This window comes from Paraburkholderia denitrificans (assembly GCF_042655705.1).
Classification (GTDB): domain Bacteria; phylum Pseudomonadota; class Gammaproteobacteria; order Burkholderiales; family Burkholderiaceae; genus Paraburkholderia; species Paraburkholderia denitrificans.
Genome location: NZ_JBHSMP010000038.1, coordinates 1 through 226,291 on the forward strand (window position 1 = coordinate 1; position 226,291 = coordinate 226,291).

A 226,291-nucleotide genomic window follows, 5' to 3' on the forward strand; every position below is an offset into this window, starting at 1 on the left:
CAGGCTCCTTATGCTGTATCCGAAACCCCGGTCTCTCCCTGAGCGCCGGGGTTTTGGCGTTTACGTCCCGCCTGGGGCAGACGAGGCTGCGCGGCAGCGCTCAAGGCGAACAGTTAAAACCGCAGCGCACATGAAAAAGCCGTCCCGGAGGACGGCTTTTTCATATTCAAGCTTCAGACCGCTGCAAGAATCAGTGTGCAGTTTCCTTGACGACCGCCGGCGCAGCATTCAGCCTCGACAAATCCAGCGCTTCTCCGGTAAACCGTTACTGCGTTAATTCCTCGAGCAGCGCCATGTCGCGGGCGATGACCTCCGGCAGATGCGCGCGCAGGAATTCGACCCACGTCTTCGTTTTGGCATCGACGAATTTACGCGACGGATAGAGCGCGTAGACGTTCGCTTTCTGCAATTTATGTTGCGGAAGCACGCGCACGAGTGACCCGTTGCGCAGCCCTTCGATAGCCGCATACACCGGCAAAATGCCGATACCCATGTCTTCGCGAATCGCCACTGCAAGCGATTCCGCAATGTTCACCTGCACCGGGCCGTCGACCTGCATCTCGACATTTCCATCTGCTCCCTCGAGTGTCCATTCGCGCGCCGGAAACGCCGGAGTTTTCAGAATCAGGCAGTCATGATGCACGAGATCCGCAGGCGTGCTCGGCGATCCATGCGTATGCACATAACCGGGTGACGCGCAAAGAATGCTGTAAGTTGTCCCCAGATGATGCGACACCAGATCCGAGTTGGGCAGCGATGAAGCCGCAACGACAGACACGTCGCTACTGCCCTCGAACAGATCGGGCATGCGCTGCGATAGCGTGAGTTCGACAGTCACTTCGGGATGCAGCGCGCGATAGCGCGAAATCGCGGGCAGTACGTATTGCTGTCCGATGCTTGCGAAGCTGTGCATGCGCAGCGTGCCAGCGGGCCGTTCGCGTGCGCAACTCGCTTCTTCTTCGGCGCTGTCGACATCGGAGAGGATATGCAGGCAACGTTCGAGATACCGTTCACCGGCGGGTGTCAGCGCGAGCCGACGCGTCGAACGATTAAGCAGACGGGTGCGCAAATGCGCCTCCAGTTCCGACACGGCGCGCGACATGGCGCCAGTCGTGGAGTCGAGCGACTGAGCCGCCGCGGTGAAGCTACCAGCTTCGACGACGCGGACGAATACCCGCATGTTTTGTAGCGTATCCATCAGACCTTCTTGTTTGGAACAGAAACGATATTGTCGCGCTGCGCGCGACACAGCATTGTTGAGTGATCTGGAACGGACGTTCTTCATCCGTCACGTTAATGCGCCCGAATGTCGCGCCTACAATCGGCGCCTCGGTCCCTGCATTCGCAGGCGACGTCCTTAATGACAGCTCAAGCGAAGTGCAATTCCCATGACCCGCCCGCATGCGATTCATCGCACGATCGATACGCGTCGGCGTGGCCACGCGATCTGGCGTGCCGCAAGGCGCGCACTGCGCGACTGGAATTCCATCGAAGGGGCGGTCTGGCTGCATCTGCTGAAGACGGTCACGGCGGTCCTGCTCGCGATGGGCATTGCGATGTTGCTCGACTTGCCGCAACCGCGCATTGCAATGACCACGGTGTTCGTGTTGATGCAGCCGCTCTCGGGCATGGTGTTCGCGAAGAGCGTGTACCGGATCGTCGGGACCGTCGTCGGAATGATCGCGGCAGTCGTGCTCGGGTCCGTGTTTGTGCAGCAACCGGAGCTTTACATCGTCGGCATGACGCTTTGGGTGGCCGCCTGTACGGCTGCGGCCATGAGGAATCGACATTTTCGTTGGTACGGTTTTGTGCTCGCGGGCTACACGGCGGCGCTGATCGGCATTCCGGTTGTCATGCAGCCCAACGGGCTTTTTCTTGCCGCACTCGGACGTGGCGCAGAAGTAGCAGTCGGCATCCTTTGTTCGGGGATGGTCAGCGCTGTGATCGTGCCCCGGCAGACCGGCTCGCTGCTTGAGCGAACGTTGCGTACACGGCTTCGCAATTTTACTGCGTTTGCTTCAAGCGTGCTGACGGGCGCGCTGGAGCGCAGCGCATTCGAAGGCCGCTTTGCAGGCCTCGTCGACGATGTCGTCGGCTTAGAGGCAACGCGTGCGTTCTCGTTTTTCGAAGACCCGGTGATGCGCTCGCGCAGTCAACTGCTCGCGCGGCTCAACAGCGAATTCATGGATGCGTGCGCACGTCTGCACGCGCTGCGCCAGCTGCTCAAGCGGGTGCAGCGCAGCGAAATCGTGACCGCGCCACTCGTGCCGTATTTTCACGAGCTTGCAGCGCTGCTCGCACAGACCCAGCGTCATGGCGAGAGCGATCGCGCCTGGGCACTGCGCCTCGCCGATACGCTGGAAGCCTGGCAGAGCACGTTGCCGCGCCATGTTCGCGAAGCGCGGCAAGCACTCAAAACGGTGTCGCCGGAAGCGTTGCAGGACTTCGATACTTCGTCAGAGCTGATGTATCGCTTCACGACCGAGATCGTTCGTTACAGCCGTACTTATGCATCGGCCATGCAGCCCGGGCTCGCGCAGGAGACGCGCGCGACGCGCTATGTGCCGCGCACGAGCTGGTATGTCGTGGGCTTCACGTTCCTGCGCACGGCAGTCGTGGTGGCGGCGTGCGGCTGGTTCTGGGTGCAGACCGACTGGCCCAGCGGGGGCATGGCGATGATCGCTGCGGCGCTCACTTGCGCACTCACGTCGTCGGCATCGAATGCCACGCGCATGGCCGTGCAGATGGCGGCAGGCGCCGCCTGTGCCGCAATCGTCGGTTATTTCTTCATCTGTTACGTGTATCCCAACGTCGACGGCTTCCCGCTGCTTTGCGCAACGCTCGCACCCGTGCTCGCGCTCGGGGCATTCCTGACGACGCGGCCGCGTATCGCGGGCTATGGCGTGGGCTTTTCCGTTTTCTTCTGCCTGCTCGCAGGACCGGACAACGTAATCGCGTACACGCCCGATCTGCTGATCAACAACGGCATGGCGATCGTCGCGGCGATGCTGCTCGCGGCGCTCGCGTTCGCGATCGTGTTCCCGCCGCGGATGAAATGGCTGATCGCGCGCATGTGTGGCGAACTGCGCGGTCAGGTCGTGATCGCGTGCAGCAGCGAATTGCCTGGACTCGGCGAGCGATTTCAGTCGGGCACGCATGATCTGATGCACCAGCTTCGTCTCGTGTTGAGCGGGCGGCAACGTGAGCATCGGCGTGCATTGCGCTGGATGCTGGTCACGCTCGAAGTCGGGCACGCGATGGTCGATCTGCGTCGCGAGGCTCACGCGGCGAGCTGGCTGTCCGATCTCGACGCCCGATGGGGACAGTCCCTCGCGCGCGTGCAAACGGCTATTGCGCGGCTGTTCGACGATCCAGGTCCGCAGATGGTTGCGCGTGCACTCAAATCGGTTCGTACCGCGACGTGGGTCGCCCAGGAGGCGCTCGGCGCGGTTGCTCATACACGGGATCGCCGCCACGATGCGCAGCGGCTCCTGAGCCATCTCCATTTCATCCGCAGTGCTTTGCTCGATCGCGATGGTCCGCTCGGCACGCTCGCGCGGCATCGCGTGCGCACGAGAAACGCCGCCGTTAATAACTGGCTAAAAGGCTAATTTAAGGGCTTACTTTCGATCTTTTCATTTACAGGAAAGATGCGTTTCTCCCAGGATTCTTAATCAAATCAGTTGTGCGTCATATAGTCACGCAACTGCAACGCAATAGCTTTTCGTCATGGAGGATAAAATGAATATCCTGAAGTTTGCTGTTGTTGCCTGTTCCCTGTTCGCTTCCGCTGCCTATGCGCAGAACGAGGCACCGGCATCAGGCCTCCCTCAGCAGGTCGCGCAGACCGCAGCCCAACAGGCTGTGGCCGCACCCGCCCATCACGATGTCGCGAAGCCGGCACAGAACGATGAATGTGTCGGCCCCGCAGGCTTCTGTATCGCCTATTTCGGTAGTTGATATTGACGACACGCCGTCCGTAAGGGTTGGCGTGCCCGTTATGCTGCCGCGACTCGTCAGCCCGGGTCTCGCGGCACGGTGAATTTTTGTGCGCCGCTTCGAGTGCCGTCCGGGCGAGACCAGAAATATTGGCGAACCAAGTAATTGGAGTGGAGACATAGAGGATGTACGAAGACCGTATTCGATGTGCCGCATTGCGCGGGAAAATCACCTCGGCCGCTGAAGCGGCACAGCTTGTACGTAATGGCATGCGTGTTGGCGCGAGCGGTTTCACCCGCGCGGGCGACACGAAGGCTGTACCGATCGAGCTGGCGCGCCGGGCGCGCGAAGAAAAGGAACCCCTGCGCATTACGCTGATGACGGGCGCATCGCTCGGTCACGACGTCGACCGCATGTTGACCGAAGCCGGCGTGCTCGAACGCCGTCTGCCGTTCCAGGTCGACTCGACGCTGCGTAAGGCCATCAATCGCGGCGACGTGATGTTCGTCGACCAGCATCTTTCGGAAACGGTCGAGATGCTGCGCGCCAATCTGCTCGGCAAGCTGGACCTCGCAATCATCGAGGCCGTTGCGATTACGGAAGATGGCGGTATTGTTCCCACCACGTCGGTCGGCAATTCGGCAAGCTTCGCAATCCTTGCGGAAAAGGTGATCGTCGAAATCAACCTCGCCCAGCCGCTCGCGCTCGAAGGTCTTCACGATGTCTGGATTCCGGGCCGCCGTCCACATCGCGACCCGCTGCCGATCGTGCGTCCGCAAGACCGCGTCGGCACACCCGCGATCGACATTCCGCCCGAAAAGATCGCGGCCATCGTCATCACGAATCAGCCGGACAGCCCGTCGACCGTGCTGCCCGCCGACGACGAGACGGCGCGCATCGCCGGTCACCTCATCGATTTCCTTCAGCACGAAGTGAAGCACGGCCGCATGAATGCGCAACTGCCGCCGCTGCAGGCGGGCATCGGCACGATCGCGAACGCGGTGTTGTCGGGCTTCGTGGATTCGCCGTTCGAAGCGCTCACGATGTATTCGGAAGTGCTGCAGGACTCCACGTTCGACCTCATCGACTCGGGCAAGATGGTGTTCGCATCAGGCGCGTCGATGACGCTCTCCGCACGGCGTCAGGAACAGGTACTGGCCGAACTCGACCGCTATCGCGACAAGCTCGTGCTGCGTCCGCAGGAAGTCAGCAACCATCCGGAAGTGATCCGCCGTCTCGGCCTGATCGCGCTGAACACCGCGCTCGAATGCGATATTTTCGGCAACGTGAATTCGACGCACGTGGGCGGCACGCACATGATGAACGGCATCGGCGGCTCGGGCGATTTCGCGCGCAACGCATCGTGCGCGATCTTCGCGACGAAGGCCATCGCCAAGGACGGCCGCATTTCGAGCATCGTGCCGATGGTGCCGCACGTCGACCACAACGAGCACGACGTGGACGTGATCGTGACGGAGCAGGGTCTCGCCGACCTGCGCGGTCTCGCACCGCGCGAGCGCGCCACGCTCATCATCGAGCGCTGCGTGCATCCGCTCTATCGCGACTTGCTGCGCGACTACTATCGCGACGCGCTCAAGCACGGTGGTCAGACGCCGCACGATCTCACGAAGGCATTCGAGATGCATGTGCGCTACAACCAGACCGGTTCGATGCTGCCCGAGAGTTCTGATCTCCTCGTGGCCAACGCATAACACCGCAATTAACGCAACGTAAGCGAACAGGAAAAAACGGGCGTGCCGGCAACGGCACGCCCGTTTTGCTTTTGCGCGGCGCGCCTGCTAGGCGCGACGGAATAGCCGGATGACAAAGAGCAGAATCACTGCGCCCACGATGGCCGTGATGATCGAGCTGATGAATCCGCCGCCGAGCGAGATTCCGAGGATCCCTGCAAGCCAGCCGCCGATGAACGCACCGACAATCCCAACAATGATATCGACGATCAATCCAAAGCCGCCGCCCTTGACGAGCACACCGGCGAGCCAGCCTGCGATTGCGCCGATGATGAGCCAGGCGATGATGCCGTGTTGCATGTTGAGCACCCCCTTTGTTGGCGTGAAAGGTTCACGGTGAGTTCAGCTTAGCCTACGCACGAGGGACAGGCCAGGTGATGTGGCCGGAATCGACGCTTTTTAAATAGCCGATCCCCTCGCTCAACGATGCATGACAGTTCGGATGTCTGGAAATCAGATCAGACAAAAGCGCGGAATCGCACGCGTCATTCCGGTGCGACTTCGGTTTCCGCGGCGACCCAGCTTACGCTCGTCACGCCTTTTTCCATGCTGAGCCGGCTCGCAATGGCTTCGAGCTTCGCCTGATATTTCGGATGCAGCCGCAACGTTGCCGTCACACGCAGCCGCACAGGCTCGCCGGGCAAATCTTCGCTGGTCAGGCTTTGAAACGAGAGCGGCGTCGAATACATCGAATTGGAAAGCACGGTGCGGATATGGATTTCGTCCTCTTCGCGGCACACCACCGTGAGCACATATTCGCGCACGAGGTCGGCAGCCGAGACCGGGGTCGCGTTGATCGCGCGGCTCACCTCGCGCAGCACCGTATTGATGAGCAGTACGATGACCGTGCCCGCGAGCGCCGGGCCGTAGTGACCCGCGCCGCACAACACGCCGATCGCCGCGGCGCACCATAGCGTTGCCGCCGTGTTGATCCCCTGGATCGACCCCTTCTCGCGCATGATCACGCCGCCGCCCAGGAAGCCAACCCCCGAAACGACGTAGGCCGCGATCTGCGTGATGCCGGATGTGCCGTTGCCGGTCAGCACGCCGAGCGTCACGAAGAGACACGCGCCGCTCGCCACGAGCGTGACCGTGCGCAGGCCCGCCGTGCGCTGGCGAATCTGGCGTTCGAGGCCGATGGCGACGCCGCAGGCGAACGCCGCAAAAAGGCGTAGGGCGAGTTCGAAGGTCATCTTCCTGTCACGAAAGCGGTGGGCCGGATGCAGCACGCGTTGCACACCCATGGCGTGCAACGCGCGCTGCGGCCAAGGGGGCGCCGAGGATCATACGCGGTGTGGCCAGGCTCGCCAAGCTGTCGGCACGGTCATTTGGAAGTCAGCATCTGGCCACCGCCTTTCCCGCATACTGGAGTCGCTCCTGTTCTGACGGACGAGGCCGGTTTGAACGGAGGGAAGTCACGGATGGATACGCTGCACAACGGCAAACGCATACTTGCCGATGTCGAACAAGCCGAGGCCGAAGCCACCGCTGCGCATGCTAATCCTGCGGGCAAACGGCGCGTCTACGGCGGCACGAGTTTCGGGCAGGTGCCGGCCGCTCTCGCCGAGCAAGAGGCTGCGCTGAGCGCGTGTGACGATGCAAGCGCTCAAGCAGGCGCTCAACGCCGGGAGCAATCTTCACGCGCGCGCGACGCGCGGAAAACGGAGCGGCTGCGGCTCGTGAACTGAGCCATGACGTTGTGGTTGCAACGGTATCCCGCGCGCGACACACCCGGAAAATCGCCCGCATGGACCGATTTCCATGCGCGGCGGCGTTGCAGTGATTTGCCCGCGAATCAAGCACATTTCAGCGCTTATCGGCGCATATCGACAGGAACACTCCCAGCCTGTCAATTTCGCCATATTGCCGCCAGCAAAGCGCCACCGCTATTGCCTATCATGCGGCACCGCCTGGAATGCATCCTGGATCACCGCTCCTTACGAGGAGTCCATCAAGCCCGCCTGAAGCATTCACATGTGGATTGTCAATCTCGCACTAAAGCGGCCATACACGTTCATCGTGATGGCCATCATGATCGTGCTGGCCACGCCGTTCGCCCTGATGTCGATGGCGACCGACGTGCTGCCGAATATCAATATCCCGGTTATCAGTATCATCTGGTCGTATACCGGCATGTCCGCGAAGGACATGGCGAACCGCGTCACCTCCGTCAACGAGCGCGGCCTCACGACCACGGTCAGTAACATCGGGCACATCGAATCGCAGTCGCTGCCCGGCATCGCCGTTATCAAGCTGTTCCTGCAGCCCGGCGCGAATCTCCAGACCGCGCTCGCACAAACGGTCGCCTCCGAGCAGACGCAGGTCAAGCAGATGCCGCCGGGCGCCACGCCGCCGCTCGTCATCAGCTACTCGGCGTCGAGCATTCCCGTGATTCAGCTCGGGCTGTCCAGCAAGACCATGAGCGAGCAGGCGCTGGCCGACATCGCGATGAACTTCCTGCGCCCGCAACTGATTACGATCCCGGGCGCACAGGTGCCGTATCCGTACGGCGGCAAGACGCGCGTGATTTCAGTCGACATCGATACGCGCGCGCTGATTGCGAAGGGCCTCACGCCCGCCGATATCGTCAATGCGGTCAATACGCAGAACCTGATCCTGCCGACCGGCACCGCGAAGATGGGGGTGAGCGAATATCGCGTCGATACCAACGCGTCGCCGGAAACGATCGCGGATCTGAACCACATTCCGGTGCAGACGGTCAACGGCGCAACGACGTATCTCGGCGATGTCGCGCACGTGCGCGACGGCTTCACACCGCAGACCAACGTCGTGCGTCAGGACGGCACGCGCGGCGTGCTGATCTCGATCCTCAAGAGCGGTGATGCGTCCACGCTGCAAGTGGTGAACAACCTGAAGGCGCTGCTGCCGAAGGTGCGCAATACGCTGCCCGCCGATCTCGTCGTCAAGCCGCTCTTCGATCAGTCGATCTTCGTGGCCGCCGCGGTGCAGGGCGTCGTGCGCGAGGCGCTGATCGCCGCGGTGCTCACCGCCGCGATGATCCTGCTGTTCCTCGGCAACTGGCGCAGCACGCTCATCATTGCGGTGTCGATTCCGCTGTCGATTCTCTCGTCGCTGCTCGCGCTCTACGCGCTCGGCGAGACGATCAACATCATGACGCTCGGCGGGCTCGCGCTCGCGGTCGGCATTCTCGTTGACGACGCAACCGTGACGATCGAGAACATAGAACGCCACTTCCATCTGGGCGCAGGCCTGCACGAGGGCATTCTCGAAGGCGCGGGCGAAATCGCGGTGCCCGCACTCGTTTCGACGATGTGCATCTGCATCGTGTTCGTGCCGATGTTCTTCCTCACGGGCGTTGCACGCTTCCTGTTCGTGCCGCTCGCGGAAGCGGTGGTGTTCGCGATGATCGCGTCGTACATCCTCTCGCGCACGCTCGTGCCGACGCTCGCGATGCTGCTCTTCACGCATGGCGGCCCCGCTGGTGGCCACGACGGCGGCCACGCGCAGCACGGCGCGCCGCGCTCACTTTTCGCGCACATCCACCACCGGTTCAATCAGGGGTTCGAGCGCGTGCGCGCGAACTACATCGCGCTGCTGAGCTTGCTGCTCGCGCGGCGTCGCGTGTTCGGCAGTGCGTTCCTCGGCTTCTGCCTGCTCTCGCTCGTGCTCGTGTTTTTCATAGGCCGCGACTTCTTCCCGTCCGTCGACGCGGGCAACATTCGTCTGCATATGCGCGCGCCGACCGGTTATCGCATTGAAGAAACCGCGCGTCTCGCGGACGAAGTCGAGCGGACCATCCGCGAGGTCACGCCGCCGGATCAGCTAGAAACGATCGTCGACAATCTCGGCTTGCCGTATAGCGGCATCAACCTTTCGTACAGCAACGCGGGGACGATGGGCACGCTTGACGGCGAAATCCAGATCGCGCTAAAGGTCGATCACAAACCATCGAGCGTCTACGTCGACAAGCTGCGTGCGTTGCTGCCGCAACGTTTTCCGGGCGTCGAGTTCTTCTTTCAACCCGCGGACATCGTCACGCAGATCCTGAACTTCGGGCAGCCCGCCGCCATCGACGTGCAGGTGGTGGGCGCCGATCTCGGGCAGGACATGGCGCTCGCGAGCCGGTTGCTCAAAGCGGTGCGCCAGATGCCGGGCGCCGTCGACGCGCACATCGAACAGCGCAACGACGAACCGGCGCTGAGGCTCGCGATGGACCGCTCGCGCATGCAGCAACTGAATCTGAGCCCGCAAAACGTGGCGCAAAACGTGCTGATTTCGCTGTCCGGCAGTTCGCAGACCTCGCCTGCGTTCTGGGTGAATCCGAAGAACGGCGTCGAGTATCCGCTCGCCGTGCAGACGCCGCAGTATCGTGAAGCCTCCGTGAACGAGGTGATGGGCACGCCGGTCGCGGCGCGCCCCAATGCGCCGCTGCAGCTCGTGAGCAACCTCGTGCGGCTGCAGCCGCACACGGGCCCGGCAATCGTCACGCACTACAACATCCGTCCCGTGATCGATCTGCTCGTGAGCGTGGAGGGCAGCGACCTCGGCACGGTCGGCTCGCGCATCGACGGCCTCATCAAGACGGCCCAGGCGAGCGCGCCGCGCGGCACGACCATCGCGATGCGCGGCCAGATCGACACGATGCGCTCGTCGTACGTCGGTCTCGGCGTGGGTATCGCGATGGCCGTCGTGCTCGTCTATCTGCTGATCGTCGTGAACTTCCAGTCATGGGCCGATCCGCTCATCATCATCAGTGCGCTGCCCGCAGCGCTCGCAGGTATCGTGTGGATGCTGTTCATCACGGGCACGCACCTGAGCGTGCCTGCGCTGACCGGCGCGATCATGACCGTTGGCGTCGCAACGGCGAACAGTATTCTCGTCGTGTCGTTCGCGCGGCAGCGGCTGATGGCTGGTGTCACGCCGCTCGTCGCAGCGCTCGAAGCGGGCGCGACGCGCATCCGCCCCGTGCTCATGACCGCGTTCGCCATGATGATCGGCATGCTGCCGATGGCGCTCGGTCTCGGCGAGGGCGCCGAACAGAACGCGCCGCTTGGCCGCGCGGTGATCGGCGGTCTGCTGTTCGCCACGGTTTCCACTCTGCTGTTCGTCCCGATGATATTCGCGACCGTGCACGGCCGCCTCGCGCGCCGAGCGGCCGCGAAGCGCGAACGTCAGTCGCGAAACGGTCGCCAATGAAGCGGGACATCACGCAATCCGGTTACGTAAATTCTGGTCGATGAAATGAACGAACCTCATCCTCACTCATCCCTCGATATCGCCGTCGGTGCAGGTCAGCACGGTATGGATCTGCCCGCGCGCCATCAGGCAGGCAAGCGTGCGAAGCTCGCGGTGATCGTCATCGCGCTGCTGCTGGCGGCGGGCGCGACTCGCACGATCGTCGCGAACCTGCAAAACGCGCATCATCTCGCCGATGTCACGAAGCGCAACGCGACGCAATACGTGAGCATCGTGTATCCGGTCGCCGCGGGCGCGGACGGACGCATCGTGCTGCCAGGCACTTTGCGCGGCTTTATCGAGGCGCCGATTTATTCGCGCGCGAACGGTTATGTGCTGCACTGGTACGCCGATATCGGCGCCCATGTGCAGCAAGGCCAGTTGCTGGCGCAGATCGATACGCCCGAAATCGATCAGGAACTCGCGCAGGCTCAGGCACAGCGCGATCAGGCTGCTTCGACGCTTTCGCTCGCCAAGACCTCGTTTGACCGCCCGGCAGCGATTACGACGTGCTCATGACGAGCTTCATGGTGCCCGCGAGCGGCGACCGGCCGATGGTGAAGCTTGTGGTCGCAAGCGACAGCGAACGCACGGAGCTGATGCTCCGGCGCTTCGGCATTGTGCTCGGGGCATTGATTGCGGCGTCCACGATTGCGGTCGCACTGCTCAGCCGTGCGGCCACGCGCTTCGGCCTCGAACCGCTCACGCGGCTCTCGCGCGAGGCGGCGCAATCGAGCCCGTCGAATCGACGTCAACGTCTGCGTGCCGACGCATTGCCGGAGGAACTGCACGAACTGGCGACTTCGTTCAACGGCGCGCTTGAGCGGCTCGACAAGGCCTATGGGCGCCTCGAATCGTTCAATGCCGACGTTGCGCACGAACTGCGCACGCCGGTCAGCATTCTGATCGGACAAACCCAGGTCGCGCTCACGCGCGATCGCTCGGTGCTGCAATTGCGTCAGACGCTGCAATCGAATCTGGAAGAGTTCGAACGGTTGCGCGTGATCGTCAACGACATGCTGTTCCTGTCGCGCAGCGATCGCGGCGAGCGCGCGACGGACCTCTCGGAAGTCTCGCTGCGGGCCGAAGTGGAGCGCATGCTGGAGTTTCTGGAGATGCCGCTCGAAGAGGCGCAGTTGCGCGTCGAGGTGCGCGGCAACGCCACCGCCTGGGTGAATACCTCGCTGATCGGGCGCGCGGTGAGCAATCTTCTCGTCAATGCGATCCAGCATTCGGCGCCGGGCGTGACGCTGCAGGCGTCCATCGCGCCGCTGGACGGCCATGTGGAAATCGCGGTGTCGAACCCGGGCGAGCCGCTCGATCCGGTGGTGCGCGAGCATATCTTCGACCGCTTTTACCGCATCCAGGAGGCGCGCTCGAACAGTCACGAGAATCACGGGCTCGGCTTGTCCATCGTGAAGGCGGTGGCCGAAATGCATGCCGGAACGGTGTTCGTGCGCAGCGCAAACGGCGTCAACACATTTGGCTTTTCGCTGGCCGTCGACTGCGCGCGCGAGAGCGCCGCGCGTGCGCAAGATTCGCAGCGCCAGGGGCGCGCGGGGCTGCCGATGCACGTCTCGCCCTGATGCACCTTAATGCACCTTAATTCACGCAGTCCGCCGCTGTTGCCTGCTGCTGTGAGCCGACGCTTCAGCGGGGCGGGTCGTCGGCAGTGGCGGGGCTGTCGTGGCTGTCCTGGCTGCGGTGGCTTCGCTGGTCGCGCCGCAGCAGATCCCAGCAGCTAATGAAAAGCGCGGCAATGAGCGGCCCGATCACGAAGCCGTTGATGCCGATGAGCGACATGCCGCCGAGCGTCGAGATCAGCACGACCCAGTCGGGCAGGCGCGTGTCCTTGCCCACCAGAACGGGGCGCAGCACGTTGTCGATGGTGCCGATCACGAATATGCCGAAAGTCGCGAGCCCGATTCCTTTCGCGAGCGCGCCGCTGGAAATGAGGTAGATCGCGACGGGTCCCCAGACGAGCGCTGCGCCCACGGCGGGCAGCAGCGAGAGCAGCATCATCACGAAGCCCCAGAGCAGGGCGCCCTGAATCCCCACCACCCACAACGCAATGCCGCCGAGCGCGCCCTGAACGAACGCCACGGCGAAGTTGCCCTTCACCGTTGCGCGGATCACCGTGGTGAGCTTGCAGATCAGATGCCGCTTGTGCCCTTCGTCGAGCGGGATGGCGTCGCGCACGAGCTTTGAAATATCGCGCCCGTCGCGTACGAGAAAAAAGAACAGATAGAGCATCACGCCAAAGCTCACGACGACCTGCACGGTGATCTGGCCGACGCTCAGCGCACGCGTGGCGACGAACTGGCTGATTTTTGCGGCGCCTGCCGAAAGATGTTGCCGCAGGCCACGCAGTTCCATCATGTCGTATTGCGCGAGCAGATTCTGCGCCGACTGCGGCAGCGCCTCTACGACATGGTTGAAAAAGACGCCGATATCGAGGCTGCCCGACCTCACCTGGCCATAGGCGTAAGTGATCTGCTGAACCAGCGTGGCCGCGACGAGCATGAGTGGCAGGATCACGATCAGGACGCAGATCGCGAGGCTGATGAGCGCGGCGAGGTTGCGGTGGCGCAGCCGCGCCACGAGCCAGCGCTGCACGGGCTGGAAGATCAGGGCGAGGATGGCGCCCCACAGCGCGGCGCTGAAGAACGGCGCAATGACGAAGCAGAGTGCGATGGAAACCGCGAGCAGCAGCAAGTAGAACGACGTCTGGTGCAGATTCCTGTTGCCGTCCATGGGCGGTGGATTCCTGTGGGGGCGGACGAAGAAGAAAGGGATGGCGCTGTCGCTCATGATACCGGCGAGTCTTCCCCGGGCCGCCGAGCATGTGCACCTCGTGCGTGTCCCGTGCGTCCGTGAGGTTATTCAGTGCGCGCCGACGAGGCGCACCTGGGTGATCTCCGAAGGCGCGCCAAGCCGCTTGGGCGGCCCCCAATAGCCCGTGCCTCGGCTCGTATAGACCCACAGGCTGCCGAGCTTCGAGAGGCCCGCCGTGAACGGCTGCTGGAGCCGCACGAGGAAATTCCACGGAAAGATCTGGCCGCCGTGGGTGTGGCCGGAGAGTTGCAGCGTAAAGCCTGCATCGGCGGCGGCGTGGGCCGAGCGCGGCTGGTGCGCGAGCAGCACGCGCGTATCGACATCGGCGGGTGCGCCCGCCAGTGCGCCTGCCGGGTCGCTGCGCTGCGCGGGATCGAAATGGTCGGCGGAGTAGTCCGTCACGCCCGCGAGCACAAGGCGTGCGCCGCGATGCTCGATCACGACGTGCTGGTTCATCAGCACCGTGAGGCCGATGCGGCGGAATTCGGCAATCCATGCATCGGCGCCGGAGTAGTACTCGTGATTGCCCGTCACCACGTAGACGCCATAATGCGCGGCCAGCCTGCCGAGCGGCGCCGTGTCGCTCGCGAGCCGCGCGACGCTGCCGTCCACCACGTCGCCCGTGATCGCGACGATATCCGGTTCGAGCCGGTTCACGGCGCGCACGATCGCTTCGACGTAATCGTGCTTGATCGTCGATCCGACGTGAATGTCGCTGAGCTGGACGATCGTGAGGCCGTCGAGCGCGGCGGGCAAGCCGCGGATCGGCACATCGACGGCGCGCACGGGCGCACGCCGCCGAGCGTTGAAAAACCCGAACGCGCTCGACAGCAGCGCGAACCCGATCACCCCGGCCGAACTGCCTGTGCGCCAATCCGCGAGATTCGCGAGGTGCGGCCACAGCGCGTCGAATGTCATCAGCGAGGCCAGCACGACGTCGCGCGCGATGGTGAGCATGAGGAGCGATGAGAAGAAGCCCATGGCAAGCATGCCCGCCCACGCGAGGCGGTCGCCGAGCCACTGATGCTTGATCGCGCGCGAGAGCATGCCTGGCGGGATCAGGAGACACGACAACACGAGCCACAGCACTGCGAGCCATTTGCCCGCCGCGGGCACAGGCAGATCGGGGATCAGCCGCAGGCCGACGTAGACGTGCAGCAGTACGCCAATGATGATGAAGCGGATGAGGAATCGGAGTCGTGGCATGGCAGGCCAAATGAGGTAAAGGCGGAGGGCGAAGGCGGCAAAGGCGGAGGCAAGGGCGGGCGCGGGAGCAGGCGCCGCGAAATGCCCGGCATGCGGGCTGCGAAGCATTTTACCGATAAGCGCCGGCGCCTGCCGAAGCCCGACGCGAGACAAACGGCGGGCTGGCGGAGCCGCGAGGGCGGAGTCTTGAATCGCAACTAACTGTCCAGCGCGCTTGCCGCCCACATTACACATCGTCGGTGAATCGATCGGCAGCGCGGCACGGTGCGTGCGATGCAGCAACGGGTGGCGGTGCGGTACATCGGACTATTAAACGTCCTGTTAAACGTCCATTGAACGGCACCTGTCCATGAACTATCCTCAAATTGGCGTCCGCGCAGTGTTGGGCGCTCTCGGGGGAGACAGGTCATGAAGGCCACGAAGCCTGTTGTGCACGAACATCATCGTGTGGGTTACGAAAGCAGCCACGTCATGCTGCCGCTCGTCGTGCTTTCGGTCATGGCGCTGGCGTTGTATTACGGCGTCAGACACGCCGATATCCTGGAGCTTGGCCGCAGCGCGCTGTTTTACGTCGTGATGGTGTTCGTCGCGCTGGGCATCGCGGGTCTTTTCGGCTTCGTGGGCGGCTGGCTGCGCTCACGCACGACCGATGCCACGCCCGAGGGCTTCTGCTTTGTCGGCGCGCTGATCGGCGCAGTGGTGTTCTATATCGCGCTCTTTTTCTGAGCGCCGCGCGCGGAGAGCCTGGCGGGTAAGCGAGCCGTGCGGCGACGTGCGACACTGCACTCACTTCCCTGATAGCGCTCGCATCACAACTTCCAATGTTCGATCTCTTCGACGACGCACCGCAACCCGACGTCGCCTGGTATCCCGCATGGCTCTCGCCGGAAGAGGCGACGATCATGCTCGCGCGCATCGTCGCCGAAACCAGTTGGCGGCAGGAGCGTATCCGCACGCCCGGCGGCTGGGTCGATCAGCCACGGCTCACGGCGTGGCTTGGCGAGCCGGATGCCGTCTATGTCTACTCGGGTATTCGCAATGTGCCGCAGCCGTGGACGCCTGCGGTGGCCGAACTGCGCGATGCCGTCGACGCGCTCTGTGACGTGCGTTTCAACAGCGTCCTGCTGAACCGCTACCGGAGCGGGATCGACAGCATGGGCTGGCACGCCGATCGCGAACCCGAACTGGGTGCGGAGCCGGTGATTGCGTCTGTGAGCCTCGGTGCGACACGGCGCTTCGACTTGCGCCATAACGCGACCGGCGTCGTGCGCTCGTTCCGGCTCACGAGCGGCAGTCTGCTCGTGATGCGCGGTCAAACCCAGGCGCAGTGGCGTCATCGCGTACCGAAGGAATCCGCCGTGAGCGGCGAACGGGTCAATCTGACATTTCGTGTCATCACGCCGGGTTTGCGGCAATAGCTTTCTATTTAGTTGTAGTTGGTGTGAATTCGCCGACGATTGGCAAAATTCACCGATTCGGTGCGCATATATCGCTTTAGCGCTAAAAAAATTAAAAAAGTTTTATGCGCATAAACGCGTAATTGTCGATATGCGTTCAGTCGCCCTGAGCGAGGCGTCGGCGCACGATCCCGGTCAGCCGGTCGAGCGGCAAGCCGGAGGCGGGGATCGCCGTCGCGTCAGGAAACGGCTGGCGCGCGATGTTCCTGACCGGCGCGCTTCCGGTCGCCACAGGACTGCTGATCATTCCGTTTGCACCGGAAACGAAGGGCAAAGTGCTGCCCAACTAAACGGCACGACGCGGCGCCAGGCGCAGGCGTTCTAGCGCCGCATTCTCGCGAGCATCGGCGGAAACAGACGCCAGCCGAGGTTGACGCCGAGGCTCGCGGCCACGATCAGCACCATGCCCGCGAGCTGCGGCACTGTGAGTGCGCGGCCATAGACGAGCGCATCGACGGCAATCGCCGTGAGCGGATAGACGAACAGCAGGACGGCGATCACGGGCGTCGTGAGCTTGGGCAGGGCGCCGTAAATCAGCACGTACGAAAGGCCCGTATGCAGCACGCCCATGCCGATGAGCCAGCCCCACTGCGCGGCTGAAATGTGCGCGAATTCGAGCGGCGCGAACAACGGTGCGATGAGCGGCAGGCACAGCGTGCCGACCGCGCATTGCACGAGCGCGAGCAGATGCGGGCGGAAGTCGCCCAGGTGCTTGGCGATCAGCGTGACGCTCGCATAGAGCACCGATCCGCCCAGCGCCTCGGCGACGCCGATCAGATAGCGCGGATGGCCTTGCAGGTTGTCTTGCGCGAGTACACCCGAAGCGAGCACGAGCCCGACAAAGGCAATGCCGATCCACCCGAGGCGGTCCGCGCCCAGCCTTTCTTTGAAGAGCGCCGCGCCGATCAGCACGACCCAGAACGGCTGCACATGGAACACGACCGTTGCGACGGCGATGCTCGTGCGATGGATCGAATCGAAGAATCCCACCCACTGCGTGACCATCAGCACGCCCGAAACGAGCGCGAGCGCGAACGTGCGGCGCGTGAACTGGCGCGGCGAAAGCCAGCCCTTGTACTGGCAATACGCGGCGAGCGCGAGCATGCCGAAGAGGCAGCGGAAAAACACGAGCGTCATCGCGCCGAGCCGGGCTTCCTCGACGAAGATGCCGATGGTGCCCATCAGCAGCCCGCCGCTGGCGAGCATGAGGACGCCTTGTTTCTGGCTGGCGTGGTGATCGGCGTGCATGCGTGGGATCCGTGGCGAAAAAAAGGCAGTGGGAACCGCGCCAGTATTCGTCAGTTGCGGGCCATCGGCAAACGAATTAAATTGAAAAATTCCATCAGCGCCGCTGATAAATCGCGAACCCCGCAGGAGCCCCGCATGAACCCCGAATTCGACCTCGATCTGCTGCGCACCTTCGTTGCCGTGGCCGACGCGGGCAGCTTCACGCGGGCAGCGGTCACGGTGCACCGCTCGCAGGCCGCGGTGAGCATGCAGGTCAAGCGGCTTGAACAGATGCTCGGCACAACGCTTTTCACGCGCGATACGCGTAATCTCGCGCTCACGCGGCCGGGCAATACGCTGCTCGAATATGCGCGGCGCGCGCTCGATCTGCAGGAGGAGGCGTGGTCGGCGCTGGTGCGCCCGGAGGTGACCGGGCGCGTGGTGCTCGGCGCCCCCGACGACTACATGGCGGCGCTGCTATCGCCGGTCTTGCGGCGCTTTTCGATGCTTTATCCGCATGTGGAGATCGAAATCGTCTGCGCGCAGAGCGTCGCGCTCGGGCCGATGCTGGCGGACAACAAGATCGATCTAGCGTTCGTGACGCGCGACCGCAAGCTGCGCGGCGAATTCGTGCGCAGCGAGGACATGGTGTGGGTGGGTTCCGCGAACGATCCCGCGACCGTTGCGATGTCGCCGCTGCCGGTGGGGCTCTACGAGCATGGCAGCGTGGCGCGCGCGCATACCGTGGCCGCGCTCGACGCGGCGCGCATCCGCTATCGCGCGGCCTATACCAGCGCGAGCCTCACGGGCTTGCTGGCGACGGTGGAGGCGGGTATCGCCGTGGTGGCGCTCACGCGCTGCAGCGTGCCGCCGCGCGTCGCGATTTTCGGCGAGGCGCAAGGGCTGCCGAAGATCGAACCGCTTGACATCGTCGTCGCGCGCAGCGTGAAGTCCAATCGCCCCACCTGCGATTACTTCGCGCAGCAGATGATGCAGGATCTCTCGGTGCCGCGTCAGCGCGGGTAGACGAAGACGGCACGTGATTCACCCGGCCATGCCGTCTTCAAACAGGCCTTCAAGCCGACCTTCAAATCAGGCCGAAAACAGTTCCGCGCCGATGAACGAGCCGGGCTTCGCGCCCGGCGGGCACGCGAAAACGGCGCTGCCCACATGGGTCGTGAACTGGTTCATCAGGTCGAACTTCGAGAGTTTTTCGTTGATCGGAATGAAGCCCTTGCGCGGGTCGCTCTGGTGCGCGACGAAAATGAGCCCCGCGTCATATTCCGTCTCCTGGCGCCACGGCGGCCAGCGCTCGATGTAGAAGTCGGTGCTGTCGTTGTACGAGTACGAACGGCGCAGGATCTGCGCGCCGTTGTTCGAGGCGCGATTCGACAGTCGCACGTGCGAGTTGTCGGGAATGAGCGGATTGCCGTCCTTGTCCTGCGCGTCGAGATCGACCGCGTCGAATTCGTGGTGCTTGCCGATGGGCGCGCCGCTGTACTTGCGGCGGCCGAACACCTGCTCCTGGAAGCCGAGTTCCGTCCGGTCCCAGTGTTCGAGCGTGATGCGGATGCGGCGCACCACCGTGTACGTGCCGCCCTGCATCCACGGCGCGTCCGCTGCCGTGGCCCAGACGAACTGGTTCATCAGCTTCGGATCGGCGGTCGGCGGATTGTTGGTGCCGTCCTTGAAGCCCATCAGATTGCGCGGCGTCTCCTTGCGCGGACCCGAGAGGAAACCGGCCTGGCCCCAGCGCATGCGCAGGATGCCGTCGCCCGCTCGCGCGAGCTGGCGCACCGCGTGAAAGGCCACTTGCGCGTCGTTTGCGCAGGCCTGCACGAAGAGATCGCCGCCCGTTTTCGCGGCGATCAACTGGTCGCCGTTAAAGCGCGGCAGATCGACGAGCGCGGCGGGGCGTTTGTGTGAGAGCCCGTAACGGTCCTTGCCTTCCGAGGCGAAGAGGCCGGGGCCGAAGCCGAACGTCACCGTGAGTCCGGCCGGTCCGAGGCCGAGCGCGTCGCCCGAATCGGGTGCGGCGCGATCGTCGCCGATGCCGTCGAGCGAAGCGGCAGGCTGCGCCTGCGTCATGCGCGCGGCGGCCTGGGTCCACGCACGCAGCAGATCGATCACGTCGTCGCGCGAGGCGGTGGTGAGGTCGAACGCGGCGACATACGTGTGCGCCTGCTGCGGCGTGACGATGCCGCCCTGGTGTTCGCCGTAGAACGGTTCGACGGCGAGCATCGGATCGGCGCTGGCCGCGTGCCGTTGCGCCGGCACGGCCGCCTGCGCGACGCTGCTCAGGCCAAGTGTTGCACCCAGCGCGGTCCCCGCAGCGACAGCAGCGCCGCCGGTCTTCAGGAAATTGCGCCGGGCGAGCCGCCCGGGCGTGTCGTGGGAGTCTTCAATGGACATGATCAGTGGGCCAGCACAAGCGTGTTGACGTCGTCTTCGACGTAGTAGAAACCGTCGCCCGCCGGATTCATCGCGATGCCGAACAGGTCGCCGCTGCCCGGAGGCGTCTGCGCCTTGTCGGCGTCGATCCAGCGCGCGTAGAGCTGTTTCGCGGCCACCGGGTCGATTTCGACGACCTGGCCGTTGAGCGCGTTCGTGACGAGCAGGTGACCCTGCGGCGTCGTCACCATGGCGAGCGGGCGGCGCAGCAGGCCGTCTGCGGTGAGTTCGCGCCCAACGCCTGCGCTCGTGCCGCGCGTCAGCGGATTGTCGATCACGTTGATGCGGTTGCCGATCGCGTCGGAGACGTAGAGCAGCTTGTTGTCGGCGGACAGCGCAAGCCCCGTCGGGCCGACGAGGAACACGTCCTTGTCCGCCTGCGCGCCGAAGCCGTCTGCCACCACCGTTTCGCGCTTGACGACCGGCGCCTGGCCGTTCGGGATGTCGAGGTCGAGGCGCAGCACGGTGGCATGCCGGGACACGGGCGGTTCGCCGCTGGTGCCGCCGACGCCGAAGCCCGCGTTGCTCACGAAGACCGAGGCGTGGTCGCCGTTATCGACCACGGCCATGTTGCCCCACGGGTCGTTGATATTCGCACTACTGATCGTTCTGGCGATTTTTCCGCTGCTGTCGAGTACGACAAGGCAGCCCGCGCCCTTGGTGTTCGTCGTGCCGTCGTTGCTCGGCGTGCTGCCGACGATCACCCAGCCCGACTTCAGCATGGTCATCGAGGTCGACAGGCCGACGCCGCCCGGACAGTCCTTGAGGTCGCGCGGGATCGAGGCGAAGAGCGACATCTGCTGCGTGTCGGGGTGATAGTCGACGATGGTGCTGCCGGTGCCCTGGAGGTTGGCCGCGTTGTTGAAGTTATCGACGAGCACGTCGCCTTGCTTGACCGTGCCCGCGCTGACCGGCGCCACGGCGATTGCATACGGGTTCTGGTCGCCGTTGTCGGGAACGGTGTTGATGAGCGTGCTGTGGTGATGGATGGATTCGAGCAGGCCGTGCGGATCGGCGTGGGCGCCGGCCGGCGCGGTGCCGAGCGCGGCTGCCACGGCGAGTGCGAGCGCCGCGCGGGTGGCATGTGCCGTGTGATGGAAGAGGGTGCGCGTGGTGTGTTTCATCGTGAATCTCCGGGCCTCGCCGTCGTGCGGCGTCTCGAGGGTGGCGCTCAGCGACGTTGCAGCGGGCGAGGACTTGGGGGCAGGCATGGGACGGTTTGCCGACAAGCTGCATCGGCCAGTGCGATCAGAACGTGATGTTGGTGCGCATGCCGATCACGAACGTATTGCGCAGCGGCGCCTGCGGGTCTTGCGGATTCTGGCCCGCGCCCGCGTTGAACGTGTACTGCGCATCGGCCTGCAACTGCCACCACGGCGTGACCTGGTACTGATAGGTCGCTTCGAGCGTCGTTTCCTGGGTGCGCACGCCGTACGGGCTGTTCAGGAAGAAGCGGTTGTCGAGATCGAGATCGTGGACGTGGCCGCCGACCTTGATATAGGTGGCGGCGAGGCCGACGCTGTCGTTGTCGCGTCCGGCGAACGGCGCCTTCAGCACGACGCCCGCGTTCGCCGCGAAATCGACGAGGTTGCGGTCGCCGGGCCCGCCCATGACGCGCGCGAACACGCCGATGCTGCGCGGGCCGTCGTCGCCCTGGCGCCACACTGTCTGGTCGGCGACGGCGTAGACGCTGTAGTTGCCGTGGTGCTGCGCAGGGATGCCGGTCGTTGCGGGATTCGCGAGCGAGAGGCCGGTGTTGTCGAAGCGCTGATCGGCAAACCTGCCGTTGTTGTACCAGAACCCGACCTTGTAGGTCCCCGGCAGGCCGCGGCCCGCCGTCTTCACGACGTCGCCCTCGGCGGGCTCGTTGATCGTGTACTGCAACTCGCCGATCACCATCGTGCCGTTGTGAAGGTTGAAGTTCGTGCCGCTCAGGTTGGCCGGGTCGTTGCCGAGCGGATCGCCGTCGAACACGCCGATGAGGCCGGTCAGCGAAGGCGTGATCCTGGCGCGTGCGCGTACGCCGAGACTCGCGAGCGGATAGGCCGGGCCGCCCGACGGCATGTTGTACGAGGGTAGTGCGGGCCAGCCGAACATCGTGTTGACGAAGAGCGCGGAGTACTGGCTCGTGATGAATTCCTGGTCGATGCTCTGCTGGCCGATCTTCACGTCGACGCGGTCGTCGAGGAACGACTGCTGATACCACATCTCCCACAGACGCGTCGTTGCCTGCGCTTCGATGCCGCTCGCGGTGTTGAGCGTGCCGAGATGCGACGTGCTCAGGTTGGAACCGTGGATCTGCAGTGCGCTGACATTGAAGAGGCCGCCCGGAATGCCGAGCGCCTTGCTCGTGTCGACCTGGACCGTCGCCGTGGTGACGCCGTCATAGGCGCCGCCGCGCTGGAGGCCGCCGCGCAGGTTCGCCAGATATTCGCTCGTCTCGGTCAGCTGGAACGAAACCCCGTACTTGCCGAGCCACGGCCGCAGGCCGCCCATGTCGCCGAGCATGTTCTCGCGGGTCCAGAAGCCGGTCCAGAAGTCGGCGGGCTGCGCCTTGATGGCGAGGTCGGCTTCGGGCGCACCGGGATTCGACTGCGCCTCTACAACGCCGCTCGCCAGCGCGGCAAACGCGACCGCGACCGATATCGCAAGGCTGCGCAAGGCGGGCAGACGGTGCGGGGTTTCGTGCCCGCGCAACGCGGCGTGACGAACCGATTGGGCAAACTTCATCGAGGTCCTTGTTTTGATTTTGTCGAGATGGTTGATGGCTGGCTCGCCGCGCAAGAGCGCGCCTGGCTTTGGGTCGTTGCGCGGCGATCGGGCTGCAAATCAGAAGAATCTGACGAATCCTACGTCCCATCTCATTAATAGTCAATGCAAATGAGAATGATTCGCAAATACTAATTTGTGCCGTAGGGGAATTGGCGCGCGGCCATCCCGCTGTCAGAACGGGCGTACAGTGAGTCGGATGGCGGCCGTACGGGCGGAAATGGCAGCTCATCCCGCCGATACGCGCGCGACAGGCCATCAGGGAGGACGCGATGATTGGACGGATGATCTGGTTGACGGTGGTCTGGTTCGCGTGGATGGGCGCGCTGCTGTTCGGCTCGGCGGGCACGCTCGCCTGGGTCGCGGCGTGGCTCTGGCTGCTCGAATGGGCCGCGTGCGGCATCTGGATCGGCATGTGGCTCTGGCGCGTCGATCGGGGGCTGCTCGCCGAACGCCTCGCGCCCTTCGCGCCGCGCGGGCAGAGCCGGTGGGACCGCGTGTTCATGGTGGCGGTGACCGTCGCCTGGTGTGCGTGGCTGTGCCTCATGGGCATCGATGCCGTGCGCTTCGGCTGGTCGCACGTGCCGCTCTGGCTGCGCGTGGCGGGCGCGGTCGGGGTGTTTCTCGATATCTACTTCACGCGCGGCGTGTTCGCGGCGAACCGCTACGCATCGCCGGTCGTCGCGATCCAGCGCGAGCGCGGCCACACGTTGAGCGATACCGGGCCGTATGCGTACGTCCGGCATCCGATGTACGCGTACGCGATCCTGCTGCTGGCCGGCACGCCGCTGATGCTCGGTTCGTGGTGGGGGCTCGCGTGCGTGCCGCTCATGGTGGCCGGCATCGGCTGGCGTGCGGTGAAGGAGGAGCGCACGCTCGTCGACGGATTGCCCGGCTATCGCGAGTATGTGCAGCGCGTGCGGTATCGCTTCGTGCCGGGGATCTGGTAGCGCGGCTGCGTCGCGCAGGCCTCGGGCGTCAAGCTTCCGGCGGCACGGGCAGCCGGTTGGCGTAACGCCGGTACAGCCACGCGAGCGATGCCGACGAGATGAGCGTGAAGACGATGTTCGCCGCGGCCTGACCGGCGGCGAGCAGCACGAGCCAGGCGGGCGAGGCGATGGCCGCAGGCGTGATGCCGGCTGCGCCGATGAGGATCAGCGCGACGATCGCGCAGCCGATGAGCGGCAGCAGCGCGACGAACGGCACGCCGAAGAGGTTCCAGAAGTGGCCGCGGCTGTCGTGCCATGCACCGCGCAGATCGATGCGGCTGCCGGTGGAGATCGCGGGAAAGAGCAGGCTGAGCCGAACCGAGATGAAGATCCAGACAGCGCCGACGATGACGCCGAATAATGCGCCGCCGCTCTCGTACCGTGGCCGCAGGATGGCATAGAGGAGGAGCGCGCTCGCGATCAGCCCGAGCGTGATGACGATCCCGAGGACGAACGTGCGGGCGAGCGGCTTGCCGCCGAGCGGAAGCAGCGGCGTCGAGCCTTCGCGCAGCAGTACGAAGCGATGGATCTTGATGATGAACCCGAGATCGACGATCCAGGTCAGCAACGTCGCGAGGTTCGCCGCGAACACGAGCGCGCCCGAGGGCGTTTCGCCCGCGCCGGGCACGGGCCGCCCGGCGAACGCCACGCAACTGAGCGCCGCATAGGCGACGAAGGCGCCGAGCGTGAGGCGCGGCATCTGCGTGGCAGCGTCCCGGGCGCTGGCCCACGCGCGCTTCACGGATTCGTTGAAGGTCATCTGTTGCATGGTTGTTGGCGCACGAGTGATGGACGGCCAACAGTCTAGCGTGTGTACGCCAGCGTCAGGTGAGGTCTGCCGCTCATTTTGTGACGAACTTCCCGGCGCCCGCGAGGGCGCCGTTGCGCCAGTCAGCCAGCCAAGCGGTCAGCCGGTCAGTCAACCGGTCAGCCAGCCGTGCGGCGCGCACTGCCTAGCGATACGGGGGCGTGCCGACAGTGCGTATCCGGCTGCGGAAGAGCCGATGGCTCATCGCCGTGTACGCGAGGATGAGCGGGAGAACGATGGCCGCGCAGGCCAGCGTGGACGCATGGCTCGAACGCGGCGCGGCGGCTTGCCAGAGCGTGACGCTTTGCGGAATCGCATACGGCCACAGGCTGGCGAAGAGTCCCAGATAGGCGAGTGACACGAGGCTGAGCGCCGCGAGAAACGGCGTGGTGCGACGGCGCGCGCGCATGGCGCGGTGCATCCAGTACGCGCACGCGAGCACGAGCGGCGGGACCGGCACGAGTCTCGCGAAGAGCCGCACGTCGAACCAGCGCGCGGCAATCGTCACGTCCTGCAGCGGCCGCCACACGCTCACGAGCACGATGAAGCCGAGCAGCCCCATGGTGAGCGGCCAGACGAGACGGTGCAAGCGGCGCTGCAGGTCGCCCCACGTTCTGGCGACGAGCCAGCACGCGCCAAGCAGCGCGTAAGTGGCGACGAGCCCGAGCCCCGAAAGCATGCTGAACGGCGTGAGCCAGCGCATGGCATGGTCGGCGTTCAGGTGCGACTCGATGGGCATGCCTTGCAGGAACGCGCCGAGCGCGACGCCCTGGAAGAACGCCGCGCCCGCCGAACCGGCGATGAACGCGAGATCCCACTGCTTCTTCATGCGATCGTTCTTCGTGCGGCGCCCGAATGCGATGCCGCGCAGCACAAGGCACCCGAGCACGAACGCGAGGGGCAGATAAAGCGTGGAAAGGACGGTCGAGTACACGACAGGGAACGCGGCGAACAGCGCCGCGCCGCCCAGCAGGAGCCAGGCTTCGTTGCCGTCCCAGACGGGGGCGACGTTGGTCATGATGAGATCGCGTTCGTGGTCGTCGGGGAAAAACGGGAGCACGATGCCGATCCCCAGATCGTAGCCGTCCAGCACGAGATACATGAACACGCCGAGTGCGATGATCGCAGCCCAGATGACGGTGACATGCATGTTGGCTTGCCTCTTTACGGATGGAGGGGAGGGTCAGACGTTGATCCGCTGATCGGCGGCGCAAAGCTGTCGATGTGCGGTTCGAGGTGCGATTCGGTACTCGGGCGGCGCCGTGCTCATCAACTTGAGGACGGCGTAGAGGCCCGCGGACGCGAGAAAACAGACGGCGGCCAACGCCGTCGCCGGTACGCCCGCTTGCTGCGCCGCGAGCGGCTTTATGGCCTGCTTTGCGGCGTCCTTTACAGCGTCCTTGACGTCCTGCAAAACGGCTTGCGCTACGGACTGTGATACGGACTGTGATACGGACTGTGATACGGCATGCGTTACGGCACGGGACAAGGCCTGCGGTCTACGCATTACGGCCTGCGGTCTACGCATTAGGTCATGGATCACCCATGGCTGGAGTGCGGCCCTGGTCATGATCCAGCCGGCCAGCAAGGCAACGGCGCCCGCGGGCTTCCTGACGTGCGCAGAAACAAATCTGCGCCAGGGAGCGGCAAGGGCCGATTGCAGCCGGGTCGGGCCGAAAGCCCGAAGTGAACTGTGCATGTATATGCCTGAAGCTTGCGTGCACGGAGCCTCTCGCACGGCAATGTGAGCCGGGAGCTTGAGCGACGCGTTGTGGGGATGCCCTCAAGGGTAGGGGAATGGCGGACGTTTGTTGCGATGCCAACCTGCGCCAGCTTGTCGCACGCGCTATCGTTAGATCGCGTTGTGATGCTTTAACTCATTGATAACATTGAATTTTGAGTGAAAATTCAACGTGCGGCAGACGCGCGCAGCGAAGCCGGTGCTGCGCCAATAGACCGCGCCGTGGCGGTGCGTCAATCTGCCTGGATGCCGTGCGCGCGCCGATGAATTAAGCGCTGACGGAATACGTTGTATGCGCATTGAGTGCGGACACGGACGCGCTCGCGATCGACTCTCCCGCGCGCTTTCTCAGATGGGAGCCGAAGGCGGCATCGGCGAAGCTGCGCCCGCGTGCGCCTTGCCGAACAGCAGATGCTCGATGAGATCGTTGTCGATGGTTTCGTTGTTGAGCGTGCGTGCGAGCAGTTCGCCCGCGAGCAGTTGCGGCGAGAACACCATGTCGGGCTGCAGCAGCCGCAGCCGCTGCAGGTTGCGGCTGTCGTTCACGAGCACCACGGTCCGCATCTTCGGCGCGAGGTCCTTGATGGCGAGGATCACGAAGGCATTCTCGGCGTCGTCCGCGCGCAGCGCGAGCACGGCGAGCGCGGTTTCCGCACCCGCGGTGTGCAGCGTCGCAGTGTCGCTCGAATCGCCGATGACGAGATCGGCGTTCTCCGGGTACGCATGCGGCGCGTTCGGCGCGACGATCACCGTGACGGCGTAGCCGCGCTTGCGCAGCCCCGCGTAGACGTTATGCGCGAGCGGCGAGGCGCCGACGATCAGGTAGTGGTTCTTGCGGGACACGTTTGAAATCCCTCCCTTCACAATGTGCTTGAGCTTGCCGCCGATCACGGGGCCGATCACGGCGCTGATCGACGTCGCGAACACGGTGATGCCGAGCACGATGACCGATACCGTGAAGAGCCGTGCCGTGTCAGAGTGCGGCGTGATATCGCCGTAGCCGACGGTGGCCATCGACACGATCGAGAAGTAGAACGCCGTGAGCAGGTTGCGGATCGGCGGCGAGAAGCCGTCGCCGAGGTAGAGCGAGCCGAACACGGCGTAAATCATCAGCGAGCCGATGCTGAGGATCGCGAACAACGTTCCGGCGGCGAGGCTCGTGCGGTTGAAATGGCGCCAGTAGTAGAGCAGCGCGGCGGCGAGCGCGAGGGTGAAGGCGAAAAGCGGGATGCTGCGGTATCCGCCCCACACGCTGATGAAGGCCGCGGCGGCCAGCAACAGGAGCGAGAGCACCCATGCCACGCGTGCGCGCAGTGCGATGCCGATTGCCATCGTCGCGAGGCCCGTGGCGATCACGGCCTGCGGCAGTGCGAGCAGGCCGACTTTGTCGATGAGCGCGATCCAGTCGTGGATCCAGCCGCCGCGTGTGTGCCGCAGCGCCTTTTCGGCGATCGGGCGCAGCAGCATCAGCCCGTCGATCACGATCAGCAGCGCCAGATAGCCATGCGGCACGATCTGTATCGCGAAGTGGCGCAGGCGGCGGGCGGCGGCGTTCATCTGCGGCGCCGTCTGCGCCGCTGACGGCACCGTGTCCGGACGGCGCGGCGAGGTGGTCGGCTTCATGAACGGGAAGGGTGCGGGCTTATCGGGCGTTTGTCGGCGGGTTGTCGCGGGCTTGTCGTGGGCTTGTCGCGAGTTCGTTGCGCGTTTGTCGCGAGTTCGTTGATTCGGCGCGCATGCGCTCGCGCCAGGCTCACACGATATTAGCAGCCCGGCCCTCTACGGCTGGCGCGGCATGCACCGGGTGCTTGCGCAAGGTCGCGTGAGGTCGCGGCGCAGCACCGGGTTGTCAGTGGCGAATCAGTTCGTTTGTTGCGTCTGCACGATATGCAGCTCGCGCGTGCGCAGCGGCAGCGAGCACTGCGCGTCGTTCAGCGTCTGCCGCACCTGACGCGAGAGCGCCCAGCGCAGGTCCCAGAACGCGCTCGTGTTCGACCAGACCCGGACGTTGAGCACGGCGGTGCTGTCGTCGAAGCGGTTCACCATCACTTGCGGCGCGGGCGAGCGCAGCACGCGCGCATCGGACTCGACGAGCGCGAGCAGCGCGTCGATGGCACGGTTCACGTCGTCGCGCACCGAGACTTCCACTTCGAGGTCGAGGCGGCGGGTGGGATTGCGGCTGTAATTGCGGAGCGAGTTGCTCCAGAGCGCGCTGTTCGGCACGAACTCGCAGATGCCGTCGGGTTTCGTGAGCCGCGTCGTGAAGAGGTTGATCTCCTCGACCGTGCCCGTGACGTTGCCGCCGCCGTCGATGAAGTCGCCCACCTTGAACGGCCGCAGCAGCAACAGCATGATCCCGGCCGCGATGTTCTGCAGCGTGCCTTGCAGCGCGAGGCCGATGGCCAGACCGGCTGCGCCGAGCACCGCGACGATGCTGGCGGTCTGGATGCCGATCTGCGAGAGCGCGCCGATCAGCGCGATGATGCGCACGGTCCACACGGCGGAGTCGCGGGCGATCGGGCGCAGCGTCGGTTCGATGCTGGTCTGCGCGGCGAGCCAGCGCCCCGCGCGGCGCGCGATCCACCAGCCGATCCACAGGATGGCTCCGGCTGCGGCGAGGCGCAGTGCGAAGTCGCTGAGCGCATTCCACAGGAAGCTCCAGTTGGATGGATGAATGTGTGCCAGGAGAGATTGCATTGAGGTGTCCTTTTCGTCGGCGCACGCGTGAAGGCGTACTGTGGCGGGAGCGTGCCGGCGGGTGGCCGGCACGAGACGTAAGGGACCATTCTAAGGGCCGGAGGCCCGGCTCAGACGATGTGCGCGCAGTTCGCGCCTCGGGCGACGGAGCCGCCGCCGCGTTCAACGCGCGTCGAGACGGTGGATCGGTGTCAGACGGGATCTGATGTCCCGGTGCTCAGGCGCGCGTTACGGCGACGGGCGCCGCGCGCCCGAAGCGGCGCGCACCTGCCACGCAGGCGATCACGACAGCGGTCACGCCGATCATCGCGGGCGGCACGGCCTCGTGCAGCACGACGGCCGCGAGCACGAAGCCGAAGAACGGCTGCAGCAACTGGAGCTGGCCGACGCCCGCGATGCCGCCGAGCGCGAGTCCGCGATACCAGAACACGAAGCCGATGAGCATGCTGAATAGCGTCACGTACGCGAGCCCCCACCATGCCGCGGCATCGACGGCGGCAAACGAAGCGGGCTGCGTCCACCACGCGAGCGGCGCCATGACGGGCAGCGAAATCACGAGTGCCCAGCAGATCACCTGCCAGCCGCCGAGATGGCGCGTGAGCCGCGCGCCTTCCGCGTACCCGAGCCCGCAGACGACAATCGCGCCGAGCATCAGCGCGTCGCCGACCGGCGAAGCCTCGCCGCCGCGCCCCAGCGCGAACGCGACCACGGCTGCGCTGCCGATGGCGGAGAAGATCCAGAACGCGGCCTGCGGGCGCTCGCCGCCGCGCAGCACGCCGAAGATCGCCGTGGCGAGCGGCAGCAGGCCGACGAACACAATCGCATGCGCGGAGCTGACGTGACGCAGCGCAAACGCGGTCAGCAGCGGAAAGCCCACGACCACGCCGAGCGCCACGATCACGAGCGAGCCGATCTCCTTGCGCCCGGGTCGCGCGGCGCGAAAGACGGCGAGCAGCAGCACGGCCAGCACGCCCGCGATGGCGGCGCGCGCGCCGGTGACGAACAGCGGCGCGAGGCCGAGCACGGCGACGCGCGTGGCGGGCAGCGATCCGCTGAAGATCAGGACGCCAGCGAGGCCGCAGAGCCAGCCGTCGGTGGTGGGGTCGAGGGATTTGCGCATGATCGGGTCGGGCGGTGAAGTCGTCGGAAGGTCATGGAACGTCTGGACGATGATGCGCGTTGCGCGCGTCGGCGTTAAGCTACAGATCAGTACAATTTGTTCGAACTGTATTGGACGCGGAGCAGTACAGATGGAAGACATTTCACAGGATACGGCCACGCGCGCCGGGCTCGTCATGGAGACGGTGCGCACACGCATCGCTGCGCGTGCGCTCGCGGCAGGCGCACGCGTGCCGTCCATTCGGACGATGAGCGAGCAGCTCGGCGTGTCGAAATCGACCGTGGTGGAAGCTTACGAACGGCTCGTCGCGCAAGGCACGCTCGTCGCGCGGCGCGGCTCCGGTTTCTACGTCGCGGGCCATGCGCCGCCGCTCGCGCTCGGCGCGCTGGGGCCGCGACTCGACCGCGAGATCGATCCGCTCTGGCTCACGCGTCAGTCGCTCGAATCCGATTCGGGTGCGTTGCGCCCCGGCTGCGGCTGGCTGCCTGAATCGTGGCTGCCGCAGGACGCCGTGCGGCGTGCGCTGCGCGCGCTCGCGCGCGATCCGGGTGCGCCGCTCACCGACTACGCGTCGCCATCCGGCCTGCCTGCGTTGCGCCAGCACCTGTCGTGGCGTCTCGCGCAGCGCGGCGTGGAGGCTGAGCCGCGCCAGATCGTGCTGACCGACGGTGGCACCCAGGCGCTCGATCTCGTGTGCCGCTTCTTGCTCGAACCGGGCGACACGGTGCTCATCGATGATCCGTGCTACTTCAACTTCCAGGCGCTGCTGCGCGCGCACCGCGTGCGCGTGGCCGGGGTGCCGTACACGCCCGCCGGTCCCGATCTCGCGGCGTTCGAGCGCGCGCTGATCGAGCATCGTCCGCGGCTCTACGTGACCAACTCGGCGATCCACAATCCCACCGGCGCGACGCTCGCGCCGACGGTTGCGCACCGGCTGCTCAAACTCGCCGAAGCGCACGACCTGCTGATCGTCGAGGACGATATCTTCGCCGACTTCGAAACCGGTCCCGCACCGCGTCTCGCCGCGTTCGACGGCCTCGCACGCGTCGTGACGATCGGCAGCTTTTCGAAAACGATGTCGGCGGCGGCGCGCTGCGGCTTTATCGCCGCGCGTGCGGACTGGATCGAGTCACTCGTGGATCTGAAGCTCGCGGTGTCGTTCGGCAACGGCGAACTGACCGCCGATCTGGTGTACCGGCTGCTCGTGGACGGCACCTACCGGCATCATCTGGACGCATTGCGCGCGCGGCTCGCCGATGCGATGAGCGAGACGCTGCAGCGCCTCGGCGCGCTCGGCATCGAGCCGTGGACGCGGCCGCAGGCGGGACTGTTCGTCTGGGCGCGCCTGCCCGGAGGGCTCGATGCAGCGCGCGTGGCGCGCGAAGCGCTGGAGGCGGACGTCGTACTCGCGCCGGGTAATGTGTTCAGCGTGTCGCACAGCGCGGGCGATTTTCTGCGCTTCAACGTCTCGCAGTGCAATCGCCCGAAGGTGTACGAAACATTGCAGCGCGCGATGGAGCGCTGCGCGCAGCCGGCCTGAACAGACCCTAATGTTGCTTGCGCAGCGGAATGTCCTGCAGCCACCAGGCAAGCGCGAATGAGAACACCACGACGCACGCCGCGAGGAAATAGACGGTGTGCAGCGCGCCCGCGAACGCGTCGAGATATTGGGCGTGCAGCACGGGCGGCAAATGATGAATCGCATCGGGCGTGAGCGGCTGCGGCAGCGTGACGCCGGGCGTGAGCACCTTGTCGAGACGCGTGTCCAGCCCGTGCGAGAACACGGCGCCGAACGCGGCCACGCCGACCGAACCGCCGATCGAGCGAAACAGCGTTGCGCCCGACGTCGCCACGCCCATGTGGCGGAACTCGACGGCGTTCTGCACGGCGAGGATCAGCACCTGCATGACCATGCCTAGCCCGCAGCCGAGCAGGGCCATGTACAGATACATCCAGTGCAGCGGCGTATCGATCGAAAGCCGCGCGAGCAGCGTCATTGCGACGCCGACAAGCGCCGTGCCGGTGATCGGAAAGATGCGGTACTTGCCGATCCGGCTGATGATGCGCCCGGTGATCACCGACATCGTGAGCACGCCGCCCATCATGGGCAGCATCTGCATGCCGGCCTGCGAAGGCGTCGAGCCTTTCACGACCTGGAGATAGAGCGGCAGGAACGTGACCGAGCCGAACAGCGAAACGCCCACGATGAAGCCGATCAGGCTCGCCAGCAAGAACGTGCGGTGGCGGAACAGTTCGAGCGGCATGATGGGTTCGGCCGCGTGTTTTTCCTCGTGGATGAAACCGGCGACGGAAACGACGCCGAGCACGAGCGTGAGCCAGAGCTGCGGCGAGGTCCACGGCAGGATCGTGCCGCCCTGGCTCGTGAAGAGGATCAGGCAGGTGAGGGCGGAGGCGAGCCAGGCGGCGCCCATATAGTCGATCACGTGCCTGACGTGCGCGGTGCGCGGCCGGAACACGGCGCCGATCACGGCGAGCGCCACGGCGCCGAGCGGCAGGTTGATGTAGAAGATCCAGCGCCACGACAGGTTCTCGACGAGAAAGCCGCCGAGCAGCGGCCCGACCACGGTCGCGAGGCCGAACACGCCGCCGAACATACCCTGATATTTGCCGCGCTGCGCGGGCGGAATGACGTCGCCGATGGCGGCCATCGTCACGACCATGAGCCCGCCGCCGCCGATGCCCTGCAACGCGCGCAGCACGATCAGCTGCATCATGTTCTGCGCGACGCCGCACAGCGCGGAGCCGATCATGAAGATCAAGATGGCGGCCTGTAGCACGATCCGGCGGCCAAACAGGTCGCCGAATTTGCCGTACAGCGGCACGACGATGGTCGACGTGAGCAGATAGGCGGTGACGACCCACGAAAGCCGGTCGAGCCCGCCCAGTTCGCCGACGATGGTGGGCAGCGCCGTCGAGACGATGGTCTGGTCGAGCGCGGCGAGCAGCATCACGAGCAGGAGCGCGGGGAACAGGAGCCGGATCGGCGGATGGTCGGCTGCGGGCGCGGGGCTGTTCGAGACCGGGGTGGGGTGTTCCGTGGCGGGTTCCATCGATCGGAAGGGTGCTTGAAATTAATTAATGTGGAAATTAATATAGGCGAATTCCCAATACCGGTCAAAGCACGCAGTGTGACGAAATATGAATGACCCCGATATTCCAGCCGCCGCAGTGTCTTCCCACGCACCCGCGCCCGCGGCGCGCCGTCCCGGCCGCCCGAGCGGCGGCGCGGGTGGGGCGCAGCAGCGCGCCCGCCTGATTGAGGTGGCGCTCGCGCTGTTCGCGCGCGACGGCATCCAGGACACCTCGCTCGCCGCGATTGCTCATGAGGCCGGTGTCACGCCCGCGATGGTCCACTACTACTTCAAGACACGCGACCAGCTGATCGACGTGCTGATCGAGGAGTGTTTCCTGCCGCTGCGCGCCGGAATGGGCGGCATCTTCGAGGCGCATCCCGACGATCCCGTGGCCGCGCTCACGTTGCTCACCGAGCGCTTTGCGGAGATCGGCGAACGCTATCCGTGGTTTGCGCCGCTGTGGGTGCGCGAGGTAATCAGCGAAGGTGGACTGCTGCGTCAGCGCATGCATGCGCGTTTCGGCCAGTCGCATCAGCTGGCGGCGCAGGCCGCGATTGCGCGCTGGCAGCGCGAGGGGCGCCTCAATGCGGCGCTGGAGCCGTCTCTGTTGTTCCAGTCGCTGCTCGGCCTGACGCTGCTGCCGCTCGCGACGTCGCGCGTCTGGCGCAACGACCCGGCGCGCCGCGAACTGAGCGCGCGCGACATTGCACGGCATGCGGTCGCGCTCATCACGCAGGGCGTCGGACCGGCGCACGGCACGCATGAACGTGGATGATTTTGCAAATCGTGCCGGTATGTCCTGCCATCGCATCCTCACCTCGAAGCCGCACGATTCCAGCGGTTATTCGTGCGCCGATGTCGCAGCGCATCTGCGGCGCTTCAATTCGATATCGCTTATGGTGCAACACGTTGGCGTGCAGCAATCGGTGCCGGAACGCACAGGCTGTTTCGCCGTGCCGATCCATCAATTGTGGCGTTTCAGGGTGCAACATTTCGAAGCAGCAGGCGCGCATCCGGGAACGACCGGCCGCAACCGGCCGTCAAACACGCTTCGACCGGCAGCGCGGCGAAGCGCCGCTAACGCGTTTCATCGGCTTGTCTTAATGGCGGGCTATCGTGCGCGGCGCGTCATGTACCAACCCATGACTGGTCCACAGTGCGCTTCATGCGGTGGCATTAATATTGCGCATCAACGGCGGCCTGCGGCGGCTTTCGCGCATGGCGCGGCTCGCCACACAGACAGAACGGCATTCAAGCAAACACAATGAACGCAGTACACAGACTCGACCGGACGACCATCGTCCTCGTCGAAGACGATCCGCTCTCCCGGGCTTCGCTTACGTCGTTGCTCGAATCGGAGGGGGCGCATGTCGTAGCGGTGGAGGACGCCGAGACCGGCGTCGAAGCAGCGCTGGAATTGCTGCCCGACGCGGTAGTCTGCGATCTCGATCTGCCGGCAATGGACGGTTTCTATCTGATCCAGCGATTGCGCGATCACGAAATCCGCGGCGATCACGCACCCGCCATTGCGGTCGCCCTGACCGGACACACCGACGAAAGCTGGCGCCTGCGCAGCATCGGCGAAGGTTTTCAGCACTTCATGATGAAACCCGCCCGCCCCGATGAACTCGTGACGCTGTTGAGCGACGCGATCGACTCCCGGCACATGTAAGCATCGGCGTGCTTCAGCGTACCTAAGCGCCCATACGCGCGCCTGAGCGCGCGTGAATCTGCGTGACTGTCACCTCAGGACTGCGCGGCGGCTTCGGCCGGCGCCGGTTCGGCGGCCTGGCATTGCGCACAGACCCCTTTTAGCTCGATCCCGTCGCCCGCGAGCCGGTAACCCGCCGCCTCGATCTGGGCGACGAGCGCCTGGCGCAGCTTCGGCTCGTGCAGTTCGGTGATGTTGCCGCATTGCTGGCACACGACGAGGATGCCGTGCTGGCACTGCGTGAGATCGTGGCATACCGCGAATGCGTTGATCGATTCGATGCGGTGAATCAGCCCCGCCGCAAGCAGGAAATCGAGCGCGCGATAGACGGTGGGCGGCGCCGATCCTGGATGGATCTGGCGCATTTCGTCGAGCAGCGAATAGGCCTTGGTGGCCCGGCCCGAGGTGAGCAGCAATTCCAGCACCTTGCGGCGCAGCGGCGTGAGCTTTTCGCCGCGTTCGCGGCAGTACGCCTCGGCCATCGCGAGTGCGGCATCCAGCGACGCGGGCGATGCGGGCCGCGCGGGTGAACGGGCCTGCGCGCCGTCGTGGAGGTGCGCGTGATCGCCGTCGTGATCGTGATGGTGATCGTGCGGGGCCGCCATATCCGGGGACGGTTTTGCTGTGTTCATCCCGCGATTATACGGGGCGCGTCGGCTGCGCGCCGGGCCCCGCATGACGGGGATCGATCAGGTGAGCGGCACATCGACGTACTTGCGAAAGCCTTCGCGATGCGCGAGGCGCTGATACCAGCGCTCGAGATTCGGCAGCGGCGGACGCTCGACGCCTGCGAGGCCGAACCAGCGCCGCGCGAACGCGCCGATCACGATGTCGGCGAGCGAAAAGCGCTCGTTTTCGAGGAAAAAGCGGCCTTGCAGATGACGGTCGACCCGTTTCCACAGCGCGCCGACGGCTTCGAAGTCGGCGGCGAGTTTCGTCATGTCGCGCTGTTCGACGCTCGTGCGCACGAGCGTGGCGAAGACCGGGCGCTCGGCGGGCGCGAGCGTGCCGAGCGACCAGTCGAGCCAGCGCTCGATCAGCGCGCGCACTTTGGGATCGGCGGGATAGAGCTGGCTCGACGGGCCGTATTGCATGGCCAGGTAGCGCAGGATCGCGTTCGATTCCCACAGCGTGAACGTGCCGTCGACGAGCGTCGGCACTTTCCCGTTCGGATTCATGGCAAGGTATGCGGGCTCGTCGAGCCGGCCGTATTGCAGTCCCGCGTCGATGCGCTCGAACGGCAGCACCAGTTCGTCGCAGCACCACAGGACTTTCTGGACGTTCACCGAATTGGCGCGTCCCCAGATGGTGATCATCAGGCGCACTCTCCTTGACGTTGTAAAAAAGGGCGCGACGGTTGCGCCGGGCGACACGATACACGATCGGACGCCGCTTTTGACGCACCGCGCATCTCGTAGAATAGCCGCTGCAGAACAGCCGCTACCTACCGCAACGCTAAGGCAACGTTAAGCGACGAGATCCGCCCATGGCCCGCATTGTCCCCGACGACTGGCAGCACCTCGAAGCCACCGGCGCCGCCGCGCGCGAACGCGAGACGCTCGCGCTCCTCGAACGCGGCCTGCCCGACGGTTATACGGTTTATCACGGTGTGCACTGGACGCGCCTCACCGAAGGTTTTTCGGTGTTCGGCGAAGTCGATTTCGTGATCGTGAGCCCGGCCGGGCGCGTGATGATCGTCGAGCAGAAAACCGGCTTTCTGCGCGAGACGCCCAACGGCCTCGTCAAGGCGCACCTGCAGACCGAGCGCAACGTGGCCGTGGCGCTCGCGCGCACGCTCGAAGGCCTGCACCGGCGCTTTACCGCGGCGTTCGGCGCGGGAACGTACTTCCTCGAAGAGCTTTTTTATTGCCCCGACCATGTCGTGCGCGATCCGGCCATCGCGGGCGTGAGCCCGGCTCGCATCGTCGACGCGACGCGCAAGGCGCAGCTCGCCTCGATCGTGCTCGATGCGCTGCCCGCCGACGCGCCGCGCCTGCCGTGCGCGGCCAGGATTCACCATTTCCTCTCCGACGAACTGTCGCTCGCGCCCGACGCGAGCGCGCTCGTCGGCGCGGCGGGCACGCTCGTCACGCGGCTCGCGGGCGGGCTCGCAACGTGGGCGCGGCGGCTCGAATTCTCGCCGTTCCGGTTGCGCGTGATCGGCACGGCGGGCTCGGGCAAGACCCAACTGGCGGTGCAGGTGATGAAGGACGCGCTCGCGCGCGGCCAGCGCACGCTCTATGTGTGCTTCAACCGGCCGCTTGCCGACCACATCGCGAAGGTTGCGCCCGCAGGCGCCACGGTCACGAACTATCACCAGCTCTGCGACTGGGTTGCGCGCGACGGCGGCCACGTGCCCGATTTCCACGGCACGAACGTATTCGACCACCTGGAGCGCCGCTTCGCCGCAACACCCATCGACGAGCGCTGGCGCTTCGACGTCCTGATCGTCGACGAGGGGCAGGATTTCCAGCAGACGTGGGTGGACGCACTCGAGCGGCTGCTGCGCCCGGGCGCTGCGTGGTGGTGGCTCGAAGATCCGCTGCAGAACCTCTATCTGCGCGATCCGGTCGCGCTGCCGGGATGGACGGTGCTGCGCGAGAACACCAACTATCGGAGTCCGCGCGACATCCTCGCTTTCCTGCGCGAGGCCGCCGGTCCCGCCGCGCCCGCGCTCGCGCAGCTTGCGGCGGGCAGTCCGTTCGACGGCTCGGACGTCACGTTCGCCGCGTGGGACGAAACCGCGAGCGCAGCAGCGGGCACAGCAGCGGGCACAGCAGCGGACGAGCCGCCCGTTGTGGCTGCAACCAAGCGCGCGATCACCCAGGCGCTCTCGCTCGGCTTTCGCAAGCAGGACATCGTGGTGCTGTCGTTTCGCGGACGCGAGCATTCGCAGCTCGCGGCGCTCGATCATCTGGGCCCGCATCGCCTGCGCAGCTTCACGGGGCAGTACGACCTGTTCGGCAATCCGCAGTATCGCGACGGCGACGTGCTGCTCGATTCGGTCTATCGCTTCAAGGGGCAGTCGGCGCCCTGCGTGATCCTGACCGAAGTGGACTTCGACGCGTTCGATGAGCGCGCCGCGCGCAAGCTCTTCGTCGGCGCGACGCGCGCGACGATGAAGCTGATCGTCGTGGCGTCGCAGCGGGCAGCACGTGTTTTGGGTGAAGGGCGGGCCGCAGCCTAGCTCCAGACGGAGGCCCCGATCAGCGTGCCGGTGCGCGTGTGCGCGTTCCACCAGATCACGCGCAGGAGCGGTGCGAGACGGGCGATGAGGATCGCCTGAACCGGGTCGCTTTCGATGTAATGCGTGACGCCGCGGCGGATCGCCGCCGCGGCCTTGTGCGCGGCGGCGCCCGAAGGCGTGTCGTCGTGCTCGTCGGATGCGCGCATCACGAGATCGAGATGCCCGAAGCCGTAGCGTTCGAGCCACGCCTGGGTGCGCGCGCGGTCCATCTCGGGCCGTCCGGTGATAATGGCGCGCGCGCGTTGCACGTCGATACCGGGAATGCGCTCGAACGGCATCAGCGCATCGCGCTCGGCGAGCGCCGCATCGAGGTCCTGTTCGTAACGTTCGAGCGGCAGATCGGGCAGCAGCACGCCGTCGAGGTCGATTGCGTAGACGGTGTACTCGTGATCGTCGGCCATCAGCGAACCTTGCTGCGCGCCTTTACGCGACCAGTCGGCGCGATAGCGGTCCGTGTAGGCCTGGCGCTCCCACGGGAACAGCGTGAAATAGCCGCTCGCGTCGATCGAATAATCGGGCCGCAGGCGCGAGAAATCGTCGAAGGCGCCCGTGAGCGTGCGCACGATCAGGCCGTGTTCGCGCAGGAACGCGATGCAGTCGGTGAGCGTGTTGCCGCGCCCCGCAATGTCCTCGCACAGCAGCACTTTCGAGCCGGGCTCGGGCAGCGGCAGCGTCGAATCCCAGCGGACTTCACGGGTGGCGCGCTCGTAGCGCAGGAACGCGACGTCCGCGCCGGTCGCATGCGACACCATCAGCGCGAGCGGCGCGCCGCCGCGCAGAATGCCGATCACGGCGGCGAACGCCTCCAGGGCCAGCGCCGGCCGAAGCGACTCGACCCACTGATCGAGTTGTTCGTAAGTGAGCGGGACGACGGGTTTGTTCATCGGGTCGGAAACGGATATAGCGACGCAAAAAGGGTGGGCCGCGCAAGGCGCGCGGCAACGACGGCTACTGTAGGACCAATGTTTGGCGATATTATGCCTTTGCTCGTGCGGCCCCGCTGGACCGCCGGGCGAGGCTGGCAGCGGACGCACAGGTCCGCGCCGTGCCTTCAACAACAACGAATCGAAGAAGCAAAGATTCGAAGATTCAGGGATTCAAAGCGTGAGGGAATTGGAAGTCTTGCAGGAACCGGCTGGCTGGCGGCGCGGGGCCGCTGTAGTTGCCGTGGTCGGGGCCGCGTGCGCGATTGCGGCGCGCGCCGTGCCGCGTACGCTGCGCGCGCGCGATCACGACGGCGATAACGACGCCGAGATGCGCGCGCCGAACGCGGGTGGCCGGTGATGCATCGTCCACTACGCAGGTTCGTTCACGTTCTGATCTGGATTGTCGCGCTGATGCCGCCCGTGGCGGCGGTCGGCTATCTGCTCTACGCAAATCTGCTCGATCCGCGCGTCATCGATCGCCTCACCGGCACCTACAACGGCCTCTACTGGGACGCAGCACAGCTCCAGAACGCGTACGCGCGCTTCGAGAGCGAGTTGCTGATCTACGCGGACGGCGCCGACCGCGACCTCGACGAACTGCAGTTGCGCTATACGGTGCTGCGCGCGAAGCTCAACGTCGCGAACTTCACGACGCAAGGGCTCGGCGCGCGGCCGCACCTCATGAAGCGTGAACAGGACGATCTCGCCGTGCTGGAAGCGGCAATCGCGCCGTTCGAGGCGCAGTTCCCAACGCTCGCAGACAATCCTCGGCGCGCCTTGTCGATGGTGCGCGTGCTGCGCGCGCACTGGCCGCAGGTCGTCGATCTCTCGCTGAGCCGCCATTTAGCCGACATCACCGAGCGCGATGCACTCCGTCACGACTTCATGGCGAAGCGCCGCGAACTGTTTGCGGCGGCGATCTTTCTGCTGATGCTCTCGGCGGCGGCGATGGTATTGCTCGTCATGAACGGCTACCGGCGCACGCGTCTCATCCACCAGCAGCGCGCGCTGCTCGACGCCGAGCACGAGGCGAGCCGCGCCGCGCGCGAAGCGGGCACGGCGAAGGACGCGTTTCTCGGCATGATCAGCCACGAGCTGCGCACGCCGTTGCACGCGATCGTTTCGTCGATCGAACTGCTCGGCTTCAACTCGCATTCCGCGTCCGACCGCAAGGTGATCCAGCGCCTCGAAACCGCCGCGCGCCAGCTCGAAGCGCAGATGAAGGACCTCACCGATTACGCGCGGCTCGGTGCAGGCAAGCTCGAATTGCGTCACCAGCAGTTCGATCCGCTCGAATTGCTGCAGTCGATCGTCGACGAAAACGAATCCGTCGCGACGGCGCGCGGGCTTGCGTTCGAGCATGCGTGGCACGGCGACCGGCATCCGGTTGTCGCCGATCCGCACCGGATCCGCCAGATCGCGAACAATCTCGTCACGAACGCGATCCGCTACACCGAGCAGGGCTCGGTGCGCGTCGAATTTGCGCTCGGCGCGCAGACGCTGTCGATCATCGTCAGCGATACGGGGCCGGGCGTGCCGCCGTCGCAGATTCCGCTCATTTTCAAGGAGTTCACGCAACTCGACACGCTGCGCTCGCGCCGCTACGAAGGTGCGGGCATGGGCCTCGCCATCGTGCGCGGCCTGGTCGACCTGTTCGGCGGAGCGATCGAGACCGACAGCCGGGTGGGCGAGGGCACGAAGTTCACGGTCACCGTGCCGGTTGCGCCGGTCGACGCGCGCGAGGCGGACGGCGCGACGCAGCAGACCGGCGGCAAGTTCGCGCGTGCGCGGGTGCTCGTGGTCGACGACAATCCGCTCGTGCGCGAGTCGCTCTGCGAGATGGCCGAGCATATGGGATACGCCGCGCTCGCGGACAGCGATGTCGATGGCGCGCTCGCGCGCCTCGCCACGCACCGATGCCATGTGGTGCTGCTCGACCTGCATATGCCTGGGCGCGACGGCTACGCGTTTCTCGCTGGGCTGGAAGCGGGCGGAACGGCGGGGCCGCGTCCGCGGGTGATCGCCGTGAGCGCGGATGTCGCGGCGCTCAACGCGGCATGCGAGGGCGGACCGTTCTTCGAATGCCTGGCAAAGCCGGTCCGTTACGAGGTGTTGCGCGCGGCGTTGCAGCGCGCGTTGTCGGTGCCGCTTACGGCTCCGGAGACCGAGGCGGGTTAGCTTGCCTTATCCACGCCTGGCCAGGAAGTGACTCGGGACGTCAGCCGCGGTTGAGCCGCTTCGAAAGATCGGCGACGAGAATCGCCATGCGCGCGGGCTTCTCATAGCACGCGACGTCGTAGTGGCGCACGACCTCGCTGATCTCCGATTCGCTCGCCTTGCCGGTCAGCAGTTCGCCGGTCAGCACGAAGATCGGCGCGTCGGGATTCTCGGACGCGCGCACGAGCCGGATCGCGTCACCGGCGGTCTGGGCGCCGAACAGCCAGTCGATCACCACGGCGTCGAACACCTGGTTCGCGAGCGCCGCTTCGAAGGCGGCGAGGCCGTAATGGGCCGTGGCCGCATAGCCGTTTTGTTCGAGGTAGTCGCGCAGGTTGTCGGCGGAGGCGCGGTCGTCGTCGACGACCGCGATCAGCGGCTTGTCGGCCTCGGCGCGGCGCGGAGAAATCTCGATCTTGAGGACTTCGCGCGCGTCCTGGTAATGCGTGCCGTCGGGGCGCACGACGCGCCACTGGCCCTGCGTTTCATACGCGATGAATTCGGGCCGGCAGCCCGGCTCGACCGGCGCGCCGATCCACGCGACGCACGGCAGCACGGCCGCGTTCACGCACAGCCGCGCGTCATGCGCGCTCGCGCCCGCCACGTACGGATCGGGCAGTTGCGTGCCGAAGAGATGCCCGGCCGGCTCGCCGAACGCGGCGGCGACCTTCGTGATCTGCGCGAGCGTCCACGGGCTTTCGCCGCGCAGCTTGCGGTGCCCTTGCGAAAAGCTCAGCTCGAGGATTCGGCAAAGCTCTGTCGTCTGTTGGCGCTTGCCGATGCCATGACGGCTCATCAGCGCGCGCACGCGCTCCGCGACCGTGGCTGGATCGGTTGTGTGTGCTACGTTTGACATCCTGCCTGCGAGATCGAAGACTCGGTTTTTTGACTAGATAGGGTGTGCAGCCGGTGTGCAGCCGCTCGCCTGCGACGGACAAATCACGAAAAGATCGCGTACGGATCGTCCAGGGAGCAGGCGGCGCGCATTATTCTAAACGCATCAATTATCGGCAACCCGGTTTTTATATGACTAAATTGGGGGCCGGAGAACGTTTGCCTTACGTTATCTTTATTTCTGTCAGGCTTTCTGGTTTTCAGGCGCGGCTACGGTCAATCCCTGAGTGGGCGAAGCGGTGCGCGGGCGATTTTCGGCGCCGTCGACGGGCGCATTCCTGCCTCAGGCGGGCTGCATCCCGTTCAAAAGCTGCTGCACGCGCGACAGATCGCGATTCATCGGCCCGGCGCCCTCGAACAGCCCCGCGAGCCAGTCGACGAACACGCGCACGCGCGGCGACGCCTGGCGCGTTTTCACATAGGCGATCGAAACGGGCGTCGGCAGCGGCTTCCACTGCGGCAGTACTTCCACCAGCGCGCCGCTGTCGAGATACGGCTGCGCCGCGAGCCGCGGCGGCTGCACAAGCCCGAGCCCTTGCAGCCCGCACGTGAGGTACGCGATGTCGTCGCTGACGTGGACGAATCCATCGACCTTGACTTTCGTTGCGCTGCCGTCCACCTCGAAGTCGAATTCGAGCGGACGTCCCGATCGCGGCGAGAGAAAGTTCACCACCGGATGCTGCGCGAGCTCGTCGAGCGACGCGGGCGCGCCGTGACGCGCCAGATACGCGGGGCTCGCGCACGTCACGTGTTCGAGTACGCCGAGCCGTCGCGCGGCGAGTCCCGAGTCGGGCAACTCGCCGAGCTGGATGCTGCAATCGACGCCTTCTCCGACCAGATCGACATTGCGCAGGCTCACGCCGATCGCGAGATCGATCTGCGGATAGCGCACGTGAAAATCGTCGAGTTCGGGCAGCACGACCGCGTTCGCGATCAGCCCCGGCATTTCCACGCGCAGGCGCCCGGTGATGCCGCCGGGCGTTTGCCGCACGCTCGCCTCGGCATCGTCGATATCGGCGAGGATCTGCGCGCAGCGTTCGTAATAGGCCGCGCCCTCGGGCGTGAGCGATAGACGGCGCGTGGTGCGCACGAGCAACGCGGTGCCGAGCAGCGCTTCGAGATTCTGCATGATCGTCGTCGCACTTGCGCGCGGCATGTCGAGCGACTGTGCGGCCTTGGTGAAACTGTTGGTGTCGACGATGCGAACGAAAGTGCGCATCGCCTGGATACGGTCGATCACGGGCAAACTCCTGTCCTTACTGACTTGAGAGGTCCGCAGTGCTGCGCGAAAGCGATGAGGCGCGAGGCCGAAACGGCTCGCGATGCCGGCGTCTGCGGAGAAGGGCGCGCGGCGGTTGAAGGAAGCGGACGCCGACGCAAGGCGTCGGCGCGGGGTGGCAGGCTGGCGGGCCGTCGGGAACCGGCGGCCCGGTGGGGCGGGCGTTCGGTGTCTTAGCGCGCGGCGTCGCGCAGCGTGTCGATGTCGATCACGAAGCGGTACTTCACATCGCTCTTGAGCATGCGGGTGTAAGCGGTGTTGATGTCCTGCATCTTGATCATCTCGATGTCCGAGGTGATGCCGTGCTGTCCGCAGAAGTCCAGCATTTCCTGCGTTTCTTCGATGCCGCCGATCAGCGAGCCCGCGATGCGCCGCCGCTTGAAAATCAGGTTGAATACCTGCGGCGACGGGTGATCGTGTTCGGGCGCGCCCACGAGCACCATCGTGCCGTCGCGCCGCAAGAGTTGTATGAACGGGTTCAGGTCGTGCTGCGCGGCGACCGTGTTGATGATCAGATCGAAGCTGTTGGCGTGAGCCTTCATCTGCTCCGGGTCCTTCGAGATCACGACCTCGTTGGCGCCGAGACGTTTGCCGTCCTCGATCTTCGACTGCGACGTGGTGAACAGCACGACATGGGCGCCCATGGCGTGCGCGAGCTTCACGCCCATGTGACCGAGTCCGCCGAGGCCCACGATGCCGACTTTCTTGCCCGGACCCGCGCCCCAGGTGCGCAACGGCGAGTAGGTGGTGATGCCCGCGCACAGGAGCGGCGCGGCGCCTGCGGGGTCGAGGTTTTCCGGCACGCGCAGCACGAAGGCTTCGTCGACGACGAGCTGCGTGGAATAGCCGCCGAAGGTGGTCTCGCCGCTCACGCGGTCGATGCCGTTATAGGTGCCGACGAAACCGTTCTCGCAATACTGTTCGAGGCCTTCGGCGCAGCTTGCACAGGTGCGGCACGAATCGACGAGACAGCCTACGCCGACCAGCTGGCCGACGCGGTAACGCGTGACGCCCGGACCGGTTTCGGCCACGCGTCCGACGATCTCGTGGCCCGGCACGACCGGGTACATCGTGTTGTGCCATTCGTTGCGCGCCTGGTGCAGGTCGGAGTGGCACACGCCGCAGAACTGCACGTCGATGCGCACATCGTATTCGCGCAGGGCGCGGCGCTGAAATTCGAACGGTGCGAGCGGCGTGCTTGCGTCACGGGCGGCATAGCCGTAAGTCGGGTACATGTTGACTCCTGTTGTGACCGGGGAAGCCGGCGAGGGTGCCGAGGGTGCCGAGGGTGCGTATGGCGGCAGGGTTCCCATCCTAAGGACCGGGCCGTGGACGGGGAATACCTGAATCTATCGAAGACTTGCCTGATTCTCCTGGCTGCGGGCGCGCCGGAGGGATCGGTGATAGATTTCCAAGCCTGTTTCTCTGCAATGTGTTTGCATTTGGGGCACATACGACATGACACACGTTCTTACTGCAGTCACATCGGCCAGCCATCAGGTCAGCCACGAAGGCGGCCTGATCGACGAGGGCAGCTACACCCAGCGCCGCATGGTCGAGCTGCTCACGCAACTCACGCGCCAGGACGGCGTCAATCCCTCCGCGCTCGAGTGCGTGCGCCTCATGCGCGCGAGCGTTGCGCGTCCGCGCACGCCGGTCATGTACGAGCCGAGCATTTTTATCGTCTGCCAGGGCCGCAAGCGCGGCTTTCTCGGCGATCAGGTGTTCGTCTACGACGCGCAGCAATACCTCGTGCTTTCGGTTCCGCTGCCGTTCGAATGCGAAACCGAGGCGAGCCCGGAGGAACCGTTGCTCGGCATTTCGATTCGCGTCGATCTGACGATGGTCGCCGAACTCTTGATGGCGCTGAACGAGTCGCGCGGCAGCACGGTGTCCGAGCCGCGCGGCATCTACGCCACGCAGCTCGACGCACCGCTCTCCAACGCCGTCTTGCGCCTGCTTGAAGCGCTCGCTTCGCCGTGCGACGCACGCATTCTCGGGCCGTCGATCGTGCGCGAGATCCTCTACCGCGTGCTGACCGGCGTGCAGGGCGACGCGATTCGCGCGGCGCTCGCGCACCAGCACCACTTCGGCCGCATTGCGAAGGCGCTGCGCCGCATCCACGCCGACTATTGCACCGACCTCGACGTCGACATGCTCGCGAACGAGGCGGGCATGAGCCTCGCGGTCTTCCATGCGCACTTCAAGACCGTGACGTCCACATCGCCGATGCAATACGTGAAGACCACGCGCCTGCATCACGCGCGTTTATTGATTGCGCATGACGGGCTCAACGTGAGCGCTGCGGCGACGCGCGTGGGATATGAGAGCGCGTCGCAGTTCAGCCGCGAGTTCAAGCGCCTGTTCGGCCTGAGTCCGGCCGACGAAATGCGGCGTGCGCGCGGAGAGGCCAAGGCCGAGGGCGCGGCGCCGCGCGTCGCACCAGCCGCGCCGCGTTATGTGACGGCGGTTTAACGCGCGTCAAGAAACCCGGATCATCCGTATGTCGAATTAACGGCGAAGCGATCGGGCCAGGCGGCGTGGATTCCGGTTTCGCTTGCCGTTTCGGCATGGCGCGGGCGGGTTGGCGCCGTGTCTTTTTATTTCACCCGAGTCGTGTAGAGTCGTTGTGTGCGGAACGTACTGACGTGCCGCTTCACCTTCCGAGGGGCGACAAGCCGATCCAACGCATGCAAACATTGACCGAGGCGCTACACCAATGTGCGGTCCTCGTAGTGAATCAGTTCTATGAGGAGCTGTCACGATTACCCAAATCCCGGCTCATTCTGCAAATGTTGTCGGCGGATGAACTCATTCATCTGAAATCGAAGCAGGTCCAGAATCTTCTCGCCCTCTCGGACCCCGACCTGACCACGGACGGCCACGCCGAGATGGCGCTGCGCATCGGGCGCATTCACGCCATCGTGGGGCTCGACAAGGAAGAGCTGGTGCGCAGCCGCGGCATCCTCCAGGAACTGCTTTTCAAGCCGATCAGCAACCGGGTGAGCGGCGAATCCCTTTCGTTTTGCGCGAGCCGCCTCACGACCGATCTCGCCTGGCAGCTCAAGGCGTATCAGAACGTGCAGGATTCGCAGCAGGAAGTCCTGCTGCGCGTCACGCGTCTCGTGTGGGAAGCGGACAGCTATACGAATTTCATCGACGACCTGGTCGAAGTGCTTTCGGCCCATGACGAGATCGCGGCCTGCATCATCGGGCGTCCCGATGAGCACGGCGCGTTTCACTTCGAGGCAGGCGCGGGCGGCCGCGCCCGCGCCGGGTTGCTGGAAGTGCTGACCGACGAGAGCCAGCCCCTGAGCGTACGTGCCGACGATCCTCACGGGCAGAGTGCAGTGGGACGCGCGTGGCGCAGCGGCAAGGCCGAGCGCGTGGCCAACTATCAGACCGATCCGCTCGTCCTGCCGTGGCGCGACCTTGCGAAGCGCGAAGGACTGCGCTCGTCGGTGTCCATCCCGATCGCGGCGCAGGGCCATTCGCCCATGGCGATTCTCGTGCTCCTTAGCGCATTGCCGGGCGGTTTCATCGGTCCGCACCAGGTGGCGTTCATCGAACTGCTGCAGACCTTGCTCGGCTGCGCCGCGATGCGCCTGCAAACCCAGGACGGCAAGAGCCATGCGGTCCCGGTGAGCGTGCGGCAGCACTGGGCCGCGCTCGTGCGCACGGACGGGCTGGAGATGTACTACCAGCCGCTTCTGAACCTGCGCACGTGGCAAGTGGGCAAAGCCGAAGCGCTCGCGCGGCTGCACGACGGCGGGCGTGTGCTCACGCCGGATGCATTCCTGTCCTCCCTTGCCTCGGACGATCTGCTCGCGCTGTATACGCACGGCCTCGACGAGGCGCTCACGGATCGCAAGCAGTGGCTGCGCGATAACCTCGATCTGGAAATCTCGATCAATTTGCCGCCTGCGGCGCTCAACGATATCCGCTATTTCGAAGCGACGAGTTCCGCGCTGGCGGCGCACGCGTGTGCGCCCACGAAACTCACGCTTGAGGTTCTGGAGAACGAATCTTTGTCGCTGAGCCAGGGGCAGTGCGCGATTCTCGATCGCTTTCGCGGGCTCGGCGTGCTGCTTGCGCAGGACGACCTCGGCTCGGGTCACAGCGGGCTCGCGCGACTGCGCGAACTGCCGTTCGACTGGATCAAGATCGACCGGAAAATCGTGCGCATCGACGGTGACGGCGCACTCGACGTGCTGCGCTTTATCTTTCAGCTTACTCACCTCGGACATGCGCTCGGCAAGCTGGTGCTTGCGGAGGGGATCGATACGATCGAGCTCGTGCACGCGTTGTCGATACTCGGCGTCGACGGCGCGCAGGGCTACGTGATCGCCCGGCCAATGGAGCCCGGACGCATGCGCGAATGGATGGCGAATCAACCGTCCTGGCCGGTCGCGCCGCGCAGCGAGAGCGTGCTTGCGCGCCTTGCGCGCTTCGTGCTCTGGGAGGAGCGCGTCGCGCTGATTTCAGCGGTGCCCGGCGCGGGGCAGCGTCTGCTGGACGCGCTGCACGGGCGGAGAACGGATGATCCCGCTGTCGACGAGTTTGCACGGTCGCTAACCGAATTCGACGACATTCTGCCGTCCGGAAACGGCCATGATGCGGTACGGCATGCGTTGCTGCGCACGCTGTTGACCGATGGCCGCAATAGCGGCACATACCGTTCGGCGGTGCGCCAGTTGATGACGGCCATCGGGCATGCTGCTTCTGTGTGATTGCGGACTTGCGCGGACGGAGTCGCCTGCATCACCAGGAGCGGCGCACAACGGACTCAACCGCGATTTTCCGTCTGGAGATGTGCGGCAAAGCCCTCGTGCAGCGAAGCTTCCTGCTTCGCGAACAGTGCCGGGTTCCCTTTTCTGAGCTTTTCGAGATTGATGAGCTTCCACCTTATGGCTGGTAGTTCGCTCAGGTGCCTGTAAGGCATCAGGGACCAGTCGGGGGCGGCGCGAGCCAGGGAAATCAGGAACCGGCGGTGTTGATCGGTCAGAGCGGCCGGCAGCTCCCGATGCAGACGTTCCTGTGTCGCTTCGAGGACATCGAGGCCGATGGCTTCTTTCGTCATCCCGACGAAGTCACTCTCGTAGGCGCCCGCCATCGAATGCTTGTGGTTAAACAACACTTCGTGAATCGGCCGGTTGTGCCCCGCGAGGTAAGCCACGAAGGCATCCACGATATCGGCACGCAGACCGAATGCCGAGAACATGTGCATCGCGTCAAACAGGTCACGTGGGTGCTGGCGGTCCAGCGCCGCGACGAGCTTGCTCCCGTAAAGTTCGGCTTCGTGGAGGGTGGGCACGACGATACGGGTGTTGAACAGTTCCTCTGCGGATTTCACGAGAGGGCGCGAGACCGGCTCCAGCAATGTGCCTCTGAACACGTAGTTGACTTCCACCTTGACCGAGGTTTCGCCTGAGATCACGATGAGCTTCACTTCATCGCCCCTGGCCTTACCGGAGGTGGTGGCCGCCGAAAACTTCGTGGCATGTCCCTCGACCTCGATGCGTGCTCTGGCCCGTTCGATCTCTTTGCCGATCGCGGTGATCGCTTCGTCACGGTCGAGTTTCGGGTCCGTCACCACGACATCGATATCAACAGAAAGGCGAGGCATTTCCTGCAGGAACAGATTCAACGCGGTTCCACCTTTCATTGCGAACAGAGGCGTATCGAAAATGATCGGTGCGATGCCCAGCATCAGCCGGACCGTGTCCACGTAGATCTCGTTCATTCTGGTTTGAGCGTTATCCGGCCATTTTTTGTCTGATTCGACCATCTTTTCCCGGCGCCGAGACGGTCCACATGCTTCTGAATTCCCCGAGCCCACGAAAAATCAGCCTCAAGCCCGAGATCACGCACGAGCCTGACAACCTTCACACGGTGGCAGTGGCTCAAAAACTCGTCCAGCACGTCGGCGCGCAGGTTACGCAGGCTCACCATCAGGTTGCTCGCTTCCTCGAGCGATTGGCCTTTCCCGATGTCGCTGGCCAGTTCCAGAATCGCGCGCTCAGGCACTGACACCTTGACCTCCGGGTCGCCCGCAGGGAGCGGTTTCAGGCCCTTTTCGTAGGGCAGATCGTCGTCGAAGAGGGCGGTGGTCTGAAATGAGTAGGTCAGGTGCTGGCCTACCCAGGAGGGGATGCGATATGGCTTCTGGCCCCATAGCACAACCTTTTCCCGAAACGCGATGTTGTGACGGACGCCCTGCCACGAAAGGGCTGTTTTCCCCCCAACGTGAAGACCGGCAATGCGTCGAGTCAGGTACGCGATCGAACCGTCCCTTGTCGGCGTGTCGCCGGTCAAAAGGTAGGCGCCCTGCGAGAGCCGTTGCAGCCACCCGGATTTGACCATCTGCGCCGCGAGCGCGGCGCTGATCCCCATGTTCCTGAGCATGGCGGAATCGACCGGATGACCGCGCCGACTCTCCTGCATCAGCCGCTGGACTGTTTTGTTACTCATCGACGCCTTCCGGTTGCGTTATTTGATTGCAGTATATGCTGTGTTTTTTAAATTATCTGCAAATTTTTAACGCCGCCGAAAATTTGACGAACCGGCGTGATCTCGTGGTTCCAGCGTTGTTTGCATACTAAAACTACTGGATATACTTGATTTTCTGCACACAAATAACGCCAATTGGCTTGGGCGGATACATCAGACCCCTCTGCCGACGAGACGTCCCTCTGATCGCAAAAAAAGAAGCCTGCCATCCATGAGATGGCAGGCTTCGTGGTTCGCACTCGTACTTCAGACGCCCGATACAGCAGTTAGCCGCACGCTCCGACTTCGCCGCACGCCGTGCAGAAATCGCAGCCGTCCTTGCGGATGACGGCATTGGCGCCGCACGATCCGCACTTGCGGCCGAGCATCACGTGCAGTGTGCCGTGCTTCGTGTCGGTCGAGGCTGCATTGGCGTTGTCGTGCGCCCGGTCGCCGGCATGCGCCGACACGTCATGCGCGCCAGCCGCCGTCTGATCCTGCGCCGAACCGGCCGCGCGCCGATGCTCGTTGCGCAGTTGCGCGAGCAGACGCGACGGCACCTGGCGTCCTTCGGCATCGAGGAAGCCGCGGCGATGCAGGATCTGCTGAATCGCGTAGGCGATCGCCGCCACTTCGGAGTCGTGCCACATCGGCGTGCGGTGTCCGTCGAGGCGCTGCGTTTCGCCGTAGCGCACCTGCCCGCGATCCCACGACACCTTGCGCAGATCCTGCAGATTGCGCGCGATGAAGCCGCCGCGCGCCGCGAGCGACAGCGAGCGCATGGTCGCCGTGATCCATTGCTGCGATTCGTCGCGCTGCCCAACCGGAATGAAGAACTCGATGGGCCGCTCGATCGTCAACGATTCGCCGCCCACCTGGCCCGTCACTTCGAGGAACGACACCGCCACGTAAAGCGATACCTTGCCGGCTTGCGTGCGGTACTCGATCTTTTCGATGACGGCCGGCAACTGGCCCTTCGGCCGGTGATCGATCGCCACGCGCAGCGGATCCTGCTGCGTGTCGTTGAGCGTGTCCTCGGCTGCGGCAGCAGCCGCGGCAGCGGTGGGCAGCGTCTGCAGCACGGCGCCGAGCGTCTCGTTCGGCCGGTACGTGGCGAGCCCCTTGAGGCCACGCCGCCACGCGTCGAGATAGAGCCCTTCGAACGCTTCGAACGGGTAATCGGCCGGCACGTTGACGGTCTTCGAGATCGACGTGTCGACGAACGGCTGCACCGCCGCCATCATCGCGATGTGATCCTGCGCGCTCATCTCCAGCGCGCTCACGAAGTAGGCGGGCAGCGCATTCACGTTGCCGCCGAGCGTGCGATAGAGGCGCCACGCGTGGTCCTCGACCATGAAGGTCTCGCTGCTGCCGTCGTTCATGCGGCGCGTGCGCTGGTAGCTCCACGAGAACGCGGGTTCGATGCCGTTCGAGGCGTTGTCGGCGAACGCGAGGCTCACGGTGCCCGTCGGCGCGATCGACAGCAGATGGCTGTTGCGGATCCCGTGCGTGCGGATCGCGTCCTTGATGTCGTCGGGCAGGCGCGAAGCGAAGGTGCCTTCCTCGAGATAGGTTTCCGCGTCGAAGAGCGGGAACGCGCCGCGCTCGCGCGCGAGTTCGACCGACGCGCGATAGGCTGCATCGCGCATCGTGCGCGCCACTTGCGCGCCGAATTCGCAGCCCTGTTCCGTGTTGTAGCGGATGCCGAGCATGACGAGCGTATCGCCGAGCCCGGTGAAGCCCACGCCGATCCGGCGCTTTGCCGCGGCCTCGGCGCCCTGTTCCGGAAGCGGCCAGATGGTCACGTCGAGCACGTCGTCGAGGAAACGCACTTGCGTCGCCGTGCGTTCGGCCAGCGCGTCCCAGTCGAATACCGGCGTGCCGCCCTTCAGCTGCGCGAACGGATCGATGACGAAGCGCGTGAGATCGAGCGGCCCGAGATTGCAGCAGCCGTACGCCGGCAGCGGTTGCTCGCCGCACGGGTTCGTCGCGCGAATGGTTTCCTTCGCGCGCAGATTGTTGTCCTCGTTCATGCGCGAGATGAACACGACGCCGGGTTCAGCGATGTCGTAGGTCGAGCGCATGATCGTGTCCCACAGATCGCGGGCACGTCTTTCGTCGTAGATCCACATGCCGTCTTCGCGCTGCTGCAAATCTTCAGCGGCGCGCAGCGCGGGCGACGGCTCGGCGGGGTGCACGAGCTGCCACATCTCGTCGTTTTCGACGGCGCGCATGAACGCATCGGTCACGGCGACGGAGACGTTGAAGTTGTTCCAGCGTCCCTTCGAGTGCTTGGCCTCGATGAATTCGGGCAGATCGGGGTGATCGCAATCGAGCACCGCCATCTGCGCGCCGCGCCGTGCGCCTGCGCTTTCGACCGTACGGCACGAAGCGTCGAACACGTCGATATAGCCGCACGGCCCGGAGGCGCACGAACCGGTCGAATGAACGTGCGCGCCGCGCGGACGGATCGCCGAGAAGTTGTAGCCCACGCCGCCGCCGCGCCGCATCGTTTCAGCGGCCTGCAGAAGCGCGACGTAGATGCCCGGACGGCCCTGGTCGTCGAAGCCCTGGATGCTGTCGCCGACCGGCTGCACGAAGCAGTTGATGAGCGTGGCGGCGATGCCGCTGCCCGCCGCGCTCATGATGCGCCCGGCGCCGAGTGCGCCGTGGCGCAGGTTGTCGACGAAACGCGCCTCGATTTCGGCGCGCAGTTCGGGCGGCTCCGCCATTGCGACGCCGCGTGCGACGCGCAGGTAGATGTCGTCCGCGGTGCGCTCGTCGCCTTTGGCGTATTTCTCGAGCATCACGTCGAGGGAGAATTGCTGCGGGGCAACCGCGAGCGGAATTGAAGGCTCGTTCTCGGCCATGTACCTGGTCCTTGGGTTGCGCCGCGCGAACGTCGCGCGGCGGTTAACGGGCAGAGGTAGCCGACCGTACCGGACACCGCATGCCTGGGCGGGGACTTACCCCATCCCCTGGGCGGGGGCTCGCTCCATCCCCTGGGCGGGTGCTTGCCCCATCCCAATAATAACCCGCGTAAAAGTCGCCCTGAAAGCTACACTCTCGGCAAAACGAAGGAGGCGGGATGACGCACCAGAAGCGGGCGGATCGGGAGGCGAGTGTCGTGTACCAGGACACTGTGCGTGCGGAGTGGGTCGACTACAACGGCCATCTGCGCGACGCATTTTACATGCTGATTTACAGCTATGCGACCGACGTTTTGCTCGATGCAATCGGACTTGATTCAGCGCAGCGGGACGCACGCGGGCGCTCGATGTACACGCTCGAAGCGCATTTGACTTATTTGCGCGAGATCAAGGAAGGCGCGCGCGTGCGCGTCGATGTGCGCGTGCTCGAACACGACGCGAAACGCGTTCACCTCTATCTGGAGATGTATGCGGACGACGCTCTGGAGCCCGTATCGGCGAGCGAGCAATTGTTGCTGCATGTCGATCGCTCGGGGCCGCGCGCGGAGCCGTTCGATGCCGACGTGCTCGCGCGCGTGGCCGCGCTGCGGGCAGCCGATGCGGGGTTCGAACCGCGTCACCCGGCGCGCGCCATCGGGCTCGCGCCGCGGCGTGCGCGGTGAGCGCTCTGAGTGGGATGGGGGCTTATCCGTTGACGAGGTCGCCGAACACTTCGGCGGCGATCATCACGGATGCATTGAGCGGAGCGGGGCGTTCAGCCGGTTTGAACACGGCGTCGCCACGGCGGATCTTGCGGCGCGACACGGCGCAGGTGCCCGACGTGTGCGCCGAGCGCCGGCGCCAGCGCTGCTCGCCATAGTGACAGCGCCCCGGCTCGACCCAGCGGATCACGAGCGCGCCATCGCTCTGTTCGAGCACTTCGATGCGCTCGCCGTTGGCACCGTCTAGCGCGAGACACGCTTTGGATTTCATTGTCGGCTCCGTAGGTGGGGTGCCCGGAATTTATTCCTGTCCGACAGCAAGTGCCATTGTGTCCCAGTTGAAACACCATTCCAGTATTTGCAACAATCCTTGGGTGATAGGTGGCAAATGGCGAAGGAATGGGGCTTTGCGGGGGATCTGCGTCAACTACACGGATTTGTGCAACGCAGTGTTGTCAGGAGCGCGACACGAAACGGGCGTTCGGAAGAGGGGCGGAACGCGTGGGAACCGGGGCCGGATGCGGATGCGGATGTGGATGCGTTTCGCGCGGTGAGCGGGCGTCAATCCGTCAAGGCATGGCAGATTACCTGATTCGCCGTCCGTCTGCTCCGAACCCGGCAACCGGGTACGAACGCCAGCGCGCAGCCACTACCGCGCGCGTCAGCGCACACAGGCCAGCGCGGACTTGAGCGCGGCGGGCAGCACCTCGCGCCAGACGGGCCACACGTGGCCGCCGTCGACGATGCGCAGCGCCGCCGCGTTGCCGGCCTTGCGCAGCCGCGTGTAGAGCAGCGACGCTTCGGCCTGGATCACGAGGTCGTCGTCGCCCGAGGCGATAAAGAACGACACGCGCGCGGGCTGCGCGAAATACCGGTTCCACAGCGCCGGATAGTTGAGTTCGCGCCAGACGCGCGGATCGAACTGGTGCTCGCCGAAGACGCCGACGTACCGTGCAGCCGACGTGGGCGGCGGATTGCTCGAATAGATCGCGGGCGAGAGCAGCAGGGCGCCGCAAAATTCATCGGGGTGCTCGAGCGCGTAGCGCAGCGCGCCGAAGCCGCCCATCGAGACGCCGCCGATCGCCCGTCCGCTGCGCTGACTCTCCACCGCGAAGTGCGTTTCGATCTCGGGGATCAGGTCGCCGAAGAACGCCGTCTCCATCTTCTCCCGCCGGTCGACGTACCAGTCGATGCCGCCCTGCGGCATCACGATCACGACCGGCGCGATCTCGTGGCGGGCAATCAGTGCGTCGGCCGCGATTTGCAGGTCGCCCTGCGTGATCCAGTCCATCGGGTCGCCGTTGTTGCCATGCAGGAGATAGAGCACCGGATAGCGCGGGCCGTCGGCGCGATAGCCGGTCGGCAGATAGACGACGTACGGCCAGGCGCGGCCAAGCGCGGCCGAACGAAACATGTGCACGGCGATCGTGCTGGCCGAGGCGGGTACGGCGAGCGCGGTGCTGAGCGCAAGCAGCGCTGTCTGGAGGAGTCTGCGCATGGCGGCAAAACGGAACACGTCGGAACCGGATCATAACTGGCGGATGGCGCCCGTGGCGCGGGCCATCATCCTTGCAGCCGCCCCGCGCGGCGGGCCAGCGCCGCTTCAGGCGGAGACCTTGACCTTTGCGGGCAGCAGGCGTTCGAGCGCGCCGGACAGGCGCACGACGAGCATCAGGCTGCCGAGCGCGAGTGCATCGGCGGCGAGTCCGAGCGGCACGTCCAGATAGCCGTCCGTGTACCAGTAGAGCAGCGAATCGACGACGAGCGAGATGACCGCGCCCGCCACGAACGACAGCAGCCCTTTGCGGCCGATGAGTCCGATCCACGGCAGCGCGCAGGCAACCCGCTTCGTCCAGCCGAGCCGGACCGTCTGCGCCGTGAGCCACGCGATGCCGAGGAAGTTCAGGGCGCGGAACCAGGCGAGGTTGCGCTTGAGATCGCTGTCGAATACCGCGTCGGGGGAAAGCCGCCAGGCGGCGCACGCCACGACGGTGGCGAGCGCGGCGAGCGTGACGATCCAGCCGAGCCGGTGTGCGCTCACGCGCTGAAAGACCGGCTGCGCGCGCGCGATGACGCCGAACACGAACATCAGCTGCCAGCCGAGCGGATTGAAGTCCCACTGCATGCCCGCGGCGTGCGGCAGCCAGGGGGTGGCGAGCGGCGCGAGTCCCCACAGCGCGAGACTGAGCGCCAGCAGCCACCACGGCTTCTTGTGCGCGAGCGGCAGCGCCAGCGGCGCGGCGAGCGCGAACCAGGCGTACATCGGCAGGACGCCCGCCAGATAGGGCTGGCGGCGCAGCAGCACGATATCGCTCAAGGCGGCGGCCGGGGCGAGCGCGAGGTCGTCGAGGTCGGTGACGGTGAGGTTGGGCGCGGTGATGTCGCACGCGAGCAGGATCGCGGAGACGAGCAGCATCAAGAGCGCCGTGACGACAAAGGCGCGATAGATCTCGAACGCGCGCCGGATGAAACGCTGACGCGCGGCGGCTTCGGTGCGGCGCGCGCAGAGCGCGGCCCAGGCGGTGGCGCTCGCGTAGCCGCCGAGAAAGACGAAAACCTCCGCCGCGTCGCATAGCGCGTAGGTGTGCAGGGTGAAGCGCGAGAGGATGCTGCCGCCGATGTGATCGACAACGATGATGAGGAGGACGAGACCGCGGAAAAAATCGAGTTCGACGAGACGGCTGGATGGCTGTGACATGGGTCTTGCTAACAGGCCGCGGCGACGCGCTGCAACGCAGGATGCGCGCGGGTATCGGGCGGCTGTGTCAATCGGCGATGGAATGAGGCCGTGGGGCGCGAGGCGCCGGTGGTCGGGATGAAGTGTCCCGTCTGGCCGGGCAACAGGTAAGGAAAAGACCGGATTGTGACATTCAGGTTCCCCGCCATGAAGTCAGCCGCTTGATTCAGGTAAATATTCTCTTGATTTCTTGTTGCGTTCATCGCGCGCCGCATGTCCGTTCAAGTTTGCGCACGCACGTGCCGATAAGCGTTTAAGGCCGGCATGCGCCGCGGTATTGCATCCGTGTTGCACCAAGGGCCGTGACGAGTGCCGGATCGCGCTTGTAAGCTTTTGTATCAGAGTGTTCCGGGCGGCCAGAACGCCGCGAATGCGCTTTACAATGCCAAGTCGATTTCTTGATTGCGATCGTCTGCTGAATGCGGGCGGTTAAGTGGTGAAAGGAGCCTTTTGTCGGAAGAAGGGGCTCGGATGGATGTGGATCGATGCGGGCCGGGTGAGGAGAAACGCCGGAGCCACGCGACGCCGGGAGCGCGCCAGACGCCGCACACCGCGCCGCGCTTGCCGCGTGCATCGCACACTGTCCACCGCGACTAGAGCCGGAGGCGTACATGCTTAAAGAAGGTAGCGGCCAGCGTATCGACCGTTTGAAGCGCTTTTGGGCCGGGGTCGGACTCGTCGCCCTGCTCGGTGGTTGTGCCAACTTGGGCCAGCAGCAACAGCCGGGCGGGCCGGAGCCGGATCAGTCTGCAGCGTCAGGCGCCGCGCCGGCTTCCGATGCCGCAGCGGCGTCCGCGCCCGCACCCGTGGTTGCGCCAGCGCCGGTCACGAAGGTCGTGACAAAGACGACCTGGGTTCGCGTGCGGCGCGGCGATACGCTCGCGCGGATCGCGAAGCTTCACGGCTGTTCCGTGAAGGATCTGCAGGCCTGGAACCGTGGCAAGACGGGCCGTCTGCGTAAGGGCCAGTCGCTGAAGATCGTCTCGAAGCAGACCATTACCGTGCAGGCGGCCGGTTCAGGCGCAACGGCGGCGAACGCGGCTGGGAATACGCCTGGAAGCACGGCTGGAAACCGGGCGGTAGCCGCCGAAGTTGCACGGCATGCGCGCAGCGTCGCGCTGGTCTGGCCCGCGCAGGGGCCGGTGGTCGAGGCGTTCCAGGCCGGCGAGACACGCGGTATTGAGATCGCGGGCAAGGCGGGCGACCCGGTGCGCGCCGCCGCCGACGGCAAGGTGATGTATGCCGGCACGGGCCTCAACGAGTACGGCAGCCTGATCATCGTCCAGCACAACAAGGACTTCCTGACCGCGTACTCCCATAACCGCCGCCTGCTGGTCAAGATCGGCGACACCGTGCACCAGGGGCAGCAGATCGCGGAGATGGGCAGCGAAAAGAACGACCGCGTGGCCGTGCTGTTCGAGGTGCGCCGCGACGGCAAGCCGGTCGATCCGATGCCGTATCTTCCGCCGAAGAGCTGAGCGCGCAGCGCCGGGGCTTGATTCCCGCCGCGACGAATTCCTGATCCGACATACGAAAACGCCGTCCCCGCGAGCCTGTGCGGGGACGGCGTTTTTGCATCGGTCGAGCCCGAAGACAATCAGTCTTGCGGGACGCGCACCCAGCCTTCCATCAGCACGCGCGCGCTGCGGCTCATGATGGCTTTCTTGACGATCCACTGGCCGTTTTCTTCGCGCGCCTCGGCGCCCACGCGCAGCGTGCCCGAAGGATGGCCGAAGCGCACCTCGGTGCGCTCGCCGCCGCCTGCCGCGAGATTGACGAGGGTGCCCGGAATGGCCGCCGCCGTGCCGATTGCCACAGCCGCCGTGCCCATCATCGCGTGGTGGAGCTTGCCCATCGACATCGCGCGCACGAGCAGGTCGACGTCTTCGGCGCCGACGCGCTTGCCGCTCGACGACGTATAGGCCTGCGGTTTTGCGACAAACGCGATTTTCGGCGTGTGCTGGCGCGTGGCGATCTCGTCGAGTTGCTTGATGAGGCCCATGCGCAGCGCGCCGTACGCGCGGATCGTCTCGAACTTCTTGAGCGCGGCGGCGTCGCCGTTGATCGCGTCCTGAAGCTCGGTGCCGGTGTAGCCGATCGCCTCGGCGTTGACGAAGATGGTCGGGATGCCCGCGTTGATCATCGTGGCCTTGAGCGTGCCGACGCCCGGCACCTCCAGGTCGTCCACGAGATGGCCGGTCGGGAACATCGCGCCGCCTGCGCCTTCTTCTTCGGCGGCGGGGTCCATGAATTCGAGCTTCACTTCTGCGGCCGGGAAGGTCACGCCGTCGAGTTCGAAGTCGCCCGTCTCCTGCACCTGGCCGTTCGTCATGGGCACGTGCGCGATGATGGTCTTGCCGATGTTCGCCTGCCAGATGCGCACGACCGCAACGCCGTTATCGGGCACGCGGTCCGGGTCGATGAGGCCTGCGCTGATCGCAAACGGGCCGACCGCCGCCGAGAGGTTGCCGCAGTTGCCGCTCCAGTCGACGAATGCGCGCTCGATGGCGACCTGGCCGAACAGATAGTCGACGTCGTGCCCGGGGCGGCTGCTCTTCGCGACGATCACGGTCTTGCTCGTGCTCGATGTCGCGCCGCCCATGCCGTCGATCTGCTTGCCGTAGGGATCGGGGCTGCCGATCACGCGCATGAGCAGCCTGTCGCGCGCCTCGCCCGGCTGCTGTGCCGCTGCGGGCAGGTCTTGCAGACGAAAGAACACGCCTTTGCTGGTGCCGCCGCGAATATACGTGGCGGGGATTTTGATCTGGGGAAGGTGTGCCATGTCGAATCCTGAAATGGGCGGGGCGCTACGTTACCGGCAGGTTTCAGTAGCGCCCGTTCAGCCCGTTCATTGCGTTGCTGGATCAGCCCTTGCTCACGCGGCCTTCTTCGACGATTCGAGGAAGTCCTGCGCGAAGCGCTGCAGCACGCCGCCCGCTTCGTAGATCGAGACCTCTTCAGCCGTATCGAGACGGCAGGTCACCGGGACTTCGATGCGCTCGCCGTTCTTGCGTTGAATCACGAGCGTGAGGTCGGCGCGCGGCGTGCGCTCGCCGATCACGTCGAACGTTTCGGTGCCGTCGATGCTGAGCGTCGTGCGGTTCGTGCCAGCCTTGAATTCGAGCGGCAGCACGCCCATGCCGAGCAGGTTCGTGCGGTGAATGCGCTCGAATCCTTCCGCGACGATCACTTCCACGCCCGCGAGACGCACGCCCTTGGCGGCCCAGTCGCGCGACGAACCCTGGCCGTAGTCCGCACCCGCGACGATGATGAGCGGCTGCTTGCGGTCCATGTAGGTTTCGATGGCTTCCCACATGCGGGTGACCTTGCCTTCCGGCTCGATGCGCGCAAGCGAACCCTTCTTCACCGCGCCGTCCACGACGGCCATCTCGTTGATGAGCGTCGGGTTCGCGAAGGTTGCGCGCTGTGCCGTGAGGTGATCGCCGCGGTGCGTCGCGTACGAGTTGAAGTCCTCTTCGGGCAAGCCCATCTTCGCCAGGTACTCGCCCGCCGCGCTGTTCGGCAGAATCGCGTTCGACGGCGAGAGGTGGTCGGTCGTGATGTTGTCGCCGAGCACGGCGAGCGGACGCAGGCCCTTGAGCGTGCGCTCGCCCGCGAGTGCGCCTTCCCAGTACGGCGGGCGGCGGATGTACGTGCTTTGCGCGCGCCAGTCGTAGAGCGGATCGGTCGTCTCGCCGCTCGCGGCGGTGGTCGTGAACATCGGCTCATACACCCTGCGGAACTGCTCGGGCTTCACGCTTTGCGCGACGATCGCGTCGATTTCCTCGTCGGTCGGCCAGATGTCCTTCAGGTAGACCGGCTTGCCGTCCTGGTCGGTGCCGAGCGCGTCTTTTTCGATGTCGAAGCGGATCGTGCCCGCAATCGCATAGGCCACAACGAGCGGCGGCGAGGCGAGGAATGCCTGCTTCGCGTACGGGTGGATACGGCCGTCGAAGTTGCGGTTGCCCGAGAGCACGGCTGTGGCGTACAGATCGCGGTCGATGATTTCCTTCTGGATCTTCGGGTCGAGCGCGCCCGACATGCCGTTACAGGTGGTGCACGCGAACGCGACAATACCGAAGCCGAGCTTTTCGAGGTCGGGCAGCAGCTTCGCGTCTTCCAGATAGAGTTCGACGGCTTTTGAGCCCGGCGCGAGCGACGACTTCACCCACGGCTTGCGCGTGAGCCCGCGTGCGTTCGCGTTGCGCGCGATCAGCGCCGCGGCGATCACGTTGCGCGGATTGCTGGTGTTCGTGCAGCTCGTGATCGCGGCAATGACGACCGCGCCGTCCGGCATCTGGCCCGGCACTTCTTCCCACTTGCCCGCGATGCCGCGCGCGGCCAGATCGGACGTGGGCAGGCGCTTGTGCGGATTGGACGGACCGGCCATGTTGCGCACGACGCTCGACAGATCGAACGTGAGCGTGCGCTCGTATTGCGCGTGCGCGAGCGTATCGGCCCAGAGGCCCGCGGTCTTCGCGTAGGTCTCGACGAGTTTCACCTGCTCTTCGTCGCGGCCCGTGAGACGCAGATAGTCGAGCGTCTGGCCGTCGATGAAGAACATCGCCGCGGTTGCGCCGTATTCGGGCGCCATGTTCGAAATCGTTGCGCGGTCGCCGAGCGTGAGGCTCGCGGCGCCTGCGCCACGAAACTCCAGATACGCGCCGACCACTCTTTCCTTGCGCAGGAATTCGGTGAGCGCAAGTACGACGTCGGTGGCGGTGATGCCGGGCTGGCGCTTGCCGGTCAGCTCCACGCCGACGATATCGGGCAGCCGCATCCACGATGCGCGGCCGAGCATGACGTTCTCGGCTTCGAGCCCGCCCACGCCGACGGCGATCACGCCGAGCGCGTCGACGTGCGGCGTGTGGCTGTCCGTGCCGACGCAGGTGTCGGGGTAGGCGACGCCGTTCGCGATGCCGATCACGGGCGACATTTTCTCCAGATTGATCTGGTGCATGATGCCGTTGCCGGGCGGGATCACGTCGACGTTCTTGAACGCCTTCTTGGTCCAGTTGATGAAATCGAAGCGGTCTTCGTTGCGCCGGTCTTCGATTGCGCGGTTCTTCGTGAACGCATCCGGATCGAAGCCGCCGCATTCCACGGCGAGCGAGTGATCGACGATCAGCTGCACCGGCACGACCGGATTCACTTGTGCCGGATCGCCGCCCTGGTCGGCGATGGCGTCGCGCAGGCCCGCGAGGTCGACGAGCGCGGTCTGACCGAGGATGTCGTGGCACACCACGCGCGCGGGGAACCACGGAAAGTCGAGGTCGCGCCTGCGTTCGACAAGCTGCTTGAGCGAGGCGGTAAGCGTAGCCGGATCGCAGCGGCGCACGAGGTTTTCGGCGAGCACGCGGGAGGTGTACGGCAACGTGTCATAGGCGCCGGGCTGGATTGCCTCGACGGCTTCACGCGCGTCGAAGTAATCGAGCCGGGTGCCCGGAAGAGGCTTGCGGTAGGCAGTGTTCACGGCGTGGGGTGCAAATGGAATAGGGATCGGGGAGGCAACGGCGCCACTTTATTACAGCTTCGCGGCGGGTCACAGCTGGCCGGACGGCCGATATGCCGTCCGGCCATCGGGGTGATCAGCGCTTGGCGATCGGCACGAACTTCAGGTTTTCCGGGCCGGTATAGTTGGCGCTCGGGCGGATGATCTTGTTGTCGACGCGCTGCTCGATGATGTGTGCGCTCCAGCCTGCGGTGCGGGCGATCACGAAGAGCGGCGTGAACATCGCCGTGGGCACGCCCATCATGTGATACGACACGGCGCTGAACCAGTCGAGGTTCGGGAACATCTTCTTGACGTCCCACATGACGGTTTCGAGGCGCTCGGCGATATCGAAGAGCTTCAGGTTCGACTGCTCTTTCGACAGCATGCGTGCGACTTCCTTGATCACCTTGTTGCGCGGATCCGAGATGGTGTAGACCGGATGGCCGAAGCCGATCACGACTTCCTTCGCTTCCACGCGGCGGCGGATGTCGGCTTCCGCTTCGTCAGGGTTGACATAGCGCGACTGGATTTCGAATGCGACTTCGTTCGCGCCGCCGTGCTTCGGCCCGCGCAGCGCGCCGATCGCGCCGGTGATGGACGAATACATGTCCGAGCCCGTGCCCGCGATGACGCGGCCCGTGAACGTCGAAGCGTTGAATTCGTGCTCCGCGTAGAGATTCAGCGAGACGTGCATCGCTTCGACCCACGACTTCGACGGCTCGCGGCCGTGCAGCAGATGCAGGAAGTGGCCGCCGATCGAATCGTCGTCGGTTTCCACTTCGATGCGGCGGCCGTTGTGCGAGTAGTGATACCAGTACAGCAGCATCGAGCCGAGCGAAGCCATCAGGCGGTCGGCGATATCGCGTGCGCCGGGCAGGTTGTGATCGTCCTTCTCGGGCAGCACGGTGCCGAGCACCGAGACGCCCGTGCGCATCACGTCCATCGGATGCGCCGAAGCGGGCACCCATTCGAGCGCGGCCTTCACGTTCGCGGGCAGGCCGCGCAGGGCCTTGAGCTTCGTCTTGTAGCCGACGAGTTCGGCTGCGTTCGGCAGCTTGCCGTGCACGAGCAGGTATGCGACTTCTTCGAACTCGCATGCGGTGGCGAGATCGAGAATGTCGTAGCCGCGGTAGTGCAGGTCATTGCCGGTGCGGCCCACGGTGCACAGCGCCGTATTGCCGGCGGTCACGCCCGACAGCGCAACCGATTTCTTCGGCTTGAAAGCGCCCGCTGCGGGCGTGTTCTTGTCTGCTTCGCTCATGGTGTCTTCCTCGATGTCTGATGAAAGGGGTTATTTCTTCGCTGCGAAGAGCGCGTCGAGCTTGTCTTCGTAAGCGTGATAGCCGAGGTACTTGTAGAGGTCCTCGCGCGATTGCATCGTCGAAACGGCGGCCTTTTGCGTGCCGTCGCGGCGCACGGTTTCGTAGAAGTTCAGCGCCGCAGCGTTCATCGCACGGTACGCGCCGCAGCAGTACAGCGCGATGTCGACGTTCGCGCTCTTCAGTTCTTCGGTCGTGAAGAACGGCGTCGAGCCGAACTCGGTCAGGTTCGCGAGGATCGGCACCTTCACCGCCGCGCGGAAACGGCGGTAGTCGTCGAGCGTTTTGATCGCCTCGGGGAAGACCATGTCCGCGCCGGCCTCGACATAGGCCACCGCGCGCTCGATCGCCGCATCGACGCCTTCAGCGGCTGCGGCATCGGTGCGCGCCATGATGACGAACTGGTCGTCGGTGCGCGCGTCGACGGCGGCCTTCACGCGGTCCACCATTTCGCCGGTCGAGACGACTTCCTTGTTCGGACGATGGCCGCAGCGCTTCTGGCCCACCTGGTCTTCGAGGTGCACGCAGGCGACGCCCGCCTTGATGAACGACTTGATCGTGCGCGCGATATTGAAGGCGCCGCCCCAGCCGGTGTCGATGTCGACCATCAGCGGGAGGTCGACGGCGTCGGTGATGCGGCGCGCATCGGTGAGCACGTCGTCCATCGTGCTGATGCCGAGATCGGGCACGCCGAGCGAGTTGGCCGCCACGCCGCCGCCCGAGAGGTAGAGGGACTTGAAGCCCGTGGCTTCGGCGAGCTTGGCGACGTAAGCGTTGATCGCACCGACCACCTGCAGCGGTTGTTCTGCTGCCACGGCGGCACGGAATTTGGCGCCGGCGCTGGCGGGGGATTTGTTGGTCATTTGGGCATCTCCTGGAAAATCTCGGTCGGATATTGCAGATACCGTGCCAGCGCGCGGCGGCGCGGCTAACGCATTGATTTTGCGCCGGATTGGCTGATCTGAGCCTGATAGTGAAATTTCTTGGATGAAATTGCAATTTCAAATTTGAAATGCGCGAGAGATAATGAATTCCTCTCTCGCCGCACCCGCTCGCCATCAACCGCTGATGAACCGCTCATGAACCGCTTTCCCGCCCCTTCCGACTTCCGCCCGCGCGTCTGGGCGATGGGCATCAGCCGCCTGCGCGACCTGTTTCGCGACATCGCACGCGAATACGACGAGCTCGCCGACCTGCGGGTCGTCGCGCGCGGCTTCGAGGAAGCGGTAGCGGAAATCGTTGCCGCTGGGCCCAACCAGCGTCCCGATGTGATCGTCGCCGCGGGCTCGAACGGCACCTATCTGAAGTCGCGCATCGATCTGCCTGTCGTGCTCCTGCAGCCGACCGGCTACGACGTGATGCAGTCGCTCGCCCGCGCGCGCCGCGAGGCCGATCTCGTCGCGCTCGTCACCTACGGCGAGACGCCCGTCGAAGTGCGCAGCTTCGCGAACGCGTTCGGGCTCGACGTGGTGTTCGCGTCGTATCGCACCATGCAGGACGCGGAGACGTGCGTGCTCGACCTGCGCGATCGCGGCGTGGGCGCGGTCGTGGGGCCCGGTCTCGTCAACGATCTCGCGGCCCGGCACGGGCTCGTGCCGTTCTTCGTCTATTCGCGGCCCTCGGTGCGCGCGGCCTTCGACAACGCGCTCGAAGTCGTGCAGGCCACCTGGCGCGAGACGCAGCGGCGCCAGCGGCTCGACAGCGTGCTGCAGCACTTGCGCGACGGCGTGGTCGCGCTCGATGCGCAGGGCCGCGTCGAGGCGATCAACCAGCGGCTTGCCGCCGTGCTCGGCATCGATCCGCTGCTGGCGGCGGGCCAGCCGCTCGCAGCGCTTGCGCCGGACATCGCCTTCACGCTACCCGAAGCCGACGGCGAATCGCTCGAAACCGTGCGCGGCGTGAGCTACGTCGTGCATCGCGGACCGCTTGTCGACAACGGAGTGACGACCGGCGCCGTGCTCACGTTTCAGGAATCGCGCGCGGTCGAGCGGCTCGACCGCACGCTGCGTTCACGCCAGCGCGCGCAGCAGTTCGTGGCGCGTTACGAGATCGACGACCTGAGCGGCGCAACACCGGGCATCGCGCGCGTGCGTCAGCTTGCGAAGCGCTATGCGAAATCGGACGCCACCGTGCTGATTCGCGGCGAGAGCGGCACGGGTAAGGAACTGGTTGCGCAGGGCATCCATCGCGAGAGTGCGCGGCGCGATTTTCCGTTCGTCGCGATCAATTGCGGCGCGTTTCCCGAGACGCTGCTCGAGAGCGAACTGTTCGGCTATGAAGAGGGCGCGTTTACGGGCGCGCGGCGCGGCGGCAAGGCGGGGCTGATCGAGGCTGCGCATCGCGGCACGCTCTTTCTCGACGAGATCGGCGAGATGCCGTTGCCGCTGCAAAGCCGCCTGTTGCGCGTGCTGCAGGAGCGCGAAGTCGTGCGGCTCGGCGCGACGGAGCCGACGCGCGTGGACGTGCGCGTGGTTGCGGCGACGCACCGCTCGCTGGCCGGGCAGATCGAGGCGGGCGAATTCCGCGCCGATCTCTACTACCGGCTCAACATTCTCAATCTCGCGATTCCGCCGCTGCGCGAGCGTGGCGGCGATGTCGTGCCGCTTGCGGCCGAACTGCTGGCGCAGGCCGCGCGCCGCGAGCCGCGCGTGGCGCTGCGGATCCGCACGGGCGAAGCGGCTGCGCAGGTGCTCGCGCCCGTGGGCGACGCGCTCGCGCGCCACGACTGGCCGGGCAACGTGCGCGAATTGCAGAACGTGGTGGAGCGCATCGTCGTGGAACTGGCCGATGCCGACGACGACACGCTGACGCCCGACGTATTGCGCGCGATTGCACCGGAAGTGTTCGAATTGCGCGCGGCGGGCGATACGGCGTTGACGCTGCGCGAGCGCAGCCTGAGCGTGGAAGCCGATGAGATCCGTGCGGCGCTGGAAGCTTGCGGCGGCGATCGCGATCGCGTGTGCGCGCTGCTCGGCATCAGCAAGACGACGCTGTGGCGCAGGCTCAACGCGGCGCGCGAGGCCAACGGTGTGGCGGTTGCGACTGCTCCGGCGAAGCGCAGGCGTGCGCCGTGAAATATCGGCGATGCACGCCGCTTGCGTGATTCAGTCCAGTTCAGTCCAGTTCAGTCCGTGACGAAGGCACGCAGGCTGGCTGCCTCAGGCGTCCTGCACGCTGCGCAGTAGCGGAACGAGTCGCCCGTGCAACTGGAGCACTTCGGGACTTGCCTGCATCAGCGCCTGATAGTGCGTGAAGAATTCCACCGACTCCTCGCCCGAGAACAGCGCGCATACGGCCTGCGCGGCGCCGATGCGGTCTTCATCGGTGGCGTCTTTGGCGTCGAGCGACTCGTCGAGGTTCGTGATGACAGCCGAGAGCGGCGAGATCCAGCGAAAGCCGGATCCGTTGATCAGCACCTGCAGGAACGCTGCGGGCGTCACCGGCCCGAACTCGCGTTGATAGTCGGCGCGCTCGTGATCGAGGATCGCCTTGTGCAGCGTAAGGAGCGGCTTGCGGACATCGTTGAGGAACTGGATCGCGCGTTGCTCGTTCATCTCGTGGCTCCTTCGGCGCCGCATGGCGGGTGCGCGGCAGGTCGTGTGGCTGTGCGGAAGATGGTAACGCAATGGCCGAGCAGTCGCGCGGGCTGTGCGGGCCGTGCGGGGCGCACACGCGGGCCATGTATACGCGATAGACGGCGCGCTCGATGGCGGCTGACTCAGGCGTGCGGCATCGGCGCGGCGTTCGACGGTATCGATCTGTGCAGTGGGCGCGGCCTCTGGATTGGCCGCATCGATGAGCCCGCGCGTCCGGTCGGCGTGATCACGGGCATCGGACTTTCGCGGAGACGCAGCGATTGCTGCGCTTTTTCGAGGTGGGCAGCCGGTTCGTGAGCGGACCGCAAAGCTTGTTCGTTAATCGGGGCCGAGTGCAACGACGGAACGCAACCCGTGTTGAATTGTTGTATCCGGAGCAATTATGTTTTGGGCAAATAGGTATTTGCCCTGGTCATTCATCTGAATAAACTTCTATAGCTCTATAGCGAGCCCAGCCAGCCCGTGCAGGCACGCTGGCTCGATCTGTTCTGGAGACTGATTTGATGCGGTCAGGGCGGCGCGAAGCCTGCCCTGACCGGCATGCGTGTATGCATTGCGTTGCGCCGCACGATTTTGATACGTGGAACCTCCGTCGCCGCAAGGCGGCTTTCGCCCAACCCTGCCGGATTGGGCTTTTTTCTTTTACGCGCAACCGGCTGCGGCTCAGACCACAGGGCGGCCGGTGATGTAGTGCTCCAACTGCTCGATCGTGAATTGCTGCTCGGCGATGATGTCTTTCACGAGGTCGCCGATCGACACCATCCCGACCAGCTTCCCGCCGTCCAGCACGGGCAGGTGCCGCATGCGTCGCTCGGTCATGAGCGCCATGCAGTCGTAAGAGGTCTGGGTGGGTTCGACGAAGCGCACGTGCGGACTCATGATGTCTTGCACGGCAGTTGTTTTCGAAGATCGGTCCATCAGCACGATCTTGCGTGCGTAGTCGCGCTCGGTGACGATGCCGACGATCGCGCTGCCGTCGGTCACCACTAGCGCACCGATCTGCTTTTCTGCCATCAGGCGGATTGCGTTATAAACGGAATCTGAGGCGGCAATCGTGTAGACCACCTGTTCCGGCTTTGATTTGAGTACCTGTGCAACGCTCGTCATAGGGCGACTCCCATTCGTCCTTCAACCATTGCGCGGCGGAGCACACTGGGCGGACGCCCTGCGTGCCATCGGAAAGCGATTCCAGTATACGCGTGCGATGTGTGGCGGGAAGTTGGGGTGTGCCCGAACGCGCACAGGTTGCGCGCCCGGCGAGGGAAGCCAAATGGCGGTAAACTCCGGTTCCGAACTTCAATCCGGCGCGTGCGCCGGCCTTTGTCAGTCATCTGTTCCAGAACATGCCTACGTTTCCAGAGTCGTCCTGCGCGGACGGCAACAACGCCAACGAATGCGTCGTGCTTGACGCGACCGCCTCGCTGCCGACCCGTTACGGCACGTTCACGTCCTATGTCTATCGGGTGAAGGACGGCGGTGCGGAGCATCTGGCGCTCGTGATGGGCGACGTGGACAGCGGCGAGCCGGTGCTGACGCGCCTGCACTCCGAATGCCTGACCGGCGACGTGCTCGGTTCATATCGCTGCGACTGCGGCGAGCAGCTCGATCTCGCGTTGCGCAACATCGCGGCCGAGGGACGCGGCGTGCTGCTCTACCTGCGCGGCCACGAAGGACGCGGCATCGGCCTGTCGAACAAGATCCGCGCCTATGCGCTGCAGGAGCAGGGCCGCGATACGGTCGAAGCCAATCTCGACCTCGGCCTGCCTGAAGATGCGCGCGAATACGATTCCGCTGCGGCGATCCTGCGTATGCTGAAGGTTTCGTCAGTGCGGCTCATGAGCAACAATCCGAAGAAGTTCGACACGCTCGCGAAACACGGCATCCCGGTCATCGAGCGCGTTGCACTGCCTATTTCGACGCGCGAAGAGAACGAACGCTACATTCGAACCAAGCAGGTCAAGTTTGGGCATTACTTCGAAGAGAATGAGTAGGGGGAAATTCAGCAGTGTCCGGAGAGGTCCGGGGTGATTCGATAGGTGCTGTAATGGCGTGAATTAAAAGAAAAATTTTCGATTTCGTTGCCCTTGGATTGCTGCGTCGACGCTTGTCTCCGCGTGCCTGAACTTGCCGTGTTGGCGTAGGTTTTTTGGCGTTGAACAAAAAACCTACGCCAACTATCCTTCTCTCAAGAAAACCTACGCCGAGAGAACACCGGACTCGCCCGATGATGGGATTCAAGAACTATCGACGTGCGCGCATGCTGCTGGGCGGAATTGAGCTGATGCACATGATCGTCAAAGGGCAGATGAAGACTGTGGCCAGGAACCAGACACCCGCCGCGCAGTTTTACTGACTCGTTAAATTAGAACTACTGTTAAATCTGGGAAACTCTGATTCCAGCTCCTTAACGCGACAAAACCCTTACCATGGCTGAGCGCGGGAACGTCTGTCGGCATATCGCTGGTTATTTGACATCCTCAGGCTTCACACCATCGCGCTTCGCAAAGGTCGGTAGATTATGTGTATCGAGCCATGATTGCTGTTTAACGTACATCTCCGTGATTAACTGCTCGACTAGCATGATGTATTTCGAATTGTCATTGACGCGATGATTGAGGATCACAGGGGAAACCGCGCGATCGCTGTCTATGGTTCGGTAACAAACGTCATTGCGGCTTTGTCGCGCCGACGAGGGAATCACGCACACACCAAATTCCGCAGCGACCAGGCCCAATGCCGTCTGGATTTCCCTCACCTCGAGCACTTCGCTGGGTTGGACCTCGTGAGCGTGCAGGATATTCAGCACCTGATCGGCAAAGCCCGGATGCGAATCCTTCGGATAAACAATCAGTTTCTGCCGGTGAAGTTGCTGGATCGGCAATGGCGCCGACGATTGCGCCATGGGCGACCCCATTGGCAGGGCGACAGCCAGGCGCTCTTCACGCAGGAGAATTCCCGCCACGTTCGGGTCGCTATGATGGACGCGGCCAAAGCCAATATCGATGCGGCCTTCCTTAAGCGCCTCGATCTGTTGCATCGACATCAGCTCCAACACCTGAATGTCGAGTTCGGGCGCGCGCTCGCGCAGCATGCGCATCAACGTAGGTAATCCGCCATACAGGGTTGACGCGACGAAGCCGATCGACAGCACGCTGCGCTGATGCAGGCCAACACGTTTGGTGGCCGCTTGCATCTGTTCGACCCGTCCGAGGATCTGTATGGCCTGCTCGTAAAACAGGCGGCCCGCATCGGTGAGCTGCACCGGACGGCTGTTGCGCAGCAACAGCGCTACCCCGAGTTCTTGCTCGAGCAGTTGGATCTGCCGGCTCAATGGCGGTTGCGCAATGTGGAGCTGCTCTGCGGCGCGCGTGAAATTGCGTTCCCGGGCTACGGCGACGAAGTAGCGGAGTTGGCGAAGGTCCATGAAAGGTGGGGCGGCATAGGGTATTCCCTATACCTCATAAGTATGTGGAGTCACTATACGGGCTAATTTACACCGTTTTATGGACATCAATACCTAAAAGGTATTGATGGAGATGAAAATGGTCTTGGACGCAGGCACGGTGCGGCAAGTATAAATCCGCTCAACGAACTTCTTTTTGAGCTGATTTGGTGATGACTGCACCGACCATCGAACGTATCGAAACGAGCCTCGTCGATTTGCCGACGATCCGCCCGCACAAGCTTTCCGTTGCGACCATGCACGGACAGACTCTGATGTTGGTGAAGGTGTATTGCAGCGACGGCGTGACCGGCATCGGCGAAGGCACCACTATCGCGGGCATGGCCTATGGCCCGGAAAGCCCCGAGGCCATGAAGCTTGCGATCGACGCCTACTTTGCCCCGGCGATGATCGGCCAGGACGCCACGCGCATCCAGGCGCTGATGGCGTATCTGGGCAAGTTGGTCAAGCTCAATCATTTTTCGAAGAGCGCGCTCGAGACCGCCCTGCTCGACGCACACGGCAAGCGCCTCGGCGTGCCGGTCAGCGAACTGCTCGGCGGACGCCGCCGGGAACGCCTGCCGGTGGTCTGGACACTAGCCTCGGGCGATACCGCGCGAGACATTGAGGAAGCCGAAGCGATGCTCGAAGTGCGTCGTCATCGGGTATTCAAACTCAAGATCGGCGCCAGGGCGCTTCACACCGACATAAAGCACGTGGCGGATATCAAGCGGGCGCTGGGCGAGCGCGCTACGGTTCGCGTGGACGTCAACATGGCCTGGAGCGAGACGCAGGCAGCCTGGGCGATTCCGGCACTGGCAGACGCCGGCTGCGAGCTCGTCGAGCAACCGGTGGCGTCGGCCGCGGCGCTGGCGCGCCTCATGCGCCGCTTCCCAGTCGCACTGATGGCCGACGAAATCTTGCAGGGTCCGGAAAGTGCATTCGAGATCGCCCGGCAGCACGGCGCCGACGTGTTCGCGATCAAGATAGAGCAGAGCGGCGGCCTGTTCGCAGCCCAGCATGTGGCCGCGATCGCCGATGCGGCCGGCATCGAACTCTACGGCGGAACCATGCTGGAAGGCGCGTTCAGCACGATTGCCTCGGCGCATCTGTTTTCCAGCTTCGCGCGTCTGCGGTGGGGTACCGAACTGTTCGGACCCTTGCTCATTACCGAAGAAATTCTGACGATGCCACTCGACTATAGCGATTTCGAACTGACCGTGCCGAACGGTCCGGGCCTGGGAATCGAGCTTGACGAGGCGAAGATCAAGCGCTTCACACGCGACGGACTACTGAAGATCACACAGTAATACGACGGATATTTAAAGGACATCGAAGATGCTTTTTCACGTACGCATGGATGTAAGCATCCCGGCCGGCCTGCCGGCCGACACCGCCGCCGAAATCAAGGCGCGCGAGAAGGCCTATTCGCAGGAACTGCAGCGCAGCGGCAAGTGGCGCCATATCTGGCGCCTTGCTGGCGAGTACGCGAACTTCAGCATCTTCGACGTCGAGAGCAATGCCGAACTGCACGACATCCTGACCGGCCTGCCGTTGTTCCCGTATATGAAGATTTCGGTAACGCCGCTGTGCCGGCATCCGTCGTCCGTCCGCGATGGCGATGCCTGAAACAAAGTCATTTCCTGAGTAGAGAAATTACTGGGCCGGATTCATTCGACGACCCGATCCATAGGAGACAGAAAACATGAGTGTCAAAGTTCTCGAAACGAAAGAAGTCCGGGATCTGCTGAAGGCTGCCGCCAACCTCGAGGGCAAAGAGGGTAATTTGCGTTTCAAGCAGGTGCTGCATCGCCTGTTGAGCGATCTGTTCAAGGCCATCGACGACCTCGACATCACGCCTGACGAAGTCTGGGCCGGTGTCAATTACCTGAACAAGCTCGGTCAGGATGGCGAAGCGGCGCTGCTCGCAGCCGGTATCGGCCTGGAAAAATATCTCGACATTCGTATGGACGCAGCCGATAAGGCAGCCGGTCTCGAAGGCGGCACGCCGCGCACCATCGAAGGTCCGCTCTACGTCGCCGGCGTGCCGGTGCGCGACGGCGTTGCGAAGATCGATGTCAATCCCGATGCTGACGCGGGTCCGCTTGTGATCCACGGTACCGTCACCGATGCCGCGGGCAGGCCGGTCGCGGGCGCGTTGGTCGAATGCTGGCACGCCAATTCGAAGGGCTTCTACTCGCACTTCGACCCGACTGGCGCACAGAGCGACTTCAATCTGCGCGGTGCGGTCAGGACGGACGCGAACGGCAAGTATGAATTCCACACCCTGATGCCGGTCGGCTACGGCTGCCCGCCGCAAGGCGCGACGCAGCAACTGCTGAACGGGATCGCGCGTCACGGCAACCGTCCGGCGCACGTGCACTTCTTCGTCAGCGCCGACAACCAGCGCAAGCTGACCACGCAGTTCAACATCGAAGGCGATCCGCTGATCTGGGACGACTTCGCCTACGCCACCCGCGAGGAACTGATCCCGCCGGTAACGGAAAAGACCGGCGGCGCTGCGTTGGGTCTGAAGGCCGATGCGTACAAGGACATCGAATTCAACTTCGTGCTGACGCCGCTGGTGCAGGGCAAGGACAACCAGGTCGTCCATCGTCTGCGTGCCGCGGCCGCAGCCTGATCCGACGTTGCTGCAAGGCGCGGCTCAGGCCGTATGCGTCACGCGGGCGGCGCTTTGCGCACCGCCTGGTGTTCGCCGCACGATTCGCGGCGAGAAATCATCTGACACCGTTGCATCGGATTTCCGCTGGCGCGGAAACGTGCATGGGGAGTAGAGGAACATGTCCGCCATCATCCACAAAGCCAGGGAACTGGACCAGCTGCTGGCCACCGCCGTACAGGAAGACAAGCAGAACGGCGTCTATCGCTGCCGTCGTGACATCTTCGCCAACGCCGAACTGTATGAACTCGAGATGAAGCATATCTTCGAGGGCAACTGGGTGTATCTGGCGCACGAAAGTCAGATTCCGGACCACAACGATTACTACACGACGTGGATCGGCCGGCAGCCGATCGTGATCACGCGCGACAAGAGCGGTGAGCTGAATGCAGTCATCAATGCCTGCGCACACAAGGGCGCGATGCTGTGCCGCCGCAAGCATGGCAACAAAGGCAGTTTCACCTGCCCGTTTCATGGCTGGACCTTCTCGAATACGGGCAAGTTGTTGAAGGTCAAGGATGAGAAGGCCACTGAATATCCTGTGCAGTTCAATAGCCATGGATCGCACGACCTCAAGAAAGTAGCACGTTTCCAGAGCTACCGAGGCTTCCTGTTCGGCAGCCTCAATGAGGACGTGCTGCCGCTCGAAGACTACCTCGGCGAGTCGAAGGTCATCATCGACCAGATCGTCGATCAGGCGCCGAACGGTCTCGAAGTGCTGCGCGGCAGCTCGTCGTACATCTACGACGGCAACTGGAAGATGCAGATGGAGAATGGCTGTGACGGCTATCACGTCAGCACCGTGCACTGGAACTACGCGGCCACCATGGGCCGCCGCAAGGAAGAGGGCACCAAGGCGGTCGATGCGAACGGCTGGAGCAAGTCGGTGGCCGGCGTGTACGGTTTCGATAATGGCCACATCCTGCTGTGGACCCAGACCATGAACCCGGAAGTTCGCCCGGTCTACCAGCATCGCGAGGAAATCGCGGCGCGCGTCGGTCAGGAGCGCGCCGATTTTATCGTCGGCCAGACCCGCAATCTGTGTGTGTATCCGAATGTGTTCCTGATGGACCAGTTCAGCACGCAGATCCGCGTAGTGCGCCCGATCGGCGTCGACAAGACCGAAGTCACGATCTACTGCTTCGCGCCGAAGGGCGAGAGCGCGCAAGACCGTACCACGCGTATCCGCCAGTACGAGGACTTCTTCAACGTTTCGGGCATGGGCACCGCCGACGACCTTGAGGAGTTCCGCGCGTGCCAGGCGACCTACAACGGGGCCGGCGATCTGTACAACGATCTGTCGCGCGGTGCGCCGCTGTGGGTCCACGGCGCCGACGCGAATGCGCAGAAGATGGGTCTCAACCCGAAGATCTCTGGCGAGCGCAGCGAGGACGAGGGTCTGTTCGTGGTGCAGCACGAATACTGGGTGCGCGTGATGCGCGATGCACTGAAGAAGGAACAGGAAACGGAGGCGGCGGCATGAGTTCCGATTACCAGAAAATCTGCGCCGCGCTGTATCGCGAGGCGCGTCTGATCGACGACCGCGAGTTCGACGAATGGCTGAACTGCTATGCCGGGGACGTGACCTTCTGGTTGCCTGCCTGGGGCGACGACGATCAGCTCACCGAAGACCATCAGACTCAGATCTCGCTGATGTACTACCCGGACCGTGGTGGCCTGGAAGACCGCGTGTTCCGCATCAAGACCGAGCGCAGCGGCGCCTCGATGCCGGAGCCGCGCACCAGCCACAACGTAACCAACGTCGAGGTGCTGGCCGAACGTGCCGGCGAGATCGACGTGCGCTACAACTTCCACACGCTGAGCCACCGCTACAAGCATACCGATCAGTTCTTCGGCACGGTGTATGCGACGCTACGCGAGCAGGGCGACGCGCTGGTGTTCTCGTACAAGAAGATCGTGCTGAAGAACGACTATATCCGCCAGGTGCTGGACATTTACCACATCTGAGCGTGACGGGGCGGAGAGGAGAAGATTTCATGTCCAGCTACAAGATTGCGCTCAATTTCGAAGACGGCGTGACGCGCTTTATTGAATGCAAGCAGGGCGAGAAGGTGCTCGATGCCGCCTTCCGCGCCAGGATCAACTTGCCGATGGATTGCTCCGACGGCGTGTGCGGCACCTGCAAGTGCCGCGCCGAAAGCGGCAGCTACGACCTCGGCGAGGACTATATCGACGACGCGCTGACCGGGGACGAGAAGGAAAGCGGTCTGGTACTGACCTGCCAGATGGTGCCGGAAAGCGATTGCGTAATCGCCGTCCCGGCGTCGTCGGTATCGTGCAAGACGGGCCACAGCACGTTCGCCACGACCGTTACCAGGGTCGTGCAGCACAACGACGCAGCCGTGGTGCTGGAGATGGATGTGGACGGCGAGGCGCCGGTGTTCCTGCCTGGCCAGTACGTCAATATCGACGTGCCGGGCAGCGGGCAGCACCGTTCGTATTCCTTTTCGTCGGCACCCGGTGCGAAGGCGATCAGCTTCCTGATCAAGAAGATTCCGGGTGGCGCGATGGGCACCTGGATCGAGGCCGCGAAGCCGGGCGAAAAGCTTGAGCTGACCGGTCCGCTCGGCAGCTTCTACCTGCGCGAAGTGCAGCGTTCCCTGCTGTTCCTCGCAGGCGGCACGGGGCTTGCCCCGTTCCTGTCGATGCTCGAAGTGCTGGCGCAGGCGAAATCGCAGCAGCAAGTCCATCTGATCTACGGCGTGACGCGCGATCTGGACCTGGTGCTGGTCGAGGCGATCGAGGCATACAAGGCCAGGCTGCCGAACTTCAGCTACGCGACGGTGGTGGCTGAGGAAAGCTCGACGCACGAGCGCAAGGGCTGGGTCACGCAGCATATGCCGGCGAACGCGCTCAATGACGGCGACGTCGATGTCTATCTGTGCGGCCCGCCGCCGATGGTCGATGCGGTGCGCAAGTACTTCGACGACAACGGCGTGAAGCCCAACAGCTTCCACTCTGAGAAGTTCACTCCGAACGCGGTGGCCAGGTAAATGAACGCGCAACGATTTGCAGGCAAGGTGCTGGTGGTGACGGGCGCCGCGCAAGGTATTGGCCGCGGCGTCGCGCTGCGCGCTGCGGCCGAGGGCGGCAAGGTGCTGTTCGTGGATCTCGCCGATTTCGTGGGCGAGGTTGCCGCGCAAGCCGCCGGTGCGGACACGGCCGGCTTTGTCGCCGATCTCGAAACCTACGAGGGTGCGGCCGCGACGATGGCCTGCGCGGTCGAGAAGTTCGGCCGTATCGACATCCTGATCAACGGCGTGGGCGGCGCGATCCGCATGCGTCCGTTCGCAGAGTTCGAGCCGGCGCAGATCGACGCGGAAATCCGCCGCTCGCTGATGCCGACGCTCTATACCTGCCACGCGGTGCTGCCGCACCTGGTGAAGAACGGCGGCGGCACGATCGTCAATGTGTCCTCGAACGCGACGCGCGGCATCCGCCGCGTGCCGTATTCGGCGGCCAAGGGCGGCGTCAACGCGCTGACCGCCTCGCTGGCGATGGAATACGCCGAACACAATATCCGCGTGGTCGCCGCGGCGCCGGGCGGCACGAGCGCGCCGCCGCGCCGGGTGCCGCGCAATGCAGCGGGCGACAGCGAGCAGGAGCAGGCCTGGATGGCCGAGGCCGTGAAGCAGGTGACCGAATCGACCTTCTTCAAGCGCTATGGCACGCTCGATGAGCAAATCGCGCCAATCCTGTTCCTGGCCTCGGACGAGGCCAGTTACATCACCGGCACGGTGTTGCCGGTGGCCGGTGGCGACAACGGCTGAAGCCGGGCAGATATCACGCAAGAGCCGGCTATGACGCAAGCGGTATTGCGCGCGCCGTTTCCCCCCAGGAGATGCAAGTGATCAACAAGATTTTCGACAGCCTTCCGGCTGCCGTGGCCGATGTGCGCGACGGCTCGACGGTCATGATCGGCGGCTTCGGCACGGCGGGCATGCCGGCCGAACTGATCGACGCCCTGATCGAACAGGGCGCGCGCGAACTGACCATCATCAACAACAACGCCGGCAATGGCGACACGGGCCTTGCCGCGTTGCTGAAGGCGAAGCGCGTGCGCAAGATCATCTGCTCGTTCCCGCGCCAGTCGGATTCGTGGGTGTTCGACGAGCTTTATCGCACGGGCCAGATCGAGCTCGAACTGGTGCCGCAGGGCAATCTCGCCGAGCGTATCCGTGCCGCGGGCGCCGGCATCGGCGGCTTCTTCACGCCGACGGGTTTCGGCACGCTGCTCGCCGAAGGCAAGGAAACGCGCATGATCGACGGCCGCGGCTACGTGTTCGAGACGCCGCTGCATGCCGACTTCGCGCTGATCAAGGCGCTGCAGGGCGACCGCTGGGGCAACCTGGTCTACCGCAAGACGGCGCGCAACTTCGGCCCGATCATGGCCAGCGCCGCGAAGGTCGCGATTGCGCAGGTCTCGCAGGTCGTGTCGCTCGGCGAGATCGATCCCGAGGTCATCGTGACGCCGGGCATCTTCGTGCAGCGCGTGGTGGAAGCGCCGCAGGCCGTGCACGCGAACGAACTGGGTCAGGCTGCCTGAGGCACCGGCGCAAGACAGGAGATTTCAATGCAGAAACTGACTCGTGACCAGATGGCCCGGCGCGTCGCGCGGGACATTCCCGAGGGCGCCTATGTGAACCTCGGCATTGGCGTGCCGACGCTCGTGGCGAACCATCTCGACGCCTCCAAGGACATCTTCCTCCACAGCGAGAACGGCGTGCTCGGCATGGGCCCGGCGCCCGCCAGGGGCGAAGAAGACGACGAGCTGATCAACGCCGGCAAGCAGCACGTGACACTGCTGACCGGCGGCGCGTTTTTCCACCATGCCGATTCGTTCGCGATGATGCGCGGCGGCCATCTCGACTTCTGCGTGCTTGGCGCGTTCCAGGTGTCGGCACAGGGCGACCTCGCCAACTGGCACACGGGCGCGCCCGATGCGATCCCGGCCGTGGGCGGCGCGATGGATCTGGCGATCGGCGCGAAACAGGTGTTCGTGATGATGGAGCTGCTGACCAGGCAGGGCGAGAGCAAGCTCGTCGAGGCCTGCACTTACCCGGTCACCGGCATCGGCTGCGTAAACCGCGTTTACACGGACGTGGCCGTATTCGACATCACCCCGCAGGGCGTGGCCGTACGCGAAATCTGCAGCGATATCGCGTTTGCCGAGCTTGGGAAACTGGTCGGTGTCCGACTGATCGACCATACCGGCGCGGCGCGCCAGGCCTGAACCGAATCATTCGAGAGACCGACATGGCTGAAGCCTTTATCTGCGACGCGGTACGCACTCCGATCGGCCGCTACGGCGGCGAACTCTCGTCGGTGCGAGCTGACGATCTCGGCGCGGTGCCGCTCAAGGCGCTGATCGCACGCAACCCGAACGTCGACTGGGCCTCGCTCGACGACGTGATCTACGGCTGTGCGAACCAGGCCGGCGAAGACAACCGCAATGTCGCGCGCATGGCCGCGCTGCTCGCCGGCCTGCCCAATTCGGTCGGCGGTTCGACGATCAACCGCCTCTGCGGCTCGGGCCTCGATGCGCTCGGCACGGTCGCGCGCGCCATCAAGTCGGGCGAGACGCAGTTCATGATCGCGGGCGGTGTGGAAAGCATGAGCCGCGCGCCGTTCGTGATGGGCAAGGCAAGCAGCGCATTCTCGCGCCAGGCCGAACTGCAGGACACGACGATCGGCTGGCGTTTCGTCAATCCGCTGATGAAGCAGTTGCACGGCGTCGATTCGATGCCGGAGACAGCCGAGAACGTCGCGGACGACTACAAGGTGAGCCGCACCGATCAGGACGCGTTCGCGCTGCGTAGCCAGCAGAAGGCTGCGCGCGCGCAGGCCGACGGCACACTTGCGCAGGAAATCGTTCCGGTTGCGATCCCGCAGAAGAAGGGGGACCCGCGCATCGTCGAACGTGATGAGCATCCGCGCGAGACCTCGCTGGATGCGCTCGCCAGGCTCAGGGGCGTGGTGCGTCCGGACGGTTCGGTGACGGCCGGCAATGCCTCGGGCGTGAATGACGGTGCGGCCGCGCTGATCGTCGCGAGCGAGGAAGCCGTGCGCCGCTTCGGGCTGACGCCGCGCGCACGCGTGCTCGGCACCGCGACGGCCGGCGTGCCGCCGCGCGTGATGGGCATCGGCCCGGCGCCGGCCACGCAGAAACTGCTGGCGCGTCTCGGCATGACCATCGGCCAGTTCGACGTGATCGAACTGAATGAGGCTTTTGCATCGCAGGGTCTGGCCGTGCTGCGCATGCTCGGCGTGCCCGACGACGATCCGCGCGTGAATCCGAATGGCGGCGCGATTGCGCTCGGACATCCGCTCGGCATGAGCGGCGCGCGCCTCGCACTGACCGCGACGTACCAGTTGCATCGCACGGGCGGCCGCTTCGCGCTGGCCACGATGTGCATCGGCGTCGGGCAGGGCATGGCGCTTGCGCTCGAACGCGTCTGACATTCAGGTCTGCGGCGGAACGTAGGTCGGGGAACCGGAGAAAGTAAGCAGGGAGTCACTTCATGGCATACGCAAGCATCAACAGCATCAAGTTGCATTACCGCGTCGACGGCGTGAAGCCCGATGCGCCCTGGCTCGTGCTCTCGAACTCGCTCGGAAGCGACGTCGGCATGTGGGCGCCGCAGGTCCAGGCCTTCGCGGAACATTTTCGCGTGCTGCGTTACGACACGCGCGGCCATGGCCGCTCGGACGCGCCGCAGGGTCCGTACACGATCGAACAACTGACGGGCGACGTGATCGGCCTGATGGATCATCTCGGCATCGCGCGTGCGAACTTCCTTGGTCTTTCGATGGGCGGCTTGACGGGCGTCAGTCTCGGCGCGCGTCACGCCGACCGCTTCGAGCGCATCGTCCTGTCGAACACGGCAGCGAAGATCGGCACGCCCGAGATCTGGCTGCCGCGCGCTGCGAAGGCGCGTGAGGAAGGGCTTGCTGCTATGGCCGATGCCGTGCTGGCGCGCTGGCTCACACCGCAGACCGTTGCAAACGCACCGTTTGCCCACGCCGCGTTGCGCGATACGCTCGTGCATACCGACCGCGAGGGCTATGCCGCTAACTGCGAAGCGATCAACACGGCTGATCTGCGCGAGGAAGCGCGCACGATCAAGGCCCCGGTGTTGGTGATCGCGGGCAAACACGATATGTCGACGCCGCCGATGCTCGGCGCTGACCTGGCAGCATCGATTGCGGGCGCAAAATTTATCGAGTTTGCTGACGCTTCGCATCTTTCGAATATCGAAGTCGCCGGGCAATATACCCGGACCGTGCTCGACTTCCTGCTTGGTAGCTGAGGAAAATTAACATTAGGTAGGATAACAAAATGTAATCCGATTTTGATGAAGAGGTGGCCACGCAAATTCGGACGGTCGGATAAGTGGTTTGGCCGGGGCCTGAGCCAGCGATAATGCTGGCAAAGGAACCGAGGAAATGACGAAGAGGACCCGACGAACGCACTCAGCGGCGTTCAAAGCGAAAGTGGCGCTAGCAGCGGTCAAAGGCGAGCGGACGCTGGCAGAACTGGCGCAACAGTTCGATGTGCATCCGAACCAGATCACGGAATGGAAGCGGCAGTTGCAGGAGCGTGCGGCGGACGTGTTTGGCACGGCAGGCGCGCCGTCGAGCGAACCGCCGGTGGATGTGAAACGCTGCACGCGAAGATCGGCCAGTTGACGCTGGAGAATGATTTTCATATGGCCTTTTTTTGCAAGTAGGACGAGCGCCACTCTCGCTGGCGCGATCTCGAACGTCAATGTATCCAACCTGATTGGTAACGCGGCACACGGGCTGTTTGTCGACGATGGATCAAGCGCGTATTACCGACCACAGCCGGTTGGCGAGGCAGATCAGTTGCTGATGCGACGAATCGACGAACTGCACATGGAATTTCCGTTTTCCGGAGCACGGATGCTGGCGCGCCTGTTGCGCCGGGAAGGCCATGAAGTTGGTCGCCGTCGCGTGCGCACGCTGATGAAGCGCATGGGCGTCGAGGCGCTGTACTGCAAGCCGAGCACGAGCCGCCGCAACGCACAGCACAAAATCTGGCCGTATCTGCTGCGTGGCCTGAAGATCGAGCGGGCCAACCAGGCGTGGGCACTCGATACGACGTACGTTCCGATGGCGCGCGGATTCGTGTATCTGACCGCGGTGGTGGACTGGGCGAGCCGCAAGGTACTCTCGCACCGGGTCGCCATCACGCTGGAAACCGTGCACGCCGTTGAAGTGCTGGAAGAAGCGTTCGCCCGTTACGGGCTGCCGGACATCGTGAACACCGATCAGGGTAGCCAGTTCACAGCGGGCGCGTTCACCGAGGTCGTGCTGGGCCGAGGCATCCGGCTGTCGATGGACGGCAAGGGAAGCTGGCGCGATAACGTGTTCGTCGAGCGAGTGTGGCGCAGCATCAAGTACGAGGAGGTCTACCTGAAGGCGTACGAGTCGGTCAGCCATGCCCGGCGTTCCATCGGCGAATACATCGAGCTGTATAACCGGAAGCGGCCTCATTCGAGCCTGGCGGATCGCACGCCGGATGAGGCATACTTCGCGACGCTGCCTGCGATCAAATCGGCAGCATGATCGCCTCGGACGTTCCACTTAAAAATCTCAGAAGACTGTCCGAACGAGCGAGGCCACCTCTCACTAGGCTACGCGATCGGCATTATCGCCTTCATTCGCGTAGGCGAGAAGTTGCTGCAACGCTTCGGCGCACGCAAACCGATGATCTGGGGCTGCATGATCAACGGGCTTTCCATTATCCTGCTGTCACCTGCCAATCTCCTTCTGTCGCAATACAAGATCCTGGCGATCATCGGCTACACCTTGTTTGGCATCGGACTGGCGTTTTATGCAACCCCGTCTACCGACGCAGCGCTGTCGAGCCTTCCGGCGGCACAGACTGGTTCGGGTTCAGGCATCTACAAGATGGCATCTTCACTGGGGGCGGCATTCGGAGTTGCCATTTCGGCTGCGATCTTTACTGCCTTGGGCGCCAACGACGCGAGCGTGCGCTGGCTTGAGGGCGTAATTACCTTCGCTGGTCGTCAGGACAATCTTGCGGTGCGTGAGGCAGCCATCATTGCTCCGGGCTTCAACGTGCTGATGGTCGTCATGGCCATTTTGTCCATTATGCTCACCGTCCCTTCCCGCAAGGCAGAGACGGCGACCTGAAGGCCCAAGTGAGCCACAGCTAAGGCGTCGTCGAGCGCGTCAATCCAGCACCGAAAGAGCAGGCCATTTCGCGTCTTCAGCGACGGGATGAAGTTCGGATGCGGCCCTCAACAAGGATCGTCACAATCGTCACCGGCGGCTCAAGAAACCGGACTTCATGTGGCCTACGTGAAGTCGGTCGACGGGAATGTCTGTTGCTCGTGAGCGTATTACCTGTGCGGTGTCATCCTCCCGGTCGGTTCGGCACTGAGGCTCTCGCGTGATCGATGACTGGATACTGGATTGTGTTGGTCGCATGTAAGGCAGCAGCCGACTTGACCCTTTACCTTCGGCATTGGGCTGCGGGATACCGGCTAACGCAGACTCCTTCTGAGACCAATCGGTGGCATACTTGGCTACCACTCAGATGAGGTGGATTTCGCCATGAACTCACTTCTGCAGGCTGCGGGCCGTAGCGAACTGCTTACCGAGCTCGAAGCGATCTACAAGGATATCCATCAGCATCCTGAGTTATCAATGGAGGAGGTCCGGACAGCAAAACTCGCTGCTGACTATATCGAGGCACTTGGGTACGAAGTGACGCGGGAAGTGGGCGTGACAGGTGTGGTAGGTGTCCTTCGTAATGGAGAAGGTCCGGTCGTGATGCTGCGCGCCGACATGGATGCGCTTCCCATGGAAGAAAACACCGGGCTACCGTATGCCAGCACAGTCAGGGCGAAGGACGAGGATGGCATCGAGGTCGGCGTAGCACATTCCTGCGGCCATGACATGCACGTGACATGGCTGATGGGGGCCTCGAAAATCCTGGCGGAGCATCGCGACGCCTGGACAGGCATCGTTATGGTGGTCTTTCAGCCCGGCGAGGAAGTGGGCCGCGGAGCCTCCAGCATGGTGAGCGACTGGGGAAATGGGCGTTTCCCGAAGCCAGACATCATCCTCGGTCAGCACGTCATGGTAGGACGATCCGGCACGGTGAGCTACCGGCCCGGGGTCATCCTGTCTGCGGGGGACAGCCTGAAGATCCGGTTGTTTGGGCGCGGTTCGCATGGCTCCCAGCCACAGACTTCGATTGATCCCGTCATCATGGCCGCGTCTACCACATTGCGTCTGCAGACGATCGTCTCTCGCGAAATATCTCCGCTGGACAATGCGGTGTTGACCATCGGCGCCCTTCAGGCGGGCACGAAGGAAAATATCATTCCTGACGACGCAACGATCAAGCTCAACATGCGCACTTTTGATGAGGATGTACGCACGTACATGTTGTCGGCTATCAGGCGCATTTGCTGTGCGGAATGCGAAGCCTCCAATGCTGAGAAACCTCCCGAGTTCACGACGCTGAGCAGTTATCCGTTGACAGAAAACGACGTTGCTGCGACGCAGGTCGTTGCATCAGCGTTCAGGACCCAGTTTGAGGAAAGAGCCTGTGAAACGAAGCCTGCGTCTGCCAGCGAGGATTTCAGCATATTCGGGCGTACCTGGAATGTACCTTATGTTTTCTGGTTTATAGGTGGTACAGACGCGGAGGTATATGAAACGGCGGTGAAGCAAAAACAGATCAACAGGATACCAAGCAACCATTCACCCAAGTTCGCCCCGGTCATTCATCCGACCCTCGAAACGGGACTTCAGGCCATGCTCACGGCCGCTGCAGCATGGTTATGTAAAGGGAAGGGGGACTGACGGGGGCGCGCGAAGTGGGGGCGGCATGCATTGTGTTTTCTACAGTTGTGGGGCGCACCTTCTGGTTACCAACGGTTGTACTTTCAGACAATTGAATGAAGCCATCTGGCCGCAGCGCAGAACAGTTGTCGCGATTGGGACATTTCGCGCAACTAGAGTCCAGCCGAAGTGCAGTTGGGTGACTACGCGTCTACGGAACTCGCTCCGTCGCAGCGGACGATGTTGCGCGTGCATTTTCTGGAATATGTAGGTGAGCGGACATTTCCTGTTCCTGTTGCTTGATCTGGTCGGCACATTTGTCTTCGCTATCAGCGGCGCAGTAGCGGCGAAGCAGCGAAAGCTCGATCTGTTCGGGATATTGACAATTTCATTTGTGGTGGCGTGCGGCGGAGGCATCGTACGTGATGTGTGCATCGGCGCACTACCGCCGGCGGGCCTCGCGAACTGGCGCTATCTGGCCGCAGCCATCGCGGCCGCATTGGCGACGATTTCCGCCTATCCGCAGGTGAGACGGTTGCGAAATCCGGTGCTTTTTTTCGACGCCATTGGCCTGGGGTTGTTTGCCGTTTCCGGTTCCCAAAAAGCGCTTGCTTATGGCCACAATGCCGAGGTGGCAATACTATTAGGCGTATTAACTGCAGTCGGTGGCGGGGCAGTGCGCGACGTGCTCCTCGCGCGCGTGCCAGTGATTTTGCAGCGGGAGATCTACGCGTCTGCAGCACTGATCGGTGCAGGAATCCAGGTTGCGTGTGAGCAACTGGGCATGGCGCAGCCCTGGACGCCCTGGGCTGCAACGTTTGTATGCGTTGGATTGCGCCTCATGTCGCTCCACTTCCAGTGGCATATCCCGACATTTTCTGACCATAATGCGGGAAAGACATCATCGGATCAGTGATTAATGGAAGCAGGGAGGCCGAACTACCCCGCCGCAATCAATGAGTGATCAAACTGGCAACGGCGAGGTTGTGATAGAGGCGGATGGACGTAACGATCTGCCGGAATTCTTGCCGATGAGAATCGGGACTGTTTTTGATTGCGGTCCAGATATCGTGCGATAGCAATACATACTGTGACGGTCGTGGCGAGAACGCCCTCCCACCCAACAAATAATCACGGTTGCAGGCTCGCTCTGTAATCAACCGGCAGCCGCCGTTCGCACTAGATGTGAGGTTAGTCTTGTTCCTTATCGGGAGTATTCCATCATGGTCACAACGGTGCTTGTTTGCGAGCGATTATTTGATGGGGTCAGCGAAACACTATCCGGTTCCATCGAAATTCTCGTTGAGAACGATGTCATAGCAGAAATCGGCCCCACGGTCAGGCGCCCCTCAAATGTGAAGATAATCGATCTCGCCGGCCGGACAGTTTCGCCGGGATTTATCGACACGCATGTACACCTCTGCCTGAATGGGCTTAATCTTCGCGAGCAAGTATTGCAGTGCTCGGCCAGCAAGGCACTGACCGGCTTGCATCTCGCCCAGCAATATATGCGCCACGGTTTCACAACATTGCGAGACCTGGGTACGTTTGATCCGGAATGGCCAACAGTAAACCTTCGTGATGCCCTAAATCAGGGAATTGTCGCCGGGCCGAGTCTTTTTGTGGCTGCTCACATGATCAGTTCCACAGCGGGCCACGCTGACATGCAGGGAGCCTTTCCATGCCGGTGCCACGCAGGACTCTCGAAGGTCGCCGACTCACCGGGAAAGATCCGCGAATTGGTGAGAACCGAACACGCATATGGCAGCGACTGGATCAAAACGATGAACACCGGCGGCTATATGAGCTTCGGCGACGATCCCGCAAGAGTGACCTGGTTCGAGGAGGAGATGCAGTGTCTCGCGGAAACAGCCCATCAGCTTGGCCTTCCTGTGGCGGTACATACAGGAGCAGCAGAGGGATGCAAGCAGGCACTGCGAGCAGGCGCTCGCAGCCTGGAGCATTGCTACCTGATCGATGACGATGGCATTGATTTGGCGGACAAAGCGGGAGCGTTTCTCGTCCCGACCATGCAAATGACCCGCGAAGACAAAGCGTTGCTCGATGCTGGTAAGCTCCCAATGCAGGCAAAATGGAAGTTCCGGCGAGATCTCGAGGAAATCGAGCGAGCCCAGCGGAGGATTGCACACAGTGATGTCAAGGTGGCGTTCGGAACTGACTGTGGCATGTTTCCGTTCGAGAATGGAATACTTGAGTTTCAGGCGATGGTCGCAGCGGGGATATCACCCCTTCGCGCACTGAAGGCTGCCACGAGCGTAGCAGCGGAATTGCTACAGCAGGACGACATTGGGGTAATTGCGGAAGGCAAGAGAGCCGATATTGTCGCTATGAGGGGGGATCCTTTGAAAGACATCCGTTATACGGAGACAGTCGACTTCATAATGAAGGGTGGACAGATATATCGTAACGAAAGCTACGATATCTTTCGGCCTTGACGACGGATTGGCGATTGGGGCGGCGGCTCTGTCAGGTTAATTAGCCAAGGCTGCTGGCGTGATGTAATGGTAGGTATCCTTATCAGATCACTTCATCTGCAGCGGTAGAGACCGTCCAGTCGTGCCATTTGGCGAAGCGTACTTTGAGCATGGCGCGATGATGTGCCGCGTTCATCTGATGTCTGGGCAACGCGAAGTGCTGCCGGATCGGTCTGAAACATGAGAGAAAGGCCTGTGTGCGAAATGCGTCGCGAAAACCACACATCTGGCGCTCGCGCCTGCGGGTCGGCTGGTGGCTATTCTCGGCGCGATTGTTCACGCGTGCAGCCGCTTTGACGAATACGTGCTTTACGTGAGCGAGTTCGGGAATCTCGGCTTTCGCCGCAGCGTAACTGCGCAGCCGGTCCGTAACGATCCTGCGCGGCACCGGGTTGGAACGCAGCATCCGCCGGAAGAAGCGCCTTGCCGCGGCCTTGTCGCGCCGCTTTGGCGCACCGTGCAAAGACAGCGCCGAATTTGTCTACATGAACGGATCGTTTCGTACGTGACCACGACGCCGCGCTCGAGCAGCAACGCTTCGATGTCACGCAGGCTCAGGCTGAACCGGAAGTGCCACCGAACCGCGCAGCTGATCACGACAGCAGGGAAGCGGTGGCCATGCTAAAGCGATTTCGTCTTCTTCATCGCTTGATTCTACCGCCGTATGCTCTCCAACCTGACAGAGCCCGCGACAGAACCCGCGTGATTCCGTTTCAACTGTTATCGTTGTGTGCATGCCGCATCGCTCCCCATACCTTCAGAGCGTCGACAGTCGGCGCGACGTCATGCACGCGAACGATCGCTGCGCCATTTTGCACAGCACAAACCGCCGCCGCGACGCTTGCAGCAATGCGCTCTGGCGCCGGTCGTCTCACGAGCGCGCCGAGCATGGACTTGCGCGACATGCCGGCGAGAATCGGATAGGGTGCGACGCCGGGAGCTGTGGTGGGTGCAGTCTCTGCCAACTGCGCAAGCAGCGCATAGTTGTGTTCGATAACGGACTTGCCGAAGCCGAAACCGGGATCAACGCTAATGCGCGCCTTCGCGACGCCCGCTGTTTCGAGCTCTGCGCAGCGCGCTTCCAGAAACTCGCGAACTTCACCCACGACGTCGGTGTAATCGGGCTCTCCCACCTGCATCGTCTGAGGCTCGCCGAGCATATGCATCACGCACAGGCCACACTTGCTTCCGCGCACCGCATCAATCGCGCCCGGCATGCGAAAGCCCCAGATGTCGTTGATAAGATCCGCACCGGCCGCGAGTGCGTAACGCATAACTTCCGGCTTGTATGTATCGACCGACAACGGGACATTCGCAGCTTTGAGCGTTTCGACAAGGGGTATCACGCGCCGGAGCTCCTCGTCGAGGGGAACGGGTGGCGCGCCGGGACGCGTCGACTCTCCGCCGATGTCGATGATGTCCACGCCGTCGGCGAGCATCTGCTCGGCACGATGCATGGCGTCGTCAACGGTAATGTAGAGGCCGCCGTCGGAAAACGAATCGCGTGTGGCGTTGAGGATACCCATCACGAGCGGGCGCTCGAAAGTCAATATAAAGCGGCCGCAGACGAGCGGCTGAGGCGGAAGGTTAGCCTGTGAGGAAATGCCGAACACGATAAGAATGTTTGGGGTTTAACCAGGTGCAGGATACCTCATCTCGTGCGAACACGGCCGCCAGAAACGCAAATGAGAGTTTGATGCGATGCTTGCACAAGCAACTGGCCGGGACGATCCTCATGCGGCGCCGGGTTCTGTCGCAGTAAGGCGGTTTGTTGTGCTGTCCGAGTGCGAATTGACGATGTGAACGATGAGTCCCGAGCTGAATTCGACCTTCAAGCGAGCGTTCAAACGGCTGCATTACCCGATTGATGTGATTCTGCTTTGCGTGCGTTGGTATGTTGTCTACCCGTTGAGACGGTGACGATCGATAAGAGTGGAGTGAACCTCGCAGCGCTCAAGGACATCAACGCCGCTCGCGAGCAGCCGATCAAGATCCGTCAGCAAAAATACCTGAACAATGTTGTTGAGCAGGATCACCGTGCCATCAAGCGCCGGACACGGCCAATGATGGGCTTCAAGGACTTTCGCTGCGCCCCCATCCTGCTCGGTGGCATTGAACTAATGCACATGATCACCAAAGGGAAGATGAAAGGGAATCGCATGGACCGGACACCCGCCCATCAATTCTATTCATTGGCTAGATAAGGAATCCTTTACGTATGTGTGAAGCGATCTTTACCAACCCTTACTGCGATAGAACCCGAAAAATTCCGTTTCTTGAGGGCACCCCGGATCCTTCTGGCCAGCATCGAACTGATATACATGATTGCGAAAGGGCAGATATCCAAAGTGCCTGACACGTTCTACATTTCGATATTTGGTCTCGTTTATTTTTGCAAGTTCCGTAAAAAATAATTGCATTCTCAATATTTTTACGAAGAAAATTCGGAGTTTATAATCCGCCGGGAATTCTATTCGGCACGCGCTTTCGATTGACGAAGTCGCGCTGAACGAGAGTCGAAAAATGAAAGAGAGATGAAATGCTGAAAAGAAAGCTACCTCTTGCGTTTCTCTTCGCAGGGTTGCTCGCAGGGTCGACGGCGGCGCACGCCGCTCGATGGGGTGTTCAGCTCGCGGGCGGCGTCGCCGACCACGACGTGAAGAAAGCGGATCTGGGGGGCGTCTGGGATCCGGGCTGGCAATGGTGGAAAATCGGAGGCTATCATTTCACGGTGGTGGGCGAGGGTCATGTGGCGTATTGGGATCTTGAGGAAAAGCCCGTGTCGCATGCGAACATCTGGGAGTTCGGCTTTACACCCGTTTTTCGCTTCGTGAAGAGTTCGGGTTATATCCGCCCGTTTATCGAAGCCGGTGTGGGGGTGCGGCTGCTTTCGCATGTGGATGAAACGCGGGACCGGAGTTTCTCGTCGTCGTTTCAGTTTGCCGATATGGTGGGTGTCGGCGCGCAATTTGGCGAACGTCAGAACTATCAGGCCGGCTTTCGCTTCCAGCATCTGTCGAATGCTGGGCTCAAGCACCCGAATCCCGGCGTCAACTTCAGCCAGATCTACCTGCAATACAACTTCTGAGAACAGTCTTGCGAACTGTATGTGAATGCGACGCGCAGATTGACATATCGTCAAGTCAACGCAATGAAAAGCTGATGGGCGGCATCACAGGCGAAGCGCACGCGAAAAAGGAGGTTTTGTCGCGATAGCGATTGCAGGTTGAACAAAGCCTGATATGGCCAGGATTACTTATGCTGCCAGCGAAGAGAACTGCTCGGCGACAGTTTATTGGGCGCCGTTATCTCTCATCTTCCCTTTGGCGATCATATGAGCCACCTCGATGCCACTGAGCACGATGCGTGCGCACTGGAAACTCCTGAATCGGAGCATGGGGCGGGTACGCCGCTTGATTGAGCGGTGGTCTTGTTCAATGATGGCGTTCAAGTACTTCGCCTGCCGGATCTTGATGGGTGTTTCGCGCTCGGCGTTGATGGCTTTCAGCGCAGCTGGATTGGCGCCACTTCTGTCAATTGTCACAGTCTCGGATTCGCCATTCTGGGCGGTCGATTTTTCGAAACACCGCCGCGCTGCAGTCTTATCCCGATGTGCCCGCAACAGAAAGTCGATAGTGTTGCCGGCCTTGTCGACCGCGCGATACAGGTATTTTCATTGGCCGTTGACCTTGATGTAGGTCTCGTCGACGCGCCAGCTCTTGCCGACGGGGCGCCTGTGGCGGCAAAAACGCTCTTTCCAGCACCGGCAGCAGCTTGAGGGCCCAGCGATGCACGGTTGAATGACCCACTGAAATGCCTCGCTCCGCCACTATTTCTTCAAGGTTTCGCAGGCTGAGCGGACAGGCCACATACCAGCGAACACAAGTCAGGATCACATCAAGCGGGTAATGCCGGCGTTTGAGCATGCGTGCCACGCTCGGATTCAGCGTCTTCATCAAGCTTTCATTCGTTCCTCTTGTTCCTCACAACATAGCCGACCGCCTTATTGCAACAAAACGCCTGGAGACGTGTGACGCTGAATCTCGCGGTAATTGGGCCGCAGCGAGCCTCCCGTTGTGCTACGCGAAACTGGCCGAGATGTAATCAGCCAGACAACGCACCGCCTCCGTCGTGCTTTCCTGCCGCTGATGCAGACGCACGTCGAGTTCGCCCATCGCCGGGAAGCCCTCGCGTTCGCTGAGTGCCCGTACGCCTTCGGGCACGGTACTCGCCGCGAGCAGCGTCACGCCGAGGCCGGCGCGCACCGCGGCGATGATACCGCTATAGCTGGAGCTGGCGTAGGCGATGCGCCACGGCCGGTCGAGTCGACCCAAAGTTTCCAGCACACGACTGCGGTAGATGCACGGCGGTGGCGCAACGACCAGCGGCAATGGGCGCTGCTGATCACGCGCGTGATCGAGGCTGGTGATCCAGACCAGCGGTTCGGTGAGTACCTTGGTGCCGCCTGCCCCGGAACTGTCGTGCAGCGCGATCACAAGATCGAACTCCCCCTTTTCCTGACGCGCCAGCAGGTTCTTGCTGAGATCGCACGTCACTTCCAGCATGACGCCAGGATGCGATTGGGCGAACTTGCTGAGGATCACCGGCAGCAGCGACGCGGTGTATTCGTGCGGCGCGCCGAGTCGCACGCTGCCAGCGACCTTCGGCCGGCACAGGCTGCCAATCGCCTCGTCATTGAGCGCCAGCATCCTCCGGGCGTAGCCGACGAGAATGGTTCCCTCATCAGTGAGCTTCACGCTGTGCGTCCCGCGCACGAAGAGCGGCACCTCGAGCAATTCCTCCAGTCGCCGGACCTGCAGGCTGATCGCCGACTGTGTGCGACCGACCGCCTCCCCAGCGCGCGTGAAGCTGCCCAGATCGACGGCCTTCACAAAGGTCCGTAGCAATTCCGTTGGGATGTTGATCACCCGCGCCTAACCATTTGGGATATTCATGTTTTCATTAAAACAATCAAATCTACAAATGTCAACGCGCGCCTACCATGAACGCCGTCACGTAACCCCTTCCTCTTCACATCAACGCATGCGCTTCAAGGAGACACCATGAGCACCCTGAAATTTACGGAAGACCACGAATGGCTGCGCGTCGACAGCGACGTCGCGACGGTAGGCATCACTGACTACGCCCAGAGCGCGCTGGGCGACATCGTCTTTGTGCAGATGCCGGACGTCGGTGCAAGTTTCGCGGCTGGCGCCGAGGCGGTCGTCATCGAATCGGTAAAGGCCGCCGGCGCGGTAAAGATGCCGGTCGCTGGCACCATCGTCGAAGTCAACGCCGCACTGGCCGAGACCCCCGCCATGGCCAATGAGGATCCGTTGGGAGCCGGCTGGTTCATTCGCATCCGCCTCGACGACCCGTCCACGCTTGCCGGGCTTCTCGATCAGGCGGCCTACGACAAGCTGATCGCCTGACTGCCCGACTTCCGCGACCACGACCACGCCATGAACATGAACGACACCCGTTTCCCCGCGACGCTCGCGCAGCTTGAACAGCGCGATGATTTCGTCGGCCGCCACATCGGCCCCGACAATACCGAAACCCGTGCGATGCTGCGCACGCTTGGCCTCGACTCGATCGATCAGCTCATCGACCGGGTGATCCCGGGTTCCATCCTGTCGTCTTCGCCACTCTCCCTCCCTGAAAGCCGCAGCGAACCCGAAACCCTTGCCCGGCTGCGCGAGATCGCGGGGGAGAACCGGGTGTTCCGTTCCTTCATCGGCACGGGTTACTACGGCTGTCATACGCCGGCTGTCGTGCAGCGCAACGTGCTCGAAAACCCGGCGTGGTACACCGCCTATACGCCTTACCAGCCGGAAATTTCGCAGGGCCGCCTGGAAGCGCTGCTGAACTTCCAGACCATGGTCACGGATCTCACCGGCATGGAGATCGCGAATGCCTCGCTGCTCGACGAGGCAACCGCCGCAGCGGAGGCGATGACGTTCTGCCGGCGCCTGTCAAAAAACCCGGCCAAGGCTTTCTTCGTCTCGCGTGACTGCCACCCGCAGACGATTGAAGTCGTGCGCACGCGCGCCGAGCCGCTGGGCTTCGAGGTCATCGTCGGCGATCCGGCGACGGAACTTGGCGCGCATGAGTTCTTCGGCGTACTGCTGCAGTACCCGGCAAGCACCGGCGAGGTAATCGATTACGACGACATCGTCGCCGCTGCGCATGGGAAGCAGGCGCTGGTCGTGGTCGCTGCAGACCTGCTCGCGCTGACACTGCTCAAGCCTCCGGGCGAGTTCGGCGCCGATGTCGCGATCGGCACAACGCAACGCTTCGGCATCCCGCTCGGCTATGGTGGCCCGCACGCCGCGTATTTCGCCACCCGTGATGCACACAAGCGTGTGATGCCGGGCCGCGTTGTCGGCGTGTCGATCGACAGCCACGGCGACAAGGCTTACCGCCTTGCGATGCAGACTCGCGAACAACACATTCGTCGCGAAAAGGCGACCAGCAACATCTGCACCGCGCAGGTGCTGCTCGCCGTGATGGCCGCCCTTTACGCCTGCTATCACGGTCCGCAGGGACTCACGACGATCGCACGTCGCGTGCACCGCCTGACCGCAACGCTGGCCGAGGGTCTGCGCCGGCTTGGATACACGGCGGCGAACGGCAGCTTCTTTGATACGCTGACCGTTGCCGTCTCCAATGCGGCCACCGTGCATGCCGCTGCACGCAGCTACGGCATGAACCTGCGCGAGATCGACGCGCATACCATCGGCATCTCGCTCGACGAGACGACGACCCGCGCCGACGTCGGGGCGCTGTGGACGGTCTTCGCCAACGGCGCGGTCGTTCCGGATTTCAACACTATCGAGTCCGGCGCCCGCGATACACTGCCTGCCGGGCAACTGCGTACGTCGGCCTTCCTGACGCACCCTGTGTTCAGTGAACACCGGTCGGAAACGAAGATGCTGCGCTACCTGCGCGCGCTCGCAGACAAGGACCTCGCGCTCGACCGCACGATGATTCCGCTCGGCTCGTGCACGATGAAGCTTAACGCGACTACCGAGATGATCCCGGTCACCTGGCCGGAATTCGGCGACATTCATCCGTTTGCTCCGGCCGACCAGGCTCAGGGCTACGCGCAGTTGACCGCGGAACTGGAGCAGATGCTGTGCGCGTGCACCGGTTACGACGCCGTTTCACTGCAGCCGAACGCCGGCTCCCAGGGCGAGTACGCCGGTCTTCTGGCAATCCGCGCCTTCCACGCGAGCCGCGGTGAAGCACACCGCAACGTCTGCCTGATTCCCAGCTCGGCCCACGGTACCAACCCAGCGACGGCGCAGATGGCCGGCATGCAAGTCGTTGTCGTCGCGTGCGATGACAACGGCAATGTCGACGTCACCGACCTGAAGAAAAAGGCGGAGCAGCACAGCAAGAATCTTGCCGCGATCATGATCACCTATCCCTCGACGCATGGTGTGTTCGAGACCGCGATCCGCGAGATCACCGAGATCGTCCATGCCCACGGCGGCCAGGTCTACATCGACGGGGCCAACATGAACGCGATGGTCGGTCTTTGCGGCCCCGGCAAGTTCGGCGGCGACGTCTCACACCTCAACCTGCACAAGACTTTCTGCATCCCGCATGGCGGCGGTGGTCCGGGCGTCGGCCCCATCGGCGTGAAGTCACACCTCGCGCCCTTCCTGCCGGGTCACGGCACGACGGGGCTGAAAGGCATCGGTGCGGTGGCGGCCGCACCTTGGGGCAGCGCCAGCATCCTGCCGATCACCTGGACCTACATCGCGCTGATGGGCCGCGATGGCCTGCGGCATGCAAGCGTGATGGCGATCCTCAACGCGAACTACGTTGCCAGGCGGCTCGAAGCGCATTACCCGGTGCTGTACCGGGGCGAGAACGGCATGGTTGCGCACGAATGCATCCTTGACCTGCGCCCGCTGAAGGACAGTACCGGCATTTCCGTCGACGACGTCGCCAAGCGGCTGATCGACTTCGGCTTCCACGCTCCGACGATGTCCTTCCCGGTGCCCGGCACGCTGATGATCGAGCCGACCGAGAGCGAATCGAAGGTCGAACTCGACCGATTCTGCGACGCGATGATTGCGATCCGGGAGGAAATCGCCAAGGTGGCCAGCGGCGAGTTCGACGCGAAGGACAACCCGCTCGTGAACGCTCCCCATACCGCTGCCGCGATTACCGGCGAATGGGCGCATCCGTACAGCCGCGAACAGGCCGTGTACCCGCTGGCAAGTCTGCGTACGAACAAGTACTGGTCGCCGGTCGGCCGCGTTGACAACGCATATGGCGACCGAAACCTCGTCTGCGCATGCCCGCCGATGTCCGACTATGAACAGGCTTGAGGAGCAACCGACATGAACACATCCCTCGTCATCACCCTGATCGGTGCGGACCGTCCGGGTCTGGTCAACGCGCTCGCGGCGCGCGCTGCCGACTGCGGCGCGAACTGGATGGAAAGCAATCTGGCACAGCTGGCCGGCAGGTTCGCCGGCATCGTGCGACTGGAAATTGCCATGGCCGAAGCCGGCAGACTCGAGGCCGCGCTGCGCGAACTCGAGACCGAAGGCCTGCACCTGATGATCGAACGTGGCACCGCGGCTGGTGCTGGCTCCCTCCATCGCGCCTTGGCGATCGAAATTGTCGGCCAGGACCGGCCCGGCATCGTGCGCCAGATCTCGGCAATTCTGGCGCGCCACAACGCAAGCATCGACAGACTCGAAACGCGCTGCGAAAGCGCATCGTTCAGCGGAGAGCCGCTCTTTCGTGCGCGCATCGACGTCCATTTGCCCACCTCGGTGCTGCCTGCCAGCCTTCAGGGCGAGCTCGAGACGCTGGCGAACGAGCTGATGGTGGATCTCAAAGTGGCGCCCGACGACGAGTGAACCGCTACTACTCCTTCGCATATCTAAAACCTTTCGGAGACACGCAAATGTTTAACCAGGTCATGCAGATCGCCGACTTCGACCCGGCGCTCTGGAATGCAATCGAAGCCGAGCGCCATCGCCAGGAAGACCACATCGAGCTGATTGCCTCGGAAAACTACGCCAGCCCGCGCGTAATGCAGGCGCAGGGCACGGTGCTCACCAACAAGTATGCCGAGGGTTATCCCGGCAAGCGCTATTACGGCGGCTGCGAGCACGTTGATGTGGTCGAGCAGCTTGCTATCGATCGCGTGAAGCAGCTCTTCGGCAGCGATTGGGCGAATGTCCAGCCGCACTCCGGTTCACAGGCCAATGCCGCAGTGTATTTCGCACTGCTGCAGCCGGGCGAGACGATCCTCGGCATGAGCCTCGCGCACGGTGGTCACCTTACGCATGGCGCCAGGGTGAACTTCTCGGGCAAGGTTTTCAATGCCGTGCAGTACGGCGTCACCGACGATGGCGTAATCGACTACGACGCACTCGAGGCGCAGGCCGTCGAGTGCAAACCGAAGATGATCGTCGCGGGCTTCTCGGCCTACGCGCGCTACCTCGATTTTGCGCGCTTCCGCGCAATTGCGGACAAGGTCGGGGCGTTGCTCTTCGTCGATATGGCCCACGTCGCCGGCCTCGTCGCCGCGGGGCTGTATCCCAGCCCGGTGCCCTTTGCGGACATCGTCACCAGCACCACCCATAAAACGCTGCGCGGCCCGCGCGGCGGCATCATCCTCGGCCGCGCGAACGCTGACATCGAGAAGAAGATCGCCTCAATGGTCTTCCCCGGTACCCAGGGCGGCCCGCTGATGCACGTGATCGCCGCCAAGGCCGTCGCGTTCAAGGAAGCGCTGGAACCGGCATTCAAGGAATACCAGCAGCAGGTGATCGCAAACGCGCGCGCGATGGCGGCAGTGTTTATCGAGCGCGGCTACCGCATCGTCTCCGGCGGCACGGACGACCACCTCTTTCTCGTCGACCTGATCGCGAAGGGCATCACTGGCAAGGCCGCCGACGCGGCGCTTGGCGCGGCGCATATCACGGTGAACAAGAACACTGTGCCCAACGATCCGCAGTCGCCCTTCGTCACGAGTGGCATTCGCATCGGTACGCCGGCCGCCACCACGCGTGGATTTGGCAAGGACGAGGTGACGGCGCTCGCAGGATGGATCTGCGACATCCTCGACGACATTGAAAACCCCGCGGTCATCGGCGCGGTGCGCGCGAAGGTCGCTGGGTTATGCGACCGGTTCCCGGTTTACGGGCATTAAAAAAATAAGGCGCAGTGGGGGCGCGGGTGGGCGCCCCATCTTCCAGATCAGCAGAGAGATGTTGTTCAAATCCAAGGAAGGAGACAATCGCATGGCCCGTATCAACGACATGCTCGACGAAGAGCAGCGACACGAAAGAAAGGACCTCGAACGGGGACTGAAGGACAGACACATCCAGCTCATCGCCATTGGCGGGGCGATTGGAGTAGGCCTGTTTCTCGGCTCCGCAAAGGCCATCAGCAAGGCCGGCCCGGCGCTGCTGGTGACCTATGCGTTTGCTGGCGTCGCAGTATTTTTCATCATGCGCGCACTCGGCGAACTGCTGCTCCACCGTCCGGTGGCAGGTTCATTCGCAACCTATGCCGAAGAATACGTCAGTCCGTGGGCCGGCTACGTCACTGGCTGGACCTACTGGTTCACCTGGGTTGTGACCGGGATGGCGGAACTTACCGCGATCGGCGTCTACTTTCATTACTGGTTTCCCGGCGTTCCCCAGTGGATACCGCCACTCGTCGCGCTAGCCGTGCTCTACGGCGCGAATCTCATCGCGGTGAAAGTGTTCGGTGAGATGGAATTCTGGTTTGCGCTGGTCAAGGTGATCACGATCGTTGCCATGCTCGTGATCGGCGTCGGGGTGATCGTGTTTGGCTTTGGCGACCTCGGCAGGACCGCGAGCTTCTCGAACCTGTGGTCCCACGGCGGGTTTGCGCCGGTGGGGCTGGTCGGCGTCGTGCTGACCCTGCAGATCGCATGTTTCGCCTATACCGGCGTCGAACTGATCGGCGTCGCCGCCGGGGAGGCGGAAAATCCCGAGCGCGTTCTGCCACATGCGACCAACAGCATTACCTACCGGATTCTTATCTTTTACATCGGCGCGCTGGTCGTCATCATGTCGCTGGTGCCGTGGAACGAGATCAACCCGAACATGAGCCCGTTCGTGACAGTGTTCGAGAAAATCGGCGTCCCGGCGGCGGCAGGCATCATCAACTTCGTAGTGATCACAGCCGCAGCATCCTCGTGCAACAGCGGCATCTTCAGCACCGGACGGATGCTCTATACCCTGGCCCAGTTCGGGCAGGCGCCAGCGGCGTTCGGGAAGGTCAACAGGAGCCACGTGCCGGCCAACGCCATCACCCTGTCGGCAGCCTTCATGCTGCTCGCCGTCGTCCTCAACTATTTCGTGCCCGAGGAAGTGTTCACCTACGTCACCAGCGTGGCGACCGTCGGCGCAGTCTGGACCTGGGGCATCATCGTGTGGGCGCATCTGAAATATCGCCAGGCGGTCCGCCAGGGTCTCGCCAGGCCGGTGTCGTTCCGCATGCCGGGCGCGCCGTACGCCAACTGGTTCGTCCTTGCATTCCTGCTCCTCGTCACGGTTTTCCTGGGATTCGACGCCGGGACGCGCGTTGCGCTGTACGTCGCACCCGCGTGGTTCGCGCTGCTCACCGCGGGATACCTGATGTCCCGATCCCGCGCCGGCAATGGCGTGCACGCTGGCGAAGCCTCGAGGTAATCGATATGGCCATCAGCGTGTTCGACCTGCTCAAGATCGGCATCGGGCCGTCGTCCTCACACACCGTGGGGCCGATGCGCGCGGCGCAGCTGTTCGCGTATGGCCTGAAGGACTCCGGCCTGCTTACCCGGGTTGCAAGCGTGAAGGCCGAACTGTACGGTTCGCTCGGGGCGACCGGCAAGGGGCACGGCAGCGACAAGGCCGTGCTGCTCGGACTCGAGGGCGAGGCGCCGGATCGGGTTGACCCGGAGCAGATCGCGGGCAAGCTCGCGCGCATCCGTGGTGAGCAGCGCCTGATGCTCGCTGGCGAACACCCGATCCCGTTCGTCGAGCGTGATCATCTCGTGATGTACCGTCGCCAATCGCTTCCGTACCATCCCAACGGGATGCGTATCAGCGCCTTCGACGTGGCAGGAGAAACGCTTGCCAGCAAGGGGTATTACTCGATCGGGGGCGGCTTCGTCGTCGATGAGAGCGTGGCGGGTGCCAATCGCATCGTGGCCGATACGACACCGCTCGCCCATCCGTTCTGCAGTGGCGCTGAACTTCTTGCCCAGTGCCAGGCGAAAGGTCTGTCAATCAGCCAGCTGATGCTGGAGAACGAGCGCGCGTGGCGGTCCGAAGCTGAGACGCGCTCCGGACTCCTCCACATCTGGGACGTGATGCAACAGTGCGTACGCCGTGGCTGCGAGCAGGAAGGGATCATGCCCGGCGGGCTGCACGTCAGACGCCGGGCCGCCGAACTGTACCGCAAGCTGTCCGGTGCGCCGGAAGCCTCGCTGCGCGATCCGTTGACGGTGATGGACTGGGTGAACCTCTACGCGCTTGCGGTGAACGAGGAGAACGCCACCGGTGGCCGGGTCGTCACGGCGCCGACCAACGGCGCCGCCGGCATCGTGCCCGCCGTCCTGCATTACTACAGCCGCTTTGTCTCCGGCTCGACCGAGGATGGCGTCGTGCGTTTCCTGCTCACGGCCGCCGCGATCGGCATCCTCTACAAGGAAAACGCGTCCATCTCCGGCGCCGAGGTTGGGTGTCAGGGCGAGGTCGGTGTCGCATGCTCGATGGCAGCCGGCGCACTGGCGGAGGTGCTCGGCGGTACGCCCGAGCAAGTGGAGAATGCGGCCGAGATCGGCATGGAGCACAACCTGGGCCTTACTTGCGATCCGGTCGGCGGACTCGTACAGGTACCGTGCATCGAGCGCAATGCTATGGGCTCGATGAAGGCGATCAACGCCGCGCGCATGGCGCTGCGCGGCGATGGCAAGCACTTTGTGTCGCTCGACAAGGTGATCAAAACCATGCGCGACACTGGCGCCGACATGAAGCTGAAATACAAGGAAACCGCGCGCGGCGGCCTCGCCGTGAACGTCATCGAATGTTGACGGGTACGCGACACATCCATAAGGAATGGAAATGATTGACAATAATACCGATGCGCTTATGCGACGCACCCCGCTGTACGACCTTCACGTTTCGCTCGGTGCGAGGATCGTGCCCTTCGCGGGCTACGCGATGCCTGTGCAGTATCCGGCTGGCATCATCAAGGAACACACCCACACCCGCACCCAGGCCGGACTCTTCGATGTCTCGCACATGGGCCAGGTGTTCCTGCGTGGCCCCGAGGCCGCTGCAGCGCTGGAAACCCTGGTGCCGGTCGACGTCATCGACCTCCCGCAGGGCATGCAGCGCTACGCGCTGTTCACGAACGAGACCGGCGGTGTGATGGACGACCTGATGGTCGCGAACTTCGGCGACTGCCTGTTCGTCGTCGTCAATGCCGCCTGCAAAGCACAGGACATCGCGCACATGCGCAAACACCTCTCGGAGCGCTGCACCATCGAAGTGCTCGATGACCGCGCGCTGCTCGCACTGCAGGGACCTGCCGCCGCGGCGGTCATGGCCCGCCTCGTCCCTGAGACGGACAGGATGCTGTTCATGACCACGATGACCGTCACGCTCGCCGGCGCCCAGTGCTACATCAGCCGCTCCGGCTACACCGGCGAGGACGGCTTCGAGATTTCGGTGCCCGCGAACAAGGCCGAGGCGCTCGCGCGTGAACTGCTGGGCCACCCGGAAGTCGCCCCGATCGGCCTCGGCGCACGCGACTCGCTGCGCCTGGAGGCGGGCCTCTGCCTGTACGGCCACGATCTTGACGTGAATACCTCGCCGGTCGAGAGCAGCCTGTCGTGGGCGCTATCGAAGTCGCGCCGCGCCGACGGTGCCCGCCCCGGTGGCTATCCCGGCGCGGACGTGATCCTCGGTCACATCGCCAACGGAGTTGGACGCAAGCGGGTAGGCCTGCGCCCGAATGCCCGCGTGCCGGTGCGCGAAGGGACCGAGCTCGTCGACGCGAGCGGCCACAGCGTTGGCATCGTCACCAGCGGCGGCTTCGGGCCGACGCTGGAAGCGCCGGTCGCAATGGGCTACGTCAAGACCGCGCTCGCGAAGCCGGGCACCCAGCTGTCGGCGATGGTCCGCGGCAAGGCGATCCCGGTCGAAGTCGCAAGCACACCGTTCGTCCCGCAGCGCTATTACCGCGGCTGACCAATCAGGGCGCGCCCGGGCACGATCGGGCCGCCCGCAAGGATCTTCATGAAACCCACAAGTCATCCTCAGGTCGGCGTCAAGCTGCGCGGAGCCGACAAGACGGCGCGCATTCCCGTCAAGATCATTCCCATCACACCGGAGCAGCAATTGCGCAAGCCGGAATGGATTCGCGCCGCGTTCCGTGGCACGCAGCGCGTGCGTGAGCTCACCACCACGCTGCGCGAAAACCGGCTTCACACCGTGTGCGAGGAAGCCAACTGTCCGAACCTCGGCGAATGCTTCACCCACGGCACGGCGACGTTCATGATCATGGGTGCGATCTGCACCCGGCGCTGCCCGTTCTGCGACGTAGGTCACGGCCGACCGCTGCCGCTCGACCCCGCGGAGCCGATGAACCTCGCGCAGACGGTCACCGGCATGCGGCTGAAGTACGTAGTGATCACCTCGGTCGACCGCGACGACCTGCGTGACGGTGGTGCCCAGCATTTTGCCGACTGCATTCGCGAAGTGCGTGCCGCGAACCCTGGCATCACCATCGAGGTCCTGACGCCGGACTTTCGCGGCAGGGTCGACCTTGCGCTGGATCGGCTCTCGGCCGAGCCGCCCGACGTCTTCAACCACAACATCGAGACGGTCCCGCGCCTTTACCGCGAGGTGCGACCGGGCGCCGACTACGCCCACTCGCTGGACCTCCTCGCCCGCTTCAAGGCACGCCACCCGCACGTCGCGACCAAGTCCGGCCTGATGCTGGGCGTGGGCGAGACGCGCGAGGAGATCGACACGGCGCTCGCTGACCTGCGTGCCCACGCCGTCGATATGGTGACGATCGGCCAGTACCTTCAGCCCAGCCTGCACCACCTGCCGGTACGCCGCTACGTCACGCCCACCGAGTTCGACGAACTGCGCCTCGTCGGCGAGCGCATGGGCTTTCGTCACGTGGCGTCCGGCCCGATGGTGCGCTCGTCCTACCATGCCGACCTGCAGGCACGCGGTGTGATCGAAGGCTGACAGCGATGGATGCAATCTGGAACGTCAGGATCGAGCGCCTCGAAACAAAGCTTGCGGTTGGTATTTACGATAACGAGCGGGAACCCCAGCCGGTGTGGGTCAGCGTGACGCTGACCGGCCTGGCGCCGGCGGTTCCCGCTGGGCTCCACGACTGCATCGACTACGAACCGCTGTGCCACTGGCTCGCCACTGAATGGCCGCGCTCGCCGCATACGCCGCTGCTGGAGACGCGCGTGAACGAGGTCTTCGACTTTGCCTTCGCGCTCAATCCGCGTGTGCAGGAAGTATCGGTCGGGCTCTACAAGCAGCGTGTCAGCCGCTACGCGACGGCGATCGGCCTCGAGCGCTCCACCAGCCGCGCTGCACATGTACGCACCATGCCTGCACTCCGGCACATTGAAAAGGGAATCGAACATGTCGCAGACATCGACTGAGCTGTCACGCTTCGCGCTGACTTTCGCGGCCGCGAGCGAGCGTGGCCAGACTGCCGCCATCACCGCGCTACTGGAAAAGCACGACGCCTATATCGAGGAGTTCACAGTCTTCGACGATGTTCTGAGCGGGCGCTTCTTCCTGCGCACGGTCTTTCGTCTGGTCGAGGCAACGGACGTGGCGCTCGCCGCGCTGCGCGACGGGTACGCCGGATTGCGCAACCGCTTCCGCGAGCCCGAGGGGCAGATCCACGACCTGCAACGGCCAATGCGTGTGCTGCTGATGGTATCCAGGGCCGACCACTGTCTGCGCGACCTGCTCGACCAGTGGCGCCGGCATGAACTCGAGATGGATATTGTGGCGGTCGCCTCTAACCACCTCGACCTTGGCCCCCTTGTAATCGCCGAGGGGTTGCCTTTCCACCACCTGCCCATCACGCCGGATACGAAGCCACAGCAGGAAGCTGCGCTGCTCGAACTGATTGAATCGAAGGGAGCCGAACTGGTCGTACTTGCCCGCTACATGCAGGTGCTTTCGGCCACAATGTGCGAACGGCTCGCGGGTCGCGTCATCAACATCCACCATTCGTTTCTGCCCGGCTTCAAGGGTGCGCGCCCGTACGAACAGGCACACGCGCGAGGGGTGAAGCTGATCGGTGCGACTGCACATTTTGCGACCATCGATCTCGACGAAGGGCCGATCATCGAGCAGGTCATCGAACGTGTCGACCACGCCTACAGCCCGGAACAGCTCCTGAGCACGGGCCGGCACGTCGAATGCCTGACACTTGGCCGCGCGCTGCGTTATGTGCTTGAGCGCCGCGTGTTCATCAACGGCCTGCGGACTGTTGTGCTGCGCTGAAAGCCGTGGTGGATCGTGGCGGGCGATCCGCTCTCGCAGGGGCAGTTGCCCGGCGGAGCGTGGGTCCTACGCTCCGAGCTCAGCCAGCGCCATCGCGCACCACGGCCCGGCCAGCACGCGCAAGAAAATCGGCCTGCTTGACGCGGGCGAGCGGCAGTGCGCGTTGGCCTGTTTTCCCTCATCGTCTCCTATCGCCCATGTCCGTCTCGCCGATTTCCATCGTGTCCACGCCTGTCGCCGCTCCCGATTCGACGGCTGCCATTCCGGCCCAACCGGTGACGGTACGCTGGCGCGGCGTCGAGCCGTACGACGCGAGCTTCGACGCAATGCGCGCGTTCACCGATGCACGCACCGCCGACACCGGCGACGAAATCTGGATGGTCGAGCATCCGCCCATCTACACGCTCGGTCAGGCGGGTGATCCTGCCCACCTGCTGGTCGCTGATACCGGCATCCCGCTCGTCGAGGTCGACCGCGGTGGGCAGATCACCTATCATGGCCCCGGCCAGATCGTCGGCTACCTGCTGCTCGACTTGCGCCGGCGCAAACTGATGGTCCGCACGCTGGTGTCGCGAATCGAAGAGGCCGTGATCGAAACCCTCGCTGCGTATCATCTCGGCTCGGTCCGCAAGGCGGGCGCGCCAGGGGTCTACGTCGAATCCGGTCCGCACAAAGGCGCGAAGATCGCGGCGCTTGGCCTGAAGATCCGCAACGGCTGCAGCTATCACGGCCTGAGCCTGAATGTGAAGATGGATCTGCACCCGTTTCTCGCAATCAATCCGTGCGGCTATGCCGGGCTGGAAACCACCGACATGGCGAGCCTCGGGGTTGCCGCCGACTGGAACGACGTCGCGCACACCCTGGTGCGCCGACTGATCACCAACCTCGATGGCAAGTCCAGGGCCGCCGCATAATCGCAGGAACAAACTTGCGTGTAAGCACCGCATGTTTTTGTTTGAGATCAATCAAGGAGGCGAAGGCACCACCTGCAATGGATATCGCGATCAACCTTAACGAACCTCATTTCCGCCTGATCTAGCCATTTTTTAAAGCCCGGCAACGGCGATATTCGTGGCTTTCATTCATGCTATGTCGCTAACCCCTGTTATCGGTAGGGACGCGTTTTCACGTAAAACTACCTCTCCTCGAAACGGGTCGCCGATACCGTCACAGCTATAATATTCGGACGCCAAAATATCTACATCATTTCCCCGATGCCGCATCGGTCTCCGCCGTGCGGGCGTGGTACGCCGGTGGGTTTTGTTGCAATAAGGCGGTCGGCTATGATGTGAGGAACAAGAGGAATGAATGAAAGGTTGATGAAGACGCTGAATCCGAGCGTGGCCCGCGTGCTCAAACGCCTGCATTACCCGCTTGATGTGATCCTGACTTGCGTTCACTGGTATGTGGCCTGTCCGCTCAGCCTGCGAAACCTTGAAGAAATAATGGCGGAGCGAGGCATTTCAGTGGATCATTCAACCGTGCCTCGCTGGGCCCTCAAGCTGCTGCCGGTGCTGGAAAGAGCGTTTTTGCCTCCACAAGTGCCCCGTCGGCAAGAGCTGGCGGGTCGACGAGACCTACATCAAGGTCAACGGCCAATGAAAATACCTGTATCGCGCGGTCGACAAGGCCGGCAACACTATCGACTTTCTGTTGCGGGCCCATCGGGATAAGACTGCAGCGTGGCGGTGTTTCGAAAAATCGACCGCCCAGAATGGCGAATCCGAGACTGTGACAATTGAAAGAAGTGGCGCCAATCTGGCTGCGCTGGAAGCCATCAACGCCGAGCGCGAAACACCCATCAAGATCCGGCAGGCGAAGTACTTGAACAACATCATTGAACAAGACCACCGCTCAATCAAGCGGCGTATCCGCCCCATGCTCGGATTCAGGAGTTTTCGGTGCGCACGCATCGTGCTCAGCGGCATCGAGGTGGCTCATATGATCGCCAAAGGGAAGATGAGAGATAACAGCGCCCGACAAACTGTCGCCGAGCAGTTCTCTTCGCTGGCAGCATAAGTAATCCTGGCCATATCAGGCTTTGTTCAACCTGCAATCGCTATCGCGACAAAACCTCCTTTTTCGCAACCGCCCCTTGCTTCGCCGTGCACTGATGGCTCGTCAATGAAAAGATGTAGATGGGGTGTGCATGCCCGGTTCAATGAAATTTCAGGCGCCGCGCTGTAGACTGGAACCATCCTGCGGACCTTTTCAAGAATACCTCATGACGGAACAGAGATTGGCCTATTTGGAGTCAGACCGCGTTCAGGGTCAATTGCACGGTCTCATCGCGACGCTCCTGGCTATTGCCGAATTTCTTCCGCGAGATGCATTCATAAACGAGTTCAAGACACACCTCCAGGCGCGGCGAAATGTCCTCGGGTTTCACGACCCCTCGGACTTAAGGCTTAATGCGCTGAATGACTATGAAAGCTTTCTCCTTGACGAAATCAACCGAGGAAAATGAACCAGATGTGGAGAATATTTTTAACGGCATGTCTGATGTCAGCGTACCTTTTCGCGGAATCCTCGGCATCAGCAGCACCGGTCGATGACATCATCGAATATGTGAGGATCATTGATCAGTCTGATCCGCAGTCACTGATTCGTAGTGCGACCGAGGAAGTGCAGGATGAAATTCGTGCCCGTGCTATTGACCCTCACGATACCGTTCGTATCATGGACATCATCAATCGTGACATCCTTCCATACACGAACATCCATCGCACGGCACAACTTGCGATGGGGCATTACTGGAAGATGGCGACACCATCACAGCGTGAAGAAATAACTCAGCAATTTCAGATCCTGCTGATACATACCTATTCGGGCGCGTTAGGTTTGCTGACGCCTGGCATGAAATTCAAATATCCGGCTGCGCCAGCATCGAATAACGAGCGCGATGCAGTCGTTCGTACTATCGCCGCTTATAATGGTGACTTCGTTGAGATAGACTATCGTCTGTATCGCGCGTCAGATGGCTGGCGCGTCTACGACATTAACCTGCTTGGCGTGTGGTTAGTGCAGGTGTATAAGCAACAGTTTTCCGAGGCAATCAACCGGAATGGCATTGACGGATTTATCAGATTTCTTGAGGATCGTAATCGGAAATTTCATGATGAGAATCAAAATAAGCAGTTAACTATGTTAACAGCGCCTCAATAGTGATCGAGGCACACCGGGCGGGTAATACTGAGGAGAGGCGGTGGGTGCTTCGCGTCTGCCCCTCAAGTACGCGCTGAATGTTGCTGTTATTGCGAGCAATACAACAGCTTTCGGTGCTCTACGTCGCCCGGCAACATGCGCGATATAACGGTTCGAGCCAGCCTGATCGCAGTTTTGGTGATTTTCTCGGCGATGATCCTGCTCGGCGGCGTGGCAGCGTCGGTGTGGTGCGTGAGGCCAACACGGGCACGGGAGCGGTGCGAAAAATGGCACGGCAGAACATTCTCGTGAATGACGCGTACAAGGATAATGCACGTACTCGCTCGGCGCTGATGCGGGCCTACACCGCGCTCAAGGAGCGCAACGATCGCGCCGCACGTGATGCCGCGCTCAGAAGCACGCAGCGCACGCTCGATCTGTCCGCGAGCGAGACGCCGCAACGTCACGGACATCTCGTCCAAATACCAGGTGCTCCCGGGCTTGCGCCGTACCGCCTTCGCACAGTGGGCGAAGCCGTGCGGATTCAACCGGTCGATGCAACGGATTGGTGGAATCGCTCAGCCGGTGTATCGAAGTTTAGTGTTTTTCGCGGACGCTCATTGAGTTGTCTAGCTACGCCATTAAGTTTTGCCTGTGAATAAATCGAAGATCGTTCACGCGTTTGCGCAGCTCCGTGCCAGGTTTGAAGTGAGGCACGTGCTTTTCAGGGACCAACACCTTTTCGCCCGTCCTCGGGTTACGTCTTACGCGCGACGGGCGGCGAACCTGTTTCGAAACGAGTTCAGCCTGCACCTTCGCCAGCAGCGACCGCCCGTCCGCGAGAGACAGGCCCAGGTCCGCAAGACTACAATCAGAGCGTTAAACGACGGCTAAAACTCCGTCGCTCTCCTCGATCGTTTCACCCTCGACCAACCTTGCTTCGATGATCAACTGCATGACCTGGCTCGCAGCGTTGCGAGGCCGATTAGCGTACTCCACGCGAAACGGGGCCGCGACTGAAAACAAAAGCTGCCCTCCTTGGCACCACGCGATCCTCTGTGCTACGCCAGTTAGAATACGCACAATCGCGTCCCTTTCCGACGCCCCGCCCATCAAGGTGAGCAGCCAGCCCGATGCCACACGCCGCAGACCCTTACGTTCTTGTCGACACGCGACACGGAACGATGATTGCCAACCGCTTTGATGAATATGTCGGTCAAGCGTTGATCCGATATGGTGAGTACGCCGAGCTTGAAACGCAGTTGCTTTTGCAATGTGCCAATGAGCGGCCGGGCACTGTCGTCGAAATCGGCGCCAATATCGGCAGCCAGACGGTGCCCCTGGCAAAAGCGGCCAAAGCGCTCGGCGCCGAGGTCATCACATTTGAGCCGCAGCCGTTCCTGTTCCAGAACCTGTGTGCAAATCTCGCATTGAACGCCGTGGACAATGTGACCGCGTGGCCTTACGCGTGCGCGGCGGATCCGGGAACGGTCTGGTTCAAACGCCCCAATTACAAGCGGACAGGCAACTTCGGAGCCGTATCGGTTCAAACGCAACCGTTGGAGAGTGGCATTCAGGTGCCATGCGTGCGACTCGATGACATGATGCGCGAGCGCACCGTGCAACTCCTGAAAGTGGACGTCGAAGGGTTCGAATTACAGGTGCTGCAAGGCGCGCGGGATGTCCTCACGAAGCACCGCCCTCTGCTGTATGTCGAGAATGATCGGGTCGCCAACTCTTCGGCACTCATCCAATATTTGTGGGAGCACGATTACCGGCTTTTGTGGCACATCAGCCCGCTATTCAATCCGCATAATTTCCGGGGTAACGCGGAAAACTGCTATCCGCAACTTTGCTCCTTCAACATGCTCGGCGTCCCGCGGGAGTCGAGCCTCACGATCCAGGGCTTCGAGGAAATTCTCGATGCAACCGCTCATCCGTTGGCGGGGCGTCAGCCATGACTGGCCAGTAGGCAACTTGCACATCGAATGAAGCCATGCTTCATACCGCAATTCGAGTGCAATTCAACCGGCCGCATAAAGAACGACGTTGTCAATTGGTGTTTTCAGTTGAGACAAACTGTCGCGACCCTCGCGCTGCACGCGTCGGCGTATCCCTCGCCTGAGACGCCTGGAATCTCATCGATTTGGCAACGGCTTCGAGCATAAACTTGATGGGTGGCATTCTTGCCAACGTGCCGGACGCCTGCGCACAAGCCTTGGCGAACCCTCGTAGGGCGCAAGGAAAATGATTTTATTTGTAGTTAAATTGAAAAAATATGCGAATTAGCTTGAATCGTAATGTGATTTCTCGGAAATGAGCATTGGTGAATAGACAATATGCGAAAACCCGTTGTCTGAATTTCGCAATTCCTCTGAATTATCCGTTGCAAGCCGTTACCGTTCTTAGATAATTGCTTCCCAAATATTTCTTTATTGGGTGCGACCATGAGCCGTAAGAACGTACTACCGAGACAACGTGCCATCGCCGCGGCTCTTGCCGGTGCGCTCGCGGGGGTCGTTCCGCTAGTCGCAAAAGCCGACTGCGGCGTCAACGGCACGATCAGCTCCAACACCACCGAAATCGGCTGGTCGTCGGGGAACTGCACGATTGCTACCAACGTCGTCATCTCCAACTTCAACACCGCGACCGCTTTGCTGGCAACCGGCTCCTCGCTGGGCACGCTCACCAACAACGGCACCATCGCCGGCATCACGTACGGGCTGGTCAATTCGGGGACCATCAGCGTATTGAACAACAACAGCGGCGGTCAGATGATCGGCGGCAGTGCGGGCATTCGCAACACCGGCTCCGTTAGCACGTTCAGCAACAACGGCCTCATCGCCACGACCGGCATCGCCGGTACCATTGCGTCCGGCATTCAGAACGCCGGCTCGATCGGGACGCTGACCAACACCGCAACCGGTACGATTACCGGCGCTGGGAGGGGGATATTCAACAGCGGCACCATCGGCATCGTGAACAACATGGGCCTCCTCGCCGGCAGCGGCACGGTAAGCGGCAGCATCTTCGGTATCGATAACAGTGGCGGCAGCATTGGCACGATCCTCAACAGCGGCACCATCAAAGGCTCCACCTACACCGGAACGATCGTCGGCTACGGCGTGCTTGGCGAAAACTCCGGCACCATCGGCACGCTGAACAATAGCGGCACCATCACCAACGAACTGGGCGTCCTCATCCGCAGCGGCGCTACCCTTGGCACGCTGACCAATACCGGGGCGATCGTCGGGACCTTTTCCGGCGTCGTTGCGCAGACCGGCACCATCGGCGTAATCGACAACACCGGCCTCATTAGTGGTGCGACCAGCCAGACCGTTACTGGTTTCCCGTCATCGCCTTATACGGGCATCTTCGCGCTGGCTGGTGCCAGCATTGGCTCGGTGACCAACAGCGGCACCATTGCGGGTCTCTTCAACGCGATCAAGGTCGACAGTACCAGCACCATCGGCCAGATCGTCAACAGCGGCTTGATCGCCGGTAACATCACCAACGCCGGCACCCATGATCTCAGTATCAGCGGCGGCAGCGGCGCGGTATTCGGCACGCTGACAGGCATCAGCGGCGGAATCGGCAGCTCGGCTGCAGGCACCATCACGAATACCTCGTCCAATGTCGTGTTCGGGTCCGGCAACCTGCTGCTCAACGACCAAGTCAACGTCGGAAGCCATGCCGTCAACAACATCGGCGCCACGCTGCAGGTCAACAATCCCATCGCGATCACGGGCAATTACACGCAGGGGGCATCCGCCACGCTGCTGGTCGGCGTCGCGGACGGCGCCGTGGCCGGCGGCTCGCCCGGCAGCGACAGCGGTTACGGCCGGCTGGTCGTCTCAGGTACCGCCAATATCGCGAGCGGCTCTGCCGTGACGCTGCAAAAACTGAATGCGTACGGGTTTGCGGCTGGCCAGCGCTTCGTCGTCATCGACGCCGCCGGGACCGGCACGAACTACAACGAGGGCACGCTGCGTTATTCGATTGCCGGGACGACCGGACTGGTCGCCACCGGTGCGGCTGTGGCCAACGGAGAGAAGAGCGATCTTGTCCTGACGCTCGCCAACGCCACGACATCGACGCCGACGTCACCGGCGCCGACAGGCGCAACCGCGCCCAATGCCGTGTCGGCGCTGACCGGGCTGGCGAACTACACCGGCATCAGTCCGGCCCTGCTCAACCTGTACAACGCCTCGCTCGCGCTCGACGCCGGCGGCTCGACCCAGGCGCTCAACGCCGCCGGCAAGCAGTTGAGCCCGACGTCGCAGACCTCGTCGAGCCGCGCGGCGGCCGCTCCGACCTACGACGTGCTCGACATCATCTCGAGCCACGCCAACGGCTTGCGCCTGGCGCAAAATCGCGGCAGCGGCATCTCGACCGGCGACGCTTCGCCGAGTTGGGGCGTCTGGGGGCAGGCGTTCGGCGGCCATGCGAGCCAGGACGAACGCGATGCGGTGGACGGATACAGCGCCAATTATGGCGGTCTGCTGTTCGGGGTCGATCGGTCGGTTACCGAGACATGGCGTGTCGGCGGCGCCTTCAGCTACAGCAACGCTGCTGTCAACAACACGGGCGACACGGCCGGAAACAACACCCGCATCAACTCGTACGGCCTGCTCGGCTACGCCAGCTACGTGGCGAACCGGTGGTACGCCAATCTGTCGGTGGGCGCCATCCAGCAGCGCTACGACACGAATCGCCTGGTCGCCTTCCCCGGTTTCTCTGGGGATGCCCACGGCAGCTTCAACGGGCAGCAGTACGTCGCGCGCGGCGAGGTCGGCTATCCGCTCGCGCTCGGCGTCGCGACGGTCACGCCGCTTGCGAGCCTGACCTACAGCTATCTGCATCAGAGCGCCTACACCGAATCGGGCGGCAACGGCGCAGCGCTCTCGGTCGATTCCTCGCACCTGAGCTCGGTCACCACCGACATCGGCGCGAAGATCGAGCGCGAAGTGCCGACTTCGTTCGGGGTGCTCGTGCCGGACCTGACCGTCGCGTGGCGTCACGAGTACGACAACACGCGCGCGCTCACCAACGCCACGTTCGCCGCCGACCCCAGCGGACAGACCAGCTTCACGGTGCTGGGTACGAGCCCCATGACCAACTCGGCCATCCTGACCGCGGGTGTCACGCTGCTGAACCAGAAGAACCTGAGCCTGACCGCACGCTATGACGTCCAGATCGGGCAGGGCTATTTGTCCCAGGCCGGCAGTGTGCGACTGCGGCAGCTGTTCTGATCGCGGACGATGGGGCCGGCTCGGTAGCCGGCTCTCGCACGGGCCGCGTTTCCAGGCACCTTGGCCTGAAATGCGGCACCCGTCTGCCGAGAGCCCATGAGGGTCGCAATGCCGCACGCACGTGCTACGATCGCGCAGCATCGATGTTCATTCTTTCCAATGCCCCGATTTCTTGAGCATGTCTAGCGCAAACCCCCCAGGCAACATGAGTATCCAGGAGGCGCTCACACGGGCCTACGCGCATTGGAACGCCGGTCAGGCCGAGCAGGCCGAAATGCTGGCCCAGCGGGTGCTGGCCGCATGGCCTGGGCAGCCCGATGCGCTCCATCTGCTCGGGGTGATGGCACACGCCTACGGCAACCTGGATCTGGCGATCTCCCACCTGAGGCAGGCGTGTCTCGCCCCGCGCGCGCCGGCCGTGTATTCCAGCAATCTCGCGGAAATGTATCGCCAGAAGGGCATGCTGCCCGAAGGCGAGGAGGCCGCGCAGCGCGCCGTCGCGATGGATCCGACGCTCGTGTCCGCATGGAACAATCTGGGCATCCTGCTGCAGGAAGCCGGCAAGCTCGAGCAGAGCCGCGCGTGTCTGGAAAGGGTCGTGGCGCTCAGCCCAGACTGGGCCGAAGCCCATAACAACCTGGGCAACACGTGGCGTCTGCTGGGACGGATGGATCATGCGCAGGCCTGCTACGGGAAGGCGCTCACGCTCAACCCGTCGTATGCGGAAGCGCACAGCAATCTCGCCTTCCTGCTCTCCACGCAGGGCAGCTACGACGAAGCCGCCCAGCATGCGCGGCAGGCGATCGATCTCAATCCTCGCTTCGTCGATGCGTACCTGAACCTCGCGGACGTCGAGATTTCCCGCCAGCGCCACGATGCGGCGCTGCGTGCGCTCGATATGCTCAACGCTTTCGCTCCGGAGCATCCGGCCGCACTCACGGCGCGCGCGAAGGCGCTCAGACAGATTGCCCATGCCGAAGAAGCGCTAGCCATCGCGCGGCATGCCGTTGCACTCGTGCCGCGCAGCGCCGAGGCACACCACACGCTTGCGATGGTGCTGCAGGATCTCAGCCTGACCGACGAAGCGCTCCAGGCGTACGAGCAGGCCGCGACATTGCCCGGCACCGTGGCCGAAGCGGCGCTGGTGGGACGCGCCACCTTGTTGACGGAAGCGGGGCGCAAGGACGAGGCGCTGGCGGCCTTCGAGCTGGCGCTTGCGCGTTTTCCGGGTTCCGCGCAGGCGCTCGCGGCGCGCGCGGAGCTGCGCACGTTCAGTGCGGACGATCCCGACATACCGGCGCTGGAGGCCTGCCTCGCGCAAGGCGAACAACGCTCGCTCGTCGAGCGCATTGCGGCGCACTTCGCGCTCGGCAAGGCCTATCTCGACATCAAAGATCCTGAACAGGCGTTTCGCCATCTCGAGGCCGGCAACCGCCAGAAACGCGCTTCGTTCGACTACGACGGCGAGCAGACCGGCCGCTGGATGGAACACATCAGCACGGGTTTCACACCGGAACGATATGCCCAGCTCGCAGGCCACGGCGAGCCGTCGACGCTGCCCATCTTCATCATCGGCATGCCGCGCTCCGGCACCACGCTGATCGAACAGATCCTCGCGTCGCATCCGCAGGTGACGGGCGCAGGCGAACTGTCGGCGCTTCGTCTCGCGATCGACGAAATCGGCGGCTTTCCCGACGGCGTCCTTGCGTTCGACGGCCAGGCCGGCGCGCAAGCGCGCTTGCGCCAGTGCGGAGCATCGTATCTGGCCCGCGTAGCGCCGCTTGCCGCAGGACGTCCGCACGTCGTCGACAAGATGCCTGGCAATTTCCTGTATGCAGGTGCGATCCCGCTGATCCTGCCGGGCGCCCGGATCATCCACGTTCGGCGCGACCCGGTCGATACGTGCTTGTCCTGCTACACGAAGCTGTTCGCCGGACAGCAGCCGTTCGCGTATGACCAGGCCGAGCTCGGCGCCTTCTATCGCCAGTACGAACGCTTGATGGCGCATTGGCGCGAACTGCTGCCTGGCGGTGCATTCATCGAAATCGAATACGAGGCCGTGGTCGAAGACCTCGAAGGCGAAGCGCGGCGGCTGATCGGCTTCCTCGGGCTGCCGTGGGACGATGCCTGCCTGAGCTTCCATCAAAACCGCCGGGTGGTCCGCACGGCGAGTGTCAACCAGGTGCGCCAGCCGATCTACCGGACCTCGAAGGGGCGCTGGCACGCGCAAGCGCGCTATCTTGGTCCGCTGCTCGAGGCGCTCGGCGTCGAGGCGCCGTGATGTCCGGCGCCATCCCTGATATCCGCGCCATCGAGCTCGAGGTTCGTCCGCTCCTGGTGTCGGGACGCTACGAGGAAGCCGAGGCGATCGTGCGGCCGTATCTGGCCTCGGGCACCGGACCGCTCGTGCTCTGGAAGCTGCTCGCGGCAGCGCTTCGCCCGCAGGGGCGCATCGCCGAAACGCGCGTGATCCAGGAAATGCTGGTGGCGCACGTGCCCGGCGATTTCCCCGCGCGTTTCGATCTCTCCGAGACCTTGCTGCTCTCGGGCGAGTTCGAACGCGGCTGGCGTGAGTACCACTACCGCTACAGCCTCGCACACACGGCACACATCGAGCGCAAGGTGCAACGTCCGCGCTGGGACGGCCGCGCCATGCCCGGCAAAACGCTGCTGATTCACGACGAGCAGGGCTACGGCGACACCTTCCAGTTCATGCGCATGGTGCCGTGGGCCAAGGAGAAGAGCGGTGCGCGGGTCGTCCTCGAAATCAACGCGGAATCGCTGTCGCTCGTACGGCGCAGCGCGGGGTTCGACGAGATCGTCGTACGCGGGACGCTGCCGCCCGCGTTCGACATGCACTGCGAGATGATGAGCTTGCCGATGGCCTTGGGGCTGCGTCTTCACGACTTGCCCGGGCCGATTCCGTACCTGAGCCCGGACCCGCAGCGCGTCGAGCGCTGGCGGCAGCGTCTGGCCGACCTGCCGCGCCCGCTGGTCGCGCTCGTTTGGGCGGGACGGCCCACGCATCCCAATGACGCGAACCGCTCACTGAGCCTCGGCGAGCTCGCGCCGCTCGTGCAGGCAGGCGTGAGCTTCGTCTCGATCCAGAAAGGCCCCGCGGCAACGCAGGCCGGCTCGCCGCCCGACGGCATGCGGCTGCTGTCGTTGTCCGACGAGATCGACGATTTCGAGGACACGGCGGCGATCCTCTCGGTTACCGATTTGCTGGTCTCGGTGGACTCTTCTCCCGTCCACCTCGCGGGCGCATTGGGCCGCCCCGTTTGGGTCATGCTGCCGAAGGTGCCGGACTGGCGCTGGCTGCTCGATCGCGCGGACACGCCGTGGTATCCGCAGATGCGTTTGTTTCGCCAGGACTTGCGCGGGGACTGGAGCGGGGTCGTCTCCCGGATGGCGGCTGAGCTCGCGCGGTGCAGGGCTCGATGAGCGTCGTGGGCCGGCGCGGTGGTGTGTCGGGTCATAACACCTATCGTGCGGTGACAGTCTGGCTCGCGCTGCTGCTTTTCTGCGCGCTGCCAGGATGCGCCGCGCTCGATCGCGACGCGCACGCGGACGCTCTGGCCGAGCCTGCCCATCTGCACCGCCAGCTTGTCGACGCCGGCGGCTTCGTGCTGACGGCCTTTGCGCGCATTTCGCAGCCCGGCAAGCCACTGCGCGTGTACATCGAAGGCGATGGCGTTGCCTGGCTGTCGCGCACCATGCCCTCGCTCGACCCGACGCCGCGCGAGGCCACGGGTCTCGCCCTCGCCGCGAACGACCCCACACCGAACGTCGTCTACCTGGCGCGCCCCTGCCAGTTCACGCCGATGGCGATGAATCCGCGATGCGGCATTCCCTACTGGACCGGCAAGCGCTTCGCAGCAGAGGTGATCGAGTCGATAAACGATGCCCTCAGCCGTTTTGCCGCGCTCACACCGGGGCAACCCATCGAGCTGGTCGGCTACTCGGGAGGGGGCGCAGTGGCGGTGCTGATCGCGGCACGCCGCACCGACGTCGTGTCGATTCGAACCGTGGCTGGCAATCTCGACGACGAATTCGTGAATCGGCTGCACGGCGTGTCGCCGATGCCCGAGTCGGAAAACGCGATCAATTTCGCGAGCCGTGTCGCAAGCATTGCGCAAGTACACTTCAGCGGCGCTGAGGACGATGTCGTTCCGCCGTCGGTGGCGCAACGCTTCGTCAACGCCACCGGCACGCGGTGCGCGCAGGCATTGACCGTTCCTGGTTTTTCGCATGACAGTGACTGGAGCCGCCGCTGGCCGGCATTGCTGGAAATCGCGCCGACGTGTGCACCTACAACATTGGGACGGTAAATGAAAATCCTTCCATGCACGGTATGGCTGACAGGCCTGAGCGCAGCGGGCAAGACGACACTTGCGCACGCGCTCGCGGCCGGCCTTGTCGCGAAAAGCATGGCATGCGATGTGCTGGATGGCGACGTACTAAGACAGACGCTATGTCGCGACCTGGGTTTTTCGCGACAGGACCGTCGCGAAAATGTCCGGCGCGTGGCCACACGATGCCGGAAACTGAACGACGCCGGAATCATCGCCATTGCCGCTCTGGTCTCGCCCTATGGCGCAGATCGCGACATGGCGCGTCACCTCGTCGGTATCGACCGGTTTCTCGAGGTATTCGTATCGACGCCACTTTCAGTGTGCGAAGAGCGAGATCCCAAAGGGCTCTACAGAAAGGCACGCGCCGGGGAGATCCCCAATCTGACGGGCATCGGCGACGTCTACGAAGTTCCGCTCCGTCCGGATCTGGCGATCGATACGAGCCAACAACCGAGCGGCACATCTGTTATCGCGATACTGCATACCCTGGAGAGTCGAAAAATGCTATCGATTTCGCAGTGAGCGTTGCCGTCACTCCCCAATCCGACGCGACGCATACTGGAACAACCGCAAAATCCAGACCAGCCCGCAAACCCGGGTAGCTCCCATTGCCCGTTCGGTCATCAATATCCCGACCGCTTCACGGGTCGCGAATGAAGGTTCGCCCGTGTTCGGTGGCCAACGTACACGCCGGAGGTTGCGGAACCAGTACAGGAATCGCGGTCGCGCGTGCCTGCATACAGCGTGTGAGGATGGATTCGCGTACTGTTCTGCCCTTGCTGGCAGTGCACGTCGGTTCTTCAGGCAAACGTTCCTCTGGTAATCGATCAACGATCAATGCTCGCGGCGGGCGGATGCGGTCGGGCGACCGGTATCCATACCGTGAAGCACGAACCTTTTCCGGGCTCGCTTTCCACCGTGATCCTGCCGCCGTGCTTTTCGACAATCCCGTACGAAACCGATAGTCCGAGCCCTGTTCCCTTGCCGACGGGCTTTGTCGTATAGAACGGATCGAAAATCCTGGCGCGCACTTCGGCGGTCATGCCTGCGCCGGTGTCCCTGACCGCGATGGTGACGCCGTCGTCCTGATGGCGCGTGGTGATCGTGATGGTTCCGTGTTCGGGAATGGCCTGCGCGGCATTGACGAGCAGATTCATCACCACCTGATTGATCTGGGACGGGATGCACTCGACCGGCGGCAACTCGCCATAGTCCTTGATGACTTTCGCCTTGTACTTGAGCTCGTTGTGCACGACATTCAGCGTTGCATCGAGACCGTTGTGAATATCCACGATGCTCCATTCCTCGCTTCCTACCCGCGAGAAGTCGCGCAGATCCTGTACGATGCGGCGCACGCGCGACGTGCCTTCAATCGACTCTTCGATCAATGCGTCGACATCGGAAAGCAGATAGTCGAGATCCGCCTGCTCGCGCGCCGTATGAAGACGGGCCAGTGCTTCGTCGTCGAGATCGCACGAAGTGCGCAGCATGTTGTCCTGCACGTCCATGTAGCCCAGCAACTGGGTCATCCACGTCTTGAGCGTGTGCAAATTGGAATCGACGAATCCAATCGGGTTGTTGATCTCGTGGGCCACACCCGCCGCCAGTTGTCCGATCGATGCGAGCTTTTCCGATTGCAGCAACTGCACATGAGCCTGTTCGAGCTTCTCGATCAAGTCCTGTTGTGCGATGCGCTCCGTTTCGAGCTCGGCCTGTGTGCGTCTGCGCTCGTCGATTTCCTGCCGCATCAACGCCTGGGTACGCTCGAGCGTGTGCGTGATCTTGCGGTTCTCGTGAAGCGCGGCTTCCAGCTCACGTGTGCGATGTCGAACCTGGTCTTCGAGCGTGACCGCCATCTGGAACAGGCTGAAATCGGAACTGTATGCCATCGTGCTGCGTTCGGCACGGTCCATCAGGGCGCGCACGATCTTGTTCAATCGCACGATTTCCATGCTCAGCGCTTCGACGTCCGTTGGCGCGTCCGCGTCCGTGCGTGCTTCAACGAGTGCTTCAGACACGGGCTGTCCCCGCCTCGTTGCCGAACACGATGCCGGTCAGCGTCTGGTTGACGTGGACGCCGCGGTATTGCTCGCCATAGGTGCTGAAACCGACCGCGTGATTTGCCTTATAAAGAGCGGCCGCTTCATCGCGCGTTCCGCGTTGTGTCATTTCGAGGTGACGCAGGATGCAATCGTAGGTGAGCGTCAGTTTGGGCTCGCCCAGCGAATTTCGGAGATCGTCGAACGTTACGCGCAGGTTCTCGACGAGGTCGAGTGCTCTCGCGACGCGCAATACAAGACCTTCCTCGATTGCGCAATAGAACGTGAGACTGCCGTCGGGATTCAGTTTCTGGATGGAGCGAACATAATCGGCGCCGTCTATCAACACCACGACGGGCGCGGATGCGAAATGGCTGGCGCATAGATCGTCCACGCTTGCGCCGATCAACCTTGCGTACTCTTTTGCGGCCGGAAGCCCGTTGATTTCGTATACGGTGCGTCGCGGCGCGTCGGCTCCGGTAACGACCAGTCTTTCTTCGCAACGGAGAAAGTGCTGCGTTTTGAACGTGCGAAAGGGCAATGACGTCGATGCGACGACCAGAACGGCGCAGTCGGTGCGGAAGGCCCCGTCATGGAATATCGCGGTGCGCTCGAAATGCAGATCGTCGCCTGCCGATCCGCCGACCAGCGGAATGTCGCCGAGGGAGTTTTGCAGCGTGCGCGCAACCGGCTCTTCGCGTACCGAAAGTCCGTCGACCAGCAGCAGCGCGAACGAGTTGGATGCGCTCGCATGCGATGCACGCTTCTCGAAATCGTTCAGGGTATTGGTAGCACATGCCTGGCCGCCCGCAATCGTAAAATCGCGCAAATTGTCGATGCGTGTTATCGCCGCTGTAAACAGCGCACGTGGCAAAGCGACCGCCGAAAGACTGTGATCCAGATAGCCGGCCGGCCCGATCTCGCCAGCCGTGGTGCAGCCAATGACACGCGTCTGGCCAAACGTCGCGCGCATTTCACTGGCGAGTGCGTCCAGATCGAAATGGCTGGAGCAGTAGAAGATGACGAGTTCGGCGTCGCAGCCCGCAAGTGCGGCACCGACTTCGCGAACGGCCGCGCGTGCGTCGGGGTGCGTCGAATGGGCCGATACGATCGAGGAAGACTCAACGGGGGGCATGACAGGCTCCTTCTTTCCAGGTCACTTCGGCGGGCACGGTGCGCTCTTGATGGTCGGCACATACGGCAGACTCACACTGTGATATCGGCAGGAGGGGCCGAATTCTGAATGCGGATAATCGCCAGGTTCTGGTAAATCGTTTGCGGGATCGATACTGGAGGGTGTCCGTGGTACGGACCGGGCACGTCATGGGCGATGGCATCGCCGCAATGTCGGTGGATGAGCACCGAAGTGCCAATCGGATACACACCGTGCATTTAATGTGAAGTGCGTCAAATGCGCAAGGTGTCGAGGGAAAACCAGACGTCGGTTGGTTCCGCAACGGCCGTTAGACAGTTAAGCTTCCACCCACTGGGCGGTGGTAGCTGGAATGCAATTGCGCAAGACAGGAAAGCTGGCGCGCACAATTGATTGTCGATTTTGCAGATGTCGAAACCGGAGAGTACATCGTGAGTGATTTCCCGTGTGACGCAAAAATGGAAACGCTCGATATCGATCAGTCGGCAGCCACGCAGACGGGATCGATACTGATCGTCGATGACGAACCCAGCGTGCTGTCCGCACTGCGCCGGCTGCTTCGTCAGTGCCGCTACGAGATCCATACGGCGGAGAGCGGCAGCGCCGGTTTGAAAATACTGGAAGAGCATCCGATAGACGTGGTCATCTCGGACATGCGCATGCCGAACATGAGCGGCGCGGAATTTCTGGCGTCTGTTCGAAGCAGGTGGCCCGACACGGCGCGGCTCTTGCTGACCGGCTACGCGGACATTGCGTCGGTTGTGAGTGCAATCAACGAAGGCGGCGTTTATCACTATCTGCACAAGCCCTGGGACGATCAGGACCTGCTGCTGACCGTGAAGCGCGCGATCGAGCAGCAGACGCTGCGGCGCGAAGCCGCAAGGCTGGGCGAATTGACGCGCGCACAGAACGAGCAACTCAAGCAGTTCAATGCGACGCTGGAGGCTCAGGTCAAGGCACGCACGGAGGAACTCGGTCAGACGGTCATGTTCCTCGAAAAGGCCGAGGACGATCTGAAGCGCAATTTCACCGCGATGCTGAAAGTGTGCGCGAACATGATCGAGTTGCGCTGCGGCGTGCTGGGCGGGCAGGCATCGAGGATCGCGGATCTCGCGCGCCAGCTCGCGCTTGAAGCGGGGTTGAGCGAATACGAGGCGCAGGAAACGTATTTCGCAGGGTTGCTGCTCGGTGTCGGCAAGCTCGCGCTGCCGGACGCGATCGTTCAGAAGACGGTCGACAAATTCACGCCGACGGAGGCACGTTCCTATTATCAGCACCCTCTGCATGCGCAGATGACGCTGATGCCGGTCGCCAATCTGCAGGCGGCGGGTGTGCTGATCCGGCATCAATACGAACGCTATGACGGGCGCGGGACACCCAACAGCCTTGGCGGCCCGGAGATTCCAATGGGCGCGCGGATTCTCGCCATCGTGCGCGACTTCGAGGGGCTGCGATCGGGTGCGCTCTTGGGGCGCGTCGTTCCGGATGCGCAGATTACTTCGGTGCTCCGTTCGCAGGCCGGAATGCGCTACGACCCTGCACTCGTGGACAATTTCCTCAAGGTTCTCAAAGCCCGCCAGGCGAGTGGGCTGGATCATGTCTGCATCGACACGGCGCGGCTGAAATCGGGCATGAAGCTCGCGGACGATCTACGCACCGCTCGTGGCGTGCTGCTGATGACGAGCGGAAGTGTGCTGGAGGCGCACCATATTGCACAGATCAGGCGCTTCGAAGAGAAGGAGGGCGAGCGGTTCTCAGTCTATGTCTGCGACGCCGAGCCATGACGTGTTCGTGTCTTCAGCGAACGGCATCGGCAACCTCGCGGCCTTGCGGCCGCGAGACGCCTTTTGAATGACTCCCGGACTTACGAGGACACGTCCGTTTGACCGCGCGCCGGCTTGGAGTACAGGCAGGTTGCCACGCGATAGGTAATGCGCGCGTCGCCGGCATCGAAGCGTTCCACGACACGACGGAGCTGCGAAGGGGTCAAGGGATGCCGGGAGTGCTTCGATGCATGAGCGCCGATCGCTTTGAGGGATCGCAGGAACGCCCATCCATCACGATGTTTTTCAGTCACGGACCACACGTCAACGCGCGGCAGAACGCGATCGAGTTGCATGGCCCGTAACTCGGCTGGGCAGGGATAGGCGTCGAATGCAGGCGTGAGTCCGGCTGCGGCGTGCGCCTGCTCCCATTCGGCGAACGTTCCTTGTGTCAGCGTGGAAACGAGCAGACTGCCTCCCGGGCGCAGCTGCGCGAAAAGCCGTTCCAGGCCCGCCTGGAGGTCGAAAAACCACTGCACCGCGAGACTGGAACAGATGAGATCGAACGGACCGTCGTATTCCAGTGCGGCCGGATGTTCCCCATCGACGACGGCAAAGCGAAAGTGCGGATTCGCGCCCAGCCGACTGCGGGCGCGCTCGAGCATGGCCGGTGCGAGGTCGGTCAGCAGGAACTCTCCGCACGGGATCGTGTGTGCCAGTGCTGCGCCAAGGAAACCTGTACCACAGCCGATTTCGCAAATCCGAGGTTCCGGCGGCAGCGTGATCGTCGCGATGCGCTCCGCGAGATCCATCGCTACGCGGCGCTGTACCAGGGCGTATCGATCGTAGTCGTGCGCTGCGCCGAACGAACGCACGATGCGCGCCTTGATGCGCGAGTTGTCGCCTGTGCCGCTTAATGCGTTCATCTCTGCGTCCGGGAAAAACGCTGGATCGAGCACGTGATCCATTCACCATGGATGGGTTTGCTGCAACCGGCTGATACCGTTCCGCATCTCGGTTGCGGCGTCAGTGATGGCTTGCGGTATCTCGTGCGCATAGTGCTTCCTGAAACGGGAAAACCTTAAAGCATAACAAGGCGAGCTATTTCGCTGTTGCCATCGATGAAGTCTGCGACCGTTCGTCGCGGCATGGGGCATCCGGCGAAATGTCTCGTGTATGAACTCGGCTCCGGGATGTTCTCGTTCTTTAACGGGTTGATCGATCCGATCAGGCTCGCTGCAATGAGTCCGATTCTGCGTGCGCCCGACAGCGCCGTGGCGACCGGTGTCGCGGGCTAATTCGCTGCGCATCCTGTTGGCCGTTGACGCGCAGGACTGTGATCGCTGGTTCGCCCGTACAACAAGCGCCAAGCCCGTCGGCCGATCGCGTCTGGAAGCCGCGTTGCATCCGGGTGGGGGCTTCCCGCGCGTCGCCTTGCTGGCCCAGGTCGGGCGATGAGCTGCGGGACACCGGCTGAAAGACGGCGTGTGACAAGTCGGATTATTTTGAATATCATCTATATGGATATTCTTGATAATTTTCTGGGGCGTGCCATGACTGCTACCCATGAACCGAAAGAATTCGACACCCTGGTCGGCACCCCTCTGGAGGTGCGAAGGCGGCTCGACAAGTTCAAGGCCGAGCAGGTCATCGTCGTGCCCCTGGCGCATACCGGGGTTCAGCAAGCCGACCTGCTGGCCAAGACACTGACTACTGTTGTGGCCTTCATCGGCGCGGCGCTGAGCGAGCAGAACGAGCAGACCCTCAAGGCCTTGGTCAACGCCGTGGTGCCCAAGGCCCCCCCTACGCCGACCCTGCTCAGGGAGGCGGCGATGCTGGCGCGTTCGCGCAAGGCCGTGCTGGAAGGGGCTGACTGGCTGACTGCGGCCACGCTGGCCGAACTGGCAGGACTGAGCTCGACCAACCCCAGCACGCAACCCAACAAGTGGAAGCGCGAACGCCGGATCTTCGCGATCAACCACAACGGCGTCGATTACTTCCCCGGCTATGGTCTGGACGCCGAAGCCGGCTGGCGGCCTCGCAAGACCCTGAAGCCCGTCCTGGAGGTCTTCGGCGACGACAAGGATGGCTGGGGGCTGGCTTACTGGTTTCTCTCGTCCAACAGCTTCCTCGGTGGCCGACGCCCGCAGGACGTACTGGCGGGCGAGCCGGAGCAGGTCCTCGCCGCCGCTAAGGATGAAGTGGAAGGCGTCGCGCATGGCTAAACCTCGCAAGACCACTCCGTCGGCAGGCACGCCCGTGCTTTCGGATGACGATACCGGAGCGACCCCCGCGCCGCCGGCAACGCTCCATGTCACGCCGTGGACCTTGTCCGGCAAGCAGGCGCTGCTCCGGGTGCACTCGGTGCAGTACCGGGCTGACGAGTTCAATCCTGGGCTCAAGGGCAACGCGCGCTTCAGCCCGATCCAGGACGTCAAGGGCGACCCTATCCCTACCATCTACGCCGCAGCCACGTTCGATGCGGCCGCCATGGAGTCCGTGTTCCACGACGTGTCCCACGCGCCTGGCTTCAAGCACTACGACAAGCGCAAGCTGGAAGGACAACTGCACTCCGAGGTCAAGGTCGGGCGCGATCTTAAGCTGGCAGACCTCAGCAGCGTCGCACTGCGCAAGCTCGGCGTGCCGCGCAAGCAGCTGATCGACACCGAAAAGGATCAGTACCCGAATACGCGCCAGTGGGCCGAGGCTATCCACGCGCGGCACCCCGATATCCAGGGGCTGTCCTGGATCTCCCGTCAGGACGACTCGACGCGCGCCGTGGTGCTATTCGGCGACCGCATCCCCAAGGGCTCGCTGAAGCAGTTTGGCGACTCGCGCAGTCTGTTGCAGGGTGAGCCGGCGTATGCGGAACTGCTGGACCTCGCCGACCGCATCGGCGTTGATATCACGCCGGGCAACTAGAGGGCGGGTGGTCGCGGAGGAAGCAAGGATGGGCTGCCCGCACGCGTTGCGCGCCGGCTTGCCTGGCTTTTGGACGCGCCGTCCACAACGCGGATGATGTGCTCATTGATCGCTCGTCCGATTGTGCGGGGGCAAGTTCAACACCTACGGTTTATTACTGACGATTACTCAGCGACATTCGCTGAATCAATTAGCGATAAAAGGCTTTAAAAAAATAGAAGTACTTTTATTGGTAGTCGTGTCCCGTACCCGGGTTCTGGAGTTCATTTGAACGGCATTGCCGCCGCGGCCGCGATCTGGATGTACCAACGCCTGCCGCGATTCACCGGGAAACGGACTTTACACGTTGTTACTATCGCGCTGTGCACATCCGGCTGGGCTTTCCTTATACTGCCGCGCAATCGCCTTCCTCCTTATGCTCGCCGCGCCCTGCGCGGCGCCATTGCAAACCACGCCGTGATGCCCATGCCCTCCACCAAGTCCGTCCTGACCGCCGCGCTTGTAGCCGCCGCGAGTCTTTCGTTGTCTGCATGCGTTGCCCCGGGCTACGCGCCGTACGGCTCGCAGCAAGGCTACCAGGCCCCGTATGCCGCGCCCGCGTATAACCAACCCGTCTACGCGCAACCAGCTACCGTGCAGCAACCCGCCTACGCGCCGCCGCCTGCGCCGCAGCAGCCATACGACACGCAAAACGGCGAGCAGTACGGGTCACAGTACAACTCGCAGTACGGCAACCAATATGGCACGCAGTACGGCACGATCTCGAGCATCCGCCCCTTGAGCAGCGCCACGGGCACGTCGGGCGTTGCGGGAACGGTGGTCGGCGCGCTGGTTGGCGGCGTTCTCGGAAATCAGTTCGGGCGCGGCCACGGTCGCGACGCCGCGACCGTCATCGGCGCGCTCGGCGGAGCCTACGCGGGCAACCAGATCGGTCAGCAAATGGGCCAGCCTGCCGGATACCAAATCGACGTACAGCTGAGCGACGGCTCAACGCGCGCGTTCAACGTGCCGACGCCCGGCGACCTGCGCCCGGGCGACCGGGTGCAGGTCAATGGCAGCCAGCTTTCGCGCTTCTAGTGATTCCCGTTGCTGTCGCCCGGCCTCACGACGCGCCGAGTGGCCAGAGTCGATAAGCGGGAACGAGCGGGGCGGTCTAACGATGGGCGGGAGCCTGTACTTCGGCTGGAGCATCAAGTGCGTCCGGTTCGGGCTGCGATGCGAACAGGTCGCGCCACAGTGGCCCGGCGTCAGCAATAATCGTAAATGTCGAAGCTGCCAGATTGCTCCGACATATTTCGTTCATTCACTTGTAACCAGAGAGGTGCGCAACGATGGATACCACACTTGTCCCCGGCAATTCGCTCATCACCGCGACTCCGGAAGAAGGGCGCCAACTGGCCGTCAAGATGGCACGGTTGGTCATCAAGGCGACGCAGCAGGACGAGGCTGTCCGGGATAAGCTACGCGACGTGTATGCAAACGACGCGAGCATGCTGCTTCAGGTCGGGCAAGTCGTAGCGACTGAGTTCGCCACGATAGCCGCAGCCAATAACTACTGGCGTAAATAGTCGGGTCCGGATCGAATCACGGCACTCCAGGGCTGACAAGCTTTCGGAGTGCCGCCCCGATGCTGTTCGACTCCAGGTTGTCATCACAAAAGCCGGCACGGGCAAAACCCTGCAGGGCTATTGTCTGCAACCATAACGTAGCCAGTTGACCCTGCAGAAGATAGCCGACGCTATTGACCTACTCCCTGTTTGCAGGGGGCAGGGCAAGTCGGCTTCGAAACGCCGTGGCGCGTCGGCTGGATAGATCGCTGCCGACGCGACATGCAAGACCCTGGGGGCAATCACGGTATCGATATTGGGTTGCTCTGCGTCCGGGCGCGAATGATGGACGTGATCGCCATCGCAAACAGCAGGACAGCGGCGGCGAACAGAAGCCGCGTCCCGATCGCCTGATAGACCACCATTCCCGCGACACCGCCGGCCAAAAACGACAGGACGGTCTGCACGTGCAGACGCAGCTTGGCCGAATAAGGCGCAAGTTCGACGTCCGGTTCGCGTCCGCGGATGATGTCGAGGAGCATGCCGAACTCGATACCGATATCGGTCGACATGCCGGAAACGTGTGTGGCACGAACCCTCGCACCCGAGATGCGAGTGACGACGGCGTTCTGGAATCCCATAAGGAAACTCAGGCCGATAATCAGCACGGGACCGCGATCCATCGATGGGATCGACCATTCGGCGAGTCCGAGCACCACCATGAGAACGGCTTCCGCGAGGATAGTGATCGCGTAGATGCTGCGGATCGTACGTCGGCACCCGGCATTGATCAGCAGGGTCGACGTCGTGCTGCCGAAAACGAAGACGACGATGATGGCAAAGTAGAACGCGCTGACCCACCATTGCCCGAGTGCAGCGTGATCCGAGAGTGACGACACGTTCCCGGTCATGTTTGCCGAGAAAAACCCTGCGGCGTGAAAGGCCGCGGTGTTCAGGGCGCCCGCAATCCCGGCGAGTATGCAGGCAAGTTGGCGATCGATTTCGTGGTCACGGGCTTCTCCCTGACGCAGCAACATTTAAAAGACTCTGGGCGGATTGACTATTAACGGAAACGCGTCGCAGCTAGCCTCGTTGACTTGCACAGACATCAAAAGGCGTATAAATGTGCCGATTGTATCACGGTGTGATATATGCTTGCCGACTTGACGTGACATAACGCTCTAACTCGCAGAGGCAAGTTGAGAGCGCGCGGTCTTTGCGCCACCGCTCGCACATCAACGCCTTCTAGTGGTCTGCATTGTAAATCCGCCGTCCCTGCTTTTTTTGCAACACCTCCACTGTTCATGCGGTCTTTAGTCACTATTTCGAAGAAAACGCGTGAATCAGGCACGAAACGTGCGGCGTGATCGGGTACGAAAAGTGGTCAAGGGAGAAAACAATGTATAAGAGCCAGACGATGCGCACGCGGGCGCTGGCCGTCGCGGTGGTGCTGGCCGGTTTCGGGCTGGCGGCGCCTCGCGCGTTCGCGCAGGTCCAGGCCTACACGAGCGAGCCGGTCGAACTCTTCGCCGGACCGTCGGGCGATTACCCCGTTGTGTCCGAACTCGGGCCCGGCGTGCCCGTCACCGTGATGGGCTGCGTGAGCGACTACTCGTGGTGCGACGTCGCGCTGCCCGACCTGCGCGGCTGGGTCTATGCCGCCTATCTCTCGTACCCCTACCAGGGCGACTATGTGCCGCTCGAAGACTATGGCCCATCCATCGGGCTGCCGGTCGTGACCTTTGCGCTCGGAGCGTACTGGGGCAGTTTCTATCGCGATCGTCCGTGGTACGGCGACCGTGATCGCTGGGCGCACCGGCCGCAGCCGGGCTTCGGCGGGCGCCCGTACGGAGGGCCGCCGCGAATGCATGGCGAGCCGCCGCACGGAGCGGAACGTCGGGCGATGCCTGGAGCCGGTGGGCCTCCGCCGATGCATGGCGAGCCGCCGCGCGGAGCGGAACGTCGGGCGATGCCTGGAGCCGGTGGGCCTCCGCCGATGCATGGCGAGCCGCCACGCGGAGCGGAACGTCGGGCGATGCCTGAGGCCGGAGGTCCGCCGCCCGGTATGCACCGCCCGCCGGAGCCGCAATTCAACGGCGCACGGCCGTCCGCCCCGCCGCCGGGTGCGGCCCGTCCTCAGGCGCAGGGGCCGCAGTACGGCGGTCGTCCGCCCGAGCCGGCCGCGGGCGCTTATGGCCGCCCGCCTGCCGGTCAGCCCTACGGCGGTCAGCGTGCGCCTGGCCCGGCGCCCGGAGCGGCGCGACCGGAACGCCCGCAAGGTGCGCCGCAGGGTGGCCATCCGTCAGGTGACGGGAACAGCGGCCGCCGCGATTACCGACAGCAGAACTGACGCACCGCCTTCGTCAGGCTGCTTCACGCGCGAGCCCCGGTTTCGGGCGCTCGCGCTGACTCCCGACCGTCTCTTCGACAGATCGCTCTCCACTGGCTGAGCAATCGCATTCTCCTGGCCACCGCTTGTCCTGCTGCTACGCTTCGCGCGTCAGCAATGAGTTGCCGTCAATCTTGTGTCGTTAGGATGTCAGATTATTCTAAATATCCATGCTGCATGAATTGCGGAATTTAGCAATCTTTGACACTAAATATTGCGACTTCCGGGGACAATACGCGCTCCAAAATATGCGGATGTCATCGCCTGAGGCAATGAGGCCGCCTAATGACCCCACTCAGTGACCCCACTCAGTGACCCCGCTTGGTGATCCGGCTCCGTGAAGCTGATCGATGAGCCCGCCTGTCGGATGGCCGACGTGGCCGACGCAGTGCCCGGCGCGCGACGGCGCGGGGCACATCCGGGTCCAATGGATCCGATTCATTCACTTTGAGCCGGAAACGTTGTGCGCTGGCATGCGCGCGCCACGTGGCGGTGCAGGGAGCGCGGGGACGTTCATCTCACAACGTTGCATCTGACGGCCTGTAACGCAGCGCCGACCATGACGGACTACACGACGACGATCAGGAGAAGCACCTTTCGACTACGATGAACGAGATCCAATTTCACATAACGACTGGCGCGGCGCTCTCCCGTTATTTTCAAGACGAAGCGAGAGTAGCGGTTTGAGGACGCATGGTCAGGCCGTGCGCAGCGTGTTCCGGGACGGATGTCCGTCGGTGTCCGCGGTGCGGTATGGGCCAGGGCACGACGGCCGGCGCGGGGACGGGACGGTGCCGCCTTTCGGCCCGCCTGGAAAACCAATCCATCCTGGAAAGATGAAAGACGATTGCAGGTGCGGGGCATGATGAGAATTGCAGTACTGGAAGACGATCCGGCTCAAGCGGAATTCGTATGTCAAGCGTTGGGGGAAGCCGGCCACACTTGCCATGTGTTTGCGAAGGGTAACGACCTCGTGCGGCAGTTGCGGCGCGAGACATTTGACCTGCTCGTGCTGGACTGGAACGTGCCCGACATGTCGGGCGACGAGGTTCTGTACTGGGTGCGTCAGAGCCTCTCCACGCGGTTGCCGGTGCTGTTCATGACGAGCCGCAGCCACGAGGCCGATATCGTGCTGATGCTCAACAGCGGCGCCGACGACTACGTGGTCAAGCCCGTTTCCGCGGCGGTGCTGGTGGCGCGCGTAGGCTCGCTGCTGCGCCGCGCCTATCAGTTGTATGCGCCGGTGCTCAAAGAAGTCTTCGGCGAATACGAATTCGATCTGAAATCCCGCAAGGTTCTGGTGCACGGCAAGCCGGTCGCGCTGACGCAGAAGGAGTTCGATCTCGCGTTGCTGCTGTTCCAGCATCTGAGCCGGCCGCTTTCGCGCACGCACATTCTCGATGTGATCTGGAAACAGTCCGACGATATTCCGTCGCGCACGATGGATACGCACGTCTCGATGCTGCGCTCCAAGCTCGGCCTGCGCCCTGAAAACGGCTACCGTCTGACGCCGATTTACGGCTACGGCTATCGTCTCGAGAGAATCGAAGGGGACGCCGCGTGAGTCCGGCTCGCGCGATACAGCACGCCGCGTGGGCGGTGCCCGTGCCGTCCATCGAATTCGCCGACGCAACGAACGCCGAGGTCGTGGTCAACGATCTTCCGAAGGGCGTGTACGACCGGACCGTGCTCGCTGAGCCGGTCGAAAGCCGCCGCTACGACCGGCAAGCCTGGCTGATCGCGTCGTTCCGGCTCGACGGGTGACGGCGCCCGCCATGCGCGTCAAGCCGCCCGCGCGCCTTGGCCGCTCCTTCAGACGCCGGTTCCTGTCCGAATGGGCGGGTGTCGGATGCGCGGGCGTCCTGATCGTGATCCTGAGCATCGTGTGGCAGTGGACGGCCGGTGCCGACCAGTTCGTCTACGATCGCTTCCTTGCCGGGCGTGCGCCCTCCATGTCGTCGGACATCGCGATCGTCGAGATCGACGACGCGAGCATCGCGGCACTTGGCCGCTGGCCGTGGCCGCGCAGTATCCATGCGCGGCTCGCCGAGCAACTGGACCAGGCGGGCGTGGCGGCAATCGTCTACGACGTGCCGTTCACCGAACCTTCGCCCGACGACGACAGTTTTGCGAAAGCGCTCGCCGCGCGTCCGGCTTACCTTCCGATCGTGCTGGGTTTCTCGGATGAAGCGGGCGCACGTGAAGTCGTGCTGCCCGTCGCGCCGCTCGCGAATGCGGCTGCCGGTCTCGGGCACGTCAATTTCGAAGTCGACAGTGACGGCATCGTGCGCAGCGTTGCGCTATTCGAAGGCGACGCGCACCAGCACTGGCCGCAACTGATGGTGCCCGCCTGGCGCGCCGCGCGCGGCGGTGAGATCACGCTGTCCGGCGGCGCGCCGCAGACCATCCGCGGCGAGGCGCTGGCTCGCGCGGGCAGGCAGACGCGCTTCCTCGTCCCGTTCAGCGCGCATGCGCAGATCCATCGGCGCGTGTCGTTCTCGGACGTGCTCGACGGCCACGTGCCGGCCGAGTGGTTGCGCGATCGCGTGGCGCTGGTCGGCGTCACGGCTTCGGGTGTCCAGGATCGTTTCGCGACGCCGGTCTCCGGAATGCTCGGCCCGCTGCCGGGCGTGCACATCCACGCGAACGTCCTCGACACGCTGCTCAACGGCACCGCCATCGAACCCGTGTCGAGACCGTGGGCGCTGCTCGCGTCGCTCGTGCCGCTCTCGCTGCTGCTGGCGGGTTTTCTGGTGTTGTCGCCGTGGCGCGCCCTGTTGTTGTCCGTCGCGCTCGGTGTCGCTTCGCTTGCTGCCAGCGCCGCGCTCCTCGACGGCGCGCACATGTGGCTGAGCCCCGTGCCCGCAGTGGCCGCGCTAATCTTTGTCTATCCGATGTGGAACTGGCGGCGTCTGGAAATGACGATGGCGTATCTGCGCAAAGCTTTGTGCAGACTGGCCGACGAACCTTATCTGTTGCCCGAAGCGCCCGCGCCCGTGCGCGAATATGCGGGCGATGCGCTTGCGCGGCAGATGGCGCGGATGGCGCAGACCGCGCAGCGGCTGCAGGACATGGGGCGGTTCGTCTGGGACAGCCTCGACTCGGTGCCGCAGCCGATCCTCGTCGCCGATGTGCGGGGCGTCGTGCTCATCGCGAATCAGTCGGCACGCGGGGCGTTGGAGCGGCTTGGCGTCTGTCCGGCGGAAGGGCGCTCCATGGCGGATGTATTCAGTGAATTTTCGCTCGTCAAGTCGATTGACCCGAACCCGGCCACGCTTGCGTTCGCCCGGGCTCACTGGCCCGCGCCGCTCAATCCGGTGTGCGCGAAATTCGCGGCACTGATGGAGCGAGGCGTCCAGGTGCGTTCGCCTGACGGCCACGACTACCTGGTGCGCTACGCGCAACGGACGACCGCGCAAGGCGAGTCGGCAGGCTGGATCGCGGGACTCGCTGAAGTCACGGCGTTGCACGAAGCCGAGCGCCAGCGCGAGGATGCGCTGCAACTCCTGTCGCACGACATGCGCTCGCCGCAGGCGTCGATCGTGGCGCTCGTCGAGACCGAGCGTCAGCGCGGCACGCTGGACGCGAATCCGTTGCGCGACGTGATGGACCGTATCGAGCGCAGTGCGCGGCGCTCGCTCGCGCTGGCCGACGATTTCGTGCAACTCGCGCGCGCGGAGTCGAAGACGTATGCGCTGGAACCGACGAGTTTCGCCGAATTGCTGATCGACGCGAGCGACGAAGTGTGGCCGCAGGCGCGTGCGCGGCGCATCCGGATCGATACGGTGTTCGAAGACTACGCAGGCGACGAAGGCGGCCTGATTAATGCCGATCGTTCGCTGATGACCCGCGCGCTGGTGAATATCCTGGATAACGCGGTCAAATATAGTCCGCCCGATACGCGCATCGTTTGCGCGATCCGCGTTGTGAAGTCGATACCGCCGCGCGTGTTCTGTTCGATTCGCGACGAGGGCTACGGCATTTCGCGTGAGGATCAGGCGGATCTGTTCGCACCATTCCGGAGATTTCACGCTGCGCAGCAGCCCGAGGCCCGCGGAACGGGGCTTGGCCTCGCGCTCGTGAAGACCGTCGTGACGCGTCACGGCGGCCATGTCTATGTCAAGAGCGACCCCGGCGAAGGCACCACGTTCACATTGGCGCTGCCCGCGTACGCAACGCTTGACGATCGCTCTCGATTAGATAAGGATGGCGAATTAATTGACGAACCCGAAAACGGATTTGACCTCGCAACCCGACTCTGAGTAAAAACAACCCGCCTCCTTTCAATACCGGACCCTCCTGACCACAGCCTGAGACACGTGAAAAAAAATACCCGTCATTGGCGACGTGTGGCCGTCGGCCTCATGATCATCGCCATCCTCGCCACATTCGTGTGGCGCTGGTTCGCACCGAAAGGGCATCCCCAATACCTGTCCGCACCTGTCACGCGCAGCGATCTTGAGAACGCGGTGCTCGCGACCGGTGTGTTGCAGGCGTTCAGGCAGGTCGATGTCGGCGCGCAGGTATCCGGGCAGTTGAAGACGCTGAAGGTCACGCTCGGCGACAAGATCGTCAAGGGGCAATGGCTCGCCGAAATCGATCCCGTGATTTCCGCAAACGCGCTGCGCCAGGCGCGCGCCAGCGAGGAAAGCTTGCGCGCGCAACAGCAAGCGACCGCTGCGCAGCTCACGCAGGCCGAACTCGCATTCCGTCGTCAGCAGACGATGCTGCCAGACGATGCGACCTCGCGCGAAGCCTTCGAGGTCGCGCGCGCGGCGCTCGACGTACAGCGAGCGACCCTCGCGTCGCTCGCCGCGCAACTTCGCTCGGCGCGTATCCAGATCGAGACCGCGCAGGCCAACGTCGGCTATACGCGCATCGTCGCGCCGATCGACGGCGAGGTCGTCGCGATCGTCACGCAGGAAGGCCAGACCGTGATTGCGCAGCAGCAGGCGCCGGTGATCCTGAAGCTGGCCGATCTCGACACGATGACCGTCAAGGCGCAGGTATCGGAAGCCGACGTGATCCGCGTGAGCACAGGGCAGACCGCGTACTTCACGATCCTCGGCGAACCGGACATGCGTCACTACGGCAAGCTGCGCGCGATCGAGCCGGCGCCGCAGAACTACGCCGACGCGCAGAGCACGTTCGGCGGTTCGAAGTCCAACGGCGCCGTGTTCTACAACGCGCTGTTCGAAGTGCCGAATCCCGAGCATCGGCTGCGCATCGCGATGACCGCGCAGGTCAACATCGTACTGGGCAACGCGGACAACGCGCTCAGCATCCCGGTTGCCGCGCTCGGCAAGCAAAGCAAGGACGGCACGTATGCGGTCCGCGTGCTGCGCGCCGACGGCAGCACCGAAACGCGTGCGGTGCGCATCGGCCTCAACAACAACGTGCATGTCGAGGTGCTGGCGGGCCTGAAGGACGGCGAGCGCGTCGTGATCGGCGAAGCCGACGCGGGCGAAGCGTGACGATGAGCACCCCCCTGCTGAAACTCACCGCCGTCACGCGGCGCTTTCTGTCTGGCGACAAGGACGTCGTCGTGTTGAACAACGTGAACCTGTCAATCGACGCGGGTGAGATCGTTGCGATTGTGGGCGCGTCGGGGTCCGGCAAATCGACGCTGATGAACATCCTCGGCTGTCTCGATCACCCGAGCGAAGGCACCTACACGGTGGGTGGCCGCGACACGCACAGGCTCGACCGCGACGAGCTCGCGCAGCTGCGCCGCGAGCACTTCGGTTTCGTGTTCCAGCGTTATCACCTGCTGCCGCACGTGGATGCTGTCGCGAACCTCGAAATGCCCGCGATCTATGCGGGCACCGCGCGTACGGAACGCCACAAGCGGGCGCACGCGCTGCTCGCGCGCCTCGGGCTCGCGGATCGCGCGCACCATCGGCCCGGCCAGCTTTCGGGCGGCCAGCAGCAGCGCGTGAGCATTGCGCGCGCGTTGATGAACGGCGGCCAGGTGATCCTTGCCGACGAACCGACAGGCGCGCTCGATTCGAAAAGCGGCCAGGATGTGCTGCGCATCCTGCACGAGCTGAACGCGCTCGGTCATACGATTGTGATCGTCACGCACGACAAGGCCGTCGCGCGCCACGCGCGGCGCATCATCGAAATCAGCGACGGCGAGATCGTCGCCGACCAGCCCAATCGCGATTACGCGCAAGCGCTCGCCGAAGCGGGGATCGGCGCGGCGCACGCCGACGCGACGGTCGGCGCTTCGAGTGCGGACCATCGCGACGACACGTTGCCGCCTGCCGCGGCCGATACCGGCGCCCGGCGCGTCATTGCCGCCACCAGCCGTTTCGCCGAAGCCTGCCGAATGGCCTGGATCGCGCTCGTGTCGCACCGGCTGCGCACGCTGCTGACGATGCTCGGGATCATCATCGGCATCACGTCGGTCGTGTCGATCGTCGCGATCGGCGAAGGCGCGAAACGCTACATGCTCGACGACATCGGCAGCCTCGCCACGAACACGATCAGCTTCTATCCGGGCGCCGACTGGGGCGACAGCCGCGCCGACGCGATCCAGACGCTCGTGCCCGCCGATGTCGCGGCCCTCGCCGAGCAGCCGTACGTCGACAGTGCGACGCCCGAGACGCCGCGCCCGCAGTTGCTGCGCTACCGCAACATCGACGTGAGCGCGATGGTGAACGGCGTCGGCGACCGCTTTTTCCAGGTGCGCGGGGTGCGTTTTGCGCGCGGCGTCGCATTCGACGCCGACGCGGTACGCCGCCAGGCGCAGGTCGCCGTGATCGACTCGAACACGCGCCGCAAGCTGTTCGGTAACGCGAGCAATCCGGTCGGCGAAGTGATCCTGCTCAACAACGTGCCGTTCGTCGTGATCGGCGTTACGGTCGAAAAGAAGAGCGCGTTTGGCAGCTCGAAGAGCCTGAGCGTATGGGTGCCTTATACGACCGCGAGCGGCAGGCTGTTCGGCCAACAGCATCTGGGCAGCATCACCGTGCGCGTGCGCGACGGGCAACCGGGCGCCGCCGCCGAGAAAAGCCTCGAAAAGCTGATGATCCAGCGCCACGGACGCAAGGACTTCTTCACGTACAACATGGACAGCGTGCGCAAGACCATCGAGAAAACGGGCCGGTCGCTGACGCTGCTTTTGTCGCTGATCGCCGTGATCTCGCTTGTTGTCGGCGGGATCGGCGTGATGAACATCATGCTCGTGTCGGTCACTGAGCGCACGCGCGAAATCGGCATCCGGATGGCGGTCGGCGCACGGCAGTCCGATATCCTGCAGCAGTTTCTTGTCGAGGCCGTGCTCGTCTGCCTGCTCGGCGGCGTGATCGGAATCGCGCTGTCGTTCGCGCTTGGCGTCGTGTTCTCGATGTTCGTCGCGCAATGGTCCATGGTGTTCTCCGCCGGTGCGATCGTAACGGCGTTCGTCTGCTCGACGCTTATTGGCGTGATTTTCGGTTTCATGCCTGCGCGCAACGCGTCGCGGCTCGATCCGATCGATGCGCTCGCACGCGACTGATGGAGTCCAGCCCTTGACACATGTCTCATCGCTTCACCGCCTCGGCGCCTTCACGCTTGCGTTCTCTGCGCTGCTGGCAGGCTGCGCGGGCACGCGCCACGTGCCGCTGCCCGCGGTCGCCATGCCCGCGAACTGGGCGGCGCCGGTTTCCGCCGCTGCACCGGCCTTGACGCGGGACTGGTGGCGCACCTTCGGCGATCCGCAGCTCGACGCACTGATCGACGATGCGCTGCGCGCGAACAACGATCTCGCGATTGCGGCGATTCGCGTGTATCGCGCGCAATTGCGGGCCGGGCTTGTCGACACGAACCTGACGCCTACCGTATCGCTCGGTGCGAACGGCGCCGTGTCGCGCACGCTCGATACGCACCGGATGAGCCGGTCGAGCGGCGTCACGGGATCGCTCAGCTACGAAATCGACCTGTGGGGCCGACTGGCCGCGCTGCGCGACGCCGCGCGCTGGGAAGCGGACGCGACCGCCGCCGATCTCGAAGCGGCGCGGCTGTCGCTGATCGGCACGACGGCGTCGCTGTACTGGCGGATCGGCTATCTGAACCGGCAGATTGCGCTCGGCGACGCGAGCATTGCGTATGCGGTGCGTACGCTCGCGATCGTCCGGTCGCGCCACGCGTCCGGCGCCGTGTCGGGACTCGACCTCGCGCAGGCCGAACAGAGCGTGGCCGCGCAACGCGCGGCCCAGGCGCAGCTGATCCAGCAACGCACCGAGAACCGCCATGCGCTTGCGATCCTGTTCGACCGGCCGCCGCAGCAGCTTGCCGCCGAACCGTCGGCACTGCCCGATATGTCGCCGCCGGAGGTCGCGGCCGATCTGCCCGCCAGCCTGCTCGGCCGCCGCCCGGACCTGCGCGCCGCGGAGTTCCGGCTGCGCGAATCGTTCTCTCAGATCGATGCGACCCGCACGAGCTTCTACCCGACCTTCACGCTGACCGGCAACGCGGGCACGTCGAGCTCGAGCCTCGAGCGCGTGCTCGCGAACCCGGTCGGCACGCTCGGGCTCGGCCTCGCGCTACCGTTCATCCAGTGGAACACGATGCAACTGCAGATCCGGGTATCGAAGACGCAGTATGAAGAAGCCGTCGTCGGTTTCCGTCAGCAGCTCTACACCGCATTCGCGGAAGTCGAGAACGCGCTGTCGGCGCGCGTGCAACTCGAACGCGAGGCCGAACAGCGCGCGCTATCGCTGGCCCAGGCGCAGCGCGCCGAACGGCTGGCCGCCGTGCAATTCGCGGCCGGTGCGACCGCCGTGCAACCGTGGCTCGACCAGCAGCAGCGGCTAAGGGACGCGCAAAGCGCTGACGAACTGACGCGGCTGAACCGGTTCAACAACCAGATGAAGCTATATCAAGCGCTGGGTGGCGGGGAGCAGTGACGGGTGTCAGGCGACCGCCGTTGTGATCGGACGAGTAACGGTCTTGCAGAGGCATCTGCGCATACGTCGGGTCGGCGCGCCGAGCAACTGGCGTACTCCCACGATCAGTGCGCACGTGCGTGCTCGTGGTCCGCATGCGTGTGCGGCTGCGTCAGCGCACTGACTGCTGCGAGCACAACCACATTCACGCCGAGCGCGAGAAAGCCGATGTTGATGTCCTTGAGCGCATCAGGCGCGAACGGAATGAGTTGCGCGACGCTCACGTGCAGCAACGTTGTCACCACAACGACCGCCACGCCCGCCAGGATTCCGCAGAACGCGCCTTGCTTCGTCGCACGGTTGTGCGCCGCGAGACTGCACACGAGCGCCGGAAACAACTGCGTCACGAAGTTGTAGCCCATGAGCAGCAGCGCCACGATGGTTTCGCCGCCGTTGAGCGTGAAGCCCACCGCCACGAGTGCAACCACCGGCACGAACAGGCGCGCGAGGCGGGCGACGCGCGCGTCGTCGGCGTGTTTCGCGAAGCCGCCGCGATAGATGTCGTTGGCAATGAGCGTCGAGGCCGTCGTGAGGATCATCGAGCCCGGCACGAGCGCGGTGAGCACGCCCGCCGCGCCGATCACGCCGATGACCCACGGGTTGAACGTCTGCAGCGAGAGGCGAAAGAGCGCGAGGTCGATGTCGCCGCCTTTGAGCCCCGGCACTTTCAGCACGGCGGCAAAACCGCAGAAGAACACGAACAGCAGGATCAATTGATAGAGCGGAAGCACCATCGCGTTGCGGCGGAAGATCCGCTCGTTCTTCGCGGTGTAGACGGAGCCGAACGTGTGCGGCCACATGAAGAAGCCGAGCGCCGTGAGCAGTACGGTGGACTGGAACCACGTCACGCTCTGTCCTTTCGCGGGGAGCGTGAGGAACCCTGGCTTTGCGGCGTCGATGGCGCGGAACATCTCGCCGAGGCTGCCGTAATGGTGGATCGGCAGATAGATGCCGAGGAAAACCGCGACCGCGAGAATCATCAGATCCTTGAGGACCGAATTCCATGCGCAGCCGCGCACGCCCGAGACCGTCACGTAGGCGGTCACGACGAGCGCACCGATCCAGATCGCGGTCGTGGACGGGATCGCGCCATACGAGGCCGTCGCGACGATGATGCCGAGTCCCTTCAACTGCAGCACGAGATACGGCACGAGCGCCGCGACGCCCACGAGCGCGACCAGCACGCCGAGCGCGGGGCTCTGGTATTTGCGCGCGAAGAAGTGCGGCTGCGAGACGAGCCGGTGGGTCTTCGCGAAGCGCCAGATGGGCGGCAGCATCCAGTACGAGAGGATGTACGCGAGCGTGGCGTACGCAAGGATGTAATAGACCGGTGCGCCCTTGCCGTACGCGAAGCCGCTACCGCCGAGGAACGTGAACGTCGTGTAGATTTCACCCGCCATCAGCAGGAACACGAACACCGTGCCGAAGCTGCGGCCGCCCACCGACCACTGTTCGAGATTCATGTCGTGCCCGTGCCGCGCACGCATGCCGAGTATCAGGGCGACGAGCGTGATCGCCGCGATCAGGATCAGGGCGCTCATGACTGCACCTCGGTTTCACTGGTGCGATTCGCGGGATCGAGCCGGTAGACGACGGCCATGATCGCGGCGGTCAGCACGACCCACATGACGATCCATGCGAGCACGAGCGGCATGCCGAGCACGAAGGGCTCGGTGCGATTGACGAACGGCACGCCTAGCAGGATGCCGATGAAGGGCAGGGCAGCGAGCAACCTCAGTGACATAGACGGCTCCTTTTTTACGAAAGGAAAACGTGTGACCGGGTGCGACCGGCTCACTCTATGCCCACTCGGGCCATGCCGTAAAGACTCCAGAATGCTGAATGGTTTTTGAAAGCATGGCGCGATGCGGCATGGGCACGGCCGCATCGCTCGCCTGGCGGTCAGTGATTGCGCCCGGCGCCGATCCAGTTACACTTCACGCAGCCCCGGCAGCCGCGCGCGCCGCTTCAACCGGAGCGACGCCATGATCGATGGTCTGGATAGTCTGACTTCAGAAATATTTTCCGGTTTCTTCACCGGCCTTTTCAATAATTGGTTCGACGACATGTTCGACAGTCTGATTTCAGAAATACTTTTCGGCTTCACCGGCCTTATCAGCATCATCAATCCGTTCGGCGGTGCGTTCGTCTTTCTCGACCGCACGTCGAAGCTCACCGACGAGGCGCGGCGCCTGCTCGCGAAGCGCGTGGCGATCAATGCGTTTTTCGTGCTGCTCGTCGCGTTCTTTGTCGGCATGCCGATCCTGCATTTCTTCGGCATTTCAATGGAGGCGCTGCGTATCGGCGGCGGCCTCGCCGTCGCGGTGAGCGGCTGGCAGATGCTCACCGCGCCCGAAGTTACGCCGGGCGCGGCCGACGATACGGCGCTCGCGCAGATCGATGCCGGAGAGGCTTCCAGCAAGGCGTTTTTCCCGCTCACCGTGCCGCTCACCACGGGCCCGGGTTCGATCGCCACGGCGATTGCGCTGAGCGCCAACCGTACCCACCAGATTTCCGCCTGGGTGATGTCGAGCATCGCGTCGGTGGTGATCTCGGTGCTCGTGACGATCGTGATTTTCCTGGTCTACAGCCATGCGGCGCGCCTGCCGAAATTCCTGGGCGCGGAGGGCACGCGCGTGGCGCTGCGTGTATCGTCGTTCCTGCTGCTGTGCATTGGCGTGCAGATCATCCTGACCGGCCTCGAGGGTTTTCTCACGCCGCTTGCGGATCTGCATGCTGCAAAGTGAGTACGTGTCCGTTCGAAGGAGTGCATCATGTGCCGTTGGCTCGCGTATTCCGGCAACGCTGTTCAACTCGAAACCGTACTCTTCCGCTCGCGACATTCGCTGATCGACCAGAGCCTGCACTCGAAGCTCGGCGCGACGACCACCAATGGCGACGGCTTCGGGCTGGGCTGGTATCAGCACCCGCATGACATTCCGTATCGCTACCGCAGCATCCAGCCTGCGTGGAACGACCGCAATCTGCGTGAGCTTGCGCGCGCGGTGTCGGCGCCGATGTTCGTCGCGCACGTCCGGTCCGCGACGCATACGCCCGTGCAGGAAACCAATTGCCATCCGTTTCGCCACCGGCGCTGGATATTCGCGCACAACGGCCTGATTCAGAGCTTCCCGCTCGTGCGCCGTGAACTGCTCGTCGCCATCGAGCCGGGGCGTTTTAGCGCGCTCGAAGGCTCCACCGATTCCGAAGTCATGTTCTATCTCGCGATGACCTTCGGCCTCGAACACGAGCCTGTGCCCGCGTTGGAACGCATGGCGGGTTTCGTCGAGGCGACCGCACGCAGGCATGGGATCGACGATCCGCTCAACATGACCGTGTGCGCGTGCGACGGCGAGCAAATGGTGGCCGTGCGGTACTCCAGCGAAGGCAATTCGCGCTCGCTCTTCCACAGCACGTCGTTCAAGCATCTGCACGAACTCTACCCCGACGATCCGCGCATCGCGGCGGCGGGCGAGGATGCCTATCTGATCGTTTCGGAGCCGCTCGTCGATCTGCCCGATGTGTGGGCCGAGGTGCCCGAGGCAACGGCGATCATCGTGCGCGGCCCACAGGTGGAGTACCGGCAGTTCGTGCCGGTCACGCCGCAGTGAACGGGGCTGAAATCGGGGCTTACGTCGGCGCTTCGCGTCGGGCTATGCGATTGACGCGCAGCGCGGCTCACCATGCACTTTGCCCGGAGCGGTCGTATTTTTCGGCCATCGCCGGTACGCCGATACGCACGTGGTGCTCGGCGCGTCTCACCTGGCGCGTGAGTTGCACGACATGCGGCGGGACCACGTGGCGGCGGCGCAGTGCCCAGAAGGCACCGCGCAGCATTGCAAAACCCGCGGGGCCGAGCGAGCGCTGACGCGCGAAGACGGCGAGTGCGCGCCCGGTCGCGGCGAGTGCGTCGCGCAGCGGCAGGCGCATCCATGCGACCCAGGCCGAGTTGCGCGCGAGCGTGCAGTGCTGCGCACGCGTGAACCAGCGATACAGCGGCTCGCGATGCGCAAGCGCCCCTTCGCAATAGACGATCAAGTGACCTGCAGCGAGCAGGTCCAGCGCTACGAGTTCTTCGGCGCCGCCGTGCGAGAGGCGCTCCTCGTAACGGTGGAGTTCGCTCAACACGCTTGCGCGGAAGATACATGCGCCCGCCATGAAATTCACGAGTGCGGGGCCGGGCAGGCCGTTGCCGCCCGGCGACGTGGCGCTCAGCATCTGGCACGCGGGATGGATTTCACGTTCGGCCTCGTCTGCCACGCACGCGCTGATTACAGCAATCCGCGGATGGGCGTCCAGCAACTGGGTTGCGCGCGCGAGCGCGCCGGGTGCGAACCAGGTGCTGTCGTCGCAGCACGCCACGTAGTCGGTGTGCGCAAGCGCGACAGCGCGGTTGAAGCCGGTCATGCCCAGATCGCGCAGCCCCTGGACGATGCGCAACTGGGGAAAGAGCGATGCGAGCAGGCTGACGGTCGTATCGCTGGAGCCGTTATCGGCCACGATCACATTGGGGTGCTCAGGCAGCGCCATGAGGCGGGCCACAGTGTCGACTGTCTGGCGGACATGGTTGCGTGTCAGCACGACGACGGTCACGCGTGGTACGAGCTGGGAACCCGAGGCATGAGTGGAGGCGTTCATCGCGATCGTGCGGCGCGAGCCGGCCTGAATGTTGTAGTCGTGCTATGAGCATACGCCGTTGGCACGTGGTGTGCACCTGTGCGCGTTGGCGCGAACGAGACGCGTACCTGTGTGCGTATTCGTGTACGCAGCCGACGCAGGCGCACGTCCTGCAAACGCTCAAGCAAACGTCATGCCCGATGCGGTTGGCGAGCCGTCTCGCCGGGCTTGAGCGCGCGATTTCGTATGCGAAATTGGGAAAAGTTGGCGGAGCGGATTCGGCATGGCTCGCAAGCATGGTCGGGTGGAATGCTGGGCCCTGTTGCTCGCGATGGGTGCTCGCAATTCGGTGCATCGCAGCAATCCGCATGCAGCAGGCTATGCGGCCGCTCAGCGGCGGTCTCGTTTCCGATCAGATCAAACTCGAGGTGCCGCCGCGGTACGGCATGACCGCGGCGGAAGTGATGCAGGTAATACAGGCGCTACGTGGGAGATGCGCTGAATGTGTCGAATCTGCGATCAGGCGCCCGCTTCTGGCTACGGTGCGAGTCAGAGTCGCGCCGCCGCTTTTGCGACGATGCGCGTACGCGCAGCGAGCGATTCGGCATTGGCTGCCCGCACTCGCTCGACGATGGCGCGCGGCGCGGTGTCGGGACTGCCTGCGTTGAACGGAGGCGCTGGTGCATATTCGAGTTCGAGTTGAAGCGTCTGGGCTGCCTCGTCGCCGGCCAGTTCGGCTGCGAGCGTCAGCGCGAAGTCGATGCCGGCCGTGATGCCGCCACCCGTGAACAGATTGCCGTCGCGCACGACGCGCCCGTGCACGGCAATCGCGCCGAACGGTTCGAGCAGTTCGTGGAAGGCCCAGTGGGTCGTTGCCCGGCGTCCGCGCAACAGGCCCGCCGCGCCGAGCACGAGTGACCCCGTGCATACCGACGTGACGTAGCGCGCGCGTTCGCCCTGGCTGCGCACGAATGCGAGCGTTTCGTCGTCCTGGAGCAGATCGGCGACGCCGCTGCCGCCGGGCACGCAGAGCACGTCGAGCGGCGGGCAGTCGTCGAAAGTCGTATCGGGCACGACGACCATGCCGGTTGCCGATGCAACAGCGTCACGCGTTTTCCAGACGAGCCGGACCGATGTGTCCGGCATCGACGCGAGCACGTCATAAGGGCCTGCAAAATCGAGCGGTTGCACGCGGGGAAAGAGGAGAAAACCGATTTGAAGCGCCATGGCGAAGTCTCTTGGTGGGGGATCGAGATCGGGTTGTTGCTGCCCGTCGATGCCCACTGTATCGCCGCGATTACGCGAAAGGGTGCCAAAAACCGCATAAAAACAGCCACAAGCGGCAACGCCTCGCGTGCCGCACGATGCGCTGCCTGCATTCAGACGATGCTTGAAAACAGGCGCCCGGACATCGTGCATGCCCGGGCGCCTGGTGGCTTGAGTGCGTGCCGGTGCGCTTACGCCGGCATTTTGCGGAACGAGACGGCGATGCGGTTCCAGCCGTTAATCGCGACGATCAGCATGGTCAGGTCGGCGATTTCCTGGTCGGTGAAGTGCGGCTTCACGCGTTCCCAGACATCGTCGGGGACGTGCGTCTGCGAAAGCAGCGTGACCGCTTCGGTCCATTCGAGCGCCGCGCGCTCGCGCTCGGTGAAGAACGGCGTCTCGCGCCATACCGTGACTGTCGCGAGCCTGCGCTCGGTTTCGCCGCCCTTGCGCGCGTCCGTGGTGTGCATGTCGACGCAGAATGCACAGCCGTTGATCTGCGACGCGCGCAGGCGCACCAGTTCCGCAAGTGGCTTCTCGATCGAACTTTTGCTCACGCGCTCTTCGAGCGCCAGCATTGCCTTCGTACCTTCGGGACTGACCTTGTAGAAATCCAGACGTGATTGCATGACGATTCACCTCCTCGAATGCTGTGGGCTGAACTGCGTTGCGAAAGACTATGGACGTCACTCTAGGCGTGTGGCAGGCGCCTTGAAATAGCCATTCTGGCAAAATTTCAGGTAACCACTTCTTTAACCATCCCGGTAGCCCCCTTAACCACCGCGATAACCGGTTCGACTTCTTCTTCATCTCGCTCATGGAACTGCACGTTACCGTCTCGGGCCGTCGCGATCTGGCTGGTCAGATCTACCGGCAACTGCGCACCAGCATCGTCGACGGCCGGCTGACGGGCGGCACGCGGTTGCCGTCCACGCGCGATCTCGCACTTCAGCTTGGCGTGTCGCGCAAAACCACGCTCGACGTGTTCGAGCGGCTGCTCGCCGAAGGCTATCTGAGCGCCAGGCGCGGTTCGGGTACGTTTGTTGCCGATGCGCTCGAGCATCTTCCCGCGCGCGAGCACGGCCAAGCGAATCCGCAGATTCGTGCCGTGAGCCGAGGCAGTCGCGAGACGAGCGTGTCGCGCGGCGTCGAGGCTCAGCCCTGGTGGCAGACTCATGCGCAAGCCGTGCCCATGCCGAGTCTCGACGCACGGCTTGCGTGCGATTTTGCGGGCGGTGTGACCGACAAGTCGTGTTTTCCGTTCGACGCCTGGCGCCGCTGCATCAACGACGCGCTGCGTGTTCAGGTTCGCGGCCACGGCATGTACCACGCTCCGGCGGGCGAGCAGAGCTTGCGGCTCGCCGTGTCGCGCTACCTGGCATTCAATCGCGCGGTGCAGTGTGACTGGGAGGACGTGATCGTCACGCAGGGCGCGCAGCACGCGCTCGATTTGCTCGCGCGCGTGATGTTGCGTCCCGGCGACGTGGTGGCGGTCGAGGACCCCGGCTATCCGCCGGCGCGCGTCGCGTTCGAGGCGCTTGGCGCGAAGGTGGTGCCGGTGCCGGTGGACGACGAAGGGCTGATCGTCGCGTGTTTGCCGAAGACGGCGCGGCTCGTCTACGTGACGCCCTCGCACCAGTTTCCGCTCGGCATGCCGATGAGCCTTGCGCGCCGCGTTGCGCTGCTCGAATGGGCGCAGGCGCGCGGCGCAGTCGTCGTCGAAGACGACTACGACTGCGAGTACCGCTTCGAAGGGCGTTCGCTCGAACCGCTCAAGAGCCTCGACAACGCGGGACTCGTTGCCTACGTCGGCACGTTTTCCAAGACGATCTTTCCGGAGTTGCGCGTGGGCTACGTCGTGCCGCCCGCGACGCTGGCGGCGCCGCTTGCTCATGCGCGCCAGGTGGGCGGCTGGCACGGTTGCGTGCTCACGCAGACGGCGCTTGCGAATTTCATGCTCGACGGCCAGTTCGCACGGCATCTGCGCCGCATGCAGCAGATCTATTCGGCGCGGCGGGCGAGCTTGCTTGCGCATCTGCGTGGCCCGCTTGCGCCGTGGTTCGAGCCGGTGCTGCCGAACACGGCCGGTTTGCACCTTGCGGTGCGGCTCGCGGCGCCGGTCGACCAGGCTGCGCTCGTGAAGGCCGCGCGTGCGGCGTCGATCGGATTGCACCCGCTCGCGCCGTTTTACGTGAAAGCCCCTGTGCAAAGCGGTTTTATGTTCGGCTATGGCGGCGTCGAAGTCGGGCAGATCGATGCCGCGATGACGTCGCTCGCGGCGCTGATGCACACGTTCTGACGTGCTGGCGTGCGAAAAATGCCATGCGTGTCGGTGTTTTCGCGAAGAGCGCCTGCGCCTTGATGTCGCCGCGTCAGGGTAACCGAGGATGCAACAAGCTCGTTTACCCCTGTAAACAAGCGTCAAAATGAGCCGGGCAGTCAGCGCCGCGCAACAATTTTTCATCGGCGATGCAAAAGAGTCACGCAAAACGCTCGCACGCTTGTAGAATCCGCCGTTGAAGCACATGCATTCTGCGGTGCTTCGCCGATTCACTGACCAACACTGGTAGGAGAAACATGCCGACTTCCGCAAAGAAAGTGGCCAAAAAGGCAGCTGCCCCGGCCAAGAAGGTTGCCGCAAAGAAAGCGCCCGCCAAGACGGCCGCAGCTAAGAAGGTCGCCGTGAAGGCGTCCGGCGCTCCGTCGCCGATCAAGGACACCTTCACGAAGGCCTCGCTGGCTGCTCACGTCGCTGAGCGCGCAGGCGTCGAGCCGAAGGCTGCCAAGGCCGTGCTCGCCGCGCTGGAAGACACGATCCTCGGTTCGGTTCACAAGAAGGGCGCAGGCGAGTTCACGCTGTCGGGCCTTCTGAAGATCGTTGTGCAGGCCGTGCCGGCGAAGAAGAAGCGCTTCGGCAAGGACCCGTTCACGGGTGAAGAGCGCTGGTTCCCGGCCAAGCCCGCTTCGGTGCGCGTGAAGGCACGTGCGCTGAAGAAGCTGAAGGACGCGGCGGCAGCCTGATAGCCGTCCGCCGCAGCCTTCCGGTTGCGGTGCGCCAGCAGTACCCAAAGAATCCCCGCCGACGTAGCGTCCGCGGGGATTTTTCATGGGCGCTCGCCGAACGATGCTCGCATTGCTGTGTAGGTGCTGGATGCGCAGGATGTGCGGCGCGACAAATCCTGGTTTGATCACATCATGCTTCAATGTTATGGATGAAGATGCGGTTATATAATCCAAAAATCGCCTGTATTTTTTAAGGTTTCGCAACACGATCCAGCATGGTCGCGCCGATAAAGCGAATATCAATTTGAAAATGTTATGAATGCAGCCGACCTGCGGATTCGCCAGGTTGAAGCGTTTCGCGCCGTGATGCAGCGGCGCAGCGTGACGCGCGCCGCCGAGTCGCTCGGCATTTCGCAGCCGGCGGTCAGCCGCCTCGTGGCCGACTTCGAAGCGAACGTCGGCTTCGCGCTATTCACGCGTCGGCAAGGGCGGCTCGTACCGACAGCAGAGGCGTATGCGCTGAATGAGGAAGTCGAACGCGCGTTCGTCGGGCTCGAACGGGTTGCGCAGGCGGCGGGGCAAATTCGCGAACGTCGGCGTGGTGCGTTAACTATCGCGGGGACGTTCGATCTAGCAGCCGATTTTCTGCCGAGAGTGATCGCTTCGTTTGCGCGCGAGCACCAGGGCGTCGACGTGACGCTGCTTGCGCTTGAACCTGCCGCTGTCGTCGAGCACGTTGGTGCGCAACGTTGCGATCTGGGCTTCGTTGCGCCGTCAGTCGCGCATGCTCAGGTGCGGCTGGAAGCGCTCGGTCAATGGGCGCTGCGCTGCATCGTGCCGCGCGGTCACCGGCTTGCGCGCAAACGCATCGTGAACGCCGCCGATTGCGCGGGCGAATCGTTCGTGTCTTTCGCGAGGTTGAGCGAACCGCGCACGAGGATCGACCGTATGTTCGAACAGAGCGGTATCGAGCGAGAAATGGGCATCGAAGCGACGCTTGCACAGTCGATTGTGACGCTGGTGGAGGCGGGGGCGGGAATCGCGCTGGTCGATCCACTGAGCGCCGCAGGCGCGGCTGCGCGGGTAGCGGTCAAACGCTTCTCGCCGGTACTGCCGCAGACGGTGCACGTCGCGCGTCATGCGGAGCAGTCACAGTCGATGCTGGCAGACGCGTTCGTTCATCACGCCGTGACGGCGCTGGCCCGCCTGCGCTGATAGTTGCGCTTTGCCGCCGCTTTGCAGCCGCTTACGCAAGCAAATCGCGCAAGCCGGGAGGTTGGCGGCGGCGATCATTCGCACAGACATAAAAAACCAGCCCGGGCTTGCGCCGAGGGCTGGTTGGTCCAACGTGTGGTTTTTAGCGGCCACGCCGTTTTCGCGTAACCGGAACCGGCGAGAAGCCGGTTCCGGCACCGGACCGAAGTCCGGCTGCGCAGTTCTATTAGAACTTGTGGCGGATACCGATGTTGACCATCGACTGCGAGTCCGAAGCCGAGTCGTTGTTGTACGAGGCGATCGCTGCGCCGGCGCTCGAGATCGAGCCGTCCGTGTTGCGCTGATGGCCGCTGGCGTGCTGGTAGGCCGCCACGACGTAGAGGTCGGTACGCTTCGACAGGTTGTAGTCCGCGCCCAGCGAGACCTGGTTGTACGTGTTCGACACGTCGCCCGAGCCGTGCGTCCAGTTGTAGCCGAGGCCCAGCAGCGTTGCCGGGTTCAGCTGGTAGCCGACGAAAGCGCCCACGGTGTTGAAGTGCTGGCTCGAGGTGAATGCCGAGAACGCGTCCGGCTTGTACTGAGCGTTGCTGTAACGTGCGCCGAACGTGAACGGACCTGCGACGTACTGCGCTGCAGCCTGGGCAATACCGATCGACTTCGCCGACATGTAGGCGGCGTTGATCTGGTTTTCGTTGATGTTGTCGCCCGTTGCGGCCGACGACCAGCCAACCGTGGGCGGCGTACCCGCCGTGCGCGAAGCCAGCGTCGAACCGTTGTCCATCTTCAAGTAGCCAGCGGCCACGTTGAACGAACCGATGCCGTACGTAGCGGCCGCACCCCAGCTCTGACCCGAGCCGGTCTGGCCAGCGACGCCGCCCAGCGCGTACATGCCAGCGACCTGGAAGCCGGCGATAACCGGCGAGGTGTACTTGATGGAGTTGTTGATGCGCGAGCTGTTGTCGTTGTTGTCGACGTCACCCGGGGTTGCGAACGTGCTGCCGAAGTAGCCGTCGCCGGTAAGGCCCTGGACCATGTCGACGATCGGGTCGTACTGGCGGCCGAGCGTCAGGGTACCGTACTGAGCGGAATCCAGGCCGACATATGCCTGACGGCCGAACATCCTGTTGCCCTGGCCCAGCGTGCCGTTGTTGAGGCTAAAGCCGTTTTCCAATTGGAAAATCGCCGTCAGACCGCCACCCAGGTCTTCCTTGCCCTTGAGGCCCCAGCGATTGCCCTGCAGGTTTTGACCGCCCAGGCCGAACACATTCTTGTTCGCGCCGTTGGCGTTCTTGACGTTGTTGACGAACTGGACCGATTCGTCGATCACGCCATACAGCGTCACGCTGCTTTGCGCATGGGCCGTGCCGGCGGCTGCCAGCATCGCCAACGAGAGGGTCGAGAGTGCGACTCGTTTCATCCAGATTTCTCCACGCAGATGATTGGTTTATTAGTTGTTGCGCATCGGAGAATAACGCACCTCTTACAAACTGCAGAAAAGAAAAAAAATGACTGTCGCAAAAACCTGACACCGGGCGGAATGTCTTGTACAGCGGGCGATTGAGCGACTATGTCATTTTTTGCAAAGTAGGATTGTGGTCTTTGCATTATTGCTAAATTTGATACAAGTCGGGTCGCATTCACTTAAATGGTGCGCGGGCTGGCGCCGCGCCGGCCGGTCTGCGGGGGGGCCGCGCTACGCGCGGCGGCGTCCGGCGGCTGCAGTCATGGCGACGGCGGCGCCCACCGCCAGCAGGACCGAACTCCATGGATGACGCTTGACGAAACGGTCGGCGGCCGCGGCCGTACGGCCCGCATGGGCGAGCGTCAACGCGGCCGCAGAGGTTGCGTCGTCCTCCATTTTTGCCATGGAGCGGCGCAATAGCGGGCTTGCGCCGTCACCGCGCGTCGAAGCATCTGCCGCTGCGTGCTGCGGCGGTGCTGCCGATGCTGGCGCTTCGGCGGTGCCACCCGCCGGGTTTCCGGTTGGAAAAGACGAAGCGGATGAAGCAGACGAAGCGGATGCAGAGGGTAAGGCAGCCGAGCCGGAGCGTGCCGCCGCGTGGCCGTCGTGCGTCACCGTGATCGTGGTTGCAGCGAGCACCGAGGCGAGTTTGGCGCGGCTGCCCGGCGGTGTTTCCTCAAGGAAACCCCACGCGCCGCGCGGATCGTGCAGGCGTGCGCGTGCCGCCGCGAATTCCGCGCCGAGCAGCAGCACAGCGGCCGAGAAGTACAGCCACATCAGCAGTACTGCGAGCGATCCTGCTGCGCCGAATGCCGTCGCCATGCCCGCATGCGCGAGGTAGAGCGCGAAGAGTTTCTTGCCTGCGGAAAAGAGTACGGCCGCCACGAGGCCGCCCACGAGCGCGTCGCGCCACTGCACATTGGCGTCCGGGAGAAAGCGCAGCAACGCGGCAAACGCGAAGGCGAGCACGGCCAGACCGACCGCGAGCTGAAGCACGTTTCCGATCACCAGATAGGGTGAGTTACCCCACAGCCACTGACCGATGAATGTGATGGTCGTATCGAGCACGAGCGAGACGATCAGCAGGAACGCGACGCCGAGTACGAGCGAAAACGAAACGAGCCGCACGCGTACAAGCGCGAAGACGGTGGCGGCGCGCTTGCCTTCGGGCGGCCACACGATGTTGAGTGCGGAATGCAGCGAGGAGAATGTCGCCGAAGCGCCGATCACGAGCATCGACAGCGAGATGACTGCCGCGATGCCGCCTGCGTCGCCTGCGCGGTGCGCATTGGCCACAATCGTCGTGATTCCTGCGGCGGCGTCGTTGCCGAGCACGTTATGCACTTCGCGGAACAGTTCGCCGCGCGCGGCGTCGGCGCCGAAAAACCAGCCCGCCACGGCGATCACCATGACGAGCGTCGGCGCGAGCGAGAACGCCGAGTAGAACGCGATGCTCGCGGCAAGCGCGGGGCAGCGATTGGCGACGAACTGGCGGCAGGCGCCGACGATCCAGGAGGCTTCCCTGCGCGCGGCAAATTGCAGTCGTTCGGATGAGAGCGTGGCCATGATGTCCGTCCCGCAATCGGCGTAAAGACGACGTGCGGCCGCTTCGGCTTGCCCAATGCGGGCCCGGTGCGGCGCAGCATGTCTGTGCAATATAGCAAGCGTGGTTCGTGCCTGTGACGGTGGTGCGCGGCGTGCATCTTCCGTGATCCGTCGCCGAAATCCGCATATACTGGATTCACCCTCAACTAGCCGAGGACGTGCCATGCTGCAATTGTCCCGGCGCCAGTTCCTGAAGGTCACGGCAAGTTCGCTGGCTGGCTCCAGTCTAGCGCTGTTGGGCTTCGCGCCCGACACCGTGCTCGCCGAGGTTCGGCAATACAAACTGGCGCGCTCTACTGAAACCCGCAACACGTGTCCGTATTGCTCTGTTGGTTGCGGGATCCTCATGTACGGCCTCGGTGATGGCGCGAAAAACGCCACGACCAGCATCTTCCACATCGAGGGCGATCCCGATCATCCGGTCAATCGCGGCACGCTCTGTCCGAAGGGCGCGAGCCTGATCGACTTCATCCACAGCGAAAGCCGTCTCACGCATCCCGAATACCGGGCGGCCGGGACGAACGAGTGGAAGCGCATCTCGTGGGATGAGGCGCTCGACCGCATCGCGAAGCTGCTGAAGGAAGATCGCGACGCGAATTTCGTCGAGAAGACCGACGACGGCAAGACTGTCAACCGCTGGCTGACCACGGGCATGCTGGCCGCATCCGCGGGCAGCAACGAGGTAGGTTACCTCACGCATAAAGTGGCCCGCTGCATGGGCCTGCTTGCATTCGATAACCAGGCGCGTGTCTGACACGGCCCGACGGTGGCAGGTCTTGCCCCGACGTTTGGCCGCGGTGCGATGACGAACCATTGGGTCGACATACGCAACGCAGACGTGATTCTGGTGATGGGCGGCAATGCGGCCGAGGCGCACCCGTGCGGTTTCAAGTGGGTCACGGAGGCGAAAGCGCACCGCAAGGCGCGGCTCATCGTGGTCGATCCGCGCTTTACGCGCACGGCATCGGTAGCGGATTTCTATGCGCCGATCCGCACCGGCACGGACATCGCGTTTCTTGGCGGCGTGATCAACTACCTGCTCACGAACGATAAGATCCAGCACGATTACGTGAAGCACTACACGGACTTCCCGTTCATCGTGCGCGACGATTTCGCGTTCAATAACGGCATCTTTTCCGGTTTCGATCCGCAAAAGCACGCGTATCCCGACAAATCGTCGTGGAACTACGGGATCGGCGACGACGGTTTCGCGAAGATCGACGAGACGCTGCAGCATCCGCGCTGCGTGTACAACCTGCTCAAGCAGCACTATTCGCGCTATACGCCCGAGATGGTGGAGAAGGTCTGCGGCACGCAAAAGGAATTGTTCCTGAAGGTGTGCGAGATGCTCGCGAGTACCGCCGTGCCGGGACGCGCGGCCACGGTCATGTACGCGCTCGGCTGGACGCACCACTCGATCGGCTCGCAGATGATCCGCTGCGGCGCGATGATGCAATTGCTGCTGGGCAACATCGGCATTGCGGGCGGCGGTATGAATGCGTTGCGCGGCCACTCCAATATTCAGGGGCTCACCGATCTCGGGCTGATGTCGAATCTGTTGCCCGGCTATATGACGCTCGCGTCCGAAGCCGAGCAGGACTACAACGGCTACATCAAGAAGCGCGCGCAGCAGCCGCTGCGGCCGAACCAGCTGAGCTACTGGCAGCACTACGGCGCGTTTTTCGTGAGCTTCATGAAGTCCTGGTGGGGCGACAACGCGACGAAGGAGAACAACTGGGGCTACGACTGGCTGCCGAAGCTCGACAAACCGTATGACCTGTTGCAGACCATCGAGCTGATGTACCAGGGCAAGATAAACGGCTACATCTGCCAGGGCTTCAACGTCATGGCGTCAGCCCCGGACAAGGAGAAGACGCTGCAGGCGCTCGGCAAGCTGAAGTGGCTCGTCATCATGGATCCGCTCGCGACGGAAACGTCCGAGTTCTGGAAGAAGTACGGCGTCTTCAACGACGTCGATACGGCCGCGATCCAGACCGAGGTATTCCGCCTGCCCACCACGTGTTTCGCGGAGGAAAACGGCTCGCTCGTGAGTTCGAGCCGCGTACTGCAATGGCACTGGAAGGGCGCCGAACCGCCGGGCGAGGCGAAGAGCGACCTCGAAATCATGTCGGGCCTGTTCTTGCGGATGCGCGCCGCGTACCAGAAGGACGGCGGCAAGTATCCCGATCCGATCGTCAAGCTCAGCTGGCCGTATTCGAATCCCGCCAGCCCGACGCCCGAGGAACTCGCGATGGAGTACAACGGCAAGGCCCTCGCGGATCAGACCGACGCGAAGGACCCGGCCAGGGTGCTCGTCAAGAAGGGCGATCAGCTTTCGAGCTTCGCGCAACTGAAGGACGATGGCTCGACGGCGAGCGGCTGCTGGATTTTCTGCGGCGCGTGGACCCCGGCGGGCAACCAGATGGGCCGCCGCGACAACGCCGACCCCACGGGCATCGGCCAGACGCTGAACTGGGCGTGGGCGTGGCCTGCGAACCGGCGCGTGCTGTATAACCGCGCGTCGTGCGATCTGGCGGGCAAGCCGTTCGACCCCACGCGCAAGCTGGTCGGCTGGAACGGTGCGGCCTGGGCCGGTGCGGATGTACCGGACTACAAGCTGGATGAGGCGCCGGATCTCGGCATGGGTCCGTTCATCATGAACCCGGAAGGCGTCGCGCGTTTCTTTGCGCGAGACAACATGAACGAAGGGCCGTTCCCCGAGCACTACGAGCCGTTCGAGAATCCGCTCGGCTACAACCCGTTCCATCGCGACAACCCGCTCGCCACGAGCAATCCTGCCGCACGCGTGTTCCCCGGCGACCGCAAGACGTTCGGGACCGTCGAGTCGTTCCCGCACGTCGCGACGTCGTACCGGCTCACCGAGCACTTCCACTTCTGGACCAAGCACGCGCGTCTGAACGCCATCATCCAGCCGCAGCAATTCGTCGAGATCGGCGAGGAACTGGCGCAGGAAATCGGCGTATCGAAGGGCGGTCTTGTGAAGGTGACGAGCAACCGCGGCCACCTGATCGCCGTGGCCGTGGTCACGAAGCGCATCAAGCCGCTCATGATCGAAGGCAAGAAAGTGCATACCGTTGGCGTGCCGCTGCACTGGGGTTTCACGGGGCTCACGAAGCCGGGCTATCTGACGAATACGCTGACGCCGCCGGTCGGCGACGGCAATTCGCAGACGCCGGAGTTCAAGTCGTTCCTCGTGAAGGTAGAAAAGGCCTAAGGAGCGCGACATGGCACTTCAATCACTCGACATCAGACGCCAGTCCGCGACCACGACGCCGCCGCCCGGCGTGCGCGAGCCAGCCACGGGCACGGTGGCGAAACTCATCGACGTCACCAAGTGCATCGGCTGCAAGGCGTGCCAGACGGCATGCATGGAGTGGAACGACCTGCGCGACGAGATCGGCGTCAACACGGGCGTCTACGACAATCCGCACGACCTCACCGAGCATTCGTGGACCGTGATGCGCTTCACGGAGTACGAGAACACGAACGGCAACCTCGAATGGCTGATCCGCAAGGACGGCTGCATGCATTGCGAGGATCCGGGTTGCCTCAAGGCGTGTCCCGCGCCGGGCGCGATCGTGCAGTACACGAACGGCATCGTCGATTTCCATGAGGAAAACTGCATCGGCTGCGGCTATTGCATCACCGGCTGCCCGTTCAATATTCCCCGGCTGTCGAAGAAGGATCATCGCGTTTATAAGTGCACGCTCTGCTCGGACCGCGTCGCAGTGGGTCAGGAGCCTGCGTGCGTGAAGACCTGTCCGACCGGTGCCATCGTGTTCGGCACCAAAGAGGATATGAAGCAGCACGCCGCCGAGCGCATCGAGGACCTGAAGGAGCGCGGCTTCGCCAACGCGGGCCTCTACGATCCGCAGGGCGTGGGCGGCACGCACGTGATGTACGTGCTGCATCACGCGGACCGGCCCTCGCTTTATAGCGGTTTGCCCGACGACCCGCACATCAGTCCGCTCGTGCGGCTGTGGAAGGGCGTGGCCAAGCCGCTGGCGCTCGCGGGTATCGCGCTCGCGGCGTTGACGGGCTTCTTCCACTACGCGCGCAATGGCCCGAACGAAGTGACGGAAGCAGATGAAGAGGCCGCGCGCGAAGAAGCGCGCAGCATCAGGGGCGAACCCAGGGAGCGCGACGATGAAAGACGATGAACCGAAGCTGATCGTGCGCTACACCGCCAACGAGCGCACCAATCACTGGATTACTGCGATCACGTTCGTACTGCTCGCGCTGTCCGGTCTCGCGATGTTTCATCCGGCGATGTTCTGGCTGTCCGCGCTGTTCGGCGGAGGCCAATGGAACCGTATTCTGCATCCGTTTATCGGCGTCGTGATGTTCGCGTCGTTTCTGATTCTCGCGCTGCGCTTCTGGCATCACAACCACTTCGACCCAGCGGATCGCGTGTGGCTCATGAAATTCCGCGACGTGCTCGCCAAGCGCGAGGACGATCTGCCGGAGGTCGGCCGCTACAATGCGGGACAGAAGCTGCTATTCTTCCTGATGGTGGTTTGTCTCGTGCTGTTGCTCGCAAGCGGTATCGTGATCTGGCGGCGCTATTTCTCGATCTATTTCCCGATCGAAGTCATCCGCCTTGCCTCGGTCGTGCATGCGGTCGCGGCGTTCGCGCTCATCGTCGGCATCATCATCCACGTTTATGCGGCGCTGTGGGTCAAGGGTTCGATTCGCGCGATGACGAGCGGCACGGTGACCTGGGGATGGGCGAAGAAGCATCACCCGCGCTGGTTCCGCGAGAGCATCAAATAGCGCGTATCGAGCATCGCGCAACGCGCAGTTCGCATCGCGCAGCACGCATGGCGCGCGCCGCCTTTTTCCGGGGCGGCAGCGCATGCAGGCAAGCCGCCGGCCCGACTGGGCGCGGCGGCTTTTTCTTTGGGGAGTAGACCTGCCGTGACGCAACGTATCCTCGACCCAGCTGAAATTCAGGCGCTCGATCCCTCCGCCATTCCCCGTATTCGTCTACCCGAGCGCGCGACGCATTTTGCGGCGCGCGCCGCACGGTTGCGCCAGCTCGCGGACCACAATCCGATCGGCGGTTATGTGCGGCTGATGGCGGCGCTCGTCGATGCGCAGCAGCACGCGCTGGAGCACTTCAGCGCGCGCATGCCAACGCGTGACGCAATTGCGAATGCGCAGCGTCATTCGATGCCGATCCTGCCCGCCCTGTCCGGCGAACGCGATCCGCAGTGGCGCGACGTGCTGCGCAAGTTGGTCGATCGCGTCGAAGCGGCGGGCGCCATCGCGCCCGCGCTCGCGAAGGTGCTCGACGCGCTGCGCGCGATGAGCGATGCGGAACTCGACGCGCAAGCCGACGCGTTGCTCGCGCAACGTTATGCCGAAGTGGCGCCCGCGACGGCGCCATTCATCATGGCCGCGCTCCAGGTGGTGTGGACCGACCTCGCGAGCAGGCTCGACGTTCAGGACGTGCCTTATGTCGATGCGCCCGGCGCGTGTCCCGTTTGCGGCGTGCCGCCGGTCGCGAGCATCGTGCGCATCGGCGGCGCGTATCACGGTTATCGCTTCACGCAGTGCAGCCTGTGCGGGACCGAGGCGCACGTTGTCCGCGTGAAATGCACGAACTGCGATTCCACCATGGGCATCGCGTATCACGGCATCGAGGGCGGCAATCCCGCGCTGAAGGCCGAATCGTGCGACGAATGCCATACGTATCGCAAGATCGGCTATCAGGAGAAGGACTTCGACTTCGAGCCGCTCGCCGACGATCTTGCGAGCCTCACGCTCGATCTCCTGATGAGTGACGCGGGCTACGAGCGCGCGAGCCCGAATCCGCTGCTCTGGCCGGAAGCACCCGCCGATCAATGAACCAGCGAGCGCACGATGAGCGAAACCGTGGGACAGGAAACGCGGTATGACGCACGCGCGCTGAACGCGTTGCTCGCGAAGATGCCGGCGGTCGAGCGTGTCATTGCATCCGCGCAGGCGCAGCCGCTGATTGCGATATACGGGCGCACGCAGGTGCTGGCGGCTATTCGCGCGACGCTCGACGGCTGGCGGCGCGACGCGCAGGCGGGCACGTTGATCGCGCCCGCGGACGCCGCAGCGCCATTCGCGCCGGAGTCCGTGATCGACAACGCGGCGAAGGTTCTCGCCGCGCGCGTGCAAAACCGCCTGCGTCCGGTGTTCAACCTGACCGGCACGGTGCTCCATACGAATCTCGGGCGCGCGCTGCTTCCCGATGAAGCCGTGCGCGCGGTCGTGCAGGCGCTCGCGCAACCCGTCAATCTGGAGTTCAATCTCGCAACGGGCAAGCGCGGCGACCGCGACGATCTGATCGACGACCTGATCTGCGAACTGACCGGCGCAGAGGCGGCCACGGTCGTGAACAATAACGCGGCGGCGGTACTGCTCTCGCTCGCGGCGCTCGCGCCGCGCAAAGAGGTGATCGTCTCGCGTGGCGAACTGGTCGAGATCGGCGGCGCGTTCCGTATTCCGGACATCATGGGCCGCGCGGGCGCGCGACTGCGCGAAGTGGGCACGACTAACCGCACGCATGTTTCCGATTACGAATCTGCGATTAATAAACATACCGCGCTGCTGATGAAGGTCCATTGCAGCAACTACGCCATCACTGGCTTCACGAAGAGCGTGGAGCTTGACGAACTCGTGCCGCTTGCGCGCGCGAACGGATTGCCCGTTGCCGTGGATCTCGGCAGCGGGACGCTGATTGATCTCACGCAATGGGGACTGCCTGCCGAACCGACTGTGCGCACAACCATTGATGCCGGTGCGGATCTCGTCACGTTTAGTGGCGACAAGCTGCTCGGCGGCCCGCAGGCAGGGCTGATCGTCGGCCGCAAGGCTTTGATCGCGAAGATCAAGAAGCATCCGCTAAAGCGTGCGCTACGCGTGGGCAAGCTTACGCTTGCCGCGCTCGAACCCGTGCTGAAGCTCTATCAGGCGCCGGAATTTCTGCGTGAAAGGCTGACGACACTGCGTCTGCTCACGCGTCCCGTCGCGCAGATGCAGGAGAGCGCGATGCGCGCGTTGCCGGTACTCCAGCAGGCGCTGGGCGACGCGTATACCGTGAGCGTCGAGCCGATGTTCAGCCAGATCGGCAGTGGCGCACTGCCCGTGGACGTGTTGCCGGGCAGCGCACTCGTCGTGCGTCACGCGGGGAAGGTCGGCAGCGGTCGCGCGCTGATGAAGCTCGAACGCGCGTTGCGGGCGTTGCCGCGCCCGGTGATCGGGCGCATTGCCGAGGACGCATTGCGGCTCGACATGCGCTGCATCGAAGGCGCCAACGAAGTGGCGTTTATCGCGCAACTCGCGGAGCTGCGGCTGTGATCATCGGCACGGCGGGCCATATCGATCATGGCAAGACCACGCTGGTTCGCGCGCTGACGGGTGTCGATACAGACCGGCTCAAGGAGGAGAAGGCGCGCGGCATCTCTATCGAGCTGGGTTATGCCTACACGCCGCTGCCGAACGGCGATGTGCTGGGTTTCATCGACGTGCCCGGTCACGAAAAGCTCGTTCATACGATGGCGGCGGGTGCGTGCGGCATCGACTTCGCGCTGCTTGTAATCGCCGCCGACGATGGCGTGATGCCGCAAACGCGCGAACATCTCGCGATTCTGCAATTGCTGGGCGTGAGCGCAGGCGCGGTCGCGCTGACGAAAACCGACCGCGTGGATGCGGCGCGCAATGCCGAAGTGCGTGCCGAGATCGGCGCGTGGCTTGCGACCACGTCGTTTGCCGATGTGCCGTGCTTCGAAACGCAGGCGACCCGGTCGGACGACGCAGGCGTGGCAAGTCTCGACGCATATTTGCATGCGCGTGCAATTGCCTGGCAGTCGCGGCGCGACGACGGGCTGTTCCGACTGGCCGTGGACCGCGTGTTCACGTTGACGGGGCAGGGAACGGTCGTGACGGGCACGGTGTTCGCGGGCCGCGTGCAGACCGGCGATGCACTGCTGCTTGCGCCAGCCGGATTGCCCGTGCGCGTGCGCAGTATTCACGCGCAGAACCGTGCGGAAGAAGCGGGCCGCGCGGGGCAGCGATGTGCGGTGAATCTCGCGGGAGTCGACAAGGAGCAGATCGCGCGCGGCGACTGGATTGTCGATGGGAGGCTCGGGCAGTCCACGACGCGACTCGATGCCGAATTGAGACTGCTCGACGATGCGGACGTTACGCTGCGTCACTGGTCGCCGTTGCACGTTCATTTGGGGACGATGCATCGCGTGGCGAACGTTGTGCTGCTTGATGGCGAAACCCTTGCGCCCGGAGAATGCGCGCGCGTGCAACTCGTCTTCGAGACGCCGATCGGCGCATCGCCCGGTGATCGCTTTATCGTGCGCGATGCTCAGGCGACGCACACGACAGGTGGCGGCCGCGTGCTCGATCCCTTCGCGCCAGCGCGGCACCGCCGTACGCCGGAACGCATCGCGTGGCTGGATGCGTTGCGCACGTGGCTCAACGAAGGGCGCATCGAACCGTTGCTCGCGCAGGCACCTTACGGCATCGCACGATCGGCGCTGACGCAACTAAGTGGCTACGCGGCGAACGTGCTGGTGCTGCCAGCTGATGTCGTCGAAATTGCGCCGCGTGAGCGCGTGGACGAGGGTGTGGTGATCGCGCGGCATCACTGGGAACAGATGGCGGCGCGCGTTGCCGAAGCGCTCGCGCAATTTCACGCACGCACGCCGGATGAACAGGGACCGGACGCGGCGCGTTTGCGGCGCATGACGGTGCCGCTCGCGAGCGACGCGGTGTGGCGCGCGGTGGTCGATTCGCTGGTGCGGGAAGGGCGCATCGTACGCAGCGGGCCGTGGCTGCATCTGCCGTCGCATACGGTGCGGCTCGACGCCGATGAGGAAGCGCTGGCCGCGATGCTGAGATCGTTGATCGCACAAGGACGTTACGATCCGCCGTGGACAAGAGACCTTGCAAACGAGACACGGCAGCCCGAGGAGAACGTGCGTGCGTTGTTGCGCAAGCTGGCCCGTCTCGGTCTGCTGTATCAGGTCGTACGCGATCTCTTTTACGATCGGGAGGTCATGCACGAACTTGCGCGCCTTGTTGCACAGCTGGCGCAGGCACGAGACGGTGCAGTGGGTGCCGCAGCGTTTCGCGATGCCACGGGACTCGGGCGCAAGCGCGCGATCCAGCTCCTGGAGTTCTTCGATCGCGTTGGATATACTCGCTTCCAGCGCGAACGGCACCTGCTGCGTGCCGATAGCCGGTTGAACGATGTGCTTTGAATATCGCGCGATGCCAGTCGCGCGTTTAGGTTGGCGAAGGAAGGCATTCGTATCCGGTGGTACGGCCGGGCTTCAAACCCGGTTGGGGGCGTCAGCCGTTCCCAGGTCGGTTCGACTCCGGCTGCCTTCCGCCATACTCATCCAGATCGGCTTGGGATCTCGTCGTCTTGCGCAGGATGGTCTATCACAGCAGTCTCCGCACGTTTCATCTTCTTCCGGCCGGGGCCGCGGTGTCCGGCAGCGCCACTTGAAAAAATAAAACACGTGCGGGAAGGCCCGTGAAGTGAGCAGGATCAGCCTGGGGACAGGCGAGCCGGACTTATGTAGGCGAAAAAACGACAGCTCCATGCTCGGCGACTTGCGTGAACGTTCGAATAAAGCGGTAAGTCTGTCCATCGATAGACAATTCGTTAGAGCCCGACCGAGTAGCCTCCAGTATCGCGGCGCCTACCGTATTGCGAATGACTCCACAGTGCGTCCATTCCGATTGAGGTTCGGTTGCATTTCCCAGGTAGACATCGCTTTGTTCGTTTTGGGAGCGGACCAAGATAAAGCTCGCCCCGTTATCCAGCGAGCGTTCCAGATACTCCGAAAGTGTCGATAGTGCTTCAGTGGCTGAAGCAAGCCGCTCGCGAGAGGACGTGTCCATGAGTGACCCCGGAGGTTGTGTGCTTACGATGTTCATCGTACATGAGTAGCGCGCCAATTTGTGTGAGCAGTTAGCCAGGGCGCTAGCGGCATTTGCTACCGGCGTATTCAACCGGGCAATGCAACGAACTGGTGAAATCGTTGACGATCGTGCGAACTCTCGCGCTAATGCGACAGACGAAAGCCATGGGTTCGATATCCGGCTCACGCGGGAGCCGACCGGGGGGCATTGGGCCAAGGCCCCTGTTCGACTGAAGATCGAGCAAGATCATTCGGCATCCCCCGCAGTAACCCGGACACGACACCGGGAGACGAATTCCGCTTCGAAATCTGCGGAGAGATTGATGAACCGGTCACCCCGAATGAATCTGGCGTGCGCGAACTCGTCATTCCAGGCGTTCGATGTGCGGTGGTTCGGCACATGGGCGCAACTGACCATATTGGAGAGACAATTTACCCGATCTACCGCGACTGGCTTCCCCAGAGCGGAGAAGAACTCAGGGATCACCCGTTATTTTTCCACTACCTGAGCGTCTTTCCCGACACCCCGCAGGACGAGTGGCAGACCGATATCTATATCCCGTTGGCGTGACCGGCGAAATCTGCAGCGGCGAACCCTGGACCCGTGAGCACCAAGTTGGACAGCGGAGGCACCTTTGACTATCTTGCTCGGAGTCGGAACTGCTCTTGCGGTAACAGTGCTGATTGTTTGCATTGCTGTTGCAATGGTGGCGACCGAGCCGCGTCCAGCTCGAACGGAAAAAGACGTTTTCGGTTTTGGCGCGTTGCAATCAACACCGGATACAGATTTGCCTCCTCTTCTCCGGTACCCTGCCGGAGATGGCGAGCAACTCGCCTATCGGTTCTATGATTCCCCGGCAGACCAGATCTTGATCTTCATACACGGATCGTCCTATCACGGGCGTTCCTACCATGCGCTAGCCTCCGCTGTGAGCGCATCAGGCGCTGCGAAGGTCATTCTGCCGAATCTTCGCGGCCATTATCAGTCTGGCCGCCATCAAGGAGATGTTGAATACATAGGCCAACTGGAAGACGACATTGCCGACCTGATCGCCGAACTGCGGAGACAGGGCCACCACGGACCGCTCATACTCGGAGGCCACTCCAGCGGTGGCGGATTTGTGATCCGCTTTGCGGGCGGCACCCACGCTCAACTCGTTTCGCGGTTCCTGTTGTCGAGCCCCGTAATCCCGACCTCCCCGACCCTTAGAGAGGGATCAGCAAGTGGCTGGGCACAACTTCACACGCGACGTCTCATCGGAATGGCCACGCTCAATGCATTCGGCATTCGCGGATTCAATGCACTTCCAGTCATTGAGTTCAACAAGCCCGTGCGATTCTGGGACGGTACCGAGACACTTTCCTATTCCTACCGTCTCAGCACATCCTATCACCCGCGTAGCAGGTACGCTTCAGACCTGCGCGGATTGGCCGGCAAAGCGGTGATTTTCATCGGCGAACATGACGAGGCCGTCGATGCTCAGCGCCTGCAGACGCTATTCGCTCGAGAATCCCCTGCAAATCAGTTTCAGATTGTCCCGGACACAAATCACTTCGGGATCTTCACAAGCGCCCGTGTACACAAAATGATGATCGAATGGCTGCTTTCTGAAAATTCGAATGGCTGCTTCGGGTTCCGAAAAAATTACGTAAATAACCCACCCACGGTTAATCCAGCCTCTACTTGTTAAGCTCCTTGATCGTGTCCACGATCTCGGGATTCGCAAGCGTGGAAACGTCTCCCGGATCCTGATGACTTGAGATCGCCGCGAGCACGCGCCGCATGATCTTGCCGGAGCGGGTCTTGGGCATGTCGGGAACGATGACGACCTGATGAGGCCTGGCTATCGCACCGATCCGTGCCACGACCTGGTCCGAAACACGTTTCGCAATCTCGGCAGCTGGCTCGATGCCCGGCTTCAGTGAAACATAGAGTTCGGGCACCTTGCCCTTGATTTCATCGGCGACCGGCACGACGGCCGCTTCGGCGACGTCCGGAACGAGCAAGGCGGCCGATTCGATTTCCTTGGTGCCGAGACGGTGGCCCGCGACGTTAATTACGTCATCGATGCGGCCAAGAATGCGGAAGTAGCCATCCGCCGCTTCCACCGCGCCATCGCCGGTCATGTAGGGCCAGTCGCGCCAGTCCTTGCTCTTCGTGTCCTTGCAGTAGCGGGCATAGTACGTTTTCACGTAGCGCTCCGGTGCTTTCCAGATGGTCTGGAACGCACCGGGCCACGGGTTGCGGATACAGATATTGCCCGCCTTGCCGCAGCCGCGCTCGAGCTCGTTGCCATTGTCGTCGTAAATCACCGGATGAATGCCGGGAATCCCCGGGCCGGTGCTGCCAGGCTTCATTCTGTGGAGCGCGGGTACCGTGCTGCACAGAAATCCGCCGGTTTCCGTCTGCCACCAGGTGTCGACGATGACCGCCTTGTTCTTGCCCACCGACTCGAGATACCACTTCCAGACTTCGGGCTCGATCGGTTCGCCCACCGTGGTCATGTGCTTGAAGCGGAGGTTGTATTTCGCCGGCTCATCGGGACCGCTGCGCCGCAGCGCCCGGATCGCCGTCGGCGACGTATGAAAGATGTTCACCCCAAGGTTTTCGGCGATTCGCCACGGGCGCCCCGCATCGGGCCAGGTCGGCACGCCCTCGTACACGACAGACGAAGCGCCAAGCGCCAGCGGTCCATAGACAATGTAGGAGTGGCCCGTGATCCAGCCGATGTCGGCCATGCACCAGTAGACGTCTTCGGGATGAATGTCCTGGATATATTTCGACGTCCACGCCACGTAGGCCAGGAAGCCTCCGGTCGAGTGCTGGCATCCTTTCGGGCGCCCGGTCGTGCCGCTCGTATACATGAGAAAAAGCGGCGCCTCGGCCGGCATCTGCACGGGGTCGACGCGTTTGCCCCGGAAGGTCTTGAGCAGGTCATTGACGATGACGTCACGTCCTTCGACCAGCGCCGTCGGACTCGAATATCGGCTCGGGTAGCGCTGCCATACCAGCACGTTTTCGATTGTGTGCCCCCGGCCAGCGGCTTCCGTATACGCAATATCGGCCTTCTCCTTGTGATCGATGAGTTTGCCTCCGCGCCAGTAAGCGTCCATCGTGATCAGCAAGCGGCTTTCTGAGTCCAGAATACGGTCGGCGCAGGCCACACCGCTGAAACCACTGAATACCTGCGAGTGGATCACCCCAAGCCGGGCGCACGCGAGCATCGTAATGGGCAGCTCCGCGACCATCGGCAGGTGCAGCGTGACCCGGTCTCCGGCTTTCAGCCCGAAGGTGTCGCGCAACAGGGCGGCGAACTCGTTGACGCGGACATAAAGCTCCTGGTAGGTGACGTGCTGGACCGCCTCGTCCTCGGATTCGGGCACGAAATGGATCGCCGTCTTGTTCCTGTATGCGGCCAGGTGCCGGTCCACGCAGTTGTAGCAGGCATTGATCCTGCCGCCGACGAACCAGCGCCAGAACGGCGGATTGCTTGCGTCGAACGTCGTCTCCCAATACTTGTACCAGTCGAGCACATCCGCGAATTCCTTGAAGCATTCGGGAAAGCGGTCGAGGGAGAAACGTTCGAAGACATCCGGATCAGCGAGATTGGCGTGCGCGATGAACGGCGCGGGCGGCGGGATATACGCCTCTTCCGGCCAATGCACGGCGATCTGCGCTTCGGTAGCGTCGGAGGATTGCTGTTCGGCGGCGGAGTGGCGGGGCGACTTGTCTCGGGACATAACGCTTCCTCCTTGACCCCGGACGGCCTCGACCACGAGACATCCGCACGCTTTCGCGGGTTCTCTGTCGCCATCCAGGGTACCGGATGTGACGGTGGACTGCATAAACTTATTTAAGTCCAACGCGGGAGCGTTAACAAGGTTGGTGGACGACTTCCCGGTGTCGCGACGGCGCGGCGAGGTTGCCCGCCGGTCATCGGTGAACTAGATTTTGATTGACGGACAACGGTTGGGAGGGCTGACCATGGATCTACTCGTCGAACGCGTCGATGTCTGGGCGTCCAGCATCGACGATAAGCCCGGCGGACTCGCCGGGGCGCTGGAGGTTCTGCGTGACTCGGGCGCGGATCTTCAGTTCATTGTTGCGCGTCGCACCCCGGAAACACCGGGCAGGAGCATCGTTTTTGTCGCTCCCCTGCAGAACGACCATGAAATTCGTGCCGCGACGCAGGCGGGTTTTAACGTCACATCAAGCCTTCATTCCGTGCGCGTGATGGGCGCGGACAAGCCGGGCATCATCGCCGAATTGACCCGGAAGATTGCCGGGAAGGGCATCAATCTGCGCGGCGTTTCGGCCGCTGTCATCGGAACACAGTTTGTCGCTTATCTGGCGTTGGATTCGCTGGACGATAGCAGTCAGGCCATGGAGATACTGCAGGGGGTTTGAGGCGGTAAGCGGGCATTTCATCAGTTATGGATGCCCGCATCCTGGCCACGTTCAAATGTCCCTTCAACAATCGTATCAATCGTGTTGCCCGTTCGGGGCCGTCGTGGGGTGGCCCATGGCGGCGGCAACGCGCGCCTGGGCCGCCCATAGGTCGCCTGGATATTTGTTGTCTCGCCCAGTTGGTCTGTAACCGGCGCTTACGAGCTGTGCGAGTTCTTCACGCACCTGGGCACGCGTGACCGGCCCATTGGACGGTTGAGCGGGTGAAAGGGCTGGTACAAGCAACACGGCCGCAATAGCGGCCAGTTTAAGTATCCGGTTCATAGTCTGTGCCTCCAGCTAGTCATGTGTCAGCGCTGCGGACCCGGAGCGGGTCAGTAGCTGACACAACCAGCTTGCCGGTACAGACTTACGCAACAGTTAACGTTTGCAGGACATCTGGCGTTTTCGGTAGCAGATACCCTGCAGTTTGGCCCCAAATCCAGCTGGATAGGGGCCAGAGAGCGCCACTTGCTCGCCGCTGTCGAATTTCATTGTCGCGTACGTACTGTCTTGCTTGCAGATGCCCAACGATCCGTTATCCCGGTACAACCCGGATGTGGGGATGGTCCGGCGTGCGTCTGCCCGGAACCGGCGCCAGATAACGAACGTATGCGAACGATGCAAACGCGATGCAAACGGCGCGCGCTGTCTCTTTCCCGTCACCCCGCCCGATCAGTACAGGCTCCCATGACCCGCCGGCGGCCATCAGCGACGCAATCGGGACGAGCAACGCTGCGGTGCCCTTTGCCGTATGCAGCGTGCCTGCATTCGACGACGCGTATTTGCTACGGAACGTATCCACGCAGATGGCCGGGAAGATTGAGAAAATTTCGCCCCAGAACAGGAATATCAGCGGCGCAAAGATAAGGAAGGCGTAGGGATTGTGGCCGTAAGCATTCATCCCGAGCAACGCGAGCCCTTCGCCAACGAACACGATCACCATGGTGTTTTCGCGGCCGATCTTGTCCGACAACAGAACGCAGATAGGGCGCGTCAGCCCGTTCCCCGTTTCATGCAGCGTAGGTGACCTCGTATGGATTGGTGCTGCTCGATATCGGTGTGTCTGGAAAGGACGGGCTGACGCTGCTCGCGAAGTTGCGGCAGCGAAATGATGCGACGCCCGTGATCGTGAAGACGGCCCACGTTGCCGTTCCGGACGGAGTCGCGAGCCTGGACGGCGGTGCCGACGGCTACCTCGTCAAACCGATTGAATTCGCTGAACTGCTGGCACGCATCCGCGTCGTGAGCCGGCATCAGACGGGGCGCGCGCAACCGTTACTGCAAGTCGGCGCGCTGCGACTCGATCCCGCGCAACGCCTTGTGTGGTTGCGTGACCAGGAGGTATCGGTGACAACGCGAGAGTTCGCACTGCTACAGGAGCTAATGCGGGATCCGGAAATCGTGGTCACGCGGGCGCAACTCGAGGAGCGCCTGTACGGATGGAACGAGGAGATAGAGAGTAACGCGATCCCGGTGCATGTTCACAATCTGCGCCGCAAACTGGGGGGCGACGCAATCCACAATGTGCACGGAGTGGGTTACCGCATCGGGATGCTCGCGTGAGTGCGATGCATGACGGCCCACCGGAGTCTCTTCGGCATGCGCTTTTCGCTTGCGTTCGTCGACCATGCGCTTGAGAAGAGAGCCCCCGTACCGACGGGAAAATCGCTTTGCACGACGTTTGCAGAAGCATGTATTCCGGTTCAATTGTGGTTTTGAATGCAGCAATGTCGGGCATCGCTGCATTCATTCCAGCCTGCCGTGCCTCAGGCCGTTGCGCTGTCCACGAACGGCTTGCGACTGGCCTCTGCGCTGGGGCGTGCCGCCATGCGGTCGAACCACGGGCCTATGTGTGGCAGACCGCGATCAAAAGGCTGACCCACCGAAGCACCGAAATCCAGCCAGACGTAGAGCCAAATGTCTGCGGCCGTCAGGCGCTGCCCGCACAGATACGGGCCTGCGCCCATCATCGCATCGAGCCAGGCCAGGCGATCTTGTGCCACACGCTTGAGTCCGTCTGCCGCTTCGGGCACGACGGGTATGCGTGTGCGAAAGCGTCCAATCCCCTCCGCATAGTGAAAGGCGTTGTGGATAAACTCGGTGATATTCAGCTCCACCCGCCGCCACCACTGTCGGCACACCGCGCGTTCCAGCGGCGTGGCGCCAATGAGGGCAGGCTCGGGATAAAGCTCTTCCAGATACTCGACGATGGCCACGGATTCGGCCAGGGCGGAGCCGTCGGGCAACGTCAGCGCCGGAGTTTGCCCAGCCGGGTTGAGATCGGTAAATGGCGCGCGGCGGTTTTCCCCTGAAAAAACATCCACCATCACACTGGGAATGTGCAATCCCTTTTCCAGCAGGTACATGCGCAGGCAGCGCGGGGCGGGGCTGTCGGCGTCGTGCAAAAGCAGCGTTGTCTGGCTCATTTTGAAGTCTCGCTAACGTGTGTCCATGATTGATGAATTGGCCTGTGTAAGCTGTGCCGAATCGGCCGCGCGGCCGTTTGGAAAGAAGCCGAATGAGTATCCAGCCGATACGTGTGGCGCTACCCGCGCGTTTTCCTCAATCTTTACGCGGGCGATTTCGGGCACATCGGGCTATGCACTCGCGACCGGGATATCCAACGTCGTTTTCACCCTCTCCATTGCAACAAAGGTGCGGAAGCTTCGAACGTTTCCTTCCGCGAAAAAAAGCGTCCGCGTCAGCGCGGTGTATTCGGCCATGTCCCGCGTGCAAAAAATCAGGATGAAGTCGACGTCCCCCGTCACGTAGTAGCACTGCTGCACCTGTTCACAGGCCTCGAATCGCGCCTTCATCTGGTCAAGCAGTTCAATTGCTTCGCTCTCGGCAGAGACGTGCGTAATGATCGTGATGCGCGAGCCCAGTGCATCGGGATTGAGCACGCTGCGGTCTGCTGCGATTACGCCAGCACTGCGCAATCTTTGCAGACGCCGCGCGACCGAGGGCACGGACAGGTTGATTTTTTCGCCGATTTCACGGTGGGGAGTCTGGTTGTCCCGCTGGACGATGGCCAGGATTTTCAAGTCGAAGCCGTCCAGCTCCACTGGCCTGTTGTCGGTGACCATGATAATTTTTCTCGAATCGAGTCTCAACATAGATAAATATTAACACTCGCTTCGCAATAAACTCTCCATATGTCGCCTGCTGCGGGTGACTGAGGCGCCTGCCGGACACGCGTCCCAAGACAGATGCATCGTTGCCACACGGAGTTTTCTTATCATGCTGATTGCCAATCCCCGCGCTTCGCGCTCCTCGTATCCGAAGGAACTTCAGAGAATCCTGAGCATTCAGTCGGCAGACGAGAGCGGAGCCTGGCTGGCCAACTGGGACCGGATTTGCCAGTCGGCAACGCCTTTGTGGGACCTGCCGGACGCCGCCACGGCACTGGGCATTGCAGGGGTGAGCCTGAAGGACGAGTCGTTTCGCTCGCCGCTCGGCAGCTTCAAGGCACTTGGTGCGCCCATCGCCCTGATTCGTCTCATCCTGCGACAGTGGCATACGCATGACCTCGACCCGAAGGGGCTACTTGGCGGAAAGTACGCGACGTTGCTGGCCAACATGACGGTTGTTAGCGCAACCGATGGAAATCATGGCAGGTCGCTGGCAGCGGCGGCCCGGGATATCGGTTGCCAGTGCGTAGTCGTGCTTCATGCGAATGTCAGCGTCGAGCGCGAAGAAGCTATCGCGCAGTGCGGGGCAACCATCATCCGAATCAACGGAAGCTACGACGATTCGGTCGAACACGCGGCAAAGCTGGCTGCGGAAAACGGCTGGCACGTTGTGTCGGATACCTCATATGAGGGCTACGAAGTCATTCCGCGTGACGTCATGCAAGGTTACGGCGTGATATCCGCAGAAGTGATTCAGCGACTGAACGAAGCGGCAGGCCGCCCCTTCACGCACGTGTTTCTGCAAGGCGGGGTCGGCGGTCTCGCAGCTGGCGTAGCGAGCTATTTCTGGGAGCGATACGGTTCACAACGTCCGTCTTTCATCGTGGTCGAACCTCAACAGGCCGACTGTCTTTTCCAGAGCGCAATGACCGGACACGCCACGAAGGCGACCGGTAACGTCGACTCGGTCATGGCGGGCCTTGCCTGCGGAGAGGCATCGCCACTTGCCTGGAAAATCCTCGAACGATGCGTCGACTACTTCATGACCATCACCGACGACGACGCGGTGGCCGCAATGCAGTCGCTTGCCGCAGGTTCCGAACGGGACATCCCTGTCGTGGCCGGTGAGTCGGGCGCGGCGGGATATGCCGGTCTCGTGGTCGCAATGCGCAGCAAGGAATTTACGCGCACTGCAGGTCTCGGTCCGGAGTCCCGTGTTCTCGTCATCAACACGGAGGGAGCAACGGCGCCTGCTGTCTATCGGGCGCTTGTCGGCGAGTCGGCCGAGGCAGTGCTTACCCGCCAAAGCGAATGGATAAGGGCCCTTGTTCACTGAATACTACCGGTCGAATCAGCACGACGAGGAGCACGTCATGGAAACATCTTTGCAGGAGCAGCTGAAAAGCTGGCGCCATCAGCTGCACCGAAACCCGGAAACGGGATTCGAAGAAGTACAGACTTCCGACTATGTCGCCATGGCGTTGAAGGCACTCGGCCTCGATGTCCATCGAAATATCGGTGGCACCGGACTCGTCGCCAATCTCACGGTCGGCAATGGAAAGCGCGCGATTGGCATTCGCGCCGACATGGACGCGTTGAACATCGCTGAGAACGCGCCGATGCGACCGCACGCATCGTCGAACGCCGGGAAAATGCATGCCTGCGGGCACGACGGCCACATGGCGATGGTTCTGGGCGCCGCGCGGCTGCTTGCCGAGAAGCGGGATTTCAGCGGTACCGTGCGATTCATCTTCCAGCCCGCGGAGGAGCATGGTCGCGGCGCGAAGGCCATGATGGCAGATGGTCTGTTCAACCGGTTTCCGGTCGATGCCATCTTCGGTGCGCACAATATGCCGGGCATGCCTGCGGGTAGCTTCTCGACGCGGGCCGGCGGCATCATGGCGAGCGAAGACAACTTTGTCATTCGCATCAAGGGGCGCGGTACACATGCCGCACGGCCGCACATGGGAATCGACCCGATCGTCATTGCATCGCAGATTGTGCTCGGGCTGCAAACGATTATTTCCCGCAGTCTGGACCCGAGTCAGTCCGCCGTTATCTCCTGCACGGAAATCATCACGGATGGAATCCGCAATGTCATTCCGTCGAACGTCACGATCAAAGGTGACACGCGCAGCTATTCCCCGGACATCCAGAAAATGCTGGAAACCCGCATGCGTGAGATCAGTGAGGGCGTCTGCCGCATGCACGGTGTCGAGTGCGAATTCGAATACACCCATGAATTCGTGCCGACGGTAAACACACCCCAATATGTCGATGTGGCAGTCGCAGCCGCCAGGAATGTCGCAGGCGGGCACAACGTCGATGCGAACGTACAGCCGATGATGATTTCCGAAGACTTCGGTGCGTTTCTTGAGGTCGTACCCGGCAACTTCATCTTCATCGGAAACGGAACGGCCAGCGACAAGGGAGGGGTGCCGCTCCACAATGCCACCTACGATTTCAACGATGACATTCTCCCGGTCGGCGCACGCTACTTCGCGGAAGTCGCCCGACTGGCACTGCAAGCCTGACACGAGCCCCGAGGCGAAACCAGGCGGGCAGGCTTTTGCCTCCCCTCACAGAATGATTGGTCAGGAACCGAGAGGAGGCCGCATGGCGTGGTCAGTTTCGTCCTCGGACCGCCAGGGAAGAGCGTTGAGTTAGCTTCCGCGAACAGACTATCGTGCGAAAGCGTAGACCTGTTCAGCGAAGAGGAGCGCTGCAACCAGAATCATTGCTGCACCGGAGAGCTGACCCACCCTGCGTGCCGCTTTGGGGCGCGTGCCCAGGACAGCCTTCGAGCCCAGGCCGACGACGGAGTAGACCGCGGCGACGTTGAGCATGTGCACAAGTCCCAGAGCCACGATCTGGCCGGCGGCTGACCATCCGGCTTGAGGTCTGACGAACTGAGGCAGGAGGGCGATGAACAGAAGAAGCGCCTTGGGGTTCAGGCCGCTGATTGCAAAACCGCGCATCGACCAGCTCCACGGACCCTTCTGCATTTCATCCTGACCGGCGGCGAGTTCGGGCGGACGCATCAATGTCCGAATGCCCAGCCAGAGCAGATATGCGCTGCCGACAACCGTTAAAACGGTCAGAACGGACGGAACCCTCGTGACGAGTTTTCCGATGCCTGCTGCCACAACTATCGTGATTGCAAGATACCCGAGCAACATTCCGCCGACCGCGGGTGCGACTACGCGACCACGCAGTCCTGCCGAAATTACATAAGCCCAGTCCGCGCCCGGGACCATGACCAACGAGAACGAGACGACCCAGAACGCCGTCACCAAACTAGCTTCCACTGCGCCACTTCCGGTTATGCGGGCCAACGCCCAAGGCGAGAAATGTTACGGTTTTGGCACTGGAAAGTGCTCCCTATTTCTTGCCTGCGAGCGTCGTTGGGCGCTAACATTTCGCGCATGGATACAATCGACCGCAAGATTCTTGCCGAGCTTCAGCAAGATGGACGACTTTCAATCACCGAGCTAAGCGAGCGGGTTGGCTTGAGCCTGTCTCCGTGCCAGCGGAGGCTGCGGGCACTCGAGAGTGCACAGGTGGTCAGCGGTTACCGCGCCACAATCGACCCGGCAACTGTCGGGCTGAATTTTTCCGCAATCGTCTTCGTGACCTTGAGTGAAAGCAGCAGCGAAAGTATCCAGTCGTTTGAGAACGCTCTCGTAGGCATTCCGGAAATCACACAGGCCGAGCGCCTCTTCGGCGAGCCCGACTACATGCTGCATGTCGTCACGCGGGACTTGAAAGCGTTCCAGGAACTCTACGATCGCCGTTTAACGGCGCTGCCGTCCGTTTTGAAGTTGACGTCGACTCTCGTGATGAAGAGCATTTTTCAGGACCGACCGCTTCCATTGTGAAAGCGAGAGGTCGTTTGGAAAAAGCGTGTTTTCGTGCGACGAAGGTCGAACCTTGAGGCTAGCCCCATACGCAGCGGATCCATTGCGCGCTATTCGGCGTCCACCTTCATTTCGCGCAGATGCTTGTAGACCGTCGCCCGCCCCATGCCCAACACCTTCGCCACATAGTTGGCGGAACTCTTGCCCTTGAACGCGCCTTCGGCGTACAGCGCCTCGACCAGTTCACGCCGGTGGTCACGCGTGAGCGAGTTGAGTGCGATCTGTCGTTCGCGAAGCCAGCCGTGCAGAAAGGTATTGATGCGTTCCTGCCAGTCGTCCTTGAAGAGCTCCTCGGGCTGCGCGATCACACCCGCGCCACGCAGGAAGAGATTGAGCGTGGCCTGCATGTCGTCGAAAGCCGCAATGTTGAAGTTGATGCACATGACACCCGCCGCGCGCCCTGCATCGTCGAACAGCGCCGTGCTCACGCAACGCATGCGCCGGCCGTCCCAGTTCACCTTCTCGTAGGGGCCGAGCAGTTTGTTGCGCGTGGTTTCCTCGACGTCTTCGAGTGCGGAGTCGTCGCCGATCTCGCGCTTCGAGAGATTGTTCGAGAGATACGCCACGGTCTGGTCCGAGAGGTCGTGAATCACGACTTCCGCGAACGGGAAAAACAGCGTGGTGATGCTGTCCGCCACGTGCGCGTAGCGCGCGAGCAGCACGTCGCGCGACGTTTTCGGACTGGCGATCTTTTTCACGCGGGTTGTGTCGCTTTCTCGTTTCGGCATCGGACTGGGGCCGGGTTGCGGCAGATAGGGCGTCGATGATGGTGCGTTTTACCTGGCGTTACCTTTACCTGTCACCGGGCAGTGCGCAGGTGCTCATAAAGCGCGTTCGCAACGGCCATGTCTTCGAGACCAAGGCCGATCGAGCGGAAGAATGCATGACGAGTGTAAGCGGGTCGCGGGCACGCGTCGTTCGCGAGTTCGGCAAGATCGCCCGCAATCGCATCCGGCGACCAGCCGTGATCGCGCGCGGCGAGCACCATTTCGCCCGCGCTTTGCGGCGTGGTGTGACGATAGTCGCAGTATATGTCGAGCGTCGGCAGCGCGGCCGGATCGATCTCATGTGCGTACGCAACGTTCGTGCTGATCGAAGTGATGAGCGCCGGTTTCGTCAGCGCATCCAGCGCGAGCACGGGCTTGCCCGACGAAGTGCACAGCATCACCACGTCGGCGTCGCGCACGCAGGCTTCGGTCGTCTCCGTCACGCTTGTTCGTGCGTCCAGCGTGCGCAATTCGGCATGGCGTTGTGCGTTGCCGGCGAGCGTCGGCGAGTAGACGCGAATGCTTTCCCACGCGCGCAGCGGCGCAACATGGCGAATGTGCGCCAGCGCGACGGCGCCCGAGCCGATCACGGCCAGGCGTTTCGCCTCGCGCGGCGCGAGCTGGTCGACGGCGAGCGCCGTGGTGCCCGCCGTGCGCTCGGTCGTGAGCAGCGCCGAATCGCACCACATGAGCGGCCGCCCCGTTTTCATCGACATCAGCGCGGTCCATGCGGTGATGACGGGCGGCTGGCCGTCGGCGCCCGCGATGTACGGCGAGAGCTTCGCGCCGAAGACGCCCGCTTCAGCAAGCACGCCGAGATAAGTGATGAAGTCGCCGGCCTGCTTCGGAAACAGCGCGAGCGTCTGCGGCGGTTGCACGGCGTCACCGCGACCGAGCGAGGCGAACAGGCGGGTCAGTTCGCCTCGCACGTCGAGGCTGGGCAGAGCGGCGCGCACCTGGGCGGCGTCGACGACGAGCGGCGCGGCGATGGGTTGAAACGTCTCGTTCATGTTGGGGCTCCTGAGTCGCGATGTAGACATTTTTGTCCATTCTAGACATTTTTTCGTTTTCGTCTATATTCCTCCTGCGGCTGCGGCCTCTCGGGAGAGGATGCAGCATAACAACGCAACGCACTTGAACAGACACTTATTACGAATTGGGTGACGACGATGAACAGGAAAATCATTCGCCTCGCGGCTGCAGCCAGCCTCGCGTGCTTTGCGGGCATGACGGCGAGTGCTGCGCTCGCGCAGGACCAGAAAACGCTGCGTTTTGGCGTGGAGGCGTCCTATCCGCCGTTCGAGAGCAAGACGCCCTCGGGCGATCTGCAAGGCTTCGACATCGACATCGGCAATGCGGTGTGCCAGAAGCTGCAGATGAAGTGCGTGTGGGTAGAGAACAGCTTCGACGGCCTGATTGCCGCGCTCAAGGCGCGCAAGTTCGACGTCATCGATTCGGCGATGAACATCACCGAGAAACGGCGTCAGCAGATTGCCTTCACGCCTGCCATCTATGTGATGCCGATCCAGATGGTGGCGAAGCGCGGCTCGGGGCTGCTGCCCACGCCCGCCAGTCTGAATGGCAAGTCGGTTGGCGTGCTGCAAGGCTCGACCCAGGAAGACTATGTGCGCAAGCACTGGGGCACGCAGGGCGTGAACGTCGTCTCCTATGAGAACCAGGACCAGATTTTCGCGGATCTCGCGGCCGGGCGTCTGGACGGTGCGGTGCAGGAAGTGCAGACCGCCACGGACGGCTTCCTCGCGAAACCGCAGGGCAAGGGCTTCGACTTCGCGGGCACGCCGCTCACGGACCCGGCCACGCTCGGCGAAGGCACGGGCTTCGGCATGCGCAAGGACGACGCGGCGCTCAAAGCCAGGGTGGTCGCCGCGATCGATTCGCTGCGCCAGGACGGCACACTGACGAAGCTCTCGATGAAGTACTTCGGCCGCGATATCGTTGCGAAGTAATGTCGGTGACTTTGCAATCCGGAGCAGGCACATGAGCAAGAGCGCGATCGTTCTCGGCGCGGGCATCGTGGGTGTGAGCGTCGCGCTGCATCTGCAGGCGCGCGGCGTGCAGGTCACGCTCGTCGACCGGCGCGGGCCCGGCGAGGAAACGAGCCACGGCAATGCGGGGTTGATCGAGTCGTCGTCGGTCGTGCCTTACGGTTTTCCGCGCGACTGGCGCATGCTGCTGCGCCTCGTGCGTAACAACTCGACCATGCTGCGCTACGACGTGCGTTCATTGCCTGCTTACGCGCGCTGGCTCGCGTCTTTCTGGCGCGAGTCGTCGCCGGCGCGCCTCGCAAACGCTGCGCGCGACATGCTGCCGCTTATCGAGCGTAGCGTGGCCGAGCACGAGGCGCTGATCGCGCGTGCGGGCATGCGCGAAATCGTGCGACCCGTCGGCTGGCTCGAAGCGTGGCGCTCACCCGCCGGTTTCGAGCGTGAAATGCGCACGGCCCGCGAGGTGGCCGACGCACACAGCCTTCATGTACGGATGTTCGATGCGCCGGGTTTGCGGGCGCTGGAGCCATCGTTAGGCGAGGGCTATGCGGGCGCGATTCACTGGATCGATCCCGCGTGCGTGACGGATCCTGGCGCGCTGACGAAGGGCTATGCGCAACTGTTCCTGCGTGAAGGCGGTGCATTTGCACACGGCGATGCGCGCACGCTGATGCCCGACGGCAAGGGCTGGCGCGTGCTGACCGACGCAGGACCGTTGAGTGCCGGGCTTGCGGTCGTCGCGCTCGGTCCCTGGTCGGATCTGGTGACGCAGCCGCTCGGCTACCGCGTACCACTTATGGTCAAGCGCGGCTATCACATGCACTACGCGAGCGAGGCGCGTGCGCCGCTCGTGCACCCGGTCGTGGATATCGAAGGCGGTTACGTGGTTGCGCCGATGCGTCGCGGCCTGCGTCTCACCACGGGTGTAGAGCTTGCCACGCGCGAGCGTCCGCCCAACTACGCGCAGCTCGACGCTGCCGAGCGCGAGGCACGTCCCGCGTTCGGTCTCGGCGTACGGCTGGACGAAACGCCGTGGATGGGCTTGCGCCCCTGTACGCCCGACATGCGCCCGCTACTTGGGCCTGCGCCGCGCCACGCGGGGCTGTGGTTCGCATTCGGTCACAATCACCATGGACTCACGCTCGGGCCGGTCTCGGCGCGCCTCGTTGCCGAGCAAATCGTCGGCGATACGCCGTTCATCGATCCCATGCCGTATTTGCCAGCGCGATTTGGCTAACCCGCGCGTGTCGATACACGCCACCGCCATCCTGCGTAGACTTCTTGAACCCGATGAGCGGAATGATCATTAACCACAGGAGGCAGACATGGCAGAAACCTGGCAATTCCAGATCAGGATCACCGTCGTACCCGGACTGGCCGATGCGTTGCGCGCGCATGGACCGTATGAGGGCCGCGATTTGCTGGAGGCCCTCCTGCAAGAGCGCAACGCTTCGTTGAAGTGCCAGTTCGATGCATTCGCCGAATATGTCGAAGAGGCGGAAAGTGCGGGGCGGGACCGTTATCCGCTGTATCAATGGACGAAGGATACGCTCGACAACCCCGAGAAAAAGGCGAAATACCTGAAGTCGTTTACGGTCTACGTGCGCGGGGAGGAGGTCTACGACCGGGAAACGGCCGACTGGCTGCATGCAAGGCTTTCGGCCCTCGCAGGCAAGGTCGGCATCGAGAGCGTGAGCCGGTTCGATACGAACCCCGCCAACAATCCGCAGCCGCCCGCGGGGAAATAATACAGACGGGCTCCCAATTTCCGGGAAGCCAGTCGAGTTCCTCTACAGCCACGCATCCCGAGCGTGGCAGCGAGCGAACACACAGGAGGCAAACGTCGCCCCCGTCGTAGCAGGCGCATCGAACATACCGACCCGGCAATTCAGTTTCATGATTGGCGCCTGCCTCGTATTACGCGTCGAATCGGCTTAATCGTCGTGGTCGCCGCGGTCGTGCCACTCGCGCCATTGGTGCTCGCGACGTTCTCGCCATTCGTGTTCCCGCCACCTGCGTGCACGCCAGTCTTCGTAGCCGGGATAGCCCATCGCATACGGAACGGGCGCGTAGGCGACAGGTGGTGGCGGAGGCGCAACGTACACCGGTTCGGCCGGGGCGTAGATGACGCCTGGTACGCCAATCCCCACGTCAACGTCCACGTGCGCGCTTGCCGCCGTCGACGCGACCAATGCGGCCGCGCCCAATACCACGCCGAGAATCGTCTTGTTCATTTTCGCCACTCCTGCCGTCCGTTGCGTGCGTTGTTGGTGAGCACGGGTCGGAGTGTAGGTGGCGGACCTCGGAAAAGGTGAAACGGCGTTGCGAGATTCGTAACCGGGCGTATCAGGAACCCGGTCTGGTATCACCGTCGTGAACCTCGCGCCGGAACGCCGAACCGAACCGTTCACGATCGAGTTCGACGGTCGAATCTTCGACGACCTCGTCGAGGAGTGAAGTTTTCCTCGTTTCCTCGTTTCCTCGTTTCGTCGCGACTGGACACCCGCCGTTCGACCTTGTCCTGAAGCATCAGGCGGGGGTGAGTCGCGTGTGATCCATGCAGTGCGCAATGATCTTGTAGAGAAAGACGAAATAGCCGAGGCCGAACGTGACGATCGAGATGATGGTCCAGATCACGGTCTTGCCGGTAATCGTTGTGAGGTCGATCGTGCATTCCAGGCGGCCTGTAACCATGCCGTTGGGATTGACGGTAACCGTTTTGTTGATGACGAACCGATAGAGGTAGTACGGATAGACGAACATGGCGAGGCCGAGTGTGATGAACATCAGCAGAATCCAGATGACCGCGTGGCCGATGATGTCCGTGATGGTCAGATTCGATTTCAGGGAAAGGTTGGTCATGCTTTTCTCATGCGTGGTTGAAATAGGACGAATCTTAGAAAAAGAAACGACTAATACATAAAAACTATGGGTGCGGCGAGAAAATAGCCGCTTTCGCGGCTGCACGGGTTATGCGGTTCGACTTGATTCGTTGTGCTAAGACCGATTTCAGGCCATGTGAGGATGAACGCGAGAATTTACATGACGACGGTACCGCGTGCAATGGCGAAGAAGTTCGCACACGCAAGTGACGTGCAGACTACTGGGTGGTTTGGTTAATTCTCACGCGTCTGCCCAGCGCCGCAACAGGTTGTGATAGATGCCGGTGAGCGCGATCACGCCCGCATCGGCGCCGCTTTTTTCGGCGGTGAACTGCTGGATCTGCGTATCGAGCTGGAACAGCAGCGCGCGCTCGGCATCGTCGCGCACCATGCTCTGGAGCCAGAAGAACGCCGCGATGCGTGCGCCGCGCGTGACAGGCGTCACGCGATGCAGGCTCGATGCCGGATACAGCACCATGTCGCCTGCCGGCAGTTTCGCGCGATGCTCGCCGAATGTGTCCTCGACGCACAGTTCGCCGCCGTCGTAGTTTTCCGGTTCTTCGAGAAAGAGCGTCGCCGATAGATCGCTGCGGATGCGGAAATCGGTGCCGCGCAGCAGCCGGATTGCGTTGTCGACGTGCGTGCCGAACGCTTCGCCGCCTTCGTAGCGATTGAAGAGCGGTGGGAAAACCTTGAGCGGCAGCGCTGCGGAGAAGAACAGCGCATTGCGTGCGAGCGCATCCTGAATCGCTTCGCCGACCGCGCGCGCGGCGGGCGAGCCTTCCGGCAATTGACGGTTGCGCTTCGCGAGCGCGGATTGCGGGCCGGACGTGACGTTGCCGTCCATCCAGTCGGCGGCATCGAGTATCTCGCGGCATTGCGCGACTTGCGCCTTGGTCAGCACGCCGGGGATATGCAGCATCATGATGCGGATTCCTGAAAGGGCGAAGGGAGCGAGGAGGCCGCTGCCCGAAACGCGGCGACGGGCGACGTGGCCAGATGCGCGCGCATCTTCTCGATGAACGCCGGGGTGGCCGTTTGCGGCACGCGGGCGATCCATTCGAGCGCTTCCTCGATGCGGCCGCACGCGGCGAGGCAGCGCGCGTAGTTGAACTGTCCGCGGAAATCTCCGGCGACGGCCGCGCGCCGGTAATGATCGAACGCGCGGTCGAACGCCGTGCCGGGATCGGCTTCAACGACCCAGCCGTCCTCGTAGAAGCTGCCGATCAGGTTGATCGACTTCGCATGGCCGAGTGCGGCGGCCTTTTCGAACCACGCGAGCGCTTCGGCGCGGTTTTCGTCGACGCCGTTGCCGAGCGCGAGTGCCGTCGCGTAGTTGTACATGCCCCAGTCGAGACCGGCGCGCGCGGCGAGGCGGAACCAGTACACGGCGACGCTCGCACACGCGGCTGTGCCCCAGCCGTGCTCGTAGCACCGGCCGACCATGTTCATCGCCATCGGATGATCGGCGTTAGCCGCGTGCTTGAACCACGTGAGTGCGGCGGCGGGGTCGCGCGCGACGCCGCGCCCGTCGAGCAGGATTTGTCCGTAGATGGCTTGCGCTTCGACGATCCCGTTCTCCGCCGCCGCCGCGATCCACGCCGCCGCGATCTCGGGGGGCCCCGATAGCGCGGCGGCGAGCCGGTCCGGCGATGCCGATGCGAGCGTTGTTAGCGAAACCGTCCGCATCGGTCAGTAGCGCGCGTTGAGCGTGACGAATGCCGAGCGGCCCGGCGCGATCGACGCGTAGTGCGCGGGATACGCCTGGTCGAAGTACGTGCGGTTCAGCAGGTTCTGCACGTTCAGCTGCAGATCGAGCCGCTTGTTGAAGCGGTACTGCGCGGTCGCGTCGAAGCGCCAGTACGAGGGCACCGCGCGCAGGTTCGCCGGGTCGCCGAAAACCTTCGACATGTAGAACGCGCCGCCGCCGATCGTGAACTGTGGTGTCACGTCGTAGTTGGTCCACATCGTGAAGCTGTGCTTCGGCGTGTTCGGAAACTGATGGCCGTTGTTCGCCGCATCCTTGCCGTTGTCGCGCAGTTCGCTCTTCATGTAGGTGTAGCCGCCGAATATCTGCCACGCGTTCGTGAGCTGGCCTGCGACACCGAGTTCGAGACCCTGCACGCGTTTGCTGCCGACCATCGCATATTCGTTGTTCGGCAGCGTCACGCGCGCATTGGTCGTATCGATCTGGAACAGCGCGCTCGTCAGCGACAGCTTGTTGTTCAGCACGTCCCACTTCGTGCCGAATTCGATGCTGCGGTTCTTTTCGGGCGCCATCTGGTCCGCGTTCGCGCCGACGCCGCCACGTCCCGGTGTCAGCGACTGTCCTTCCAGGCCTTCGCCGAGCAGCATGCCGGCAGGCGTCGACGATGTCGCATACGACGTGTAGACGCTGCCGTTCTTCGCCGGTTTGAACACGAGGCCGACCTGCCAGTTAACGAGCGTGTCGTCGCGCGTGTACGTTTTCGAGCCGTTCGCGCGGGTGTCGGTGAAGCGGGTCGAGTAGTCGTCGATGCGTGCGCCCGCATTGATCTGCCAGCGTTTCGTCAGTTCGACCGTGTCGAATCCGTAGATCGATTTCGTCGTCGTGCGCGCGTAGGCCGGGTCGTTGTTGCGCTTGATCGAGCCCGCCCACGGATCGCCCGGATTCGGCGACCACAGGCTCGTGCAGTTATAGCCCGACGCGGCGCCGATCCCGTCCTTGCAGATCGCACCGGTTCCGGCTGCCACCGTGTACGGATCGCGTCGGCCCGATTCGCGGGAGAACTCCAGGCCGGTCGTAAAGCTGTGCTTGAACGGACCGGTCATGGCCTCGCCGAACAGTTCGGTCTGGTTCGCGGCGCTCCACACCGCGCTGTCGCGGTTGTTGCTGCGGCGCCAGACCATCCCGTTGACGACGTTGCCCTGGCTGTCGTCGGGCTGCGTCCAGAGGTAGTCCTGGGTCGATTTCGTGTAGCGCGTCATGTTGCGCACCGTCAGCGACGACGCGATGTCGTGCTCGATCTTCACGGTGCCGATGTCCGAGGTGGTGTAGCGGAAATCGCGGTTGCGCAGCCCGTAGAAGTTGTGGCGGTCGACGTTCGCCGGATAGATCGTGTCGACGTTCGCGGGCTTGTTGGCCGACGTGTAGAAATACGGGATGCCGCTATCGGGCGTGTCGTTGGTCGACAGGTGGTAGTAGCTCGCGGTCACGCGGGTCGGCGTGCCGAGGCCGAATGCGACGGACGGCGCAACGCCCCAGCGGCTGTTGTCCACCACGTCGCGGCCGGCGACGTCGCTGTCGTGGCGCAGCAGGTTCAGGCGGAATGCGGCGTGATCGGCGAACTGCCAGTTGCCGTCGGCGGTGAAGCGGCGGTAGCGGTCCGTGCCGAGTCCGACGCTGCCGGAGGCGGCCGTGCCGGAATGCGGCGCCTTGGTGACGGTATTGATGCTGCCGCCCGCGCCGCCGCGGCCGCCGTATGCGCCGTCGGAGCCCTTGGTGACTTCGACGCGCTCGGTATTGAAGATTTCACGGGTAGTCGCGCCGATATCGCGCATGCCGTCCACGAACATGCTGCCCTGCGTGTCGTAGCCGCGGATGAACGGGCGGTCGCCGAGCGGATTGCCGCCTTCGCCCGCGCCGAACGTGATGCCGGGCACGGTGCGCAGCGCCTCGGTGAGCGTGGATGCGCCGCTGCTCTGGATCAACGCTTCGGGGATCACGGTGACGGACTTGGGCGTATCGACGAGCGGCGCGGTGAATTTGGCCGATGACGCGAATTCGGTCTTGTAGCTGTGTTCGGCCTGGCCCTTGACTTCGATCGGTGCGAGCTGTCGTTCGGCGTCGACGGTGGACGTTGCGGTGCTGTCCTGCGCGAACGCGGGGCTCGCGGCCAGTGCGCCGAATAGCGCGGTGAATTTTCCGAGCTTGATCTCGTCGGAATGCGGTCTCATCGATGGGTTTCCCTCGTGTGGCTTTGGCGGATGCGGCGGATATAGCGGATGTGGTGGGAGAAGCAATCTGTCAGAATGCGTCTCCCGTCGCGAATCATTACGAAAAGCTTTCGGGTGGGATTCTAATTAAAATTTTGGTAAATGAGAAGCGTTCTTGTTTGGATGCAAAAAAGGCGGCGCCCTGGGAGGCTTGCGGACGGTGCGCGCACCGGGCAGACGATCGGCGGGAAGAGCGGGAATCGAAGCGGCTGGCGTACCGCCTTCGCGGTCGCGGAGGAAACGTGGATTTATCTCGCCCGGCGGTCATCGCTGACGTAGCCGAGGACGTTGTAGATGACAGTCCACGAAGGCCTGCGCGGCGTCGCCGTGCCGGGCGTTGCGCCGCACCTGATCGCCTTCCTCAGTAACCATCGCAAGCAAGGAGTGCAGTAATGAAAGTAGAAGACCTCATGACGAAGCGCATCGTGACGGTGGGTTTCGATGACACGCTGGAAACGGTCAGGGAGATCTTCAAGGAAGCGGCGATTCATCACCTGCTGGTTCTCGAAGACGGGGCGCTGCAAGGCGTCGTGTCCGATCGGGATCTGCTGCGCGCGTTGAGCCCGTTTATCGACAGCGTGGTGGAAACGCGGCGCGATGTGGGTACGCTGAACAAGCGCGTGCATCAGATCATGACCCGCACGCCGATTACGCTGCATCCCGACGCCGACGTGGCGGAGGCCATTCAGTTGTTGCTCGCGCATTCAATCTCCTGCATTCCGGTCGTCGACGACAAACGCAGGCCGGTGGGGATCGTGAGCTGGCGGGATCTGCTGAAGGGCTATGCGACGGTGCTGAATCTACCGAACGCTGAGGAAGCTATGGACGCTGCGGACGCGGTGGCGTAACACCAGGCAAGGCGACTGCAACGACGATATTGCGCGGATCACGCGCTTCGAATCGGGTTGATTCATCGAGTGATCCTGTATGACGAATTCGATAATGCCGTGAGCGAAATCATTTCGGATCTTTTGAAAAAATGTCCCTACCGCGCTCGCGGAAAGCAGACGATATCCGAATGAAATACAGGCACAAGGGACATGTAATAAGGCTTGCGAATTTGCTGCGCAATGAATGTCCAGTTGTGCATCGCATCAGTCGGGAAGCGAGTCGGCAATCCTGCACATCATTATGCGTTTATTTAAGAGCTGGTTCGCCAAACAGCCTGATCTCCTTGACTTGTGTGATATATCGTCGCATACGATAAAAAGTGCTCAAGCCTTTGTCATTCGAACCGATATCGTATGTAGTGGTTGTATTGATTTCTGGCCATCGCCACCGCGAATGGTGCCGTCACTCGATCGGCTCCATGCCGCGTTTCGCCAGACAGTGGCGAGGCGGCAGGTGCCCGCACAGAGCGGCGGCGTTTCCACCGAAAATCATAAAAAAACCATGAAACTGTCGTTTGTGCGAAAACCCTGGTTACCGCCCGTGCTGAGTTGGCCTCGATTTTACGGAGCGTCGATTCATCGCATCTTTTTTCATACAAAAGAACGCAGACTGGAAGCGTGCATGGCTGACGCGATCGGTATTCAGCCGGCCAAAGCGGCACCGGCCGGTCCGGTCGATACGTGGAACAGCTATTAGGTCCCCACACGAAACACACGTAATTGCCCGCTGTCGCGGGTTCGAGTCGATACCTGCTCTTGCCATGTTTGCCGGGGTGCGAATGTGCGCAAAGCGAGGGCAACTCTGGAGGCAGCCCAGCGATGTTCACCCATGCTTCTGAAGCTCCCCCCGGCAGCGTACCTAGGGATGACGAGGCGCAGCTCTACGGCCCGACGTGGACTGACGCCCTGAGCGCGCTAGGCGAAGCATTGCAGCAACATGCAGCCGATATCGACAAGCGCTTCTATGAAGGTGTGATGCGCTTGCCGAAGTCGAGACACATCCTGGAAGCCCTGTCGAAACCGGAGGTCGAGCGTCTCAGAGCGCAACAAACCCAGAGTCTGCACGCACTCGCCGCCCCCGATCTGACTGCCGCGACTCACCGTGCGACGGCGTTGCGCGTCGGGCGTGTCTGCGCCGTCATGGGACTGGATCAAGAGGAACTGATCCGGGTTTGGGGGCTCGTGTTCGCTGCCGTTCACCGTTACGTCGATACGACTGCGCATGCGGAAGCGCTCCGGGTGTTCGCGCGCCGGCTCACGCGTGAACTGGCCTTGCAAGCGCAGGCTTATCAGTGTCTGCAGAGCGCAAGGCAGGACGTATTGCTGCGTATCACGCGACTCGCGTGGAATACGGAGAGCTATACCGACCTCATCCGCAATGTCATTGAAATCATCGGTGCTCACGACGAGGTGACGGGCTGCTCGGTGGGGCGGCCGGACCATCGAGGTGTTTTCCGGTTCGAGGCGGCATCGAAGAATATGGCGTCCTTCATCGCGGATATCGAACATTCCAAGCAGTTGCAGATCACGGCGACCGACGACGATCCTCATGGGCAGGGCTCGATTGGCCGGGCATGGCGCAGCGGGAGGGCGGAACACCTTCTCAGTTACGAAACGGATCCCCATGGCGCGCCCTGGAAGGATGTTGCGCTGAGTAAAGGCGTTCGCTCCGTCGTCACGATTCCCCTGAGCGAGCCGGGACGTGCTCCGATGGCCGTTCTGTCCTTGTACAGTGCCCTGGCAGGCGGATTTACCGGCGCGGATCAGCGGGCTTTCGTCGAATTGCTGCAAACGCTGCTCGCATTCGCCGTATCGCGAATCGAACATCTGGGAGGGCATACGCGTACCGTGCCGATTGCGACGCGGCAAAGCTGGGCGACGCTGCTCAGATCGGACGCGCTGCAGATGCACTACCAGCCGCTGCTGGATCTCCGGACCGGACGCGTCACCAAAGTCGAGGCGCTCGCGCGTTTGCAGGAGGGCGATCGATTCCTCGCGCCTGGCGAGTTCTTCCCCGCGCTGTCCTCGGATGATTTTCTGGAACTGTATATTCGCGGCTTGGGGCAGGCGCTGTCCCATCGGGATCGCTGGCTGAAAAGCGGAATCGATCTGAAAGTGTCGGTGAATCTGCCGCCCAGCGCGTTAAGCGATGTCCGCTATTTCGACGCCACGCAACAGGCTTTGCAAGAGTATCGATGCGAACCCGGCACGTTGACGCTGGAAATGCTCGAAACCGACGCCACGCTGCCGGGCCTCGACGGGGCGCGCGAATTGGTGAAATTCAAGGCGCTCGGCATCAACCTGGCGGAAGACGATCTCGGTTCCGGGCATAGCAGCCTGCATCGTTTGCGTGAATTGCCCTTCGACTGGATCAAGATCGACCGGAGCATCGTGAGCCTGCCCGGCACGGACGCTCTGGATGTACTGCGTTTTATCTATCAACTAACGCGGCTGGGCCACTCGCTCGACAAGCGTGTGGTCGTCGAAGGCGTCGAGGGCGAGGATCTGCTGGAGGCGATCGCGCTTCTCGGGGTCGATACCGCCCAGGGCTACTGGATCGCTCGTCCCATGCCGGCGCAGCAGGTGGTCGCATGGATGGGAAACCAGCCTGGCGCGTGCGTTTCGCAGAATCCGAAAACGCCGTTGGGAAAACTGGCCCGCTTATTGATCTGGGAAGAGCGTCTGCATCTGATTTCCGAAGATCAGACGGCTTTCGAGCGGTTGGAGAAACTCTTCAAGGCGGCCGGCAACGCGGCAGTTCCGGCGGTTTCAACGTTGGCGCACCAGGATCCGGGTTGCCTGACCTGCTCGTTCACGAATTTCTTTGTTGAAATGGCGTCCATTCTGGAGAACGAGTCTGGAGATTCGGCACTACCTCACGCCTTGATCACGGCTGCGATGCAAAACGGGCAACGCAGTGCGGATTATCGATTGGCCCGTCGGCAGCTGATCGATTCGATCATGTTGGGCGCAGTGTAATTCGGACATTCAAAGGACTTATGTTATACCTGACTGACCTCATTCCGGGGGAGCTGGAAAATTCGGAATACAAGTGGTTGGTATCGCCGCGTCCGCATCTGGGTCTGTTGACGCGGCGACGCGCCAATACGATCGTCAATCGCGTTCGTCTGCTCGCGTTCCTGTTTGCCGTTTTAACGGCGGCGTGGAGCTGCGTCGACCTGATCGTGTTTCCGTTCGATCTGTGGTTCAACCTGGCGCTGATTCGTCTGGTCGCCTGCACCGCGTTCGCCGGCCTGTTGCTCTATCGCCCCAATGGCAATCTGCTCGATGCTTACCGTGCGATGGCGCTGTTATTCGCAATCCCAACGGTTTTTTTCGTGGCTTCGTACACGCTGCTCGGCCATCACAGGCTCACGGGGTTGTCGGCGGCTATCAGCGTCGGTTACGCGTTTTTGCCTTTTGTGCTGCTTGCGGGATTGTCGATTTTTCCGCTGACGATGCTTGAAACCCTGTTTTTCGCGGCACCGATCCTGTTCGCCCAGATGATCGCGGGTCTCATGCGTTGGGCCGGTATGGACTGGCCGTCGTTTGCCGGTGAATTCTGGTTGCTCGTTCTGATCTCCGGTGTTTCGACATTGGCGGGCATGAGCCAGTTGGGCTTCATGATCGGGCTGGTCCGGCAGGCAGTCCGCGATGCACTAACCGGCGCGCTCTCGCGCAGCGGCGGCGAAGAAGTGCTGGAACTGCAATGCAGCATCGCTTCTCGCAGCGGCGTAAAACTGTCCGTTGCTTTTGTCGATCTGGATCACTTCAAGAATATCAACGATCAGTTCGGGCACGAAGCGGGCGACACCGTGTTGTTCAACATGGCCGAAATTGTTTTCCGCAATCTGCGGCGCGGCGACATGCTCATCCGTTGGGGCGGCGAGGAATTCTTGCTGGTCATGCCCGATACCGGCCTCGCGCACGCGGAAGCGGCACTGGCGCGCTTGCGCAAAAACGGTTTCGGCGTCACGCCAGGCGATACGCCGGTAACGGCGAGCATTGGCGTCGCGGAGCTGGTGGCGGATCATGCGAGCGACTGGAAGTCGCTGCTCGAAATCGCAGATCGGCGCATGTATCGCGCGAAGCAAAACGGCCGCGATCAAGTCTGCAGCCGGGACGAAGAGGTTGCAACGAAGCAGAAGCTCTCGCCCGTGCCATTGGCGCAGACAGAGACAAGCTTGTGAGCCGTGCGGCTTGCCGGGGCTGTTAGCCGCGTGTTGTAGCCGTGCGTGTTTTAGTTGTTCGTGTCGGCGGTTGACTGTGCGACGCGGTGGTTTATATGTCAACGCGCGCCAATGCGTGTCAATGCGCACCGCTGCCTGCGGGATCGTCGGGAAGCGGGGCGGCTCCCGTGCCGCCGAGTCCCGTTTCCCATGCATATCGAAACAGTTCGGCGTCGCGGGCGATGCCGAGCTTGCGCATGGCGGTGACTTTCTGCGAGCTGATGGTCTGCTTGCTGCGATTGAGCTTTTTCGCAATCTCGCCGATCGACATACCCGAAACGTAGAGCCTGATCACTTCCACTTCGCGCTTCGACAATTCTGTGCGCTCGCCCGCGGGGTTGCCGGTGGGCTTTGCCGCCAGGTCCTGGCGCAGGCCTTCGCTCGGAAAATAGACGGCCTGTGCGTACACGGCGTGAATCGCGGAAATCAGCCGGTCGAGGTTATCGGTCTTGTTGATGTACGAATGGACGCCGAGCCGCGCGACTTCACGCATGATGGCCGGATTGTCGACCGTCGTGAACACGACGATTTTCAGCTCGGGATAGCGGCGACGCAGATAGGAGAACAGCGCCATTCCGTCGCCATAGGCTCCGTGCGGCATGGCGTAATCCGCCACGAGCACGTCGCACGGGACCGTGTCCAGCAACTTGATGATCTCGCTCGAATTCTGCGCCGTGCCGGTGACCTTGATGGTTTTGACCGAATCAAGCGCGTACTTGACTCCGGCGACGAGAGCAGGATGGTCGTCAGCAAGCACGACGTGGATTTGCATGACAAGTCCCTCGATGGGAATTATGGACAGAGTTCTTGGGACTATTGGGCCAAGTATAGCGTTTGCGCACGCCGTGATCACTTTGAATGCTTCGATTCAGCGTTAGTTAACGATGGAAAATGGTCGTTCTGAAAAATAATCCGGCAATTTTCGTGCGGATGCATTAAATCTGCTGGGCAGGCACAAGGAACCGGATGACTGACACGTATTCAGGAAGACGGTGGTTGTTCCGATCCGGTTTCGATTGCCGGTAACAGGTGGCATTCGTAGATGCGCCGCAAGAGATCGACGTCGCGCACCACGCCCCATTTGTGCATTGCGCTGCGTTTCTGCGCGGCGACCGTCTGACGTGTGCGGTTCAGCCGCGTGGCGATCTGGGTCACGGTGAGCCCGGATGCATAAAGACGCAACACATCAAGCTCGTGTTTCGTGAGGAAATCGAGCGGCAGCGGGGGACCCGGAGCACGGGTGTCAGGCGCATTGGCCGTGTCGCTCCCATCGGACGGAATCCGATGGCACGTCGCGCGTATCGCTTCGATGAGCAATTCAGATCCCTCGGATTTTCGGACGATCGCGTGGACGCCGATTTTCAGCGCCGCGCGCCGAATACTGACGTGATCGCCGAGCGTAAAGAGCACGATCTGGAGCGCGGGGTAACGGTGGCGGATATCGGCGAGAAACGCGAGTCCGTCGCGATGTACGCCGACGTCCATCAGATAGTCTGCGACGAGGATGTCGCAGTGAGTGGTGGCCAAAATTGTCTCAAGCTCAGTCGAATTGCGGGCGGTTCCTACGGTTTTGAAATGGCCAAACTTCGATAGCACGAGTTCGACGCCAGCGAGGACGGCCGGATGGCTGTCGGCCAGTGCGATGTTGATCCCCATGCAGGCCCTTGGTTCAGTCAGCAGGCGCTGAGCTATCGGAAAAAAACGACTGTAGGGGGCTTGCTGCGATGTTTGGTTAGGATGCGTCCGAAGATGACGGCCTGTCTGGTAGGACTCGTCTGAATTTTTTCATTCCGAGATCGTGTACGCCATCCACCCTGGGTCAGTCGGCCGAGCAGGAAGTGGGGCGATCCGAACGCCAACGGAAGCGCATTCAGCGGCGCGTGCAGTTGGGTATTCAGCGCGAGCCGGGATCTAGAAAAGCTTCCCCTGACCCGAGGTCACGGTTTCGAAGTCGTCGTCGAGGAACGCAAGGATGGCATCCGCCACGGGCTGCAGCTGGCGGGCGAGATAGAAGCCGTAGTCGATGGGCGAGCTCAATGTTTCCAGCGGTTGTGGCCCGCTGGACGTCATGACGTAGCTGATCCACCCGCCGTTCTGGTACTGAAGCGGGCGGCCTTGATCGCGATTGAACGCGTCGGCCATGCGCGCGGCGCGCACGTGCGGCGGAACGTTGCGCTGGTATTCGCTCAACGGCCGGCGCAGCCGCTTGCGGTAGACGAGTTTGTCGTCGAATTCGCCCGCGAGCGTGCGCTGCACATAATCGCGAATGTAATCGGCATAGGGTTGGCGATGGAACACGCGGCCGTAGAGTTCCCGCTGGAACGTCTGCGCAAGCGGCGTCCAGTCGGTGCGCACGGTTTCCAGGCCCTTGAAAACGAGTTCCTCCTGGCCATTGGCCGCGAGACTGAGGCCCGCATAGCGCTTCTTGCTGCCTTCCTCCATGCCGCGCACGGTCGGCATGAGAAAGCGCCGATAGTGCCTTTCGTACTGCAATTCCAGTGCGCTATCGAGGCCGAAGAGCTGCTTCAAATGCTGCTTCCACCAGGCGTTGATGTGCTCGACGAGCGCATGTCCTTTCTGCCGCGCGTTGACTTCGGCGTGTGCGCCCTTGAGCCACACGAACGTCGAATCGGTATCGCCGTAGATCACGTCGTAACCCTGAGCCTCGATGAGCGCGCGTGTCTGGTGCATGATCTCGTGGCCGCGCATCGTGATCGAGGATGCGAGCCGCGGGTCGAAGAACCGGCAGCCGCTCGAGCCCAGCACACCGTAGAACGAATTCATGATGATCTTCAGCGCCTGCGACAGCGGCTTGTTGTGGTGGCGCTTCGCGCCGTCGCGCTCTTCAGAAACCTGGCGCACGATGTCCGGCAGGCAATGCGCCGTGCGTGAAAACCTGGCGCCGAGAAAGCCGGGCACCGACTGGTCGTCGTGCGGCGTGCGCAGCCCCTCGATGAGCCCGGCCGGGTCGATCAGGAACGTGCGAATGATCGACGGATAGAGGCTCTTGTAATCGAGCACGAGCACCGAATCGTAGATGCCGGGACGTGAGTCCATAACGAATCCGCCCGGGCTCGGCTGGCCCACGACGTCGCCGAGGTTCGGCGCGACGTAGCCGAGCCGGTGCATTTTCGGCAGGTACAGATGCGTGAAGGCGGCGACCGATCCGCCGCTGCGGTCGGCCTGCAAGCCCGTGACCGTGGCGCGTTCGAGCAGGAACGGCAGCAGTTCGGTTTTATCGAAGATACGCGTGACGAGTTCGCAGTCTTTAAGGTTGTAGCGGGCGAGGGCGGGTTTGTCTTCCTCGAAGCGGCGCTGGATTTCGTCCATGCGCTGATACGGGTTGTCGATGGATTTACCTTCGCCCAGCAATTCCCGTGCGACGTATTCGAGGCTGAAGGACGGAAAGCTCCACGTTGCGGACCGTAGCGCTTCGATGCCGTCGATGACGAGCCGTCCCGGCACGGAGGCAAAAAAGTGGTTTTGCTTTTGCCCATGCTCGCGCCATTCCATTTCGCTGCCGCCACGGCCGAGGCGCAGCGGCACGCCGAGTTGTTCGGCGTGCGCGCGCAGAATGTGCAGGTCGAATTGAATCAGGTTCCAGCCAACGATGGCGTCCGGATCGTGCCGCGCCATCCACGCGTTCAGCCTTTCGAGCATGGCGGCGCGGCTCGCGCAGTATTCGAGCTGAAAGTCGGTCTGCGGGTCGATCTGCGAGTCGATCTGCGGATTGTCGGCAGTTGCGGGGCCGAGCATATAGACCTGCCGCTCGCCGCAGCCTTCGAGTGCAATGGAGTACAGCTCGCCGTTCGCGCTGGTTTCGATGTCGAGCGAGACGAGACGCAGCGCGGGGCGATAACTCATCGCCGGTTTCATTTCGCCGTTGCGCAGCACACCGTTTTGGTCTGGCTCGCCTCGGAACGAAACCGGCGCGGTGATGAAACGCTCCATCATGTAGCGCTCGGGCGGGAGTACGTCTGCTTCGTAGACGTCGATACCGGCCTGGCGCAGACGCTTCTGAAGACCCAGCAACGCCCGATATTGGGCGCAATAGATGCCAAGTACCGGCCTGTGCTGAAAATCCGTCAATTCAAGCGTGCGCGATCTGAATGCCGGGTCGTTGTTCAACACGGCTTGCGCGCGCGGCAGTTGTTCGGCTGGGATAAAACAGACCGATTCCTGCGGGCGCAAGCGAATCTGGCGCGGCCCGTCATCGGTCGCCAGCCAGAATTCCACTTCGGTATGAGTGGGCGTATCGCGCCAATGGCGCGTGAGAATGAAGCCCTGTCGAAACCCAGTCAAAAAACAACCTCGCATGTCGGCACGTCTGCCGGGATTTTAACGCCCGTGGTGTATCGATTTGCCTGTTGAGATGGCGCGCTTGCCGATATCAAACGACTGAAAACCTGAAAGAAGATTGATTTCCGCTGTCGCAAGTTCCCTGGCAGGAAGCGATGAACTGGGCGCTTGCAAACGCGCAGGGTGCGGCGTTGAAAGTACTCATCAATGAGGTGAGGACGCTGATCGGCGAATCGACGGGTCACGTGGAGGCGGGTTCGAAGCTCGTCGCCGACGCTGGCAACGATTGAAAAGCTCGTGCGATCCGTACAGGATCTGGACGGCCTGATGAGCAAGATCGCGCACGCGTCGGATGCGCAGAAGAACGATATCGAACAGATCCATCGCGCCGTCGGTGAGATGGATAAAGCCACGCAACAGAACGCGGCGCCCGTCTAGTCCGTTTCAAGCGCGAGCGGCGCAAGTCTGCGCCGCTCGCACTCGGACATGGCGCTTCAATTGCCGAAATACAGATTGCAGAAGCTCGCCGGACCGACACAGCCCGGCGCGTGCATCGGCGAACCCGATTCAGACGACCCACCCGGCACGACGCCGCCAACGCCGCTGGCGGCCTGTTGCGCGCTGGAGTGGGCAGCAACTTTTGCTTCGGCTGCCTGGATAGCGGCAGGATAGCTCGCATCCTCTCCGGCGGAGATGTTGTAGCCGGCCTGTTGGAGTTCGACCAGTTCGGCACGCACCTGCGCACGTGTGACCGGCGCGGTGTTCTCCTGGGCAAACGACAGTGCGGGGCTGGCGACCACGGCGAGCGCGAGCGTGAAGTTCATGATCCTGTTCATGGTATGCATTCCTTAGTAAGCGATTCGGATTGAAACGATAAGAATCGTGTGTGTTCAGCTGCCGAAGTAGACCGCGCAATGGCGGGCGCTGGGATAGACCGCTTCGCCGACGAAGCGGCTGCCATCGGCTTCGGCATCGATGGTGGGTTGGCGCTCCTCGGCGCGGGACAGTTCGTGCACCGAGGCGGAGAACATTGCATGACGGACGGGCATGTTGTGCTCCTGCGAAGATGAACGGACCTGATGGTGAGAACGGTGTACGTTGTTTCGACTGGTCTCAGCAGGGTATACAGCGGCCCCCGACGATCTATTCCAGCTTTTTGCGCTGCCGTTACGTGCTCGTTCCGAACTTGAATATCAGATCAATTCGGTTCTGCGGTGAAAGTAAAAAAACCGAAGGCTATCCGCAAGGTCTGATGGGAATTTGTATGCGCACAAAAAAATGGCCCGCATGGTTGCGGGCCGATCCATGCTCGGGTGACATGGTGAAGAGAAAGGGGCCGACGTGTCGCTTTCGCCAAACATGTCGACGCACCTCACGCGCTCAGGTGACAGTGCAGCGCTGCGAGTGCTGAAGTTGGGTGATGAGTTGGGCAATCAGTCTGGCGATATTGCATACGCTTGACTCTAGCCACCTCGCACGCCGTGCACAGCTATCAGAACGAATAGGCTGCAACGCGTTCGTCACTCGGGCTATCCGCTGACCAGAAAGCAAACATTGAAAGCGATTTGCGGCGGTGGAGCACGCGCTTAATACGAGCGCTTAACGGCGCCAGCCATGTCCTCCGTAGAATCCGACGCCGACATCGACGGACGGCGCAGCGTAGTAACCGGGCGCATACCCGTATGCCGGTGCGTAAGCATAAGGCGGGGCGACCACGCATCCCGAAAGTCCGGTGGTCAATGCCAGCACTCCGGCGACTACGCTAGCGATTACACAAAGGCGTTTGATCATTGCATTTCTCCCATGACGCTATTGTCTGCGCCCTCGGCATTCATATTCGCAACGATGTGTGTCTAAACATTACGGTCCGGTATCTGACAAACGCTAACAAATAGCCAACTTGTTTTACAACAATAGAGGTGGATGCCACCGTGCACGCTATTGACAACCCTCTACCCCGCACGAGGCCTCATGAACGTGTTCCCGATTGTCGAGAGCGAATTTGCCTCGACGGTGATGGCTGTGCCGCCGCTGGCATGCCGCCACGATCTTTCGCTCGACGTCGACGAAAACCGCCGCCTGATCCGCCACATGGAAGCGGGTGGTATCCGCATGCTGCTCAATGGCGGCAATGCCAATCCCTATCATGTCGCCGTTAGCGAATACCGCGACTTGCTTGACATGCTCGCTGGGCTCACCGGCCCCGATACGCGCGTGATTCCCGCGATCGGCCCGGACTTCGGCAAGATGCGTGATTCTCGCGAACCTCGTGCCCGCGCTGCAGTTCGTGAGCCCGACACAACTCGTGTCGCGCGTGAAAGAGCAGAGCTGACCGGCAACGGCGGCCTTATCAGAAATACTCGGGCAGAAACACCTGGAACACCTGGAGCAAAGCAAGCTGAGCAAGAAACGCAAGACCCCCGAAGAACTGCGCAGCCATCGCTGGTATGGCGTGAACGATCTGCGTTCGTTTGGCCACCGCTCGCACACCGCGCAGATGGGCTACGACCGCGAAGAGTACGCGGGCAAGCCGGTCATCGCGATCCTCAACACGTGGAGCGAAATCAACCCGTGCCATACGCACTTCAAGGAGCGCGTGGAAGAGGTCAAGCGCGGCATCTGGGGTGGCGAGTGCTTCGGCATGCGGGGTCGCGAAGATCGCGGCGGCGAGCTATAGCCAGCTCAACCTGATCCAGTTGTACAGCCTGTCGAAGCGCACGCGGATTACGTGCTGGAAGCGTTCTAACGCGCCATCGGCGACGTATCGATCGGGGAGACCACCAGGATCGCATGGCCTTACTATCTCGCGATCTTCCGCGCGATCAATATCGTCACGTATTTCCCGGCGTTTTCCACCTGGCTGCCGAGTCTGATCAGCGGACATCCGGTGTTCTAGCCGCAACTAGATGTAAATGCGCGGTGCCACGGTGGCGCCGCGCGCTCATCCAAAGCGCACGCAATAAACCGGCGGCAGATGCGCCGAAATCAGATGCCAGCTTTCGCCGCTATTGTTGGACGTCCATAGCCCGCCCGTGGTCGATCCCATCGCGAGGCGCTTGCCTGACTCGTCGACAGCGAGCCCGTGCCGGTACACGAGGTCGTAGGCCGGTGCATCCGGCAACCCGTTCGAGAATTGTTCGAAGGTGCGGCCGCCGTCGCGCGTGCGCGTAACGACGAAGCGCCCGTCCACCGGAACCCGGTACTGATCTTTCACAGCCGGCACAAACCACGCCGTGTCCGGCTCGTGCGGATGCACGGCAACCGCGAAGCCGAAGCTCGATGGTTGCGCTTCGATGCGCTGCCAGTGCGCCGCGCCATCGGTCGAGCGGAAGATCGCGCAGTGATGCTGCGTCCACAGCACATCCGGATTGGCCGCGCATTGCACGACGCGGTGCGGGTCTTGCACGTTGGCATCGCCGCGCCGCTCGGGCGGCATATAGTCGGCCTCCATTCCCTCGGCACTCACGCGCCAGGTCGCGCCGCCGTCCGTACTTTGCCAGACGCCGCCGCACGAGACGCCAATCGTCACGTGATCGCTGTCGCGCGGATCGATCATCACCGAATGAATGCCGGGTGCGTCATAACCGCCGCCGAACCATTCGCGACGCTCGGGCTGGTCCCACAGCGCGCGGTTCAGCTCCCATGTATCGCCTCGATCGGCGGAACGGAAGAGCCCGCCCGGAATCGTGCCGGCCCACAAAACGCCGGGCTCGTCCGGGCCGCCAGGCTCGAGCGACCAGATCTGCTGAAGCGACCACGCAGGCGAGGGAGGAGTTGGCGCGGTCGCGCTCGTATCGTCCGTGCTTCCCTGATTGCCTGCGTTCGAGCCATTACAGGCATTAGTTGGCTCCGCGGGCTGAGGCGGGTAGACGGGGACCGCGCATTCTTCCCATTGCGCCATGCCCGCGCGGCGGCGATGCAGCTTCACACCAAAATGCCCGAGGTTGAGCGCGGCGTACAGCGAGCCGTCGCGCGGATCGAACAACACCATGCTCACCGGTTCGCCAATGAAGTGCGGCTCACCGAGCTTCCAGCCGTTCGCGCCATCGGCTTCCAGAATGAACAGTCCCTTGCGGGTAGCGACAAGCAATCGATCGCTCATGTCGAGTCTCTCCTCGATTCCGGATGGAATCCCTTATCCGCCCGATAGCGCCTGCACGACGTAAATCCTGCTTTCCTCGCCCAGTACATCGGACAGACGTTGCCGGTCGCGCACCGGATGTCCGTCGATAAATACGGCCAGATGCCGCCGCAGTAAGCCCTGATCGTCAAGGATGTAGCCGCGCAGCCTGGGCTGCTCGGCAAACACGGCTTCGAGCGCATCGTGGAGCGTGCGTGCGTCGATCTCACGCTCGGGTGTCGCGATATGCCGCTGAATCGATGCCGCGAAGAAGATATGCGCCATGGCGGGTCGCCGCGCGGGCGTAGCCGGGTCCGATGGTTCTGTAGTTTAGGCGATCTGCTGTTTGCTTCGAGACGTTGCACTGCACAAGCGCACAGGCTGCGCGTTATGGTGGCAGTGCGGAAAAGAAAAGGGATACGACGCCGGATTCCGATAGGCAACGCCGCGCGCGAAAATTGCGCAACGGAAACTGAAGGCAAGAAAAGCGCCCGAGTATGGGCACCTTTTACCTGTGCCGGAGAAATCGGCTTCGTGGCGCGGCGCACATGGTTCGCGTGCTATCAGTCTCCGCGTTTGCCGCGCGCTTCTGGCGGCGTGAAATCGATACTCGCGAATCCGCCGCCCTGGTAGCACTGCGCCACGGTATCGAGCGGATTTTCCTTCTTGAGAATTTCTTCGGCGTAGTCTTCGGCGTTTTGCTGCGGGCGATAGCCGAGCCGTTCGGCGTCGTTGTTCGCGCCTTCTTGCACACAGAAACTGCGCGTATTGTTCGATACGCCCCACACCATGGCGAAGCCGATTTCCGGCACGTTGACGACGCGGTCCACGAGCTGCATCAGATCGTCGTGGCCGAGCCACGTGCTCAGATAGCGGAACTCGATCGGCTGCGCAACGCAGCTGCCGGTGCGCACGCACACCGTCTCGATGCCGTGCTTGTCCCAGTAGAGCCGCGCGAGCGATTCGCCCCACGCCTTGCTGAGACCGTAGAAGCCGCCCGGGCGAAACGCGCAGTCGAGCGTCAGTTTCTCGTCCACCGGATACATGCCGATCGTGTGATTCGATGAATTCACCCGATATTCCCGTCAGCGACGCCGCGCTCGAACAATTGCGGCATGTTTCCAATGCGACACTCACCACGCAGCTTTTCAAGTGCGGTCTGCGCAACGTATTTCTTCAGGGCGTGAAACCGTTGGTTGTGCCCGCATCGGGTTCGCAGAACCTGGTCGGCCCGGCGTTCACGATGCGCAATATCCCGGCGCGTGAAAATATCAACCAGCTAAGCGCGTTCCAGAATCCCGAGCACCCGTAGCGTAGGGGCGTCGAAACCGTACCCGCTGGTGCGGTGCTGGTGCAGGATTGCCGCGGCGAGCATGCGGCGGCGTCGGTCGGTTCGATCCTCGCCACGCGCCTGAAAGTGCGCGGCGTGGCGGGCATGGTTTCGGACGGCCCGGTACGCGACAGTGCGGCCATTGCCGCGCTCGGCCTGCCGATCTTTTGTACGGGCGCATCGGCGCCGCTCAACCTGTCGAAGCATCACACCGTTGATCTGAACGTGCCGATCGGATGTGGCGGCGTCGCCGTGTATCCGGGCGACATCGTGGTTGGCGATGCGGACGGCGTCGTGGTCGTGCCGCGTCATCTGGCCGAGCAAGTTGCGCAGGCGGCGTGGGAGCAGGAAGAACTCGAACGCTTCATTACGTCGCGTATCGAAGCGGGTGCGCCGCTGCCGGGCACCGATCCGCCGAATGAGGCGACGCTCGCGGCTTTCGCCGAGTGGCAAAAAACCCGGCGTTGAGCGTAGTGAGGACGAGGCGATGACGATGGAAGCGGGGCACACATCGGTGCGGCGGCTGGAAGCGCGCGATGCGCGGCGCTCTTCGGTGGGCGAATGTCCGGTCTGGCGAGAGCAAGAGAATGCGCTCTACTGGGGGGACATTCCCGCGCAGATGCTCGTGCGCTGCGAGTTCGCCACGCAGAGGCGCACGGAGTGCGCATTTGCCCGAGCGTATCGGCTGGTTCGCATTCGCGCGTGACGGAAAGGTGCTGGCGGCGCTGGAAACCGGCCTGTTCGCACTGACGCTGGACGAACCGGCGCCGGGCGAAACGAGCGTACGTCAAGGCGCGATCGACGTGCACCGGCTTGAAGTCGTTGCGCACGCAACCGGCAACATGTGCTTTAACGACGGCCGCTGCGACCGCCTGGGACGTTTCTGGGCCGGGACGTTTCAGGACCAGGACGTCGTCGAGATCGAATCTGGCGCGTCGCGCCTGCTGTTTGCGCCACAGGCGGGCGGCCGGCTGCTGTCGTGGCGGCTGGATGGGGCGTCGGTGATTCACTGGCCCGATGCGGCCGACTGGAATCATCCCGCCGCGGTTCGCGGCGGCAATCCGCTGCTGTTTCCGTTCGTCGGGCGGCATCGCGTGAATGGCGAGATCGGCTGGTGGCGGGACGACCAAGGCGTCGTGCGCGCCGTGCCGTTGCATGGCTTCGCGCGTGATTTGCTGTTCACCGCGCAAGTTTCGCCGCAGGGTGACGCCGTGTGCATGACGCTCACCGATACGGAAGCGACGCGCGCGGTCTACCCGTTCGGTTTTCGCTTCGAAGCCGCCTACCGGCTCGTGGACGAAGCGACGCTCGATGTCGAGTTGACGACCGGAAACACGGGTGCGACGCGTCTGCCTTATTATGCGGGGCATCACTTTTATTTCACGTTTCCGCACGCGAGGCGCGGCGATTCGACGCTCACTCTGCTGCGCACCGTTGCACGCCATCAGCGCCCGGACGGCACGATCACGGATCCGGTTGAAGGCGCGCGGCGCTACACCTTTGACGATGCGCAGATTCTCGACCGCTTTCATTGCCTCGACGGCGCGCCCGAGGCGCCGGTTCGAATCGACATTCCGGCCTCGCGGCGCATCATCGAGATCGATTTGCAACGCCCGGAATCCGCGCCGTGGTACGCCGTGACTTCCTGGACGGAGACGCTGCAATCGGATTTTTATTGCGTCGAACCGTGGCTTGGTTTGCCCGATGCGATCCACAACGGCCTCGGTCTGCGCTGGCTGGAGCCGGGGCAAACAGAAACCGCTGCACTGCGCATCAGTCTGAGCGCCTGAGCTGTTGAGCGGCTCGCGTAAAAACGGCGTAAGTGCGCAGTGGCCGCAGGAAAGGTGAGCCAATGCATGCGTCATATGACATACAATTAACGACACCCCTGAACACTCACAGCGTACGTCTCACCATGGCTGAGCAGAAAGCGCCGAACATGCCGGCGCGGATTTACAGCGATATTCTCAATCGCATCATCGAAGGGGAATACAAGGAAGGGGAACGCCTGCCAACCGAGCACATGCTCGCAGAGCGCTTTGCGACCTCGCGTCCGACCGTGCGCGAAGCACTCGCGCAACTGCGCGCGGACGGCATTATCGCGACGCGCCACGGCTCGGGAACGACGGTGATGCGGCGGCCCGATCCGGATGTGCGCCGTTTCGCACCGCTCGAATCGTTGTCAGACATTCGTCGTTGCTACGAATACCGCGTCGTGGTGGAATCGGGCGCAGCCGCGCTGGCGGCGCAAAAGGCGGACGACGCCGACGTCGAGGCCATTCAGCACGAGTGGGACAACCTTCAGACGATCATCGAGACCTCGGGCATTGGCGCGAAAGACGACTTCGCGTTTCACCTCGCTGTGACACGGGCGTCGAAGAACCAGTTCTTTATCACCGCGCTCTCGTCGATCCAGGAGCAGATGGTGTTCAGCATGAACCTCTCTCGCAATCTGTCGCTCGTAAAGTCGATCGAGCGACAGCGCATCGTTCAGCAGGAGCACCTCGAAGTGCTCGAAGCGGTGCGCGGACGCGATCCCGAACGCGCGTCGCGTGCGATGCGCGTGCATCTGGAACATGCGGTCAACCGTATGTTCGGATCCTGACGAGCGGGATTGTTGCGCATGCAACGGCCGACTTGCTGATCGGCGGCGCTCAATGACTGAGCGTGATGCGCAAGAAAAGAGGCGGGAGCGGGAGTGAGGGGGCCGTCACGGGCGGGCTCCGCTTGCGCGTCGCCCGCCCGACTCTGACTCAACCCATTGATGCTTGAACCTTAGACGGTTTGCTTTGCAGCGCGCGAGGCCTTCGACACGGCCTTGGTGGCTGCCTGGAAGTTGCTTTCGGCGATTTCCACGGCTTCTTTCGTCGCCTTGTTCACCGTTTCATAGGCCGTGCTGGCGGCATTGAATGCCGACTTGATCGCGGCCACGGCGCTTTCCGAACCTGCCGGCGCATTCTTCGCGGCGTCTTCAACCAACGCTTGCACAGCGCGTTGCTGTTGCGCGAGCTGGGCTTCGGCGGCACGCGTGATTTCCGATTGCGTGGCGGACACGATGTCGTAGACCGCGCGGCCATATTCGAGCGCCTTTTCCACTGCGGGCTGCGCGAAGCCGGCCTGCAGTGCGAAGAAGCCTTGCGGATCCTTGGCGGACAGGGCGGCGTGAGCGTGCTCCTGGCTTTGTGCGAAGGCGGCGCGGGCGGTCTGGAGATTCAGTTCGGCGAGCTTCGCGGCGCCTTCAAACGCCTTGTTCGAGAGGCCGAAAAATACCTCGAGGTTGGCTTTCTGGGTGGCGGCGAATTGTTCGGGTGTCGGCAGAGTCATGTCTTCGTTCCTGAGGAGGAGCCGGTGCGGCCGGTTCCGGTTGGAAAGTGAGAAAACTTTTGTATCGATCACCGATTCGCGCGTTTGTGCGATGCAGCAATCTGAGTGAATGATAACGCGCCAAAATCGACTGTCAAGCAAAATTTGTGCGTCGCAGCAAATAGGCAATACGCTGATTTGTATGAAGAATATTTACCATCGCCAGGCCGGGATTTCGGATCGGAAACGGGGGCGGGGCGCGATGACAACGCGGTGTGATTTTGCCGTCCGGCGGGCGATTTCACGCGGGCCCCGCACCTTCTCGCACCAATCAAAACAGTGATTGCGTGGCCGCCGCGCTGACGCATGACCAGGTCACGCCCGTGCGCAGCGTAATGTGACTCCGTGCACAATAGCCATTGATTCGGGCGCCGTTGCGGCTCCCGGGTTGATCCCCCGATCACGCGGCGCCGGTTCCAGCACGGAAGGCATGTCCTTTCGCTTTTCGGATGATGAGCCAGCCCGGTGCGCGAGCGCGTGCGGGCGGAAACAATGCAAGGGCGCTATTCCGGTTTTTTAGGCCGTGTCGAAATCTGAGGAATTCCAGAAAGGACTCTTCCAGCCGCGGCTGTTAATGCGTGAGCGGGGAAGCGCTAACGTGCGAGCCTTGCGCGGTGGAATCCCTGACGCAAACTGAGAAGTTGGCCCTGACCCGATGACGGTCAGGGCTTTTTTTCGTCTGGTGTGGTCGGAAGGTCAACGGGTTTTTATACAAACGAAAGAATAAAGTAAGACATTGCGCAGGCAACGTACGTGGGTACTACTCGTTGGCGGACAGGCGCGCAAAACGCCGGTGGCCACGTGAATTGGCCGAACTAGCCGCGGATACAACCCGACACCAATTTCCTTTACTCCGAAAAGACGATTTAAAACAATGACGTGAATCAGTGCATGCAATTATTTGCATTGTCGCGGTGCAAAAAATCTGCGCTCCGTTTACGCTCATAAGCCCTTGGCCATGTGTGGCCCTCCGCTGCGGTGCTAACAGATACATTACGGTTTACCTGATTCGAGGCTCGCCGCCGCGATTAACTTTCATTTGTCTTTCGTTAATTGCGGTGTGCGGATGCTGCTGCTCGTCACGCATCTTTAGGCCCGTGCGCATGCAGTCATTGCGCTCCTCAATCTGGCGACCTGAATTCCCATCCTGCCCGACGCATTTCCTGGTTTCTTGTTGTCACTTGGCGGATGGTAAGCACCTTCACGCAGGCTGATGGGATGTAGGTCTTCGTTTTCTCGTTCGTCGGATCGATGCTTATGCAGCCTCGATCCTGTTTCCCTGTGGCCAGTCTCATACGTTCGATGTGTCCGCTGCGAATTTCATCATGCGGGCTGTAGATCTGTGTGCTGTACGTGCTGGTGTGATTGCCTTGGCATCGCGACATTCTGTTGCGTGCGAAACGATGTGCGGATGTGTGGTTGGGAAATTTGAAAGATCTACGGAAAATCGCTTTTTTAAATCATACGGGGTTCGATGTTCGAATACTCGCCGGTGATGTGAAATGCGGCAAAAATCTGCGACAAAGTGTCTCAGTGGCATTTTGGCAAGGGTCATTCTACGTAAAGAATAGTTGTTGTTGATCAAACAAGTTGTATGATTCGGACGCGCTTCCTTTGTTGGAGATCAGGGAATGTGCCGGAGAAATTCAACGAATGAGATTCAGGCAAACGTGATGAAAAGAACAACCTTGCAAAGGTTATTGCTTCCCGTTGCAGCAGGATTGGCCGCGTGTCTTTCCGGATGCAACATGGAAGTACTCGATCCGAAAGGTAGCATCGGTGTAGCCGAGAAGCACCTGATTGCGCTGTCCACCTACACGATGCTCATCGTGGTGATTCCGGTGATCGCGCTGACACTGTGGTTCGCATACCGCTATCGCGCGTCGAATCGCAACGCGGCCTACGCGCCGAAATGGGCCCATTCCACTGCAATTGAAATCGTGGTCTGGACCATACCTGCACTGATCATCCTCTTTCTCGGCATCCTCACCTGGAGGACCACGCACGAGCTTGATCCGTACAAACCACTTGAATCGAATGTCAAGCCAATCAACGTCGAAGTCGTGGCGCTCGACTGGAAGTGGCTTTTCATCTATCCGGACCTCGGTATCGCTTCCGTGAACCAGCTTGCTGTTCCAGTTGGTACGCCGGTGAACTTCCGTATCACGTCGGATTCGGTGATGAACTCGTTCTTCATACCGCAACTCGGCTCGCAGGTCTACGCGATGGCAGGCATGCAGACGCGTCTGCACCTGATCGCCGATCAGGCGGGCGACTACGCGGGCATGTCGGCGAACTTCAGCGGTAAGGGCTTCTCGGACATGAAGTTCCGCACGCTTGCCACGAATCAGCAAGACTTCGACGCGTGGGTTCAGAAGGTGAAGGCATCGACGACGACGCTCTCGATGGATCAATACGCGACGGTTGCGAAGCCGAGCGAGAAGACGCCCGTGCAGTACTTCTCGACGGTCGATCCGAAGCTCTTCACCAACATCATCGCGAAATACAACAACGGCCACGTCACTGAAACGAGTGACGCGTCGTGCGGGACGAAGGGGTAAAGCCAGCATGTTCGGAAAACTCACACTGGAATCGATTCCGTATCACGAGCCAATCATCGTGATCACGGCGATCGGCATGGCGATCGGCGCAATAGCAGTGCTCGGCGCGATTACTTACTTCGGCAAGTGGAAATACCTCTGGACCGAGTGGCTGACGAGCGTCGATCACAAGCGCATTGGCGTGATGTATATCGTCCTCGCACTCGTGATGCTGATCCGCGGCTTTGCCGACGCGATCATGATGCGCTCGCAGCTCGCCGTCGCGTACAACGCGCCGGGCTTCCTGCCGCCGCACCACTATGACCAGATCTTCACGGCGCACGGCGTGATCATGATCTTCTTCATGGCGATGGCGCTTATGGTCGGCCTGATGAACATCATCGTGCCGTTGCAGATCGGCGCGCGCGACGTGGCGTTCCCGTTCCTGAATTCGCTGTCGTTCTGGATGACTGCCGTAGGCGCGACTCTGCTGATGATTTCGCTGGTGGTCGGCGAATTCGCGCAGACCGGCTGGCTCGCGTATCCGCCGCTTTCGGAGCTGGCGTACAGCCCGGGCGTCGGTGTCGACTATTACCTGTGGGCGCTGCAGCTTTCGGGCGTGGGCACGCTGCTGTCTGGCGTGAACTTCTTCGTCACGATCATCAAGATGCGCGCCCCGGGCATGACGGCGATGAAGATACCGGTGTTCACGTGGACGGCGCTTTGCGCGAACGTGCTGATCATGGCGTCGTTCCCGATCCTGACCGTGACGCTCGCGCTGCTCGGCCTCGATCGTTACCTCGGCATGCACTTCTTCACGAACGACGCCGGCGGTAACGCCATGCTGTACCTGAACCTGATCTGGGCGTGGGGTCACCCCGAGGTGTACATCCTCGTCCTGCCGGCGTTCGGTATCTTCTCGGAAGTCGTGGCGACCTTCGCCAAGAAGCCGCTGTTCGGCTACAAGACCATGGTCTACGCAACCTGCTCGATCATGGTGGCCTCGTTCCTCGTGTGGCTGCACCACTTCTTCACGATGGGTTCGGGCGCCAACGTCAATTCGTTCTTCGGCATCATGACGATGATCATCGCGATCCCCACGGGCGTGAAGATCTTCAACTGGCTGTTCACGATCTATCGCGGCCGCCTCGAATTCACGACGCCTGTGCTGTGGACGATCGGCTTCATGGTGACCTTCACCATCGGCGGCATGACTGGCGTGATGCTGGCCATCCCGGGTGCGGACTTCGTGCTGCACAACTCGCTGTTCCTGATCGCGCACTTCCACAACGTGATCATCGGCGGCGTGGTGTTCGGCTATCTCGCGGGTTTCAACTTCTGGTTCCCGAAGGCGTTCGGTTTCAAGCTCAACGAAAAACTCGGCAAGCGCGCGTTCTGGTTCTGGCTCACGGGTTTCTATGTGGCCTTCACGCCGCTGTACGTGCTGGGCTTCATGGGTGCAACCCGCCGTCTGAACCACTACGATGATCCGTCATGGCATCCGTGGATGCTTATCGCGTGGTTCGGCGCCGTGCTCGTTCTGATCGGCATCGTTCACCAGCTCGCGCAGCTCTACGTTTCGATTCGCGACCGCAACCTGCCGGAAAACCGCGACCTGACGGGCGATCCGTGGGGCGGTCGTACGCTGGAATGGTCGATCTCGTCGCCGCCGCCGTCGTATAACTTCGCGATTATTCCGCACGTGAGCGAACTCGACGAATTCGCGCACATGAAGGAAACGGGTCGCGAAACGCGGGATGTTGCAAACACGAAGTACACGGACATCCACATGCCGTCGAACACGAGCGCCGGTGTCTTCATCGGCATGTTCAGCCTCGTGCTGGGCTTCGCCGGCATCTGGCACATCTGGTGGATGGCGATTGTCGGCCTCGTTGGCGTGATCGGTACTGCGATCGCCTACAGCTTCGGCAAGAACGAGGGCTACTACATTCCGGCTGCCAAGGTCCGGGCAGATGAAGAACTGCGCAACCGCGCACTCGTCAAGGCGTTCGAAGGCAAGCAGCGCCGTGGCAAGGTTGATGAAGAAGCACTGGAGGCCAACTGATGTTGCAGAAAACAAGCGCCGCTGCGCTGGCGCAACACGATCACCACGATCACCCGCCGTCGCATTCGGTCTTCGGCTTCTGGCTGTATCTGATGACGGACTGCATCGTGTTCGGCTCGCTGTTCGCAGTGTTCGCCGTGATGCAGAACCAGTTCGCAGGCGGCCCCTCGGGCAAGGACCTGTTCGACATCCCCGGTGTCGCGCTGGAAACCGCCGTGCTGCTGCTTTCGAGCATCACGTACGGCTTTGCGATGATCGGTGCGTACAAGAAGCGTACTTCTCAGGTGCTGTTCTGGCTGGCCATCACGTTCCTGTTGGGCGCGACGTTCCTGTATTTCGAACTGCATGAATTCGCGCACCTGATCGAACTTGGCGCGGGCCCGAGCCGCAGCGCGTTCCTCTCATCGTTCTTCACGCTGGTCGCGACGCACGGTCTGCACGTGACGTTCGGCATGTTGTGGATGATCGTCCTGATGATTCAGGTCGTGCAGGCGCCGACGCTGGGCGAGCGCGAACTGCGCCGCCTGACGTGCCTGAGCCTCTTCTGGCACTTCCTGGACATCGTCTGGATCTGCGTGTTCTCCTTTGTTTATCTTGCGAGCGTGATTAAATGAGTGCTCATTCCATCCACGAAGAAGAAGGCCACGGCAGCTACGGCAGCTATGTGGCGGGTTTCGTCCTGGCGGTGGTGCTCACGGCCGCTTCGTTCTGGCTCGTGCTGCACGGCGGTTTTCCGCATGAGACCGCGCTGCTCGGTCTTGCCGTGCTGGCTGCGGTGCAGATCGTCGTTCACCTCGTGTTTTTCCTGCACATGAACTCGTCGTCGAGCCAGCGGTGGAACGTTACGGCGTTCGGCTTTACGGTGATGACGGTGTTGATCGTTATCGTCGGTACGGTGTGGGTCATGCATAACGTCAGTATGAATATGATGTCGCGTTAAGCGCATCGTGACCGGAGAGTCTTGTTGCTCTTGAGACTCTTCGGTCGTTTCACTCCGCTGTTTTTCTTCCTGCTTCCATTTCCCGCCAACTGCGTGTGTGCAGTGATGAAGTCGCAAAGACTTTCATCGGTTATCGCCGAGGCGCACGTTTCCAGCTTTACCAATTTCAATTCCTCTGCGCGGACAATTTGTTTGATTGTCGGCGTCGATCTACGCTGAAGCGCGGCGCGATATTTGAACGTGTTGGCGTGCGAAAAATCAGCGGTGCTGGGTTTGCATATATCGCAAAGGAATTGCAAACCGCCGCCTTGATAGGCTGATTGCGCCGTGACGGTCAGCGACTTCCAGTGAAGCGCTGGGACCTGTGGTGAACGTCTGTTTCGTGGGCTAGAACTGCACCGCGTTCCGGAAGGTGGAGGGGCGTTGGCTGATTCAATGGCTGCGTTAGAAATGCGGCGGCCGCTTCGGATGTATCTGCACCCGAAGCGGCCGCGCTGTTTTTTCGTGATCGATCAGCTTTCCAACGTCCTGGACACCCAGCCCTCTTGTTCGAAGGCCACCGACACGCCCTTATTCAAGTCGACGAACTCCGTGATGACTGTGGCAGCGTCAACCTGCTTGGACTGGAACGGGAACCGCAGCGTCCCATCAGCGATGCCATCCATGATCGGCTTGACGAGTGCGGCCTGCTGTTTCACCGTCGCGCCGACGCTCTGCAGATCCGGGGCCGTCGCGAGCGCCGTGACCAGCTCCGCGTAGCTCGTCATCAACACAACGAGAGCATCAGACATCGTGCCTTCGCGTGACAGCGGTTCGGCAACTGTGTTGATACGGTTGCGCAACTGGTTCAGCCGGGCACGTGCGCCGTCGATTGCGGTTTCGGGAAACATGACGTCGGTTGCCGTATAAAAATCGGTGTAGTCCATCTTGCTCTCCTTGTTAGCGGCGAATGATTGCGTTGGCGTTGCCCGGTACGTCCGGATTCGGCGGGGTGTAGTCGATTTGGCATTCGCTCGGGGTAGCGCCGTAGGCTTGCACCGTAGATTGTCCGTGCGACTCATAGCCCCTGACACAGTTACGCGCGATCGATTGGTTGGCAAGGATCTGTGAATGTTGAGCGGCAACGAAACCGCTCTCGCATTGTTCAACGATGGCGTGGTTGACTACGATCTTTCCACCGTGGTCCGCGAGGAACCCAAAGCGCGCATCGACGATCGTAGCGCGTTGCTCCACTGTGCCTGGTAAGGCCGACCAGCATATCCCGCCGTGCCCAGCGTAGCAGCCAATGTCACATCGCTTGATCTTCACGCTGTCGCACCAGATGTAGCCGTTCTGCCCGACGTGCGTACCGACATTCCAGTCCGTGATATGCGCGTTGCCGGTCCAGCACTGTGCGGCGTCCGCAACAACCAATCCATAAGCCATCGTGGTTCTTTCAACGCCATTATTGAATCGGGCCGGCACGGTAGTTTGAACGTCCTTGCCGGGACCGATCAGACGGAGCCCCCCCAGATAGGCCCGCGATCCAGACCCGATATACGCGCCCCACTGCCGCGTATTGGAAATGTGCAAATCGCTACAGTCATACTGCGACCCGTGCTCGACATGGAGACCTACCGGGCCGCCTTCGATTTGCACGCTGCCAGGCCAGCTCCAGACTCGACTGCCTTGCTGAATCAGCAGACTTCGGTGCGTCCAGTTTTGATCAGTCGCCTCGCCGATCAGCTTGAATCCGCTAAAGCCGACTTTGAGCACGTTATCGAACATGACGCCGTGGCTCGCGCCATTCGTGTCCGGCACGAATTTGATCTGGCATGCAGCAGGATTGCCGATGTTGCCTTCAATGTGGATGCGATGCGCGAAGGGTTGATGCGTCAAGATGACGCCGTTCGTTGTATACACGCCATCGGCCACCTTGATCAGCACGTCCGCCTTCAGGGTCTTGCCGATCAGGCTGTTCCACGCGTCCTGAATGCTGCCGAACTGTTTACCGGCACCGACCTCAAGCGTGGTATAGCCGTCGATGCCCCATTGACTGACGAATTGCTCGACGCGGCCATCGATTTGTCCCATCTTGCCCGCAACGGCTTGGGTCAACGCATTCTGCGCGGCAATGGCATCCGTAAGTTGTTCAGAAAGACTCATGAATCGTGATCTCCTGCAAATGATGGTGGTAGCAGCACGCGGTTCGTGTCGCTCAATGTTTTCGTGATGGATCAGTTATCCAAATTCATGGAGACCCAGCCCTCTTGTTCGAAGGCAGCCGACACGCCCTTATTCAAGTCGATGAATTCCGCGATGACTCCGGCAGCGTCAACTTGCTTGGACTGGAACGGGAACCGCAGCGTCCCGTCAGCGATGCCGTCCATGATCGGCTTGACGAGCGCGGCCTGATGTTTCACCGCTGTGCCCACGCTCTTCAGATCCGTGGCCGTGGCGAGTGCTGTGACCAGTTCCGCGTAGCTCGTCATCAACACGACCAGCGCGTCAGACATCGTGCCTTCGCGCGACAGCGGTTCGGCAACTGTGTTGATACGGTTGCGCAACTGATCAAGTCGCGCACGTGCGCTGTCGATTGCGGTTGCGGGAGACATGACGCCAGTCGCCGTATAAAAATCGAGGTAATTCATTTTGCGTTCCTTGTTAGCGGCGAATATTAGTCGAGGTAGGAGACGTTGCTATAGCGAATGATTGCGTTGCCATTGCCCGGTACGTCCGATTGCGACGGGGTGAAGTCGATTACGACGGACATCTCCATGGTGGCGCAGTAGGCAAGCACCGTAGATTGCCCGTGCGACGCATAGCCTGTGCCGCCGTATCCACGCACGTACGTGTCGCGGGCATCAATCAGTGACTGTTGAGTGGCGAGGAAGCTGGTCTGACATCCACTCGTTTCGGCGCCGCGAGCCATGATCTTTCCCCCGTGATCCGCGAAGAACCCAATGTCCGAGCCTTTGACAGAGGACCGTCGTTCCACTGGACTTCCAGGCTCCACAGGCCTCCAGTGCGACCAGCACACGCCGCCGGTCCCAGCGTAGCAGCCAGTTTCGCAGCTATGGATCAGCATGAGGTCGCACCAGAGGTAGCCGTTCTGAGCGACGTGCGCGCCGTGCGAGTAGTGGGTGATATATGCCCCGAAGGCCCAGCACTGTGCACCGTCCACGACAACTAACCCATGGGACGCGGAGGTTGATTCAACGCCAAAAATGTGAGCTGGAAAGGTAGTTCGAACGTCCCGGCCGGGACCGGCCAGACGAAGCGACGCCAGATAGGCCCGCGATCCAGACGCGATATACGCAGCCCATTGACGCGTATCGGAAATGTGCAAATTTTCACACTCGTACTGCGCCCCGCGCTCGACAACTAGACCGTGCACACCGCCTTCGATTTGCACGCTGCCAGGCGCGCTCCAGACTCGACTGCCTAGATGAATCAGCAGACATCGGATCGTCCAGTTTTGATCGGCGGCCTCACCGATCAGCTTGAACCCGCTAAAGGCGACGTCTTGCACGTTACGGAAGATGACGCCGTGGCTCGCGCCATTCTCGTCAGGCGTGAATTTGATCTGGCATGCAGCAGGATCGCTAACATTGCCTTCAATACGGATGCGCTGCGCAAAGGGTTGATTCGTCAAGGTAAAGCCGGTGGTTGTATACACACCATCAGCCACCTTGATTAGCACGTCCGCCTTCAAGGTCTTGCCGATCAGACTGTCCCACGCGGCCAGAATGCTGTCGAACGGTTTACCGGCACCGACCTCAAGCGTGGTAAAGCCGTCAATCCCCCAGTCCCAGTTCTTGATGAATTGCTCGATGCGCCCGTCGATTTCCCCCACCTTACCCGCAAGGGCCTGGGTCGATGCCATCTGCGCGGCAAAGTCGTTCGAGAGGTGCTCGACGCGCCCATCGATTTCCCCCACCTTGCCAGCAACCGCCTGGGTCAATTCATTCTGCGCGGCAACGTCGTTCGCGAGTTGGTCGACGCGGCCTTGAAATTGGCCGACGCTACCACCGACTTGCCCCATCTTGTCCGCAACGGCCTGGGTCAATGCATTCTGCGCGTCAATGGCGTCAGTAAGTTGTTCAGAAAGATTCATGAATCACGATCTCCTACAAATAATGCTGGCCGAGCAGCACGCGGTTCGTGTCGCACAATGCCTTGAGCACGGCCGCAAGCTGTTGGGACTGGATCTGATCGAGCGAGGTGCGCGTGACAAGCACGACGCCCGGATCGATCTTCAACTCGACCGCCGATGCGTTAGTCACATCGGCGATCATGCGGATGTACAACTGCTTGTTCGAGCCCGCCGACATCGAAGGCTTATAGCTCTCCGGATATTTGCCGACCGCGATCATGTCGCCAGCGGTGTCGAACAGTCCCACTTCGCGGACGGACCAACCGCCCACTTGATCGGGAATCACCAGTTCGGCAACCACCCAGCTCGGGTTGGCCGGATCCGTTTCGAGATGATTGATCGGGCCGCGCCAGACTTCGTGGTGAAGCGCGCGCTGCGCTTCGTCCGGATCGTAATAAGCGCCGTTACGGCCGTCGCCGACCGCGATTTCGGTCAGCGCCAGTTTCGGGCCGCCCGCCATGGCGCTGGCGATTTTGGCGCGGCCAACGGCGGTCAGGATCGTAAAAAATTCACTCGCCATGAAGGCTCCTTCTACGCAGTACACGGATAGACCGAAACGGTTTCGACGCCCCAGTGACCGATGCCGATGCACGGCAGCGGGTTCATCTGGTCAAGCGCGGAAACGCTATCGGGATAGACGGTGACGGTTTCGACGCCCCAGTGACCGATGCCGATGTGCGGCAACGGATTCATCTGGTCAAGCTCGGAAACGCTACAGGGGTAGACGGTGACGATTTCGCCAGCGGACACAGCCATGGCGAACGTCGGAATGGGCGAGCGCACCGTGGCGCTCATCGTCAGCGCCTCGAGGCGCGAGCGCTTGTTCTTGTACTTCAGGATCAGCGCTTCCAGACACGCGTATTCGGCCGCGCTGACGCCGCGGCCGGACAGGTCGATATCGAGCCTGAAGCGATACGGGCTGCCGCCGTACTCGAACCATTCGGAAACCACGCCCGTCATGCCGAGCGTCACGAGAATCTGCTCGATCGCCCACGGCGTGCCCTTGTAGCGGTGCAGCTCGATGGCGTTGCGGATTAACGTCCGGCGTTCCTCCGCGCTTCTCGCCAGCTCCCAGCCCTCGAAGCCCATGACATGGAATTGTTCGGCGAGATGGGGCAGGGCGCTTTCGTGAACCGTGTCAATCAGATGGACGAGCAGAGCCGAGAGATCGATGTTGCCGAAGCGCTCGTCGACCAGTTCCGCCAGGATGCGAAACCGCTCGTCGGCCATCAGAACCGGAGTCAACGGCGTCTTACTCATCGTGAATGCCCTGCATGGCCAGCTCGATGTCCTCGCACGTCGCCCATTCATGACGAGCCAGTTCGCGATCCGGGAACGCGTCATTCAGGATCACGCGATAAACGCCTGGTACATGCAATGCAGCGCTTAGTTGACTGCGCACCAGATCGCGGCCGAGTCTGCTCCGGCGGTCCTGTGCATAGCGTTGCGCGGCCATCAGCGCTCGACTCATGACAGCATCCTGATCGAAACCGCGCAACAGCACGATTTCGGCGGCGATGCGATAGCGCACCTCCTGCGGCATCCTCGCCCGGAAATAGTCCGTCAAAGGCCGTCGTTTGCGCTGGTTCAACTGGGCTTCGATCAACACCAGCAGATCATCGCCGGGCAATCCGTCGCGCGTGAGCGGGTACGCTTCGACATGCCCGTCGGGCAGGCCATCTTCGGGGCCGAGCACCGCCACGTCGATGATGTTCTGGTGAACCGCGCGCACGCGTGCCTCGTAGGCTTCGCCATGTCCGGCGTTGCTGTAGTTTTCGGGCGCCAGAATAATGCGCTCGCGCAACGGGTCATCCTCTTCTTCATCCGCGCCGCCGTCTGTTGGCGAGATGTTGACGACGGTGATTTCCACGTCGTCGCTCACATCGAGCGCATCGAACAGGCGGTTGATCTGCCCGGGTGCGCGCCCGTTGCCGATAATGCCGTCTGCTTCGCAGACCGCGCCGACACCCACGGACCGCTGGCCCGCCTGGAGCACGGCATCCGCGCTCGTCACAAAGATCACGGCGCCGTCGCTGCTCTCGACGCGCGTTCCGGCTGGCACCAGTAGATCACGTGCGAGGGCAATTCCGACGCCAAACCGCAGCGTCGTTCGGGCGGGTTGCTCCGGCAGGCGCGTCACGCCAACGAGTTCCCCGAGATAGTCGAGCATCGGCTTGCGCGCGTAAGCCACGAGGTTCTGTCTGGCGGCCTCCTGCAAACCGATACGCACGAGGCTTTCGCGGTAAGCAATCAGGTCGATCAGCAAATGCTCGACTTGCGCCGGATACAGCGTCTTGCCGGATCGCTTTTCGTAATCGGCAACGATCTCTTCCGTGATCGCTTGTGGATCGCGATCAATGAAATGCGGCTCGGGCAGGTTCATCGCGGCACCTCCGTTTCGCGGATCAGGCCATCGGCCAAACGCCATTGCACCCGCAACGTTTCGCGTGCTTCGTCAATCGCGGGAATGACGCGGACAATCTCGCAACGCGGTTCCCACTCGCGAATCGCGTCGACCGACTCGCGCACGACGTGCGGTGTGGCCTGCTGGATCGGCATGTCGAGATACAGATGCAGTTTCGATCCGAACTCCGGTCGATGCGGGTCACTACCTTTCGGAGTTTTGAGGATGATGCGGATCGATTGATCGATATCGTCGATGCCTTCGACCACGTCGTCGCGGTTAAGGGCGGGCTGCCAGTGAACGGAGGTGATGTCGGATAAGCGCGTCATGCCGGTATGATGCGGCGCTGCCGGCAGGCTGGCTATTCATGTAGCTTAAAGACTCAATGCCTGTGATGGTTCGAGTTGCCGCCCGCGTCCATGACCTTGCCCGAGGCCTCGATGTCGCCGTCGACGCGCACGCGACCCTTGATGACCGCGGTCGCACCGTCGCCGCCGGAGCCGGACATGCCGCCTTTGTAGGCCAGTTGCCCGTCGACCGTCACGCTGCCGGTAAATCGCGTGTCGGCCACGTCGAATACGGCTTTCGGTGCGCGCACCACGACCTCGACGCCAGCTTCCATTTCGACCCGTTGCATACCCGATATACGCAACACATGCGTGGCGCGGTCGTATTCGAGCAGCGCGCCATCCTTGAATCGGATGACGAATTTGTTCGGATCGGTGACGGGCGGGCGATCCACATCGGAATAGATCGCGCCGAGAATCACGCCATCCTCACCGCGCCGGTCAAGCAGCAGCGCGACGTGCTCGCCGTTGTCGTAGGTCCAGCAACACTGATCGTCCTGCGTCTTGGGGTACGCGATCGGCAGCCACATCGTGCGCAGGTTGCCGAGATCGGTCAGGCGCACGCGTGCGAATCCCGGTCGGGATGCGCTAACGGTGCCGTATTTGATCGTCGCGCCGAATTCGTCGAATGTCTCGTCGATGCCGTTCATGCGTTGTTCCTGGATTTTCCCTTCGCGGATGTCGTTCCGGCAGCGTCGACTTTGCCGCCTTTACCCGTCTTGACAGCCAGCGATGCGCGCTTGATTTCGATCTCGGTCGTATAGCCGCCGCCGCGATTGAGTTGATGCCGCGCCGATTCGATCAGATACGTGCCCGACAATCGTCCGTATTCCGCGAATGCAAAGGTGTTGCCTGCGACGAGCCGGGTATTGCCGGCTGTCGTCAGTGTGCCTGCGGTTTGCTGCAGATTCGCGCGATCCAGCGCCGCCTGCGTTCTGGTCTGCAATGCGGCCTTCGATCCGGAGCGCGCCGAAAGGCGCAGCGTATCGCCACTGGCTTCCTGGCCGGAGCGCGGCTTGTCGGCGGGTTTCGTCGATGTACCGGCAACCTTCCCGTCTTTATCGTCATTGGCGACCAGCTTGTTCGACACCGCCTTTTTGGTCTTCGGGTCGTGGTACGCGCCTTTCGCCTGCGCGTAGACATCCTTGATCTTGTCGCGCAGGCGAAGCGACGTCAGGTCGGATGGCGCCAGACGAATGACCGGATCGGCCTCACGTAGTGCGGCATGCTCGGTGAATACGAGTTTCGTCCCGGTGATCTTGAAGACATAACCGTATTCACGCGCCAGCCGCGCGAGAAATGCGACATCGCGTTCCTGGAATTGCGTCACCCGATCGAGGCGGATATCGCGGATCGTGCCGACCAGCGTCAAATGATTGCGCCGTGCGATACGGTCGGCAATCGCGGCCAGTGTCGTCTGCTCGTACGCGTGCGGCTGGCGCGTGCGCACGGATTTCTTGACGCTGGTCGCGAGGCCACGGATCGTGACCGTCGACGGCGGATCGGCGAACTCGATCTCGTCGATCTCGAAGCTGCCGCATGGCAGCAGCGGCTCGCCTTCATAGCCGATCTTCAGCGACAACGTGTCCCCCTTGCCCGGGTACCACGCATTGCGCCAGCGGTCGTCCGTGTCTTCGAGTTCGACGTCCAGTTCGTCCGATTGCCCGTCGAGATAATCCGTATAGGAAACTGAGATCACGTACGGCGTGACATCGTTGGTGATGTCCTTCTGCTCGTACATGAGCACGAAAACCGGCGCGGGAACCGCGGCCGCCGCCACGGGAGCGAGATCGTTTATCGCATCCACGGCGGCAGATCCCCGGTCAGTTCATCGGTGGCGATCACGGGAATGGCGAGCAGCAGGCCGCCCGGCAAGGCTGGTGTAATCGGCACATCGGGATTCGCGCCGACGATGCGTTCGTACTCGAACGGCGTCCCGTAGTAGTGGTAGGAGAGCTGATCCCAGCGCTCACCATCGCGTGTCACGTGGCTCAAAAACATCAGTCTGCCCTTGTGATGACCCTGGCGGCGAGCCGGCTGATTGCCGGTTCCGCGTCGAGAAAGGCCTCCCCCGCGCTCGTCAGATTCGACAGCGTGGTGTCGAGCACCTGCCCGATATTGCCGAGGTTGGCGGATGCCAGTGCATGCTTCGCGTCGCGAACCGAGTCGAGCGCAGTCGAACTCGCGCGTATGACGCTCACCACATCGGGAAGCGGCTCGGCGAGCGGCGCGAGGACCGAACCGAGTTTCGCGAGCGGCCCCGACGCGCGTTGCAGGTCGCCGACGATGCCGCCGATTTGCTCCAGTGCGCCCGCTGGATCGTGCGTCAGCCGCTTCGCGGCCTGCACGGTATCGGTTGCGATACGGATGGCCGTGCGCGCCTGATTCGCATACGCGACACCCTGTTTGATGATCTTGCGTACGGACTTTGCCGCCGACTGTATTGCCGACCCTGTCGCCGCCCCTGCCGCTGTCGGTGCGCGTGCAACCGCCTTGGCCGCCTTCGCGGCCACGGGCGGCACCTTCGGCTTGACGGCGGGGGGATTGAGCGGACGCTTCTTGTCGCCCGCGAATTCGCGCAGCGTAATGTTGGCATCGAGGGCCATCACGGTGCCCGATGTGTCGGTCTGCTTGCTGGTGGCTTCGACCGTCGTCAGCACGAACCAGCCCTTGTAATCGCCGTTGCCGAAGACGAGCGCCATAGCCTGCCTGGCCGCCAGCGCCGTGCGCAGCTTGAGCAGTTCCGCTTCCGGGTCGCAGTACTTGAAGTGAAACGAAAGCGCGATGCGGATTTCGTCGAGGTTGTCGCCGACGCGCTGCAGGTGCGGCTTGCCGTGGATCAGCCCGTGCTCGGCGTAGTTCGCGCCGAAGGTGGATTCGAAGCCGTCGAAGTAGCCGATCAGGTCGAACTGGATGTCGCCCAATAATGCAAACATGTCACCCTCCGTATGATCGGCGGGCCTGTCGGGCCGTGACCCGGGCCATCATTTGTTCAAGCTCGTTCAGCGACACCTTGAGCCCTTGCATGACCTGCTCCCTGGCGCCGCCGTTGCCGCCCTGAATCGTGATCGTCGGTGAGAAATGGACCGTGATGGTGGGGCCGCCGGTCGATGCGCCGCCGGTTTTGCCGCCTGCGCGGGCGGTCTGAATACGGCTGACCGACGCGGCAGCCTTTGCCTGGAGTGCCGAGCCGGCCGCGGCGCGCGATGCGATCGCCGTCGCGTCGCCAATACCGATGCCGATGGCCGCGCGCTGGGCGATGTCGCCGCGCGGACGCATGGATACGGGCGAGGGAGAACCGATACCGAACGTACCGGCACGCCAGTTTTTTATGCCGCCGCCAGACCGGACAACGCTGTCCTTCGCCCCGTCGACCACCGGCATGGCAGCCCGCTCTTTGAGCACCGAGCCAGGCGCGCCGTGCGACGCGATCGGCGACTCGCCGCCATTCCCGATGACCGTGCCTTGCGTGACGTGGCCCTGCGCGGCGTTCTCCTGCACGACATTGCCGCTGGTGGCGTCGGTGACGGGCGAGCGAGACCCGATGCCGAGCTTGTCGGCGATCCAGTTCTTGATGTTGTCGACAACCCCGAAGATGGCGTCCTTCACGGCGGCCAGCTTTTCCCGTATGCCGTTGATGAGGCCGTCGACAATGTCGCGGCCGATGGCGAGGAAGCGCTCGGGGAGTTCCGCGACGCTCGTCCAGAGTTCGCCCAAATATTTCTTCGCTGCGCCGACGACCTTGCCGAAGACCTCGCTGATCTTGTCCCAGTTGCGATAGATCAGGTAGCCAGCGGTCGCGATGCCGGCGACGATCATGCCGATCGGGCTCGTCAGGAACAGCCTGCCGACCCACAGCAGGATGCGCCCGATCGTCAACGCGCTGCGCAGCAGGATGCCGCCGAGCACTCTGCCGAGCCCCAGTGCGGTGCGAAAGAAACCGCCGAGGCCCGATGCCATTTGTCCGCCGCTCCAGAGCGAGCGCAGCAGCGTCCATTTGGAGGTGAACAGCGCAATGACCGTCTTGAAGATATTCCAGGCGGACAGGACCAGGTTGACGCCGAAGAGGGCGCCCAGTCCGATAGCCCTGAAGCCGGCAATGCCGATGGCCAGTCCGGCGATAGCCTGAACGACCCCGGGGTGCGCCTGCGCCCACTCATTGACGCGCGCGATGATCGGCGTGAGCGTGTTCATCAGCGTGACCAGAGGCGGCAGCAACGCATTGCCGACCGTAATACCCAGCTCGACAAGCTGCGTTTTCATGCGATCCCATGCCATCCGGGCCGTTTCGCTGCGCCTGACGAAGTCGCCGTCGATTGTGCCGCGCGCCTGCGGGCTCGCGATTGCCGCCTTGTTTTGCGTGTATTTGTCTCCGCCTTCCTGCATGGCCAGCACGTGATTGACACTCCGGGTGTCCTGAAAAATCTCACCCAGGCGGTTGCTCTCCATCAGCTGACGCTGCGTGTTTTCGTCCCCTCTGGCCGCCGCCTCTTTCCACCGTTTGACGAATGCGTCGCCGCGCGATTCGATGAGCTTCATCGCAATGGCAAGCGATGCTTCGTAGCCTGAATTGCCTTCTGCAACGAGGCTCGACATCGACTGCCGATAGTCGATGCCTGCGCTCTCATAGGCCTTGATCGTTGACGGCGCACTCATATGCGCAACCCAGCTGCGCATGTTGGCCATGGCTTCTTCGCCCGAACCGGCGCTCTCGCGCCCGACCGCGAGGCTCGCCATGATCTGGGTGAGCGCGTCCTGCCCCGTGATGCCTTCGGCGGCAAATGCCGCGTTCAACTCCGGCAGGTTCTGCTCCAGGTCTTTCAGGTCCAGACGCCCGATCTTGCTGCCATACGTCACGCGGCTAAACGCTTCCTTGACCGGATCTTCGCCCTTGATACCAAGCGTTTCCGTGAACGAAGATGTCATCCTGGTGAGATCGGTTATCTCGGACTGCGTCGCTGTAGCCACCTTGCCGATCACGCCGGCATAACGCCCGGCGTCGCCGGGTTTCATGCCCGCCGTCACCAGCGCCCTGGTGCCATCGAGAATCGCATCGTGGCTCTGATTCGACGTGATCGCCGCTTCTCGGAGGGTTTTGCCAAGCGCGGTTTCTTCCTGGCGGGAGAGGTTGCCGGCTATCGCGATGTCGCGCAGCTTTGCCTGGAAGTTCGCCGCCTGTTTGACGGCACTGATCATCGGCGCTGCCACGAACTTGACCGCGCCGATGGCCGACGGCCCCGTCGCAACGTGCGTTCCTTGCGAGCCCGTCAGTTGGGACCAGATGGCGCCGCGTTCCTGGCGCATTGCGTTGCCGCGCGCGCGCAGGTCGGTGAGCGTCCGTTGCTGGCCTTTAACCTGTTCGATCGTCCGTCCAAGCTGTTCGTGCTGGGCGCGCAGTTCGCCAGTATTGCGCGTGGGGCCATTGCGCGTGCGGGAGCTGCGAGGCTGGTTCAGCGCCTTGCCCAGGTGCGTATGTTTGGCTCGCAGTTCGCCGGAAAGCTGGCCGAGGTCCCTGAGCGTAGTTCGGGTGCTGGAAAACAAGGTGCCGAAGCTCGCCATGATCCCGGCGCGGAAGCCATTCATGATCCCTGCGCCGCTCTTGACGCCAACGTAGAACTTGCCTGCCATGTCAATCCTTGCGCATTATCGTGCGTTATCCGCGCGCGCCCTCGATCCGGCGCGCCACCTCGCGCTCCGCCGCACCGACCCACCACCAGTAGTCGTCCATGTCGAGTTCGGCAATTTCGGACGGCTGCATTTTCATTACCAGCAACATCAATTCGTCCAGCGGACGCAACATCGCATCGAGCGATTCGCGTGTTCGCCGAGCGTTACGCGGCTTGCTTTGTGTCGCCTTCTGCGATGCCGTCAACCATGTCACGAAAGGCATCGGTGAGGCTCTTCGAATCCGCGATGTCGAGTTCGCCGATGTCCTCCAGCGTGAGATCGGTCAGGCGCGCCATCAGAAAATCTTCCTGCTCGGCCGGGTCGTCGCTGTGCCGCGCGGCGGCGGCGATGTCCTTGCGCTTGCCGCGGCGAAGCGTAAGCGACGCGATCGTTGCGCCGCTGGCGCTTTTAAGCGGGAATTTCAGGGGGATTTTGATGGACATCGTTCGTTCCGTTGAATGAAAAGTGAGTAACAGATGAGGCCATTGTCGGCGGATCGCACGCCTCGGGCTATTAACGGACGTTCATGCCTGCCCGGGGAAAACGGGGAAAAAGACCCGCCGGAGCGGGTCTTCGGCGTGCGCCGGTGAATGACCTTCGAAGGCTCTTAGCCGCCGATGTTCGACCGGTATGTTGCGAGCACATCCTTTCCGCCGACGCGGAAGATGTTCGCCATGTAGTCGATCTCCAGCATTTCATCGCCGTCGACCACCTGCTTGACGTAGGTCGCGCCGAACGACGACGAAAGATCGGCGTTCTCGTGCTGCTTGAACGTGCCGAGCGGATTCTTCTTGAACATCACGGTCAGGTACGTCACGAGCGCGACTTCGCGCGTGCGGCCCTGCGTCGTGTACTGCTCGATGCTCGAACGGCATTGCAATTGCACGGCCTTGAACGGATTGGCCATCACGAGCGCGACGTCCGAATAGAGCGAATTCCACTTGATTTCGCCTTCCAGCTTGTCGAAACCGGCGGGCAGTTCGATCTTGCCGACCATGCCGAGCGCCTTGTGCTCCTGCATGATCGTCTGCACGTCGGGCAGCTTGATTTCCTCGGCTTTGCCGAGCATCGAATTGCCGTTCACGTACACGTTGGCGTTCACGATACGGTTGATCTGGATACCGCCTGCCATGATTACTTCCCTCCCTTGAGCGTCAGCAGATATTCCGACGTAATCTCGGTTTCGAACGTCAGGCGCTCCATCGGCGGAGGCACCGTGTACTTGTAATTGATCAGCAGATGCCCAGCCGCCAGTTCTTGCTCCGGATTCCGGCTCGGGTCATACCATGCCTTGAAGCCGAGCAGCGCGCCGTCGCCAATCAGCTTGCGGCCGAAACCGTTCACGGATTCGAGCAGCGAATCGATCAATGCGTTGTCGATGGGCATGTCGATGTACTGCATGCTGAAATACCGCAGCGATTCGTTGATGACGTCGCCCGTGCGCCGCACGTTTTCGAAGTTGCGCATGTGCGAGACGGTCGGGAAGGCAGCGGTGCGGTTGCCCCACAGACGGTAGCCCGAGCCGTAACTGCTGAATACCGTCGTGATGCCTGCCTCGTTGAGCAGGTTCACTTCCGATTGCGGATCGTCGATCATCGCCGTCAGCGGACGCTCGACGCCCGTGACGCCGACGAGCGGCTGGTTCGAGCTCGACCACCAGTAGCCCTTGTCCAGATCGACCTTTGCGCGCAGGCCGGCTGCGCGGGTCGACAGGGGTTCGAGTTGTTCCGTATTCGTTGCCGGGTCGTAGACCTTGACGTGCGGGTAGCAGAGGCGCACGCGGTCGCTCGAGGTAGTGAAGAAATTGTCCGGGCCTCGACCGGCCATCACATCGGCGAACGTGGTGCCGACCCACGCGTCGATGTACGCGATCGCGCCCAGTTGGTTCGCCATCGACTCAAGCTCGCCGGACACCGAGTACAGGCTGCCGTACCCGGGCGAGATCAGGATTTTCGGGGAGAAGCCGTACAGGTTGAAGGTGTCCTTCAGCGCCATCAGTCCCGTTCGGCGCCCTGCCGCGTCGACGCCGCCGATGATTTCGCGCGCCCTTATCATCTCCGGAAAGGCCCAATCGTAACGCGCGTGGAGCTTGGCGCTTTGGTCAATGGTGCTGTCCCTGGTAAGCACGAGTTCGCCCAAGATCGGGTCGAGCGTGTAGTCTTTGCCAGCCACGAACTGGGTCTTGTCATCTTCGCTAAACAGCGCCAGGTTCGAGACTACCGGAGCCCAAAGGCGGGCGCGCTTCGTCGCCGGGTCAAAACGCACGTCCTCACCGCGACCGGTGACGCTGTGCACTTTCGGATCGAGCACGTTCACGACGATGACGGTACCTGCGCCGAAATCGTAGATGCTCTTCAGTGCCTGCGGAATCGTGAAGCCGGGAATGTGCGGGCCGAATTGTGCGGCATCCTTTTCAGACAGGCACAGCGTCGGCACGTTGATGGGCCCGGTCGGGGCCGTGCCGATCAGCGCGATGACGGCAGACTTGACGACCTTGACCGGACGGGCGCCGGTTTCCCTCTCGATGGTTTCGACACCATGCAGATAGTTGGCGGACATCGCTTATTCCCCCTGGCTGGTTGCACCGGCCTCGCCGGCCGATGCAGTTTCTTGCTGGCCGGACGCAGATTCGTCGGCCAAAGCGGGCGTCACGTACCCGAGCGCGAGCAGCGTCTGGGTATATTCGTGCGCTTCCGGCAGATCGACCTCGCGCGTGGGGAGGAGGATGATCTCGCGCACATTGTTGCCATCCTTCAAAGTGACACCGCTGGGCGGCCCGCTGTAAATGTATTTCATGAGTGTTCCTCATCGGGTTCGTATTGGACACGCGTAAGCGGCCGCGCATCATTGGGGGCGCTTTCCTCCACGATGACGGAGGCGGACGACAAGTCCAGCGCGTACTGCCATAACCCGGCTTCCTCGCCGAGAAATGTTTCGGAGACCGCTGCAAGCTTCAAGCAGTCTGGAGGTCGAAAACCGACCAGGGAGGCGCGGACCTGGTCGAGGACGTCAATCGCACCGTCACGTCCATTCAATTGACGCGCGACGATCGTCACGGAAAATTGAATGCGTCGCGGCTGCACGACGGCCGCGGTGTCGACGGTTGCATCGAACCGGCTGCCCGGATAGCTGACCAGCAGCGCACCAACCGCATCGTTCAGCCAGTAATCCGATGGTTGCTCGGGGAAGTGCTCCACGGCGAGCGTCGGCAGTTTCGCCTTCAGTCGCGCGACGATTGCGTCGATCATTTGGAGGGTCGTCGCCATCAGCAGCGCTCCTGCGTGTGGCGGCCGTCGGCAAGCTGCAGTTTGAAGTTCGTGTTCAGCGCTTCGTACTGCTTTGGATCACAGATGCTCGCCGTCGCAGCAGGTTTCGCTTCGGAAATATTCAGCACGCGGCCGCTCATGGCGGTCCGCTGGCTGGATTGAAAAATGTGGAGGGGCGTTGTGTCCATGCCGCCCATCATGGGGCGGCTGACCGGCACGGTCTTTTAATCGACGTGAAGAGTAGGGCGGTGTGCGCGAAAGGACGCAAGAGGGAAACGAGAGGGAAGTGCATTGCGCCTCTCGCATCATAGACGCGCAGCAACGGGTTTATAAAACGATTCGGTGGTCCGCCGTGCTCGGGCGGGTGGCTTCGGGCGGATTGGAAACACCAGGCCGCCACGGGACGATTTTCAGATGGCGTCGCGAAAATGACGCAAGGCGGCGGCCTGCGCTTCGGGCGCGGCCTCGGGCTGCAACTGCTATTTAAGGAAGTCGCGCTCGATGCTGGAGACGTAATCCATCGAGCGGCTGATCGGATCGAGCATCGAAACGTTCGTTACCGCGCTTCTCCCTCGACTCCCTCGATAAAGTCGATCAGCCTGTTCAGTTGCGATTCGATGTCGCGGGCGCGCTGGGCGGCGTCGACGTGATGCGCGAGGACGTCGCCCAGGCATACCCCGGAATCAAGGGCTTCATCGGCGTCGGCCTGCGCAGCAGTTCCGGCGGAAGCACCGGCTGCGGGCACGCCATCGGTGGCGGCAGCGGCGTTCCACAAGCGGACAATACCGACAGTAAACACACAGCGAGGCAGATTCTCGAGAGGCGCTTCCGGCGTTGGGCGATATTGATTCGTGACATTGGCTATGCTCCGTTTCAGTTCATCGGCTTCGAGTGCGTGCCGGGCTTTCTCGGCGAACAGGTCGCCCGCCAGAGCGGCTGCGCGTTGCGTTTGCTCGCGCTCCTTCGCGCGGGCCTGTTCGATCGCGGCGCGAGCGCGATCCGCGTACTGGCGTTCGAGCGCTGTGACCTTCGCGTCGCCAGCAAGCGCGCCTGCGTGATATCCGCTGAAGTAGGCGATTGCGCCCGCCGCCATCGCGGTAATTGCGGCGACGGTGACGACCGCCGTCGCGCACCGACCGCGCGAGAGCAGGGCGGGAAAACTCATGAGCACACTCCCGGCCCGAATCCGGCCTTCATGTAACGCGGTTCGAACGTGCGCAGAATGACGCGCGGGTAGCCGCGGTTTTCTCGAAATGCGGCGGTATGCCGACCGGCGTTGAATCGTTCGACGTGGCCGAACCAGCGTTGCCGATCGGCACCATTTGCCAGCGCGAGTCGCTGGTCGCGATAGACCCAGCCGAGGCCGCCGTTATAGGCGGAGAGCGTCATCGCCATGCGTTCGCACGCACTTGCTGCCGTGATGCGCTGCCACAGGTGCCGGTCGTAGCGCACGAGCGCGCGAATCGACCAGGACGGATTGAATGGGCGCGCGTCGCCGAGTTCGGCGGGATAGGCCCCTGCGATCCAGTCCGCCGTCGCGGGCATGAATTGCGACATCCCGCGCGCGCCGACGACGCTGACGGCGTCAGCACGCCAGCGGCTCTCCTGGTGGATTTGCGCAGCGAACGACGCGACGGGCGCATCGATTCCCCAGACGGCGCGTGCGTTGCGCGTCAGTTCGGCGCGATATGCCAGCGCCGCTGTGGGCACTTGCGTGGGCGCCAGCGCGGGCACTTGCGCGGGCACCTGCGCGGGCACTTGCGCGGGCACTTGCGCGAATGCCGTCGCGCCGATGAGCGCGAGGACGACGGCGATCAGCACACGCATGATCAAAGGCCCAGCGCGACGCCGACCACGACACCGAAAACGATCAGCGCGCGCCTGAGCATGGCGGCGGCAAACACGAGTTCGTATCCGGCAACCACGCGGTAGTCCGCGTCGAGCGCAGGCTCGGCCGAACCGGATCGCCAGTCGAATTCGAGGTAGCTGTCCGGGCGTGCATACGGAAACAGCGCGCGGTCGAGCCAGTACGCGACAACCGCAGCGAGGCTGATGAGACTGAGTTTATAGAGCTCGACGGGGAGTTGTTGCGGGGAGATGATTGCGATCTCAACCACGAGCAGCACGGCGGCAACAAGCCAGCCGACCATGCGTGGAAAGCGGGTGCTGAAAGACATGTGCGCCTCCTGAGTCAACATGGCGCCATGATCGGCGCAAGTCAGGAGGGGGTCTTTTAATCGGGTTTAGCGGCGACGCCGGATTACGCCGCGGATCGGATAGCGCTTTCCGCCACGCATGCATTCCGGGAGAGGAGCACTCGATTCGGCACGGTCAAAAAGACCGAAGAATCGGGGCTGAGCCACGCGCTGCAAGGTTGAGCGGAACTCGGGCTATTGCAGGAAATAAACGACGACTGCCTGATCTTGTTTGACGCTATGCGAGAGCGGAGGCTGGCGGTTCGCTGTCGCCGGTCTCCCGCTCTCTCTTCTTCAGCGTATTGAAACGCCACGTCATCGCTGCAGCCGACCGCGAAAAACAATATCACGATCGTCATCCGGCGCCTGATTTTCTCTCGCAGCCGCGACAGCAATACCGGATACGTCGCCGTTCGGGACGTTGCGCGTACCTCCATACCGTCGCCGCCGGATTCGGCGGCGATCATTCCGATGCGATCGTCATCGATGCGTTCGGCCCGAACGACAAAACGATGTCTGCGACCATGCTCGTCGCAGACAATCTCGATTCGATCCGGCGGCAGGCCATCAGGCGGCCGAGCTACGCTTCCCTGGTTTCGCGACTGCAGAGGCCGTCCTCCGAACGACGGCCTGGTCTTCGGGCGCGCTGTGGCGGTAGTTGTCCAGCAACACCTCTTCCTCTTTCGTCAGCGTGCTCTCAAGCGGCTGGGATCGGGTGCCTGTCGCAACGTAAAGCACGTCGAGGCCCACCGTGGACCATTCGGCGAGATGGGCAATGTCGGGTGACTTTGTGCCGGCCTCCCAGCGAATGAGCGAGCTTTTCGACGCCCCGACCAATGCGGCAAAGTCGGGCTGGGTATATCCCAGGCGGACACGCTCCTCTTTTAGTCGATCCCCAATTCCCATAAATGAACCTAGTAGGCTTGACAGTTCCATTTATGGAACTTATAGTGACACGCACCAACACGATTGAGCACGGTATCACACGATGACGCAACTTCGAACGAGGACGGAGGTTCGGAAAATGCTCTCCGAGAGCGGTAAAGCGGTCGCCGAAGTCGCTCGCGATCTCGGCGTTCACGTGAACACGGTCCACGGCGTACTGGCGGGTCGCCCTGCAACACGTGGGGATGCCCACAAGGTGGCGGTCGCGCTCGGCTTGAAGGCGGGCACGCTTGAGCCGGTCCGTTATCTATGCATGACCGGCATGCAGCCGGCGCAAGGTGCGGCTGGAAGTTGACGATGCGAAACCTGCCGCAGTGGCTGCGGGCCGCGTCGGCCGCGCACATGGCTGTTTCGTATTTCTGCGGCGATCACATGTCGTACCTGCTGCGTCGCATTACCCCTGCCTGAATATCCCTTGACTGCTTCCGAAGCCGGGAATCCGGACGCGTGAGCTTCAAGTGAGCGTCGTGAGAAAAGGATTAATCGCCTTCGTTTTATTTAGGAATCCATATATGCGGCCAGATTTGAATCGTCTGCGCCAGGTCATTGCACGCCAAGGCGGGCGCGGATTCGATGATGAGGAGGTTTTACCGTGATCAAGATGAGTGAGCAGAGAAGCACGGCCCAATCCGCCGGAAAGGTGCTGGAAGTCCTCAATGTTCTTCTCGGAAACTTCGCGCACGGGCTGACGCCCGGCGAACTCGCGAAGGCGACCAGTCTGTCGCCGTCGAACATCACGCGCTATATCGCGACCCTCGAAGAGAAGGGCTTCGCGGAGCGCGTCGCCGAAACCGGGCGGATTCGCCCTTCAGTCCGGCTCGCCCAGCAGGCCGTCGTCATCCTGCGCAGCCTCGATTCCGCCCGGCAGCGTGTCGACGAAATCGTCCACCGCGTCTGTACACCCCAATAACCGCCTGGAGTAACCATGGCACGTAAAAAGGCCACGCCCACGACCGTCAATATGACGCCTGAGCCGCTCGCACCCGCGCTGCAAGAAAGTGCGGAAGCGGCGAACGTTTTGGCCGCTGTTCAGGCGGGCTACAACGATGAGCGAGACCTGCTCAACCAGCTTCTCGGGCAGGCTCAAATGGCGGATGCGTTCGCCAGATTTTCGGTCACGGTGACCACTTCCAAACTGGCTTTCGTAAAGGAAAACAAGCTCTACCGGGCCTTGAAGGGAATCAAATCCGGGCACGGTGACCAACTTCTGGATGGAACCTGGGATGAATTTTGCCGTTTGATCGGACGCTCACGGGAACACGTCGAGCGCGATATCGCCAATCTCCGGTCGTTTGGCGAAGAGGCCCTCGAAAGCATGTCCCGCATGGGCATCGGCTACCGCGAGCTGCGCCAGTTCCGCCGCTTGCCCGACGACCAGAAGAGTGCGCTGATCGAAGTCGCCAGGTCCGGAGACAAGGATTCATTCATTGAACTGGCCGAAGACCTGATTGCAAAGCACGCGAAGGAAAAGGACGCGCTGACCAAAGAAGTGGAAGCCATCGCCGCCGACAAGGAGGCGAGCGAGCGCGTCGCGCAGGGCAAGGAAGAGACCATCAACAAGCTTCAGCGCGAAGTGATCCGGTTATCGAAACCGCTCGCAGTCGTGCCGTGGGATGAGCGCGTCGCGCCGTTCCAGAAGGAGATTACCGAACGGCAATCGCTGCTCGACGCGGCGATTGGGCAGCACAAGAAGGCCGTCGAGGCGCTGGATGCGTGGCTGACGACCGAGATCACCAGCCAGCCGGATTACGATCCGGAAGCGCCCGTCGCGTTGCCGCCGCCGGTGCGTGCCGTGCTGCTGCATCTGGACGACGCGGTGAATCGCACAGCGTCACTCGCGGCCGGGCTGCAACACGAACTGCGGTTGCGATTCGGTGGCGATATTGCCGATGCGCGCCGACACGTTCTCGATGCCGATGCATGAGGCTGACCATGGCAACTTCGGTGCCTCCGGACGTACGCGAGATGCTGCGTGACCTGGCCCGCCGTCTCGATGCCGCCCGTCACGGCGAACAAACGCCGTTGGTGCGGGAGGCGGCAGAGTTTCTCGGGTGGTCGGTTCAGACGGTCTATCGCCAGTTAAAGCGGGTTGCCGGGCGTAAAACGACCCGGAAGGCGCGCGCCGACAAGGGCTCGACATCGGTCAGCGAACAGGCCTTGACGATGCTCGGTTCGGTCCAGCGCGAAGCCGTGCGCGACAACGGCAAGCAAACGCTGTTCACCACGACTGCGCGCGGCATGCTGGAGCAAAACGGCGTTGGGCTGAAGGTGAGTAACGGCCAGCTCAATCGCCTGATGCGCGATCGCAAGCTGAATGCCGGTTCGCAGCGGCACGCGAATCCGGTGCAGTCGCTGCGCGCTCCGCATCCGAATTATCTGCATGAGGTCGATCCGTCGCTGTGCCTGGTGTACTACCTCAAGGGAAGTCAGTACATCATGCGCGATCGCGAGTTCTACAAGAACAAGCTGGAGAACTACGCCAAGGTCAAGTTCAAGGTATGGCGCTACGTTCTGTACGACCGCGCGAGCGGCGTGATCATCGTGTGGTATTGCGAAGCGGCGGGCGAGAATCAGCACAACCTGTTCAATTTTCTGATGTTCGCCTGGGGGCAGCAGCCGGGCCGCGTTTTCCATGGCCTGTGCCAGTTCCTGCTGTGGGACAAGGGGAGCGCGAACACCAGTGCCGCGATCGGAAACCTGTGCCGTGCGCTCGGCGTTCGCACGCTCGAGCACAAGGCCGGTCAGGCGCGCGTCAAGGGCGGCGTCGAGGTCGGCAACAACATCGTCGAAACGCAGTTCGAATCGCGTTTGCGCTTCGAACCCGTGGACAGCATCGAACAACTGAACGCGGCGGCGGTGGCCTGGAGCACTCCGTGGAACGCCGGGCTGATCCCCGGGCAGGACACGCGATTGCACCGGCCTGGGCTGGACGAGCCTGTTGCGCGCTTCGACCTGT

General features: G+C 62.8%; 201 protein-coding genes, 1 tRNA gene and 16 pseudogenes (1 of these 218 cut by a window edge). 117 read left to right on the forward strand and 101 right to left on the reverse strand.

Features of this window, described 5'->3' with window-relative positions:
- Positions 1-265: 265 nt before the first annotated feature.
- On the reverse strand, positions 266-1,198 hold the full coding sequence (locus tag ACFPTO_RS22580) for a LysR family transcriptional regulator (RefSeq protein ID WP_377714915.1): 933 nt from the start codon (positions 1,196-1,198) through the stop codon (positions 266-268).
- A gap of 190 nt (positions 1,199-1,388) precedes the next feature.
- Between ACFPTO_RS22580 and ACFPTO_RS22585 the strand changes: the two genes are divergently transcribed.
- From ACFPTO_RS22585 to ACFPTO_RS22595, 3 genes are all read left to right on the forward strand, one after another.
- The gene (locus ACFPTO_RS22585; protein WP_377714917.1) at positions 1,389-3,611 is read left to right on the forward strand and encodes an FUSC family protein; all 2,223 of its coding nucleotides are present in this window, start codon (positions 1,389-1,391) and stop codon (positions 3,609-3,611) included.
- Between the two features lie 130 nt (positions 3,612-3,741).
- Positions 3,742-3,960: a hypothetical protein gene (locus ACFPTO_RS22590; RefSeq protein WP_377714919.1), complete on the forward strand. Its 219-nt coding sequence runs from the start codon at positions 3,742-3,744 to the stop codon at positions 3,958-3,960.
- A gap of 164 nt (positions 3,961-4,124) precedes the next feature.
- Positions 4,125-5,651, forward strand: coding sequence for an acetyl-CoA hydrolase/transferase family protein (locus ACFPTO_RS22595; RefSeq protein WP_377714921.1), 1,527 nt, complete (start codon positions 4,125-4,127; stop codon positions 5,649-5,651).
- A gap of 87 nt (positions 5,652-5,738) precedes the next feature.
- On the opposite strand, the gene ACFPTO_RS22600 is transcribed toward ACFPTO_RS22595, so the two are convergent.
- Both ACFPTO_RS22600 and ACFPTO_RS22605 read right to left on the reverse strand, forming a co-directional pair.
- Positions 5,739-5,990 (reverse strand): GlsB/YeaQ/YmgE family stress response membrane protein, encoded by a 252-nt coding sequence (locus tag ACFPTO_RS22600; protein WP_296659352.1) that lies wholly within the window; start codon positions 5,988-5,990, stop codon positions 5,739-5,741.
- A gap of 185 nt (positions 5,991-6,175) precedes the next feature.
- Positions 6,176-6,883: an MgtC/SapB family protein gene (locus ACFPTO_RS22605; protein ID WP_377715332.1), complete on the reverse strand. Its 708-nt coding sequence runs from the start codon at positions 6,881-6,883 to the stop codon at positions 6,176-6,178.
- Positions 6,884-7,018: 135 nt separating this feature from the next.
- Here ACFPTO_RS22605 and ACFPTO_RS22610 point away from each other — a divergent pair, with 135 nt between their 5' ends.
- The 4 genes and pseudogenes from ACFPTO_RS22610 to ACFPTO_RS22625 all read left to right on the forward strand — a co-directional run.
- Entirely contained in the window at positions 7,019-7,378 is a 360-nt protein-coding gene (locus ACFPTO_RS22610) for a hypothetical protein (protein WP_377714923.1), read from the forward strand.
- Positions 7,379-7,664: 286 nt separating this feature from the next.
- Positions 7,665-10,868, forward strand: coding sequence for an efflux RND transporter permease subunit (locus ACFPTO_RS22615; protein WP_377714925.1), 3,204 nt, complete (start codon positions 7,665-7,667; stop codon positions 10,866-10,868).
- Positions 10,869-10,913: 45 nt separating this feature from the next.
- Positions 10,914-11,399, forward strand: a pseudogene (locus ACFPTO_RS22620) (efflux RND transporter periplasmic adaptor subunit); the annotation flags it as partial.
- Positions 11,400-11,404: 5 nt separating this feature from the next.
- Positions 11,405-12,493: pseudogene (locus ACFPTO_RS22625) on the forward strand (heavy metal sensor histidine kinase); the annotation flags it as partial.
- Between the two features lie 64 nt (positions 12,494-12,557).
- Here ACFPTO_RS22625 and ACFPTO_RS22630 read toward each other — a convergent pair.
- Complete coding sequence (locus ACFPTO_RS22630; protein WP_377714927.1) at positions 12,558-13,661, reverse strand: AI-2E family transporter; 1,104 nt, start codon at positions 13,659-13,661, stop codon at positions 12,558-12,560.
- Positions 13,662-13,790: 129 nt separating this feature from the next.
- Entirely contained in the window at positions 13,791-14,948 is a 1,158-nt protein-coding gene (locus ACFPTO_RS22635; protein WP_377714929.1) for a metallophosphoesterase, read from the reverse strand.
- A 408-nt stretch (positions 14,949-15,356) separates the two neighbouring features.
- On the opposite strand from ACFPTO_RS22635, the gene ACFPTO_RS22640 reads away from it, so the two are divergent.
- Together ACFPTO_RS22640 and ACFPTO_RS22645 are read left to right on the forward strand one after the other, a co-directional pair.
- Positions 15,357-15,674 (forward strand): hypothetical protein, encoded by a 318-nt coding sequence (locus ACFPTO_RS22640; RefSeq protein ID WP_377714931.1) that lies wholly within the window; start codon positions 15,357-15,359, stop codon positions 15,672-15,674.
- A 95-nt stretch (positions 15,675-15,769) separates the two neighbouring features.
- A complete protein-coding gene (locus ACFPTO_RS22645) occupies positions 15,770-16,366 on the forward strand; it encodes an alpha-ketoglutarate-dependent dioxygenase AlkB family protein (RefSeq protein ID WP_377714933.1) in 597 nt (198 codons plus the stop codon).
- 136 nt (positions 16,367-16,502) lie between these two features.
- Here the strand turns inward: ACFPTO_RS22645 and ACFPTO_RS22650 are convergent, their stop codons facing one another.
- Entirely contained in the window at positions 16,503-16,652 is a 150-nt protein-coding gene (locus ACFPTO_RS22650; RefSeq protein WP_377714935.1) for a hypothetical protein, read from the reverse strand.
- A 74-nt stretch (positions 16,653-16,726) separates the two neighbouring features.
- Positions 16,727-17,653, reverse strand: a complete 927-nt coding sequence (locus ACFPTO_RS22655) for a DMT family transporter (protein ID WP_377714937.1) — start codon at positions 17,651-17,653, stop codon at positions 16,727-16,729.
- Positions 17,654-17,788: 135 nt separating this feature from the next.
- Between ACFPTO_RS22655 and ACFPTO_RS22660 the strand changes: the two genes are divergently transcribed.
- Entirely contained in the window at positions 17,789-18,658 is an 870-nt protein-coding gene (locus ACFPTO_RS22660; protein ID WP_377714939.1) for a LysR family transcriptional regulator, read from the forward strand.
- A 66-nt stretch (positions 18,659-18,724) separates the two neighbouring features.
- On the opposite strand, the gene efeB is transcribed toward ACFPTO_RS22660, so the two are convergent.
- The 3 genes from efeB to ACFPTO_RS22675 all read right to left on the reverse strand — a co-directional run bounded on the left by efeB (position 18,725) and on the right by ACFPTO_RS22675 (position 22,813).
- Positions 18,725-20,044 carry an iron uptake transporter deferrochelatase/peroxidase subunit gene (gene efeB, locus ACFPTO_RS22665; protein ID WP_377714941.1) on the reverse strand — a complete coding sequence of 440 codons (1,320 nt, stop codon included), beginning with the start codon at positions 20,042-20,044 and terminating at the stop codon, positions 18,725-18,727.
- A gap of 2 nt (positions 20,045-20,046) precedes the next feature.
- Positions 20,047-21,207, reverse strand: coding sequence for an NHL repeat-containing protein (locus ACFPTO_RS22670; protein ID WP_377714943.1), 1,161 nt, complete (start codon positions 21,205-21,207; stop codon positions 20,047-20,049).
- A gap of 124 nt (positions 21,208-21,331) precedes the next feature.
- Complete coding sequence (locus tag ACFPTO_RS22675; RefSeq protein ID WP_377714945.1) at positions 21,332-22,813, reverse strand: carbohydrate porin; 1,482 nt, start codon at positions 22,811-22,813, stop codon at positions 21,332-21,334.
- A gap of 311 nt (positions 22,814-23,124) precedes the next feature.
- Between ACFPTO_RS22675 and ACFPTO_RS22680 the strand changes: the two genes are divergently transcribed.
- Complete coding sequence (locus tag ACFPTO_RS22680; protein WP_377714947.1) at positions 23,125-23,802, forward strand: methyltransferase family protein; 678 nt, start codon at positions 23,125-23,127, stop codon at positions 23,800-23,802.
- 28 nt (positions 23,803-23,830) lie between these two features.
- On the opposite strand, the gene ACFPTO_RS22685 is transcribed toward ACFPTO_RS22680, so the two are convergent.
- The 6 genes from ACFPTO_RS22685 to ACFPTO_RS22710 all read right to left on the reverse strand — a co-directional run bounded on the left by ACFPTO_RS22685 (position 23,831) and on the right by ACFPTO_RS22710 (position 30,207).
- Positions 23,831-24,610 (reverse strand): hypothetical protein, encoded by a 780-nt coding sequence (locus tag ACFPTO_RS22685; RefSeq protein WP_377714949.1) that lies wholly within the window; start codon positions 24,608-24,610, stop codon positions 23,831-23,833.
- Between the two features lie 184 nt (positions 24,611-24,794).
- Positions 24,795-25,799 (reverse strand): cytochrome d ubiquinol oxidase subunit II, encoded by a 1,005-nt coding sequence (gene cydB, locus ACFPTO_RS22690; protein ID WP_377714951.1) that lies wholly within the window; start codon positions 25,797-25,799, stop codon positions 24,795-24,797.
- 33 nt (positions 25,800-25,832) lie between these two features.
- The gene (locus tag ACFPTO_RS22695; RefSeq protein WP_377714953.1) at positions 25,833-26,348 is read right to left on the reverse strand and encodes a cytochrome ubiquinol oxidase subunit I; all 516 of its coding nucleotides are present in this window, start codon (positions 26,346-26,348) and stop codon (positions 25,833-25,835) included.
- A gap of 390 nt (positions 26,349-26,738) precedes the next feature.
- Positions 26,739-27,947 carry a voltage-gated potassium channel protein gene (gene kch, locus ACFPTO_RS22700; protein ID WP_377715334.1) on the reverse strand — a complete coding sequence of 403 codons (1,209 nt, stop codon included), beginning with the start codon at positions 27,945-27,947 and terminating at the stop codon, positions 26,739-26,741.
- 303 nt (positions 27,948-28,250) lie between these two features.
- Positions 28,251-29,087, reverse strand: a complete 837-nt coding sequence (locus tag ACFPTO_RS22705) for a mechanosensitive ion channel family protein (protein WP_377714955.1) — start codon at positions 29,085-29,087, stop codon at positions 28,251-28,253.
- Between the two features lie 217 nt (positions 29,088-29,304).
- Complete coding sequence (locus ACFPTO_RS22710) at positions 29,305-30,207, reverse strand: DMT family transporter (protein ID WP_377714957.1); 903 nt, start codon at positions 30,205-30,207, stop codon at positions 29,305-29,307.
- A gap of 130 nt (positions 30,208-30,337) precedes the next feature.
- Between ACFPTO_RS22710 and ACFPTO_RS22715 the strand changes: the two genes are divergently transcribed.
- A complete protein-coding gene (locus ACFPTO_RS22715) occupies positions 30,338-31,747 on the forward strand; it encodes an aminotransferase-like domain-containing protein (protein ID WP_377714959.1) in 1,410 nt (469 codons plus the stop codon).
- A gap of 7 nt (positions 31,748-31,754) precedes the next feature.
- Here ACFPTO_RS22715 and ACFPTO_RS22720 read toward each other — a convergent pair whose 3' ends face one another.
- Complete coding sequence (locus ACFPTO_RS22720; RefSeq protein ID WP_377714961.1) at positions 31,755-33,278, reverse strand: MDR family MFS transporter; 1,524 nt, start codon at positions 33,276-33,278, stop codon at positions 31,755-31,757.
- Positions 33,279-33,366: 88 nt separating this feature from the next.
- Between ACFPTO_RS22720 and ACFPTO_RS22725 the strand changes: the two genes are divergently transcribed.
- The 3 genes from ACFPTO_RS22725 to ACFPTO_RS22735 are packed head-to-tail and all read left to right on the forward strand — an operon-like array spanning position 33,367 to position 34,974.
- Positions 33,367-34,077: a TetR/AcrR family transcriptional regulator gene (locus ACFPTO_RS22725; RefSeq protein ID WP_377714963.1), complete on the forward strand. Its 711-nt coding sequence runs from the start codon at positions 33,367-33,369 to the stop codon at positions 34,075-34,077.
- Positions 34,064-34,570 carry a hypothetical protein gene (locus tag ACFPTO_RS22730; protein WP_377714965.1) on the forward strand — a complete coding sequence of 169 codons (507 nt, stop codon included), beginning with the start codon at positions 34,064-34,066 and terminating at the stop codon, positions 34,568-34,570. Before ACFPTO_RS22725 ends, ACFPTO_RS22730 begins: the two co-directional genes overlap by 14 nt.
- Positions 34,567-34,974 (forward strand): response regulator, encoded by a 408-nt coding sequence (locus ACFPTO_RS22735; protein ID WP_296659282.1) that lies wholly within the window; start codon positions 34,567-34,569, stop codon positions 34,972-34,974. Before ACFPTO_RS22730 ends, ACFPTO_RS22735 begins: the two co-directional genes overlap by 4 nt.
- Before the next feature lie 74 nt (positions 34,975-35,048).
- Here ACFPTO_RS22735 and ACFPTO_RS22740 read toward each other — a convergent pair whose 3' ends face one another.
- Entirely contained in the window at positions 35,049-35,645 is a 597-nt protein-coding gene (locus tag ACFPTO_RS22740) for a Fur family transcriptional regulator (protein ID WP_377714967.1), read from the reverse strand.
- A gap of 57 nt (positions 35,646-35,702) precedes the next feature.
- Positions 35,703-36,329, reverse strand: a complete 627-nt coding sequence (locus ACFPTO_RS22745) for a glutathione S-transferase family protein (protein ID WP_377714969.1) — start codon at positions 36,327-36,329, stop codon at positions 35,703-35,705.
- A gap of 170 nt (positions 36,330-36,499) precedes the next feature.
- Between ACFPTO_RS22745 and ACFPTO_RS22750 the strand changes: the two genes are divergently transcribed.
- Positions 36,500-38,200, forward strand: coding sequence for an ATP-binding domain-containing protein (locus ACFPTO_RS22750; protein WP_377714970.1), 1,701 nt, complete (start codon positions 36,500-36,502; stop codon positions 38,198-38,200).
- On the opposite strand, the gene ACFPTO_RS22755 is transcribed toward ACFPTO_RS22750, so the two are convergent.
- Positions 38,197-39,144: a phosphoribosyltransferase gene (locus ACFPTO_RS22755; protein WP_377714972.1), complete on the reverse strand. Its 948-nt coding sequence runs from the start codon at positions 39,142-39,144 to the stop codon at positions 38,197-38,199. The genes ACFPTO_RS22750 and ACFPTO_RS22755 overlap by 4 nt on opposite strands.
- A 220-nt stretch (positions 39,145-39,364) precedes the next feature.
- Here ACFPTO_RS22755 and ACFPTO_RS22760 point away from each other — a divergent pair, with 220 nt between their 5' ends.
- The gene (locus tag ACFPTO_RS22760; RefSeq protein ID WP_377714973.1) at positions 39,365-39,544 is read left to right on the forward strand and encodes a hypothetical protein; all 180 of its coding nucleotides are present in this window, start codon (positions 39,365-39,367) and stop codon (positions 39,542-39,544) included.
- Complete coding sequence (locus tag ACFPTO_RS22765; protein ID WP_377714975.1) at positions 39,544-41,364, forward strand: ATP-binding response regulator; 1,821 nt, start codon at positions 39,544-39,546, stop codon at positions 41,362-41,364. The genes ACFPTO_RS22760 and ACFPTO_RS22765 overlap by 1 nt, the downstream gene beginning before the upstream one ends.
- A gap of 40 nt (positions 41,365-41,404) precedes the next feature.
- Here ACFPTO_RS22765 and ACFPTO_RS22770 read toward each other — a convergent pair whose 3' ends face one another.
- The 3 genes from ACFPTO_RS22770 to ACFPTO_RS22780 all read right to left on the reverse strand — a co-directional run bounded on the left by ACFPTO_RS22770 (position 41,405) and on the right by ACFPTO_RS22780 (position 44,811).
- The gene (locus ACFPTO_RS22770; protein ID WP_377714977.1) at positions 41,405-42,259 is read right to left on the reverse strand and encodes a helix-turn-helix domain-containing protein; all 855 of its coding nucleotides are present in this window, start codon (positions 42,257-42,259) and stop codon (positions 41,405-41,407) included.
- 321 nt (positions 42,260-42,580) lie between these two features.
- Positions 42,581-43,537 carry a LysR family transcriptional regulator gene (locus ACFPTO_RS22775; RefSeq protein ID WP_377714979.1) on the reverse strand — a complete coding sequence of 319 codons (957 nt, stop codon included), beginning with the start codon at positions 43,535-43,537 and terminating at the stop codon, positions 42,581-42,583.
- 212 nt (positions 43,538-43,749) lie between these two features.
- Complete coding sequence (locus tag ACFPTO_RS22780; RefSeq protein WP_377714980.1) at positions 43,750-44,811, reverse strand: NAD(P)-dependent alcohol dehydrogenase; 1,062 nt, start codon at positions 44,809-44,811, stop codon at positions 43,750-43,752.
- A gap of 316 nt (positions 44,812-45,127) precedes the next feature.
- On the opposite strand from ACFPTO_RS22780, the gene ACFPTO_RS22785 reads away from it, so the two are divergent.
- Entirely contained in the window at positions 45,128-46,051 is a 924-nt protein-coding gene (locus tag ACFPTO_RS22785; RefSeq protein WP_377715336.1) for an AraC family transcriptional regulator, read from the forward strand.
- Positions 46,052-46,368: 317 nt separating this feature from the next.
- Positions 46,369-48,306 carry an EAL domain-containing protein gene (locus ACFPTO_RS22790; RefSeq protein ID WP_377714982.1) on the forward strand — a complete coding sequence of 646 codons (1,938 nt, stop codon included), beginning with the start codon at positions 46,369-46,371 and terminating at the stop codon, positions 48,304-48,306.
- A 56-nt stretch (positions 48,307-48,362) separates the two neighbouring features.
- Here the strand turns inward: ACFPTO_RS22790 and ACFPTO_RS22795 are convergent, their stop codons facing one another.
- The 3 genes from ACFPTO_RS22795 to ACFPTO_RS22805 form a co-directional block, all read right to left on the reverse strand.
- Entirely contained in the window at positions 48,363-49,319 is a 957-nt protein-coding gene (locus tag ACFPTO_RS22795) for a nucleotidyl transferase AbiEii/AbiGii toxin family protein (RefSeq protein ID WP_377714984.1), read from the reverse strand.
- Entirely contained in the window at positions 49,316-50,047 is a 732-nt protein-coding gene (locus tag ACFPTO_RS22800) for a type IV toxin-antitoxin system AbiEi family antitoxin domain-containing protein (protein ID WP_377714986.1), read from the reverse strand. Before ACFPTO_RS22800 ends, ACFPTO_RS22795 begins: the two co-directional genes overlap by 4 nt.
- 305 nt (positions 50,048-50,352) lie before the next feature.
- A complete protein-coding gene (locus tag ACFPTO_RS22805; RefSeq protein ID WP_377714988.1) occupies positions 50,353-52,935 on the reverse strand; it encodes an adenosylcobalamin-dependent ribonucleoside-diphosphate reductase in 2,583 nt (860 codons plus the stop codon).
- Between the two features lie 218 nt (positions 52,936-53,153).
- Here ACFPTO_RS22805 and ACFPTO_RS22810 point away from each other — a divergent pair, with 218 nt between their 5' ends.
- Positions 53,154-53,657 (forward strand): thioesterase family protein, encoded by a 504-nt coding sequence (locus ACFPTO_RS22810; protein ID WP_377714990.1) that lies wholly within the window; start codon positions 53,154-53,156, stop codon positions 53,655-53,657.
- A 22-nt stretch (positions 53,658-53,679) separates the two neighbouring features.
- Here the strand turns inward: ACFPTO_RS22810 and ACFPTO_RS22815 are convergent, their stop codons facing one another.
- From ACFPTO_RS22815 to opgC, 3 genes are all read right to left on the reverse strand, one after another.
- On the reverse strand, positions 53,680-53,967 hold the full coding sequence (locus ACFPTO_RS22815) for a DUF3331 domain-containing protein (protein ID WP_377714992.1): 288 nt from the start codon (positions 53,965-53,967) through the stop codon (positions 53,680-53,682).
- Positions 53,968-54,357: 390 nt separating this feature from the next.
- Complete coding sequence (locus ACFPTO_RS22820; RefSeq protein ID WP_377714994.1) at positions 54,358-55,194, reverse strand: alpha/beta hydrolase; 837 nt, start codon at positions 55,192-55,194, stop codon at positions 54,358-54,360.
- A gap of 105 nt (positions 55,195-55,299) precedes the next feature.
- Positions 55,300-56,394: an OpgC domain-containing protein gene (gene opgC, locus ACFPTO_RS22825; RefSeq protein ID WP_377714996.1), complete on the reverse strand. Its 1,095-nt coding sequence runs from the start codon at positions 56,392-56,394 to the stop codon at positions 55,300-55,302.
- A 650-nt stretch (positions 56,395-57,044) separates the two neighbouring features.
- Here opgC and ACFPTO_RS22830 point away from each other — a divergent pair.
- Entirely contained in the window at positions 57,045-57,911 is an 867-nt protein-coding gene (locus ACFPTO_RS22830) for a peptidoglycan DD-metalloendopeptidase family protein (protein WP_377714998.1), read from the forward strand.
- A 119-nt stretch (positions 57,912-58,030) separates the two neighbouring features.
- Here the strand turns inward: ACFPTO_RS22830 and prpF are convergent, their stop codons facing one another.
- The 5 genes from prpF to ACFPTO_RS22855 form a co-directional block, all read right to left on the reverse strand.
- On the reverse strand, positions 58,031-59,215 hold the full coding sequence (gene prpF / locus ACFPTO_RS22835) for a 2-methylaconitate cis-trans isomerase PrpF (RefSeq protein WP_377715000.1): 1,185 nt from the start codon (positions 59,213-59,215) through the stop codon (positions 58,031-58,033).
- A 93-nt stretch (positions 59,216-59,308) separates the two neighbouring features.
- Complete coding sequence (gene acnD, locus ACFPTO_RS22840) at positions 59,309-61,906, reverse strand: Fe/S-dependent 2-methylisocitrate dehydratase AcnD (RefSeq protein ID WP_377715002.1); 2,598 nt, start codon at positions 61,904-61,906, stop codon at positions 59,309-59,311.
- Positions 61,907-62,021: 115 nt separating this feature from the next.
- Complete coding sequence (gene prpC, locus ACFPTO_RS22845; protein WP_377715004.1) at positions 62,022-63,188, reverse strand: bifunctional 2-methylcitrate synthase/citrate synthase; 1,167 nt, start codon at positions 63,186-63,188, stop codon at positions 62,022-62,024.
- Between the two features lie 30 nt (positions 63,189-63,218).
- A complete protein-coding gene (prpB, locus tag ACFPTO_RS22850; protein ID WP_293036534.1) occupies positions 63,219-64,109 on the reverse strand; it encodes a methylisocitrate lyase in 891 nt (296 codons plus the stop codon).
- Positions 64,110-64,174: 65 nt separating this feature from the next.
- Positions 64,175-64,327, reverse strand: a complete 153-nt coding sequence (locus tag ACFPTO_RS22855; RefSeq protein WP_377715007.1) for a hypothetical protein — start codon at positions 64,325-64,327, stop codon at positions 64,175-64,177.
- On the opposite strand from ACFPTO_RS22855, the gene prpR reads away from it, so the two are divergent.
- Positions 64,326-66,320: a propionate catabolism operon regulatory protein PrpR gene (gene prpR, locus ACFPTO_RS22860; RefSeq protein ID WP_377715009.1), complete on the forward strand. Its 1,995-nt coding sequence runs from the start codon at positions 64,326-64,328 to the stop codon at positions 66,318-66,320. The two genes, ACFPTO_RS22855 and prpR, sit on opposite strands and share 2 nt — an antisense overlap.
- A gap of 84 nt (positions 66,321-66,404) precedes the next feature.
- Here prpR and ACFPTO_RS22865 read toward each other — a convergent pair whose 3' ends face one another.
- Both ACFPTO_RS22865 and ACFPTO_RS22870 read right to left on the reverse strand, forming a co-directional pair.
- On the reverse strand, positions 66,405-66,800 hold the full coding sequence (locus ACFPTO_RS22865; RefSeq protein ID WP_377715011.1) for a hypothetical protein: 396 nt from the start codon (positions 66,798-66,800) through the stop codon (positions 66,405-66,407).
- A gap of 705 nt (positions 66,801-67,505) precedes the next feature.
- Positions 67,506-67,949: a CBS domain-containing protein gene (locus ACFPTO_RS22870; protein WP_377715013.1), complete on the reverse strand. Its 444-nt coding sequence runs from the start codon at positions 67,947-67,949 to the stop codon at positions 67,506-67,508.
- A gap of 236 nt (positions 67,950-68,185) precedes the next feature.
- On the opposite strand from ACFPTO_RS22870, the gene ribA reads away from it, so the two are divergent.
- Together ribA and ACFPTO_RS22880 are read left to right on the forward strand one after the other, a co-directional pair.
- Complete coding sequence (gene ribA, locus ACFPTO_RS22875) at positions 68,186-68,833, forward strand: GTP cyclohydrolase II (RefSeq protein ID WP_377715015.1); 648 nt, start codon at positions 68,186-68,188, stop codon at positions 68,831-68,833.
- Positions 68,834-69,048: 215 nt separating this feature from the next.
- Positions 69,049-69,195, forward strand: a pseudogene (locus ACFPTO_RS22880) (IS6 family transposase); the annotation flags it as partial.
- Positions 69,196-69,306: 111 nt separating this feature from the next.
- Here ACFPTO_RS22880 and ACFPTO_RS22885 read toward each other — a convergent pair.
- Complete coding sequence (locus ACFPTO_RS22885) at positions 69,307-70,266, reverse strand: LysR substrate-binding domain-containing protein (RefSeq protein ID WP_377715017.1); 960 nt, start codon at positions 70,264-70,266, stop codon at positions 69,307-69,309.
- A 191-nt stretch (positions 70,267-70,457) separates the two neighbouring features.
- On the opposite strand from ACFPTO_RS22885, the gene ACFPTO_RS22890 reads away from it, so the two are divergent.
- From ACFPTO_RS22890 to ACFPTO_RS22965, 16 genes and pseudogenes are all read left to right on the forward strand, one after another.
- Positions 70,458-71,594: a muconate/chloromuconate family cycloisomerase gene (locus ACFPTO_RS22890; protein WP_377715019.1), complete on the forward strand. Its 1,137-nt coding sequence runs from the start codon at positions 70,458-70,460 to the stop codon at positions 71,592-71,594.
- 28 nt (positions 71,595-71,622) lie between these two features.
- On the forward strand, positions 71,623-71,913 hold the full coding sequence (gene catC, locus ACFPTO_RS22895) for a muconolactone Delta-isomerase (protein WP_377715021.1): 291 nt from the start codon (positions 71,623-71,625) through the stop codon (positions 71,911-71,913).
- Between the two features lie 76 nt (positions 71,914-71,989).
- Complete coding sequence (catA, locus tag ACFPTO_RS22900; RefSeq protein ID WP_377715023.1) at positions 71,990-72,925, forward strand: catechol 1,2-dioxygenase; 936 nt, start codon at positions 71,990-71,992, stop codon at positions 72,923-72,925.
- A gap of 160 nt (positions 72,926-73,085) precedes the next feature.
- A complete protein-coding gene (locus tag ACFPTO_RS22905; protein ID WP_377715025.1) occupies positions 73,086-74,447 on the forward strand; it encodes an SRPBCC family protein in 1,362 nt (453 codons plus the stop codon).
- The gene (benB, locus tag ACFPTO_RS22910; protein ID WP_377715027.1) at positions 74,444-74,932 is read left to right on the forward strand and encodes a benzoate 1,2-dioxygenase small subunit; all 489 of its coding nucleotides are present in this window, start codon (positions 74,444-74,446) and stop codon (positions 74,930-74,932) included. The genes ACFPTO_RS22905 and benB overlap by 4 nt, the downstream gene beginning before the upstream one ends.
- Before the next feature lie 29 nt (positions 74,933-74,961).
- A complete protein-coding gene (benC, locus tag ACFPTO_RS22915) occupies positions 74,962-75,978 on the forward strand; it encodes a benzoate 1,2-dioxygenase electron transfer component BenC (protein ID WP_377715029.1) in 1,017 nt (338 codons plus the stop codon).
- Entirely contained in the window at positions 75,979-76,755 is a 777-nt protein-coding gene (benD, locus tag ACFPTO_RS22920; protein ID WP_377715031.1) for a benzoate diol dehydrogenase BenD, read from the forward strand.
- Between the two features lie 77 nt (positions 76,756-76,832).
- Positions 76,833-77,531 (forward strand): 3-oxoacid CoA-transferase subunit A, encoded by a 699-nt coding sequence (locus tag ACFPTO_RS22925; protein WP_377715033.1) that lies wholly within the window; start codon positions 76,833-76,835, stop codon positions 77,529-77,531.
- 27 nt (positions 77,532-77,558) lie between these two features.
- Positions 77,559-78,218: a 3-oxoacid CoA-transferase subunit B gene (locus ACFPTO_RS22930; RefSeq protein WP_377715035.1), complete on the forward strand. Its 660-nt coding sequence runs from the start codon at positions 77,559-77,561 to the stop codon at positions 78,216-78,218.
- A gap of 23 nt (positions 78,219-78,241) precedes the next feature.
- Positions 78,242-79,444, forward strand: coding sequence for a 3-oxoadipyl-CoA thiolase (gene pcaF, locus ACFPTO_RS22935; protein WP_377715037.1), 1,203 nt, complete (start codon positions 78,242-78,244; stop codon positions 79,442-79,444).
- Between the two features lie 62 nt (positions 79,445-79,506).
- Positions 79,507-80,295 (forward strand): 3-oxoadipate enol-lactonase, encoded by a 789-nt coding sequence (gene pcaD / locus ACFPTO_RS22940; RefSeq protein WP_377715039.1) that lies wholly within the window; start codon positions 79,507-79,509, stop codon positions 80,293-80,295.
- A gap of 136 nt (positions 80,296-80,431) precedes the next feature.
- Positions 80,432-81,574 (forward strand): annotated as a pseudogene (locus tag ACFPTO_RS22945) (IS3 family transposase).
- A 111-nt stretch (positions 81,575-81,685) separates the two neighbouring features.
- Entirely contained in the window at positions 81,686-82,165 is a 480-nt protein-coding gene (locus tag ACFPTO_RS22950) for an MFS transporter (RefSeq protein WP_377715041.1), read from the forward strand.
- A 423-nt stretch (positions 82,166-82,588) separates the two neighbouring features.
- Positions 82,589-83,848, forward strand: a complete 1,260-nt coding sequence (locus ACFPTO_RS22955; RefSeq protein WP_377715043.1) for a M20 family metallopeptidase — start codon at positions 82,589-82,591, stop codon at positions 83,846-83,848.
- Between the two features lie 250 nt (positions 83,849-84,098).
- A complete protein-coding gene (locus ACFPTO_RS22960) occupies positions 84,099-84,743 on the forward strand; it encodes a trimeric intracellular cation channel family protein (RefSeq protein ID WP_377715045.1) in 645 nt (214 codons plus the stop codon).
- A 307-nt stretch (positions 84,744-85,050) separates the two neighbouring features.
- Complete coding sequence (locus ACFPTO_RS22965) at positions 85,051-86,283, forward strand: amidohydrolase family protein (protein ID WP_377715047.1); 1,233 nt, start codon at positions 85,051-85,053, stop codon at positions 86,281-86,283.
- Between the two features lie 82 nt (positions 86,284-86,365).
- On the opposite strand, the pseudogene ACFPTO_RS22970 reads toward ACFPTO_RS22965, so the two are convergent.
- Positions 86,366-86,919, reverse strand: a pseudogene (locus ACFPTO_RS22970) (IS6 family transposase).
- Positions 86,920-87,035: 116 nt separating this feature from the next.
- Positions 87,036-87,848, reverse strand: coding sequence for a dihydropteroate synthase (gene folP, locus ACFPTO_RS22975; RefSeq protein ID WP_377715338.1), 813 nt, complete (start codon positions 87,846-87,848; stop codon positions 87,036-87,038).
- 384 nt (positions 87,849-88,232) lie between these two features.
- Between folP and ACFPTO_RS22980 the strand changes: the two are divergent.
- A pseudogene (locus tag ACFPTO_RS22980) lies at positions 88,233-88,526 on the forward strand (DDE-type integrase/transposase/recombinase); the annotation flags it as partial.
- Between the two features lie 335 nt (positions 88,527-88,861).
- Positions 88,862-89,410, forward strand: a complete 549-nt coding sequence (locus tag ACFPTO_RS22985) for an acyloxyacyl hydrolase (RefSeq protein ID WP_293032953.1) — start codon at positions 88,862-88,864, stop codon at positions 89,408-89,410.
- 204 nt (positions 89,411-89,614) lie between these two features.
- Here the strand turns inward: ACFPTO_RS22985 and ACFPTO_RS22990 are convergent.
- Positions 89,615-90,278: pseudogene (locus tag ACFPTO_RS22990) on the reverse strand (IS6 family transposase).
- Positions 90,279-90,401: 123 nt separating this feature from the next.
- A complete protein-coding gene (locus tag ACFPTO_RS22995) occupies positions 90,402-91,250 on the reverse strand; it encodes a LysR substrate-binding domain-containing protein (protein ID WP_377715050.1) in 849 nt (282 codons plus the stop codon).
- Between the two features lie 135 nt (positions 91,251-91,385).
- On the opposite strand from ACFPTO_RS22995, the gene gcvH reads away from it, so the two are divergent.
- The 12 genes and pseudogenes from gcvH to ACFPTO_RS23055 all read left to right on the forward strand — a co-directional run bounded on the left by gcvH (position 91,386) and on the right by ACFPTO_RS23055 (position 104,891).
- Positions 91,386-91,754 (forward strand): glycine cleavage system protein GcvH, encoded by a 369-nt coding sequence (gene gcvH, locus ACFPTO_RS23000; protein ID WP_377715052.1) that lies wholly within the window; start codon positions 91,386-91,388, stop codon positions 91,752-91,754.
- A gap of 30 nt (positions 91,755-91,784) precedes the next feature.
- Positions 91,785-94,667 carry an aminomethyl-transferring glycine dehydrogenase gene (gene gcvP, locus ACFPTO_RS23005; protein ID WP_377715054.1) on the forward strand — a complete coding sequence of 961 codons (2,883 nt, stop codon included), beginning with the start codon at positions 91,785-91,787 and terminating at the stop codon, positions 94,665-94,667.
- Between the two features lie 12 nt (positions 94,668-94,679).
- Entirely contained in the window at positions 94,680-95,207 is a 528-nt protein-coding gene (locus ACFPTO_RS23010) for a glycine cleavage system transcriptional repressor (RefSeq protein ID WP_293032946.1), read from the forward strand.
- Between the two features lie 47 nt (positions 95,208-95,254).
- Entirely contained in the window at positions 95,255-96,508 is a 1,254-nt protein-coding gene (gene glyA / locus ACFPTO_RS23015) for a serine hydroxymethyltransferase (RefSeq protein ID WP_377715056.1), read from the forward strand.
- 91 nt (positions 96,509-96,599) lie between these two features.
- Complete coding sequence (locus ACFPTO_RS23020) at positions 96,600-98,021, forward strand: amino acid permease (RefSeq protein WP_377715058.1); 1,422 nt, start codon at positions 96,600-96,602, stop codon at positions 98,019-98,021.
- Positions 98,022-98,026: 5 nt separating this feature from the next.
- Positions 98,027-99,406 (forward strand): L-serine ammonia-lyase, encoded by a 1,380-nt coding sequence (locus ACFPTO_RS23025; RefSeq protein WP_377715060.1) that lies wholly within the window; start codon positions 98,027-98,029, stop codon positions 99,404-99,406.
- A gap of 25 nt (positions 99,407-99,431) precedes the next feature.
- Positions 99,432-100,568, forward strand: a complete 1,137-nt coding sequence (gene gcvT, locus ACFPTO_RS23030; protein WP_377715062.1) for a glycine cleavage system aminomethyltransferase GcvT — start codon at positions 99,432-99,434, stop codon at positions 100,566-100,568.
- A 48-nt stretch (positions 100,569-100,616) separates the two neighbouring features.
- Positions 100,617-101,579, forward strand: a complete 963-nt coding sequence (gene lipA / locus ACFPTO_RS23035) for a lipoyl synthase (protein WP_293032937.1) — start codon at positions 100,617-100,619, stop codon at positions 101,577-101,579.
- 5 nt (positions 101,580-101,584) lie between these two features.
- Positions 101,585-102,013: a dihydroneopterin aldolase gene (locus tag ACFPTO_RS23040; RefSeq protein WP_377715064.1), complete on the forward strand. Its 429-nt coding sequence runs from the start codon at positions 101,585-101,587 to the stop codon at positions 102,011-102,013.
- Positions 101,994-102,872 (forward strand): formyltetrahydrofolate deformylase, encoded by an 879-nt coding sequence (locus ACFPTO_RS23045; protein ID WP_377715066.1) that lies wholly within the window; start codon positions 101,994-101,996, stop codon positions 102,870-102,872. The genes ACFPTO_RS23040 and ACFPTO_RS23045 overlap by 20 nt, the downstream gene beginning before the upstream one ends.
- Before the next feature lie 197 nt (positions 102,873-103,069).
- Positions 103,070-103,786: a lipoyl(octanoyl) transferase LipB gene (lipB, locus tag ACFPTO_RS23050; RefSeq protein ID WP_377715068.1), complete on the forward strand. Its 717-nt coding sequence runs from the start codon at positions 103,070-103,072 to the stop codon at positions 103,784-103,786.
- Positions 103,787-104,191: 405 nt separating this feature from the next.
- Positions 104,192-104,891, forward strand: a pseudogene (locus ACFPTO_RS23055) (IS6 family transposase).
- Between the two features lie 235 nt (positions 104,892-105,126).
- Here the strand turns inward: ACFPTO_RS23055 and ACFPTO_RS23060 are convergent.
- Positions 105,127-105,261 carry a hypothetical protein gene (locus ACFPTO_RS23060; protein ID WP_377715070.1) on the reverse strand — a complete coding sequence of 45 codons (135 nt, stop codon included), beginning with the start codon at positions 105,259-105,261 and terminating at the stop codon, positions 105,127-105,129.
- A gap of 74 nt (positions 105,262-105,335) precedes the next feature.
- On the opposite strand from ACFPTO_RS23060, the gene ACFPTO_RS23065 reads away from it, so the two are divergent.
- On the forward strand, positions 105,336-106,037 hold the full coding sequence (locus ACFPTO_RS23065) for an MlaC/ttg2D family ABC transporter substrate-binding protein (RefSeq protein ID WP_377715072.1): 702 nt from the start codon (positions 105,336-105,338) through the stop codon (positions 106,035-106,037).
- Between the two features lie 523 nt (positions 106,038-106,560).
- Here the strand turns inward: ACFPTO_RS23065 and ACFPTO_RS23070 are convergent.
- Positions 106,561-106,677 (reverse strand): annotated as a pseudogene (locus ACFPTO_RS23070) (IS30 family transposase); the annotation flags it as partial.
- A pseudogene (locus tag ACFPTO_RS23075) lies at positions 106,650-106,799 on the reverse strand (HU family DNA-binding protein); the annotation flags it as partial. The pseudogenes ACFPTO_RS23075 and ACFPTO_RS23070, both read right to left, overlap by 28 nt.
- 401 nt (positions 106,800-107,200) lie before the next feature.
- Here ACFPTO_RS23075 and ACFPTO_RS23080 point away from each other — a divergent pair.
- The 6 genes from ACFPTO_RS23080 (at position 107,201) to cysC (ending at position 116,145) form a co-directional block, all read left to right on the forward strand.
- Positions 107,201-107,977 (forward strand): FkbM family methyltransferase, encoded by a 777-nt coding sequence (locus ACFPTO_RS23080; protein ID WP_377715074.1) that lies wholly within the window; start codon positions 107,201-107,203, stop codon positions 107,975-107,977.
- Between the two features lie 486 nt (positions 107,978-108,463).
- On the forward strand, positions 108,464-111,268 hold the full coding sequence (locus ACFPTO_RS23085) for an autotransporter outer membrane beta-barrel domain-containing protein (protein WP_377715076.1): 2,805 nt from the start codon (positions 108,464-108,466) through the stop codon (positions 111,266-111,268).
- Positions 111,269-111,473: 205 nt separating this feature from the next.
- Entirely contained in the window at positions 111,474-113,549 is a 2,076-nt protein-coding gene (locus tag ACFPTO_RS23090) for a tetratricopeptide repeat-containing sulfotransferase family protein (RefSeq protein WP_377715078.1), read from the forward strand.
- Positions 113,546-114,712 carry a glycosyl transferase family 8 gene (locus ACFPTO_RS23095; protein WP_377715080.1) on the forward strand — a complete coding sequence of 389 codons (1,167 nt, stop codon included), beginning with the start codon at positions 113,546-113,548 and terminating at the stop codon, positions 114,710-114,712. The genes ACFPTO_RS23090 and ACFPTO_RS23095 overlap by 4 nt, the downstream gene beginning before the upstream one ends.
- Positions 114,709-115,599, forward strand: a complete 891-nt coding sequence (locus tag ACFPTO_RS23100) for an alpha/beta hydrolase family protein (RefSeq protein ID WP_377715082.1) — start codon at positions 114,709-114,711, stop codon at positions 115,597-115,599. The genes ACFPTO_RS23095 and ACFPTO_RS23100 overlap by 4 nt, the downstream gene beginning before the upstream one ends.
- Positions 115,600-116,145 (forward strand): adenylyl-sulfate kinase, encoded by a 546-nt coding sequence (gene cysC, locus ACFPTO_RS23105; protein WP_377715084.1) that lies wholly within the window; start codon positions 115,600-115,602, stop codon positions 116,143-116,145. It abuts the gene before it with no gap.
- 305 nt (positions 116,146-116,450) lie between these two features.
- Here cysC and ACFPTO_RS23110 read toward each other — a convergent pair whose 3' ends face one another.
- Together ACFPTO_RS23110 and nosP are read right to left on the reverse strand one after the other, a co-directional pair.
- Positions 116,451-117,641 (reverse strand): histidine kinase, encoded by a 1,191-nt coding sequence (locus tag ACFPTO_RS23110; protein ID WP_465262961.1) that lies wholly within the window; start codon positions 117,639-117,641, stop codon positions 116,451-116,453.
- Complete coding sequence (gene nosP / locus ACFPTO_RS23115) at positions 117,634-118,797, reverse strand: nitric oxide-sensing protein NosP (RefSeq protein WP_377715086.1); 1,164 nt, start codon at positions 118,795-118,797, stop codon at positions 117,634-117,636. The genes ACFPTO_RS23110 and nosP overlap by 8 nt, the downstream gene beginning before the upstream one ends.
- Before the next feature lie 476 nt (positions 118,798-119,273).
- Here nosP and nosR point away from each other — a divergent pair, with 476 nt between their 5' ends.
- On the forward strand, positions 119,274-120,599 hold the full coding sequence (nosR, locus tag ACFPTO_RS23120) for a response regulator c-di-GMP phosphodiesterase, NosR family (RefSeq protein WP_377715342.1): 1,326 nt from the start codon (positions 119,274-119,276) through the stop codon (positions 120,597-120,599).
- A gap of 80 nt (positions 120,600-120,679) precedes the next feature.
- Here nosR and ACFPTO_RS23125 read toward each other — a convergent pair whose 3' ends face one another.
- Positions 120,680-121,546: a methyltransferase gene (locus ACFPTO_RS23125; RefSeq protein WP_377715088.1), complete on the reverse strand. Its 867-nt coding sequence runs from the start codon at positions 121,544-121,546 to the stop codon at positions 120,680-120,682.
- Between the two features lie 153 nt (positions 121,547-121,699).
- Between ACFPTO_RS23125 and ACFPTO_RS23130 the strand changes: the two genes are divergently transcribed.
- The 5 genes from ACFPTO_RS23130 to ACFPTO_RS23150 all read left to right on the forward strand — a co-directional run bounded on the left by ACFPTO_RS23130 (position 121,700) and on the right by ACFPTO_RS23150 (position 125,068).
- A complete protein-coding gene (locus ACFPTO_RS23130; protein WP_377715090.1) occupies positions 121,700-121,876 on the forward strand; it encodes a hypothetical protein in 177 nt (58 codons plus the stop codon).
- Between the two features lie 207 nt (positions 121,877-122,083).
- Complete coding sequence (locus ACFPTO_RS23135; RefSeq protein ID WP_377715092.1) at positions 122,084-122,803, forward strand: hypothetical protein; 720 nt, start codon at positions 122,084-122,086, stop codon at positions 122,801-122,803.
- The gene (locus ACFPTO_RS23140; protein ID WP_377715094.1) at positions 122,796-123,500 is read left to right on the forward strand and encodes an RES family NAD+ phosphorylase; all 705 of its coding nucleotides are present in this window, start codon (positions 122,796-122,798) and stop codon (positions 123,498-123,500) included. The genes ACFPTO_RS23135 and ACFPTO_RS23140 overlap by 8 nt, the downstream gene beginning before the upstream one ends.
- Before the next feature lie 456 nt (positions 123,501-123,956).
- Positions 123,957-124,577: an outer membrane lipoprotein gene (locus ACFPTO_RS23145; RefSeq protein WP_377715344.1), complete on the forward strand. Its 621-nt coding sequence runs from the start codon at positions 123,957-123,959 to the stop codon at positions 124,575-124,577.
- A 254-nt stretch (positions 124,578-124,831) separates the two neighbouring features.
- Complete coding sequence (locus tag ACFPTO_RS23150; RefSeq protein WP_377715096.1) at positions 124,832-125,068, forward strand: hexameric tyrosine-coordinated heme protein; 237 nt, start codon at positions 124,832-124,834, stop codon at positions 125,066-125,068.
- A 281-nt stretch (positions 125,069-125,349) separates the two neighbouring features.
- Here the strand turns inward: ACFPTO_RS23150 and ACFPTO_RS23155 are convergent, their stop codons facing one another.
- On the reverse strand, positions 125,350-126,084 hold the full coding sequence (locus ACFPTO_RS23155) for a YoaK family protein (RefSeq protein WP_377715097.1): 735 nt from the start codon (positions 126,082-126,084) through the stop codon (positions 125,350-125,352).
- 362 nt (positions 126,085-126,446) lie between these two features.
- On the opposite strand from ACFPTO_RS23155, the gene ACFPTO_RS23160 reads away from it, so the two are divergent.
- The 7 genes from ACFPTO_RS23160 (at position 126,447) to ACFPTO_RS23190 (ending at position 136,327) form a co-directional block, all read left to right on the forward strand.
- Positions 126,447-127,397: an SH3 domain-containing protein gene (locus tag ACFPTO_RS23160; RefSeq protein WP_377715099.1), complete on the forward strand. Its 951-nt coding sequence runs from the start codon at positions 126,447-126,449 to the stop codon at positions 127,395-127,397.
- A gap of 904 nt (positions 127,398-128,301) precedes the next feature.
- Entirely contained in the window at positions 128,302-129,000 is a 699-nt protein-coding gene (locus ACFPTO_RS23165; protein WP_296659367.1) for a response regulator transcription factor, read from the forward strand.
- Entirely contained in the window at positions 128,997-129,200 is a 204-nt protein-coding gene (locus ACFPTO_RS23170) for a hypothetical protein (protein WP_377715101.1), read from the forward strand. The genes ACFPTO_RS23165 and ACFPTO_RS23170 overlap by 4 nt, the downstream gene beginning before the upstream one ends.
- An 11-nt stretch (positions 129,201-129,211) precedes the next feature.
- The gene (locus ACFPTO_RS23175) at positions 129,212-131,698 is read left to right on the forward strand and encodes a CHASE2 domain-containing protein (protein ID WP_377715103.1); all 2,487 of its coding nucleotides are present in this window, start codon (positions 129,212-129,214) and stop codon (positions 131,696-131,698) included.
- Between the two features lie 57 nt (positions 131,699-131,755).
- On the forward strand, positions 131,756-132,910 hold the full coding sequence (gene macA / locus ACFPTO_RS23180) for a macrolide transporter subunit MacA (protein WP_377715104.1): 1,155 nt from the start codon (positions 131,756-131,758) through the stop codon (positions 132,908-132,910).
- A 2-nt stretch (positions 132,911-132,912) separates the two neighbouring features.
- The gene (locus tag ACFPTO_RS23185; RefSeq protein WP_377715106.1) at positions 132,913-134,937 is read left to right on the forward strand and encodes a MacB family efflux pump subunit; all 2,025 of its coding nucleotides are present in this window, start codon (positions 132,913-132,915) and stop codon (positions 134,935-134,937) included.
- A gap of 13 nt (positions 134,938-134,950) precedes the next feature.
- Entirely contained in the window at positions 134,951-136,327 is a 1,377-nt protein-coding gene (locus ACFPTO_RS23190; RefSeq protein WP_465262962.1) for an efflux transporter outer membrane subunit, read from the forward strand.
- 104 nt (positions 136,328-136,431) lie between these two features.
- Here the strand turns inward: ACFPTO_RS23190 and ACFPTO_RS23195 are convergent, their stop codons facing one another.
- Together ACFPTO_RS23195 and ACFPTO_RS23200 are read right to left on the reverse strand one after the other, a co-directional pair.
- Positions 136,432-137,907: a sodium:solute symporter family protein gene (locus tag ACFPTO_RS23195; protein ID WP_377715109.1), complete on the reverse strand. Its 1,476-nt coding sequence runs from the start codon at positions 137,905-137,907 to the stop codon at positions 136,432-136,434.
- Positions 137,904-138,110 (reverse strand): DUF3311 domain-containing protein, encoded by a 207-nt coding sequence (locus tag ACFPTO_RS23200; protein ID WP_377715111.1) that lies wholly within the window; start codon positions 138,108-138,110, stop codon positions 137,904-137,906. The genes ACFPTO_RS23195 and ACFPTO_RS23200 overlap by 4 nt, the downstream gene beginning before the upstream one ends.
- A gap of 322 nt (positions 138,111-138,432) precedes the next feature.
- Here ACFPTO_RS23200 and ACFPTO_RS23205 point away from each other — a divergent pair, with 322 nt between their 5' ends.
- Complete coding sequence (locus tag ACFPTO_RS23205) at positions 138,433-139,113, forward strand: MarC family protein (protein WP_377715346.1); 681 nt, start codon at positions 138,433-138,435, stop codon at positions 139,111-139,113.
- A gap of 27 nt (positions 139,114-139,140) precedes the next feature.
- Positions 139,141-139,977, forward strand: coding sequence for a class II glutamine amidotransferase (locus tag ACFPTO_RS23210; RefSeq protein WP_377715113.1), 837 nt, complete (start codon positions 139,141-139,143; stop codon positions 139,975-139,977).
- Positions 139,978-140,044: 67 nt separating this feature from the next.
- On the opposite strand, the gene ACFPTO_RS23215 is transcribed toward ACFPTO_RS23210, so the two are convergent.
- The 3 genes from ACFPTO_RS23215 to ACFPTO_RS23225 all read right to left on the reverse strand — a co-directional run bounded on the left by ACFPTO_RS23215 (position 140,045) and on the right by ACFPTO_RS23225 (position 142,878).
- On the reverse strand, positions 140,045-141,004 hold the full coding sequence (locus ACFPTO_RS23215) for a glycosyltransferase family 2 protein (RefSeq protein ID WP_377715115.1): 960 nt from the start codon (positions 141,002-141,004) through the stop codon (positions 140,045-140,047).
- 528 nt (positions 141,005-141,532) lie between these two features.
- The gene (locus ACFPTO_RS23220; RefSeq protein WP_377715117.1) at positions 141,533-142,210 is read right to left on the reverse strand and encodes a DJ-1/PfpI family protein; all 678 of its coding nucleotides are present in this window, start codon (positions 142,208-142,210) and stop codon (positions 141,533-141,535) included.
- Between the two features lie 230 nt (positions 142,211-142,440).
- On the reverse strand, positions 142,441-142,878 hold the full coding sequence (locus tag ACFPTO_RS23225) for a carboxymuconolactone decarboxylase family protein (protein ID WP_377715119.1): 438 nt from the start codon (positions 142,876-142,878) through the stop codon (positions 142,441-142,443).
- A gap of 188 nt (positions 142,879-143,066) precedes the next feature.
- On the opposite strand from ACFPTO_RS23225, the gene pdxR reads away from it, so the two are divergent.
- From pdxR to ACFPTO_RS23240, 3 genes are all read left to right on the forward strand, one after another.
- Positions 143,067-144,548, forward strand: coding sequence for a MocR-like pyridoxine biosynthesis transcription factor PdxR (gene pdxR, locus ACFPTO_RS23230; RefSeq protein WP_377715121.1), 1,482 nt, complete (start codon positions 143,067-143,069; stop codon positions 144,546-144,548).
- Between the two features lie 278 nt (positions 144,549-144,826).
- Positions 144,827-145,270: an HU family DNA-binding protein gene (locus tag ACFPTO_RS23235; protein WP_296659191.1), complete on the forward strand. Its 444-nt coding sequence runs from the start codon at positions 144,827-144,829 to the stop codon at positions 145,268-145,270.
- A gap of 297 nt (positions 145,271-145,567) precedes the next feature.
- Positions 145,568-146,467, forward strand: coding sequence for a LysR substrate-binding domain-containing protein (locus ACFPTO_RS23240; RefSeq protein ID WP_377715123.1), 900 nt, complete (start codon positions 145,568-145,570; stop codon positions 146,465-146,467).
- 226 nt (positions 146,468-146,693) lie between these two features.
- Here the strand turns inward: ACFPTO_RS23240 and ACFPTO_RS23245 are convergent, their stop codons facing one another.
- Complete coding sequence (locus ACFPTO_RS23245) at positions 146,694-147,884, reverse strand: porin (protein ID WP_377715125.1); 1,191 nt, start codon at positions 147,882-147,884, stop codon at positions 146,694-146,696.
- 276 nt (positions 147,885-148,160) lie between these two features.
- Positions 148,161-149,495, reverse strand: coding sequence for a YihY/virulence factor BrkB family protein (locus ACFPTO_RS23250; RefSeq protein WP_377715127.1), 1,335 nt, complete (start codon positions 149,493-149,495; stop codon positions 148,161-148,163).
- Between the two features lie 202 nt (positions 149,496-149,697).
- On the opposite strand from ACFPTO_RS23250, the gene fdnG reads away from it, so the two are divergent.
- The 9 genes from fdnG (at position 149,698) to ACFPTO_RS23295 (ending at position 161,163) form a co-directional block, all read left to right on the forward strand.
- Positions 149,698-152,769, forward strand: coding sequence for a formate dehydrogenase-N subunit alpha (fdnG, locus tag ACFPTO_RS23255; RefSeq protein ID WP_377715129.1), 3,072 nt, complete (start codon positions 149,698-149,700; stop codon positions 152,767-152,769).
- 10 nt (positions 152,770-152,779) lie between these two features.
- The gene (fdxH, locus tag ACFPTO_RS23260; protein WP_377715131.1) at positions 152,780-153,715 is read left to right on the forward strand and encodes a formate dehydrogenase subunit beta; all 936 of its coding nucleotides are present in this window, start codon (positions 152,780-152,782) and stop codon (positions 153,713-153,715) included.
- Positions 153,702-154,328, forward strand: a complete 627-nt coding sequence (locus tag ACFPTO_RS23265) for a formate dehydrogenase subunit gamma (RefSeq protein ID WP_377715133.1) — start codon at positions 153,702-153,704, stop codon at positions 154,326-154,328. The genes fdxH and ACFPTO_RS23265 overlap by 14 nt, the downstream gene beginning before the upstream one ends.
- A 144-nt stretch (positions 154,329-154,472) precedes the next feature.
- Positions 154,473-155,405 (forward strand): formate dehydrogenase accessory protein FdhE, encoded by a 933-nt coding sequence (fdhE, locus tag ACFPTO_RS23270; protein ID WP_377715135.1) that lies wholly within the window; start codon positions 154,473-154,475, stop codon positions 155,403-155,405.
- A gap of 15 nt (positions 155,406-155,420) precedes the next feature.
- Positions 155,421-156,887 carry an L-seryl-tRNA(Sec) selenium transferase gene (gene selA / locus ACFPTO_RS23275; protein WP_377715137.1) on the forward strand — a complete coding sequence of 489 codons (1,467 nt, stop codon included), beginning with the start codon at positions 155,421-155,423 and terminating at the stop codon, positions 156,885-156,887.
- A complete protein-coding gene (gene selB / locus ACFPTO_RS23280; protein WP_377715139.1) occupies positions 156,884-158,803 on the forward strand; it encodes a selenocysteine-specific translation elongation factor in 1,920 nt (639 codons plus the stop codon). Before selA ends, selB begins: the two co-directional genes overlap by 4 nt.
- 38 nt (positions 158,804-158,841) lie before the next feature.
- Positions 158,842-158,937, forward strand: a tRNA-Sec gene (locus tag ACFPTO_RS23285).
- Between the two features lie 743 nt (positions 158,938-159,680).
- On the forward strand, positions 159,681-160,043 hold the full coding sequence (locus ACFPTO_RS23290; protein ID WP_417629194.1) for an AraC family transcriptional regulator: 363 nt from the start codon (positions 159,681-159,683) through the stop codon (positions 160,041-160,043).
- A gap of 64 nt (positions 160,044-160,107) precedes the next feature.
- Entirely contained in the window at positions 160,108-161,163 is a 1,056-nt protein-coding gene (locus ACFPTO_RS23295; protein ID WP_377715141.1) for an alpha/beta hydrolase, read from the forward strand.
- On the opposite strand, the gene acs is transcribed toward ACFPTO_RS23295, so the two are convergent.
- Complete coding sequence (acs, locus tag ACFPTO_RS23300) at positions 161,153-163,213, reverse strand: acetate--CoA ligase (RefSeq protein ID WP_377715348.1); 2,061 nt, start codon at positions 163,211-163,213, stop codon at positions 161,153-161,155. The two genes, ACFPTO_RS23295 and acs, sit on opposite strands and share 11 nt — an antisense overlap.
- A 244-nt stretch (positions 163,214-163,457) precedes the next feature.
- On the opposite strand from acs, the gene ACFPTO_RS23305 reads away from it, so the two are divergent.
- Positions 163,458-163,880: an ACT domain-containing protein gene (locus ACFPTO_RS23305; RefSeq protein ID WP_377715144.1), complete on the forward strand. Its 423-nt coding sequence runs from the start codon at positions 163,458-163,460 to the stop codon at positions 163,878-163,880.
- A gap of 75 nt (positions 163,881-163,955) precedes the next feature.
- Here the strand turns inward: ACFPTO_RS23305 and ACFPTO_RS23310 are convergent, their stop codons facing one another.
- Complete coding sequence (locus tag ACFPTO_RS23310) at positions 163,956-164,204, reverse strand: DUF4148 domain-containing protein (protein WP_377715146.1); 249 nt, start codon at positions 164,202-164,204, stop codon at positions 163,956-163,958.
- A gap of 253 nt (positions 164,205-164,457) precedes the next feature.
- Positions 164,458-164,928 (reverse strand): annotated as a pseudogene (locus ACFPTO_RS23315) (hypothetical protein); the annotation flags it as partial.
- Between the two features lie 20 nt (positions 164,929-164,948).
- Here ACFPTO_RS23315 and ACFPTO_RS23320 point away from each other — a divergent pair.
- Positions 164,949-165,485, forward strand: a pseudogene (locus ACFPTO_RS23320) (winged helix-turn-helix domain-containing protein); the annotation flags it as partial.
- A gap of 203 nt (positions 165,486-165,688) precedes the next feature.
- Here ACFPTO_RS23320 and ACFPTO_RS23325 read toward each other — a convergent pair.
- Both ACFPTO_RS23325 and ACFPTO_RS23330 read right to left on the reverse strand, forming a co-directional pair.
- On the reverse strand, positions 165,689-166,348 hold the full coding sequence (locus ACFPTO_RS23325; protein ID WP_377715148.1) for a glutathione S-transferase family protein: 660 nt from the start codon (positions 166,346-166,348) through the stop codon (positions 165,689-165,691).
- A 171-nt stretch (positions 166,349-166,519) separates the two neighbouring features.
- Complete coding sequence (locus ACFPTO_RS23330) at positions 166,520-167,008, reverse strand: Lrp/AsnC family transcriptional regulator (RefSeq protein ID WP_377715150.1); 489 nt, start codon at positions 167,006-167,008, stop codon at positions 166,520-166,522.
- Between the two features lie 154 nt (positions 167,009-167,162).
- Here ACFPTO_RS23330 and ACFPTO_RS23335 point away from each other — a divergent pair, with 154 nt between their 5' ends.
- Positions 167,163-168,389, forward strand: a complete 1,227-nt coding sequence (locus ACFPTO_RS23335) for a diaminopropionate ammonia-lyase (protein ID WP_377715152.1) — start codon at positions 167,163-167,165, stop codon at positions 168,387-168,389.
- A gap of 37 nt (positions 168,390-168,426) precedes the next feature.
- A complete protein-coding gene (locus ACFPTO_RS23340; RefSeq protein WP_377715154.1) occupies positions 168,427-169,587 on the forward strand; it encodes a M20 aminoacylase family protein in 1,161 nt (386 codons plus the stop codon).
- A 147-nt stretch (positions 169,588-169,734) separates the two neighbouring features.
- Here the strand turns inward: ACFPTO_RS23340 and ACFPTO_RS23345 are convergent, their stop codons facing one another.
- Positions 169,735-170,361, reverse strand: a complete 627-nt coding sequence (locus ACFPTO_RS23345; RefSeq protein ID WP_377715156.1) for a LysE family translocator — start codon at positions 170,359-170,361, stop codon at positions 169,735-169,737.
- Between the two features lie 117 nt (positions 170,362-170,478).
- On the opposite strand from ACFPTO_RS23345, the gene ACFPTO_RS23350 reads away from it, so the two are divergent.
- The gene (locus ACFPTO_RS23350) at positions 170,479-170,931 is read left to right on the forward strand and encodes an Lrp/AsnC family transcriptional regulator (RefSeq protein ID WP_377715158.1); all 453 of its coding nucleotides are present in this window, start codon (positions 170,479-170,481) and stop codon (positions 170,929-170,931) included.
- Positions 170,932-171,020: 89 nt separating this feature from the next.
- On the opposite strand, the gene ACFPTO_RS23355 is transcribed toward ACFPTO_RS23350, so the two are convergent.
- Together ACFPTO_RS23355 and ACFPTO_RS23360 are read right to left on the reverse strand one after the other, a co-directional pair.
- On the reverse strand, positions 171,021-171,698 hold the full coding sequence (locus ACFPTO_RS23355; protein WP_377715160.1) for a helix-turn-helix transcriptional regulator: 678 nt from the start codon (positions 171,696-171,698) through the stop codon (positions 171,021-171,023).
- Between the two features lie 71 nt (positions 171,699-171,769).
- Positions 171,770-172,747 carry an ornithine cyclodeaminase family protein gene (locus ACFPTO_RS23360; RefSeq protein ID WP_377715162.1) on the reverse strand — a complete coding sequence of 326 codons (978 nt, stop codon included), beginning with the start codon at positions 172,745-172,747 and terminating at the stop codon, positions 171,770-171,772.
- Positions 172,748-172,906: 159 nt separating this feature from the next.
- Between ACFPTO_RS23360 and ACFPTO_RS23365 the strand changes: the two genes are divergently transcribed.
- From ACFPTO_RS23365 to ACFPTO_RS23375, 3 genes are all read left to right on the forward strand, one after another.
- Positions 172,907-173,704, forward strand: a complete 798-nt coding sequence (locus tag ACFPTO_RS23365) for an ABC transporter substrate-binding protein (RefSeq protein WP_377715164.1) — start codon at positions 172,907-172,909, stop codon at positions 173,702-173,704.
- A gap of 31 nt (positions 173,705-173,735) precedes the next feature.
- On the forward strand, positions 173,736-174,980 hold the full coding sequence (locus ACFPTO_RS23370) for an NAD(P)/FAD-dependent oxidoreductase (RefSeq protein WP_377715166.1): 1,245 nt from the start codon (positions 173,736-173,738) through the stop codon (positions 174,978-174,980).
- Between the two features lie 88 nt (positions 174,981-175,068).
- A complete protein-coding gene (locus ACFPTO_RS23375; RefSeq protein WP_377715168.1) occupies positions 175,069-175,491 on the forward strand; it encodes a hypothetical protein in 423 nt (140 codons plus the stop codon).
- A gap of 186 nt (positions 175,492-175,677) precedes the next feature.
- Here the strand turns inward: ACFPTO_RS23375 and ACFPTO_RS23380 are convergent, their stop codons facing one another.
- From ACFPTO_RS23380 to ACFPTO_RS23400, 5 genes are all read right to left on the reverse strand, one after another.
- Positions 175,678-175,977: a hypothetical protein gene (locus ACFPTO_RS23380; protein WP_377715170.1), complete on the reverse strand. Its 300-nt coding sequence runs from the start codon at positions 175,975-175,977 to the stop codon at positions 175,678-175,680.
- Between the two features lie 295 nt (positions 175,978-176,272).
- Complete coding sequence (locus ACFPTO_RS23385; protein ID WP_377715172.1) at positions 176,273-176,605, reverse strand: DUF6693 family protein; 333 nt, start codon at positions 176,603-176,605, stop codon at positions 176,273-176,275.
- Between the two features lie 261 nt (positions 176,606-176,866).
- Positions 176,867-177,550: a Fe2+-dependent dioxygenase gene (locus ACFPTO_RS23390; protein WP_377715174.1), complete on the reverse strand. Its 684-nt coding sequence runs from the start codon at positions 177,548-177,550 to the stop codon at positions 176,867-176,869.
- Positions 177,547-178,314, reverse strand: a complete 768-nt coding sequence (locus tag ACFPTO_RS23395) for a tetratricopeptide repeat protein (protein ID WP_377715176.1) — start codon at positions 178,312-178,314, stop codon at positions 177,547-177,549. Before ACFPTO_RS23395 ends, ACFPTO_RS23390 begins: the two co-directional genes overlap by 4 nt.
- Before the next feature lie 3 nt (positions 178,315-178,317).
- Positions 178,318-180,561, reverse strand: coding sequence for a TonB-dependent receptor (locus ACFPTO_RS23400; protein ID WP_377715177.1), 2,244 nt, complete (start codon positions 180,559-180,561; stop codon positions 178,318-178,320).
- Between the two features lie 431 nt (positions 180,562-180,992).
- Between ACFPTO_RS23400 and ACFPTO_RS23405 the strand changes: the two genes are divergently transcribed.
- From ACFPTO_RS23405 to ACFPTO_RS23420, 4 genes are all read left to right on the forward strand, one after another.
- Positions 180,993-181,448 (forward strand): CBS domain-containing protein, encoded by a 456-nt coding sequence (locus tag ACFPTO_RS23405; RefSeq protein WP_377715179.1) that lies wholly within the window; start codon positions 180,993-180,995, stop codon positions 181,446-181,448.
- A gap of 436 nt (positions 181,449-181,884) precedes the next feature.
- Positions 181,885-182,187, forward strand: coding sequence for a hypothetical protein (locus ACFPTO_RS23410; protein ID WP_377715181.1), 303 nt, complete (start codon positions 181,885-181,887; stop codon positions 182,185-182,187).
- 122 nt (positions 182,188-182,309) lie between these two features.
- Positions 182,310-184,469 (forward strand): EAL domain-containing protein, encoded by a 2,160-nt coding sequence (locus tag ACFPTO_RS23415; RefSeq protein ID WP_377715183.1) that lies wholly within the window; start codon positions 182,310-182,312, stop codon positions 184,467-184,469.
- 20 nt (positions 184,470-184,489) lie between these two features.
- Positions 184,490-185,680 carry a GGDEF domain-containing protein gene (locus ACFPTO_RS23420; protein ID WP_377715185.1) on the forward strand — a complete coding sequence of 397 codons (1,191 nt, stop codon included), beginning with the start codon at positions 184,490-184,492 and terminating at the stop codon, positions 185,678-185,680.
- Between the two features lie 118 nt (positions 185,681-185,798).
- On the opposite strand, the gene ACFPTO_RS23425 is transcribed toward ACFPTO_RS23420, so the two are convergent.
- The 3 genes from ACFPTO_RS23425 to ACFPTO_RS23435 all read right to left on the reverse strand — a co-directional run bounded on the left by ACFPTO_RS23425 (position 185,799) and on the right by ACFPTO_RS23435 (position 190,021).
- Positions 185,799-186,491: a response regulator gene (locus ACFPTO_RS23425; protein WP_377715187.1), complete on the reverse strand. Its 693-nt coding sequence runs from the start codon at positions 186,489-186,491 to the stop codon at positions 185,799-185,801.
- Positions 186,492-186,700: 209 nt separating this feature from the next.
- Positions 186,701-187,375, reverse strand: coding sequence for a response regulator (locus tag ACFPTO_RS23430; RefSeq protein ID WP_377715189.1), 675 nt, complete (start codon positions 187,373-187,375; stop codon positions 186,701-186,703).
- Between the two features lie 255 nt (positions 187,376-187,630).
- Positions 187,631-190,021 carry a DNA polymerase II gene (locus tag ACFPTO_RS23435; protein ID WP_377715191.1) on the reverse strand — a complete coding sequence of 797 codons (2,391 nt, stop codon included), beginning with the start codon at positions 190,019-190,021 and terminating at the stop codon, positions 187,631-187,633.
- A gap of 152 nt (positions 190,022-190,173) precedes the next feature.
- Between ACFPTO_RS23435 and ACFPTO_RS23440 the strand changes: the two genes are divergently transcribed.
- A complete protein-coding gene (locus ACFPTO_RS23440) occupies positions 190,174-190,308 on the forward strand; it encodes a hypothetical protein (RefSeq protein WP_377715193.1) in 135 nt (44 codons plus the stop codon).
- Between the two features lie 7 nt (positions 190,309-190,315).
- Complete coding sequence (locus ACFPTO_RS23445) at positions 190,316-190,456, forward strand: hypothetical protein (RefSeq protein WP_377715195.1); 141 nt, start codon at positions 190,316-190,318, stop codon at positions 190,454-190,456.
- A 56-nt stretch (positions 190,457-190,512) separates the two neighbouring features.
- On the opposite strand, the gene ACFPTO_RS23450 is transcribed toward ACFPTO_RS23445, so the two are convergent.
- The 3 genes from ACFPTO_RS23450 to ACFPTO_RS23460 all read right to left on the reverse strand — a co-directional run bounded on the left by ACFPTO_RS23450 (position 190,513) and on the right by ACFPTO_RS23460 (position 191,809).
- Complete coding sequence (locus tag ACFPTO_RS23450; protein ID WP_377715197.1) at positions 190,513-190,854, reverse strand: DUF4148 domain-containing protein; 342 nt, start codon at positions 190,852-190,854, stop codon at positions 190,513-190,515.
- Between the two features lie 54 nt (positions 190,855-190,908).
- On the reverse strand, positions 190,909-191,067 hold the full coding sequence (locus ACFPTO_RS23455; protein ID WP_377715199.1) for a hypothetical protein: 159 nt from the start codon (positions 191,065-191,067) through the stop codon (positions 190,909-190,911).
- 550 nt (positions 191,068-191,617) lie between these two features.
- Positions 191,618-191,809 (reverse strand): hypothetical protein, encoded by a 192-nt coding sequence (locus ACFPTO_RS23460; RefSeq protein ID WP_293041385.1) that lies wholly within the window; start codon positions 191,807-191,809, stop codon positions 191,618-191,620.
- A gap of 180 nt (positions 191,810-191,989) precedes the next feature.
- Here ACFPTO_RS23460 and ACFPTO_RS23465 point away from each other — a divergent pair.
- Both ACFPTO_RS23465 and ACFPTO_RS23470 read left to right on the forward strand, forming a co-directional pair.
- Positions 191,990-192,307 (forward strand): annotated as a pseudogene (locus tag ACFPTO_RS23465) (dihydrodipicolinate synthase family protein); the annotation flags it as partial.
- Positions 192,308-192,416: 109 nt separating this feature from the next.
- A complete protein-coding gene (locus ACFPTO_RS23470; protein ID WP_377715350.1) occupies positions 192,417-192,695 on the forward strand; it encodes a dihydroxy-acid dehydratase domain-containing protein in 279 nt (92 codons plus the stop codon).
- Between the two features lie 264 nt (positions 192,696-192,959).
- On the opposite strand, the gene ACFPTO_RS23475 is transcribed toward ACFPTO_RS23470, so the two are convergent.
- The 3 genes and pseudogenes from ACFPTO_RS23475 to ACFPTO_RS23485 all read right to left on the reverse strand — a co-directional run.
- Positions 192,960-194,120, reverse strand: a complete 1,161-nt coding sequence (locus ACFPTO_RS23475; protein ID WP_377715201.1) for a WD40/YVTN/BNR-like repeat-containing protein — start codon at positions 194,118-194,120, stop codon at positions 192,960-192,962.
- Positions 194,121-194,153: 33 nt separating this feature from the next.
- On the reverse strand, positions 194,154-194,423 hold the full coding sequence (locus ACFPTO_RS23480) for a MoaD/ThiS family protein (RefSeq protein WP_377715203.1): 270 nt from the start codon (positions 194,421-194,423) through the stop codon (positions 194,154-194,156).
- 278 nt (positions 194,424-194,701) lie between these two features.
- Positions 194,702-195,205: pseudogene (locus ACFPTO_RS23485) on the reverse strand (Rossmann-fold NAD(P)-binding domain-containing protein); the annotation flags it as partial.
- On the opposite strand from ACFPTO_RS23485, the pseudogene ACFPTO_RS23490 reads away from it, so the two are divergent.
- The 4 genes and pseudogenes from ACFPTO_RS23490 (at position 195,202) to ACFPTO_RS23505 (ending at position 198,073) form a co-directional block, all read left to right on the forward strand.
- Positions 195,202-195,936, forward strand: a pseudogene (locus tag ACFPTO_RS23490) (ribonuclease activity regulator RraA). The pseudogenes ACFPTO_RS23485 and ACFPTO_RS23490 overlap by 4 nt on opposite strands.
- Before the next feature lie 145 nt (positions 195,937-196,081).
- Positions 196,082-196,337 (forward strand): annotated as a pseudogene (locus ACFPTO_RS25190) (hypothetical protein); the annotation flags it as partial.
- The gene (locus ACFPTO_RS23500) at positions 196,311-197,258 is read left to right on the forward strand and encodes an aldose epimerase family protein (protein WP_465262963.1); all 948 of its coding nucleotides are present in this window, start codon (positions 196,311-196,313) and stop codon (positions 197,256-197,258) included. The pseudogene ACFPTO_RS25190 and the gene ACFPTO_RS23500, both read left to right, overlap by 27 nt.
- A gap of 125 nt (positions 197,259-197,383) precedes the next feature.
- A complete protein-coding gene (locus tag ACFPTO_RS23505) occupies positions 197,384-198,073 on the forward strand; it encodes a FadR/GntR family transcriptional regulator (protein ID WP_296663550.1) in 690 nt (229 codons plus the stop codon).
- 170 nt (positions 198,074-198,243) lie between these two features.
- Here the strand turns inward: ACFPTO_RS23505 and ACFPTO_RS23510 are convergent, their stop codons facing one another.
- On the reverse strand, positions 198,244-198,792 hold the full coding sequence (locus tag ACFPTO_RS23510) for a phasin family protein (protein WP_377715207.1): 549 nt from the start codon (positions 198,790-198,792) through the stop codon (positions 198,244-198,246).
- Positions 198,793-200,504: 1,712 nt separating this feature from the next.
- Here ACFPTO_RS23510 and cyoA point away from each other — a divergent pair.
- From cyoA to cyoD, 4 genes are read left to right on the forward strand one after another with little or no spacing between them, the layout of a single operon-like run.
- Complete coding sequence (cyoA, locus tag ACFPTO_RS23515) at positions 200,505-201,392, forward strand: ubiquinol oxidase subunit II (protein ID WP_377715209.1); 888 nt, start codon at positions 200,505-200,507, stop codon at positions 201,390-201,392.
- Between the two features lie 7 nt (positions 201,393-201,399).
- A complete protein-coding gene (gene cyoB, locus ACFPTO_RS23520; protein WP_377715211.1) occupies positions 201,400-203,436 on the forward strand; it encodes a cytochrome o ubiquinol oxidase subunit I in 2,037 nt (678 codons plus the stop codon).
- On the forward strand, positions 203,436-204,050 hold the full coding sequence (gene cyoC, locus ACFPTO_RS23525; RefSeq protein WP_293041410.1) for a cytochrome o ubiquinol oxidase subunit III: 615 nt from the start codon (positions 203,436-203,438) through the stop codon (positions 204,048-204,050). The genes cyoB and cyoC overlap by 1 nt, the downstream gene beginning before the upstream one ends.
- The gene (cyoD, locus tag ACFPTO_RS23530) at positions 204,047-204,376 is read left to right on the forward strand and encodes a cytochrome o ubiquinol oxidase subunit IV (protein WP_377715213.1); all 330 of its coding nucleotides are present in this window, start codon (positions 204,047-204,049) and stop codon (positions 204,374-204,376) included. The genes cyoC and cyoD overlap by 4 nt, the downstream gene beginning before the upstream one ends.
- 512 nt (positions 204,377-204,888) lie before the next feature.
- On the opposite strand, the gene ACFPTO_RS23535 is transcribed toward cyoD, so the two are convergent.
- The 23 genes from ACFPTO_RS23535 to ACFPTO_RS23645 form a co-directional block, all read right to left on the reverse strand.
- Entirely contained in the window at positions 204,889-205,302 is a 414-nt protein-coding gene (locus ACFPTO_RS23535; RefSeq protein ID WP_377715215.1) for a hypothetical protein, read from the reverse strand.
- Positions 205,303-205,315: 13 nt separating this feature from the next.
- Positions 205,316-206,521 (reverse strand): hypothetical protein, encoded by a 1,206-nt coding sequence (locus ACFPTO_RS23540; protein WP_377715217.1) that lies wholly within the window; start codon positions 206,519-206,521, stop codon positions 205,316-205,318.
- 71 nt (positions 206,522-206,592) lie between these two features.
- Positions 206,593-207,006 carry a hypothetical protein gene (locus ACFPTO_RS23545; RefSeq protein ID WP_377715219.1) on the reverse strand — a complete coding sequence of 138 codons (414 nt, stop codon included), beginning with the start codon at positions 207,004-207,006 and terminating at the stop codon, positions 206,593-206,595.
- Between the two features lie 26 nt (positions 207,007-207,032).
- Complete coding sequence (locus tag ACFPTO_RS23550) at positions 207,033-208,472, reverse strand: hypothetical protein (RefSeq protein WP_377715221.1); 1,440 nt, start codon at positions 208,470-208,472, stop codon at positions 207,033-207,035.
- Positions 208,473-208,485: 13 nt separating this feature from the next.
- The gene (locus tag ACFPTO_RS23555) at positions 208,486-209,031 is read right to left on the reverse strand and encodes a phage tail protein (RefSeq protein ID WP_377715222.1); all 546 of its coding nucleotides are present in this window, start codon (positions 209,029-209,031) and stop codon (positions 208,486-208,488) included.
- 11 nt (positions 209,032-209,042) lie between these two features.
- Complete coding sequence (locus tag ACFPTO_RS23560) at positions 209,043-209,771, reverse strand: phage tail protein I (protein ID WP_377715224.1); 729 nt, start codon at positions 209,769-209,771, stop codon at positions 209,043-209,045.
- On the reverse strand, positions 209,764-210,894 hold the full coding sequence (locus tag ACFPTO_RS23565) for a baseplate assembly protein (RefSeq protein WP_377715225.1): 1,131 nt from the start codon (positions 210,892-210,894) through the stop codon (positions 209,764-209,766). The genes ACFPTO_RS23560 and ACFPTO_RS23565 overlap by 8 nt, the downstream gene beginning before the upstream one ends.
- The gene (locus ACFPTO_RS23570) at positions 210,891-211,244 is read right to left on the reverse strand and encodes a GPW/gp25 family protein (protein WP_377715227.1); all 354 of its coding nucleotides are present in this window, start codon (positions 211,242-211,244) and stop codon (positions 210,891-210,893) included. Before ACFPTO_RS23570 ends, ACFPTO_RS23565 begins: the two co-directional genes overlap by 4 nt.
- 53 nt (positions 211,245-211,297) lie before the next feature.
- Positions 211,298-211,903: a phage baseplate assembly protein V gene (locus ACFPTO_RS23575; RefSeq protein ID WP_377715352.1), complete on the reverse strand. Its 606-nt coding sequence runs from the start codon at positions 211,901-211,903 to the stop codon at positions 211,298-211,300.
- Between the two features lie 5 nt (positions 211,904-211,908).
- The gene (locus ACFPTO_RS23580; protein WP_377715229.1) at positions 211,909-213,069 is read right to left on the reverse strand and encodes a phage late control D family protein; all 1,161 of its coding nucleotides are present in this window, start codon (positions 213,067-213,069) and stop codon (positions 211,909-211,911) included.
- Positions 213,057-213,263 carry a tail protein X gene (locus ACFPTO_RS23585; RefSeq protein WP_296663510.1) on the reverse strand — a complete coding sequence of 69 codons (207 nt, stop codon included), beginning with the start codon at positions 213,261-213,263 and terminating at the stop codon, positions 213,057-213,059. Before ACFPTO_RS23585 ends, ACFPTO_RS23580 begins: the two co-directional genes overlap by 13 nt.
- Positions 213,263-214,198 (reverse strand): phage tail protein, encoded by a 936-nt coding sequence (locus ACFPTO_RS23590; protein ID WP_377715231.1) that lies wholly within the window; start codon positions 214,196-214,198, stop codon positions 213,263-213,265. The genes ACFPTO_RS23585 and ACFPTO_RS23590 overlap by 1 nt, the downstream gene beginning before the upstream one ends.
- 1 nt (position 214,199) lies before the next feature.
- Positions 214,200-216,890 carry a phage tail tape measure protein gene (locus tag ACFPTO_RS23595; RefSeq protein ID WP_377715233.1) on the reverse strand — a complete coding sequence of 897 codons (2,691 nt, stop codon included), beginning with the start codon at positions 216,888-216,890 and terminating at the stop codon, positions 214,200-214,202.
- Positions 216,891-217,093: 203 nt separating this feature from the next.
- Positions 217,094-217,372, reverse strand: coding sequence for a phage tail assembly protein (locus ACFPTO_RS23600; protein WP_377715235.1), 279 nt, complete (start codon positions 217,370-217,372; stop codon positions 217,094-217,096).
- A 164-nt stretch (positions 217,373-217,536) separates the two neighbouring features.
- Positions 217,537-218,061 (reverse strand): phage major tail tube protein, encoded by a 525-nt coding sequence (locus tag ACFPTO_RS23605; RefSeq protein WP_377715237.1) that lies wholly within the window; start codon positions 218,059-218,061, stop codon positions 217,537-217,539.
- Between the two features lie 2 nt (positions 218,062-218,063).
- On the reverse strand, positions 218,064-219,488 hold the full coding sequence (locus ACFPTO_RS23610) for a phage tail sheath subtilisin-like domain-containing protein (RefSeq protein WP_377715239.1): 1,425 nt from the start codon (positions 219,486-219,488) through the stop codon (positions 218,064-218,066).
- A gap of 3 nt (positions 219,489-219,491) precedes the next feature.
- Positions 219,492-219,725 (reverse strand): hypothetical protein, encoded by a 234-nt coding sequence (locus ACFPTO_RS23615; protein ID WP_377715241.1) that lies wholly within the window; start codon positions 219,723-219,725, stop codon positions 219,492-219,494.
- Positions 219,722-220,195 (reverse strand): Gp37 family protein, encoded by a 474-nt coding sequence (locus ACFPTO_RS23620; protein ID WP_377715243.1) that lies wholly within the window; start codon positions 220,193-220,195, stop codon positions 219,722-219,724. Before ACFPTO_RS23620 ends, ACFPTO_RS23615 begins: the two co-directional genes overlap by 4 nt.
- The gene (locus tag ACFPTO_RS23625; protein WP_377715245.1) at positions 220,195-220,383 is read right to left on the reverse strand and encodes a hypothetical protein; all 189 of its coding nucleotides are present in this window, start codon (positions 220,381-220,383) and stop codon (positions 220,195-220,197) included. Before ACFPTO_RS23625 ends, ACFPTO_RS23620 begins: the two co-directional genes overlap by 1 nt.
- 368 nt (positions 220,384-220,751) lie before the next feature.
- Positions 220,752-221,360 (reverse strand): hypothetical protein, encoded by a 609-nt coding sequence (locus ACFPTO_RS23630; protein ID WP_377715247.1) that lies wholly within the window; start codon positions 221,358-221,360, stop codon positions 220,752-220,754.
- A complete protein-coding gene (locus ACFPTO_RS23635; protein WP_377715249.1) occupies positions 221,357-222,022 on the reverse strand; it encodes a transglycosylase SLT domain-containing protein in 666 nt (221 codons plus the stop codon). Before ACFPTO_RS23635 ends, ACFPTO_RS23630 begins: the two co-directional genes overlap by 4 nt.
- Positions 222,023-222,024: 2 nt before the next feature.
- Positions 222,025-222,372, reverse strand: coding sequence for a putative holin (locus ACFPTO_RS23640; protein WP_377715251.1), 348 nt, complete (start codon positions 222,370-222,372; stop codon positions 222,025-222,027).
- A 585-nt stretch (positions 222,373-222,957) separates the two neighbouring features.
- Complete coding sequence (locus ACFPTO_RS23645; RefSeq protein WP_377715253.1) at positions 222,958-223,326, reverse strand: helix-turn-helix domain-containing protein; 369 nt, start codon at positions 223,324-223,326, stop codon at positions 222,958-222,960.
- A 52-nt stretch (positions 223,327-223,378) separates the two neighbouring features.
- On the opposite strand from ACFPTO_RS23645, the gene ACFPTO_RS23650 reads away from it, so the two are divergent.
- From ACFPTO_RS23650 to ACFPTO_RS23665, 4 genes are all read left to right on the forward strand, one after another.
- Positions 223,379-223,630: a helix-turn-helix domain-containing protein gene (locus ACFPTO_RS23650; RefSeq protein WP_377715255.1), complete on the forward strand. Its 252-nt coding sequence runs from the start codon at positions 223,379-223,381 to the stop codon at positions 223,628-223,630.
- A 306-nt stretch (positions 223,631-223,936) separates the two neighbouring features.
- Complete coding sequence (locus tag ACFPTO_RS23655) at positions 223,937-224,245, forward strand: helix-turn-helix domain-containing protein (protein WP_377715354.1); 309 nt, start codon at positions 223,937-223,939, stop codon at positions 224,243-224,245.
- 51 nt (positions 224,246-224,296) lie between these two features.
- A complete protein-coding gene (locus ACFPTO_RS23660; protein WP_377715257.1) occupies positions 224,297-225,259 on the forward strand; it encodes a hypothetical protein in 963 nt (320 codons plus the stop codon).
- An 8-nt stretch (positions 225,260-225,267) separates the two neighbouring features.
- Positions 225,268-226,291, forward strand: partial view of an integrase gene (locus ACFPTO_RS23665; protein WP_377715259.1) — the 5' portion only. It continues 782 nt past the right edge of the window; only the first 1,024 of its 1,806 coding nucleotides appear in the window; it begins with the start codon at positions 225,268-225,270; its stop codon lies beyond the right edge, outside the window.

What these genes read in the sequence shown, in the direction of transcription:
- ACFPTO_RS22890 (WP_377715019.1), top strand. Translation starts at nt 70,458, where the DNA reads ATGACTGCACCGACCATCGAACGTATCGAAACGAGCCTCGTCGATTTG.
- selA (WP_377715137.1), top strand. Translation starts at nt 155,421, where the DNA reads ATGAGCGAAACCGTGGGACAGGAAACGCGGTATGACGCACGCGCGCTG.
- ACFPTO_RS23025 (WP_377715060.1), top strand. Translation starts at nt 98,027, where the DNA reads ATGGCCATCAGCGTGTTCGACCTGCTCAAGATCGGCATCGGGCCGTCG.
- ACFPTO_RS23425 (WP_377715187.1), bottom strand. Translation starts at nt 186,491, where the DNA reads ATGCAAATCCACGTCGTGCTTGCTGACGACCATCCTGCTCTCGTCGCC.
- ACFPTO_RS22650 (WP_377714935.1), bottom strand. Translation starts at nt 16,652, where the DNA reads ATGATCAGCAGTCCTGTGGCGACCGGAAGCGCGCCGGTCAGGAACATC.
- ACFPTO_RS23505 (WP_296663550.1), top strand. Translation starts at nt 197,384, where the DNA reads ATGGCTGAGCAGAAAGCGCCGAACATGCCGGCGCGGATTTACAGCGAT.
- ACFPTO_RS23325 (WP_377715148.1), bottom strand. Translation starts at nt 166,348, where the DNA reads ATGAGCCAGACAACGCTGCTTTTGCACGACGCCGACAGCCCCGCCCCG.
- ACFPTO_RS23240 (WP_377715123.1), top strand. Translation starts at nt 145,568, where the DNA reads ATGAATGCAGCCGACCTGCGGATTCGCCAGGTTGAAGCGTTTCGCGCC.
- ACFPTO_RS22660 (WP_377714939.1), top strand. Translation starts at nt 17,789, where the DNA reads ATGAACCCCGAATTCGACCTCGATCTGCTGCGCACCTTCGTTGCCGTG.
- ACFPTO_RS23350 (WP_377715158.1), top strand. Translation starts at nt 170,479, where the DNA reads ATGGATACAATCGACCGCAAGATTCTTGCCGAGCTTCAGCAAGATGGA.
- ACFPTO_RS23390 (WP_377715174.1), bottom strand. Translation starts at nt 177,550, where the DNA reads ATGATGCTGCATATCCCCGGCGTGCTGACCAAGGCGCAAGTCGCGCAA.
- pcaF (WP_377715037.1), top strand. Translation starts at nt 78,242, where the DNA reads ATGGCTGAAGCCTTTATCTGCGACGCGGTACGCACTCCGATCGGCCGC.
- ACFPTO_RS23545 (WP_377715219.1), bottom strand. Translation starts at nt 207,006, where the DNA reads ATGAATTACCTCGATTTTTATACGGCGACTGGCGTCATGTCTCCCGCA.
- ACFPTO_RS23625 (WP_377715245.1), bottom strand. Translation starts at nt 220,383, where the DNA reads ATGGACACAACGCCCCTCCACATTTTTCAATCCAGCCAGCGGACCGCC.
- ACFPTO_RS23265 (WP_377715133.1), top strand. Translation starts at nt 153,702, where the DNA reads ATGAAAGACGATGAACCGAAGCTGATCGTGCGCTACACCGCCAACGAG.
- ACFPTO_RS23405 (WP_377715179.1), top strand. Translation starts at nt 180,993, where the DNA reads ATGAAAGTAGAAGACCTCATGACGAAGCGCATCGTGACGGTGGGTTTC.
- ACFPTO_RS22810 (WP_377714990.1), top strand. Translation starts at nt 53,154, where the DNA reads ATGACGCACCAGAAGCGGGCGGATCGGGAGGCGAGTGTCGTGTACCAG.
- ACFPTO_RS23185 (WP_377715106.1), top strand. Translation starts at nt 132,913, where the DNA reads ATGAGCACCCCCCTGCTGAAACTCACCGCCGTCACGCGGCGCTTTCTG.
- ACFPTO_RS23615 (WP_377715241.1), bottom strand. Translation starts at nt 219,725, where the DNA reads ATGAAATACATTTACAGCGGGCCGCCCAGCGGTGTCACTTTGAAGGAT.
- benB (WP_377715027.1), top strand. Translation starts at nt 74,444, where the DNA reads ATGAGTTCCGATTACCAGAAAATCTGCGCCGCGCTGTATCGCGAGGCG.
- glyA (WP_377715056.1), top strand. Translation starts at nt 95,255, where the DNA reads ATGTTTAACCAGGTCATGCAGATCGCCGACTTCGACCCGGCGCTCTGG.
- ACFPTO_RS23595 (WP_377715233.1), bottom strand. Translation starts at nt 216,890, where the DNA reads ATGGCAGGCAAGTTCTACGTTGGCGTCAAGAGCGGCGCAGGGATCATG.
- ACFPTO_RS22805 (WP_377714988.1), bottom strand. Translation starts at nt 52,935, where the DNA reads ATGGCCGAGAACGAGCCTTCAATTCCGCTCGCGGTTGCCCCGCAGCAA.
- prpR (WP_377715009.1), top strand. Translation starts at nt 64,326, where the DNA reads ATGAACCGCTTTCCCGCCCCTTCCGACTTCCGCCCGCGCGTCTGGGCG.
- ACFPTO_RS23610 (WP_377715239.1), bottom strand. Translation starts at nt 219,488, where the DNA reads ATGTCCGCCAACTATCTGCATGGTGTCGAAACCATCGAGAGGGAAACC.
- ACFPTO_RS22585 (WP_377714917.1), top strand. Translation starts at nt 1,389, where the DNA reads ATGACCCGCCCGCATGCGATTCATCGCACGATCGATACGCGTCGGCGT.
- ACFPTO_RS23245 (WP_377715125.1), bottom strand. Translation starts at nt 147,884, where the DNA reads ATGAAACGAGTCGCACTCTCGACCCTCTCGTTGGCGATGCTGGCAGCC.
- nosP (WP_377715086.1), bottom strand. Translation starts at nt 118,797, where the DNA reads ATGCCCCCCGTTGAGTCTTCCTCGATCGTATCGGCCCATTCGACGCAC.
- ACFPTO_RS22655 (WP_377714937.1), bottom strand. Translation starts at nt 17,653, where the DNA reads ATGCACGCCGATCACCACGCCAGCCAGAAACAAGGCGTCCTCATGCTC.
- ACFPTO_RS22580 (WP_377714915.1), bottom strand. Translation starts at nt 1,198, where the DNA reads ATGGATACGCTACAAAACATGCGGGTATTCGTCCGCGTCGTCGAAGCT.
- folP (WP_377715338.1), bottom strand. Translation starts at nt 87,848, where the DNA reads ATGGGTATCCTCAACGCCACACGCGATTCGTTTTCCGACGGCGGCCTC.
- ACFPTO_RS23210 (WP_377715113.1), top strand. Translation starts at nt 139,141, where the DNA reads ATGTGCCGTTGGCTCGCGTATTCCGGCAACGCTGTTCAACTCGAAACC.
- ACFPTO_RS23500 (WP_465262963.1), top strand. Translation starts at nt 196,311, where the DNA reads ATGTGCTTTAACGACGGCCGCTGCGACCGCCTGGGACGTTTCTGGGCC.
- ACFPTO_RS23045 (WP_377715066.1), top strand. Translation starts at nt 101,994, where the DNA reads ATGTCGCAGACATCGACTGAGCTGTCACGCTTCGCGCTGACTTTCGCG.
- ribA (WP_377715015.1), top strand. Translation starts at nt 68,186, where the DNA reads ATGCCTACGTTTCCAGAGTCGTCCTGCGCGGACGGCAACAACGCCAAC.
- ACFPTO_RS22750 (WP_377714970.1), top strand. Translation starts at nt 36,500, where the DNA reads ATGGCCCGCATTGTCCCCGACGACTGGCAGCACCTCGAAGCCACCGGC.
- ACFPTO_RS22730 (WP_377714965.1), top strand. Translation starts at nt 34,064, where the DNA reads ATGAACGTGGATGATTTTGCAAATCGTGCCGGTATGTCCTGCCATCGC.
- ACFPTO_RS23080 (WP_377715074.1), top strand. Translation starts at nt 107,201, where the DNA reads ATGATTGCCAACCGCTTTGATGAATATGTCGGTCAAGCGTTGATCCGA.
- ACFPTO_RS23140 (WP_377715094.1), top strand. Translation starts at nt 122,796, where the DNA reads ATGGCTAAACCTCGCAAGACCACTCCGTCGGCAGGCACGCCCGTGCTT.
- ACFPTO_RS22930 (WP_377715035.1), top strand. Translation starts at nt 77,559, where the DNA reads ATGCAGAAACTGACTCGTGACCAGATGGCCCGGCGCGTCGCGCGGGAC.
- ACFPTO_RS23305 (WP_377715144.1), top strand. Translation starts at nt 163,458, where the DNA reads ATGGATCTACTCGTCGAACGCGTCGATGTCTGGGCGTCCAGCATCGAC.
- ACFPTO_RS22865 (WP_377715011.1), bottom strand. Translation starts at nt 66,800, where the DNA reads ATGAACGAGCAACGCGCGATCCAGTTCCTCAACGATGTCCGCAAGCCG.
- ACFPTO_RS23410 (WP_377715181.1), top strand. Translation starts at nt 181,885, where the DNA reads ATGGTGCCGTCACTCGATCGGCTCCATGCCGCGTTTCGCCAGACAGTG.
- gcvT (WP_377715062.1), top strand. Translation starts at nt 99,432, where the DNA reads ATGGAAATGATTGACAATAATACCGATGCGCTTATGCGACGCACCCCG.
- ACFPTO_RS23040 (WP_377715064.1), top strand. Translation starts at nt 101,585, where the DNA reads ATGGATGCAATCTGGAACGTCAGGATCGAGCGCCTCGAAACAAAGCTT.
- ACFPTO_RS23555 (WP_377715222.1), bottom strand. Translation starts at nt 209,031, where the DNA reads ATGGCGAGTGAATTTTTTACGATCCTGACCGCCGTTGGCCGCGCCAAA.
- ACFPTO_RS23250 (WP_377715127.1), bottom strand. Translation starts at nt 149,495, where the DNA reads ATGGCCACGCTCTCATCCGAACGACTGCAATTTGCCGCGCGCAGGGAA.
- ACFPTO_RS23540 (WP_377715217.1), bottom strand. Translation starts at nt 206,521, where the DNA reads ATGAGTCTTTCTGAACAACTTACGGATGCCATTGCCGCGCAGAATGCG.
- ACFPTO_RS22595 (WP_377714921.1), top strand. Translation starts at nt 4,125, where the DNA reads ATGTACGAAGACCGTATTCGATGTGCCGCATTGCGCGGGAAAATCACC.
- prpB (WP_293036534.1), bottom strand. Translation starts at nt 64,109, where the DNA reads ATGACCAACAAATCCCCCGCCAGCGCCGGCGCCAAATTCCGTGCCGCC.
- ACFPTO_RS22695 (WP_377714953.1), bottom strand. Translation starts at nt 26,348, where the DNA reads ATGCACAGTTCACTTCGGGCTTTCGGCCCGACCCGGCTGCAATCGGCC.
- ACFPTO_RS23355 (WP_377715160.1), bottom strand. Translation starts at nt 171,698, where the DNA reads ATGCCGAAACGAGAAAGCGACACAACCCGCGTGAAAAAGATCGCCAGT.
- ACFPTO_RS23335 (WP_377715152.1), top strand. Translation starts at nt 167,163, where the DNA reads ATGCTGATTGCCAATCCCCGCGCTTCGCGCTCCTCGTATCCGAAGGAA.
- ACFPTO_RS23365 (WP_377715164.1), top strand. Translation starts at nt 172,907, where the DNA reads ATGAACAGGAAAATCATTCGCCTCGCGGCTGCAGCCAGCCTCGCGTGC.
- opgC (WP_377714996.1), bottom strand. Translation starts at nt 56,394, where the DNA reads ATGTCACAGCCATCCAGCCGTCTCGTCGAACTCGATTTTTTCCGCGGT.
- ACFPTO_RS22745 (WP_377714969.1), bottom strand. Translation starts at nt 36,329, where the DNA reads ATGATCACCATCTGGGGACGCGCCAATTCGGTGAACGTCCAGAAAGTC.
- ACFPTO_RS22855 (WP_377715007.1), bottom strand. Translation starts at nt 64,327, where the DNA reads ATGAGCGGTTCATCAGCGGTTGATGGCGAGCGGGTGCGGCGAGAGAGG.
- ACFPTO_RS22795 (WP_377714984.1), bottom strand. Translation starts at nt 49,319, where the DNA reads ATGAACGAGATCTACGTGGACACGGTCCGGCTGATGCTGGGCATCGCA.
- ACFPTO_RS23150 (WP_377715096.1), top strand. Translation starts at nt 124,832, where the DNA reads ATGGATACCACACTTGTCCCCGGCAATTCGCTCATCACCGCGACTCCG.
- ACFPTO_RS23380 (WP_377715170.1), bottom strand. Translation starts at nt 175,977, where the DNA reads ATGAACAAGACGATTCTCGGCGTGGTATTGGGCGCGGCCGCATTGGTC.
- kch (WP_377715334.1), bottom strand. Translation starts at nt 27,947, where the DNA reads ATGAACGCCGCCGCCCGCCGCCTGCGCCACTTCGCGATACAGATCGTG.
- ACFPTO_RS23310 (WP_377715146.1), bottom strand. Translation starts at nt 164,204, where the DNA reads ATGAACCGGATACTTAAACTGGCCGCTATTGCGGCCGTGTTGCTTGTA.
- ACFPTO_RS23650 (WP_377715255.1), top strand. Translation starts at nt 223,379, where the DNA reads ATGACGCAACTTCGAACGAGGACGGAGGTTCGGAAAATGCTCTCCGAG.
- ACFPTO_RS22985 (WP_293032953.1), top strand. Translation starts at nt 88,862, where the DNA reads ATGCTGAAAAGAAAGCTACCTCTTGCGTTTCTCTTCGCAGGGTTGCTC.
- ACFPTO_RS22755 (WP_377714972.1), bottom strand. Translation starts at nt 39,144, where the DNA reads ATGAACAAACCCGTCGTCCCGCTCACTTACGAACAACTCGATCAGTGG.
- ACFPTO_RS23450 (WP_377715197.1), bottom strand. Translation starts at nt 190,854, where the DNA reads ATGAACAGGATCATGAACTTCACGCTCGCGCTCGCCGTGGTCGCCAGC.
- ACFPTO_RS23570 (WP_377715227.1), bottom strand. Translation starts at nt 211,244, where the DNA reads ATGACGCGCTTATCCGACATCACCTCCGTTCACTGGCAGCCCGCCCTT.
- ACFPTO_RS22630 (WP_377714927.1), bottom strand. Translation starts at nt 13,661, where the DNA reads ATGGACGGCAACAGGAATCTGCACCAGACGTCGTTCTACTTGCTGCTG.
- ACFPTO_RS23155 (WP_377715097.1), bottom strand. Translation starts at nt 126,084, where the DNA reads ATGTTGCTGCGTCAGGGAGAAGCCCGTGACCACGAAATCGATCGCCAA.
- ACFPTO_RS23125 (WP_377715088.1), bottom strand. Translation starts at nt 121,546, where the DNA reads ATGGATCACGTGCTCGATCCAGCGTTTTTCCCGGACGCAGAGATGAAC.
- lipB (WP_377715068.1), top strand. Translation starts at nt 103,070, where the DNA reads ATGTCCGTCTCGCCGATTTCCATCGTGTCCACGCCTGTCGCCGCTCCC.
- ACFPTO_RS23065 (WP_377715072.1), top strand. Translation starts at nt 105,336, where the DNA reads ATGAACCAGATGTGGAGAATATTTTTAACGGCATGTCTGATGTCAGCG.
- ACFPTO_RS22725 (WP_377714963.1), top strand. Translation starts at nt 33,367, where the DNA reads ATGAATGACCCCGATATTCCAGCCGCCGCAGTGTCTTCCCACGCACCC.
- ACFPTO_RS22765 (WP_377714975.1), top strand. Translation starts at nt 39,544, where the DNA reads ATGCATCGTCCACTACGCAGGTTCGTTCACGTTCTGATCTGGATTGTC.
- ACFPTO_RS22800 (WP_377714986.1), bottom strand. Translation starts at nt 50,047, where the DNA reads ATGAGTAACAAAACAGTCCAGCGGCTGATGCAGGAGAGTCGGCGCGGT.
- ACFPTO_RS23560 (WP_377715224.1), bottom strand. Translation starts at nt 209,771, where the DNA reads ATGAGTAAGACGCCGTTGACTCCGGTTCTGATGGCCGACGAGCGGTTT.
- ACFPTO_RS22780 (WP_377714980.1), bottom strand. Translation starts at nt 44,811, where the DNA reads ATGTACCCGACTTACGGCTATGCCGCCCGTGACGCAAGCACGCCGCTC.
- ACFPTO_RS22710 (WP_377714957.1), bottom strand. Translation starts at nt 30,207, where the DNA reads ATGCGCAAATCCCTCGACCCCACCACCGACGGCTGGCTCTGCGGCCTC.
- ACFPTO_RS23020 (WP_377715058.1), top strand. Translation starts at nt 96,600, where the DNA reads ATGGCCCGTATCAACGACATGCTCGACGAAGAGCAGCGACACGAAAGA.
- gcvH (WP_377715052.1), top strand. Translation starts at nt 91,386, where the DNA reads ATGAGCACCCTGAAATTTACGGAAGACCACGAATGGCTGCGCGTCGAC.
- ACFPTO_RS22615 (WP_377714925.1), top strand. Translation starts at nt 7,665, where the DNA reads ATGTGGATTGTCAATCTCGCACTAAAGCGGCCATACACGTTCATCGTG.
- ACFPTO_RS23605 (WP_377715237.1), bottom strand. Translation starts at nt 218,061, where the DNA reads ATGGCAGGCGGTATCCAGATCAACCGTATCGTGAACGCCAACGTGTAC.
- ACFPTO_RS23660 (WP_377715257.1), top strand. Translation starts at nt 224,297, where the DNA reads ATGACGCCTGAGCCGCTCGCACCCGCGCTGCAAGAAAGTGCGGAAGCG.
- ACFPTO_RS23165 (WP_296659367.1), top strand. Translation starts at nt 128,302, where the DNA reads ATGAGAATTGCAGTACTGGAAGACGATCCGGCTCAAGCGGAATTCGTA.
- ACFPTO_RS22770 (WP_377714977.1), bottom strand. Translation starts at nt 42,259, where the DNA reads ATGTCAAACGTAGCACACACAACCGATCCAGCCACGGTCGCGGAGCGC.
- ACFPTO_RS23395 (WP_377715176.1), bottom strand. Translation starts at nt 178,314, where the DNA reads ATGCGGACGGTTTCGCTAACAACGCTCGCATCGGCATCGCCGGACCGG.
- ACFPTO_RS23420 (WP_377715185.1), top strand. Translation starts at nt 184,490, where the DNA reads ATGTTATACCTGACTGACCTCATTCCGGGGGAGCTGGAAAATTCGGAA.
- ACFPTO_RS22605 (WP_377715332.1), bottom strand. Translation starts at nt 6,883, where the DNA reads ATGACCTTCGAACTCGCCCTACGCCTTTTTGCGGCGTTCGCCTGCGGC.
- ACFPTO_RS22675 (WP_377714945.1), bottom strand. Translation starts at nt 22,813, where the DNA reads ATGAAGTTTGCCCAATCGGTTCGTCACGCCGCGTTGCGCGGGCACGAA.
- ACFPTO_RS23085 (WP_377715076.1), top strand. Translation starts at nt 108,464, where the DNA reads ATGAGCCGTAAGAACGTACTACCGAGACAACGTGCCATCGCCGCGGCT.
- ACFPTO_RS23195 (WP_377715109.1), bottom strand. Translation starts at nt 137,907, where the DNA reads ATGAGCGCCCTGATCCTGATCGCGGCGATCACGCTCGTCGCCCTGATA.
- ACFPTO_RS23100 (WP_377715082.1), top strand. Translation starts at nt 114,709, where the DNA reads ATGAGCGTCGTGGGCCGGCGCGGTGGTGTGTCGGGTCATAACACCTAT.
- ACFPTO_RS23620 (WP_377715243.1), bottom strand. Translation starts at nt 220,195, where the DNA reads ATGGCGACGACCCTCCAAATGATCGACGCAATCGTCGCGCGACTGAAG.
- ACFPTO_RS22820 (WP_377714994.1), bottom strand. Translation starts at nt 55,194, where the DNA reads ATGCGCAGACTCCTCCAGACAGCGCTGCTTGCGCTCAGCACCGCGCTC.
- ACFPTO_RS23340 (WP_377715154.1), top strand. Translation starts at nt 168,427, where the DNA reads ATGGAAACATCTTTGCAGGAGCAGCTGAAAAGCTGGCGCCATCAGCTG.
- efeB (WP_377714941.1), bottom strand. Translation starts at nt 20,044, where the DNA reads ATGTCCATTGAAGACTCCCACGACACGCCCGGGCGGCTCGCCCGGCGC.
- ACFPTO_RS23460 (WP_293041385.1), bottom strand. Translation starts at nt 191,809, where the DNA reads ATGATCAAACGCCTTTGTGTAATCGCTAGCGTAGTCGCCGGAGTGCTG.
- ACFPTO_RS23565 (WP_377715225.1), bottom strand. Translation starts at nt 210,894, where the DNA reads ATGAACCTGCCCGAGCCGCATTTCATTGATCGCGATCCACAAGCGATC.
- ACFPTO_RS23640 (WP_377715251.1), bottom strand. Translation starts at nt 222,372, where the DNA reads ATGTCTTTCAGCACCCGCTTTCCACGCATGGTCGGCTGGCTTGTTGCC.
- ACFPTO_RS22815 (WP_377714992.1), bottom strand. Translation starts at nt 53,967, where the DNA reads ATGAAATCCAAAGCGTGTCTCGCGCTAGACGGTGCCAACGGCGAGCGC.
- ACFPTO_RS23475 (WP_377715201.1), bottom strand. Translation starts at nt 194,120, where the DNA reads ATGAGCGATCGATTGCTTGTCGCTACCCGCAAGGGACTGTTCATTCTG.
- ACFPTO_RS23205 (WP_377715346.1), top strand. Translation starts at nt 138,433, where the DNA reads ATGTTCGACAGTCTGATTTCAGAAATACTTTTCGGCTTCACCGGCCTT.
- ACFPTO_RS22955 (WP_377715043.1), top strand. Translation starts at nt 82,589, where the DNA reads ATGAACTCACTTCTGCAGGCTGCGGGCCGTAGCGAACTGCTTACCGAG.
- ACFPTO_RS23220 (WP_377715117.1), bottom strand. Translation starts at nt 142,210, where the DNA reads ATGGCGCTTCAAATCGGTTTTCTCCTCTTTCCCCGCGTGCAACCGCTC.
- ACFPTO_RS22830 (WP_377714998.1), top strand. Translation starts at nt 57,045, where the DNA reads ATGCTTAAAGAAGGTAGCGGCCAGCGTATCGACCGTTTGAAGCGCTTT.
- ACFPTO_RS23440 (WP_377715193.1), top strand. Translation starts at nt 190,174, where the DNA reads ATGAACTGGGCGCTTGCAAACGCGCAGGGTGCGGCGTTGAAAGTACTC.
- benC (WP_377715029.1), top strand. Translation starts at nt 74,962, where the DNA reads ATGTCCAGCTACAAGATTGCGCTCAATTTCGAAGACGGCGTGACGCGC.
- cyoD (WP_377715213.1), top strand. Translation starts at nt 204,047, where the DNA reads ATGAGTGCTCATTCCATCCACGAAGAAGAAGGCCACGGCAGCTACGGC.
- ACFPTO_RS23330 (WP_377715150.1), bottom strand. Translation starts at nt 167,008, where the DNA reads ATGGTCACCGACAACAGGCCAGTGGAGCTGGACGGCTTCGACTTGAAA.
- ACFPTO_RS22885 (WP_377715017.1), bottom strand. Translation starts at nt 70,266, where the DNA reads ATGGACCTTCGCCAACTCCGCTACTTCGTCGCCGTAGCCCGGGAACGC.
- ACFPTO_RS22785 (WP_377715336.1), top strand. Translation starts at nt 45,128, where the DNA reads ATGGTCGAGCTGCTCACGCAACTCACGCGCCAGGACGGCGTCAATCCC.
- ACFPTO_RS23130 (WP_377715090.1), top strand. Translation starts at nt 121,700, where the DNA reads ATGAAGTCTGCGACCGTTCGTCGCGGCATGGGGCATCCGGCGAAATGT.
- ACFPTO_RS22965 (WP_377715047.1), top strand. Translation starts at nt 85,051, where the DNA reads ATGGTCACAACGGTGCTTGTTTGCGAGCGATTATTTGATGGGGTCAGC.
- ACFPTO_RS23600 (WP_377715235.1), bottom strand. Translation starts at nt 217,372, where the DNA reads ATGTCCATCAAAATCCCCCTGAAATTCCCGCTTAAAAGCGCCAGCGGC.
- ACFPTO_RS23585 (WP_296663510.1), bottom strand. Translation starts at nt 213,263, where the DNA reads ATGTTTTTGAGCCACGTGACACGCGATGGTGAGCGCTGGGATCAGCTC.
- cyoC (WP_293041410.1), top strand. Translation starts at nt 203,436, where the DNA reads ATGTTGCAGAAAACAAGCGCCGCTGCGCTGGCGCAACACGATCACCAC.
- nosR (WP_377715342.1), top strand. Translation starts at nt 119,274, where the DNA reads ATGGAAACGCTCGATATCGATCAGTCGGCAGCCACGCAGACGGGATCG.
- ACFPTO_RS23535 (WP_377715215.1), bottom strand. Translation starts at nt 205,302, where the DNA reads ATGGACTACACCGATTTTTATACGGCAACCGACGTCATGTTTCCCGAA.
- prpF (WP_377715000.1), bottom strand. Translation starts at nt 59,215, where the DNA reads ATGGCACACCTTCCCCAGATCAAAATCCCCGCCACGTATATTCGCGGC.
- ACFPTO_RS23455 (WP_377715199.1), bottom strand. Translation starts at nt 191,067, where the DNA reads ATGCCCGTCCGTCATGCAATGTTCTCCGCCTCGGTGCACGAACTGTCC.
- ACFPTO_RS22790 (WP_377714982.1), top strand. Translation starts at nt 46,369, where the DNA reads ATGTTGTCGGCGGATGAACTCATTCATCTGAAATCGAAGCAGGTCCAG.
- acs (WP_377715348.1), bottom strand. Translation starts at nt 163,213, where the DNA reads ATGTCCCGAGACAAGTCGCCCCGCCACTCCGCCGCCGAACAGCAATCC.
- ACFPTO_RS23635 (WP_377715249.1), bottom strand. Translation starts at nt 222,022, where the DNA reads ATGCGTGTGCTGATCGCCGTCGTCCTCGCGCTCATCGGCGCGACGGCA.
- ACFPTO_RS22715 (WP_377714959.1), top strand. Translation starts at nt 30,338, where the DNA reads ATGGAAGACATTTCACAGGATACGGCCACGCGCGCCGGGCTCGTCATG.
- catA (WP_377715023.1), top strand. Translation starts at nt 71,990, where the DNA reads ATGAGTGTCAAAGTTCTCGAAACGAAAGAAGTCCGGGATCTGCTGAAG.
- ACFPTO_RS23370 (WP_377715166.1), top strand. Translation starts at nt 173,736, where the DNA reads ATGAGCAAGAGCGCGATCGTTCTCGGCGCGGGCATCGTGGGTGTGAGC.
- ACFPTO_RS22635 (WP_377714929.1), bottom strand. Translation starts at nt 14,948, where the DNA reads ATGCCACGACTCCGATTCCTCATCCGCTTCATCATCATTGGCGTACTG.
- ACFPTO_RS23235 (WP_296659191.1), top strand. Translation starts at nt 144,827, where the DNA reads ATGCCGACTTCCGCAAAGAAAGTGGCCAAAAAGGCAGCTGCCCCGGCC.
- ACFPTO_RS23385 (WP_377715172.1), bottom strand. Translation starts at nt 176,605, where the DNA reads ATGACCAACCTTTCCCTGAAATCGAATCTGACCATCACGGACATCATC.
- cydB (WP_377714951.1), bottom strand. Translation starts at nt 25,799, where the DNA reads ATGCATGTCACCGTCATCTGGGCTGCGATCATCGCACTCGGCGTGTTC.
- ACFPTO_RS23630 (WP_377715247.1), bottom strand. Translation starts at nt 221,360, where the DNA reads ATGAGTTTTCCCGCCCTGCTCTCGCGCGGTCGGTGCGCGACGGCGGTC.
- ACFPTO_RS23655 (WP_377715354.1), top strand. Translation starts at nt 223,937, where the DNA reads ATGAGTGAGCAGAGAAGCACGGCCCAATCCGCCGGAAAGGTGCTGGAA.
- ACFPTO_RS22670 (WP_377714943.1), bottom strand. Translation starts at nt 21,207, where the DNA reads ATGAAACACACCACGCGCACCCTCTTCCATCACACGGCACATGCCACC.
- pdxR (WP_377715121.1), top strand. Translation starts at nt 143,067, where the DNA reads ATGGAACTGCACGTTACCGTCTCGGGCCGTCGCGATCTGGCTGGTCAG.
- ACFPTO_RS22735 (WP_296659282.1), top strand. Translation starts at nt 34,567, where the DNA reads ATGAACGCAGTACACAGACTCGACCGGACGACCATCGTCCTCGTCGAA.
- catC (WP_377715021.1), top strand. Translation starts at nt 71,623, where the DNA reads ATGCTTTTTCACGTACGCATGGATGTAAGCATCCCGGCCGGCCTGCCG.
- gcvP (WP_377715054.1), top strand. Translation starts at nt 91,785, where the DNA reads ATGAACATGAACGACACCCGTTTCCCCGCGACGCTCGCGCAGCTTGAA.
- ACFPTO_RS22705 (WP_377714955.1), bottom strand. Translation starts at nt 29,087, where the DNA reads ATGCAATCTCTCCTGGCACACATTCATCCATCCAACTGGAGCTTCCTG.
- ACFPTO_RS23225 (WP_377715119.1), bottom strand. Translation starts at nt 142,878, where the DNA reads ATGCAATCACGTCTGGATTTCTACAAGGTCAGTCCCGAAGGTACGAAG.
- cysC (WP_377715084.1), top strand. Translation starts at nt 115,600, where the DNA reads ATGAAAATCCTTCCATGCACGGTATGGCTGACAGGCCTGAGCGCAGCG.
- ACFPTO_RS22680 (WP_377714947.1), top strand. Translation starts at nt 23,125, where the DNA reads ATGATTGGACGGATGATCTGGTTGACGGTGGTCTGGTTCGCGTGGATG.
- ACFPTO_RS23090 (WP_377715078.1), top strand. Translation starts at nt 111,474, where the DNA reads ATGAGTATCCAGGAGGCGCTCACACGGGCCTACGCGCATTGGAACGCC.
- ACFPTO_RS23375 (WP_377715168.1), top strand. Translation starts at nt 175,069, where the DNA reads ATGGCAGAAACCTGGCAATTCCAGATCAGGATCACCGTCGTACCCGGA.
- ACFPTO_RS23010 (WP_293032946.1), top strand. Translation starts at nt 94,680, where the DNA reads ATGAACACATCCCTCGTCATCACCCTGATCGGTGCGGACCGTCCGGGT.
- fdxH (WP_377715131.1), top strand. Translation starts at nt 152,780, where the DNA reads ATGGCACTTCAATCACTCGACATCAGACGCCAGTCCGCGACCACGACG.
- ACFPTO_RS23175 (WP_377715103.1), top strand. Translation starts at nt 129,212, where the DNA reads ATGCGCGTCAAGCCGCCCGCGCGCCTTGGCCGCTCCTTCAGACGCCGG.
- ACFPTO_RS23160 (WP_377715099.1), top strand. Translation starts at nt 126,447, where the DNA reads ATGTATAAGAGCCAGACGATGCGCACGCGGGCGCTGGCCGTCGCGGTG.
- lipA (WP_293032937.1), top strand. Translation starts at nt 100,617, where the DNA reads ATGAAACCCACAAGTCATCCTCAGGTCGGCGTCAAGCTGCGCGGAGCC.
- ACFPTO_RS23550 (WP_377715221.1), bottom strand. Translation starts at nt 208,472, where the DNA reads ATGAATCTTTCTGAACAACTTACTGACGCCATTGACGCGCAGAATGCA.
- ACFPTO_RS22600 (WP_296659352.1), bottom strand. Translation starts at nt 5,990, where the DNA reads ATGCAACACGGCATCATCGCCTGGCTCATCATCGGCGCAATCGCAGGC.
- cyoB (WP_377715211.1), top strand. Translation starts at nt 201,400, where the DNA reads ATGTTCGGAAAACTCACACTGGAATCGATTCCGTATCACGAGCCAATC.
- pcaD (WP_377715039.1), top strand. Translation starts at nt 79,507, where the DNA reads ATGGCATACGCAAGCATCAACAGCATCAAGTTGCATTACCGCGTCGAC.
- ACFPTO_RS23215 (WP_377715115.1), bottom strand. Translation starts at nt 141,004, where the DNA reads ATGAACGCCTCCACTCATGCCTCGGGTTCCCAGCTCGTACCACGCGTG.
- ACFPTO_RS23480 (WP_377715203.1), bottom strand. Translation starts at nt 194,423, where the DNA reads ATGGCGCATATCTTCTTCGCGGCATCGATTCAGCGGCATATCGCGACA.
- cyoA (WP_377715209.1), top strand. Translation starts at nt 200,505, where the DNA reads ATGAAAAGAACAACCTTGCAAAGGTTATTGCTTCCCGTTGCAGCAGGA.
- ACFPTO_RS22740 (WP_377714967.1), bottom strand. Translation starts at nt 35,645, where the DNA reads ATGAACACAGCAAAACCGTCCCCGGATATGGCGGCCCCGCACGATCAC.
- ACFPTO_RS22645 (WP_377714933.1), top strand. Translation starts at nt 15,770, where the DNA reads ATGTTCGATCTCTTCGACGACGCACCGCAACCCGACGTCGCCTGGTAT.
- ACFPTO_RS22640 (WP_377714931.1), top strand. Translation starts at nt 15,357, where the DNA reads ATGAAGGCCACGAAGCCTGTTGTGCACGAACATCATCGTGTGGGTTAC.
- ACFPTO_RS23200 (WP_377715111.1), bottom strand. Translation starts at nt 138,110, where the DNA reads ATGTCACTGAGGTTGCTCGCTGCCCTGCCCTTCATCGGCATCCTGCTA.
- ACFPTO_RS23590 (WP_377715231.1), bottom strand. Translation starts at nt 214,198, where the DNA reads ATGTTTGCATTATTGGGCGACATCCAGTTCGACCTGATCGGCTACTTC.
- ACFPTO_RS22870 (WP_377715013.1), bottom strand. Translation starts at nt 67,949, where the DNA reads ATGACGAGCGTTGCACAGGTACTCAAATCAAAGCCGGAACAGGTGGTC.
- ACFPTO_RS23360 (WP_377715162.1), bottom strand. Translation starts at nt 172,747, where the DNA reads ATGAACGAGACGTTTCAACCCATCGCCGCGCCGCTCGTCGTCGACGCC.
- benD (WP_377715031.1), top strand. Translation starts at nt 75,979, where the DNA reads ATGAACGCGCAACGATTTGCAGGCAAGGTGCTGGTGGTGACGGGCGCC.
- ACFPTO_RS23645 (WP_377715253.1), bottom strand. Translation starts at nt 223,326, where the DNA reads ATGGAACTGTCAAGCCTACTAGGTTCATTTATGGGAATTGGGGATCGA.
- ACFPTO_RS23400 (WP_377715177.1), bottom strand. Translation starts at nt 180,561, where the DNA reads ATGAGACCGCATTCCGACGAGATCAAGCTCGGAAAATTCACCGCGCTA.
- ACFPTO_RS22685 (WP_377714949.1), bottom strand. Translation starts at nt 24,610, where the DNA reads ATGCAACAGATGACCTTCAACGAATCCGTGAAGCGCGCGTGGGCCAGC.
- ACFPTO_RS23510 (WP_377715207.1), bottom strand. Translation starts at nt 198,792, where the DNA reads ATGACTCTGCCGACACCCGAACAATTCGCCGCCACCCAGAAAGCCAAC.
- ACFPTO_RS23430 (WP_377715189.1), bottom strand. Translation starts at nt 187,375, where the DNA reads ATGGGGATCAACATCGCACTGGCCGACAGCCATCCGGCCGTCCTCGCT.
- ACFPTO_RS22720 (WP_377714961.1), bottom strand. Translation starts at nt 33,278, where the DNA reads ATGGAACCCGCCACGGAACACCCCACCCCGGTCTCGAACAGCCCCGCG.
- prpC (WP_377715004.1), bottom strand. Translation starts at nt 63,188, where the DNA reads ATGAGCGAAGCAGACAAGAACACGCCCGCAGCGGGCGCTTTCAAGCCG.
- ACFPTO_RS22905 (WP_377715025.1), top strand. Translation starts at nt 73,086, where the DNA reads ATGTCCGCCATCATCCACAAAGCCAGGGAACTGGACCAGCTGCTGGCC.
- ACFPTO_RS23415 (WP_377715183.1), top strand. Translation starts at nt 182,310, where the DNA reads ATGTTCACCCATGCTTCTGAAGCTCCCCCCGGCAGCGTACCTAGGGAT.
- ACFPTO_RS22590 (WP_377714919.1), top strand. Translation starts at nt 3,742, where the DNA reads ATGAATATCCTGAAGTTTGCTGTTGTTGCCTGTTCCCTGTTCGCTTCC.